The 220681-nt window shown below is 64.7% G+C and carries 234 protein-coding genes, 2 tRNA genes, 1 other RNA gene and 1 pseudogene (1 of these 238 cut by a window edge); 118 read left to right on the forward strand and 120 right to left on the reverse strand.

Annotation, left to right across the window (positions count from 1 at the left end):
* The first annotated feature begins 190 nt into the window (after positions 1-190).
* The gene (locus OPU69_RS07820) at positions 191-1336 is read left to right on the forward strand and encodes a reverse transcriptase domain-containing protein (protein WP_498510218.1); all 1146 of its coding nucleotides are present in this window, start codon (positions 191-193) and stop codon (positions 1334-1336) included.
* A 55-nt stretch (positions 1337-1391) separates the two neighbouring features.
* On the opposite strand, the gene OPU69_RS07825 is transcribed toward OPU69_RS07820, so the two are convergent.
* The 3 genes from OPU69_RS07825 to OPU69_RS07835 are packed head-to-tail and all read right to left on the reverse strand — an operon-like array spanning position 1392 to position 6947.
* Positions 1392-4655 carry an error-prone DNA polymerase gene (locus tag OPU69_RS07825; protein WP_498510220.1) on the reverse strand — a complete coding sequence of 1088 codons (3264 nt, stop codon included), beginning with the start codon at positions 4653-4655 and terminating at the stop codon, positions 1392-1394.
* A complete protein-coding gene (locus tag OPU69_RS07830) occupies positions 4652-6220 on the reverse strand; it encodes a Y-family DNA polymerase (RefSeq protein ID WP_060979610.1) in 1569 nt (522 codons plus the stop codon). Before OPU69_RS07830 ends, OPU69_RS07825 begins: the two co-directional genes overlap by 4 nt.
* On the reverse strand, positions 6123-6947 hold the full coding sequence (locus OPU69_RS07835; protein ID WP_498510222.1) for an ImuA family protein: 825 nt from the start codon (positions 6945-6947) through the stop codon (positions 6123-6125). Before OPU69_RS07835 ends, OPU69_RS07830 begins: the two co-directional genes overlap by 98 nt.
* A gap of 142 nt (positions 6948-7089) precedes the next feature.
* Here OPU69_RS07835 and OPU69_RS07840 point away from each other — a divergent pair, with 142 nt between their 5' ends.
* Positions 7090-8475, forward strand: a complete 1386-nt coding sequence (locus OPU69_RS07840; protein ID WP_498510224.1) for a class I SAM-dependent methyltransferase — start codon at positions 7090-7092, stop codon at positions 8473-8475.
* A 795-nt stretch (positions 8476-9270) separates the two neighbouring features.
* Here OPU69_RS07840 and OPU69_RS07845 read toward each other — a convergent pair.
* Entirely contained in the window at positions 9271-9873 is a 603-nt protein-coding gene (locus OPU69_RS07845) for an HNH endonuclease (RefSeq protein ID WP_498510226.1), read from the reverse strand.
* Between the two features lie 196 nt (positions 9874-10069).
* On the opposite strand from OPU69_RS07845, the gene gluQRS reads away from it, so the two are divergent.
* From gluQRS to egtD, 5 genes are all read left to right on the forward strand, one after another.
* Entirely contained in the window at positions 10070-10933 is an 864-nt protein-coding gene (gluQRS, locus tag OPU69_RS07850; RefSeq protein ID WP_498510228.1) for a tRNA glutamyl-Q(34) synthetase GluQRS, read from the forward strand.
* Positions 10930-11151, forward strand: a complete 222-nt coding sequence (locus OPU69_RS07855; protein WP_060977271.1) for a hypothetical protein — start codon at positions 10930-10932, stop codon at positions 11149-11151. The genes gluQRS and OPU69_RS07855 overlap by 4 nt, the downstream gene beginning before the upstream one ends.
* Before the next feature lie 24 nt (positions 11152-11175).
* Entirely contained in the window at positions 11176-11739 is a 564-nt protein-coding gene (locus tag OPU69_RS07860; RefSeq protein WP_060977270.1) for a cob(I)yrinic acid a,c-diamide adenosyltransferase, read from the forward strand.
* 134 nt (positions 11740-11873) lie between these two features.
* On the forward strand, positions 11874-13151 hold the full coding sequence (gene egtB, locus OPU69_RS07865) for an ergothioneine biosynthesis protein EgtB (protein ID WP_498510230.1): 1278 nt from the start codon (positions 11874-11876) through the stop codon (positions 13149-13151).
* A gap of 15 nt (positions 13152-13166) precedes the next feature.
* Positions 13167-14165, forward strand: coding sequence for an L-histidine N(alpha)-methyltransferase (gene egtD, locus OPU69_RS07870; RefSeq protein ID WP_498510232.1), 999 nt, complete (start codon positions 13167-13169; stop codon positions 14163-14165).
* 13 nt (positions 14166-14178) lie between these two features.
* On the opposite strand, the gene OPU69_RS07875 is transcribed toward egtD, so the two are convergent.
* On the reverse strand, positions 14179-15612 hold the full coding sequence (locus tag OPU69_RS07875) for a M20/M25/M40 family metallo-hydrolase (RefSeq protein WP_498510234.1): 1434 nt from the start codon (positions 15610-15612) through the stop codon (positions 14179-14181).
* Between the two features lie 91 nt (positions 15613-15703).
* On the opposite strand from OPU69_RS07875, the gene ispG reads away from it, so the two are divergent.
* From ispG to OPU69_RS07905, 6 genes are read left to right on the forward strand one after another with little or no spacing between them, the layout of a single operon-like run.
* On the forward strand, positions 15704-16855 hold the full coding sequence (ispG, locus tag OPU69_RS07880; protein ID WP_060977268.1) for a flavodoxin-dependent (E)-4-hydroxy-3-methylbut-2-enyl-diphosphate synthase: 1152 nt from the start codon (positions 15704-15706) through the stop codon (positions 16853-16855).
* A gap of 3 nt (positions 16856-16858) precedes the next feature.
* On the forward strand, positions 16859-17182 hold the full coding sequence (locus tag OPU69_RS07885; protein WP_060977267.1) for a DMT family transporter: 324 nt from the start codon (positions 16859-16861) through the stop codon (positions 17180-17182).
* 11 nt (positions 17183-17193) lie between these two features.
* Positions 17194-17673: a GNAT family N-acetyltransferase gene (locus tag OPU69_RS07890; RefSeq protein WP_060977266.1), complete on the forward strand. Its 480-nt coding sequence runs from the start codon at positions 17194-17196 to the stop codon at positions 17671-17673.
* Between the two features lie 60 nt (positions 17674-17733).
* Entirely contained in the window at positions 17734-17976 is a 243-nt protein-coding gene (locus OPU69_RS07895; protein WP_498510237.1) for an AbrB/MazE/SpoVT family DNA-binding domain-containing protein, read from the forward strand.
* Positions 17973-18353, forward strand: coding sequence for a type II toxin-antitoxin system VapC family toxin (locus OPU69_RS07900; protein WP_498510239.1), 381 nt, complete (start codon positions 17973-17975; stop codon positions 18351-18353). Before OPU69_RS07895 ends, OPU69_RS07900 begins: the two co-directional genes overlap by 4 nt.
* Positions 18354-18405: 52 nt before the next feature.
* Positions 18406-18537 (forward strand): hypothetical protein, encoded by a 132-nt coding sequence (locus OPU69_RS07905; protein ID WP_269454099.1) that lies wholly within the window; start codon positions 18406-18408, stop codon positions 18535-18537.
* Here OPU69_RS07905 and OPU69_RS07910 read toward each other — a convergent pair.
* Complete coding sequence (locus OPU69_RS07910) at positions 18519-19262, reverse strand: ParA family protein (protein ID WP_060977307.1); 744 nt, start codon at positions 19260-19262, stop codon at positions 18519-18521. The two genes, OPU69_RS07905 and OPU69_RS07910, sit on opposite strands and share 19 nt — an antisense overlap.
* Positions 19263-19275: 13 nt before the next feature.
* Complete coding sequence (locus OPU69_RS07915) at positions 19276-20325, reverse strand: alpha/beta fold hydrolase (protein WP_498510241.1); 1050 nt, start codon at positions 20323-20325, stop codon at positions 19276-19278.
* A 314-nt stretch (positions 20326-20639) separates the two neighbouring features.
* Here OPU69_RS07915 and OPU69_RS07920 point away from each other — a divergent pair, with 314 nt between their 5' ends.
* The gene (locus OPU69_RS07920; protein WP_498510243.1) at positions 20640-22919 is read left to right on the forward strand and encodes a TonB-dependent receptor family protein; all 2280 of its coding nucleotides are present in this window, start codon (positions 20640-20642) and stop codon (positions 22917-22919) included.
* Positions 22920-22965: 46 nt separating this feature from the next.
* Here OPU69_RS07920 and OPU69_RS07925 read toward each other — a convergent pair whose 3' ends face one another.
* Positions 22966-23784: a universal stress protein gene (locus tag OPU69_RS07925; RefSeq protein ID WP_060977261.1), complete on the reverse strand. Its 819-nt coding sequence runs from the start codon at positions 23782-23784 to the stop codon at positions 22966-22968.
* A gap of 183 nt (positions 23785-23967) precedes the next feature.
* Here OPU69_RS07925 and OPU69_RS07930 point away from each other — a divergent pair, with 183 nt between their 5' ends.
* From OPU69_RS07930 to OPU69_RS07970, 9 genes are all read left to right on the forward strand, one after another.
* Positions 23968-24675: a CoA transferase subunit A gene (locus OPU69_RS07930; RefSeq protein WP_498510245.1), complete on the forward strand. Its 708-nt coding sequence runs from the start codon at positions 23968-23970 to the stop codon at positions 24673-24675.
* A gap of 2 nt (positions 24676-24677) precedes the next feature.
* Entirely contained in the window at positions 24678-25571 is an 894-nt protein-coding gene (locus OPU69_RS07935; RefSeq protein ID WP_498510247.1) for an HAD family acid phosphatase, read from the forward strand.
* Positions 25568-25774: a hypothetical protein gene (locus OPU69_RS07940; protein WP_498510249.1), complete on the forward strand. Its 207-nt coding sequence runs from the start codon at positions 25568-25570 to the stop codon at positions 25772-25774. Before OPU69_RS07935 ends, OPU69_RS07940 begins: the two co-directional genes overlap by 4 nt.
* Positions 25775-25780: 6 nt before the next feature.
* Entirely contained in the window at positions 25781-26416 is a 636-nt protein-coding gene (locus OPU69_RS07945) for a 3-oxoacid CoA-transferase subunit B (RefSeq protein ID WP_498510251.1), read from the forward strand.
* Positions 26417-26423: 7 nt separating this feature from the next.
* Positions 26424-27329: an alpha/beta hydrolase gene (locus tag OPU69_RS07950; RefSeq protein WP_498510253.1), complete on the forward strand. Its 906-nt coding sequence runs from the start codon at positions 26424-26426 to the stop codon at positions 27327-27329.
* Positions 27329-28015 (forward strand): glutathione S-transferase family protein, encoded by a 687-nt coding sequence (locus OPU69_RS07955; protein WP_498510255.1) that lies wholly within the window; start codon positions 27329-27331, stop codon positions 28013-28015. Before OPU69_RS07950 ends, OPU69_RS07955 begins: the two co-directional genes overlap by 1 nt.
* On the forward strand, positions 28012-29001 hold the full coding sequence (locus OPU69_RS07960; protein WP_498510257.1) for an NAD-dependent epimerase/dehydratase family protein: 990 nt from the start codon (positions 28012-28014) through the stop codon (positions 28999-29001). The genes OPU69_RS07955 and OPU69_RS07960 overlap by 4 nt, the downstream gene beginning before the upstream one ends.
* 143 nt (positions 29002-29144) lie before the next feature.
* Positions 29145-30458 (forward strand): serine hydrolase domain-containing protein, encoded by a 1314-nt coding sequence (locus OPU69_RS07965; protein WP_060977254.1) that lies wholly within the window; start codon positions 29145-29147, stop codon positions 30456-30458.
* Positions 30459-30499: 41 nt separating this feature from the next.
* Complete coding sequence (locus tag OPU69_RS07970) at positions 30500-31135, forward strand: glutathione S-transferase family protein (protein WP_060977253.1); 636 nt, start codon at positions 30500-30502, stop codon at positions 31133-31135.
* On the opposite strand, the gene OPU69_RS07975 is transcribed toward OPU69_RS07970, so the two are convergent.
* Genes OPU69_RS07975 through OPU69_RS07995 form a run of 5 tightly spaced genes read right to left on the reverse strand, consistent with a single transcriptional unit; the run spans position 31136 to position 35360 of the window.
* Entirely contained in the window at positions 31136-32077 is a 942-nt protein-coding gene (locus OPU69_RS07975; protein ID WP_060977252.1) for a 5-oxoprolinase subunit C family protein, read from the reverse strand.
* Positions 32074-32733, reverse strand: a complete 660-nt coding sequence (locus OPU69_RS07980) for a 5-oxoprolinase subunit B family protein (protein ID WP_060977251.1) — start codon at positions 32731-32733, stop codon at positions 32074-32076. The genes OPU69_RS07975 and OPU69_RS07980 overlap by 4 nt, the downstream gene beginning before the upstream one ends.
* Complete coding sequence (gene pxpA, locus OPU69_RS07985) at positions 32705-33496, reverse strand: 5-oxoprolinase subunit PxpA (RefSeq protein ID WP_060977250.1); 792 nt, start codon at positions 33494-33496, stop codon at positions 32705-32707. The genes OPU69_RS07980 and pxpA overlap by 29 nt, the downstream gene beginning before the upstream one ends.
* On the reverse strand, positions 33493-34716 hold the full coding sequence (locus OPU69_RS07990) for an Nramp family divalent metal transporter (RefSeq protein WP_197418004.1): 1224 nt from the start codon (positions 34714-34716) through the stop codon (positions 33493-33495). The genes pxpA and OPU69_RS07990 overlap by 4 nt, the downstream gene beginning before the upstream one ends.
* Entirely contained in the window at positions 34713-35360 is a 648-nt protein-coding gene (locus tag OPU69_RS07995; RefSeq protein WP_498510261.1) for a prolyl hydroxylase family protein, read from the reverse strand. The genes OPU69_RS07990 and OPU69_RS07995 overlap by 4 nt, the downstream gene beginning before the upstream one ends.
* A 113-nt stretch (positions 35361-35473) precedes the next feature.
* Here OPU69_RS07995 and gspI point away from each other — a divergent pair, with 113 nt between their 5' ends.
* The 14 genes from gspI to OPU69_RS08065 all read left to right on the forward strand — a co-directional run bounded on the left by gspI (position 35474) and on the right by OPU69_RS08065 (position 46687).
* Positions 35474-35851, forward strand: a complete 378-nt coding sequence (gspI, locus tag OPU69_RS08000) for a type II secretion system minor pseudopilin GspI (RefSeq protein ID WP_066117540.1) — start codon at positions 35474-35476, stop codon at positions 35849-35851.
* A gap of 104 nt (positions 35852-35955) precedes the next feature.
* The gene (gene gspJ, locus OPU69_RS08005; RefSeq protein ID WP_498510263.1) at positions 35956-36603 is read left to right on the forward strand and encodes a type II secretion system minor pseudopilin GspJ; all 648 of its coding nucleotides are present in this window, start codon (positions 35956-35958) and stop codon (positions 36601-36603) included.
* Entirely contained in the window at positions 36600-37598 is a 999-nt protein-coding gene (gene gspK / locus OPU69_RS08010; protein ID WP_060977245.1) for a type II secretion system minor pseudopilin GspK, read from the forward strand. The genes gspJ and gspK overlap by 4 nt, the downstream gene beginning before the upstream one ends.
* Positions 37599-37759: 161 nt before the next feature.
* Positions 37760-37836: transfer RNA gene (locus OPU69_RS08015), tRNA-His, on the forward strand.
* 67 nt (positions 37837-37903) lie between these two features.
* Entirely contained in the window at positions 37904-38971 is a 1068-nt protein-coding gene (locus tag OPU69_RS08020) for a Leu/Phe/Val dehydrogenase (protein ID WP_060977306.1), read from the forward strand.
* Between the two features lie 327 nt (positions 38972-39298).
* A complete protein-coding gene (ccmC, locus tag OPU69_RS08025; protein ID WP_060977244.1) occupies positions 39299-40030 on the forward strand; it encodes a heme ABC transporter permease CcmC in 732 nt (243 codons plus the stop codon).
* Positions 40027-40155 carry a hypothetical protein gene (locus OPU69_RS08030; RefSeq protein ID WP_269454100.1) on the forward strand — a complete coding sequence of 43 codons (129 nt, stop codon included), beginning with the start codon at positions 40027-40029 and terminating at the stop codon, positions 40153-40155. The genes ccmC and OPU69_RS08030 overlap by 4 nt, the downstream gene beginning before the upstream one ends.
* 16 nt (positions 40156-40171) lie before the next feature.
* Entirely contained in the window at positions 40172-40624 is a 453-nt protein-coding gene (ccmE, locus tag OPU69_RS08035; protein ID WP_060977243.1) for a cytochrome c maturation protein CcmE, read from the forward strand.
* A complete protein-coding gene (locus OPU69_RS08040; protein ID WP_498510267.1) occupies positions 40621-42603 on the forward strand; it encodes a heme lyase CcmF/NrfE family subunit in 1983 nt (660 codons plus the stop codon). The genes ccmE and OPU69_RS08040 overlap by 4 nt, the downstream gene beginning before the upstream one ends.
* A 13-nt stretch (positions 42604-42616) precedes the next feature.
* On the forward strand, positions 42617-43144 hold the full coding sequence (locus OPU69_RS08045) for a DsbE family thiol:disulfide interchange protein (protein WP_060977241.1): 528 nt from the start codon (positions 42617-42619) through the stop codon (positions 43142-43144).
* Positions 43144-43566: a cytochrome c-type biogenesis protein gene (locus OPU69_RS08050; protein ID WP_498510513.1), complete on the forward strand. Its 423-nt coding sequence runs from the start codon at positions 43144-43146 to the stop codon at positions 43564-43566. The genes OPU69_RS08045 and OPU69_RS08050 overlap by 1 nt, the downstream gene beginning before the upstream one ends.
* Positions 43566-44267, forward strand: coding sequence for a tetratricopeptide repeat protein (locus OPU69_RS08055; protein ID WP_498510269.1), 702 nt, complete (start codon positions 43566-43568; stop codon positions 44265-44267). The genes OPU69_RS08050 and OPU69_RS08055 overlap by 1 nt, the downstream gene beginning before the upstream one ends.
* Positions 44268-44402: 135 nt before the next feature.
* Entirely contained in the window at positions 44403-46376 is a 1974-nt protein-coding gene (locus tag OPU69_RS08060; RefSeq protein WP_208597812.1) for a potassium transporter Kup, read from the forward strand.
* An 11-nt stretch (positions 46377-46387) separates the two neighbouring features.
* The gene (locus OPU69_RS08065; protein ID WP_066285029.1) at positions 46388-46687 is read left to right on the forward strand and encodes a putative quinol monooxygenase; all 300 of its coding nucleotides are present in this window, start codon (positions 46388-46390) and stop codon (positions 46685-46687) included.
* Positions 46688-46689: 2 nt separating this feature from the next.
* Here OPU69_RS08065 and OPU69_RS08070 read toward each other — a convergent pair whose 3' ends face one another.
* The 3 genes from OPU69_RS08070 to leuA form a co-directional block, all read right to left on the reverse strand.
* On the reverse strand, positions 46690-47601 hold the full coding sequence (locus OPU69_RS08070) for a hypothetical protein (protein ID WP_498510272.1): 912 nt from the start codon (positions 47599-47601) through the stop codon (positions 46690-46692).
* Between the two features lie 87 nt (positions 47602-47688).
* Positions 47689-48663 carry an NAD(P)H-dependent flavin oxidoreductase gene (locus OPU69_RS08075; protein ID WP_066285034.1) on the reverse strand — a complete coding sequence of 325 codons (975 nt, stop codon included), beginning with the start codon at positions 48661-48663 and terminating at the stop codon, positions 47689-47691.
* Between the two features lie 227 nt (positions 48664-48890).
* Complete coding sequence (gene leuA / locus OPU69_RS08080; RefSeq protein ID WP_498510274.1) at positions 48891-50555, reverse strand: 2-isopropylmalate synthase; 1665 nt, start codon at positions 50553-50555, stop codon at positions 48891-48893.
* A 311-nt stretch (positions 50556-50866) separates the two neighbouring features.
* Between leuA and OPU69_RS08085 the strand changes: the two genes are divergently transcribed.
* Complete coding sequence (locus OPU69_RS08085) at positions 50867-51340, forward strand: YHS domain-containing (seleno)protein (protein WP_060977235.1); 474 nt, start codon at positions 50867-50869, stop codon at positions 51338-51340.
* Between the two features lie 132 nt (positions 51341-51472).
* Here OPU69_RS08085 and OPU69_RS08090 read toward each other — a convergent pair whose 3' ends face one another.
* From OPU69_RS08090 to miaA, 8 genes are all read right to left on the reverse strand, one after another.
* The gene (locus tag OPU69_RS08090; protein WP_060977234.1) at positions 51473-52105 is read right to left on the reverse strand and encodes a YceI family protein; all 633 of its coding nucleotides are present in this window, start codon (positions 52103-52105) and stop codon (positions 51473-51475) included.
* An 85-nt stretch (positions 52106-52190) separates the two neighbouring features.
* Complete coding sequence (locus OPU69_RS08095) at positions 52191-53450, reverse strand: adenosylmethionine--8-amino-7-oxononanoate transaminase (RefSeq protein ID WP_498510277.1); 1260 nt, start codon at positions 53448-53450, stop codon at positions 52191-52193.
* Positions 53447-54064 (reverse strand): dethiobiotin synthase, encoded by a 618-nt coding sequence (gene bioD / locus OPU69_RS08100; RefSeq protein WP_498510278.1) that lies wholly within the window; start codon positions 54062-54064, stop codon positions 53447-53449. The genes OPU69_RS08095 and bioD overlap by 4 nt, the downstream gene beginning before the upstream one ends.
* A complete protein-coding gene (locus OPU69_RS08105; protein ID WP_498510515.1) occupies positions 54061-55197 on the reverse strand; it encodes an 8-amino-7-oxononanoate synthase in 1137 nt (378 codons plus the stop codon). The genes bioD and OPU69_RS08105 overlap by 4 nt, the downstream gene beginning before the upstream one ends.
* Before the next feature lie 10 nt (positions 55198-55207).
* Positions 55208-56227, reverse strand: coding sequence for a ketol-acid reductoisomerase (gene ilvC, locus OPU69_RS08110; protein WP_066285042.1), 1020 nt, complete (start codon positions 56225-56227; stop codon positions 55208-55210).
* Between the two features lie 147 nt (positions 56228-56374).
* Positions 56375-56890 carry an acetolactate synthase small subunit gene (ilvN, locus tag OPU69_RS08115; protein ID WP_060977229.1) on the reverse strand — a complete coding sequence of 172 codons (516 nt, stop codon included), beginning with the start codon at positions 56888-56890 and terminating at the stop codon, positions 56375-56377.
* Positions 56890-58638: a biosynthetic-type acetolactate synthase large subunit gene (gene ilvB, locus OPU69_RS08120; RefSeq protein WP_060977228.1), complete on the reverse strand. Its 1749-nt coding sequence runs from the start codon at positions 58636-58638 to the stop codon at positions 56890-56892. The genes ilvN and ilvB overlap by 1 nt, the downstream gene beginning before the upstream one ends.
* A 224-nt stretch (positions 58639-58862) precedes the next feature.
* Positions 58863-59828, reverse strand: coding sequence for a tRNA (adenosine(37)-N6)-dimethylallyltransferase MiaA (miaA, locus tag OPU69_RS08125; protein ID WP_498510281.1), 966 nt, complete (start codon positions 59826-59828; stop codon positions 58863-58865).
* Between miaA and serB the strand changes: the two genes are divergently transcribed.
* Positions 59815-60699: a phosphoserine phosphatase SerB gene (serB, locus tag OPU69_RS08130; protein WP_498510283.1), complete on the forward strand. Its 885-nt coding sequence runs from the start codon at positions 59815-59817 to the stop codon at positions 60697-60699. The genes miaA and serB overlap by 14 nt on opposite strands.
* 122 nt (positions 60700-60821) lie before the next feature.
* On the opposite strand, the gene OPU69_RS08135 is transcribed toward serB, so the two are convergent.
* The 9 genes from OPU69_RS08135 to OPU69_RS08175 form a co-directional block, all read right to left on the reverse strand.
* Positions 60822-61586 (reverse strand): hypothetical protein, encoded by a 765-nt coding sequence (locus OPU69_RS08135; protein WP_498510285.1) that lies wholly within the window; start codon positions 61584-61586, stop codon positions 60822-60824.
* Between the two features lie 276 nt (positions 61587-61862).
* A complete protein-coding gene (locus OPU69_RS08140) occupies positions 61863-62759 on the reverse strand; it encodes an SDR family oxidoreductase (protein ID WP_060977303.1) in 897 nt (298 codons plus the stop codon).
* 139 nt (positions 62760-62898) lie between these two features.
* Positions 62899-63594, reverse strand: a complete 696-nt coding sequence (gene phoB / locus OPU69_RS08145; RefSeq protein WP_023838588.1) for a phosphate regulon transcriptional regulator PhoB — start codon at positions 63592-63594, stop codon at positions 62899-62901.
* A 31-nt stretch (positions 63595-63625) separates the two neighbouring features.
* Entirely contained in the window at positions 63626-64336 is a 711-nt protein-coding gene (gene phoU / locus OPU69_RS08150; protein WP_208597811.1) for a phosphate signaling complex protein PhoU, read from the reverse strand.
* A gap of 90 nt (positions 64337-64426) precedes the next feature.
* A complete protein-coding gene (pstB, locus tag OPU69_RS08155; protein ID WP_023838590.1) occupies positions 64427-65212 on the reverse strand; it encodes a phosphate ABC transporter ATP-binding protein PstB in 786 nt (261 codons plus the stop codon).
* An 8-nt stretch (positions 65213-65220) separates the two neighbouring features.
* A complete protein-coding gene (gene pstA, locus OPU69_RS08160) occupies positions 65221-66516 on the reverse strand; it encodes a phosphate ABC transporter permease PstA (RefSeq protein WP_060977224.1) in 1296 nt (431 codons plus the stop codon).
* Entirely contained in the window at positions 66509-67885 is a 1377-nt protein-coding gene (pstC, locus tag OPU69_RS08165) for a phosphate ABC transporter permease subunit PstC (RefSeq protein ID WP_498510289.1), read from the reverse strand. Before pstC ends, pstA begins: the two co-directional genes overlap by 8 nt.
* Positions 67886-67893: 8 nt before the next feature.
* Positions 67894-69012, reverse strand: a complete 1119-nt coding sequence (locus OPU69_RS08170) for a substrate-binding domain-containing protein (RefSeq protein WP_498510291.1) — start codon at positions 69010-69012, stop codon at positions 67894-67896.
* A gap of 138 nt (positions 69013-69150) precedes the next feature.
* A complete protein-coding gene (locus OPU69_RS08175; protein ID WP_230962356.1) occupies positions 69151-70488 on the reverse strand; it encodes an ATP-binding protein in 1338 nt (445 codons plus the stop codon).
* A 175-nt stretch (positions 70489-70663) separates the two neighbouring features.
* Here OPU69_RS08175 and OPU69_RS08180 point away from each other — a divergent pair, with 175 nt between their 5' ends.
* From OPU69_RS08180 to OPU69_RS08195, 4 genes are all read left to right on the forward strand, one after another.
* Positions 70664-71071, forward strand: coding sequence for a hypothetical protein (locus tag OPU69_RS08180; protein WP_081096919.1), 408 nt, complete (start codon positions 70664-70666; stop codon positions 71069-71071).
* 15 nt (positions 71072-71086) lie between these two features.
* Positions 71087-71398, forward strand: a complete 312-nt coding sequence (locus OPU69_RS08185) for an HPr-rel-A system PqqD family peptide chaperone (RefSeq protein WP_060977222.1) — start codon at positions 71087-71089, stop codon at positions 71396-71398.
* A gap of 97 nt (positions 71399-71495) precedes the next feature.
* Positions 71496-72404, forward strand: a complete 909-nt coding sequence (locus OPU69_RS08190) for an HprK-related kinase A (protein ID WP_498510517.1) — start codon at positions 71496-71498, stop codon at positions 72402-72404.
* Complete coding sequence (locus OPU69_RS08195; RefSeq protein WP_498510294.1) at positions 72401-73420, forward strand: nucleotidyltransferase domain-containing protein; 1020 nt, start codon at positions 72401-72403, stop codon at positions 73418-73420. Before OPU69_RS08190 ends, OPU69_RS08195 begins: the two co-directional genes overlap by 4 nt.
* A gap of 130 nt (positions 73421-73550) precedes the next feature.
* Here OPU69_RS08195 and OPU69_RS08200 read toward each other — a convergent pair whose 3' ends face one another.
* Positions 73551-74240 carry an HAD hydrolase-like protein gene (locus OPU69_RS08200; protein ID WP_498510296.1) on the reverse strand — a complete coding sequence of 230 codons (690 nt, stop codon included), beginning with the start codon at positions 74238-74240 and terminating at the stop codon, positions 73551-73553.
* Positions 74241-74335: 95 nt separating this feature from the next.
* On the opposite strand from OPU69_RS08200, the gene glmU reads away from it, so the two are divergent.
* From glmU to glmS, 4 genes are all read left to right on the forward strand, one after another.
* The gene (glmU, locus tag OPU69_RS08205) at positions 74336-75694 is read left to right on the forward strand and encodes a bifunctional UDP-N-acetylglucosamine diphosphorylase/glucosamine-1-phosphate N-acetyltransferase GlmU (protein ID WP_498510298.1); all 1359 of its coding nucleotides are present in this window, start codon (positions 74336-74338) and stop codon (positions 75692-75694) included.
* Between the two features lie 202 nt (positions 75695-75896).
* A complete protein-coding gene (locus tag OPU69_RS08210; protein ID WP_060977218.1) occupies positions 75897-76142 on the forward strand; it encodes a ribbon-helix-helix domain-containing protein in 246 nt (81 codons plus the stop codon).
* A gap of 3 nt (positions 76143-76145) precedes the next feature.
* The gene (locus tag OPU69_RS08215) at positions 76146-76511 is read left to right on the forward strand and encodes a type II toxin-antitoxin system VapC family toxin (RefSeq protein ID WP_060977217.1); all 366 of its coding nucleotides are present in this window, start codon (positions 76146-76148) and stop codon (positions 76509-76511) included.
* A 14-nt stretch (positions 76512-76525) separates the two neighbouring features.
* The gene (gene glmS, locus OPU69_RS08220) at positions 76526-78349 is read left to right on the forward strand and encodes a glutamine--fructose-6-phosphate transaminase (isomerizing) (RefSeq protein ID WP_498510300.1); all 1824 of its coding nucleotides are present in this window, start codon (positions 76526-76528) and stop codon (positions 78347-78349) included.
* A gap of 10 nt (positions 78350-78359) precedes the next feature.
* Here the strand turns inward: glmS and OPU69_RS08225 are convergent, their stop codons facing one another.
* The gene (locus OPU69_RS08225) at positions 78360-79268 is read right to left on the reverse strand and encodes a LysR family transcriptional regulator (protein WP_498510302.1); all 909 of its coding nucleotides are present in this window, start codon (positions 79266-79268) and stop codon (positions 78360-78362) included.
* A gap of 150 nt (positions 79269-79418) precedes the next feature.
* On the opposite strand from OPU69_RS08225, the gene OPU69_RS08230 reads away from it, so the two are divergent.
* Genes OPU69_RS08230 through OPU69_RS08245 form a run of 4 tightly spaced genes read left to right on the forward strand, consistent with a single transcriptional unit; the run spans position 79419 to position 83188 of the window.
* A complete protein-coding gene (locus tag OPU69_RS08230) occupies positions 79419-80342 on the forward strand; it encodes a dihydrodipicolinate synthase family protein (RefSeq protein WP_060977297.1) in 924 nt (307 codons plus the stop codon).
* Between the two features lie 4 nt (positions 80343-80346).
* Positions 80347-81537 carry an NAD(P)/FAD-dependent oxidoreductase gene (locus tag OPU69_RS08235; RefSeq protein ID WP_498510304.1) on the forward strand — a complete coding sequence of 397 codons (1191 nt, stop codon included), beginning with the start codon at positions 80347-80349 and terminating at the stop codon, positions 81535-81537.
* Positions 81534-81815 carry a (2Fe-2S)-binding protein gene (locus tag OPU69_RS08240; protein WP_060977213.1) on the forward strand — a complete coding sequence of 94 codons (282 nt, stop codon included), beginning with the start codon at positions 81534-81536 and terminating at the stop codon, positions 81813-81815. Before OPU69_RS08235 ends, OPU69_RS08240 begins: the two co-directional genes overlap by 4 nt.
* Positions 81812-83188 carry an FAD/NAD(P)-dependent oxidoreductase gene (locus OPU69_RS08245; RefSeq protein ID WP_498510306.1) on the forward strand — a complete coding sequence of 459 codons (1377 nt, stop codon included), beginning with the start codon at positions 81812-81814 and terminating at the stop codon, positions 83186-83188. Before OPU69_RS08240 ends, OPU69_RS08245 begins: the two co-directional genes overlap by 4 nt.
* Positions 83189-83213: 25 nt before the next feature.
* Here the strand turns inward: OPU69_RS08245 and OPU69_RS08250 are convergent, their stop codons facing one another.
* From OPU69_RS08250 to OPU69_RS08285, 8 genes are all read right to left on the reverse strand, one after another.
* Positions 83214-83618 carry a RidA family protein gene (locus tag OPU69_RS08250; protein WP_060977296.1) on the reverse strand — a complete coding sequence of 135 codons (405 nt, stop codon included), beginning with the start codon at positions 83616-83618 and terminating at the stop codon, positions 83214-83216.
* A gap of 11 nt (positions 83619-83629) precedes the next feature.
* Complete coding sequence (locus OPU69_RS08255; protein ID WP_498510309.1) at positions 83630-84109, reverse strand: VOC family protein; 480 nt, start codon at positions 84107-84109, stop codon at positions 83630-83632.
* Positions 84109-85599: a sodium:solute symporter family protein gene (locus tag OPU69_RS08260; protein WP_498510311.1), complete on the reverse strand. Its 1491-nt coding sequence runs from the start codon at positions 85597-85599 to the stop codon at positions 84109-84111. The genes OPU69_RS08255 and OPU69_RS08260 overlap by 1 nt, the downstream gene beginning before the upstream one ends.
* Complete coding sequence (locus tag OPU69_RS08265) at positions 85596-85808, reverse strand: DUF3311 domain-containing protein (RefSeq protein ID WP_060977209.1); 213 nt, start codon at positions 85806-85808, stop codon at positions 85596-85598. Before OPU69_RS08265 ends, OPU69_RS08260 begins: the two co-directional genes overlap by 4 nt.
* Entirely contained in the window at positions 85805-87622 is a 1818-nt protein-coding gene (locus OPU69_RS08270; RefSeq protein WP_498510313.1) for a DUF885 domain-containing protein, read from the reverse strand. The genes OPU69_RS08265 and OPU69_RS08270 overlap by 4 nt, the downstream gene beginning before the upstream one ends.
* 31 nt (positions 87623-87653) lie before the next feature.
* Positions 87654-89951: a TonB-dependent receptor gene (locus tag OPU69_RS08275; protein ID WP_066114351.1), complete on the reverse strand. Its 2298-nt coding sequence runs from the start codon at positions 89949-89951 to the stop codon at positions 87654-87656.
* A 108-nt stretch (positions 89952-90059) separates the two neighbouring features.
* The gene (locus tag OPU69_RS08280; protein WP_498510315.1) at positions 90060-90563 is read right to left on the reverse strand and encodes a nuclear transport factor 2-like protein; all 504 of its coding nucleotides are present in this window, start codon (positions 90561-90563) and stop codon (positions 90060-90062) included.
* A 14-nt stretch (positions 90564-90577) separates the two neighbouring features.
* Positions 90578-91912 (reverse strand): amidohydrolase family protein, encoded by a 1335-nt coding sequence (locus OPU69_RS08285; protein ID WP_208597806.1) that lies wholly within the window; start codon positions 91910-91912, stop codon positions 90578-90580.
* A gap of 254 nt (positions 91913-92166) precedes the next feature.
* Here OPU69_RS08285 and OPU69_RS08290 point away from each other — a divergent pair, with 254 nt between their 5' ends.
* The gene (locus OPU69_RS08290; protein WP_498510317.1) at positions 92167-93987 is read left to right on the forward strand and encodes a DUF885 domain-containing protein; all 1821 of its coding nucleotides are present in this window, start codon (positions 92167-92169) and stop codon (positions 93985-93987) included.
* Here the strand turns inward: OPU69_RS08290 and OPU69_RS08295 are convergent.
* Both OPU69_RS08295 and OPU69_RS08300 read right to left on the reverse strand, forming a co-directional pair.
* Complete coding sequence (locus tag OPU69_RS08295) at positions 93976-94620, reverse strand: flavin reductase family protein (RefSeq protein ID WP_498510319.1); 645 nt, start codon at positions 94618-94620, stop codon at positions 93976-93978. The two genes, OPU69_RS08290 and OPU69_RS08295, sit on opposite strands and share 12 nt — an antisense overlap.
* A gap of 5 nt (positions 94621-94625) precedes the next feature.
* Positions 94626-95561, reverse strand: coding sequence for a carbon-nitrogen hydrolase family protein (locus OPU69_RS08300; protein WP_498510321.1), 936 nt, complete (start codon positions 95559-95561; stop codon positions 94626-94628).
* Positions 95562-95664: 103 nt separating this feature from the next.
* Here OPU69_RS08300 and OPU69_RS08305 point away from each other — a divergent pair, with 103 nt between their 5' ends.
* The 7 genes from OPU69_RS08305 (at position 95665) to OPU69_RS08335 (ending at position 104062) form a co-directional block, all read left to right on the forward strand.
* Positions 95665-96789: a cupin domain-containing protein gene (locus tag OPU69_RS08305; RefSeq protein WP_498510323.1), complete on the forward strand. Its 1125-nt coding sequence runs from the start codon at positions 95665-95667 to the stop codon at positions 96787-96789.
* A 42-nt stretch (positions 96790-96831) separates the two neighbouring features.
* Positions 96832-97743, forward strand: a complete 912-nt coding sequence (locus OPU69_RS08310) for a fumarylacetoacetate hydrolase family protein (protein WP_498510325.1) — start codon at positions 96832-96834, stop codon at positions 97741-97743.
* Entirely contained in the window at positions 97743-100034 is a 2292-nt protein-coding gene (locus OPU69_RS08315) for a bifunctional salicylyl-CoA 5-hydroxylase/oxidoreductase (protein WP_498510327.1), read from the forward strand. Before OPU69_RS08310 ends, OPU69_RS08315 begins: the two co-directional genes overlap by 1 nt.
* Positions 100034-100534 (forward strand): MarR family winged helix-turn-helix transcriptional regulator, encoded by a 501-nt coding sequence (locus OPU69_RS08320; RefSeq protein ID WP_060977201.1) that lies wholly within the window; start codon positions 100034-100036, stop codon positions 100532-100534. The genes OPU69_RS08315 and OPU69_RS08320 overlap by 1 nt, the downstream gene beginning before the upstream one ends.
* Positions 100534-100941 (forward strand): acyl-CoA thioesterase, encoded by a 408-nt coding sequence (locus OPU69_RS08325; RefSeq protein ID WP_060977200.1) that lies wholly within the window; start codon positions 100534-100536, stop codon positions 100939-100941. The genes OPU69_RS08320 and OPU69_RS08325 overlap by 1 nt, the downstream gene beginning before the upstream one ends.
* Before the next feature lie 28 nt (positions 100942-100969).
* Complete coding sequence (locus tag OPU69_RS08330; protein WP_353611418.1) at positions 100970-101338, forward strand: GFA family protein; 369 nt, start codon at positions 100970-100972, stop codon at positions 101336-101338.
* Positions 101339-101710: 372 nt separating this feature from the next.
* Positions 101711-104062 (forward strand): putative bifunctional diguanylate cyclase/phosphodiesterase, encoded by a 2352-nt coding sequence (locus tag OPU69_RS08335; RefSeq protein ID WP_498510330.1) that lies wholly within the window; start codon positions 101711-101713, stop codon positions 104060-104062.
* Here OPU69_RS08335 and purQ read toward each other — a convergent pair whose 3' ends face one another.
* Together purQ and purS are read right to left on the reverse strand one after the other, a co-directional pair.
* Positions 104063-104737, reverse strand: a complete 675-nt coding sequence (gene purQ, locus OPU69_RS08340) for a phosphoribosylformylglycinamidine synthase subunit PurQ (RefSeq protein ID WP_060977198.1) — start codon at positions 104735-104737, stop codon at positions 104063-104065.
* Positions 104734-104967, reverse strand: coding sequence for a phosphoribosylformylglycinamidine synthase subunit PurS (gene purS / locus OPU69_RS08345; RefSeq protein ID WP_110299146.1), 234 nt, complete (start codon positions 104965-104967; stop codon positions 104734-104736). The genes purQ and purS overlap by 4 nt, the downstream gene beginning before the upstream one ends.
* Positions 104968-105143: 176 nt before the next feature.
* Here purS and OPU69_RS08350 point away from each other — a divergent pair, with 176 nt between their 5' ends.
* Positions 105144-105293 (forward strand): hypothetical protein, encoded by a 150-nt coding sequence (locus OPU69_RS08350; RefSeq protein ID WP_023836388.1) that lies wholly within the window; start codon positions 105144-105146, stop codon positions 105291-105293.
* Between the two features lies 1 nt (position 105294).
* On the opposite strand, the gene OPU69_RS08355 is transcribed toward OPU69_RS08350, so the two are convergent.
* A complete protein-coding gene (locus OPU69_RS08355) occupies positions 105295-108270 on the reverse strand; it encodes a M16 family metallopeptidase (protein ID WP_498510333.1) in 2976 nt (991 codons plus the stop codon).
* Between the two features lie 130 nt (positions 108271-108400).
* On the reverse strand, positions 108401-109180 hold the full coding sequence (gene purC, locus OPU69_RS08360; protein WP_060977195.1) for a phosphoribosylaminoimidazolesuccinocarboxamide synthase: 780 nt from the start codon (positions 109178-109180) through the stop codon (positions 108401-108403).
* Positions 109181-109377: 197 nt separating this feature from the next.
* Between purC and OPU69_RS08365 the strand changes: the two genes are divergently transcribed.
* The 3 genes from OPU69_RS08365 to OPU69_RS08375 all read left to right on the forward strand — a co-directional run bounded on the left by OPU69_RS08365 (position 109378) and on the right by OPU69_RS08375 (position 114360).
* Complete coding sequence (locus OPU69_RS08365) at positions 109378-110139, forward strand: crotonase/enoyl-CoA hydratase family protein (RefSeq protein ID WP_498510336.1); 762 nt, start codon at positions 109378-109380, stop codon at positions 110137-110139.
* A gap of 94 nt (positions 110140-110233) precedes the next feature.
* Positions 110234-112546 carry a DNA topoisomerase IV subunit A gene (parC, locus tag OPU69_RS08370; protein ID WP_498510338.1) on the forward strand — a complete coding sequence of 771 codons (2313 nt, stop codon included), beginning with the start codon at positions 110234-110236 and terminating at the stop codon, positions 112544-112546.
* A gap of 74 nt (positions 112547-112620) precedes the next feature.
* On the forward strand, positions 112621-114360 hold the full coding sequence (locus OPU69_RS08375; RefSeq protein ID WP_498510340.1) for a putative bifunctional diguanylate cyclase/phosphodiesterase: 1740 nt from the start codon (positions 112621-112623) through the stop codon (positions 114358-114360).
* Here OPU69_RS08375 and OPU69_RS08380 read toward each other — a convergent pair whose 3' ends face one another.
* Genes OPU69_RS08380 through OPU69_RS08395 form a run of 4 tightly spaced genes read right to left on the reverse strand, consistent with a single transcriptional unit; the run spans position 114361 to position 117304 of the window.
* Positions 114361-115560 (reverse strand): CCA tRNA nucleotidyltransferase, encoded by a 1200-nt coding sequence (locus tag OPU69_RS08380; protein ID WP_498510342.1) that lies wholly within the window; start codon positions 115558-115560, stop codon positions 114361-114363.
* Entirely contained in the window at positions 115557-116147 is a 591-nt protein-coding gene (locus OPU69_RS08385) for a CoA pyrophosphatase (protein WP_498510344.1), read from the reverse strand. The genes OPU69_RS08380 and OPU69_RS08385 overlap by 4 nt, the downstream gene beginning before the upstream one ends.
* A complete protein-coding gene (locus tag OPU69_RS08390) occupies positions 116144-116725 on the reverse strand; it encodes a DUF1285 domain-containing protein (protein WP_498510346.1) in 582 nt (193 codons plus the stop codon). The genes OPU69_RS08385 and OPU69_RS08390 overlap by 4 nt, the downstream gene beginning before the upstream one ends.
* A gap of 60 nt (positions 116726-116785) precedes the next feature.
* The gene (locus OPU69_RS08395; protein ID WP_060977188.1) at positions 116786-117304 is read right to left on the reverse strand and encodes a GNAT family N-acetyltransferase; all 519 of its coding nucleotides are present in this window, start codon (positions 117302-117304) and stop codon (positions 116786-116788) included.
* A gap of 171 nt (positions 117305-117475) precedes the next feature.
* Here OPU69_RS08395 and OPU69_RS08400 point away from each other — a divergent pair, with 171 nt between their 5' ends.
* Complete coding sequence (locus OPU69_RS08400; protein ID WP_498510348.1) at positions 117476-118264, forward strand: DUF1499 domain-containing protein; 789 nt, start codon at positions 117476-117478, stop codon at positions 118262-118264.
* Positions 118265-118272: 8 nt separating this feature from the next.
* On the opposite strand, the gene OPU69_RS08405 is transcribed toward OPU69_RS08400, so the two are convergent.
* Positions 118273-118716: a PaaI family thioesterase gene (locus tag OPU69_RS08405; protein ID WP_066279642.1), complete on the reverse strand. Its 444-nt coding sequence runs from the start codon at positions 118714-118716 to the stop codon at positions 118273-118275.
* A gap of 140 nt (positions 118717-118856) precedes the next feature.
* Between OPU69_RS08405 and OPU69_RS08410 the strand changes: the two genes are divergently transcribed.
* Positions 118857-119435 carry a superoxide dismutase family protein gene (locus OPU69_RS08410; protein WP_498510350.1) on the forward strand — a complete coding sequence of 193 codons (579 nt, stop codon included), beginning with the start codon at positions 118857-118859 and terminating at the stop codon, positions 119433-119435.
* A 16-nt stretch (positions 119436-119451) separates the two neighbouring features.
* Here the strand turns inward: OPU69_RS08410 and OPU69_RS08415 are convergent, their stop codons facing one another.
* The 4 genes from OPU69_RS08415 to OPU69_RS08430 all read right to left on the reverse strand — a co-directional run bounded on the left by OPU69_RS08415 (position 119452) and on the right by OPU69_RS08430 (position 122732).
* Entirely contained in the window at positions 119452-120225 is a 774-nt protein-coding gene (locus OPU69_RS08415) for a hypothetical protein (RefSeq protein ID WP_498510352.1), read from the reverse strand.
* A 94-nt stretch (positions 120226-120319) separates the two neighbouring features.
* Positions 120320-120395: transfer RNA gene (locus OPU69_RS08420), tRNA-Thr, on the reverse strand.
* A gap of 32 nt (positions 120396-120427) precedes the next feature.
* The gene (locus OPU69_RS08425; RefSeq protein WP_498510354.1) at positions 120428-121321 is read right to left on the reverse strand and encodes a hypothetical protein; all 894 of its coding nucleotides are present in this window, start codon (positions 121319-121321) and stop codon (positions 120428-120430) included.
* 4 nt (positions 121322-121325) lie between these two features.
* The gene (locus OPU69_RS08430; protein WP_498510356.1) at positions 121326-122732 is read right to left on the reverse strand and encodes a serine hydrolase domain-containing protein; all 1407 of its coding nucleotides are present in this window, start codon (positions 122730-122732) and stop codon (positions 121326-121328) included.
* Positions 122733-122759: 27 nt separating this feature from the next.
* Here OPU69_RS08430 and OPU69_RS08435 point away from each other — a divergent pair, with 27 nt between their 5' ends.
* Together OPU69_RS08435 and OPU69_RS08440 are read left to right on the forward strand one after the other, a co-directional pair.
* A complete protein-coding gene (locus tag OPU69_RS08435; RefSeq protein ID WP_060977184.1) occupies positions 122760-123047 on the forward strand; it encodes a BrnT family toxin in 288 nt (95 codons plus the stop codon).
* Complete coding sequence (locus tag OPU69_RS08440) at positions 123025-123327, forward strand: hypothetical protein (protein ID WP_068306011.1); 303 nt, start codon at positions 123025-123027, stop codon at positions 123325-123327. The genes OPU69_RS08435 and OPU69_RS08440 overlap by 23 nt, the downstream gene beginning before the upstream one ends.
* Here OPU69_RS08440 and OPU69_RS08445 read toward each other — a convergent pair.
* Positions 123324-124643, reverse strand: a complete 1320-nt coding sequence (locus tag OPU69_RS08445) for a replication-associated recombination protein A (RefSeq protein WP_060977182.1) — start codon at positions 124641-124643, stop codon at positions 123324-123326. The two genes, OPU69_RS08440 and OPU69_RS08445, sit on opposite strands and share 4 nt — an antisense overlap.
* A gap of 128 nt (positions 124644-124771) precedes the next feature.
* Here OPU69_RS08445 and OPU69_RS08450 point away from each other — a divergent pair, with 128 nt between their 5' ends.
* On the forward strand, positions 124772-125416 hold the full coding sequence (locus OPU69_RS08450) for a PadR family transcriptional regulator (protein WP_498510519.1): 645 nt from the start codon (positions 124772-124774) through the stop codon (positions 125414-125416).
* An 82-nt stretch (positions 125417-125498) separates the two neighbouring features.
* Here the strand turns inward: OPU69_RS08450 and OPU69_RS08455 are convergent, their stop codons facing one another.
* Positions 125499-126002 (reverse strand): sterol desaturase family protein, encoded by a 504-nt coding sequence (locus OPU69_RS08455; protein WP_498510359.1) that lies wholly within the window; start codon positions 126000-126002, stop codon positions 125499-125501.
* 142 nt (positions 126003-126144) lie between these two features.
* On the opposite strand from OPU69_RS08455, the gene leuC reads away from it, so the two are divergent.
* From leuC to grxD, 10 genes are all read left to right on the forward strand, one after another.
* Positions 126145-127572, forward strand: a complete 1428-nt coding sequence (leuC, locus tag OPU69_RS08460; RefSeq protein WP_060977287.1) for a 3-isopropylmalate dehydratase large subunit — start codon at positions 126145-126147, stop codon at positions 127570-127572.
* Positions 127573-127616: 44 nt separating this feature from the next.
* A complete protein-coding gene (locus tag OPU69_RS08465) occupies positions 127617-127886 on the forward strand; it encodes a type II toxin-antitoxin system Phd/YefM family antitoxin (protein ID WP_230962381.1) in 270 nt (89 codons plus the stop codon).
* 2 nt (positions 127887-127888) lie between these two features.
* Positions 127889-128311, forward strand: coding sequence for a type II toxin-antitoxin system VapC family toxin (locus OPU69_RS08470; RefSeq protein ID WP_066045513.1), 423 nt, complete (start codon positions 127889-127891; stop codon positions 128309-128311).
* Positions 128308-129141 (forward strand): N-acyl homoserine lactonase family protein, encoded by an 834-nt coding sequence (locus tag OPU69_RS08475; protein ID WP_498510362.1) that lies wholly within the window; start codon positions 128308-128310, stop codon positions 129139-129141. Before OPU69_RS08470 ends, OPU69_RS08475 begins: the two co-directional genes overlap by 4 nt.
* Before the next feature lie 6 nt (positions 129142-129147).
* Entirely contained in the window at positions 129148-129333 is a 186-nt protein-coding gene (locus tag OPU69_RS08480) for a hypothetical protein (protein WP_060977178.1), read from the forward strand.
* Positions 129320-129913 carry a 3-isopropylmalate dehydratase small subunit gene (leuD, locus tag OPU69_RS08485; RefSeq protein WP_498510364.1) on the forward strand — a complete coding sequence of 198 codons (594 nt, stop codon included), beginning with the start codon at positions 129320-129322 and terminating at the stop codon, positions 129911-129913. Before OPU69_RS08480 ends, leuD begins: the two co-directional genes overlap by 14 nt.
* A gap of 118 nt (positions 129914-130031) precedes the next feature.
* Positions 130032-131027, forward strand: coding sequence for an NADPH:quinone oxidoreductase family protein (locus OPU69_RS08490; RefSeq protein WP_273301675.1), 996 nt, complete (start codon positions 130032-130034; stop codon positions 131025-131027).
* 90 nt (positions 131028-131117) lie between these two features.
* On the forward strand, positions 131118-131444 hold the full coding sequence (locus tag OPU69_RS08495) for a DUF1476 domain-containing protein (protein WP_060977285.1): 327 nt from the start codon (positions 131118-131120) through the stop codon (positions 131442-131444).
* Between the two features lie 3 nt (positions 131445-131447).
* Positions 131448-131681, forward strand: coding sequence for a BolA/IbaG family iron-sulfur metabolism protein (locus OPU69_RS08500; RefSeq protein WP_023836414.1), 234 nt, complete (start codon positions 131448-131450; stop codon positions 131679-131681).
* A gap of 31 nt (positions 131682-131712) precedes the next feature.
* On the forward strand, positions 131713-132045 hold the full coding sequence (grxD, locus tag OPU69_RS08505) for a Grx4 family monothiol glutaredoxin (RefSeq protein WP_060977175.1): 333 nt from the start codon (positions 131713-131715) through the stop codon (positions 132043-132045).
* Positions 132046-132153: 108 nt separating this feature from the next.
* Here the strand turns inward: grxD and rarD are convergent, their stop codons facing one another.
* A complete protein-coding gene (rarD, locus tag OPU69_RS08510; protein ID WP_498510368.1) occupies positions 132154-133062 on the reverse strand; it encodes an EamA family transporter RarD in 909 nt (302 codons plus the stop codon).
* 9 nt (positions 133063-133071) lie between these two features.
* Entirely contained in the window at positions 133072-133293 is a 222-nt protein-coding gene (locus OPU69_RS08515; protein WP_060977173.1) for a hypothetical protein, read from the reverse strand.
* A 189-nt stretch (positions 133294-133482) separates the two neighbouring features.
* On the opposite strand from OPU69_RS08515, the gene OPU69_RS08520 reads away from it, so the two are divergent.
* The gene (locus tag OPU69_RS08520) at positions 133483-133866 is read left to right on the forward strand and encodes a glycine zipper 2TM domain-containing protein (RefSeq protein WP_498510370.1); all 384 of its coding nucleotides are present in this window, start codon (positions 133483-133485) and stop codon (positions 133864-133866) included.
* A 56-nt stretch (positions 133867-133922) separates the two neighbouring features.
* Here the strand turns inward: OPU69_RS08520 and OPU69_RS08525 are convergent, their stop codons facing one another.
* From OPU69_RS08525 to OPU69_RS08535, 3 genes are read right to left on the reverse strand one after another with little or no spacing between them, the layout of a single operon-like run.
* Positions 133923-134219 (reverse strand): (2Fe-2S) ferredoxin domain-containing protein, encoded by a 297-nt coding sequence (locus OPU69_RS08525; protein WP_498510372.1) that lies wholly within the window; start codon positions 134217-134219, stop codon positions 133923-133925.
* 29 nt (positions 134220-134248) lie between these two features.
* Entirely contained in the window at positions 134249-134782 is a 534-nt protein-coding gene (locus OPU69_RS08530) for a J domain-containing protein (RefSeq protein ID WP_060977284.1), read from the reverse strand.
* 32 nt (positions 134783-134814) lie between these two features.
* Positions 134815-136653 carry a caspase family protein gene (locus OPU69_RS08535; RefSeq protein ID WP_498510375.1) on the reverse strand — a complete coding sequence of 613 codons (1839 nt, stop codon included), beginning with the start codon at positions 136651-136653 and terminating at the stop codon, positions 134815-134817.
* A gap of 184 nt (positions 136654-136837) precedes the next feature.
* On the opposite strand from OPU69_RS08535, the gene OPU69_RS08540 reads away from it, so the two are divergent.
* Entirely contained in the window at positions 136838-137029 is a 192-nt protein-coding gene (locus tag OPU69_RS08540) for a hypothetical protein (protein WP_060977169.1), read from the forward strand.
* Between the two features lie 38 nt (positions 137030-137067).
* On the opposite strand, the gene rnpB is transcribed toward OPU69_RS08540, so the two are convergent.
* The 10 genes from rnpB to OPU69_RS08590 all read right to left on the reverse strand — a co-directional run bounded on the left by rnpB (position 137068) and on the right by OPU69_RS08590 (position 145759).
* Positions 137068-137475: RNase P RNA component class A (rnpB, locus tag OPU69_RS08545), an RNA gene on the reverse strand.
* A gap of 37 nt (positions 137476-137512) precedes the next feature.
* Complete coding sequence (locus OPU69_RS08550) at positions 137513-138148, reverse strand: N-acetylmuramoyl-L-alanine amidase (protein WP_230962505.1); 636 nt, start codon at positions 138146-138148, stop codon at positions 137513-137515.
* A gap of 47 nt (positions 138149-138195) precedes the next feature.
* A complete protein-coding gene (locus OPU69_RS08555) occupies positions 138196-139140 on the reverse strand; it encodes a DMT family transporter (RefSeq protein ID WP_060977283.1) in 945 nt (314 codons plus the stop codon).
* A 59-nt stretch (positions 139141-139199) separates the two neighbouring features.
* The gene (locus tag OPU69_RS08560) at positions 139200-140069 is read right to left on the reverse strand and encodes a CheR family methyltransferase (protein WP_498510378.1); all 870 of its coding nucleotides are present in this window, start codon (positions 140067-140069) and stop codon (positions 139200-139202) included.
* Positions 140066-141163 carry a chemotaxis protein CheB gene (locus OPU69_RS08565; RefSeq protein WP_498510380.1) on the reverse strand — a complete coding sequence of 366 codons (1098 nt, stop codon included), beginning with the start codon at positions 141161-141163 and terminating at the stop codon, positions 140066-140068. The genes OPU69_RS08560 and OPU69_RS08565 overlap by 4 nt, the downstream gene beginning before the upstream one ends.
* Before the next feature lie 23 nt (positions 141164-141186).
* Positions 141187-141552: a response regulator gene (locus OPU69_RS08570; protein WP_060977165.1), complete on the reverse strand. Its 366-nt coding sequence runs from the start codon at positions 141550-141552 to the stop codon at positions 141187-141189.
* Positions 141553-141662: 110 nt separating this feature from the next.
* Positions 141663-142097 (reverse strand): chemotaxis protein CheW, encoded by a 435-nt coding sequence (locus tag OPU69_RS08575; RefSeq protein ID WP_060977164.1) that lies wholly within the window; start codon positions 142095-142097, stop codon positions 141663-141665.
* On the reverse strand, positions 142094-144472 hold the full coding sequence (locus OPU69_RS08580; RefSeq protein WP_498510383.1) for a chemotaxis protein CheA: 2379 nt from the start codon (positions 144470-144472) through the stop codon (positions 142094-142096). The genes OPU69_RS08575 and OPU69_RS08580 overlap by 4 nt, the downstream gene beginning before the upstream one ends.
* An 81-nt stretch (positions 144473-144553) precedes the next feature.
* On the reverse strand, positions 144554-145204 hold the full coding sequence (locus OPU69_RS08585) for a histidine phosphotransferase family protein (protein WP_081096892.1): 651 nt from the start codon (positions 145202-145204) through the stop codon (positions 144554-144556).
* A 144-nt stretch (positions 145205-145348) separates the two neighbouring features.
* Positions 145349-145759 carry a M67 family metallopeptidase gene (locus OPU69_RS08590; RefSeq protein ID WP_498510385.1) on the reverse strand — a complete coding sequence of 137 codons (411 nt, stop codon included), beginning with the start codon at positions 145757-145759 and terminating at the stop codon, positions 145349-145351.
* 16 nt (positions 145760-145775) lie between these two features.
* On the opposite strand from OPU69_RS08590, the gene OPU69_RS08595 reads away from it, so the two are divergent.
* The 4 genes and pseudogenes from OPU69_RS08595 to OPU69_RS08610 form a co-directional block, all read left to right on the forward strand.
* Entirely contained in the window at positions 145776-146750 is a 975-nt protein-coding gene (locus OPU69_RS08595) for an RluA family pseudouridine synthase (protein WP_498510387.1), read from the forward strand.
* A 76-nt stretch (positions 146751-146826) separates the two neighbouring features.
* A complete protein-coding gene (gene rpoH / locus OPU69_RS08600; protein WP_060977160.1) occupies positions 146827-147732 on the forward strand; it encodes an RNA polymerase sigma factor RpoH in 906 nt (301 codons plus the stop codon).
* A gap of 183 nt (positions 147733-147915) precedes the next feature.
* Positions 147916-148311 (forward strand): NADH:ubiquinone oxidoreductase subunit NDUFA12, encoded by a 396-nt coding sequence (locus tag OPU69_RS08605; protein WP_060977159.1) that lies wholly within the window; start codon positions 147916-147918, stop codon positions 148309-148311.
* 251 nt (positions 148312-148562) lie between these two features.
* Positions 148563-148745 (forward strand): annotated as a pseudogene (locus OPU69_RS08610) (DUF2155 domain-containing protein); the annotation flags it as partial.
* Positions 148746-148780: 35 nt separating this feature from the next.
* On the opposite strand, the gene aat reads toward OPU69_RS08610, so the two are convergent.
* Positions 148781-149611 carry a leucyl/phenylalanyl-tRNA--protein transferase gene (aat, locus tag OPU69_RS08615; RefSeq protein WP_498510389.1) on the reverse strand — a complete coding sequence of 277 codons (831 nt, stop codon included), beginning with the start codon at positions 149609-149611 and terminating at the stop codon, positions 148781-148783.
* Between the two features lie 110 nt (positions 149612-149721).
* On the opposite strand from aat, the gene prfB reads away from it, so the two are divergent.
* The 4 genes from prfB to OPU69_RS08635 all read left to right on the forward strand — a co-directional run bounded on the left by prfB (position 149722) and on the right by OPU69_RS08635 (position 154336).
* On the forward strand, positions 149722-150849 hold the full coding sequence (prfB, locus tag OPU69_RS08620) for a peptide chain release factor 2 (protein ID WP_060977156.1): 1128 nt from the start codon (positions 149722-149724) through the stop codon (positions 150847-150849).
* Positions 150839-151576 (forward strand): class I SAM-dependent methyltransferase, encoded by a 738-nt coding sequence (locus OPU69_RS08625; protein WP_060977281.1) that lies wholly within the window; start codon positions 150839-150841, stop codon positions 151574-151576. The genes prfB and OPU69_RS08625 overlap by 11 nt, the downstream gene beginning before the upstream one ends.
* Positions 151577-151668: 92 nt before the next feature.
* Positions 151669-153072 (forward strand): NAD(P)H-dependent flavin oxidoreductase, encoded by a 1404-nt coding sequence (locus tag OPU69_RS08630; RefSeq protein WP_060977155.1) that lies wholly within the window; start codon positions 151669-151671, stop codon positions 153070-153072.
* Between the two features lie 103 nt (positions 153073-153175).
* Positions 153176-154336 (forward strand): acyl-CoA dehydrogenase family protein, encoded by a 1161-nt coding sequence (locus OPU69_RS08635; protein WP_498510392.1) that lies wholly within the window; start codon positions 153176-153178, stop codon positions 154334-154336.
* Between the two features lie 25 nt (positions 154337-154361).
* Here the strand turns inward: OPU69_RS08635 and OPU69_RS08640 are convergent, their stop codons facing one another.
* Positions 154362-154553: a hypothetical protein gene (locus tag OPU69_RS08640; RefSeq protein ID WP_060977153.1), complete on the reverse strand. Its 192-nt coding sequence runs from the start codon at positions 154551-154553 to the stop codon at positions 154362-154364.
* Positions 154554-154773: 220 nt separating this feature from the next.
* Between OPU69_RS08640 and OPU69_RS08645 the strand changes: the two genes are divergently transcribed.
* Entirely contained in the window at positions 154774-155967 is a 1194-nt protein-coding gene (locus OPU69_RS08645; RefSeq protein ID WP_081097079.1) for a CaiB/BaiF CoA transferase family protein, read from the forward strand.
* A gap of 18 nt (positions 155968-155985) precedes the next feature.
* Here OPU69_RS08645 and OPU69_RS08650 read toward each other — a convergent pair whose 3' ends face one another.
* From OPU69_RS08650 to OPU69_RS08665, 4 genes are all read right to left on the reverse strand, one after another.
* On the reverse strand, positions 155986-156363 hold the full coding sequence (locus OPU69_RS08650) for a PilZ domain-containing protein (protein ID WP_208597801.1): 378 nt from the start codon (positions 156361-156363) through the stop codon (positions 155986-155988).
* Between the two features lie 128 nt (positions 156364-156491).
* Positions 156492-156956 carry an RNA polymerase-binding protein DksA gene (gene dksA / locus OPU69_RS08655; protein WP_197418005.1) on the reverse strand — a complete coding sequence of 155 codons (465 nt, stop codon included), beginning with the start codon at positions 156954-156956 and terminating at the stop codon, positions 156492-156494.
* A gap of 656 nt (positions 156957-157612) precedes the next feature.
* Positions 157613-158191, reverse strand: a complete 579-nt coding sequence (locus OPU69_RS08660) for a hypothetical protein (protein WP_498510396.1) — start codon at positions 158189-158191, stop codon at positions 157613-157615.
* A gap of 24 nt (positions 158192-158215) precedes the next feature.
* Complete coding sequence (locus OPU69_RS08665) at positions 158216-158731, reverse strand: hypothetical protein (protein WP_060977151.1); 516 nt, start codon at positions 158729-158731, stop codon at positions 158216-158218.
* A gap of 229 nt (positions 158732-158960) precedes the next feature.
* Here OPU69_RS08665 and serS point away from each other — a divergent pair, with 229 nt between their 5' ends.
* Positions 158961-160232: a serine--tRNA ligase gene (serS, locus tag OPU69_RS08670; RefSeq protein ID WP_498510398.1), complete on the forward strand. Its 1272-nt coding sequence runs from the start codon at positions 158961-158963 to the stop codon at positions 160230-160232.
* Positions 160233-160425: 193 nt separating this feature from the next.
* Here the strand turns inward: serS and OPU69_RS08675 are convergent, their stop codons facing one another.
* From OPU69_RS08675 to OPU69_RS08690, 4 genes are all read right to left on the reverse strand, one after another.
* Positions 160426-162819 (reverse strand): TonB-dependent receptor, encoded by a 2394-nt coding sequence (locus OPU69_RS08675; protein WP_498510400.1) that lies wholly within the window; start codon positions 162817-162819, stop codon positions 160426-160428.
* Between the two features lie 148 nt (positions 162820-162967).
* A complete protein-coding gene (locus OPU69_RS08680) occupies positions 162968-163342 on the reverse strand; it encodes a hypothetical protein (protein ID WP_498510402.1) in 375 nt (124 codons plus the stop codon).
* A gap of 25 nt (positions 163343-163367) precedes the next feature.
* Positions 163368-164357, reverse strand: coding sequence for an aldo/keto reductase (locus OPU69_RS08685; protein WP_060977148.1), 990 nt, complete (start codon positions 164355-164357; stop codon positions 163368-163370).
* Positions 164354-165574 (reverse strand): dicarboxylate/amino acid:cation symporter, encoded by a 1221-nt coding sequence (locus tag OPU69_RS08690; RefSeq protein ID WP_498510404.1) that lies wholly within the window; start codon positions 165572-165574, stop codon positions 164354-164356. Before OPU69_RS08690 ends, OPU69_RS08685 begins: the two co-directional genes overlap by 4 nt.
* 253 nt (positions 165575-165827) lie before the next feature.
* Between OPU69_RS08690 and glmM the strand changes: the two genes are divergently transcribed.
* The 4 genes from glmM (at position 165828) to OPU69_RS08710 (ending at position 169279) form a co-directional block, all read left to right on the forward strand.
* The gene (gene glmM, locus OPU69_RS08695; protein ID WP_060977146.1) at positions 165828-167171 is read left to right on the forward strand and encodes a phosphoglucosamine mutase; all 1344 of its coding nucleotides are present in this window, start codon (positions 165828-165830) and stop codon (positions 167169-167171) included.
* Positions 167171-167401 carry a DUF1272 domain-containing protein gene (locus tag OPU69_RS08700; protein WP_060977145.1) on the forward strand — a complete coding sequence of 77 codons (231 nt, stop codon included), beginning with the start codon at positions 167171-167173 and terminating at the stop codon, positions 167399-167401. Before glmM ends, OPU69_RS08700 begins: the two co-directional genes overlap by 1 nt.
* Positions 167394-168542, forward strand: coding sequence for a bifunctional hydroxymethylpyrimidine kinase/phosphomethylpyrimidine kinase (gene thiD, locus OPU69_RS08705; protein WP_498510407.1), 1149 nt, complete (start codon positions 167394-167396; stop codon positions 168540-168542). Before OPU69_RS08700 ends, thiD begins: the two co-directional genes overlap by 8 nt.
* A gap of 113 nt (positions 168543-168655) precedes the next feature.
* Entirely contained in the window at positions 168656-169279 is a 624-nt protein-coding gene (locus OPU69_RS08710; RefSeq protein ID WP_498510409.1) for a superoxide dismutase, read from the forward strand.
* Between the two features lie 95 nt (positions 169280-169374).
* Here the strand turns inward: OPU69_RS08710 and OPU69_RS08715 are convergent, their stop codons facing one another.
* The 8 genes from OPU69_RS08715 to OPU69_RS08750 all read right to left on the reverse strand — a co-directional run bounded on the left by OPU69_RS08715 (position 169375) and on the right by OPU69_RS08750 (position 176327).
* Entirely contained in the window at positions 169375-170016 is a 642-nt protein-coding gene (locus tag OPU69_RS08715) for a hypothetical protein (protein WP_156439035.1), read from the reverse strand.
* A complete protein-coding gene (locus tag OPU69_RS08720; RefSeq protein WP_498510411.1) occupies positions 170001-170429 on the reverse strand; it encodes a hypothetical protein in 429 nt (142 codons plus the stop codon). Before OPU69_RS08720 ends, OPU69_RS08715 begins: the two co-directional genes overlap by 16 nt.
* Before the next feature lie 124 nt (positions 170430-170553).
* On the reverse strand, positions 170554-171213 hold the full coding sequence (locus tag OPU69_RS08725) for an inner membrane-spanning protein YciB (RefSeq protein ID WP_231729285.1): 660 nt from the start codon (positions 171211-171213) through the stop codon (positions 170554-170556).
* Positions 171210-172136 (reverse strand): signal recognition particle-docking protein FtsY, encoded by a 927-nt coding sequence (gene ftsY / locus OPU69_RS08730; RefSeq protein WP_023836455.1) that lies wholly within the window; start codon positions 172134-172136, stop codon positions 171210-171212. The genes OPU69_RS08725 and ftsY overlap by 4 nt, the downstream gene beginning before the upstream one ends.
* Positions 172133-173407: a tRNA (N(6)-L-threonylcarbamoyladenosine(37)-C(2))-methylthiotransferase MtaB gene (gene mtaB, locus OPU69_RS08735; RefSeq protein ID WP_498510414.1), complete on the reverse strand. Its 1275-nt coding sequence runs from the start codon at positions 173405-173407 to the stop codon at positions 172133-172135. Before mtaB ends, ftsY begins: the two co-directional genes overlap by 4 nt.
* Positions 173408-173412: 5 nt before the next feature.
* Positions 173413-174207 carry a diaminopimelate epimerase gene (gene dapF, locus OPU69_RS08740; protein ID WP_060977139.1) on the reverse strand — a complete coding sequence of 265 codons (795 nt, stop codon included), beginning with the start codon at positions 174205-174207 and terminating at the stop codon, positions 173413-173415.
* Positions 174208-174248: 41 nt separating this feature from the next.
* On the reverse strand, positions 174249-175937 hold the full coding sequence (locus OPU69_RS08745; protein ID WP_155645994.1) for a putative bifunctional diguanylate cyclase/phosphodiesterase: 1689 nt from the start codon (positions 175935-175937) through the stop codon (positions 174249-174251).
* Between the two features lie 264 nt (positions 175938-176201).
* Entirely contained in the window at positions 176202-176327 is a 126-nt protein-coding gene (locus tag OPU69_RS08750) for a hypothetical protein (protein WP_498510417.1), read from the reverse strand.
* A gap of 26 nt (positions 176328-176353) precedes the next feature.
* On the opposite strand from OPU69_RS08750, the gene ffh reads away from it, so the two are divergent.
* From ffh to OPU69_RS08790, 8 genes are all read left to right on the forward strand, one after another.
* Entirely contained in the window at positions 176354-177859 is a 1506-nt protein-coding gene (ffh, locus tag OPU69_RS08755) for a signal recognition particle protein (protein ID WP_498510419.1), read from the forward strand.
* 38 nt (positions 177860-177897) lie between these two features.
* Positions 177898-178326: a 30S ribosomal protein S16 gene (gene rpsP / locus OPU69_RS08760; RefSeq protein WP_060977137.1), complete on the forward strand. Its 429-nt coding sequence runs from the start codon at positions 177898-177900 to the stop codon at positions 178324-178326.
* Positions 178327-178376: 50 nt separating this feature from the next.
* Entirely contained in the window at positions 178377-178850 is a 474-nt protein-coding gene (gene rimM, locus OPU69_RS08765; protein ID WP_060977136.1) for a ribosome maturation factor RimM, read from the forward strand.
* Positions 178851-178881: 31 nt separating this feature from the next.
* A complete protein-coding gene (locus tag OPU69_RS08770) occupies positions 178882-179148 on the forward strand; it encodes an AbrB/MazE/SpoVT family DNA-binding domain-containing protein (RefSeq protein ID WP_060977135.1) in 267 nt (88 codons plus the stop codon).
* Positions 179145-179525 carry a type II toxin-antitoxin system VapC family toxin gene (locus tag OPU69_RS08775; RefSeq protein WP_498510422.1) on the forward strand — a complete coding sequence of 127 codons (381 nt, stop codon included), beginning with the start codon at positions 179145-179147 and terminating at the stop codon, positions 179523-179525. Before OPU69_RS08770 ends, OPU69_RS08775 begins: the two co-directional genes overlap by 4 nt.
* Complete coding sequence (trmD, locus tag OPU69_RS08780; RefSeq protein ID WP_498510424.1) at positions 179522-180253, forward strand: tRNA (guanosine(37)-N1)-methyltransferase TrmD; 732 nt, start codon at positions 179522-179524, stop codon at positions 180251-180253. The genes OPU69_RS08775 and trmD overlap by 4 nt, the downstream gene beginning before the upstream one ends.
* Before the next feature lie 10 nt (positions 180254-180263).
* Positions 180264-180653: a 50S ribosomal protein L19 gene (gene rplS / locus OPU69_RS08785; RefSeq protein WP_023836465.1), complete on the forward strand. Its 390-nt coding sequence runs from the start codon at positions 180264-180266 to the stop codon at positions 180651-180653.
* Between the two features lie 96 nt (positions 180654-180749).
* A complete protein-coding gene (locus OPU69_RS08790) occupies positions 180750-182603 on the forward strand; it encodes a putative 2OG-Fe(II) oxygenase (protein WP_498510426.1) in 1854 nt (617 codons plus the stop codon).
* Positions 182604-182636: 33 nt separating this feature from the next.
* Here OPU69_RS08790 and OPU69_RS08795 read toward each other — a convergent pair.
* Positions 182637-183397, reverse strand: a protein-coding gene (locus OPU69_RS08795) for an IS5 family transposase (protein ID WP_498510428.1) whose coding sequence is annotated in 2 segments (ribosomal slippage) — positions 182637-183064 and positions 183064-183397 — 762 coding nt in all. Because the reading frame shifts where the segments join, the coding sequence is not laid out codon by codon here.
* 204 nt (positions 183398-183601) lie between these two features.
* Here OPU69_RS08795 and OPU69_RS08800 point away from each other — a divergent pair.
* The 3 genes from OPU69_RS08800 to OPU69_RS08810 are packed head-to-tail and all read left to right on the forward strand — an operon-like array spanning position 183602 to position 185365.
* A complete protein-coding gene (locus OPU69_RS08800; protein WP_023836467.1) occupies positions 183602-184627 on the forward strand; it encodes an aspartate-semialdehyde dehydrogenase in 1026 nt (341 codons plus the stop codon).
* A 50-nt stretch (positions 184628-184677) separates the two neighbouring features.
* Complete coding sequence (locus OPU69_RS08805; protein ID WP_155645993.1) at positions 184678-184944, forward strand: FitA-like ribbon-helix-helix domain-containing protein; 267 nt, start codon at positions 184678-184680, stop codon at positions 184942-184944.
* Entirely contained in the window at positions 184928-185365 is a 438-nt protein-coding gene (locus tag OPU69_RS08810) for a type II toxin-antitoxin system VapC family toxin (protein ID WP_060977131.1), read from the forward strand. The genes OPU69_RS08805 and OPU69_RS08810 overlap by 17 nt, the downstream gene beginning before the upstream one ends.
* 5 nt (positions 185366-185370) lie before the next feature.
* On the opposite strand, the gene OPU69_RS08815 is transcribed toward OPU69_RS08810, so the two are convergent.
* Genes OPU69_RS08815 through OPU69_RS08825 form a run of 3 tightly spaced genes read right to left on the reverse strand, consistent with a single transcriptional unit; the run spans position 185371 to position 188503 of the window.
* The gene (locus tag OPU69_RS08815; protein WP_060977130.1) at positions 185371-186957 is read right to left on the reverse strand and encodes a DHA2 family efflux MFS transporter permease subunit; all 1587 of its coding nucleotides are present in this window, start codon (positions 186955-186957) and stop codon (positions 185371-185373) included.
* Positions 186958-186963: 6 nt separating this feature from the next.
* Positions 186964-188076: an HlyD family secretion protein gene (locus OPU69_RS08820; RefSeq protein ID WP_498510432.1), complete on the reverse strand. Its 1113-nt coding sequence runs from the start codon at positions 188074-188076 to the stop codon at positions 186964-186966.
* Positions 188069-188503, reverse strand: a complete 435-nt coding sequence (locus tag OPU69_RS08825; RefSeq protein WP_060977129.1) for a MarR family winged helix-turn-helix transcriptional regulator — start codon at positions 188501-188503, stop codon at positions 188069-188071. Before OPU69_RS08825 ends, OPU69_RS08820 begins: the two co-directional genes overlap by 8 nt.
* Before the next feature lie 93 nt (positions 188504-188596).
* Here OPU69_RS08825 and OPU69_RS08830 point away from each other — a divergent pair, with 93 nt between their 5' ends.
* From OPU69_RS08830 to OPU69_RS08840, 3 genes are all read left to right on the forward strand, one after another.
* Entirely contained in the window at positions 188597-189247 is a 651-nt protein-coding gene (locus OPU69_RS08830) for a 2-hydroxychromene-2-carboxylate isomerase (protein WP_498510434.1), read from the forward strand.
* Entirely contained in the window at positions 189244-190011 is a 768-nt protein-coding gene (locus OPU69_RS08835; protein WP_498510436.1) for an alpha/beta fold hydrolase, read from the forward strand. The genes OPU69_RS08830 and OPU69_RS08835 overlap by 4 nt, the downstream gene beginning before the upstream one ends.
* Positions 190012-190072: 61 nt before the next feature.
* Positions 190073-191914 carry a M2 family metallopeptidase gene (locus OPU69_RS08840; RefSeq protein WP_498510438.1) on the forward strand — a complete coding sequence of 614 codons (1842 nt, stop codon included), beginning with the start codon at positions 190073-190075 and terminating at the stop codon, positions 191912-191914.
* Between the two features lie 199 nt (positions 191915-192113).
* Here OPU69_RS08840 and OPU69_RS08845 read toward each other — a convergent pair whose 3' ends face one another.
* The 5 genes from OPU69_RS08845 to OPU69_RS08865 all read right to left on the reverse strand — a co-directional run bounded on the left by OPU69_RS08845 (position 192114) and on the right by OPU69_RS08865 (position 197184).
* A complete protein-coding gene (locus OPU69_RS08845; RefSeq protein ID WP_498510440.1) occupies positions 192114-192689 on the reverse strand; it encodes a hypothetical protein in 576 nt (191 codons plus the stop codon).
* 183 nt (positions 192690-192872) lie between these two features.
* On the reverse strand, positions 192873-194492 hold the full coding sequence (locus OPU69_RS08850; protein ID WP_208597797.1) for a SulP family inorganic anion transporter: 1620 nt from the start codon (positions 194490-194492) through the stop codon (positions 192873-192875).
* Between the two features lie 38 nt (positions 194493-194530).
* Complete coding sequence (locus OPU69_RS08855) at positions 194531-195202, reverse strand: carbonic anhydrase (RefSeq protein WP_498510442.1); 672 nt, start codon at positions 195200-195202, stop codon at positions 194531-194533.
* Positions 195203-195239: 37 nt separating this feature from the next.
* Complete coding sequence (locus OPU69_RS08860) at positions 195240-195581, reverse strand: ArsR/SmtB family transcription factor (RefSeq protein WP_498510444.1); 342 nt, start codon at positions 195579-195581, stop codon at positions 195240-195242.
* 163 nt (positions 195582-195744) lie between these two features.
* Positions 195745-197184, reverse strand: a complete 1440-nt coding sequence (locus OPU69_RS08865; RefSeq protein ID WP_498510446.1) for an AMP nucleosidase — start codon at positions 197182-197184, stop codon at positions 195745-195747.
* Positions 197185-197367: 183 nt separating this feature from the next.
* Here OPU69_RS08865 and OPU69_RS08870 point away from each other — a divergent pair, with 183 nt between their 5' ends.
* Positions 197368-197880, forward strand: coding sequence for a YbjN domain-containing protein (locus tag OPU69_RS08870; RefSeq protein WP_060977122.1), 513 nt, complete (start codon positions 197368-197370; stop codon positions 197878-197880).
* Between the two features lie 217 nt (positions 197881-198097).
* Here OPU69_RS08870 and rplI read toward each other — a convergent pair whose 3' ends face one another.
* The 5 genes from rplI to OPU69_RS08895 all read right to left on the reverse strand — a co-directional run bounded on the left by rplI (position 198098) and on the right by OPU69_RS08895 (position 202305).
* Positions 198098-198706, reverse strand: a complete 609-nt coding sequence (gene rplI / locus OPU69_RS08875; protein WP_023836481.1) for a 50S ribosomal protein L9 — start codon at positions 198704-198706, stop codon at positions 198098-198100.
* Positions 198707-198718: 12 nt separating this feature from the next.
* The gene (gene rpsR / locus OPU69_RS08880) at positions 198719-198943 is read right to left on the reverse strand and encodes a 30S ribosomal protein S18 (RefSeq protein ID WP_023836482.1); all 225 of its coding nucleotides are present in this window, start codon (positions 198941-198943) and stop codon (positions 198719-198721) included.
* Positions 198944-198964: 21 nt separating this feature from the next.
* Complete coding sequence (gene rpsF / locus OPU69_RS08885) at positions 198965-199324, reverse strand: 30S ribosomal protein S6 (protein WP_023836483.1); 360 nt, start codon at positions 199322-199324, stop codon at positions 198965-198967.
* A 328-nt stretch (positions 199325-199652) separates the two neighbouring features.
* Entirely contained in the window at positions 199653-200792 is a 1140-nt protein-coding gene (locus tag OPU69_RS08890) for a GGDEF domain-containing protein (protein WP_060977120.1), read from the reverse strand.
* An 85-nt stretch (positions 200793-200877) separates the two neighbouring features.
* Positions 200878-202305, reverse strand: a complete 1428-nt coding sequence (locus OPU69_RS08895; protein WP_498510450.1) for a phosphotransferase family protein — start codon at positions 202303-202305, stop codon at positions 200878-200880.
* Positions 202306-202455: 150 nt separating this feature from the next.
* On the opposite strand from OPU69_RS08895, the gene fabD reads away from it, so the two are divergent.
* From fabD to mltG, 5 genes are all read left to right on the forward strand, one after another.
* On the forward strand, positions 202456-203391 hold the full coding sequence (fabD, locus tag OPU69_RS08900) for an ACP S-malonyltransferase (RefSeq protein ID WP_498510452.1): 936 nt from the start codon (positions 202456-202458) through the stop codon (positions 203389-203391).
* Between the two features lie 145 nt (positions 203392-203536).
* A complete protein-coding gene (gene fabG, locus OPU69_RS08905) occupies positions 203537-204274 on the forward strand; it encodes a 3-oxoacyl-[acyl-carrier-protein] reductase (RefSeq protein ID WP_060977117.1) in 738 nt (245 codons plus the stop codon).
* A gap of 94 nt (positions 204275-204368) precedes the next feature.
* Positions 204369-204605, forward strand: a complete 237-nt coding sequence (locus OPU69_RS08910; RefSeq protein ID WP_498510454.1) for an acyl carrier protein — start codon at positions 204369-204371, stop codon at positions 204603-204605.
* Positions 204606-204840: 235 nt separating this feature from the next.
* Complete coding sequence (gene fabF / locus OPU69_RS08915; RefSeq protein ID WP_060977116.1) at positions 204841-206097, forward strand: beta-ketoacyl-ACP synthase II; 1257 nt, start codon at positions 204841-204843, stop codon at positions 206095-206097.
* 10 nt (positions 206098-206107) lie between these two features.
* Positions 206108-207079 (forward strand): endolytic transglycosylase MltG, encoded by a 972-nt coding sequence (gene mltG / locus OPU69_RS08920; protein WP_060977273.1) that lies wholly within the window; start codon positions 206108-206110, stop codon positions 207077-207079.
* On the opposite strand, the gene OPU69_RS08925 is transcribed toward mltG, so the two are convergent.
* Positions 207080-207499 carry a hypothetical protein gene (locus OPU69_RS08925; protein ID WP_066043537.1) on the reverse strand — a complete coding sequence of 140 codons (420 nt, stop codon included), beginning with the start codon at positions 207497-207499 and terminating at the stop codon, positions 207080-207082.
* Between the two features lie 220 nt (positions 207500-207719).
* Here OPU69_RS08925 and OPU69_RS08930 point away from each other — a divergent pair, with 220 nt between their 5' ends.
* Together OPU69_RS08930 and OPU69_RS08935 are read left to right on the forward strand one after the other, a co-directional pair.
* Complete coding sequence (locus OPU69_RS08930; protein ID WP_066114329.1) at positions 207720-208265, forward strand: peroxiredoxin; 546 nt, start codon at positions 207720-207722, stop codon at positions 208263-208265.
* A 104-nt stretch (positions 208266-208369) separates the two neighbouring features.
* Entirely contained in the window at positions 208370-208894 is a 525-nt protein-coding gene (locus tag OPU69_RS08935; protein ID WP_498510457.1) for a 2'-5' RNA ligase family protein, read from the forward strand.
* On the opposite strand, the gene OPU69_RS08940 is transcribed toward OPU69_RS08935, so the two are convergent.
* From OPU69_RS08940 to OPU69_RS08980, 9 genes are all read right to left on the reverse strand, one after another.
* On the reverse strand, positions 208891-209376 hold the full coding sequence (locus OPU69_RS08940; protein ID WP_060977112.1) for a hypothetical protein: 486 nt from the start codon (positions 209374-209376) through the stop codon (positions 208891-208893). The genes OPU69_RS08935 and OPU69_RS08940 overlap by 4 nt on opposite strands.
* 407 nt (positions 209377-209783) lie before the next feature.
* A complete protein-coding gene (locus OPU69_RS08945) occupies positions 209784-210206 on the reverse strand; it encodes a Ros/MucR family transcriptional regulator (protein WP_060977111.1) in 423 nt (140 codons plus the stop codon).
* Positions 210207-210372: 166 nt separating this feature from the next.
* Complete coding sequence (locus OPU69_RS08950; protein WP_067512713.1) at positions 210373-211029, reverse strand: GNAT family N-acetyltransferase; 657 nt, start codon at positions 211027-211029, stop codon at positions 210373-210375.
* A 73-nt stretch (positions 211030-211102) separates the two neighbouring features.
* Complete coding sequence (locus OPU69_RS08955) at positions 211103-211534, reverse strand: helix-turn-helix domain-containing protein (protein WP_066043534.1); 432 nt, start codon at positions 211532-211534, stop codon at positions 211103-211105.
* The gene (locus OPU69_RS08960) at positions 211531-211953 is read right to left on the reverse strand and encodes a hypothetical protein (RefSeq protein ID WP_498510460.1); all 423 of its coding nucleotides are present in this window, start codon (positions 211951-211953) and stop codon (positions 211531-211533) included. The genes OPU69_RS08955 and OPU69_RS08960 overlap by 4 nt, the downstream gene beginning before the upstream one ends.
* Before the next feature lie 31 nt (positions 211954-211984).
* The gene (locus OPU69_RS08965; RefSeq protein ID WP_060977467.1) at positions 211985-212332 is read right to left on the reverse strand and encodes a hypothetical protein; all 348 of its coding nucleotides are present in this window, start codon (positions 212330-212332) and stop codon (positions 211985-211987) included.
* A 57-nt stretch (positions 212333-212389) separates the two neighbouring features.
* A complete protein-coding gene (locus tag OPU69_RS08970) occupies positions 212390-212836 on the reverse strand; it encodes a helix-turn-helix domain-containing protein (protein WP_498510522.1) in 447 nt (148 codons plus the stop codon).
* A 278-nt stretch (positions 212837-213114) separates the two neighbouring features.
* Positions 213115-214032, reverse strand: coding sequence for a cysteine synthase A (cysK, locus tag OPU69_RS08975; protein WP_060977465.1), 918 nt, complete (start codon positions 214030-214032; stop codon positions 213115-213117).
* A gap of 55 nt (positions 214033-214087) precedes the next feature.
* The gene (locus OPU69_RS08980) at positions 214088-215344 is read right to left on the reverse strand and encodes an MFS transporter (protein WP_060977464.1); all 1257 of its coding nucleotides are present in this window, start codon (positions 215342-215344) and stop codon (positions 214088-214090) included.
* A gap of 157 nt (positions 215345-215501) precedes the next feature.
* Here OPU69_RS08980 and OPU69_RS08985 point away from each other — a divergent pair, with 157 nt between their 5' ends.
* Complete coding sequence (locus OPU69_RS08985) at positions 215502-217241, forward strand: DUF885 domain-containing protein (RefSeq protein WP_498510463.1); 1740 nt, start codon at positions 215502-215504, stop codon at positions 217239-217241.
* 105 nt (positions 217242-217346) lie between these two features.
* Here OPU69_RS08985 and OPU69_RS08990 read toward each other — a convergent pair whose 3' ends face one another.
* Positions 217347-217688 (reverse strand): BufA1 family periplasmic bufferin-type metallophore, encoded by a 342-nt coding sequence (locus OPU69_RS08990; protein ID WP_060977462.1) that lies wholly within the window; start codon positions 217686-217688, stop codon positions 217347-217349.
* Positions 217689-217811: 123 nt separating this feature from the next.
* Here OPU69_RS08990 and tgt point away from each other — a divergent pair, with 123 nt between their 5' ends.
* Entirely contained in the window at positions 217812-218954 is a 1143-nt protein-coding gene (gene tgt / locus OPU69_RS08995; protein ID WP_498510465.1) for a tRNA guanosine(34) transglycosylase Tgt, read from the forward strand.
* A gap of 47 nt (positions 218955-219001) precedes the next feature.
* Here the strand turns inward: tgt and OPU69_RS09000 are convergent, their stop codons facing one another.
* Together OPU69_RS09000 and OPU69_RS09005 are read right to left on the reverse strand one after the other, a co-directional pair.
* Positions 219002-220597, reverse strand: a complete 1596-nt coding sequence (locus OPU69_RS09000) for a sensor histidine kinase (protein WP_060977460.1) — start codon at positions 220595-220597, stop codon at positions 219002-219004.
* Positions 220597-220681, reverse strand: the final stretch of a protein-coding gene (locus OPU69_RS09005; RefSeq protein WP_498510467.1) for a NepR family anti-sigma factor. Its footprint extends 161 nt past the window's final position; the window shows 85 of its 246 coding nt (coding positions 162-246); the start codon falls outside the window, past its right edge; the stop codon is at positions 220597-220599. The genes OPU69_RS09000 and OPU69_RS09005 overlap by 1 nt, the downstream gene beginning before the upstream one ends.

Consider the following 220681-nt stretch of genomic DNA (forward strand, 5'->3'; position numbering starts at 1 on the left):
CGGCGAAACGCGGTCTCTTGGCCGTAAGCCGGGCCCTTGGGCACATGGCACATACCGACACTCCGCTCGCGGAAGGTCGGCTCCTGGTGAACCGCCAACGTGGGTGATTTAGGTGAGGTTGGCGGCAACTAGGCAAAGGAATGCTCTTCAGCGGATATTTGCGCCCTCAGAACTTAATATAGTTTGGGACTTGGAGCGTCGCCGCTTAAAGTCAAGTTGCTTTGGTATCGACCGAGTAAGTGGTGCACAGTTTGATGCTGAGCGTGCTTGGCGTATTCCTTCGCTGAGGTCGCGTCGTCTGGCCTCTAATTTTACGCCACAGCCCCTTCTGGCTATCGCTAGGCCTAAGCCATCTGGTGGATTTCGAATAATCTGCATTCCAACCATTGAAGATCGACTGATTCAATTCAGCATACTCTACAGAATAAGGGATTCTCTCAAAAAGAGGGGGCTTCTTAATGATGTAAGTTATGGACTCGTTGCAGGCGCTCAAAGGACCGTCCAGGATGCTCGTAAAAAAGCCTCGTTGTTGCGAGACGGTGCTAATTGGGTATATAAAGCTGATATTGAAAAATTTTTTGATAGAGTGCCTCGAGATTATCTTGAAAGGCAGATTCGAAGCGCCATTGATTGCCGTTCGTTACATGACATATTGATATCGTTTGCAAGTGTTGAGATAGGTGATGGATTTTCGCCGAATTGGCCTGATTTAATTGCTAAGTCTGGTATTGTTAAAGGGGTTGGTGTTAGGCAAGGGATGCCGCTATCGCCATATTTTGCTGGGATAGTTCTTCGCGATTTAGATAAATCAATCATTAAAAAACGGTTTCGTGCTATTAGGTACGTAGATGATATAATCGGATTTTTTAAGTCTCGAAGAGAATGTGAAGAGTTTGACTCGTTTTTGCGAGAGGAGTTGGGAAAAATTGGGCTAAGTATTGGGCTGGTTGACGAGGCCAGTTCCAAGACTAAAATTTTTGCACCTGATGAAGCTGCAGAGTTTCTGGGTATGGAAATGCGCTTTGGCCAAAATGGAAAATGCTCTTTGTGGATCGGTGAAAAAACTCTAGCAGGAATTGAGGAGCGTTTTACTGAAATGATGTCTCTTGACGTTCTTATTAAAGAGGGTATCACGCTTCCAATACTTGGTAGTAGACTTGAAGCAATGCGGAGAGGGTATATTGCAGCTTATAGCGGTGCTGAGAATATGGAGGAATTAAAAGGACGTATTCGAAATATTTCTGATCCAATCGTGCATACAGTTTTGGAGGAAATATTTGGTATTCAAATGAGAAGTTTAAATAAGAAGCAGAGGAAATTTTTGGGCATAGAATGAATTATGGATTGTATATTATATTAAATTTCAATAAACTTGAATATTTGCTGCCCCCTCAATGAAAATCCCGCGACTTGGGCAGCACCCGTGCATCTCTCGGATGCCGTGACGGCACCGGGCGCACCACCTCATCCGCCCGCGCCAGCGGCGGGGTCAGCGCGCCATCCCCCCGCGCCTCGGTAAGCGTCGCGAGCAAATCCGTGCGGTCCACCACCCGGTTCGCCATCAGGTGGACCACGCCTTCGGGGCTGCGTTGCAAGACGCCTTCGACCTGCATCAGGCGGCTCGCCATCACCGCGCGGCGGTAGCGTTCGAACAGGCGGGCCCAGAGGACGACATTGGTAATCCCCGTCTCGTCCTCGATCGTCACGAAGATCGCGTTGCCCTTGCCGGGGCGCTGGCGGACGAGGACGACGCCGGCGGTGCGCACCCGCGCGCCCGCCTTGGCGTTGGTCGTGTCCTCGCAGCTCAGCACGCCTTCTGCGCGCAGCCGCGCGCGCAGGAACGCCATCGGATGGTCCTTCAGCGACAGGCGCAGCACCTGGTAATCGGTGACGACCTCTTCCGCCGCGGGCATTTGCGGCAGCTGCATGTCGGGCTCCGCGCCCAGCTCGCGCGCCTTGGCCGCGGCGAACAGCGGCAGCTCGGTCGAGGGCGTGCGGCGCACCTCCCACAGCGCCTGCCGCCGCGACAGGCCGAGCGAGCCGAACGCATCGGCATCGGCGAGCAGGCGCAGCGCGGCGCTGGGCAGGTCGGCGCGCCGGGCGAGCCGCTCGATCGAGACGAAGCGTCCGCCCGCGCGCCGCGCCTGCACCAAAGCCTCGGCCCAGGCCTGGCGAAATCCGTCCATCTGGCGAAAGCCCAGCCGCAGCGCCAGCCGCCCGCGCAGGTCGCGCTCCAGCCGGTTGTCCCAATGGCTGGCGTTGATGTCGATCGGGCGCACCTCGACCTGATGCTCGCGCACGTCGCGCACGATCTGCGCGGGCGCATAGAAGCCCATGGGCTGCGAATTGAGCAGCGCGCAGGCGAAGACCGCCGGGTGGTGGCACTTGATCCAGGACGAGACATAGACCAGCCGCGCGAAGGACAGCGCGTGGCTTTCGGGAAAGCCATAGCTGCCGAAGCCCTCGATCTGCCGGAAGCAGCGCTCGGCAAATTCGGCGGCATAGCCGCGCGCGGTCATGCCCTCGACCAGCTTGGTCCTGAAATTGTGCATCGTGCCGACATTGCGGAAGGTCGCCATCGCGCGGCGGAGCTGGTTGGCTTGCGATGGCGTGAAATCCGCAGCGACGATCGCAAGCTTCATCGCCTGTTCCTGGAACAGGGGCACGCCATAGGTCTGGCCGAGCAGGTTCTTGAGCTCGTCCGGGTCGTGCGGCGGGGCGGGCGAGGGGTATTCGACCGGCTCGATCCCCGAACGGCGGCGCAGATAGGGGTGGACCATGTCGCCCTCGATCGGCCCGGGGCGGACGATCGCGACCTGCACGGTCAGGTCATAGAGGCAGCGGGGGCGAAGGCGCGGCAGCATGTTCATCTGCGCGCGGCTTTCCACCTGGAACACGCCGATGCTGTCGCCCCGGCAGAGCATGTCGTAGACCTCAGGGTCATCGGCATCGAGATCGACGGTGAGGTCATGCTCGCCCAGGCCATGCTCGCGCATCAGCGCGAACGCCTTGCGGATGCAGGTGAGCATGCCCAGCGCCAGCACATCGACCTTCATCAGGCCGAGCGCGTCGATGTCATCCTTGTCCCATTCGATGAAGGTGCGGTCCTCCATCGCGGCATTGTGGATCGGCACTGTCTCGTCCAGCCGGTCCTCGGTGAGCACGAAGCCGCCGACATGCTGCGACAGGTGGCGCGGGAAGTGCAGGATCTGGTCGACCAGATTGCGCAGGCGCACGATGTCCGGATTGTCGGGATCGAACCCGGCTTCCTCGTAACGCTTCTCGGCCATCGAGGACGAGAAGCTGCCCCAGATGGTGCTGGAAAGCCGCGCGGTCACATCCTCCGAAAAGCCGAGCACCTTGCCGACCTCGCGCACCGCGCTGCGCGGGCGATAGTGGATCACCGTGGCGGCGATGCCGGCGCGGTGGCGGCCATAGCGGGCATAGATATATTGCATCACCTCCTCGCGCCGCTCGTGCTCGAAATCGACGTCGATATCGGGCGGCTCGGCGCGCTCTTCGGAAACGAAGCGCGAGAACAAGAGGTCGTGCGTCACCGGATCGACCGAGGTGACGCCGAGCAGGAAGCAGACGATCGAGTTGGCGGCTGAGCCGCGCCCCTGGCACAAGATCGGCGGCTCTCGGCTGCGGGCGAAGCGCACCAGATCGTGCACGGTGAGGAAATAGCAGGCGTAGCGCTGTTTCGCGATGAGGGTGAATTCCTCGTCGAGCAGGTCGCGGACCTTTTTGGGCAGCACCGCGCCATAACGTTCGTGCGCGGCTTGCGTGACCATATGCTCGAGCCAGGCCTGCGCCTCCCAGCCCTCCGGCACGGGTTCGAGCGGATATTGATAGCGCAGGTCGTCGAGCGTGAAGCTCACCCGTTCCATCAGGCGCAGCGTCTGGTCGATCGCATCGGGGCAATCGGCGAAGAGGCGCGCCATTTCGTCCGCCGGCTTGATATGCCGCTCGGCATTGGCCTCGAGCAGCCGCCCGGCCTCGGCGATCGTCGTGCCCGCGCCGATGCAGGTCAGCACATCGTGCAGCGGGCGCTGCGCCGATTCGGCATAAAGCGCATCGTTGGTGGCGATCAGGGGAGTGCCAGTGTTCTCGGCGAGCCGCATCAGCCGGGCGAGGCGGCGGCGGTCCGCCCCCCGGCGCGGCATGGTCGCACCGATCCACACGCGTCCCGGCGCGGCCTCATTGAGCGTGCCGAGCAGCGGCGCGTCAGCAGGCGAGGCCATCACGATCAGCAGCAGATCGTCGCAGAACTCGATCAGATCGGGCAGGCGCAGCACGCAATCGCCCTTGGCCGCGCGCAGGTTGCCGGTGGTGAGCAGCCGCGTCAGCCGCCCCCAGCCGTGGCGCGTCGCGGGATAGGCGATGATGTCGGGGGTCTCGTCGGCGAACACCAGCCGCGCGCCGACCAGCAGGCGCAGCGCGGGCGGCGGCGCGCCGATCTCCGCCGCTGCCTTCACCGCATCGCGCAGCGCCATATGCGCGCGCACCACGCCCGCGACGCTGTTGCGATCGGCGATGCCGATCCCCGCGAGCCCCAGTTCGAGCGCGCGCGCGACCATGTCCGCCGGGTGCGAGGCGCCGCGCAGGAACGAATAGTTGGTCGCGCAGACCAGCTCGGCAAAACCGGCGGTCACGCAAATAACCCGTGGACATACCAGCGCGGATCGGGCCGTTCGCTGTCATACAGGCCGTGGCGGAATATCCAGAAGCGCCGCCCGCGCGCGTCCTCGATCCGGTAATAATCGCGCGTCAGCCCGCTCCTGCCCGGCGCATGCTTCCACCAGGGCGCAGCGATCCGCTCGGGCCCCTCGAAGCGCACGACATGATGCTGCTGGCGCTTCCAGCGGAAACGGTGCGGCGGGCCATCGGGCACCTCGGCGATCACCTCGATCGGCTGGGGCGGATCGAACAGATGGATCGGGCGGCTCGGCGGCTCGCCCGGCTCCGGCGCTTCCCAGGGTTCGGGCGCGGGCAGATCGACCGCGGGCAGGGTCAGCGCCGCCTGTTCCGGCACATGCGTGTCGCGCGGCTGGAACCGGCGGATCGCGCCGCGCCCGAGCCGGCTGCTCAGCCGGTCGATCAGCGCGGCAAACGCCTCCTCGCTCACCGCACCGCCTTCCAGCTGCAATTGAGAGGGTGCCATCGGCTCGATGCGCGGCACGATCAGCCGGATCATGTCGAAACCGAAGCCCGGATCGATCGGGTCGGACAAAGCATCGAGCCGCTCGTGCAGCAGCCGCATCAGCACCTCGCCGTCGCGCATCGGCAGGCTGGTCTCGGCGGCCAGATCGAAGGTGCGGCCATCGCTGCGATAGAAGCGCGCGGCGAAATGGCGCCCGCCCATGCCGCGCTGCTCGAGTGCCTCGGCGGCTTGATCCGCAAGCTCGGAAAGCGCCGCCATTGCCGCCTCGGTGCGCGCGATCGGTTCGGCAAAGCGCGTCTCGAAACGCAGCGCGGGCGGGCTGCGGCGCGGGACGATGCGGCTGTCGGCGCTGCCCAGCAAGCGGTCGAGGCGCTCGACCAGTTCCTCGCCGAAGCGCGCGGCGAGCGGCGCGCTGGGCCGCATCGCAAGATCGCCGATGGTCTTGAGGCCGGCGCGGATCAGCGCGGTCTGCACCTCCTCCTCGATGCGCAGCGCCGCGACTGGCAAGCGGCGCAGCACGACATCGCCGTCCTCGGGCCGCGCGAAGCTCAATCCCGGCGCGAACCGGGCAAGCGCCTGTGCCGCTTCGGGCGTATCGCCGCACCCGCTGCGGACATGGTCGGAAAAGCGCGCCAGGCTGTCCTCGGCGGCGGCGACCAGCGCAGCTTCCCCGCCGAACAGATGCGTGCAGCCGGTGATGTCGAGCACCAGCATGTCGGGCGGGTCGGTGGCGACCAGCGGCGTGAAGCGGTCGCAATGATCGGCCAGCCGCTCGAGCCACGACAAGTCGGCCAGCGGATCGTGTGGCTCGACGCGGAGTTGCGGCACCTGCGCGCGCGCATCGGCCAGCATCATGCCGGGGATGAGGCCCTGGGCATGCGCTTCCGGACATATCGCGGCGATGCGCATCGCACCGCGCACCTTCTCGACCAGCACCAAAGGCGCGGAATCATCGACGCTATCCGGTGCGTTGCAGCCCGATCGCGCGCGCCGGTCGACCGGCAGAAAGGGGAAGAACAGCGCCAGATAGCGCCGCTGCGCCTCCGGTTCCGGCACCGCCGACAGGCGAGGCCTCTGCAAGACAGGCTTGTTCACGGTTCCACTCCACGCGCCACGCGCCGCCCGCCGGGCGTCCGCGCTGGCGCAACAATTCTATGGCCCAGGCAGGATAGCCGGGCGCATTGGCTTCCATCGGCAGCGAGGGCGCGGCGTTCACCTGCCATCGGGTCTGCGCCGCGCTGGGCGCAGGCGTGGCGGCGATGCGCAGCGCGATCACGGTGACGCCCGAGGCTTCGGCGGCGAGCGCCAGCCTGCGGCTTGCGGTCAGGTCGAACGCGCGGGGGTTCCGCCACAGCTCGACCACCGCCACGCCGACATCGCCGCAACGGGTGACATCGGCCGCGGCGCGCAGCACCGCCAGCGCATCGGGCAGCGTGCCCAGGATGACTTGCGCCGGGGCCAGGCCGATCTCGACCAGCCCCGGCGCGTGCAATTGTCCGCCCCGCCGTTCCGCCTCGCCCTCGCGCAGCCAGACCAGGGTGCCTCCGAGTCTCAGCGCTAGCGCCGCTGTAAATCCGGTCGCACACCCGGCATCGTCCGCCTCGAAAGCAAAGATTTCATGCAGCCGCGCGCGCATCAGCCCGCCGCCCAGCGCCGCATCGATTCCCGCATGCCCGGTGCGCGCCAGCCCCGCCGGTTCGCCTGCAGGTTCGCTCGCGCAGCCGCGTTCCAGCCCGGCAATACGGGCTTTCAGGGACTCGAGGGAATCGCGGACGCTAGACATATGTTCTTATTATGTTCCATTTTGCGGAACGTCAAATGCCTCTGCGGCGGGCCGCGATGCCAATTCGGGACCGGTGACGCTTTGTTAACCCTTCGCGTTAATAGTCTGTTGAACTGAGTTAACGCCCATTGGGGGGAACAGCATGACCGATACCGCACCCGACATCGCTTTGGCCCGCGCGCTGCTGCACGAGGCGATGGAACTTCAGGCAGCGGGCAATCTGGCGGCTGCCGAAGAGCGCTACCGCCTGGTCATCGACCATGATTACCGCGCCGCCGAAGTCCTGCCGATCCTCGCCGGCATCCTGGGCCTGCGCGGCGCGAACGAAGAAGCGCTCGAGCTGTGGGATACCTTGCTCGCGATCGATCCCGACCATGCCGTCGCGCATCATGAAAAGGGGCTGATCTACAGCCGCACCGGCCGTCCCGACCTTGCCATCACCGCGATGCAGGCGGCCTGTGCTGCCGATCCCGCCAACCCGGTCGCGGCCAACAATCTTGCGGTCATGCTCTCCGATGCCGGGCGCAAGATCGAGGCGCTCGACCAGTTTTGCCGCGCCCAGGCGCTGCAGCCGGGCAACATCCATATCGAACACCAGATCCGCCGCCTCTCCGCCGAGATGGTGCCCTTCTGGCATATCCCGATGCTCAACGACGTGCGACGCAACGACGCGTTCGAGGCCGCGATCATCGCTGCGCTGGCCCAAACCGGCCCGGATGCGCGCGTGCTCGATATCGGCACCGGCAGCGGCCTGCTATCGATGATGGCCGCGCGCGCCGGGGCGCAATCGGTCACCGCGTGCGAGATGGTGCCGATCATCGCCGACATGGCGCGGCAGATCATCGCGGATAACGGCTATTCGGACCGCATCACCGTCCATACCGCGCCCTCGACCGAACTCAAGGTCGGCGAGCATCTGGACGAGCGCGCGGACATCCTGGTCTCCGAAATCCTCTCGTCCGATCTGCTTACCGAGCATGTCATCGACACGTTCGAGGATGCGCATGCCCGGCTGCTCAAGCCCGACGCCATCGTCATCCCGCGCGCCGCCTCGGCCATCGGCTGTCTGGTCGAAAGCCAGGTGCTCGCGGATTACGTGTTCGTCGATCAGGTCTCGGGCTTCGACATCTCGCGCTTCGGCGCGCTCGCCTCGCCCAAGCTGCCGATTCACGGCACGATGACCGACTGGAAGCGCCTGTCCGACGATGTCGAACTGGTGCATATCGACCTCACCCGCACCCAGCACCAGAGCGACCTGCACCTGTTGCAGATCAACGTGCTGGAAGACGGCATCGCCAGCGGCATCGTCCAGTGGATGCATGTCGACCTCGCCGAAGGCATCAGCTTCGACAACCATCCCGACGGCTATACCGATGGCGGCTGGCTGCAGGTGCTGCACAATTTCCCCGAGCCCGTCGCCGTGCGCGCGGGCGACGTGCTCAACGTCGCGGTGGGCCATGACCGCGTGACCCTGATCGTGCGCCCGCTCGAGGTGATCGCGGCGGCCGAGCAGGTAAAGGTGGCGTAACGCACAACCGCTGCTCTCTCCCTTGAGGGCAGAGAAACGAAGGCTTGGCAGCAAAGCTGCCTAGCCGCAGTTGAGAGGGGTCAGCGGTTCGCGCAGCCCCCCTCCCAACCCTCCCCCCTGAAGGGGAGAGGGCTTTCCATTTCCTGATCGCCTCCCCCAAGACTCCCCTCCCTGAAAGGGAGGGGCAGGGGGTGGGTCAGCAACGGCTTCGATGGCGCACATACGGCGCGCTGACGCGCGCACCCACCCCTAACCCCTCCCTTACAGGGAGGGGAACGCGCGTTGTTGGGCCGTCACCGATTACCTAACCCTGAAGGCGCGAGGCCATTCCAATGCCTTAACCACCCCCGCTCATCCTGAGCAGCGGGCGCAGCCCGCGAAGTCGAAGGACCCGCGCCCACGCTGGCCGTATAGCGGGGCCTTCGACAAGCTCAGGCTGAGCGGAGGGGGGCGCTTATGTTATCAAACCTACAAAACGGTGGTCCCAGATAACTGCCCAATTGCCGTACTGAAAGCTGCTTGCTAAACTGCTCGGATGAAACTGAAACAAACGATAATGTGGCTGGCTGCAACTCTGGCTCTATTCTTCGGTTGCTGCCTGGTCATGTTTTTCGGTCATGGGCTCTTGTCAGCATCGGAATGGCTGACGTTTAGCTTCCTCGCTATTTGGGGACTAAGCGCCTTGGCATGGCCATGGTTTTTGATCAGAACGCTAATTCAAGGCAGACGGGCGTGGGCGGATAATCGCCAGTTCCGTCAGGCTGCCCGGTAGGCACCCGAGCGGCACAAAGCCCCTCAAGCCTCCAGCTCGACATCCCAGTACAGCCAGTCGTGCCAGCTCTCATGCAGGTAGTTCGGCGGAAACGCTCTCCCGCGTTCCTGCAATTGCCAGCTGGTCGGGCGTATCGGTTGGACCATCAGGCGCATGTTGGCTTGCGCCGGGGTGCGGCCGCCCTTGCGCATGTTGCAGGGCGCGCAGGCGGTGGCGACGTTTTGCCAGGTGGTCTTGCCGCCCAGGCGGCGCGGGACGACGTGGTCGAAGGTGAGATTGTGCGGCGATCCGCAATATTGGCAGTGAAAGCGGTCGCGCAGGAACAGGTTGAAGCGGGTGAAGGCGGGATATTCGGACGGCTTCACATATTGCTTGAGCGCGATGACCGACGGGATTTTCATCTGGATCGTCGGAGAGTGCACCTCGCGCTCATAGGTCTCGATGACATCGACCCGGTCGAGGAAGATGGCCTTGATCGCGGTCTGCCACGGCCAGAGGCTCAAGGGGTAATAGCTCAAGGGGGTATAATCGGCGTTCAACACAAGGGCGGGGCAACTGTCCGGATGCCGGATCATGTCCGGCTGCGGATCGCGTACCGCCCGTTCGATCAAGTCGGGATGAAACATGGTCGGCTCAAACCCTCTCCCATTCGTCCGCTGCGCTTCGTATAAACCCTGATGCGTGACAGCCCCGTGACAATCCTGAAAGTGCTCGATTTACGGTTAATCAGCATGAGCGTGCGGCCAAGGTCAAGGGGGCGTTTCCACAATATATGGTGATAAGTCCGCAATTTGCACCCAAGGGGCGGAAGAGCAGGCGGTGATGCGCACCCGCTTTGCGCCCAGCCCCAATGGCGCGCTGCACCTGGGCCATGCCTATGCGGCTTGCCAAGCCAGCGACCTGGCCCGGCAACTCGGTGGCGCCTTCCTGCTGCGCATCGAGGATATCGACGGCGTACGCTCGCGGCCTGAGCTGGTCGAGGCGATCTTCGACGATCTGCGCTGGCTGGGGCTGGACTGGGACGGGGAGGTGCTGTTCCAGTCGTCGCGGCTCGCCGCCTATGATGCTGCGCTGGCCGAGCTCAAGGCGCGTGACCTCGTCTATCCCTGTTTCTGCACGCGCAGCCAGATCGCGGCGGCAGGCGCGCAGCCGGGGCCGGAGGGGCTGGTCTATCCCGGCACCTGTCGCGCGCTGTCCGATGACGAGCGCGCCGAGCGTATGGCGAGCGAACCGCATGCCTGGCGGCTCGACGTTGCCAAGGCGCTCGTACACACTGGCGCGCTGGTCTGGCACGACATGGCCGCCGGAGAACAAGCCGCACAGCCCGAGCTGTTCGGCGATGTCGTGCTCGCGCGCAAGGATGCGCCTGCCAGCTATCATCTCGCGGTGACATTGGACGATGCGCACCAGCAGATCAGCCATGTCGTGCGCGGGCGCGACCTGTTCCTCGCGACGCATGTCCACCGGCTGCTCCAGGCGCTGCTCGGTCTGCCGGTGCCGCTTTATCGCCACCACCGGCTGCTCGCAGGACCGGACGGGCGGAAACTGGCGAAAAGCGAGGGCGCCGCCGCGCTGGCCGCCTTGCGCGAACAGGGGGTGGATGGCCCCGCCTTGCTGGAAAATTTGCGCCAAGGCGCTCTTCCGTCTGGCATTTCCTGGGCAGAGCCCTCATATAGTGTGTCATGAACGTCATCATCATCCTCGCGATTGTCGCGCTGGCAATCATGGTTCTGGTCAGCCTCGTGCGCGGCCTTGTCGCCTTCATCCAGATGACCGAGGAAGACCTCAAAAACCCCGGGGTCGGCCGCAGCCATCAGATGCAGAACAAGATGATGTTCGCGCGCGTCAAATATCAGGCGATGGCGATTGCCGCGGTCGCCGTGCTGCTGCTGGTCAACCGCTGAGCCTCAGGGCGGCGGGGGCGCAATATGGTCAAGCTCAACAAGATCTACACGCGTACCGGCGATGACGGCACGTCAGGCCTGGTCGATGGCTCGCGCATTCCCAAGCATTCGGCGCGCATGGCGGCGATCGGCGATGTCGACGAACTGAACAGCGCGCTGGGCCTTGCGGTGGTCGCGCTGGGCGAGAGCGAATTCGCCGCCGATCTGGTGCGCGTACAGAACGACCTGTTCGATCTCGGCGCCGATATCGCGACGCCGGGCGAGGATTTCACCCCGTCCGAAATGGTGCTGCGCATCGTGCCCAGCCAGGTCAAATGGCTTGAGGACCGCATCGATGCGGTCAATGACAGCCTTCCGCCGCTCACCAGCTTCATCCTGCCCGGCGGCAGCCCCGCTGCGGCTGCGGTGCATCTCGCCCGCGCCATCGCCCGCCGCGCCGAACGGACCCTGGTGGCGGCATCGCACGAGGGATCGATCAACCCGCAAGCGCGTATCTATGTGAACCGGCTGTCGGACTTTCTGTTCGTCCTCGCCCGCCGGATCAACAATGGCAACGACCCGCTCTGGGTGCCGGGGGCTTCGCGATAGAGCTTTGCCGCGCCCGTGTATTGGACGGGTGATTAGAGTATCGTCACCCCCGCGAAGGCGGGGGTCCCGCTTTTGGCTTCGGACAGGATAGCGGGATTCTGCGCTTTCGCGGGAATGACGGACAAGGGGGTAGAATGACGACCACCAGCGCACCGGCAATCACCGCCTTCGATGCAAGTCGCCACGACGACCTCGCCCACCGCTTCACCCAGGTCCGCACCCTCACGCGCGATCTCGTAGCGCCGCTGTCCGACGCCGACGCCACCGTCCAGTCGATGGACGATGCCTCGCCCGCCAAATGGCATCTGGCGCACACCAGCTGGTTCTTCGAAACCTTCGTGCTGCGCGATCATGTGCCCGGTTACGAAGCCTTCGACGCCAACTACGCGTTCCTGTTCAACAGCTATTACGAGGCCGAAGGCGCGCGCCATGCGCGGCCCCGGCGCGGCATGCTGACCCGGCCGTCGCTCGACGAGATCCGCGCCTATCGCGCGCATGTCGATGCTGCGGTGCAGGCGGCGCTGCCAGGCCTGAGTAACGATGCGCTCGATCTGGTCGAACTGGGGTTGAACCACGAGCAGCAGCACCAGGAGCTCTTGCTGACCGATATCCTGCATCTGTTCGCGCAGAACCCGCTGCATCCGGCGGTCTGGCCTGCGGTGCCGCTCGGCTCGGTCGAGGCTGCGCCGCTCGCATGGATCGAGGGCCCGACCGGGCAGGTCGAGATCGGCCATGCGGGCAAGGGCTTCGCGTTCGACTGCGAAGGCCCGCGCCATGCGGTGCTGCTCACCCCCTATGCGCTCGCCAGCCGACCGGTGAACAATGCCGAATGGGCCGCGTTCATCGCCGATGGTGGGTACAGTGACCCGCGCCACTGGCTGTCCGACGGCTGGACCTGGGTGAAGGCCGAGGGCATCATTGCGCCGCTCTACTGGCAGCAGGATGACGATGGCGGCTGGATGCAGTTCGGGCTCGATGGCTTGCGCGCACTCGACCCCGCTGCGCCGGTCACGCATATCAGCCTGTACGAGGCCGATGCTTATGCCAGCTGGGCAGGCGCGCGACTGCCGACCGAGCAGGAATGGGAGGCGGTTGCGACGATGCACGATGCTTCCTCGGGCAACCAGCTCGACCGCGCCGGACCCGTGCGGCCGCGTGTCGATGCGGCGGCCTCGATGTTCGGCAATGTCTGGCAATGGACGGGCAGCGCCTATCGCCCCTATCCCGGCTTCAAAGCCGCAGAAGGTGCCGTCGGCGAATATAACGGCAAGTTCATGTCCGGCCAGTTCGTGCTGCGCGGATCGAGCTGTGCAACTCCGCGCGGTTCCGTGCGTCCCAGTTATCGCAACTTCTTCTATCCCCATCAGCGCTGGCAGTTCACCGGTCTCAGGCTCGCCAAGGACCTGAACTGACCCCGCGCAGGAGACATGTCCTTGGCTACCCTGATCGACTCGCCCGAAGCCCAGACCGCCGCCGCATCGGGTGAGGCCGATCCCGCCTTCCGCGCCGATGTGCTCACCTGTTTCCGCGACACCCGCCGCGCCATCCCGGCGCGCTGGTTCTATGACAAGACCGGCTCCGAACTGTTCGAGGCGATCACCGACCTTCCCGAATATTACCCGACCCGCACCGAAACCGCGCTGCTTGAGCGCTATTGCGGCGAGGTGGCGCAGCAGGGCGGGGCAGGGCGCACCGTAGTCGAATTCGGCTCGGGCTCCTCGGTCAAGACCCCGCATCTGCTGCGCGCGGTGCAGGGCAGGCACTATGTGCCGATCGACATTTCGGGCGAATTCCTGCGCGAATCCGCCGCCGCGCTCGCGCACGATTTTCCCGGGCTGAGTGTTCATCCGCTCGAAGGCGATTTCATGCGACCGCTGAAATTGCCCGAGGCTGTCGCGGATGAACCCAAGCTCGGCTTCTTCCCCGGCTCGACCATCGGCAACATGGTCGCGCGCAGCTCGCTCGACCTGCTGCGCTCGATGCGCGAGACGCTGAGCCTCGGATCGCTGCTGTTGATCGGCATGGACCGCATCAAGTCGCCCGATATCCTCATCCCCGCTTATGACGATGTGCAGGGGGTGACTGCGCGGTTCAACCTCAATCTGCTCCACCGCATCAACCGCGAGCTCGACGGTACCCTCCCGGTCGATCGCTTCCGCCATGTCGCGCGCTGGAACGACAGTTATGCGCGGATCGAGATGCATCTCGAGGCGCAGGAGGACCTGAACTTCACCGTGCTGGGTGAACGCTTTGCGATGCACAAGGGCGAGACCATCCACACCGAAAACAGCCACAAATACGGCCCGCGCGACGCGCGGCTGCTGCTGCGCGCCGGCGGCTGGACGGTGCGGCACGAATGGACCGATCCGGACGACTGGTTCGCGCTGATACTAGCCGAAGCCAAGCCGTTCCAGACCGCGCCCTGAGGCGTGGCGGGGATCAGCCCGCCAGCTTCTTCATCACCAGATACCAGTGGTCGAGGCCCTTGTAGAAATCCTCGACGCGGATGCGTTCGTTGAGGCCGTGCGCAAAGATATCCGCGCTGCGCATCGCGGCATTGCCGATGCCCACGGTGTTCATGCCCAGCGCACGATAGTGCATGCCATCGGTACCGCCCGACGACAGTTCGGGCACGATCGGCAGGCCAGGATAGCGCGCATCGAGACTGGCCATGATCGCCGCGCGCACTTCGGGGGTCAGCGTGGATTCGGGGCTTTCGACCACGTTGGTCATCAGCTTGAACTTGACATTGTCATTGCCGATCGCCTTGGCAAGCGCGGCCTGAGTGGCTGCCGCGCCGCCCTCGCCGGGCATGATGCGGCAATTGACCGTTGCGGTCGCCGATTGCGGCAGCGCGTTTTCTGCATGGCCGCCGCGCAGCATGGTCGCAACGCAGGTGGTGCGCATCTGGGTCGATATGCCCGGATCGGAAAGCAGCTTGACGCGCGGTTCGGGGGCTTCGGGATTGGCGGCAAAGGCCTGCATCGCCTGGCCCATCTCGCCCGGCGTCAACTTGCCCATCGCGCCGAAATAGCTGCGCACCAGCGGGCTTGCATTGACCGGGAACTGATAGGCCTGGATCTTGCCGAGCGCCTGGGCAAGCTCGTAGATCGCATTGTCGGCGCGTGGGCGCGAACTATGGCCGCCCGGATTGGTGACGGTGAGCTCGAACGTCGCAAAGGTCTTCTCGCCCGCCTGGACCTGGTACATGACCGGCTTGAAATCCTCGGTCATCGCCACGCCGCCGGCATCGCCGTTGAGCACCAGTGCGGGCTTGATCGTTTCCGCCACCATCTTCGCCTGCGCGCGGGTGGAGATCATGCCGGTCTCCTCGTCGCCCGAAAAGACGAGATACAGGTCGCGCTTGGGCGCCCAGCCTTCCTTTTTCAGCCGGATGAAATTGTGCGCCAGCGTCGCGACGCCGTATTTGTTGTCGAGCGAGCCGCGACAGAAGAAATAGCCGTTTTCCTCCACCAGCTTGAACGGAGGGCGCTCCCAGTCTTCGGGCAGCGCCTCGACCACGTCCATATGGCCCAGGAACACGATCGGCCCGGCCTTGGGCTTGCCCTTGGCGGCATAGCGCACCACCAGCCCCTGGGTCGGTTCGCCGTCGCTGTCATAATCGGTGATCGTGATGTCGCTTTCGGCAAAGCCGGCCTTGAGCAGTTGTGCCTTGAGATAGCCGGTCATCACGCCCATCTGCCTGTGGCCGCGCGCGGTGCGGATGCCGACGACATCGCTGTAGAGCTGGCGCGCGGCAAGCTCGTTGGGCGTGCGCTGCGGGGCCGGGGCTTGCGCCAGCGCGGGCAGGCTCGTCGCAGTCGCAACAGCGGCCAGGCCGGTGGCCAGCGCCAGTTTCATCACGGTTTTCATGGTATTCGGCGTTCCCTTTTCTATCACCCGCACATCTCGCCAAAGCCGGTCGAAGCGACTATAGCGTTCGCATACTCTTGGAGAACAATTCATGTCGGCCCACAACCCCTCTTTGCGACCCTGGCGCGATATCGATCGGCGCAAGTGCCGCCAGATCATGGTCGGCAAGGTGCCGGTGGGTGGCGATGCACCGGTCAGCGTGCAGACGATGACCAACACGCTGACCTCCGACGCGAAGGCGACAATCGACCAGATTCGCCGCTGCGAGGAGGCCGGGGTCGATATCATCCGCGTCTCTTGCCCCGATGTCGAATCCACCGCTGCGATGAAGCAGATCGTTCGCGCCTCGCGCGTGCCGATCGTCGCGGACATCCATTTCCACTACAAGCGCGCGCTCGAAGCGGCGGACGCGGGCGCAGCCTGCCTGCGCATCAATCCGGGCAATATCGGCTCGTCCGAGCGCGTGCGCGAGGTGGTCAATGCTGCCAAGGCCAATGGCTGCGCCATCCGCATCGGGGTGAATGCCGGAAGCCTCGAGAAGGACCTGCTCGAAAAATATGGCGAGCCGTGCCCCGAGGCGCTGGTCGAAAGCGCGCTCGATCATATCAAGCTGCTGCAGGACCATGATTTCCACGAGTTCAAGGTCGCGGTGAAGGCGAGCGACGTGTTTCTCGCGGTTGCGGCGTACCAGCAGCTCGCCGACGCGGTCGATTGCCCGCTGCACCTCGGCATTACCGAAGCGGGCGGGCTGATCGGCGGCACGGTCAAGAGCGCAATCGGCATCGGCAACCTGCTCTGGGCGGGCATCGGCGATACCATCCGCGTCTCGCTCTCCGCCGAGCCGGAAGAAGAGGTGCGCGTCGGCTTCGAGATCCTGAAATCGCTCGGCATCCGCACCCGCGGCGTCCGCATCGTCAGCTGCCCCAGCTGTGCGCGCCAGGGCTTCGACGTGATCCGTACGGTGCAGAAGCTGGAGGAACGGCTGCAGCACATCAACACGCCGCTGTCGCTCTCGGTGCTCGGCTGCGTCGTCAACGGCCCAGGCGAAGCGCGCGAGACGGACATTGGTCTCACCGGCGGCGGCAAGGGCAAGCATATGGTGTACCTGTCGGGCATTACCGACCATACGGTCGAGGACGAGGACATGGTCGATCATATCGTCCGCCTGGTCGAGGCCAAGGCCGCAGAGATCGAGGCCGAAGCAAGCGACGCAGGCAATGCCGAGCCGGTCGCCGCGGAATAGTTCATGGGACCATGGCTGACTCTGGTTGCAGCCGGCCTGTTCGAGGTCGGCTTCACCACCTGTCTGCGTTATGCGGACGGGTTCCGTAACATGGCCTGGACCGCGGGCTTCATCGTCTGCGTGATCCTGAGCTTCACGCTGCTCGACAAGGCGGCCAAGACCATTCCGCTGGGAACCGCCTATGCCGTATGGGTCGGCATAGGCGCCGTCGGGACGCTGGCGGTTGGAGTGGCCACGGGCGATGAAACTCTTGGCCTGGTCCGGCTGGCGCTGGTCATCGGGCTGATAGGCTGCGTGATCGGCCTGAAATTTGCCGGACAGCATTAGGAACACGAATAATGACCGTAAAAATTCGGCCGGCAGTGCCCGGCGATGAGGCTGCCATCCTCAGCATGGTCATCGCGCTCGCGGTGTACGAGCGCGAGCCCGATGCGGTGAAGGCGACCGAGGAGTCGTTGCGTGCAACCCTGTTCGGCGACAACCCGCAGGTGTTTGCGCATATCGCCGAACTCGACGGAGCGCCGGTGGGGCTGGCGCTCTGGTTCCTCACCTATTCGACCTGGACCGGTGCGCCCTCGCTCTATCTCGAGGATCTGTTCGTGGCCGAAGCCGCGCGTGGAACCGGCACCGGGCGCGCGCTGCTGACGGCGCTGGCGCGAGAGGCGAAGGCGCTTGGATGCGCGCGGATGGATTGGGCGGTGCTCGACTGGAACGAGAAGGCCAGGGCATTCTACACCCATATCGGCGCGCATCATTCGAAAGGCTGGGAGCCCTGGCGGATCGAGGGCGACGCGCTGGAGCGACTGGCGGCGGGCTGACCGCGGGTTGGTTGAGTCGCCTTGGGTCCTGTGGTAGTTTTAGGTCCCAAGGAGGCGAGCATGACCTATTCGGCCAAGATCATCAAGGGCGGCAAGATCGTCATACCGGCCGAGCTGCGCCGAGAACTGGGTTTCGCTGATGGTGATCGGCTGGTGCTCGAACGTGAAGGCGAGGCGCTCGTAGTCAAGAGTCACTCGCACGTGATTCGCGAGCTGCAGCAAGCATTCAAGGCTGCCATCAAGGAGCCGTTTACCGTGGATGATTTCCTGGCGGAACGGCGCGCAGAAGCTGCCCGCGAATGACGGTCGTCCTTGATGCATCTGCATTGCTTGCGGTGCTTCTGGTCGAACCTGGCCGCGAGAATGTCGAGCCTCACCTGATGGATGCGGTCATTTCGACGGTCAATCTCAGCGAGGTCTTTGCGCGTGCTTTGAAGGCCGGGGTTTCCTCCGATGATGCTCAATGGATAATTGAAGGTTTTGGCCTGATGACAATCTCCTTCAGCGCTGAACATGCGATCGAAACTGCTCTGCTGCTGCCTGTCACCCGCCATCTTGGCCTTTCGCTGGGCGATCGCGCCTGCCTGGCGCTGGCGCGGCGCGAAGGACTGCCCGCGCTCACCGCCGACCGTCAGTGGGAAGACCTGGATGTCGGCGTCGAGATCCGCCTGATCCGCTGAAACGCGCTGCCGCTTTAACGCGATATTAGCAATCGGGGCGCATCCTTTGCTCATGCGCAAAGCCATCGCCATCGCCGCCCGTCCTTCGCAGACCGATACCGCCTGGCTTGCTGTGCTGCGCTTCGTGCTTGTTTCGGGTTGTGCGGGCGCGCTCATCCTGGCGCGCTATCCGCTGCCTTTCTGACTGGCGAGCTTGCGCTCGATCCCCTGCCACAACTTGGCATAGGCCTGCGCCGCGGGGCTTTTCGCGTCGAATGCGCCCACCGGCAGCCGTTCTTCGGCCATTCGCTCGACCGCGCTCGCCATCGGGATGACCGGCCAGTCGGGATAGGCTTCGAGCGCCTGCTTGTGCAGCGCGCGCCTGCGATCGACCATCACGAACACCGGCAGCATCGGCGCGTGGCGTCCTGACTTGCCGTCGAGATAATTCTGCACCTCGGCAAAGGCACGCTGCGACAGCGGCGAGGGGATGATCGGCACGATCACCAGATCGGCCGCGCGCAGCACCTGATCCGAGGTTTCGCTGAGGCCCGGCGGGCAATCGAGCACGATGCGGTCATAATGCTTGCCCAGCCCGTCGATCAGCTTCTTGAGGCGCTTGGCCTTGCCGATCTCGAACAGCATCCGGTCGAGCCCGCGAAGCGAATGGTCGGCGGCGAGCAGGTCGAGCCCGGGAATGCGCGAGGGGCGCACGAGCTTTTCGGGCGAGACATCGCGCGCGAAGATCGATCGCGCCTCGTCCTTCACCGCGTGATCGTCGCCGATCAGATGGCTCGCCGCACCCTGCGGGTCCAGGTCCCACAACAGCGTCCGGCGCGAGGACAGGACCGCAGAGCACCAGGCCAGATTGACCGCACTGGTCGTCTTGCCCACGCCGCCCTTCAGATTGTAGACGGCTACGCTGTGCATCCGGTCCCCCATTTCAGCCCCCCTGTTGCGCTGCCTCACTGATGGCTTGCCCCTTGGCAACAGGCGCTGCGGCTGGGCTAGCGCTGGATTGTGTCGCGGGTGTTGCAGTGCGATTGAGCCCGGTCTTTTCCAGCCAGGCGCGCAGATCGGCGACGGTGCGCTTCGGGGCCTCCTCCATCGGGATATGGCCCAGATCGTCATAGGTGACGAGCGTGTCGTTGGGCAGCTGCCGCGCGAACCAGGTGGCGTTCGCCAGCGGAATCAGCGTGTCCTTCTTCCCCCACACGATCAGCGAGGGCATGGTCAGGCCCGCAAACTCGACCGCATCGGCCGGCTTGCGCGGGAAATCGCCCCGCGCGACGGTCGCCTCGCGATTGCCGGGATGGCGCAGCAGCTTCCAGTAGAGATCGACCATTTCGGGCGTCACCTTGCTGGGATCGCCCACGCTCTGCTTGAGGCTCTGTTCGATGATGCTGCGCGGCGTGAAGATCTTCATGATGGGCCGCACCGCCGCGCTTTGTGCCAGGCGAAAGCCGATCGGGATCTTCGTCGGCTTCGCCTCGGGCGCTCCCGAACTGTCGACCAGTACCAGCCCGGCGACCCGCTGCGGGTATTTGAGCGCGATGTTCCACGCGACCCAGCCGCCCATCGAGTTGCCCGCGACGACATAGCGGTTGATGCCGAGCGCGTTCATCACTTCGGCCCCGGTGTCGCGGAACGCCTCGGTGCTGTAATCGCCCTTGATCTGCGCGCCGGTCAGGCCATGGCCGGGCTGATCGTAGCGCACGACGCGATAGTCCTTCTTCAGGTCATCGACCCAGCCCTGCCAGGTGTGCAGCGAGGCGTTCGAGCCATGGATCAGCAGGATGGCGGGCGCATCGCGCGGGCCTTCATCGCGGACATGCACGCTCTGGCCATTGGGCAGTTCGATGAAGCGCGACGGCGGCCTGCCATATTGGGCTTGCAACTCGCTCGGCTCGATATCGGGTGCATAGCCCCAGATGCCGAGCCCGACGATCGCCAAGACCAGCAGAATGAACAGCCATTTCAGGAATTTGAGCATCCCACTTACGTCTCCACCTTTGGCGGCCCGGATAGGCCCTTATGGTTCTGCAAGCGCATTACTGCACCGCTGCGGCCTGCCCGCAAGCAAAAACCCGCGCGCGCCGACATCCCGTTGCGCGACGTTGTTGCAGATTTGTCACGCAGTACGAAAATGCACCGTATGAGCAATTGCATATTGCGGGTGATAACGCCTCGCATTAAGCGCCTCGGCAAGGCGCGGCTGCGACCGTCATGCTGTCTGTGGAGATGTTTGAAATGGTATTGCCCGAAAGCTGGCGCTGGTCCGCTGGAGCAGGCTTGGCAGCGCTGGTCATGGCAAGTATGCCAAGCACTGCCTTTGCTGGATCGGGTAATGCGACCATTGCAGACGGTGGCGCAGCTGCAGCTGGCGCCGCTGCCGCCAATGCGGTTGCGGAAGCCGAGGCTCCGGGCGGTTCGCGCACCGATATTGTCGTCGTCGGCGATGCCATCAAGGCGGACGAAATCGCCGGATCATCCGCGATCGTCACCGATGTCGACCTCAAGCGTTCGCGCGTGTTCAACGTCAATGACGCGCTTCGCCAGGTCGCCGGGCTGTTTCCGCGCGACGAGGAAGGCGCGGGCGCGCGTCCCAATATCGGCATTCGCGGGCTCAACCCGATCCGTTCGACCAAGGTGCTGCTGCTTGAGGACGGCGTTCCCCTGGGTTTTGCGCCTTATGGCGACAATGCCGCCTATTATCACCCGCCGATCGAGCGTTTCACCGCTGTCGAGGTGCTCAAGGGCGCCGCGCAGATCCGCTTTGGCCCGCAGACGATCGGCGGCGCGGTCAACTATATCACGCCGGCGGCGCCCGACGATCTGTCGGCGCGCTTTACCGGCAGCCTTGGCAATCGCGATACGCTCAACCTCGACGCGATGGTCGGCGGACCGGCGCTGGGCGGCAAGCTGCTGCTGCACGTCAACCACAAGCGCACCGATGGCAATCGCGACAACCAGGCACTGCGCTTCACCGACATCTTCCTGAAGGGCGAGTGGGAACTCGGGCCCGATCATGGCATCACGCTCAAGGTCTCGCGCTTCGAGGAAGACAGCCAGGTCAGCTATTCTGGTCTGACCCGCGCCGAATTCGCTGCCGATCCGCGCGGCAACGTGTTCGTCAACGACGATTTCCAGACCGAGCGCTGGAACGCGACACTGGCGCATCGGTGGTCGATCTCGGAAGCCGCGACGCTGCGCACCACGGCCTATTATCACTATTTCACGCGTGACTGGTGGCGCCAGTCGTCGAACAGCGGCCAGCGCCCGAACGATTCGAGCGACCCGGCCTGTGGAGGTCTCGCCAATCTGCTGACGACCTGCGGCAACGAAGGCCGTCTGCGCGATTATGATACCTATGGCATCGAAAGCCGCCTGGAACTCGATCATGCCGCGCTCGGCTTCGGCGGATCGACCGAGATCGGCATCCGCTATCACGAGGAGCGCCAGCGTCGCCGCCAGTGGAATGGCGATACGCCCAATGCCCGCACGCCGGGCACCGGCGTCAACGCGGGTGTTCGCGAGAATAACGAGCGCGATGCGACGGCCTTTTCGGCCTTTATCCAGTCGCGGCTGGAATTCGGCAAGTTTGCGATCATTCCCGGCCTTCGCGGCGAGTTCATCGATTTCGAGCGGCGTAACCTGCCGATCTCGGTGCTGGCAGGAGGACGCCCGACCGGTGCGGTGACCGCTCCCACCGCCGCTTCGCAAAGCCTTGACAAGCTGCTCCCCGGAATTGGTGCGACCTGGGAAATCGCACCCGATGTGACGCTTTATGGGGGCGTCCATCGCGGCTTCGCTCCGCCGCGCGTCGAGGACATCATCACTGCGGCAGGCGGCACGGTCGATCTCGATCCGGAGCTCAGCTGGAACTGGGAAGCCGGTGTACGTGGCAATATCGTCAAGGGCGTGCGCGGCGATGCGACGTTCTTCGTCATGGAGTTCGACAATCAGATCGTCGCGCAATCGGTGGCGGGCGGGGTCGGTGCGACGCTGACCTCTGCCGGGCGCACGTTGCACCGGGGCGGTGAGCTGTCGCTGTCGCTCTCCTCGCGCGAGGCGGGGTGGACGGGAGCGGACACCGATGTGTTCGCGCGCATGGCTGCGACCTGGGTCGCCAATGCCCGCTACAAGAGCACGCGCATCGCCACCGCGCCCTGTTTCGACGGCGCGACCATCGGCACGCCGGTGCTTACCGGCAACGGCCCGGTGCCTTGCGGTGTCGCGCGCAATATCGAGGGCAACCGGCTGCCCTATGCGCCCGAGTGGCTGTTCAACGCAGCGGTCGGCATCGAGCATCGCGGCTTTACCGGCCAGGTCGAACTGGTCAGCCAGTCTTCGATGTTTGCCGACGACGTCAACCTGATCCCGGTGACGCCCGATGGCCAGCGCGGCCGCATCAACGGCTGGACCCAGGTGAATGCCGCCGTGTCCTACGGTCCGCCCCAGGGCAATTGGGAGGTGTTCCTCTCGGCACGCAACCTGTTCGACCGGCTGTACATTGTCGACCGCGCGCGCGGCGTGCTGCCCGGCCAGCCGTTCATGATCCAGGCCGGGTTCACCGTCCGCATGTGATCCAGGCCGCTCCCGCCGCTATTGGCGGGAGCGGTGGCGACCCGGCTCAATGCGCCAGCAGCAGCGGGATGTTGGAATCCTTGAGGAAATAGCGCGTCACCCCGCCGAGCAGCACTTCGCGCAAGCGGCTATGGCCGAACGCGCCCATGACGAGCAGGTCCGCGCCGATCTCGCCTGCGACATTCTCGATGATCTCCTCGATCGACATGAGGCCGCGCTCGCGTTCGATCAACTCGCTGCATACGCCATGGCGCGAGAGATATTCGCACGCCTCGGTCGAGGGGAAGCCGGCCGCCTTTTTGGGCTCGACCACCGTCAACAGATGCACCGAGCCTGCGTTCTTGAGCAGAGGAAGCGCCTGGCGCGCCGCATTGGCCGCTTCGTGGCTGCCGTCCCAGGCGATGAGGATCTTGCCGCCGGTATAGAGCGACTTGAGCGTGGTCGGCACCGCCAGCACCGGGCAGCGCGTTTCGACCGCGACATCGGCGATCGACAGCAACGGATGCGGGCGTACATTGCGCTCGGCATTGTCGAGCGACAGCACGATGACATCGGCAAGACGCGACGCGCTGATCACCGCCTGGGTGACGTCGCCGTCATAGGCGGTCCAGTCCCAGGGCAGGCCCTCGATGCTCATCTGCGCCTCGACCAGCGCGCGCAGCTTTTCCTCGTCGGCGCGAAGCTGTTCGAGCATGCCCGCAGGCACATAGCTGCCGCCCATCGGGTCCATCACGATAAAACCCGAAAGCGGCGTCGCCTGCAGGAAGGTGATATGCCCGTTCTGCGCGCGGGCGAGGTCAAGCGCCACCTGCAGACGGGATTCGAAGGCCTTGCCGCCATCGGCGTAAACCAGAATGGATTTCATCACACGCTCTCCTCTTTTGACGTAACCAAATTGCGCCGGAAGCGGACCCAAGTGCATTGATTCAAATCAAGCGGTGCTGGAAAAAGCCGGGGCGGGACGCTAGGCGAAGGCGGGACGCTCGAATCATCAAAGTTGGCCGTCCGGCTGCCGATCCAAGACCCTTTTGACTGGGAGACATCCGTCATGCAGAAAATCTATCCCGACGCCGCATCCGCTCTGGAGGGACTTCTGTTCGACGGGATGCACATCTGCGCAGGCGGTTTCGGCCTGTGCGGTATTCCCGAGCGGCTCATCGACGCGATCCGCGACGCGGGCACCAAGGATCTCACCATCGCCTCGAACAATGCCGGGATCGACGGCGAGGGGCTCGGCAAGCTGCTGCGTACGCGCCAGGTCAAGAAGATGATCTCAAGCTATGTCGGCGAGAACAAGGAGTTCGAGCGGCAGTATCTGGCAGGCGAGCTCGAGGTGGAATTCTGCCCGCAAGGGACACTCGCCGAACGCTGCCGCGCGGGCGGTGCGGGCATTCCCGGCTTCTACACCAAGACCGGCGTCGGGACCCAGGTCGCCGAGGGCAAGGAGCACAAGGATTTCGACGGCCAGACCTATATTCTGGAACGCGGCATCTATGCCGATCTGTGCATCATCAAGGGATGGAAGGCCGACAAGTCGGGCAACCTGATCTTCCGCAAGACCGCGCGCAACTTCAACCAGCCGATGGCGACCGCAGGCAAGATCTGCGTCGCCGAGGTGGAGGAAATCGTCGAGACCGGCAGCCTTGATCCCGATGCCATCCATCTGCCCGGCATCTATGTGAAGCGCCTGATCTGCGGCGCGCCGTACGACAAGAAGATCGAGTTCCGCACCGTGCGCGAGCGGGCGGACGCGTGAGGATGCGACAAGACCACCGCGCTGGCAGGGGCGGCGCGGTCCTGGCCGCGTTGGCGCTCTCCGCCTGCACCACGACCATCGTCGAGGCGCCCGCCGCGCCGCCTGCTCCGGCACCTGCGCAGACCGCGATGGTCCCGACCGTCCCGATGGGCCAGCAATGGCTATACGGCTCGGCCGAGGGCGCGATCTCGGTGCGTCAGACCTATGGCGCGCTCACATCCTATGCGCTCGCCAAGGCCAAGGCGCGGCCTGCCGACAGCGTGATCATCGACGAGACGACCGGCAAGCCCTTCGCCTGCGGTAACAAGCCGCTCGCCGCCGTGTTCGATGCCGACGAGACGCTGATCTGGAATATCGGCCCGATGCGCTGGTTCGCGATGACCGGCAAGGAATTCGACGCGAAGACCTGGGACCAGTGGGAAAAGACCGGCACGGGCAAGGCCGTGGCGATGCCCGGCGCGGTCGAGGCGATGCAGGCTTTGCGCGCGGCGGGGATCACGCCCATTGCCAACACCAACCGCTCTTCCGCTAATGCCAAGGGCAGCGAGGAAACGCTTGCCGCTGCGGGCCTGGGCAGCTTCAAGCATGGCGACACGCTGTTCCTGATGGGCGACGACGCCACGGGATCGAGCAAGGACCAGCGCCGCGCGACCATCGCCGCGCGCTGGTGCGTCATCGCGATGGCGGGCGACCAGCTCGGTGATTTCCGCAATGCGTTCAACAAGCCCGAACTGCCCCCGCTTGAGCGCCGCGCGCTCGCCACCGCCGCACCCTATGACAGGCTCTGGGGCAATGGCTGGTTCCTGTTCGCCAATCCGGTCTACGGCCCGTCGATCCGGGGGGGCTTTGATGATATATTTCCCACCGACACCCATTGGGAGCCGGACGGACAGTGAACGACAATGTTGAAAACCTCATTCTCGAACGGTTGCGCCCGATCGAGGACAAGCTCGACACCGAAATCGAGCGGGGCATGGAAACGCGTGAGCGCCTTGGGCATCTGGAAGAGGGTATCGCCTCTGTCAGCCGCCGGGTGGATCGTATCGACTCTCGGCTTGACCGTATCGAACGGCGGCTTGATCTTCAGGAGGCTAAGTAACCGATAATGCCCTGGACCCGTGACGACATGGCGGCGCGCGCCGCGAAGGAACTCAAGGACGGCTATTACGTCAACCTGGGCATCGGCATCCCGACGCTGGTCGCGAACCATGTGCCTGAAGGCATCGAGGTGACGCTGCAGTCGGAAAATGGCATGCTCGGCATCGGCCCGTTCCCGCTCGAGGGAGACGAGGACGCGGACCTTATCAATGCGGGCAAGCAGACGATCAGCGAACTCGCCTCGTCGAGCTATTTCAGCTCGTCGGACAGCTTCGCGATGATCCGCGGCGGGCATATCGATCTGACCGTGCTCGGCGCGATGGAGGTCGCCGAAAATGGCGACATCGCCAACTGGATGATCCCCGGCAAGATGATCAAGGGCATGGGCGGTGCGATGGACCTGGTCGCGGGCGTCAAGAAGATCATCGTCGTGATGGAGCATACCAGCAAGAACGGCGACCCCAAATTCATTCCGGCCTGCACGCTGCCGCTCACCGGCAAGAATGTGGTCGACATGATCATCACCGATCTCGCGGTGTTCCAGCGACCCGACCATGACAGCCCTTTCAGGCTGATCGAACTGGCCCCAGGCGTCACTGCAGATGAGGTCGCTTCCAAGACCACCGCGCATTACGTCAGCTGAGCCTCGCATGAAGCGCGGCACGAAGCTGGGCCTTGGCGTGGTGTTCGCAGCGGTGGCAGGGCTGGGCCTTGTCGCCGCGACGACTTCGCCGCCGCTGCTGCTGAGCCAGCTTGATGCCGCGATGGGCGGAGGCAAGGGCGCACGGCTGGTAACGCAGGGCGTGCGCTTCGGCAGCCATGGCCAGACGCTCGACATATGGCGCGCCGAAGGGGCATCGAACGGCGACAAGCGCCCGGTGCTGATCTTCTGGCACGGCGGCGGCTGGGTGAAGGGGGCGAGGGCGGACTATGCCTTTGCCGGACGCGCCTTCGCGCGCCAGGGCTTTGTCGTGGTCATCCCCGATTATCGCAAGGTACCAGACGTCCGCTTCCCGGCCTTCGTTCAGGACGGGGCAGAGGCGGTGGCCTGGGTGCGCGACAATATCGCGCGCTATGGCGGCGATCCCAAGCGCGTTGCCTTTTCGGGGCACTCGGCGGGCGCGCATATTGCGGTGCTGCTCGCGCTCGATCCGCGCTGGCTCAAGGCCGCGGATATCGACCCCGGCATCGTCAAGGCCGTGGTCGGGATGAGCGGGCCGTATGATTTCTACCCCTTCACCACCAAGCGCTCGATCGACGCGATGGCGGCCTATCCCGACCCCAAGGTCACCCAGCCGATCGAGCAGGCGCGCGCCGATGCGCCGCCGATGCTGCTGGTGACGAGCACCAAGGACGAAACCGTGCGTCCGCGCAACGCGATCAACCTGTCGAAGCGGCTTCGGGCACTGGGCGCGCCCGCGGAGCTGATCAACTATCGCGGGCTTGACCATGAGGAAGTGGTTATGGCCTTGTCGGTGCCGTTCCGCAGCAAGGGGCCGGTGCTGCAAGACAGCGTCGCATTCCTGAACCGCCATCTGGGCAAGGAGGCAGATTGATGAGCTACACCCTCTTCACCGCGAACCGCAATTATTCGAGCTGGTCGCTGCGTCCCTGGCTGCTGATGAAGGCGCTTGGCATTCCGTTCGAGGACAGACTGGTGCCCTTTGCCGGGCCCGACAATTCCGAAGAGTTTCGCAGCTTCGCGCCCAATGGCAAGGTGCCCTGCCTGCACGATGATGACGTGATCGTCTGGGATTCGCTCGCGATCGTCGAATATCTGGCCGAACGGCATGCAGGCGTCTGGCCCGCCGATCCAGTCGCGCGCGCCTGGGCGCGCTCAGCGGCGGCCGAGATGCATTCGGGCTTCTCGCCCCTGCGCAATATCTGCCCGATGAGCGTCGGCGTGCGCGCCGAGCTGATCGCGGTCCCGCCCGCGCTTCAGGCCGATATCGACCGTATCGGCGAGCTCTTCGCGCAAGGGCTCGATCGGTTTGGCGGCCCCTGGCTGGCGGGTGATAGCTTCACTGCCGTCGATGCGTTCTTCGCGCCGGTCGCCTATCGCGTCCGCAGCTTCGATCTCAAGATCGGAGCCAAGGGCCAGGCCTGGGTCGAGCGCGTACTTGCGCATCCCGCCATGCTCGACTGGGAGGCGCAGGCGCTGGCCGAAACCTGGCGCGATCCTGCGCACGAGGAAGAGATTGCTGGCGTCGCGACCATCCGCGAGGATCACCGCGCCGCATGAGCCAGCCGCACCGCGTCCTGCTCACCGGGTCGTCGGGCTGGCTCGGACGGTTTCTGGCCCCGATGCTGCGCGAAGCGGGGCACACGGTCATCGGCCTCGATATCGTCGCCGGAGCCGAGACCGATATCATGGCCTCGGTCGCCGACCGCGCCAGCGTCGAGTGCGCCTTTGCCGATCACCAGCCCAGTTGCGTCATTCATGCCGGCGCACTGCACAAGCCCGATATCGTGCGCTATCGCGCGCAGAGCTTTGTCGAGGTCAATGTCACCGGCACGCTCAACCTGCTCGAGGCAGCGGTCGCGGCCGGGCACAAGCGTTTCATCTTCACCTCGACCACCTCGCTGATGGTCCGCGCCGATGTTCGCGCGGGCGCAGCGGGCGGGGCGAAGGCGGCGTTCTGGCTCGACGAGGATTTCGGTCCCTTGCGCCCACGCAACATCTATGGCGTCACCAAGCTGGCGGCGGAGGAGCTGTGCCGCCTCTATGCCGATCTGCACGGCATCGATGCGCTGGTGATGCGCACCGGACGGTTCTTTCCGGAGGACGACGATACCGACGCATCGCTGCCGGGCCCGAACCTCAAGGCCAACGAGTTTCTCAACCGGCGATTGACAGTCGAGGATGCATCACGCGCGCATATTGCCGCGCTGGAGGCACCGGCGGGGCTCGGCTTCCAGGCCTTCGTGCTTTCCGCCCCGCCGCCCTTTGCGCGCGGGGATGCCGCAGCGCTGGTGGAAGATGCACCAGGCGTGATCGCGCGCTATCATCCCGATGCCGCGGAGCTCTACGCGCAGCGCGGCTGGCAATTGCCGACAGCGATCGACCGCGTTTACGATCCTGCCAAGGCTGAACGGCTGCTGGGCTTCAGGCCCGTGACAGATTTCGCCGCGATCCTGCAGGCGCTGCGCGCAGACAGTCCGCTGCCGTTCCAGCACGATCCCGATTATGTCTCGCCGATCGTCGCGGCGGGGGCCGACCCGCTTTAGCCGCCAGCCTGACGCGCTGCGGCGACAGGCCGAATCGTGCCTCACTTGTGTTTAAGCATTTTACAGGGCAGAACGTGTAAAGTGGCTGAGATGCAGGCAATAAGGCATTGCGGCCGGGGCGCAATTTACACATCGGAGATCGCATGAAGCACTGGCTGCGCAGTCCGTTGGTCTGGACCGCAGGCGGCGTGGCCGCGGGGGCCTTGCTGATCGGCATGAGCGTATCGCGCGGGGGCGGGGTCGTCGTCACCGGCACGCCCGCGATCGCTGCACAGGCCAGCGCGCCGCTCATCGACGATGCCAATCTGCCGCTGACGCCCGATCGCTGGCAAGGCCAGGTCGATTATGCCGCGCTCGATGCGCGGATTACGCGAATGATGCGCGATCCCGAAATGGTGGGGCTTGCGGTCGCAGCGGTCGAGAACGGGCGGCTCACCTTCGTCAACGGATATGGTTTTGCCGATCGCGAGGCCGGGCTGCCGGTGAGCCCACAGACTGTGTTCCGCTGGGCCTCGGTCTCCAAGGGCGTCGCAGGAACGCTCGCCTATCAGCTCGCGCAGCAGGGCAAGCTCAGCCTGTCTGCGCCCTTGTCCTCGTATCACACCACACTGAAGCTGGCGGGCGGCGCGGAAAACCGGCTCGCCATCCCGGACTTGCTGGCGCACCGGCTGGGCCTTGCGCGCAATGCCTATGACGGAAAGCTCGAATCGGGCGATCCTGCGCCGATGCTGCGCAACATGCTGTCCACCGTGCCGCAGCAGTGCATGCCGGGCGACTGCCACAGCTATCAGAACGTCGCCTATGACGCGTTCAGCGAGATCGTCGCCAACGCGACCAAGACGCCCTATGACCAGCTTGCCGAGCAGATGCTGTTCGCGCCGCTGGGGATGAAGAGCGCAGGCCTCGGCATGGCGAACCTGACCGGCGCGAAAAGCTGGGCGCGGCCCTATCGCCATCGTCAGGTGCAGACCTTGTCGGACGCCTATTTCCGCGTTCCCGCCGCCGCTGGGGTCAGTTCGAACATCGTCGACCTGGCGCGCTGGATGGAGGCGCAGATGGGCCAGGCGCCGCAGGTCATCAGCCCGGGCGTGCTCGCCGAAATCCACCGTCCGCGTGTCGCGACCTACAAGGGCGGACGCGGCGGGCCCGAGGCGCTGATCATCAGCCATGGTTACGGCCAGGGCTGGCGCAGCCATATCTATGACGGGCATTGGCTGGTCGGCCATGGCGGCGCGGTCAACGGCTATCGCGCGGTGATGTGGTTCGATCCCGAACGGCGCACCGGAATCGTGATGCTGTGGAACAGCGGTTCGACCCGGCCCTTCCGCCTGCCGTACGAGTTTTTCGACCAGGTCTATGGCCGTCCGTACAGCGACTGGACCGAGCTTGACAACGATCCGCGGCTGAACGCGCCGTTGCCCGAAGCCGCGCCCGAGACGATGACGTCTGCGGACTGATCGCAAAGCCTGCAAGAACATAAGAACCGGAGAGAAACGCCATGAGCATCGTGCTGCATCACCTCGAATATTCGCGCTCGACCCGCGTGATCTGGCTGCTCGAGGAAATGGGTACGCCCTATGAGATGGTGCGCCACCAGCGCGATCCGCAGACCTTCCGCGCGCCGCCGCAGCTGGCCGAAGTGCATCCGCTGTCCAAGGCGCCGACGGTGATCGTCGACGGGCATGTCATGGTCGAATCGGGCGCGATCATCGAATATCTGATCGAGCGCTTCGGCAGCGAGACGCTGGCCCCGGCGAATGCCAAGGACCGCCCGGCCTATCTCGAATGGCTGCATTTTGCTGAGGGCACGATGGCGAGCCCGATCATCTTTTCCGCGCTGGCACCCCGCTTCGGCGGCCTCGGCCCGATGCTCGGCGGCTTCATGGGCGCGGAAGTCAACAAGCTGCTCGACCATGTCGAACGCGCGGTCACGGGCCATGACTATCTGGTCGGCGACCGGCTGAGCGGGGCGGACATCAACATGGCCTATCTGCTCGAGGTGGCGACCGTCAGCAAGCAGATCGGCGAGCGGCCCAATACCATCGCCTATCTCGAGCGGCTGCGCGCGCGCCCGGCCTATCAGAAATCGATCGAGATCGGCGGGCCGATGATCTTCGCGGCGATCTCCGCCTGATCAGGCAAGCGAAAGGCCGGGCAACCACTCGGCCCAGAGCTTCATCTTCTCATGCAATATCTGTTCGGCCTGATCGGGCTGGACGGGCACCAGCAGCATCGTCGCATTGGGCGCGAGCTGGCCGATCAGATGCCGGTCGGCGCGGATGACCTGGCCGATGCGCGGATAGCCCCCCGTGGTCTGGCCCTCGCAGCCGATCAGGTACGGCAGGCCATCGGGCGGGCACTGGATGATGCCGGGAAAGACCGCGCCGCTGCGGATCGGCGTGGCGGAGTTCAGGTCGATCACCGTGCCCTGCAATTTCAGCCCCATGCGGCTCGACCGCGACGAGACCCTCCATCGCTTTCTTGCAAGCGCCGCCATGCCCAGCGCCAGCCGCTCGCTTTCCGGCCCCGCCACCACGCGCAGCACGAAGCCATGGCCGAAAAACGGCTGCAGCTCGGGCGGGGTGACCAGCGCGGGCACCGCGTCGCCGTCCTCGCCCAGCGTCAGCACATCGCCATCGGCGAGCGCGCGCCCGTCCAGCCCGCCAAAGCCCGCGCCGATCAGCGTCGAGCGGGTGCCGAGCACTGACGGAACCTCGATCGGGGCGGACAATGCCATATAGACTCGGCATCCGGCCCAGACGCGCCCGATGCTGAGCGTGTCGCCGGCCTTGAGATGCAGCGTCTGGTGCGGCTCGGCCTCGTCGCCGTTGATCTGCACCTGACACGGCGCGCCGGTCACCGCGACGGCGAGTGCACGATCGGCGCGGAACTCTGCCGGACCGAGCGTGATCTCGATCGCGGCGGCATCGAGCGGGCGTCCGACCAGCCGATTGGCGAGCGCGAGGCTCAGCCCGTCCGCCGCGCCGCCCGAAGGCACGGCCAGCTTGCGCAGCCCGCGATAGGGGGCGGCCTGGATGCTCGATTGCAGCCCGGCCTTGACCACGGTGAGCGTCATGCCGCGCCTCCCGTGCGGCGTCCGAGCTCGCTCGCATCGATCCGCTCGAACCGAACCTTCTGCCCTGCCTGCAGCAGCGCAGGCGAGGGGCCGTGCGGATCGAACAACGTCTCGGCGATCCGCCCGATGATCGGCCAGCCGCCCGGCCCTGCGTGCGGATAGAGCCCGCAAATCTGGCCGAGCAGACCGACCGACCCCGCCTCGACGCGCGACCGAGGATCGGCGAGGCGCGGGATGTCGGGAATGCGCGCATCACAGGTGAGATAGGCAAAGCCGGGCTGAAAGCCGAGCATCGCCACGCGCCAGTCCTGCGCCGCGTGCCAGCCGGGCAGCGCATCGGTCGGCATGCCCAGCAATTCGGCGACGATATCGGCATCATGCGCCCAGGGCTGGTCATAGCATATGTGCAATATGGCAGGGGCGATCGATGCCATAGGCGCTGCCTCGAAATCGCTTGCGGCAAGCATCTCTGCCGCAGCGCGCGCGGCCTCCAGGTTGCGCTCCGCCGGGTTCCAGCTCAGCGACAGGCTGTCGAGCCCCGGCACGATATCGTCCCAGCCACCGCCTTCCGCCGCCGCTGCGAGGGCCGCCACGCGCTCCGCAGGCAAGCCCTGGATCATCAACCAGTCATCGGCGCAATAGATCGACTGGCTCATCGGGCAGCTCTCCAGGGGCTTTTATGGTTATCCCCAAGACTGCCATCTCGCCTGCAATCCGCAAAGCGGTTTGTTCAGCACCGGGACTGTCCGAATGAATGCACAGGCTTTGCGCCATAACATGGATCAGACTGCCGTCATTGGCGGTGATCGGCTCGCCTGTCGCAATCGCGATCGCCTGCGCGGCGCGATCGGTATCGCTGGCGATCAAGGCGCCGGGCTGCGAGCGCGGGACCAGGCGGCGCGCGGGCGTATAGCCACGATCGACAAAGCCCTCGGCGATGAAGCGGGCACTGACCGCGCGCGCCGCCTCCTCGCTGGCCGAATGCGCGAGCCCGACCTGCGCCAGATGCGGGAAGGCGTCGTGCAGGGCTCGCGACACCGCGAGGGCCATGGCGGGCCGGTCGGCCAGATCGTTATAGAGCATGCCGTGCGGCTTGATATGGGTGAGTGCCACGCCCTCACGCGCTGCAACGGACTCCAGCGCGCGCACCTGTTCGAGCAGCGAGCCGATCAGCGCGTCGAGCGGCATGTCGAGCGACACCCGCCCGAAACCGGGGCGGTCGGGATAGCTGGGATGCGCGCCCGCCGCGACACCCGCCGCCCTGGCCGCGCGCAGCATCACCGTCATGCTCGCCTCGTCCCCGGCATGGCCGCCGCACGCGATGTTGCAGCTGGAGATCACCTGCATCAGCGCTATGTCGCGCGCCTTCTCCTCGGGCTGTTCGCCCAGATCGGCGTTGAGATCGATCGAGCAGTTCATGGCCAGATCCCCGCCGAGCGCAGGATCAATCGCGTGCCCAGCCCCGCACAGACCAGCACCACCGCGCCGCCTGCCAGATTGGCGACGGGGCCGTTGGCGAACGCGCCCAGGCTCGCCTTTCGCGCGGCGACCCAGAGCAGGAAGCCGGCGAGAATCGGCAGCAACAGGCCATTGGCCGATTGCGCGATCAGGATCAGTTCGACCGGGTTGACCGCGAAAAAGGCAAAGGCGGTGCCGATGCCGATCACCGCCAGCGCGGTGCGCTTGAAGATCCGCGTGCGCCGCGCAGGATCGTTCGCGCTACCCATCATCTCGGCCAGCACATAACCGGTCGCGAGCGGCGCCGTGAGGGCGGAACTGAACCCGGCACCCACCAGACCAAGCGCGAACACGATCCGCGCCGGCAGGCCGAAAAGGCTCTCGAGCCGCAGCGCAATATCGTCGAGCGGGCCGCTGCCGGTCGCGGCCATCGCTGCCGTCGCCGCGCCCATCACGACGATGGCCATCGACAACAGTCCGCCGATCACTACCGATACCGCCGTATCAATTCCTGATGCTGCCAGCCCCTCGGCATCGGCGGCGAACTTGCCGCGCACCGAGGCGGCGTGGAGGAACAAGTTATAGGGGACGACGGTGGTGCCGATGAGCGCGATCGCGGTGAACAGGCTGTCGGCGGGCAGGCTGGGCACGAACCCCGCCAGCACCGCGCCCCAGTCTACCCGGATCACCGCGAGGCCGCCGATAAACGCAAGCGACATGGCCAGCACCAGCGCAATCAGCAGCTTTTCCAGCCAGGCCGGCTTGCCGATCACCACCAGCGCCGCCGCCAGCAGGCCGGTCGCCAGCGCCAGCAGGGCAGGGGACACCGTGCCCGCGCCCAGCAGCTTGAGGCCCGCCGCCGTTCCGCTGATATTGCCCGCCTGATAGGCCGAATTGCCGATGGCGAGCGAGGCGAAGATCAGCGCCGCGATGGCCCAGCGCAGCGCCGGATTCGCCGCCGCCGCGAGGATCGCCTCGGCCAGCCCCTTGCCGGTGACGATGGCGACGCGCGCGGCCATGTTCTGGAGGACAATGGTCGCGATGGTCGCGAAGACGAGCGCCCAGAGCAGCGCATAGCCGAAACCTATCCCTGCGCTGGCGCAGGCGGTGACGGTGCCGGGCCCGATAAAGGCCGCCGTCACCAGCATCGCGGGACCGGGGCGGTATCGGGTGGCGCTCACAGGCGCCAGGGCCTCTCGCGATACCATTTGGTGAGGACGTATTTGGTGCCCTCACGAACCTTCATGCCGTGGTGGATGGTGGCCGGATTGCAGCTGCCATCGGGCCTGCGGTTGTTCCACGCGACCAGCTTGCCGATTTCCGGACGGATCGACTTGTCGATGGTCTTGAACCGTGTCGCGCCGCCCGCTTCGGGTTCGTTCAGATAGATCATGAACGTCCAGGTCCGCTGGCCGCCCACTGTTGTATAGCGGGTGAAGTCCTGACCCTGTGGCTCGAAATAATCGGTATGCGCCTTGAATTCCTGGCCCACGGCATAACGCTGGCCCTGCAGCGTTTCGCCGAATTGCAGGTCGATGCCCGACAGCGCGCTCAGCCGCTGGTCGAGCGAAATCACATCGGGATCGTCGCCGCGCATGTCGCAGGTTTCGGAGGTGCGGAAATAATTGTCGCCATTGGGATCGGCGATGGTCGACGGCCTGCGGTCGGCATCGATCTTCTCGACGAAGCGCGCGCATTCTTCGGGCGAAAGGAAATTGCGCAGGATGTACAATTCCATGCGGGGGGTCGGCACCTTCTGGATGCCGGGGATCCTGCCCAGCGCCACCGTGTTGCACTGGTTGCTTGCTGTCTCGCTGTCGCTCATCGTCCCCATGCCTCTTGCGGCCACGCCCCGCCTTGCGAATAGCGGTCAATCGGGGGGCGATTCAAGCCGCAAACGGCTGGCGCGCGGCTGCGTTGACGGCTAAATGGCGGGCCATGCCGCGCCGTCCCCGCCCATCCCGCCGAGACTCGGGCTTCAGCCTGCTCGAAATGCTGGTTGCGCTGGCGGTGTTCTCGATCGCCGCACTCGCGCTGATAAAGCTGCAGGGTGCGAGCCTGATGCAGACCGCCGAGCTCGACAGCCGGTTGTACAGCGAGATCACCGTGCGCAATCTGGCGGTCGAGGCCTTGACCGATCCCAATCCGCCCGCGCTCGGCGACACGGAGGGCAGGGTGACCAACGCGGGTCGCGATTTCGCCTGGCGGCGCAGCACGACAGCCCTGCAAGGGGGCGAACTGCTCAAGGTCGATCTGGCGGTGCGCCAGGGGACGGGGCCCGAGGTGACGCTCACCGTGCTGAGGCCGGTTTTGTGATTTCGCGAGATCGCACTCCCCTCCGTTTGTCCCGAGCCCCTCGGCTGGCTGGCAAGCCAGCCGCTCGGGATAAACTTCCCGGCCAAGCCGGGAAGTCGAGGGACGTGTCCGCAGGTCCCTCGACTTCGCTCGGGACAAACGGGCTAGAAGTAGAGCGCGCCACCGTATCCAATGGCTTCACCCTGGTCGAAATGATGGTCGCGCTGTTCATCTTCGGGATGATCGCCACCGCCTCGGTCGTGCTGCTGCGCCAGAGCGTCGAGGCCGAGGCGCGCAGTGCGGTGCGGCTCGAGGAGATGGGCGATCTGCGCCGCTTTTCCGCGATCCTGGCGCAGGACATGACGCTGATGCTGCCGCGCCCATCGCGCGATGCGATGGGGAGTGACCGGGTCGCACTGATGAGCGGCGAGGACGGCCTGCTGCTCGGCTTTTCGCGCCAGGTTGCGCAGATCGACCCGCAGCCCGGATCGTCGAGCCTGCAGCGGGTCGAATGGGCGCTCACCAATGGGCAGTTGACCCGCGCGATCGCGCCCAAGGCCGATGGCGCGAAAACCGGCGCGCCTGTCGCGATTCTCGAAGGGATCGAGCAGGCGCGGCTGCGTTTTCGCGACAAGCAGGGGGTGTGGCAGACCGAATGGCGCCCGCAGCGCACCGACGAACTGCCGATCGCGATCGAGCTCACTCTGGTGCAGCAGGGCAATGGCACGCGGCCGCTGACCTTCGAATTCCTGGTCGCAGGCGGCGGCGGATGAGCGCGCGCCCTGCCAGCAAACCCGGCGAACGCGGCATCGCGTTGCTCAGCGTGCTGTTGCTGGTCGCGGTGATGGCGATCGTCACCACGCTGATTCTCGATCGGGTCAACCTCGCCGTCCGCCTCGCCGCCAATGCCGATGCGGCGGACCGCGCGCGCTTTGCGGCGCTGGGCGCGGAGCAGTTTGCCGCGCGCGAGATCAAGCGCCAGCTCGACCTGAGCCCGGCGCGCACGGTGAATGTCGGTGGCTGGATCGGCCAGCCCAATGTGCTGCCGATCGGCGACGGATCGGGCGCGGTGGTAACGGCTACGGTCAACGATGGGGGCAATTGCTTCAACCTGAACTCGGTGGTCGCGGGCCAGCCGGGCGACCTGGCCGCGCGGCCCATCGGCATCGGCCAGTTTGCCGGGCTCATGCAGGCGCTGGGCATAGGGTCGGACGAGGCGCGGGGGCTGGCCGATGCGCTGGCCGACTGGATCGATACCGATCAGGCGGCGCAGCCCGCCGGGGCCGAGGACCAATATTATCAGCAGCTCGACCAGCCTTATCGCACTGCGGGAAGACTTCTGGGCGACAAGGGCGAGATTCAGGCGCTTCGGGGCATGACGCCGCAGATCTTTGCGCGGCTCGAGCCGTGGATTTGTGCGCTGCCCGATGCGATTCTCTCGCCGATCAACGTCAACACGCTGCTGCCCGAACAGGCACCGCTGATCATGATGCTCGCCCCGGGCAAGATCCCGCTCGACCGCGCGCGCACCATGATCGCGGATCGTCCGCCGCTCGGCTATGCGCGCATTGCCGATTTCTGGCGGCCGCTGGCACTGCAATCGCAGACCTTTGGGCCGGAGATCGAATCGCAGCCGCAGATCGTCACCCGCTGGTTCGAGCTCGATCTGGTGATCGCGCAGGGCGAGAGTCGGTGGCGGCAGACCAGCCTGCTCGATGCGCAGTTGACGCCGGCGCGCATCATCAGCCGCCGCATCGGCGAGCCGTGAACCGACGCAGCTAATTTAATTTCGCAGACAAGCATTTTTGCCGCATTTTCCCTTGCATTGCAGGGGCAGTTTGTAAGATAGCGACCGCCTTGATTTCGTCGCTTGACGATCCCGCCCGCGCGCCCCTAAGGGACGCCTCCGCGTGGCGTAAGCAGTGTGTGGCGACCGTAGCTCAGTTGGTTAGAGCGCCGGTTTGTGGTACCGGAGGTCGTGGGTTCGAACCCCATCGGTCGCCCCATCTGCTCTTGAAATCCTTGCCTTTTTTCAAAGGCCTGCCGCGCGACCAGCCTTGGGGAGACGGGCGCGTGCAAAGCTATTGGGATCTGCCGGACTTCGACGAGCATGAGGCGGTGCAATATGTGCACGACCGCGCCTCGGGGCTTTCGGCGATCATCGCGATTCACTCCACGGCTCTTGGCCCCGCAGGCGGCGGCACGCGCTTCTGGCATTATGCCGACAAGGGCCGCGCCATCACCGATGCGCTGCGCCTGTCGCGCGGCATGAGCTACAAGAACGCCATGGCGGGCCTGCCGATGGGCGGTGGCAAGGCGGTGATCCTCGCCGATGCCGATAACCGCAAGACCCCCGAAATGCTCGCCGCGTTCGGCGATGCGATCGATGCGCTCGGCGGGCGCTATGTCACCGCCGAGGATATCGGCATGTCCGATGCGGACATGGTGGCGATCTCCAAGCGCACCAAATTCGTCTCGGGCCTGCCGGTGCAGGACGCAGGCTCGGCTGGCGGCGATCCGGGACCGTTCACCGCCAAGGGCATCTTCCTGGGCGTCAAGGCGGCGGTCGCGTTCAAGCTGGGCACCGACCGGCTGAAGGACGTGCGCATCGCGGTGCAGGGCACGGGCAGCGTTGGCGGCGGTCTCGCCCGGCTGCTCGCCGCCGAAGGCGCGAAGCTGACGCTGGCCGACGTCAATGCCGATCGCGCAAAGCAGCTCGCCGACGAGCTGGGCGCCGAAACCGTCAGCGCCGACCGCATCATGCAGGTCGAGGCCGATGTGTTCAGCCCCAATGCCCTGGGCGCGATCCTCGATTCGGAAAGCATCGAGAAGCTCAATGTCGCCATCGTCGCGGGCGGCGCGAACAACCAGCTCGCGCGATCGCATCACGGCGACATGCTGATCGACCGCGGCATTCTCTATGCGCCCGATTATGTCATCAACGCCGGCGGCATCATCTCGGTCGCGCTCGAATATTTCGCGCAGGCTGAAGGCCGCACCGCGCAGGTCGAGGAGGTGCACGCGCGCCTCACCGGCATTCCGCAGCGCCTGACCGGCATCTGGCAGGAAAGCCGCACCACAGGCGAATCGCCCGCGACCGTCGCCGACCGGATGGCGCAGAAGCTGATCGGGCGAGGTTGACGAACGGAGGTCACCAACGCCGCTCAGCCTGAGCTTGTCGGTGGCTTGGCGCTAAGCTGAGTGTTTGGTCGATCCGTCACCCTGAACTTGTTTCAGGGCCCATTTCTCCCCACGCGGCTTCGGCTTTTGGGGGCACGATGGGTCCTGAAACAAGTTCAGGATGACGTTCTTGAGGCGAACGAGCGGATTACAGCCACTGGTACGTCCGCCAGTTGCCTTTGGTGCATCCCGCTAAACGCAAATTCCCTTGAGGCTGCAGCGGCATCGTGGCAACAAGGGCATGACGCCGATATGCCTCGGCGCTAGGAAGCTGACGCACCTTCGCTCATGCACGGTTTTGCCAATCCCACGCGGTTCCTGTCCATCGCCCGTCCGCTGACCCCGGCGTTCATGGTTTCCGGGCTGATCATGGTCGCCATCGCGCTGTTCCTCGGCGTGTTCAACGCGCCTGCCGACCGGCTGATGGGCGAGACGGTGCGCATCCTCTACATCCACGTGCCTGCCGCCTGGCTGGGCATGGCGGGCTGGACCAGCATCGCGATTGCCAGCCTGGTCGAGCTCGTCTGGCGGCACCCGCTCGCGGGGATCGCGGCGCGCGCTTCTGCCGTGCCCGGCGCATTCTTCTGCGCCTTGTGCCTTGCGACCGGTTCGATCTGGGCGCGGCCGACCTGGGGCACCTGGTGGGTGTGGGACGGACGGCTGACCTCGATGCTGGTGCTGTTCTTCCTGTACCTCGGCTATATCGCGCTCGCCGATGCCAGCCAGAAGGATGCAGCGGCCGGACGTGGCGGCACGTCGCGCGTCGCCGCGATCTTCGGGCTGGTCGGCGCGGTCAACGTGCCGATCATCAACCGTTCTGTGGTATGGTGGAACAGCCTGCACCAGCCCGCGAGCATCTCGATCGGCAAGTCGGCGATCGACCCCGCCTTTCTCTGGCCGCTCGGCATGGCCGTGATCGGCTTTTCGCTCATCTTTGGCGCGATCGTGCTGATGCGCATGCGCACCCTGCTCGCCGATATCCGCATCGAAGCGCGCATGCGCAGGCTTGCGGCCGCATGACCCAGTGGACCTATGTCATCATGGCCTATGGGCTGGGGATTGCCGGGACTGCAGGGCTGATCGGCTATTGCTGGTTCGCGCTCAAACGCGCAGAAGCGCGGCTGGATGCGCTCAAGCGCAAGTGAACCGGATAACGACCCCATGAAAGCCAAGCACCAGCGTCTCGTCCTGATCTGCATCGCCCTGGTCGGCCTCGTCGCCGCCGGGCTGATCGCGGCCTATGCGCTGCGCGACCAGGCGAGCTATTTCTACACGCCGGGCGACATTGCCGAAAAGGGCGTCGAACCCGGCCAGGCCATCCGTCTGGGCGGCATGGTGCAAAAAGGCTCGATCAAGAAACAGGCCGATGGCGTCACGATCGATTTCATCGTCGAGGATGGCAAGGGCACCGTTCCGGTGCGCTTTACCGGCATCACGCCCGACCTGTTCGTCGAAGGATCGGGAGTCGTGGCCGAAGGCCGGATGAACGCCTCGGGCCAGTTTGTCGCCGACAATCTGCTCGCCAAGCATGACGAGAATTATGTGCCGCGCGAGATGCGGGACATGACCAAGGCCGATGTGAAAAAGCTCGGCGGAACGGTGCAGCAGCCATGATTGCCGAAATCGCGCTTGCGATCCTGTGGCTCGCCGCCGCGCTCGCGGTCTTGCAGCTGGGCCTGGGCAGCTATGCGCTGACCGCACGCGGGGCCGAGTTCCTGCGCGCGGTACGCCCGATCGCGGTGGTGCAGGGGCTGCTGGTGGCGATCGCGTTCGCGCTGTTGATCGTGCTGTTCCTGCGCACCGACCTGTCGGTCAAGCTGGTCGCGGCGAACAGCCATTCGCTCAAACCGCTGATCTACAAGATTGCTGGGGCCTGGGGCAATCACGAGGGCTCGATGCTGCTCTGGGTCACCGTCATGGGGCTGGCCGGCGGTTTCGTGGCGCTGCTCGAGCGGCGGCTGAATGAGCGCACGATGGTGGCGACGCTGGCGGGCCAGGCTTTCGTGAGCCTGGGCTTCTATGCCTTCATGCTGTTCTCGTCGAACCCGTTCGAGCGGCTCAATCCCGCGCCGGTCGAGGGCAATGGCCTCAACCCGCTGCTGCAGGATCCGGGCCTCGCCTTCCATCCGCCGACTCTGTATATCGGCTATGTCGGGCTCTCGATCGCCTTTTCCTTCGCGGTCGGCGCGCTGATCACGCGCGATGTCGGCCCCAGCTTTGCCCGCGCGATGCGGCCCTGGGTGATGGGCGCGTGGATTTTCCTGACGCTGGGCATCACCGCAGGTTCGTGGTGGGCCTATTACGAACTGGGCTGGGGCGGCTGGTGGTTCTGGGACCCGGTCGAGAATGCCTCGTTGATGCCCTGGCTCGCGGCCACTGCCCTGCTCCATTCGGTCAGCGTGCTGGCAACGCGCAACGCGCTCAAGGCCTGGACTGTCATGCTGGCGGTGGTCGCCTTCTCGATGTCGATGGTCGGCACCTTCCTGGTGCGCTCGGGCATCCTGACGAGCGTGCATGCGTTCGCGGTCGATCCTGAGCGCGGCAGCTTCATCCTCACCCTGCTCGCCATCTATATCGGCGGCGCGCTCGCTCTGTTCGGGCTGCGCGCTTCGACCGTCACCGAGGGCGCGAAATTCCATCTGTTCAGCCGCGAAGGCTCGCTGGTGATGAACAACGTGCTGCTGGTCGGCGTGCTCGGTATCGTGCTGATGGGTACGCTCTACCCGCTGGTGACCGAGGCGTTCGGCACCAAGGTTTCGGTCGGTCCGCCCTATTTCAACCCGGTGAGCGCGATCTTCGTCTTCCCGATGCTGGTCATCATGGCGGCGGGTCCGCTGATGCGCTGGCGGCAGGATAACGGGCGCAAGCTCGCCAATCTGCTCGCCGTGCCCGCGCCGGTGGCCGCCGGGACGCTGGCGCTGGTGGTGGTGTTCGGCGGCGATATCGGCGTGCTGCCTCTGCTCGGTCTGGTGTTTGCCGCTGGCCTAGCCGTGGCGAGCCTGCTGCCGCTGTGGAAGCGCAACCTGCGCCGCACCCCTGCACATATCTGGGGCATGGTCATCGCCCATCTCGGCATCGCCGTCGCGCTCGCCGGCATGGCCTCGGAAAGCGCGTTCAACACCGAAAAGCTGGTCGCGAGTGAGATCGGGCAGAGCCATACCGTCGGCCCCTGGACGATCGAGCTGCAGGGCGTCAGGCCGATTGCGGGAGCCAACTGGACCGCGCTCGAGGCGCGTCTGGTCGCGCGCTATGGCGACAGCAATGTCCAGACCGTGCTCAACCCGCAGGCGCGCATGTTCGCCTCGCCGCCGACCGCGACCAGCGAGGCGGCTTTGCTCACGCGCTGGAACGGCCAGCTCTATGCCGTGCTGGGCGAAGAGGGTGATGACGGCCGCTGGCAGCTGCGGCTGTGGTGGAAGCCGTTCGTGCCGCTGATCTGGTATGGCGGTCTGCTCGTGGGACTGGGCGGCGTGCTGTCGCTGGTTGGTCGCACCGCGCGTGACCTGCGCCGCAAGGGCGAACCCGAGCTCGAGCCGGCAAGCGAACCGGCCGCGCCCAAGCCTGCTGCCGGGGGCCAGGAAGCGCTCGCATGAAACCCCTAAAGTCATGAAGCACTGGGCGATCTGGCTCCCGCTGGCCCTGTTCGGCCTGCTGTTCGCGGTGTTCGCATCTGGGCTGATCGCGCCCGGCGATCGTACCATCGCCTCGCAGATGATCGGCAAGCCGCTTCCCGATTTCGATCTGCCCCAGGCCGTGCCCGATCGTCCGGCGCTGGCCAAGGCCGATTTTACGGGTGGCAAGCCCAAGCTGCTCAACGTGTTCGCCAGCTGGTGCGTGCCGTGCATCGCCGAAGCGCCGGTGCTGGCTGAGCTTGCCAGGGCAGGCGTGGAGATCGATGGCGTCGCCATTCGCGATCGGACCGCGGACGTGCAGCAGTTCCTGGCGCGCAACGGCAATCCCTATACGCGGATCGGGCGCGATGATGTCAGCAAGATTCAGTTCGATCTCGGCTCCTCTGGCGTGCCCGAGACATTCGTGATCAACGGCAAGGGCGTCATCACCTATCAGCATATCGGGGAAATCCGCGCCGATCAGGTGCCCATGATCCTGCAAAAGCTGAAGGAAGCGCAGTGATCCGCGCTCTCATCCTCTTCCTGTCGCTCACGCTGGCCGTGCCGGTAGCAGCCCAGGACTCGCTCCCTCCCGCGCCCTATGCCTACAAGCAGCTCGAGGACCCGGCGAAGGAAAAGGCCGCGCAGGACCTGATGATGACGCTGCGCTGTCTGACCTGTCAGAGCCAGTCGATTGCCGATTCCGACGCGCCGATGGCGGGCGACATGCGCAACCAGGTGCGCGAGCGCATCGCCAGGGGCGAGGACCCCGAAGCGATCCGCGCCTGGCTGATCGAACGCTATGGCGACTGGGTGTCCTATGAGCCGCGCGTCACGACGATGACCTGGCCGCTGTTCGCTGCACCGGTCGTGCTGCTGCTGCTTGCCGCGATCATCGTGCGCAAGCGTTTCACCCGCGCCAGGGCGCAAGGAGGCAAGGGCTGATGGCCTGGATCGTCGTGGGACTGCTCGCCGTGCTCATCATGGCCGGGCTCATCTGGCTGGGCAAGATGCCGCGCAAGGCGTGGGAGCTCGCCGGTGCAGCGCTGTTCGTCGGCATTGCGGGCTATGCCTGGCAGGGCCAGCCCTCGCTCGCAGGATCGCCCAAGGAGCCGGTCGAGAAGCTCGGCATGTTCGACGAAGACCTGGCCAAGCAGCGCGATGAGATGGGCGGCAATTTCGGCGATGCCCGCGCCTGGCTGGTGCTCGCCGATGCGCAGAGCCGCCAGGGCAAGTTCGCCACCGCCGCCACCGCGCTCAGCAAGGGGCTTGAGACCTTTCCCGAAGACCCGGACCTCTGGGTGGCGCTGGGCAACGCGCTGGTCGGGCACAGCAACGGCCTGCTGACCCCGGCCTCGCAATATGCCTATCAGAAGGCCGCAACGCTCTCGCCCGATCATCCGGCACCGCCGTTCTTCCTGGGCCTGGCGCTGGCGACATCGGGTCAGTTGCAGCAGGCGCGCGCCATCTGGGCGGAGCTTCTCGAGCGCTCGCCGCCCGATGCCGAATGGCGCGAGGACCTGACGAGCCGACTCGCGCGGATCGATGCCCTGATCGCCCAGCAGAACGGTGCGCCTGCGCCCGGCATGCCCGGATCGGTTCCACCCACCGCAGATCCCAGTCAAGCCACTGAAAACAAACCATAATCGCTCTATTGCGATTATATTGCACTGCATCATGCGCCATGCTAATCCGCCTGCCATTGCCCCTATGGGCGATAGGCGAAAGGGGACGATGAGCGCTGGTTGATCGCAAGGTCCGCAGCGCCCGCATATTGCCCGATGATCAGCGATTCACCATCAGATGCGCCCATAGCGCCACCCGCCGCCGGATCGGCAGCCGGGGATCCGGGCGTGCAGCCTCCCGGGCATGACCATGGCAAGGGCAGTTCGGTCGCCGCACTCGCCTTCGGTGCGATCGGCATCGTGTTCGGCGATATCGGCACCAGCCCGATCTACGCCTTTCGCGAAACCTTTGCCGGGCATCACCCGCTCACTCCGGATGCCGAGCATATCTTCGGCGTTGTCAGCCTGATCTTCTGGTCGATGACCCTGGTCGTCGGCGTGCAATATGTCAGCATATTGATGCGCGCCGACAACAAGGGGCAGGGCGGAAGTCTCGCCCTGGTCGCGCTGATCTCGCGCAGCATCGGACGGACCAGCTATGGCTGGCTGCTGATCCTGCTCGGCGTGTTCGCCACGGCACTTTTCTATGGCGACAGCATGATCACGCCGGCGATCTCAGTGCTGTCGGCGGTCGAGGGGCTGACCGTGGTCAATCCCGGGCTGCAGCCGCTGGTCGTGCCGATCGCGGTGGGGCTGCTGGTGTTCCTGTTCTTCATCCAGTCGCGCGGAACGGCAAAGATAGGCACGCTCTTCGCGCCGATCATGGTGCTGTATTTCGGCACGATCGCGGTGCTGGGTATGTACCAGATCGTGTTCAACCCAGAAATTCTGCTCGCCCTGAACCCCTGGTTCGCGATCCGATTCTTCATCAACGATGGCTGGTTCGCCTTTCTGGCGCTCGGCTCGGTCGTGCTGGCGGTGACGGGGGCGGAAGCGCTCTATTCGGACATGGGGCATTTCGGGCGGGGACCATTGCGCCTTTCCTGGTTTGGCTTTGTCATGCCCGCGCTGCTGATCAACTATTTCGGCCAGGGCGCGATGATCATTGGTATGTCGCCAGAGGTTGCGGCGGAGACGATCAGGAACCCGTTCTTCCTGCTTGCGCCTGATGTGCTGCGCCTGCCGCTGGTGCTGCTCGCGACCGGCGCGACCTTCATCGCCAGCCAGGCGGTGATCTCGGGCGCGTTCTCGATCACGCACCAGGCAATCCAGCTCGGCTATATCCCGCGCCTGTCGATCAAGCACACCAGCGCGTCGGAAAGCGGCCAGATCTATATTCCGCTGATCAACTGGGTGCTGATGGTCGCGGTGATCCTGCTGGTGCTGAGCTTCCAGAGCTCGAGCAACCTCGCTGCGGCCTATGGCATCGCGGTGACGGGTGCGATGCTGATCGATACCTGCCTGATGGCGGTGCTGCTGATCGCGATGTGGAAATGGAAGCTGTGGATGGCGATCCCGATCATCGTCACCTTCGTGGTGGTCGATGGCGCCTATTTCCTCGCCAACGCCACCAAGATTCCGGATGGCGGCTGGTTCCCGCTGGTCATCGGCGCGTTCACCTTCACGCTGCTCACCACCTGGGCGCGCGGGCGCAAGCTGATGCGCGAGACGATGATCGAGAGCGCACTGCCGATCGAGGTGTTCGTCAAGTCCGCGCAAGGCTCGGCCACCCGCGTCAAGGGCACCGCGATCTTCATGGCCTCCGCGACCACCGGCGTGCCGACCGCGCTGCTGCACAACATGAAGCACAACAAGGTGATCCATGAGCGCGTGGTCATCCTGACCGTGCAGATCATGGAAGTGCCCTATGTCACCGACGCCAACCGCTTCCAGGTCGAGGACCTGGGCCATGGCTTCTACCGTATGGTGCTGCGCTACGGCTTCATGCAATCGACCGACGTTCCCGCCGCGCTCAAGGACGTGAAGGAATTGTGTGGCGGCAAGTTCGAGATGCTGCAGACCAGCTTCTTCCTGTCGCGCCAGACGCTGCTCACCGCCGAGCGGCCCGGCATGCCGGTCTGGCGCGAGAAGATCTTTGCCTGGATGCTGCGCAACTCGGCGAGCCCGATGGAATTCTTCAACCTGCCCTCGAACCGCGTGGTCGAACTGGGCAGTCAGCTCGAGATCTGAGGAGCCTCGCCATGATCGTCATCGCCGGTTTCTATCGCTTTCCGCTCGACCAGATCGAGGCAGTGAAACCTGCCATGGCGAAGATGATCGCGCTCAGCCGGGCAGAGCCGGGCTGCGGCCATTATGCCTTCTCGTTCGATGTGGTCGAGCCCGGCATGGTGCGTGTCAGCGAGTCCTGGGCGGATGAGGATGCGCTGAAGGCGCACGCGGCGAGCGCGCACATGGCCGAATGGCGCGCCGCCAGCGCGGCGCACGGCATTCATGATCGCACGATCACCGCCTATGAGGTGACCGGCGAACGCTCGCTTTAAAGTCAGCAGCGCAGCCCCAGCGTCCGCTTCTGCATGTCATAGGTCAGGCTGGCGCAGCCTTTCAGGAACGCGCGTCCCGCGACGATGCGCAGGTCGACATCCTCTTTCTTGTCGCCGACGACGACGATCTCGTCCGAATCGCCGCTGGCCTGGTCGGCCGCGGCAATACCGCTGGCATCGCCATAATCGCTATAGCGCACATCGGCGGTAGCAAGCTGGCGCGGGCCCAGCGCGATAGGCTCGGCCAGCGTCATTTCGCGGGTGGGGCGTTGGATGCCGTAAAAGATCAGCGTCTGGCGGGGTTGGCCGGTGAACTTGCCGCCGCGATACTGCGCCAGCCAGTTGCCGGTGGGCGCGCTGACCAGAGTCTCGTCACGCGCCAGGCTGAACTGGAACCGCACCTTCTCGTCGCCAAGGCTCAACGTGGTGCCGACACCCAGGCGCCCGAGAAAGCCGAAATTGTCGAGTGGCAGGCTGATCTCGCGTGCTGCCGCGCTCGCCTCGCCAAGCCGGAAGGTGACCTTCTTGTAAGGCAGCGAAGCAGGGCTGATCGTACCGTCGGCGATGGTCGAGCTCTGCCGATCGGTCCAGAAGATGCGCTGCTTCTTCTCGCCTGCGCCATAATTGACCCGGTGTACCGACGAGTTGCCGTTGATCTTCTCCGGCCCCACCATGCTGCGAAACGCGATCATGCCGGGCTTGAGGCCAAGTTTCGCCGCGACATCGGCGTTGAGCGTCGGCGCTTCTGCGGCTTCGGGCCGTACCTCCAGCCGCAGCGGCTGCCCGTTGATCGTGACATCGATGATGTTGTCGCCGGACAGAACCAGCTCGTCCGGCAGGGCGGGCCGCGCCTCGGCCTGCGCAGAAGAAGCAAGAACCAGTGCAACAATGGTGAAAGTGGAAGCGACCCGCATGTAAAAACTCCCGTGCTGAATGAACACCACGGGAGCTATACTAATATCGGGAATGCTGACCGGCAGATGAACTGCCGTGCGTTACGCTCAATAATTCGTGCGTGCCAGCAGCGACGCCTTGGCCGCCTGATATTCCGCCGTCAGACGGGCAACCATGTCGGCAACGGTATCGACCTTGCCGACCGCGCCGATGCCCTGGCCGCTGCCCCAGATATCGCGCCAGGCCTTGGCTTCGGTATTACCCCCCGAACCGAAGTTCATCGTGCTGTAATCGCCCTTGGGCAGATTGTCGGGATCGAGCCCGGCATTGACGATCGACTGGCGCAGGTAATTGCCCGACACGCCGGTGAACAGGTCCGAATAGACGATGTCCGCGGCCCGCCCTTCGACGATGCCGTTCTTGTAGCCGTCGGTCGCGCGCGCCTCTTCGGTGGCGATGAAGGCAGAGCCGATATAGGCAAAGTCCGCGCCCATGGCTTGTGCTGCGAGGATCGAGGCACCGCAGGCGATCGATCCGGAAAGCGCGATCGGCCCATCGAACCAGCTGCGGATTTCCTGCATCAGCGCGAAGGGCGAGATGGTGCCGGCATGGCCGCCCGCGCCTGCGGCGACAGGGATCAGCCCGTCCGCGCCCTTTTCGATCGCCTTGCGCGCGAAGCGATCGTCGATCACGTCGTGCATGGTGATGCCGCCCCAGTCGTGCACCGCCTTGTTCAGGTCCTCGCGCGCACCGAGCGAAGTGATGATCATCGGCACCTGCCACTTGGCGCAGGTCATCAGGTCGGCTTCGAGCCGGTCGTTCGACTTGTGCACGATCTGGTTGACCGCGAAGGGTGCTGCGGGCTTGTCCGGGTTGGCGCGGTTATATTCGGCCAGCTCTTCGGTGATCTGGTGCAGCCATTCGTCAAGCTGTGCCTGAGGGCGCGCGTTGAGCGCCGGGAACGAGCCGATCACGCCCGCCTTGCACTGGGCAATGACGAGCTCCGGCCCGGAAATGATGAACAGCGGCGACCCGATGACGGGCAGGCGCAGGTTGTCGCAAAGCGGGGATGGCATGGTCATGGCGGGGACATTAACCTGGGTTTCGTTGGTGTCCAGAGGCAATTAAGCGTGCGATTAAGTTTTGATTGGGGATGGGTTTGGACGGACAAAATCCTTCCCCAGCTCGTCTGGGGGAGGGGGACCATCCGCAGGATGGTGGAGGGGCTCTTTCCGATGCTTGCTTGAAGAGCCCCTTCACCATTTGCTGCGCCAACGGTCCGCCTCCCCGAGACAAGCTCGGGGAGGACTTAGAGCTTCTCGAGCGCGCTCAGCACCGCCTTGATCGAGGCGGTGGCGACGTCTTCATCGACGCCGACGCCGAAACAGGGCGACCGGCCATCGATCGCGCACTCGACATAAGCTGCTGCGCGCGCCTTGGAGCCCGAGCCGATGGCGTGCTCGCGATAATCGGCAATATCGATCGCGATACCGAGCGCCGAGGATAGCGCATCGACCACGCCCGAGATCAGCCCGTTGCCGCGGCCGCTGACCGGGATTTCCTTGCCGTCCGCCAGGATGCGCCCGACGAACAGCCGGTCGGCACCTGCCTTGCGCTCCTCATAATCGACCAGCCGGTACTTGCCGGTGCCACCCAGATGATAGCGCTGCTGAAAGGCCTGCCAGATGTCGGCCGAGCTCAGTTCCACGCTCTTGGCATCGGCGAGCGCCTGCACGGTCTTGCTGAAATCGGCCTGGAGCCGTTTGGGGAGCTTGAGGCCCTGGTCCTGCTCGAGCACCCAGGCCACGCCGCCCTTGCCGCTTTGCGAATTGACGCGGATCACCGCCTCGTAGCTGCGCCCGATATCGGCCGGGTCGAGCGGCAGATAGGGCACGGTCCAGAGCCGGTCGTTGCGCTTTTCCTGCGCGGCAAAGCCCTTCTTGATCGCGTCCTGGTGGCTGCCCGAAAAAGCGGTGAACACCAGTTCGCCCGCATAGGGGTGCCGCTCGGGCACCTTCAACTGGTTGCAATATTCAACCGTCTTGACGATCTCGTCCATGTCCGAAAAGTCGAGGCCAGGGTGCAGCCCCTGCGTGTACATGTTGAGGCCCAGGGCCACGAGATCGACATTGCCGGTGCGCTCGCCATTGCCGAACAGACAGCCCTCGATGCGGTCCGCACCCGCCATCAGGCCGAGCTCTGCCGCAGCGATGCCCGATCCGCGGTCGTTATGCGGGTGCAGGCTGATGACCACGCAATCGCGCTTGCTGATATGGCGGCACATCCATTCGATCTGGTCGGCATAGATATGCGGGCCCGCAGCCTCTACCGTGGCGGGGAGGTTGAGGATCAGCGGCTTGTCCGGCGTCGGCTGCAGCACCTCCATCACCGCCTCGCACACCTCCAGGCTGAAATCGAGCTCGGCGGTGGAAAAGGTCTCGGGGCTGTATTCGAAATGCCAGTCGGTTTCAGGATATTTTGCCGCCTGTTCCTTGAGGATGTTCGCGCCCTCGACGGCGATCGCCTTCACGCCCGCGCGATCGAGCCCGAACACGATCTCGCGCCACGCTGGCGATACGGCATTGTACAGGTGCACGATGGCGCGGTGGACGCCGGCCAGGCTCTCGAAGCTGCGCTCGATCAGGTCGCGGCGCGACTGGGTGAGCACCTGCACGGTGACGTCCTGTGGGATCTTGCCGCCATCGACCAGCCCGCGGATGAAGTTGAACTCGGTCTCGCCGGCAGACGGGAAACCGACCTCGATCTCCTTGAGGCCGATCTTGACCAGCAGGTCGAAGAAGCGCTGCTTCTTCGCGCCGTCCATCGGATCGATCAGCGCCTGGTTGCCATCGCGCATGTCGGTGGAAAGCCAGCGCGGGGGCGCGGTGATGACCGCATCGGGCCAGGTGCGGTTGGGCAGGTCCACGCGGGGAAACGGTCGGTATTTTTGCGAAGGATCGGTGAGCATCGGCATGAGAGAAGCGCCCTGTCTGAATGGCTGTGCGATAGGCAGGCCGGGGCATGAGCGCAACCGGCTTTGCGGGTGTTCCGAGAGGGAAATGCCCTTAGGCGCGGGGCACGCCAGACTGGCGCGCACAAGGTCAGCCGCGCCTAAGGGCGCGTAAGTCGCAGACCAAGAAGGAGGGCGTGGGGCTTCATTTCGGAAGCGTCATTGCGTCAAATGGAGGCAACGCGCAATAAAAAAATCATTCGCCGGGTCATGAAACCTGAGCCGCGCTTCGGGCGAACCGCAGGCCATTCCCTGACTCGAAAGGTATTCCAGCGATGAAACACATGATGACGGCGCTCGCCCTCGCGCTTTCCGCAACCGGTCTTGCGATGGGCAGCGCAGCCCTGGCAGGACCGGTCTATACCGGGCTGCAGGGCGATGTCGCGGTCGGTGGCTATGACGCCGTGTCCTATTTCACCGGCGACGGCACGCCTGCCAAGGGCTCGTCCGAATTCGCGGTGCGCCATGGCAATGCCGTCTATCATTTCGCAAATGCCGAAAATGCCGCGAAATTCCAGGCGGACCCAGCGCATTACGCGCCGCAATATGGCGGGCATTGTGCCTGGGCGATGGCGCGCGGCTATCTCGCGCCGGGCGACCCGCTGCAATCGCGCGTGGTCGACGGCAAGCTGTACCTGAACTTCAACGCCGAGGTGAAGGCCAAGTGGCTGCAGGATATTCCGGGCTTCATCGCGAGCGCCGACAGGAACTGGCCGGGCTTTCCCGACGACGCGAAATTCGGGGGGTAGCCTATATCCACTTCCGCTCAGCCTGAGCAGCGGGCGCAGCCCGCGTCCGTCGAAGGCCCCGCAATACGGCTGGCGTAGGCGCGTGGCCTTCGACAGGCTCAGGCTGAGCGGCGTGGGTTCAAGCGTGTTGCGTTACTGCTTCTCGAACGCCACGCTGATGTCGAGCTCGACTTCGTCGCTCACCACCGGCAGGCCATACATGATACCGAAATCGCTGCGCTTGATCGTCGTCTCGGCCTCGAAACCGATCGTTTCCTTCTTGTTGAACGGGTTGGCGCCTGCGCCGGTGAATTCGGCGTCGAGCACGACTTCCTTAGTCACGCCGTTCAGCGTCAAGTTGCCGGTGATCTTGGCGGTCATTCCGCTGGCGACGACCTTGGTCGAGACGAAGCGCGCATCAGCGGGAGCGGGGCCGAAGAAGTCGGGCTTGCCGCCATCCTTGCCGGCGCGCAGCAGATGGCTGGTGAGGCCTGCGCTTGCCGTCGTGACCTTGGCGACGGGGATGGTCACGTCAACCTTGGCGGCATTGGGATTGGCAGGGTCGATGGTCAGCGTGCCCGCGACATCACCGAAAATGCCGAAATAATCGTTGAAGCCGAAATGGTTGACCTCCCAGCCGATCAGCGAGTGGCCGGGGTCGGTCTTGTAGGTGCCGGCGGTGACGCGCGATGCGTCCTTCTGGCCGGGCAGCTGCATGCCCTGGCCGATCAGCGGCGTGGTGGCGACAGCGGCGGCGAGAGCGAGAATGGCGAGGGTCTTGCGCATGACGAACTCCTTGGGAGGGGGAAGGAAACCGGAAACTGTGGCTCCGAGGCTCCCAAGTCAATCATTGTTCCGCGCAACGCAGCGTTTACGTTTTGCGCTCAAGGCCCTCGCGCACCACGGCATAGACATGGGCCAGCTGTTCGCGCGTTATGCAATAAGGCGGCATGACATAGACGGTGTTGCCCAGCGGCCGGATCAGCACGCCGTGCGCCTTGCCGAACGCGTTCAGACGCACCGCCCAGTTCGACAGATAGCCACTGGTATCGGCAGCAAGATCGAACGCGGCGATGGTGCCGCATTGGCGCGTGCTTTCGACCTTGGGATGCGATGCGATCGCGGCGAGCTCGGAGGCCTGCATCGCGGCCAGCCCATCGATCCGCGCCTGCACCGGCTCGTCGCGCCAGATGGAAAGGTTGGCCACCGCCGCCGCGCAGGCGATCGGGTTGGCGGTATAGCTGCTCGAGTGGAAGAAGCAGTCGGCGCGGTCCTGCGACCAATGCGCCATGAAGATGTCCTCGCGCGCCATGGTGACGGCGAGCGGTACCGCCCCGCCGGTCAGCCCCTTGGACAGGCACATTATGTCGGGCACCACGCCCGCCTGTTCGCAGGCGAGCAGCGTGCCGGTGCGGCCCCAGCCGGTCATCACCTCGTCGGCGATGAACAGCACGCCATGGCGGGCGCAGATTGCGGCCATCTCGGCGAGAACGCGCGGCGGGTAGAACAGCATCCCGCCAGCACCGAGCACCAGCGGCTCGACGATGAACGCCGCTGCGCCCGCCTTGCACGCCGTTTCGAGCGCGTCGAGCGTCGCCTGTTCGGCCCCGGCCCCGGTGGCGGGGAAGGGAATGCTGGTCACATCGAACAGCAGCGGCGCATAGGGCCGGTTGAACACGCCGCGCGCGCCCACCGACATCGCGCCGATGGTATCGCCGTGATAGCTGTGCTCCATCACGATGATGCCCTGGCGCGATTCTTTCCGGTTATGAAAATAGCCGAGCGCCATCTTCAGCGCGACCTCGACCGCGGTCGAGCCTGAATCGCTGAAGAACACGCGGGTCAGCGCCTCGGGCATGATCGCGGTCAGGCCGCGCGCCAGCGCTTCGGCGGGCTCGTGCGTCCATCCGGCAAAGATGATCTGGTCGAGCCGTTCCGCCTGCTCGCGGATCGCCGCCATGATGCGCGGATGCGCATGGCCGTGCGTCGTCACCCACCAGCTCGAGATCGCGTCGATCCACTCGCGGCCATCGGCGCCGTGCAGCACCGCGCCTTGCCCGCGCGCGATCAGCGGAATGTCCTCACCCAAGCCATGCTGGGTGAAGGGATGCCAGACGGGAGAATCGCTCATGCGAAATCGGCGATGTCGAAACCGGCGATGAAGGCCGCCCGCAAGGATTCGGGCATGATTTCGGGCAGCATATCGAGCCGACCCAGACGGCGAATGCCGGACATTTGCGCGATCGTCGTCTCGCTGTCGGGCATCGCCTCGCCAATGAATGCGATGCCATGGATCGGCACGCCGCGCGCCTTTAGCACCTCGATCGTCATCAGGCTGTGATTGATCGTGCCGAGCGCGGTGCGCGCGCAGACGATCACCGGAATCTGCCAGCGCGCGAAGATATCGGCATAGAGCACCGATCGCGTCACCGGCACCAGCGCGCCGCCTGCGCCCTCGATCACCAGCGGTGCATCAAGCTCCGGCGGGGTGAGCGCCTCGGTATCGATCTCGACACCGTCGATCTCGGCCGAACGGTGCGGCGAGAGCGGGCTCACCAGCCGCCAGGCTTCGGGCAAGGTGGAGCCGGGCACCATGCGCTCGACGAACTGGGTGTCGGTTTCGTCCTCGATTCCCGATTGAACGGGTTTCCAGTAACGGGCGGAAAGCGCCTGGGTCAGCGCAGCACTGAACACCGACTTGCCGATTCCGGTGTCGGTGCCTGTCACAACAAATCGCGGTTTCATGCGGGGGTCATGATCCTGTCGAGTGATTCGGAGAGCGCGCCGATATCACCCTTTGTCACGTTGCGGGTAATCGAAATTCTCAGGCGCGCGGTGCCCTGCGGCACGGTCGGCGGGCGGATGCCGCGAATGTCGAAGCCCTGGCGCTGCAATGCCGATGCGATGCGCATGGTGCGCGCATCGTCGCCGATGATGACGGGCAGGATCTGCGTGTCGGACGGTGCTGCGCCGAGCCTGGGGGCGAGCAGGCTGCGCGCTTCGGCTACACGCGCGAATAGGTCCTCGCGCCAGTCGTCATGGCTCGCCACCAGGCCGATCGCCTTGCGCACCATATGCGCGACCAGCGGTGAGGGTGCGGTGGAAAAGATGAACGGGCGCGCGCGGTTGATCAGGAAATCGATCGCGACGCGGGGGGCGCAGATCAGCGCGCCCTCGCAGCCCAGCGCCTTGCCGCAGGTGTGCAGCGTGATGACATTGGGCTGCCCGGCCAGCGCCTCGGCAAGGCCACGCCCGCCGGTGCCGAACACGCCGGTCGCGTGCGCCTCGTCAATGATCAGGATGGCGTCGTGCCGGGCCGCGACCTGCGCCAGATCGGCGAGCGGCGCGCGGTCACCGTCCATGCTGTACAGGCTTTCGACCGCGATCCATGCGCGGCCCGTGCCGCCAGAGGTGCGCCAGGCGGTGATGGCATCGTCGAACGCCTGCGGGTCGTTATGCTGGGCGGCGCGCGTCTCGGCGCGGCCGAGCTTCATTCCGTCATGCGCCGATGCGTGGATCAGGGCATCATGGACCACCAGGTCGCAGCGCTGCGGCAGCGTCGCGAACAGCGCCGCGTTGGCGACAAAGCCCGTGGCCATGAACAGCGCCGCTTCGGTCCCGTAATGTGCGGCGGCCTCGGCCTCGAGCGCCTCGTGCGCCGGATGGTTGCCGCGCAGCAGCCGCGATCCGCCCGATCCTGCGGGCAGGCCGAGCGCCATGCCTTCGCGCAGCGCATCGTGCAGCAGGGTGGAGCCGGCAAGGCCCAGATAGTCGTTCGAGGCAAAGTCCTTGCCCGAACGCGGCGCGAGGCTGCGCAGCCTCGACCCCCTTTTCAGGGAGTCGAGCTGTGCAGCCTGTTCCTCGAAAAACGCGTTGATGGGCAAGGGCTCAGTTCTTGGCCTTGTCCACCAGCTTGTTCGCGCCGATCCACGGCATCATCGCACGCAGCTGCGCGCCGGTCTTCTCGATCGGGTGCGCGGCGGCGAGCTTGCGCGCCGCTTTCAGCTCGGGCTGGCCGGCGCGGTTGTCGAGCACGAAATTCTTGACGAAACGGCCCTGCTGGATGTCTTCCAGAACGCGCTTCATCTCGGCCTTGGTCTCGCTCGTGATGATCCGCGGGCCGGTGGTGATGTCGCCATATTCGGCGGTGTTGCTGATCGAATAGCGCATGTTGGCGATGCCGCCTTCGTACATCAGGTCGACGATCAGCTTCACTTCGTGCAGGCACTCGAAATAGGCCATTTCGGGCGCATACCCTGCTTCGGTCAGCGTCTCGAACCCGGCCTGGATCAGGTGGGTCAGGCCGCCGCACAGCACCGCCTGCTCGCCGAACAGGTCGGTTTCGCATTCCTCGCGGAAGTTGGTCTCGATGATGCCGCTGCGGCCGCCGCCGACGCCGCTTGCATAGGCGAGCGCGATGTCATGCGCATTGCCCGACACGTCGCGGTCCACGGCGATCAGGCAGGGCACGCCGCCGCCGCGCACATATTCGCTGCGCACGGTATGGCCGGGGCCCTTGGGTGCGATCATGATCACGTCGAGATCCTCGCGCGCCTCGATCAGGCCGAAATGGATGTTGAGGCCGTGCGCGAAGGCCAGCGCCGCACCGGGCTTCATGTTGTCGTGATAATCGGCGGCATAGATCGCGGCCTGGTGCTCGTCGGGCGCCAGGATCATGACGATATCGGCCCAGGCGGCAGCTTCCGCGTTGCTCAGCACCTTGAAGCCCGCGCCTTCGGCCTTGGCGGCGGTGGCGCTGCCGGGGCGAAGCGCGATCGCGACATCCTTGACGCCGCTGTCTCGCAGGTTCTGCGCATGGGCATGGCCCTGGCTGCCATAGCCGACAATCACGATCTTCTTGTCCTGGATCAGCTTCAGATCGCAGTCGGAATCATAATAAACGCGCATAACCTTCTCATTCCCTGTCTTATCTCCTCTCCCTTTACGGGAGAGGATACCGAAACTTGGCAGCTTGCTGCCTAGTGGAGGTTGGAGAGGGCCCCCTCTCCCTGGCGCTTCGCGCCTGTCCCTCTCCCGCAAGGGGAGAGGGGTAATTCAGCCCGCCACCGCCCCCCGGGTCATGGCGACGACCCCGGTGCGGGCGACCTCGACCAGCCCGACCTCGCGCATCAGCGCGATGAACTGGTTGATCTTCTCGACCGATCCGGAAATCTCGAACACGAAGCTGTTGGTGCTGGTATCGACCGGACGGGCGCGGAAGATGTCCGCCAGGCGCAGCGCCTCGATGCGATGTTCGCCCGTGCCTGCGACCTTGATCAGCGCCAGCTCGCGCTCGACATGCGGGCCGAGCTCGGTGAGGTCGGCGACGCGATGCACCGCCACCAGACGGTCGAGCTGCGCGATGATCTGGTCGATCACCGCAGGCGGGCTCACCGTCACGATGGTGATGCGGCTGGTCGCATGGTCCTCGCTGATATCGGCCACCGTCAGGCTTTCGATATTATAGCCGCGCGCGGTGAACATGCCGGCGATCTTGGCGAGGATACCCGCCTCGTTGTCGACCGTGACGGTCAGGACGTGCCGCTCGGACGCGGCTTCACGGATATGCATCAGACCAGCGCCTTTGCTTCGTCTTCCATCGTACCGGCGACTTCATCGCCGTAGAGGATCATGTCGGTATGCGCCGCGCCAGACGGGATCATCGGCAGGCAGTTGGCGAGCTTGGCGACGCGGCAATCGACCATCACGGGACCCGGATGATCGATCATCGCCTGGATGCCGCTATCGAGCTCGCTTTCGTCCGAAATGCGGATGCCCTTCCAACCATAGGCCTCGGCGAGCGCGACGAAATCGGGCAGCGCGTCGGAATAGCTTTCCGAATAGCGGCTTTCATAGGTCAGCTGCTGCCACTGGCGCACCATGCCCATATATTCGTTGTTGAGGATGAAGATCTTGACCGGCAGGCGATATTGCGTCGCGGTGCCGAGTTCCTGGATGTTCATCTGGATCGAGGCTTCGCCCGCAATGTCGATGCACAGGGCATCGGGGCAGCCGAGCTGCGCGCCGATCGCGGCAGGCAGGCCATAGCCCATTGTGCCGAGACCGCCCGAGGTCAGCCATTTGTTCGGCTGTTCGAAGCGGAAATATTGCGCCGCCCACATCTGGTGCTGGCCGACCTCGGTCGAGATGATCGGGCTCTGGTCCTTGGTCAGGGCATAGAGCCGCTCGATCGCCAGCTGCGGCATGATCTCGGACTTGTTCGCGGGATAGGCCAGGCACTCGCGCGTGCGCCATCCGGCGATCCGCGCCTTCCATTCGGAAAAGTCGCGCGGGGCATGGCCGATGGCGTTCAGCTGATCGATGATCTGCTGCAGCACCGTCGCGCAATCGCCGACGATGCCGAGATCGACCCGGACGGTCTTGTTGATCGACGAGCGGTCGATATCGATATGGATCTTCTTCGAATTGGGCGCGAAGGCATCGAGCCTGCCGGTGACGCGGTCGTCGAAGCGCGCACCGACGCAGATGATCAGGTCCGCGCGGTTCATCGTCATGTTGGCTTCATAGGTGCCGTGCATGCCCAGCATGCCCAGCCAGTCGGGATGCTCGGACGGGAAGGCGCCGAGGCCCATCAGCGTCGAGGTGACCGGCGCATTGGTCATCGCCTGAAGCTGACGCAGCAATTGCGTGGCATCCGGTCCCGAATTGATGACGCCGCCGCCCGAATAGATCACCGGACATTCCGCCTCGGTGATCATCCGCGCCGCCGCCGCGATATCGTCGGCTGTGCCTTCCTTCACCGGTGCATAGCGCATGTTCGGGCGGGCAGGGGTGTCGCCATCATGCGCTGCGGTGGCGACCTGGACGTCCTTGGGGATGTCGATCAGCACCGGGCCCGGGCGGCCCTGGGTCGCGATATGGAAGGCCTCGCGTACCGTCGAGGCGAGCCGCGCAGGGTCCTTCACCAGATAATTATGCTTGGTGCAGTGGCGGGTGATGCCGATGGTGTCGGCTTCCTGGAAGGCATCGGTGCCGATCAGCGTGGTCGCGACCTGGCCGGTGATGACGACCATGGGGATCGAATCCATCAGCGCATCGGTGATGCCGGTGACCGCATTGGTCGCGCCGGGGCCGGAGGTGACGAGCACGACGCCAGGCTTGCCGGTCGCACGGGCATAGCCCTCTGCGGCATGCGCGGCGGCCTGTTCGTGGCGCACGAGAATGTGGCGCAGCGACGGGTGGCCGAAAATCGCATCGTAAATCGGCAGCACTGCACCGCCGGGATAGCCGAAAATCACTTCGACGCCCTGCTCGACCAGCGTTTCAACCAATATCTGCGCGCCGCTCAATTCGGCCATGATGCAAGCCTTACTTCGTCATTAAACCGCAGCCCGCTTAGACAAGCTGGGCCGATGTTGCAAAACCATATGCTGCCTTGGGTGCCGCATCCCTGCCTTGAGCAAAAAAGCACCCGGCGCAGACGGGCCGCGCCGGGCAGGGTGAATATGCGACGTGTCAGAAGGGCGCTGGCAGCAACGCCTGACGAGGTCGATCTATGCGACATAAAATGCCGTGTCAACAGCTAAATGCGAAATAAAATATCAAAATCTAGTCTATCGCTATCCGAATATGGCTTTGTATACCGTTGCCAGCTCTCCGGCGGCTGGTTGCGGAACCAGGTATATTGCCGCTTGGCATATTGGCGGGTGGCAAGCTGGCCTGCGGCGAGCGCGGCCTCGCGCGTCAGCTCTCCGCGTATCATCCCGGCAATTTCGGGCACGCCGATCGCGCGCATCACCGGCAGATCGGCGTCGAGCCCGCGCGCCAGCAGCGCCTCGACCTCCTCGACCGCGCCCGAGTCCAGCATCGTGGCAAACCTGCGGTCGCAGCGTTCGACCAGCCAATCGCGCGGCGGCAGCAGGATGAGCGGCTTGAGCGCCACTGCATCGCCGATGCCACCCTGCTTGCGGGCCTGCCAGCTCTTGAGCGTCTGCCCCGTCGATCGCACGACCTCGAGCGCGCGCGCGACGCGGGTGGTGTCGGCAGCGTTCAGACGCGCGGCAGCCTCGGGGTCTTCGGCCTGGAGCGCGGCGTGCGCGTCCACGACCGGCAGCGCGCGCACCGCCTGCCGAATCGCGGGATCGATGGAAGGCACGGGCGCGATGCCCTCGAGCAGCGTGCGCAGGTACAGGCCGGTGCCTCCGACCAGGATCGGCAGCGCCCCTGCCGCATGCGCTGCCGCAATCTCTGCGCGGGCATCCTCCGCCCAGCGCGCGGCGGAACAGGCCTCAGCCCCGTCGATATAGCCGAACAGCCGGTGGTCGATGCCCCCCATCTCCGCAACGCTCGGCCGCGCGGAAAGCACCGCCAGATCCGCATAGACCTGCGCGCTGTCGGCGTTGATGATGACCGCCTGCTGCCCGCGCGCTTGCAGAAATTGCGCGTACCCCACCGCCAATCCGCTCTTGCCGCTGGCGGTGGGTCCGGCAATAAGCGCCAGCGCCGGGCGGGTGTCTCCGGCGGTCTCGGGGGAAATGTTCGTGCCCATCGCCGCGCTGATAGCAGCAGATAGCCTGCCTGCGGGAGAGCTAAACGCTGCCGCCGACCGATTGCATGCCGCCGGGCTGGTGATCGGCGAATCGCGCTGGATCGAGCCTGGCAAGGTGGGCGAACTGCACTTCACCGGCGACCGCGCGGCAGGCGATGCCGCGTTGGCCGAATATCGCAACACTGCCGACGTGCTGGTGCTGGACGATGACGCGCGCGGCGTACGTCTGCTGGTGTCCGACATGGACAGCACGATGATCGCCAACGAGTGCATCGACGAACTCGCCGATTATGCCGGGGTCAAACCGCAGGTCGCCGAGATTACCGAGCGCGCGATGCAGGGCGAGCTCGATTTCGAGGCGGCGCTGCGTGAACGTGTCGCATTGCTCAAGGGGTTGAGCGAGCATGTCATCGGCGATTGCCTGGGCCATCGCATCCAGCCGATGCCGGGTGCGCGGGTGCTGGTGCGCACGCTGCGCTCGCGCGGGGTGGATTGCGTGCTGGTCTCGGGCGGGTTTCACTCGTTCGCCGACGTGATCGGTGCGGAGCTGGGCTTCAACGCGGTGTTCGCCAACCGGCTGGTGATCGAGCATGGCCATATGACCGGCGCGCTCGAAGGCGGCATCGTCGACGCCGCGCGCAAGGCGGCGATCCTGATGGAGCAGGCGGTGGGGCAGGAGATCGAGGCGGCGCAGGTCATCGCGCTGGGCGACGGCGCGAACGACATCCCGATGCTCAAGGCTGCGGGCGCAGGCATCGCCTATCACGCCAAGCCCGCCGCGATCGCCGCCGCCGACGCGCATATCGCGCATGGCGACTGGACAGCGCTGCTCCACGCGCTGGGCATCGCGCGGGCCGATTGGAGCGAATAGGGGTTGGGGTGTGTTCGACCGACCGGTGTACTCAGTGGCGGATGAGCTGTTTGAAGTTTAATCCGCTTTTTACTGTAAGTTTTTTGCATCTATCGCGAGAACGGGCAGAAAAACATCTGCGTTCAGTTTGCAAACTCCGTGCTGAATGACCCGGAGGACAGATGTGCTGCGAGCTCTTCTGTCGTGAGGTCCTCAATAAAAGAGGATGTGCCGTCAAAATTCGTTTTTCGATAAGAATCTAACCATTTCAACCGCTTCTCAATTCCCTTAGTCACGGGATCATCAGTCAGTTGCACCGTCACCCGCCTGAGCTTGACGCCCTCGCCGAAACTGGCCGCGAGAGCATCAGGATCGACGCGCTCCACAGTGGTTGGGTCATTGATGTCGCGAAAGCGGACCAGCATCGGGCGGGCAGGCATATCCCTAAGGACGCTGATATTGTTAAAGTTCTTGGGCAGCACGATCGGTCGACGATTTTGCAGCATGGCTTCATATCGCGCTCTGAACGAAGCGTCAGAGTCATATTTGCCATTCTCATCATTAACCCTCACCTGCGGTGCCAGGCGGAACAGGAGATTTGTCGGCCAGTCGACTTCAACATCCGACCGTAGCAGAGCGAACAAGGTGCCGTGCTGCCCCAGATCGATCGTGACGGCCTCGCCGTTGAGGCGATGCCGCACCGCGCCGGGGCTGGGGATGCTGGTGCTGCTGGTCATCGATGTGGACACCTCCACCACGCTGGAGCCGGTCTTCAATCCCTCGGGCGTCTCGACCTCGACCGTTAGCCGATAGCGATAATCGGGCAAGGTGCTGCCGCAACCGGATAGCATCACGACAAGGCCAGCCATCAAGGTCATGACCCCGCGCAAGCCGCCTGAAATGCTCATGATCCGTGCCCCTGCTATCCAGCGCCAATTCCGATGACAGCAAAAATAGCGGCTGAATGTCACCGAGTGATGAATTTTAACAGCGGCTCACTCATTCAGTGTGGAATCAAAAAGGGGCGCGACGATTACTCGCCGCGCCCCTTTTTCGTAACACTCGTGCATTTCCATCGTCATTCCCGCGAACGCGGGAATCCCGCTTTTTCGCCTCGGTGTTCGAGAAGCGGGACCCCCGCTTTTGCGGGGGTGACGAGGTGAATGCTATTTGGTGCCAGCCGATCAGCCCTGCAGCAGGCGCATGATCGTCATCGCCTGTTCGCTGCCCGACTGCGGCACGGTTTCGCCGGTGCGGTCGATGATCTTGTCGAAGATGCGCGCCACGCCTTCGGGGGTGCGCTCGCCTTCGGGGAGCGCGGCGCCCTGGGTCATCGTCACATAGGCGGCGTGGAACGCGCCTGCGCCCGCGCCGATGATCATGTTGGTCGGGGCCTCTTCAGACACAAGGTACAGCGCCGCGGGAACCACGTTCTCGGGCTTGAACTGGGCAAAGGCTTCGGGCGGGAAGATGTCTTCGGTCATGCGCGTTCCGGCGACGGGGGCGAGCGTGTTGACCTTGATGTTGTTCTTCGCGCCTTCCAGATACAGCGTCTTGGTGAGGCCCGCGAGGCCGAGCTTGGCTGCGCCATAGTTCGCCTGGCCGAAATTGCCGTACAGGCCGGTCGACGATGCGGTCATCAGGATGCGGCCGTAATTCTGCTCGCGCATCGTTTCCCACACCGCCTTGGTGCAATAGCCCGAACCGACGAGGTGGACCTTGACCACCAGATCGAAATCGGCGGGCTCCATCTTGGCGAAGCTCTTGTCGCGCAGGATGCCGGCATTGTTGATCAGGACGTGCACGCCGCCCCAGGCTTCCTTGGCCTTGGCGACCATCTCGACCATCTGCTCGTATTCGGTGACCGATCCGCCATTGGCCATGGCTTCGCCGCCTGCGGCCTTGATCTCCTCGACAACCTTTTCGGCGGCGTCCGAGGTGCCGGTGCCGTCGCGCGCACCGCCCAGATCGTTGACGACAACCTTCGCGCCGCGCGCGGCAAGCTCGAGCGCATAGGCGCGGCCGAGGCCCCCGCCTGCGCCGGTGACGATGGCAACGCGGTCCTTGAAACTGATGGTCATGGCAAGCATCCCTCTCTTGAATGCGCGGCTTGGCCACGCGGAATGGCGCGGGTTTTAGCCATGTTGAAGCGCTTGGCAAGCGCCAAGCCATGGGCTTTCAACTTTACGCGTCCGTCAAGCTGGGCTGACGCTACGGCGATCAGGCCAGTTCGCTGTCCAGCGCATAACCGGCGGAGCGCACGGTGCGGATGATATCGGGCTGGCCATTGGCGTTGAGCGCCTTGCGCAGGCGGCGGATATGCACGTCAACGGTGCGAATCTCGATATCGCTGTCATGCCCCCAGACGCTGTCGAGCAGGCGTTCGCGCGAGAACACCCAGCCGGGATGCTCGAGGAAATGGCGCAGCAGGCGGAACTCGGTGGGGCCGAGCGGAATGGTCTGCCCGGCGCGCTTCACCTTGTAGCCCACCGTGTCCATCTCGATATCGGCAAAGCTCAGCGCCTCGCCCGCCAGCGCCGGGCGCACGCGGCGCAGCACCGCGTTGACCCGGGCGATCAGCTCGCGCGGGGAGAAGGGCTTGGTGACATAATCGTCCGCGCCGATGTCCAGTCCCCGCACCCGGTCTTCCTCTTCGCCGCGCGCCGACATCATGATGATCGGGATGTTCGAGGTATCGTTGTCGCGGCGCAGGCGGCGGCAGACCTCGATGCCCGACAGGTTCTCGATCATCCAGTCGAGCAGCACGATATCGGGCCGTTCCTCACGCGCGATCAGCATCGCTTCCTCGCCATCGGCGGTCTGGCTGACGCGGAAGCCCTGTTTGTCGAAATGCCAGGACACCAATTCGGCCAAGGCCATGTCGTCTTCAACCAGCAGCAGATGCGGAGTCGTCATCGGTATCGTGCTTTCGTTTCAAAAGGTCCGGTCAGTCGCTGCCGGGCGCCAGCGCGTCGTCGCCGCGCTCGCGCTCGTTCATCGACTGGCCCATGACCGCGAAGTAAACCATCTCGGCCACATTGGTGGCGTGGTCGCCGATCCGTTCGAGATTCTTGGCGATGAACAGCAGGTGCGTGCCCGCGCCGACATGCTCGGGATTATCGATCATGTGCGCGATCAGCGCGCGGAAGATACTGTTGTAGAAATCGTCGACGGTCTTGTCCTGCGCGCACACCGCGACGGCAAGGTCGGCATCGCGCTTGGCAAAGGCGGTGAACGCATCGTCGACCAGCTGGCGGGTCGCGTCAGCCATGGCGGGCAGCAGCCGCGCGGCATCGATCTGCTGTTCGGCATCGATCAGCAGAACGCGCTTGGCGATGTTCTTGGCATAATCGCCGATCCGCTCGACCACGCCCGAGATCTTGAGCGCGGCGACGAGTTCGCGCAGGTCATCGGCCATCGGCGCGCGCAGCGCGATGGTCTGGATCACCATCCGGTCGATCTGCTCTTCCAGCGCGTCGATGCGCTTGTCGCCCTCGACCACCTGGCGCGCCAGATCGTGATCGTTGTTGGCGAGCGCGGTCATCGCACCCTCGACCGCCTTTTCGGCGCGCCCGCCGATCTCCGCGATCAGCCCGCGCAGGGTGATGAGGTCGCCGTCAAAGGCCTTCAGGGTGTGTTCGTTCAGGCTGTGGTTCATCAAGAAATTCCGTTCGTTGCGATGCCAGGCTTGGCGGGGCCCCCGTATCCCCGTGCTGCCGAGCCGTGTCGCTCAAGCATGTGGTGCGCCTCAGCCGTAACGGCCAGTGATATAGTCGCGCGTCCGTTCCTCGCGCGGATTGGTGAAGATATCCGAAGTGTCGCCATATTCCACCATGGTTCCCAGGTGGAAGAACGCGGTCTTCTGCGAGACGCGCGCGGCCTGCTGCATGTTGTGCGTGACGATGACGATGGCGTAGCGGCCGCGCAGCTCGTGGATCAGCTCCTCGATCTTCGCGGTGGCGATCGGGTCGAGCGCCGAGCAGGGCTCGTCCATCAGGATAACCTCAGGGTCGACCGCGATCGCACGCGCGATGCACAGCCGCTGCTGCTGGCCGCCCGAGAGCGCGGTGCCGCTGTCCTGCAACCGGTCCTTCACCTCGTTCCACAGGCCTGCGCGCACCAGCGAATTCTCGACGATCTGGTCGAGCTCGGCCTTGTTGGGGGCCAGGCCATGGATCCGCGGGCCGTACGCCACATTGTCGTAGATCGACTTGGGGAAGGGGTTGGGCTTCTGGAACACCATGCCGACGCGTGCGCGCAGCTGCACCACGTCCATGCTGCTCGAATAGATGTTCTCGCCGTCGAGCGTGATGTCGCCCTCCACCCGCGCGATCGGGATGGTGTCGTTCATGCGGTTCAAGGTGCGCAGGAAGGTCGACTTGCCGCAGCCCGACGGGCCGATGAACGCGACGACATTGTCCATGTCGATATCGATCGACACGCCCTTGATCGCTTCCTTGGGGCCATAAAAGACCCGCACGTCGCGCGCGGACATTTTCGGTTTGGTAGTGGCAGAGGCCAGATTGTCGAGCATGGATCGGGTTACCAGCGGGTTTCGAAGCGGTTGCGCAGGTACACGGCAATCGCGTTCATGGTGAGCAGGAAGACGAGCAGGACGATGATCGCGGCAGAGGTCTTTTCGACAAATCCGCGATTGACCTCGTCCGACCAGAGGAAGATCTGCACCGGCAGCACGGTGGCCGGGTCGGTCAGGCCGTCGGGCGGGGTGGTGGTGAAGGCGCGCATGCCGATCATCAGCAGCGGCGCGGTCTCGCCAAGCGCGCGCGCCATGCCGATGATCGTGCCGGTCATGATGCCGGGAATGGCGAGCGGCAGGACATGGTGGAACACGACCTGGATCGGGCTCGCGCCGACGCCCATCGCCGCCTCGCGGATCGAGGGGGGCACCGCCTTGATGGCGTTGCGCGCGGCGATGACGATGACGGGCATGGTCATCAAAGCCAGCGTCAGACCGCCGACCAAAGCCGCCGAGCGGGGCATCGACAGGAATTGCAGGAACACCGCCAGACCCAGCAGGCCGAAGATGATCGAGGGCACGGCCGCGAGATTGTTGATCGACACCTCGATCAGGTCGGTGAAGCGGTTCTTGGGCGCATATTCCTCGAGATACACCGCCGCCAGCACGCCGACGGGGAAGGCGAGGAACAGGGTCACGACCATCGTGATCAGCGAGCCCTTGAGCGCGCCCCAGATGCCGACGCGCGCCGGATCGGTGCCGTCAGAGCCGGTGAGGAACTGCATGTTGAAGCTTTGCCGCACTTCGCCCGCCTTGGTGAGCGCGGCATAATCGCGCTCGGCTTGCGGAGTGGAACGATCCTTGGCGGCGCGGTCGATATCGGCAGAGGTCGGCAGCCAGAAGCTGGTCTTGCCCATCACCAGATTGGGATTTTCGACCAACTGGTCGCGCAAGGCGGTCCAGGCGGTGCTGGCGAAATAGCGCGCGCCGTCCTCGCCATATTGCGCCTGCACGGCATTGTCGAAGATGCGGCGAACGTCGATCGAAGCCATGGTGGCGCGAAGCTGCGGCCCGGTCAGCTGATCGGGCGAGATGCTGCCGGTGGCGGCGGGCAGGTCGATGGTCAGCGTCGCCTCGGTGGTGACGAAACCCTTGGCCCCGTTGCCGATCATCACGACGAGCAGGAAGGCGAGGAACAGCGACGAGGTTGCGACCGCAGCCAGGCCGAGGAACTTGAACCGGCGCTCGGCGGCATAGCGGCGCGCTATCCGCTTCTGCATGGCATCGCCCATCCAGTCGGTCTTGCGCGACGAAGGGCTTCCTGTCTGGGGCGTGGCGGTCATGGTCAGGGCCTCAGTCATACGCTTCCCGGTATCTCTTGACGATCTGCAGCGCGACGATGTTGAGCAGCAGCGTGACGACGAACAGCGTCAGGCCGAGCGCGAAGGCGGCGAGCGTCATCGGGCTGTCGAAATCGGTATCGCCGGTGAGCAGCTGGACGATCTGCGTGGTGACGGTGGTGACGCTGGCGAAGGGATTGGCGGTGAGGTTCGCGGCCAGGCCTGCGGCCATCACCACGATCATCGTCTCGCCGATCGCGCGGCTGACCGCGAGCAGCACGCCGCCGACCACGCCGGGGAGTGCCGCAGGGATCAGAACCTGCTTGATCGTCTCGCTCTTGGTCGCGCCCATGGCGAGCGAACCGTCGCGCATGCTGCCGGGCACGGCGGCGATGCTGTCATCGGCCATGGAGGAGACGAACGGGATGATCATCACACCCATCACCAAGCCTGCGGCAAGCGCCGATTCGGACGACGCGTCGGTGATGCCGATCGACACGGCAAAGCTGCGCAGCGCAGGCGCGACGGTCAGCGCGGCGAAATAGCCATAGACCACGGTCGGCACGCCCGCGAGAATCTCGAGGATCGGCTTCATCCACTTGCGCACATTGGCGCTAGCATATTGAGTGAGGTAGACCGCGCTCATCAGCCCGAGCGGGATCGCGACCAGCATCGCGATGATCGCGCCGATGAACACCGTACCCCAGAACAGCGGCACCGCGCCGAAGCCGGTGGCCTGGCCATCGACGACCTTGTCCGACGGGTTCCAGTCGAGCCCGAACAGGAATTCGAACGGCGAGACCATGCCGAAGAAGCGGATCGTCTCGAAGATCAACGAGGCGACAATGCCGAGCGTCGCCAGGATCGCGATCAGCGAGGCGAGCAACAGGCCGAACATCACCGTGCGCTCGACCTGGGTGCGTGCGCGGAAATCCGGGCGGATGCGGGTAAAGGCAAAGGCGCCGCCGGCAAAGCACAGCAGGAAGGCGGCGAGCGCGCCGATCATCGCATATTTGTTGTCCGCGGCTTCATAGAGCGGGGCGAGCCTGACTGCGGCGTCGTTGAACACCTTGAGATCGGGATTGTGCGACAGCGCGCGCGCTTCGGACAGAATCGCGGCACGCTCGAAAGCATCGGTGGGAAGCCCTGCGGCCAGCGGGCTTTCGAGCACCTGGTAGCTGCCGAGCGCCGGCGCGATGGTGCTCCACACCAGCAGGAACAGGATCGCGGGAACGACCGCCCACATCGCGGCATACCAGCCATGATAGCTGGGCAGCGAATGGACGCTGGCAACACCCGACTGGATGAAGCGTCCGGCACGCGCGCGGGCGAAGACCCAGGCGATCAGGCCGAGGCCCGCAATCAGGAAGAAAGTGGCGGTGATGGTCATGACACTGCTTATTTCAGGTCCGCGCCGTCGAGCGGGGTGAGCGACTTGATGCGACCGAGCATCTCGGTACGGGTCTTGTCGGGCGCGGCGATCAGGCCGATCCGGGTGAGATAGCCCTCGTGCTCCCCGCCGCGCAGGAATTCGGCGACGAATTCGCGCAGGCCCGGGATCACGTCGACATGCTTCTTCTTCACATAGATGTAGAGCGTGCGCGCGCCGGGATAGGTGCCGTTCTCGATCGTCGCATAGCTCGGCTCGACGCCGCCGATCGGCACGCCGCGCACGGTGTCGGCATTGTCGGCTAGATAGCTGTAGCTGAAGATGCCGACCGCATCGGGGTTGGTCGAAAGCTTCTGGACGATCAGGTTATCGTTCTCTCCGGTATCGGTATAGGCCTGGTCGGTGCGGATCGAGTGGCAGATGTCCTCGAACTTTTCCTTGTCGCTGTCCGACAGCGCCTTGATCGCCGGATCGGTCTTGCAGCCCTTTTCCATGATGATCTCTTCGAGCGCATCGCGCGTGCCCGAGGTGGCGGGCGGGCCGAAGATGTTGATCCGCGTATCGGGCAGCGCCGGATTGATATCCGGCCAGCGCATCGCGGTATTGGGCCCCTTGCCGAACGGCTGGGCGGCGAGCGCGGTGTAGAATTCCTCGACCGTGAGCGACAGCTTGGGTCCCTTGGTCGACTGGGCGAGCGCGATGCCGTCAAAACCGATCACGATCTCGATCACCCCGTCGACGCCATTGGCCTGGCAGCGTTCGAACTCGCTCTTCTTCATCCGGCGCGAGGCGTTGACGATGTCGGGCGTCTTCGCGCCGACGCCCGCGCAGAACAGCTCCACCCCGCCGCCGGTACCGGTCGATTCAAGGATGGGCGAACGGCGCTCGGGATCGAAATTGACGAATTCCTCAGCCACCTTCTTGGCGAAAGGGAAGACGGTGGACGAGCCGACGATGCGAATCTCGCTGCGGCTGCTGCCCTCGCTGGTCGACGCCGGGTCCTTGCATCCGGCCAGCAAAAGCGCCGGAAGGCAGGCAAAGGCGAGCTTCCTGATCAACACGTCGACCCCTCTCTGGGCAAGAACATCAGCCGCACGTCCGGCCATGAAGGCGGCGACAGCGGACATGGCAGAATCGCGCGACGCGGATCATGCCTTTGCCTGGCCCCCTTCCGTTGAGGCCGTTAGGGAGGGGCCGTTGCCCGAACATGACAATCAGGTGACGCTTTTGTGACAGCGCTTCCGGCGGGTCCGGACGGTGGCGCCTCAGGCGGGCAGCGCGGGCTCGTCGGCCGGTGCGGAAGCATCGCCCTGAGCCCCGCGCGGATCGGCGGGCAGGGTGATGGTGATGGTCGTGCCCTTTTGGACTTCGCTGTCGATTTCCAGCCGGCCGCGGTGCCGCTCGACGATATGCTTCACGATCGACAGGCCGAGGCCCGTGCCGCCGATCGCGCGGCTGCGGCTCGAATCGACGCGATAGAAGCGCTCGGTCAAGCGCGGCAGATGCTCGGGCGCGATGCCTTCGCCGCAATCGCTCACCGAGAGCCGCAGCAGCGCGCCGTTGCGCGAGGCGCGCAGGCGCATTGTGACCGGAGTACCGGCCTGACCATATTTCATGCTGTTCGAGACCAGATTGTGCAGCAGCTGCGAAAGCTGCGCCCGGTCGCCACGAAGCGGCGGCAGGTCGGGGCCGATATCGACGACAATATCCGCGCCGCGCTCGGGCTGGCTCTGGCGCAGCACAGACTGAACCTCGCGCATCAGATCGGGCAGGTCGACCGGGGTGTCGGGTACGCGGAATTTCTCTGCCTCGATGCGCGAGAGCGAGATCAGGTCGTCGATCAGCTTCTGCATGCGATTGGCTTCGCGGAACATCACATTGAGGAAGCGAGCGCGGATCTCGGGATCGTCGCCAGCTTCCTTGTCTTCCAGCGTCTCGATAAAGCCCTTGATCGAGGCGAGCGGGGTGCGCAGCTCGTGGCTGGCATTGGCGACGAAATCGGTGCGCATCCGCTCGACCGCATAGACGCCCGAGCGATCCCAGAGGTGCAATATGCGTTCGCCGCCGGGCATGTCGCGCACCAGCATTTCCCAGCGCTGGTCGCGGCTGCCGATGCCGACCAGCTGGATCGGCCCTTCATTGGCCAGGCTCGCCTCTGCCAGCAGATCGGCCGCTGCCGGATGGCGGATGACCAGGCGGATATCCTCGCCGACGCAATATTCGCCCAGCAGCTTGCGCGCGGCGCTGTTGGCGCGGCGGACATTGGTGCCGGTCAGCACCAGCACCGGGTCGGCCAGCCCGTCGATAAAGCTGGTAAAATCGCGATGCTGGCTGATCGGCTTGACCTCGGGCTCGCGGATCGGGGCGGCGGCCTGGGGGTTGTGCTTGGCCGGGCTCGAAAGGTCGGCCATGATGACGATCGCAACGATGCCTGCGGCGAAGCAGATCATCGCCTGCTCCATGCCGTTTGTGCCGAACTGGCTGATCGCGACCCCTGCGCCCAGCACTGCTGTCGCGAGGAGGAAGCGGCCGCCGTTCAGTCCCGTTCCGCTGGCCTGTCCCATGTCGCGCGGGCTATACCAGCCTTGGCTGGGCCGCGCCATCGATGATCGGGGCGGTGCGCATTTTCATGGCGGTGGCTTGCCTTGTCCCGGCAAAGGACAGCCGATCAAAGGCCTTGCCTTTGCGCCGGTGACGGGTCTTTAGTCTTTTCGGCCGATATTTGCGCTGCGATTTTGCGCGTTTGGGACGATGAAGATGCACGCTGACGACAGCAACATGGATGGCTCCACCCCCAGCGATTCGGGTGTTGGACCTGCGCCTGTCGATGCGGCCCGCAGGACGCTGCTGATCGGGGCCGTCGCCACATCGGCCGTGGTCAGCATCCGCCCCGCGCTGGCACAGACCGCAGGATCGGTGCTCAACTGCCAGATCCCGGTGCCCGAGCGCGGCAAGGGCATGTATATCGACCCCACCGGCAAGCTGGTGACGCCCGACACGCCTGGCGCCTTTCCGCCGTCGCCGCGCGACTTTACCGGGGAAGAGGTGCGCAAGGCGCTGCAGGGCAGCAACCTGCCGGGCACCACGCGCGAACAGTCGCAGGCTTATCTCAACTATATCCGCAAGCTGCAGAACGGGCAGAGCGGCTTTACCTGCTATGCTTCGCTGCAGATGCCGCGCCGCTGACCCGAGGCGCAGGCGGTGAGCGAGCGTGCCTATGCTGCCTTGCCCGGCCATGCGCTCAAGCGCGTAAGGCTCGGCGGGCTGGAGGCGATCTATCACGCGCCTTCGGGCATCACGCATCTGCTGGCCGAACCCGTGCCCGAACTGCTCGATGCGCTGGATGCTGTCGGAGCAGGCACATTTGTCACAGCTGAGCGGCTCGTCGCGCAGATCGCCAGGCGATTCGATCTGCTCGGTGACGACCCGCAGGAGCGTCCCGAAACGGTACTTGGTGAGCGGCTGGCAGAGCTTGCCGCGCTGGGACTGGTGCGCGTGCGCGCGCAGGCGTGACACACTTGCATCAGCGCGATGTAAATCCGCATCGCTCGAGGGCATAGGCCCCCGTTTCCATTTTGTCCGCAGGGCCGCAAACGATATGGCACTTGCCATGCGCCATGCCTGTTTCATCACTGTCGGACCGGCCCGATTCCGCATCGGCAGCGATTGGCGCGCGCCGATCGATCAGCTGCGCGCGCTATATGCCGACTATCCGATGGAAGAGGTGGTGCCCGATTTCACGGTGCGGCTGCAGGCAACATCCGCGCTGCGCCGCTATGTCCGCCCGCAGGTCGCCATTGCGGGCGATTTCACGCTACCTGATGCGCTGCCATTGCCGCTGGAACAGGGGCTGCTTGCAGCGGAAATGGCGATGAACCTGCAAATGGCGCTGGGCTGGCGGCGGCATCTGCTGCTTCACGCCAGCGCCGTGTCGCGTCAGGGCCGGGCTGTCGTGATGACCGGGCTGTCGGGCGCGGGAAAGTCGACGCTGTCGGCGCTGCTCGCCGAACGCGGCTGGCGCTTCCTCGGCGACGAATTCGTCCTGCTCGATCCCGATAGCGGCAATATCGCGCCGTTTCCGCGCCCGGTGAGCCTCAAGAACCAGGCGATCGCAGCGATGGAGCGCGAGGTCGATGACGAGACGCGCTTCGGCCCGGTGCTGCGCGATACGCCCAAGGGCACCATCCGCCACCTGCGCCCGCGCACCGAATGGATCGAGCAGATGGCGCGCGAGACAAGGCCTGGCCTGCTGCTCTTCCCGCGCTTCGGCTTCCCTCGCGCGGTGCGCCGCATGGACGAGGCGGAGAGCTTCGTGCGCCTGACCCAGGCGTCGACCAATTATGTCGCTTTGGGCGAGCGCGGCTTCGATGCGCTTACCGGCTTCGTGCGCTCGGTTCCCGCCTGCGCGATCGACTATGCCACCGGCGACGAGGGTGTCGAACTGGTCGAACGACTCTGGTCCGAACAGGGGGCCAGAATGGGGGGCCAGTTTGGAGACGGGGCGGCCGCAGCGGCATGATCGACGGCTGGTCGGTTGCGCGCGCGCTCACCGATCCCGCATCGGTCGCCCGGCTCGATGCCGCCGGCTGGACGCGGCTGCTGTCCACTGCCCGTGCGCTGTCGCTGATCGGAACGCTGGCCGAGATCATGGCCGACCAGCCAGTGCCTTTCCCCACGGCGCGGGTGCTTGCCGATGTGCGGCTTTCCAACCAGGCCGGGCTGCGCCAGGCCTTGTGGGAAGCCGAATGCGCGCAGATGGCGCTGGCCGGCTATCCGGGTCGCGTCATTCTGCTCAAGGGCACCGCCTTTGCCGCTGCCGGGCTGGATGCCGCCATGGGGCGGTCGATCGGCGATCTCGACATTCTCGTCGCGCGCGAAGGGCTCGATCAGGTCGAGGCGTCGTTGCTGCAGGCGGGCTGGGAATGGGTCAAGCCCGATCCCTATGACGATGCCTATTACCGGCAATGGATGCACGAGCTGCCGCCGCTGATCCATGGCGAGCGCGACCGGATGATCGACGTGCACCACACCATCCTGCCGCTGACCGCCGGGCCGAAGCCCGATGCCGCGGCGCTGATCGCCGATGCGCGGAAGCTGTCGTCGGGTCTATACGTGCTCTCGCCTGCGGACATGATCTGCCATGCGGCAGCGCATCTGATCGCCGATGGCGACCTGTCGGGCGGGATGCGTAACCTGTGGGACATCGACCGGCTGGTGCGGCAGTTTGTCGCCGAGGACGCCGGTTTCGCGGACCGGCTAACGGAACGGGCGCGACTGCACCAGTTGATCGCGCCCGTGGCGCGCGCGCTGCGTCTGGCACACCGGCTGTTCGGCACTCCGGCAATCTGGCCGATCCGCCCGGGCGTTGCCGACGCGCTCTTCCTGCGGCGGATCACTGCGGTCGATGGCTGGGGGCGCAAGACGCGCAAGCTGACGCGCCAGGGCTTCTATATCCGCTCGCACCTGCTGCGCATGCCGCCGGCGATGCTGGCGCGCCATCTGTGGACCAAATGGCGCAAGGGGCATCGCGGGTAGACTGCACCTCCGCGAGTAGGCAAAAATCTTCGTTTGTCCCGAGCGAAGTCGAGGGACCCATGTTTGAACGGTTGCGATCACGTCCCTCGACTTCGCTCGGGACAAACGGCAGGGTCCGATACTGAACGGCCTATTTCGCCGCAATCCGCTCCAGCGTGGGGATGAACTCGTCATAATGGTCGATGATCGCATCCGCGCCCAGTTCGTCCACCGGCTGGTGCAGGAAGCCGAAGCTGACCGCGACGCACGGAATGCCGGCGTTGTGCGCGGCCATCACGTCATAGATGCTGTCGCCGATGAACGCCGCCGGCGTCGACCCCGGCTCGCCGCCACAGCGTCGGATCATCTCGTCGATCGGCGCACGGTCTGGCTTGGACTTGCCCTTGCCCATGGTATCGCCGCCGATCACGCAGGCGAACCGGTCGATCAGCCCGACTTCGCTGAGCAGCTTCACCGCGAACCGCTCATACTTGTTGGTGACGATGGTCATTTTCACGCCCATCGCATCGAAACGCGCCATGCAATCGAGCAGGCCGGGATAAGGCGGGGAGCCGCTGCCTAGATTCTCGCCATAATGGTCGAGCAGGATCGGCAGATATTCGCGCAGCGCTTGGGGATCACTGTTGCCGGCACGCTCGAGCCCCACCTGCAGCATATGCTTGGCACCCAGCCCCACCATCGGTTTGATCTCTTCCTGGGTCAGCGGCGGCAAGCCGGCGAGGCCCAGCGTGTGATTGACCGAAACGGTCAGTTCGGGGCTGGTATCGAGCAGCGTACCATCGAGATCAAAGCCAATGATTTGGTAGGGAAAGTCTGTCATGGGGCAGTGCATCGCCCGAAAAAGGTGGCGGATGCAAGCAGTTCGTGCCAAGGGTAAACACGATCTGCTTTGGGAAACGCGGAGAACGTTACGAAATGGCTGAGCAGCCGCTGGCAGCAATCATTCTGGCAGCGGGCCAGGGAACGCGCATGAAATCGGAGCTGCACAAGGTGCTCCATCCGATAGCAGGGCAACCCATGCTGCATCATCTGCTAGACAGCCTGGAGGCGGCGGGGGCCGCTCGCCAGGTGGTCGTGGTGGGGGCGCGTCGCGAACAGGTGGAGGCCTCGGTCGCGCCGCGCGGTGTGGACATAGCGCATCAGGCCGAACAGCTTGGTACGGCGCATGCCGCATTGCAGGCAAAGCATGCATTGGCGGGGTTCGACGGCATCGCGATCGTCTGTTTCGGCGATACGCCTTTTCTGCGCCCTGAGACCATTGCCAGGCTCAGCGACCGGTTGCTCGCCGAAGATGGCCCACGTGTCGCGGTGCTGGGCTTCGTGCCTGAGGACGCCAAGGCCTATGGCCGGATCATCGCCGATGCCACAGGTTCGATCTCGAAAATGGTCGAGTTCAAGGACGCGACCGATGCCGAGCGCGCGGTCAGGCTGTGCAATTCGGGCGTTACCGCCGTGCGCACCACCGATCTTTGGCCGCTGCTCGAACGCGTCGGCAACGACAATGCGGCGGGTGAATATTATCTGCCCGACATCATCATGCTGGCGCTGGCCGATGGCGACAGGGCGGTGGTGGTCGAGACCGATCCCGACGAACTGATCGGCATCAACAGCCGCGCCGAACTGGCGGAAGCCGAAAGCATCTGGCAGGCCCGTCGACGGGCGCAGGCGATGGCTGATGGCGCAAGCCTGATCGCGCCTGAAACCGTGTGGTTCGCACATGATACCGTTGTCGGGCGCGATGTCGTGATCGAGCCCAATGTCGTGTTCGGCCCCGGCGTGACCATCGCCGACAATGTGGTGATCCACGCCTTCAGCCATATCGAAGGGGCGACCATCGCCAGCGGCTGCACCGTCGGCCCGTTCGCGCGGCTCCGCCCCGGCGCGGACATGCGTGAAGGCGCGAAGGTCGGCAATTTCGTCGAGATGAAGAAGGCGGTGCTGGGGCCGGGGGCCAAGGCGAACCATCTGACCTATCTGGGCGATGCCACGGTCGGCGCGAACGCCAATATCGGCGCGGGCACGATCACCTGCAATTATGACGGCTATTTCAAATACCAGACCGTCATTGGCGAAAACGCGTTCATCGGATCGAACAGCGCGCTGATCGCCCCGGTCAGGATCGGCCGCGATGCGATCGTGGCAGCGGGCAGCGCGGTGTCGCGCGACGTCGCCGATGGCGAGTTGCGCCTGGTCCGCGCCGAGCAGCTGGTCAAGCCCGGCTGGGCCGACCGCTTTCACGACGCGATGCGCAAGAAGAAGCGCGAGGGGAAGTGAGGGGGCATCCGCTCTTCCCGGTTTTTGTGGCGTGCTTGGTGTTGCTTGCTGGCATCGTGTTGACGGTGTGGCGCGTGGTTGCTTGCGAAATATCTGGTGGGGTAATCACTTCGGCCACCCGGTTTGGCCAGTGCGCCATGCCTTGACATGATATCATGATATGATATCAGTATATCATCGCCGTTCTGGAGATGACGATCGCATGCGCATACTGACCGAAATCCCCGACGAAGATATCGAGAAGCTCGATGCGATTGCGGCGAAGAGCAGTACGTCGCGGGCAGCCACCATTCGCGAGGCGGTGAAGCTGTATCTGGTTCAGAACGGGGATGACCGCAGCTGGATTCAGCGCGGTGCGGGCTACTGGAAAGATCGCGATGATATCGGCGACGCGGTCGAATATCAGCGCGCCATGCGCGAAGACCGCCGCAGCTATGATGATATCTGATCCGTGTCCGATCCTTTTTTTGATACGAACATCCTCATCGACTGGTTGAAGGACAGAACGCCAGCCATTTCGGAGCTGTCGCGCTATCGCCATCACCGGATCAGCAGGATCGTCTGGACCGAAGTGCTGGCAGGCGAACCGCTGGAAAAACGCGATACCATTCGTCATCTGTTGTCGCCGTTCGACGTGGTCGAAATCGATCAGCGTATCGCCTCCGCGGCAGCCGATATCCGTTTTCGCACCAGGATGAAGCTGATGGACGCCTATATCCTGGCGACCGCTCAGGTGAACGGGGCGATCCTGATTACACGAAATACCAAGGACTTCCCGGCAGAGATGCCGGGCATCCGCGTTCCCTATCTGCTTTGAAAGGCCCATCGTAAATGTGTGGTATCGTTGGAATTCTCGCCCGTCGTGACGTTGTGGGCGATCTGGTCGATGGCCTGAAGCGCATGGAATATCGCGGTTATGATTCGGCCGGGGTCTGCACGGTGCACGATGGCCAGCTGGTGCGGCGGCGCGCCGAGGGCAAGCTGCGCAACCTGGTCGACGTGCTCGCGCGCGATCCGGCACCCGGCCATGTCGGTATCGCGCACACCCGCTGGGCAACGCATGGCGCGCCGACCACCGCCAATGCGCACCCGCATGCGACCGGCGAGGTGGCGCTGGTGCACAATGGCATCATCGAGAACTTCAAATCGCTGCGCGATGAACTGATCGCACGCGGCCGTACCTTCGAGAGCGAGACCGATACCGAGGTCGTCGCGCATCTGGTGAGCGAGCGGATCGAGGCGGGCGACAGCCCGCAGGATGCGGTCAAGGCGGTGTTGCCGCAACTGCGCGGCGCGTTTGCGCTCGCCATTGCCTTTCGCCAGCATCCCGATCTGCTGATCGGCGCGCGTCTGGGATCGCCGCTCGTGCTCGGCTATGGCGAGGATGAGACCTATCTGGGATCGGACGCGCTGGCGCTCGCACCGCTGACCCAGCGCATCGCCTATCTGGAAGAGGGCGACTGGGTCGTACTGACCCGTGAGGGCGCGCAGGTCTATGATGCCGACAACCAGCCGGTCGAGCGCGAGATCACCCTGTCGGGCGTCACCGGAGCGCTCATCGACAAGGGCAATCACCGCCATTTCATGCAGAAGGAAATCTTCGAGCAGCCGGTGGTCGTGGCGCAGACGCTGCAGAGCTATATCCGCTCGGTCGAGCAGCAGGTGGCGCTGCCGCAGATGGACTTCGCGCTTTCGGATATCGAGCGGGTGACGATCATCGCCTGCGGCACCGCCTCCTATGTCGGGCTGATCGGCAAATACTGGATCGAGCAACTCGCACGCGTTCCGGTCGAGGTCGATGTCGCTTCGGAGTTCCGCTATCGCGACCCCGTGCTGACGCCGAACATGCTGGGCGTGGTCGTCTCGCAATCGGGCGAGACGGCCGACACGCTGGCGGCCTTGCGCCACATGAAGGCGGGTGGCGTGACCACGGCCGGCATCATCAACGTGCCGACCAGCTCGATGGCGCGCGAGGTCGATCTGCTGCTGCCGACGCATGCCGGGCCCGAGATCGGCGTTGCCTCGACCAAGGCGTTCACCTGCCAGCTGGCGGTGATGGCGGCGCTGGCGGTCAACCTTGCGCGCGCCAAGGGCAGGCTCGATGCGGCGGAAGAGGCCGAGATCGTGCGGCACCTGATCGAGGCGCCTGCCGCGATTAACGCCGCGCTGGCGCACGATGCCGAGATCGAGGCGATGGCGCACACCATCGCGCAGGCGCGCGACGTGCTGTATCTGGGCCGCGGCCCCGATTATGCGCTGGCGCTCGAAGGCGCGCTCAAGCTCAAGGAAATCAGCTATATCCATGCCGAAGGCTATGCCGCGGGCGAGATGAAGCACGGACCAATCGCCTTGATCGACGAAGCGGTACCGATCATCGTCATCGCGCCTTCGGGTCCGCTGTTCGAGAAGACCGTGAGCAACATGCAGGAGGTCCGCGCGCGCGGCGGCAAGGTGGTGCTGATCTCTGACGCAGACGGCCTGGCGGAAGCGGGTGAGGGGTGCCTCGCAACGATCGAGATGCCCAGCGTGCACCCGCTGATCGCGCCTTTGGTCTATGCCGTGCCTGTGCAGCTGCTCGCCTATCACGTCGCCGTCGCCAAGGGCACCGATGTCGATCAGCCCAGGAACCTCGCGAAATCCGTTACCGTGGAGTGACGGTGGAGCCCTAGCGGCTGGCGGTGGCCGCCCATCGCGCCATGCCCGATTCGAACGCGGTGAGCAGCCTTCGCGGTGCGCTTTCGAGCTGACGGCCGATCCGCGTGATCAGGCTGACCGTGACCGTGTCGATCGTCTCGTCGAGCGGGATGGCGAGCAGCCGCCCGTCGGAAATCTCTGGCCGCGCGGAAAATTCGGGCAGCACAGTGGTGACGCTGCCCGTTGCCGCCAGATCGCGCATTGCCTGGATCGAGTTGATGACGATCGCCGGCTCCAGGAACAGCCGCTGTCGCGCTTCGGCGGTGCGCAGCAGCTGGCGGATGAGGAAATCCTCCGGCCCCAGACAGATCGGGTGCTGCACCAGATCGGCGAGCGAGACGCGCGCCATGCCTGCCAGCGGATGCGCCGGCGCGACCATGACGCGCAGCGGTTCGTTGACCGAAATGCGTACGCGGATATTGGGTTCGGCCGGGGTGTAGAGCACCAGCCCGAAATGCGCCTCGTCCGCGAGCACGCTGCGCACGATCGCGGTGGACGAGGTCACGTTGCTCAGCACCTGCACCTGCGGGTGCTCGCGGTGGAAGCGGTCAATCAACTGGTTGAAAAAGGGGCCGAGAAAGCCCTCGCCCACGCCCAGGCTGACCATGCCGGTGCGTGCCTCGCGCAATTCTTCCATTCGCATCGAGAGCGATTCGCGGCTGGCCATCAGCGAACGGTAATGCTCGATCGCCAGCTCGCCCGCCTGGGTCAGCTGGATCGTGCGGCGGCCGCGCTCGAACAGCGGCATGCCATATTCGAGCTCCAGCTGCGCAACCTGGCGGCTGATCGACGAGGCGGCCACGCCCAGCCGGTCGCCTGCGGCGCGCATCGACCCGGCCATCACGGTTTCGTAGAGGTAACGCAATGCTATATCGGACATGGATCATTCCCTAGAGCCGATGGGGCATGGAAAGCTTGTCGCTTAGTGTTGCCTGATACGCAATGACAATTGGCCTGCGTTGCTATTGATGAAGCACAAGACATCGGCGCAGGGTGACGAGAACACAATTTCCTGGGGGAGTTGCCGAAGGTGGCAGACAAGCGGTCGAGAGTGAACTGGCGGGGTTATCTGCCCGCCATCGTGACGCCGTTCAGCGATGATGGCGCGCTCGATCCGCAGCGGCTGGGCGCGTATCTGGAATGGCTGCTGGCCGAGGGGATGCACGGCCTGGTGATCGGCGGCACCACCGGCGAATGGACCAGCCTCTCGCCTGCCGAGCGGCGCGACCTGTTCTCGCTGGTCGGCGCGCAGATGAAGGGCCGGTTGCCGATCATTGCAGGCTGCACCAGCTTCACGCCGCAGGACAGCATCGAACTTGCCCGCCATGCCCGCGATTGCGGCTTCGATGGCATATTGCTGACCCCGCCGCCTTATGTCCGCCCGTCGGAAGAGGAGCTGTTCCGGTTCTACAAGACCGTGTCGGACGCCAATGTGCTGCCGATCTGCGTCTATAATTGGCCGCCCGGTACGGGCATCGACATGCCGCCCGAGCTGCTGGCGCGGATTGCCGGGCTGGACGGCGTGGTCGCGCTCAAGCAATCGACCGGCAGGCTCGATCTTTTCGTCAAGACCTTCTTCATGTTGCGCGAAACTGTGCGTATCTTCGGCTTCGCGATGGACGAACACGGACTGACCCTGCTGAACGGCGCCGGTGGCGATGGCACGATGGGCGCGGGCGGCGTGCTCGGCCGCGACCAGCCCGATTTCTACAACCATCTCTGGGCCGGAAACCTCGATGCCGCGCGCGCTTGCGGGGCGAAGGACCGGATGATCCTCGACCAGTGGTACACGCCCGATCTGGTAGGCCGGTTCGGCTCGGGCCCGGCCGTGCTCAAGGCCGCCTTTGCCGCGCTCGGCATGCCGGTGGGCGGGGTGCGTGCGCCGCTGATCGATGTCGACGCGCATGGCCGTGCCCAGGTGGAAGCGACGCTGCGCCAGGCCGGCAAGCTGTGAGCGGATGACCGCTCTCGATGTTCTCATCGTCGGCGGCGGATTGACCGGCTGCGCCACCGCCTGGTATCTGGCGGAGCGTGGGGCCAGCGTCATGCTGGTCGAGGCGGGCGAACTCAATGGCGGGGCCTCGGGCCAGAATGCGGGCTCGCTGCATTTCCAGATCGAACGGCGCTTTCTCGAGAACGGGCCCGCGCTGGCCGAGCAGGCGAGCCGGGTGCTCGCGCTCAACCGGCTCGCCATCCAGGACTGGCGTGCGCTCGATCAGCAGTTCGGCCCGGCGATGGAGATCGTCATGCATGGCGGGCTGATGGTCGCCGAGAGCGATGCCGAGGTGGCGCTGATCGAGCGCAAGGCCGCGCGCGAGGCGGAATTCGGCGTGCCGACCGAGTTGCTCGATAGCGCCGGCGTGGCCGCGATCGCGCCCTATCTGTCACCCGGCATCCGCGCCGCCACCTGGCTCGCCGATGAAGGCCATGCCAACCCGCGCACCATCACCCGGCTGCTCGCCGCGCGCGCGATCGAAAGCGGCGCTGAGGTGCGCTCACACACACGGCTCGCCGATGTCGGCCGGTCGGCAAGCGGCTTTCAGGTCACATTGGCCAGTGGCGAGGGGCGCGAGCAGGTCCGCGCCGACCGCGTGCTGCTCGCCACCGGCGCTGCAACCATGAGGACCGGCGTGCTGTTCAATCTACACCTGCCGGTCTTCCCGGCAGGGCTGACGATGACCGCGACCGAGCGGACCGCACCGATGATCGGCCATCTGGTGCAGCATGTCGGGCGGCGACTGTCGATGAAACAGGCCGAAAGCGGCAACATCCTGATCGGCGGCGGCTGGGCCTCGCGGTTGCAGCGCGCCGACACGGGCTTCGACCTTTCGCGGCCCGCGACGATCAATCCCGAGGCGTTGCGCGCGAACCTCAAGGCAGCGGCCGATACCGTGCCGGGCGTCGCCGCGCTCAACATCATCCGCAGCTGGACGGGCATCGTCGCATTGACTGCGGATCAGCTGCCGCTGGTCGGTGCGGTGAGCCGGGTGCCCGGCCTCTATGTCGCAGCAGGCGGATCGGGCTTCACCCTGGGGCCGACCTTCGCGCGGCTGCTCGCCGCCGAAATGGCGGGCGAGTGTGGCGGCGACGGCGAACTCGCGCTGTTCAGCCCCGACCGGTTCGATCATCTGAACGGGTTCATGGGATGAGCCACCGGATCGCCAGCCACCATCCCGAGCCGATCCTCATCCGCGTCGATGGCGCGGAGGTGACCGCACTGCCCGGCGAGATGCTCGCCTCGGCGCTGCTCGCGGCGGACAAGCCGGTGTTCCGCGCCGATCTGGAGGGCCAGGCGCGCGGCATGTTCTGCAACATGGGAACCTGCGGCGAATGCTTCGTGACGGTGGATGTGCCGGGGCGAACGGCAAGGCGGCTGCGGGCCTGCCTGGTTCCGGTCGAGCCCGGCATGGAGGTGCGGCGCGGATGAGCGAGATGTTCGACCTGGCCATCATCGGCGGTGGTCCTGCCGGACAGGCAGCAGCCGAGATCGCCTGTGCGGCGGGCCTCGGCGTCGTCGTGCTCGACGAGCAGCCCCGGATGGGCGGGCAGATCCTGCGCCAGCCGCCTGCGACGCTAGGCGTGCGCGACTGGCTGCCCGGCGCGACCTATGACGATCTCAAGGCGCAGCTCCACCGCAGCGAGGCGCTGGACGGGCTCGACTGGCGCGGCGGGGTTTCGGTGCTGGGGCTGTTCCGACAGCCGGATCGCTTTGAGCTATTGGCAACGGGCCGCGACGGACGGCTGACGATCCTGGCGCGCCGCGTGCTGGTCGCGGCGGGTTGCTATGACATGCCCACCGCCTTTCCCGGCTGGACGCTCCCCGGCGTGATGAGCGCGGGCGGGGTGCAGGCGTTCCTCAAGAGCCAGCAGGTCGTGCCGGGCAAGCGCTTCGTGCTGGCGGGCACGCATCCGCTGCAACTGCTCGTCGCCGATCAGCTGCGCAAGGCCGGGGCCGATGTCGCCGGCGTGCATTTCGCGCAAGGGCTGGGTGCGATGGCGGGCCAGCTGCTGCGCGATCCGCTGCTGCCGCTCGGCAACTTGCGCCCGTTTCGCGATGCCGCTGCGGCCTTTGCGAACTTGCGGCGCGCGGGCGTGCCTGTGCGCTTCGGGCAGCGGCTGGTCCGCGCGATCGGCAGCGAGCGGCTCGAGGCGGCGGAATTCGCCGATGGCAGCAGAATCGCCTGCGATGTGCTCGCCACCGGTTACGGATTCCTGCCCCAGGCCGATCTGCCGCGTCAGGCGGGCTGCGCGATGCAGCGCTGCGAGCGCACCGGCGGTATCGCGGCCAAGGTTGATCGCTGGCAGCGCAGCAGTGTGCAAGGCCTCAGCGCGGCGGGCGAGACGACCGGGGTGGCCGGGGCAGAGATCGCGCTGCGCGAAGGGCGGCTGGCGGCGATAGGGATTCTTCTGGCCGATGGGTTGCTGAGCGAAAGCGAGGCAGAGATGCGCGCCGCGCCGACCCGTCGCGAACTGGCGAAATTGCAGCGCTTTGCCGATCTGCTCGCCCGCATCGCCGATCCGCGCGCGGCGATCGCGGGGCTCGCCGACGATGCCACGATCCTGTGCCGCTGCGAGGATGTGACGCGCGGTGCGCTGATCCGCGCGATCAGGGCGACTGCAGGGCCCGAGGATGCAAGCGCACTCAAGCTCGTGTCGCGCGCAGGCATGGGCGTGTGCCAGGGCCGGTCGTGCGAGCATGCGGTGCGCGCGCTGCTCGCCGAACATGGGGCGGCGCCGGGCGGCGGCTTTACCGCCCGCTTCCCGGCGCGTCCGGTGGCGATTGCCGATCTGATCGACTGACGTCCGACCAGATCGACAAGGGCGGTCAGCCGATCGCTGCGGTCGCCTCGATCTCGATCAGGAAATCGGGCATGGCGAGCGCCGCGACGCCGATCAGCGTGTTGGGTGCAGGCACGCCCCCATCGTAGAATGCACCGATCTCGGGCAGCACCACGCCCAGCTTGTCGGGGCTGTGATCGACGATATAGGTGCGCAGCCGCACGACATCGGCCGGGGTCGCACCTGCAGCCTCCAGCACGGCCTTGAGATTGGCGAGCGCCTGGCGGGTCTGCGCGGCGAGATCGCCTGGACCCACGACGTTGCAGTCCTTGTCCCAGGCGACCTGGCCGGCGAGGTGGATGGTCCTGCCGCCGTCCTGCACCGTCGCGTGGGAAAAGCCGAAGCCGGTGCTTTCGTAAAGCGAGGGCGGGTTGAGGCGGGTATTGGACATGGCAGGCTCCTTCAATCGACGATTTCGAGGCTGTGGCCAAAGGGGTCGCGGATATAGAGGTTCTTCTTGCCCGCGAGCGGTCCTTCGGAAATCTCGATGATATTCTGCACGGTGCAGCCCCTGGCGGCGAGATAGGCAGCGGCCTTCTCGACATCGTCGACGCGCAGCGCGAGATGATGCCCGCCCGCATCGCAGTTGCGCGGCGGAACCGGGTTGCGATCGCCGGGCGCATCATATTGCACCAGCTGCAGGTTCAGATTGCCGACCAGCTCGAGCATAGCGAGCGTCAGCGTGGCGCCCGCGACCCCGACATGCGCCTCCATCCAGTCGCGGCCATCGGGCATCGCCGGGATTTCGCCCGCCGCGAGCGGCCCCATGCGGAACAGCTCGCGCGCGCCGAACGTGTCGGCATAGAAGGCGATCGCCGCTTCGAGATCGGGCACAGTGAACGAGACATGGTCGGCGGCGAGAAAGGCGGGCGCGTCGGTCATCAGGCGGTTTCTCCTTGCGAGGCGAGGGGCGGGGTGAGGGGCAGGGGGTCGGGCGCACCGGCGCGGCGCGGGGCGACGAGGCTGAGCGCTACAGTGACGATGAAAGCGGCGCCCATCGCGGCCAGGCCCGGTTCCCATTCGACGAAGGTCTCGGCGATCCAGGCCTCGCCGATGGGCGTGACGAGCAGCGCATAGCCTGCCACCAGCCCGCCTGCGACCGCAACCGCGCTGGTGCGCGGCCAGAGGAAGGCGAGGAACACGCCCGGCGCGAGCAGGCCGATCGCGCCATAGGCCGACAGCCCGATCTCGACCAGCGAGCGGTTGCCGCCGAGCGTCAGATAGACCGCGATGGCCGCCGCGCCCACCATCGACAGCCGCGAGGCGAGCAGGCCGGCACGATCGCTCAGAGCCGGATAGAGCGGGCTCACGACATTGCGCGCAAAGATCGATCCGGCAGTGAGCAGCAGCACCGATCCCGGCACGAGCGCGAGCAGGCAGGCGGTTCCCGCGAGCAGCCCGACGAGCCAGGGCGGATAGCGATCGGACACGAACTGCAGCAGCACGGCGTTGATATCGCCATCGGGGGGGATCGTGCCCGCGAGCAGCGCTGCGAGGCCCAGCAGGATGATGAAGAAATAGGACAGCGAATAGATCGGCTGGAAGATCGCGTTGCGGCGGATCGCATCCTCGGTCGCCGCCGAATAGCTCAGCTGGAACATGTGCGGGAAGATCCAGTTGGCGAGCGCGACATTGAGCGCCGAGGTCATCAGCCAGGTGGTCGACAGCCCGCTATCGCGTTTCAGCCCCGGCAGCTTGCCGATGCCGGGAAACGCATCCTGCGCGCGGGCATAGACATCGGCCATCGAGCTGGCGCCGACAATGCCCGCCACGGTGGCGCTGAGCGCGATGACCAGCACCAGCATCAGCACGTCCTTCACGCCCGCAGCAAAGGCAGCGGAGCGCAGCCCTGCCAGGAACACGAAGGCCAGCATCGCCGCAGCCGCAAGCACCGCCGCCATGCCGGGGGAGACATCGGTGCCGAGCGTCATGCGCAGGATGAGGCCGAGCGCGGTGATCTGGATCTGCACATAGACCACCAAAGCGGCGATCCCGACCAGCGCGACGACCACGCCCAGCCAGCGCGCGCGATAGTGATCGGCAAAGAAATCTGCCTGGGTGACGAGCGACCGCGCGCGGCCTGCTGCCCAGATCTTCGGCATCAGCCAGTACCCGATCGCTGCGGACAGCGAGACCGAGCAGAAGGCGAGATGGGCCGGCGCGCCATAGGCCCAGGCAAAGCCCGATATGCCGAGCACCGCGAAGGTGGTGTAGATCTCGCCCGCATTGAGGAACCAGAAGATCAGCGTCCCCATGCGGCGTCCGCCCAGCGCCCAGTCCTCGACCGACCTCGCCTTGCTCTGCGCGCGGCCATAGAGCACCGCTCCGATGATCGTGCCCAGAACGACCAGCAGCGTCACGCCCAGGATCATCGGCGCTGCTCGCGCTTCAGGTCGATCGCGCGGACCAGCGCGATGACGGCGCTCGCAAACAGCACGCCCGCCATCTGCCACACCATCGGAAAGGGCAGGCCGAAGGGCCGCCAGGCAATGTCATTGACCAGCGGCACCGCGCCCACCTGCCACAGAAAAGGGAGCAGCAGCAGTGCGAGATGCCATCTGCGCGGTGGGGCAGAGCTCATGCCATCCATTGGCTAGCCGCCTCTTCGAGCACCGCCATCGGCACCGGGCCCGAGCGCAGCACCAGATCGTGGAAGCCGCGGATGTCGAACTTCGCGCCCAGCCGTGCCCGCGCCGCCTCACGCGCGGCGACGATGCGGTTCGCGCCGACCTTGAAGCTGCACGCCTGGCCGGGATAGACGGCATAGCGCACGACCTCGCGATCGGTGCTCTCGGGGCTTTCGCCTGCATTGTCGACCATCCACTGCACCGCTTCCTCGCGGCTCCAGCGCTTGTGGTGCAGGCCGGTATCGACGACGATGCGCGCGGCGCGGAACAGCTCGGACTGAAGGTAGCCGATGCGCCCGAAAGGGTCGCCCTCGTACACGCCGAGTTCGTCCGCCACTTGCTGCGCATAGAGCGCCCAGCCTTCGGTATAGGCGGAAAAGCGCACGACCTTGCGGAACAGCGGCAGCGCGCTGCCATGGCGCAGCACCGATGCCTGGTAATGGTGCCCGGGAATGCCCTCGTGATGTGTTAGCGTCGGCAGCCGCCACAGCGGATGCTCGCCGGGGTTCTTGAGGTTGAGCGAATAGGTGCCCGGCTGGCCCGCGATGCCCTCGGAATAGAACGCCCCGGGTGCGCCATTCTCGATCGCGACCGGAATGCGCCGGACCACCAGCGGATCGATCTCGACCGCGCTGAACGCGCCCGCCAGCCGCTCGCGCACCCGCGTCAGCGTGGCTTCGGCCGCCTTGATGATCTGAGCGCGTCCCGCATCGTCATCGCTCACGGTGAAGCGCGGATCGGCGTTGAGCGCCTTGATCCGATCGCCCACCGAGCCTTTGGAAAGGCCTTGCGCCTTCAGCCCGGCATCGATCTCGGCGATCAGCGCGGCGCACTGGGCGAGCCCTTCGCGGTGCAGTTCCTCCGGCGCGATCGTTGAGGTGGTGTTGGCGCGCAGCGCGCTGGCATAATAGGCATCGCCATCGGGCAGCCGCCAGCATCCGGCGGTCTCGACCGACTGTGCCCGCAGCGCCTTGAGCGTTTCCGCCTGACGGCCTAGCGCAGGCGCGATCGCCTTGGCGAAGATCGCCTCGCCCCTGGTGCCGATATCGCCGAGGCCCGCCGCCTCGGCGCGCGCGATCGCCTTGGCCATCAGCGATGACGTGCGCGGCGGCGCATCGCGCAAAGCCTCGATCTGGCGCACCGTGCGGTCGATGACGAAACCGGGCGGGATGACGCCGGCCGCGGCATCGATCCGGATCCGGTCGGTCTCCTGATCGAGCGCGACCGCAAGCGCCGCCAGCCGGTCGTGCCAGGCCGCGACATCGGCAGCGCTTTCCAGCGGATGCGTTCCGCCGATGAAATCGGGCAGCCAGTAATAGGCCCCGTTCATCTGGCTGACGATATAGGGGCTAGGCCGCAGATTGGCGTCGACATAGCCATAGCGGCCGAGCGTATCGGCCAGCGTTTCATAGACGAAGCGCGCCACCGCATGGTCGAGCTGGGCAGGCTTCGACAGCGCCAGGACATCGATTTCGTCGAGATCGGCCAGCGCGATCGTGATGGCCGCGCGGTCTGCCTCGCGCGCGGCCTGCGAACGGTCGTCGAGCCGCGCGCGCAGCGACGCATTGGCTCCGGTATCATAGCCCAGACTCGTCGCCTCTTCGGGCGAGCGGTGCAGAAAGGCATGGGTGTGGCGGCGCAGCAGCCGGGCGAATCCCTCATCGGGATTGCCCGGCGGCTTGGCGGCCCAGGCCAGGGTGCCGGGCAGGGCGGTTGCCACCGCGCCTGCCATGCCGGAAAGCAACAGGCTTCGCCTGTCAAACGTCATGCCAGCAACCCCTTAACCCCTTGTACCTGCTTCAGAACTTGTAGCTCAGGATGATGCCATAGCTCTGGAACGAGGGCTCCACCTGAACGCCCGAATAAAAGGCCTTTTCATAAGCGTTGGCAAAATATTTCGCGTCGAAAAGGTTCTCGACGAACACCGTGGCACGCCATTTTTCGCCCTCGATGCCCGCGCGCAGGTTCACATTGTGATAGCTGGGCGAGATGAACGGGAAGCCGCTATAGCGATAGGCGAGCGGGGTGGAGAGCATCGAGCTGCGATAGCTCCATTCGGCGCGGACGAAGGCGTCGAGCCCTTCGCGCAGCGGCTGCGTATATTGGGTCTGCGCACCGAAGGTCCATTTGGGCGCATTGACCAGCGGCCGGCCCGAAATGTCGATGACGATGCCGTCGATCAGAGCGTTGGGATAGCTCTTGAACTTGGTGTTGTTGTAGCCGACCTGGCCGCCGAGCTTCCAGTTGTCGGTGATCTTGGCGTCGAAGCTGCCCTCGATACCATAGCTCTCCGCGCTCGCCGCATTGGCGATGCCGCTGACGCCGCGCAGCAGTCCGGTCGCCGGATCGATGAACTGGAAGCGGATGGTCTGCTGGACGTTCTTCCAGTCCATGTAGAAGCCGGCAATGTCGACCCGCACCCGGTTGTCGAACAGGTCGAACTTGGTGCCGACCTCATAGTTCCACAGCGTTTCGGGGTCGAAATCGTTGGACAGGTTGACGTTGTTCGAGGTCTGTGTGCCGCCCGACTTGAAGCCGCGCGATGCGGTCGCATAGACCATCAGCGAATTGCTGGGCTTGTAGCTCAGCGTCGCCTTGGGCGAGAAGTCCTCGAAGTCCGCAGTGCGGTCGTTGACGCCAGTGATGGTGAGGTTCGACCGGTTTTCGGCGAAGTTGCGGGTCTTTTCCCATGAATAACGGCCGCCGAGCACCAGGGTAAGCTCGGGCGTGAAATGCAGCGTCGCCTCACCGAAGATCGCGAAATAGCGTGTCGTGCTGTCGGAATCGAACCCGGTGACCTCGAGCCCCGAGCAGTTGCCGACGCGTCCGGCGGGGCACAGCGGGCTGTTGCGGCCGTGGAAGGTCGACTGGTCGGTGGTGCCGGTATCGCGGCCGATGAACGCGCCGACGCTCCAGTCGAGGAAGTTCTTGCCGTTCGACTGCAGGCGAAGCTCACCGCTGGTCGATTTGCGCTTGAGGAAGAAGTCCTCGTAGAAAAAGTCGGGGCTGCCGCCGTCGACATCGCCGAAGTTGAACACGTCCGAGGTCAGATGGCCGACCACGCCGGTCAGCGTCGCGACGTCGAAATCCCATACTGCGCGCGAGCTGAAATACTGATAGGTGCTGCCAACATTCTGCGGCCGGTTGAAGTTCACCTTGTTGTCATTTTGAGGGAAGAAGCCGACGCCGTCGGGTGCGCCGGTGATCGTCGTGGTGCGGCCGGTGGCGTTGTAGTTGACGCCGTAATAGACGCTCGCCCAGGTGCCGGTGACCGCGCCGGTCGGCACGCCGTTGCGCATGCCGACTTCCTCGTTCGAATAGCTATAGGCGAAATCCCAGGTCAGCCGATCGGTCGGGGTCAGCCGCGCCTGGACACGCGCGGTGTAGAACTTGCTGTCGTTGCCGCCGCCGATCGGGTTGATGTTGCGGATATAGCCGTCGCTCTTTTCGTATTGCGCGGAAGCGCGCACCGCGAGCAGATCGGGGATCACCGGAATGTTCAGCACGCCCTGCGCGCGGAAGGTGTCGTAGTTGGAATAGGCGGCCTCGAGCTCGCCTTCCCAGTTCTGCACCGGCTTCTTGGTGATGACGTTGATCGCGCCGCCCACCGCATTGCGGCCGAAATAGGTGCCCTGCGGCCCGCGCAGCACCTCGATCCGCTCTAGATCGACGATCTGCGGGTTGCTGGTGCCTGCTGCGACGTTGAACTCGTCGATATAGAAGGCATAGCTCGACTGGCGGACATCGGCATAAGGGTTGAGCTGGTTGGAAATGCCGCGAATCGACAGGTCCTTGCGGTCGCGCGATCCGTTGGTCTGGAAGCTGACATTGGGCGTCAGCGCGAAATAGTCCTCGACGCTCTGGACGTTCTGGTCCTTCAGCGTCTGCGCGGTGACCGCGGTGATCGCGATCGGCACGTCCTGGATCGACTGCGAGCGGCGCTGCGCCGTCACGATGATCTCGTCCTTGGCTTCGGTCTCGGTCGCGTCGGCCTGGGCGGCGTCCTGCGCCAGCGCCGGTGCCGCGATGCTGCAAAGGGCAAGCGCGATCAGGCCGGTTCCCATGCGCAGATGGGCGGTCGTTGTGGCAATCGTCATGGCAATATCCCCTTTTCTGCCGCCAACAGGAGCCGGCGACATGGTTTTTCATTCCCCTGGAATTTGGGCGGGCGCCTTTAGGGTCGCTCCGCCGAAACCGTCATGTGTTCAGCGCGTCCAGCATTGCGGATCCGTCTGGCCCTTGGCCGGATCGAGCTCCGAGCGGACCAGCACGATCGAGGCGATCTTGCCGTCGCGGATCACGCCATGGCCCGCCGCCAGCGAGCAGGCGGTCTTGCCGTCCCGGCGCGACCGAATGACGTGATAGGTGTAGACCCGGTCGCCAACGCGGAACATGTCCTTGAACGGCACCACGATCTCGACATCGCCGCCACCGGCCTGGATCTTCTGGAAATGCTTCGCCCAGCCTTCGACGCCGTTGATCACGGTCTTGCCCTCGAGCACCAGCGTCGCATCCTCGGTGAAATGCTTGCGGAAATTCTCAGGGCTGAACGCGCCGGGGGTCTTGAACGCCTCGTTCCACCAGACGAACATCTGCGACACCGGATCGTCCGAAGCGACGGGCGCGGCGATGGCCGCCGGAGCGAGCACCGGCAGAGCGGGCACGAGCGCCAGTGCGGCCCCGGCGATCAGTCTGGTCATCATGGTCATCTTGGAAATCCCCTTCATTGTGCGATGAGGCCGGTCTTGTCGTCGCGATAGATGCGGCCGTCCTTCATCACGAAATCGATGGTGCGCAGCGCCGAGATGTTCTCGACGGGATTGGCGTTCACCGCGATGATGTCCGCCGCCAGACCCGGCTTGATACGACCGGTCATGTCGTCGATCTTGAGCATCCGCGCGGTCTCGGTGGTGCCCGAGCGCAGCGCCTGGAGCGGCGTCATGCCCGCCTTCACGTAAAGCTCGGCCTCGGCGACGGTCGCTGTGGTGCCGTCATTGGGCTCGAACGGGAACTGGTCGGTGCCCAGCGCGATGTTGACGCCCAGGCGGATCGCCTTTTGCAGCATCGCCCAATGTTCCTTGCCGGTGCTGTCGACGCGGGCGAGATACCAGGCGGGCGATCCGATCTTCTTGTAGAATTCCTTGGCGCCCGGCTGGCTGACGACGATGGTCGGCACCAGCCACACGCCCTTTTTCTTCATCAGCTGCAACGCGGCATCGTCGAGATAATAGCCGTGCTCGAAGCAATCGATATCGAACTTGAGCGCCTGCTGCGCCGCCTCGGCCGAGCCATTGTGCGCGGTCACCGGAATGCCGTTGCGATGCGCCACCTCGATCAGCGTGGACAGTTCCTCGTCGGTCATCGGCGCCGCGCCGATCGCGCCGTGCGTGTCCGAAATGCCGCCCGAGATCGCGATCTTGATCCAGTCCGCGCCATATTTGATCTGCTTGCGCACCGCTGTCGCCAGGCCATAGGGGCCATCGGCTTCCAGCGAGCCATGGCCGCCGGTGGGCACGATGATCTCGCCTGCGGTCAGGATGCGCGGGCCGATCACGTCGCCGCGCTCTATCGCGGCGCGTAGCGCGAAGTCATTGCCATGATCCTCGCCGGTCGAGCGCGTGGTGGTGACCCCGGCAAGCAGCGACTTTCGCGCATTGCCCGCCATGCGCAGCACCTGTTGCGGGTCGGTCTCATTGACCAGCGCCGCACCTGCCGCACCGGGCAGCTTGAGCCCGTAATGCGTGTGCATGTTCATCAGGCCGGGGATCAGCCAGCGGCCCGCCATCGACACCTGCTTGGCATCGGGCGGAATGGTGGTCGAGGCAGCAGGCCCCACCGCGCTGATGCGCCCCCCGGTAACGATCACGACCGCGTTCATCATGACATTGCCGGTGTCGACATCGACGACATTGCCGCCGACCAGCGCGATCACCTCGGTGCTGACCTCCTGGTCGACCATGATCTTGCCTTCGCGCGCCTCTACCACGCCCGCCGTCGCCAGTGGCATCAGCGTCGCCGCCGTTGCCATCGCCGCCATCATCCATCGCCGGTAGCGCATATGCCTGTCCCCGCAGCCCCTTGAATACGTGCAACGTCACGCAAATGACGCATTCGTGCAATGCAGCAAAAACATCCGAATCGTTGCGTCAGGCGCAACATATGAAAGGTAGCCAGCGCCGTGATGAAATTAGATTGTTGTAAACGCGCGATTTCGGCGCCGGATGGCCAGTATGATCAAATGCGCTCTGCCGATCTCAGCGCTTGAATCTGTGCCGGCTGTGGTGAGGATCGGCGCATCAGGGAGACAAGGACATGCCGACCAACGGACTGGAAGTGACGCGCAGAACCACGCTGGCGGGCGGACTCGCGCTGGGGGCGGTGGCGGCCATGCCGTTGCAGGCGCAGGCGAACGATGCCGGGGCCAGGCTGCGCGCGCTGCTCGAACAGGCCGATGCGGCCGACGCTGTGCTCGATCCGCTGTCCGACGAACGGCGCGGCGAGAGCAGCGGCCCGGCCTATGTCGACCCGCTGGGCGATGCCTATGGCGACACGCTGCGCGCCAACAAGCAGGCGCAGAAGCAGGCGCTCGAGCAGATCGATCGCAAGGCGCTCTCGCCGCAGGACGCGATCGCCTATGACGTGTTCGCCTATCGCACCCGCGAGGTGCTGAACCTGTTCGACAGCGGGCTGTTCGTCATCAAGCGGCAACTGGCGCTGGACCCCTCGTTCGGCCCGCATGTCGAGGTCGCCGATTTCGTTTCGGGCGGCGGCGCGCGCTTCGAGTCGCTCGCCGATTACGAGCGCGGCCTGGAGCGACTCGACGGCTTTGCCGATTATCTGCAGACCGCGATCGTGCGGCTGCGCGAGGGGCTGGCTTCGGGCCATGTCCATTCGCAGGTCGTGGTCGCCAATGTGCTGCGCCAGGTCGATGCGATGCTGGCGCTCGCGCCCGACGACACGCCGTTTTTCGCGGCGATCCGGCGGATGCCCGATCCGGTCAAGGCCAGCGATGGCGAGCGGCTGACCGCCGCCTATCGCACGCTGATACGCCAGCGTATCCTGCCCGGCTATCAGCTGTGGCACGATTTCCTTACCAGCGATTACGCGCCGAAGGCGCTCGCGCTGCCGGGGCGCGGGGCGATGCCCGATGGCGCGCGGCTTTATGCGGCGGAGCTGGCGCGGCACACGACGACGAGCCTTGGCGCAGACGAGATCCATGCGCTCGGCCTGTCGGAGGTCGCACGCATCCGCAGCGAGATGGAGCAGGCGCGCAAGGACATCGGCTTCGAGGGCGACCTTGCCGGGCTGTTCGAGCATATCCGCACCGATCCGCAATATTATTACAAGACTCCCGAGGAACTGCTCGCGCGCTTCGCTGCGATCGAGGCGAAGATTTGGCCGGCCATCCCCAAGCTGTTCGCCCGGCGGCCCAAGGCGCCGTTCCGCGTCGCGCCGCTGCCCGCGCTCGGCGACCAGCGCGGCACCGGCTATTACCGGCCCGGCCCTGCCGATGGCGTGTCGCCGGGAACACTCTATTTCAACATGGCGATGCTGGGCACCCGGCCCATCCCGACGCTGGAGACGCTGACGCTGCACGAAGGCATTCCGGGCCATCATTTCCAGCTGACCCTGGCGCGCGAGAACGAGGCGCTGCCGCCGATCCTGCGCTTCGGATCGTCGACCGCCTATTCGGAGGGCTGGGGGCTCTATGCCGAGTCGCTGGGGCGAGATCTCGGCATGTTCACCGATCCGCTGCAGTGGTTCGGGCATCTCGACATGGAGATGCTGCGCGCGGTGCGGCTGGTGGTCGATACCGGGCTGCACGCGAAGAACTGGCAGCGGCAGCAGGCGATCGATTACATGCTCGCCAATACCTCGATGGCGCCCAAGGATGTCGCGGTGGAGATCGACCGCTATATTGCCTCTCCGGGCCAGGCCTGTTCCTACAAGATCGGCGAGATCCGCATCGCGGTGCTGCGCGAACGCGCGCGCAAGGCGCTGGGCAAGGCCTTTGACATCCGTGACTATCACGACCAGGTGCTCGGCACCGGCGCGCTGCCGATGGCGGTGCTGGAGGCGAAGATCGACCGCTGGATCGCGGGCGGGGGAGGGGCTGCCGGCTCAGGCTTCTGAGCCAGGCGCATCCTTGGGCCAGACCGGCCTGTCCAGCTGGAAAAGGTCGGTCAGCCGCACATACCAGCCCGCGCCGTGGACGCGGCCGATCAGCCCCATCGCGAGCGTATCGAGATGGCAGCGGTCGGCATCGAGCACGAACTGGTCGGCGATATGCGCCATCAGCACCTCGCCGATGACGATCACCTGGCCGCCCTCGCCGCCGGGATAGACGGTTTCCAGCACTCGGCATTCCAGGCTGACCGGCGCGCTGGCGATGCGTGGCGGCCCGACCAGCCGCGAGGGCAGCAGCTCGAGCCCTGCCAGTGCGCACTCGTCGACTTCGGGCGGCGCGTCGATGCAGGTGAGGTTCATGGCCTCGGCATCGGCTTCGCCCACCAGGTTGATGACGAATTCGCCGGTGGTGGTGATATTGACCGCGCTGTCCTTCAGGCCGCCTTCGGGCCGCAGCATCAGGCCCAGCACCACGGTCGGCGGATCGGAGCCCATCATGTTGAAGAAGCTGTACGGCGCCGCGTTGTGGATTCCGTCGGCCGAGCGGCTGGTGACCCAGGCGATCGGGCGCGGCGTTATGGACGAGGCGAGCAGCTTGTAGCGCTTGGGAACCTCGAGCGCGCGGAGATCGAATTCCATGCGGCTCAATCCTCGACGGTGCGGATGACGCAGGATTTGGGGCGCTCGTCGACGGTCAGGCTGAAAATGTCGGGCCGGGCATAATGGCCGGTCACGTCGAAATCATATTTGCCGCGCACCACTTCTTCGGTGTCGATCTCGGCATAGAGGATCGTCTCGCCTGCATAATCAGGCCCGGCGAGCACGTCACCCAGCGGACCGATGATGCAGCTTCCGCCGCGCATCAGCACGGTGGATGGATCGTCGCCCAGCGCGCAGTCATAGTCCTGCGGATAGGCGGCGCGGGTGATGTGCTGGCAGGCCGAAAGCACGAAGGTGCGCCCTTCGAGCGCGATATGCCGCATCGAGGCGAGCCAGCCGTCGCGATCGTCGGCCGTGGGCGCGCACCAGATCGAGATGCCCTTGGCGTACATCGCCATGCGCATCGCGGGCATGTAATTCTCCCAGCAGATCACCGCGCCGATGTTGCCCAGCGGCGTGTCGAGCACCGGCATGGTCGATCCGTCGCCAAAGCCCCAGATCAGCCGCTCGGCTCCCGTGGGCATAAGCTTGCGATGCTTGGCGACCAGCCCGGCCGCGCCGTCGAAGAACAAGGCGGTGCAATAGAGCGTACCTCCGTCGCGCTCGATCACGCCGATCACCACGAAAAGCCCGGTTTCTGCCGTGGCTTCTGCAATCGCGGCGACCTCGGGCCCATCCAGCGCGATCGCGCCTTCGTGATAGCGCTGGAAGTCGCGGCGACCCTCGGGCTTGCGCATGCCAACCGGCGTGCCGAACGACGCGCCCTTGGGATAGGTGCCGATAAAGGCCTCTGGAAACACCGCCAGCCGCGCACCGGCAGCCGCCGCTTCGTGGATCAGCGCTGCCGCCTTTTCCGCTGACGCCATCGGGTCGAAGGGATGCGCCGCCGCCTGAACCACCGCTGCCTTGTATCTCGCCATCGTCGCGCCTCTCCCAAAATTCTCGCCGCCAGAATAGCTCTGACAGTTGACGTTTCAAGCTTAAAGTTTTAACCTTCAAATATCTCGAGCGGAGGAATCGGCAATGGCATCGACCTATGACCAGTATCGCGAGGATGTGGCGGGCAGGGCCAATGTCACCGATACGCCGGAGCTGGTTCGCTATTATCGCGAACTCGAGGAGCTGGGAACCGGCGCGCTGTGGACCGTCGCGAACAAGATCGAGCCTTGGGAGCCCGCCTCGCCCTCGGTCCCGATCATCTGGCGCTACAACGACCTTCGCGACCGGGTGATGCGCGCGCTCGAACTGGTGACGCCGGAACAAGCCGGGCGGCGCGTGGTCTATCTCGCCAATCCGGCGCGGCAGGATGTCGTGGCCGCGGTGGGGTGGCTCTATTCGGGGCTGCAGGTGATGGCGCCGGGCGAATGCGCCTCCAGCCACCGCCACTCGGCCTCGGCGCTGCGCTTCATCATGGAGGGCGAGGGCGCGTTCACCAATGTCGACGGGCACAAGATGACGCTAGGCCGCAACGATTTCGTGCTGACGCCCAACGGCACATGGCACGAGCATGGTGTTGCAGAGGGTGGAACGCCATGCATCTGGCAGGACGGGCTCGACATTCCGCTGATGAACGCGCTCGACGCCAATTTCTACGAGGTGCATCCGGACCTCAACCAGGCCGTGACCTATCCGGTCGACGATTCGACCGCGACCTGGGCCGGCGCGGGGCTGCGCCCGGCAGGTCAGGACTGGTCAAAGCGCTATTCGCCGCTGTTCAAATACGAATGGGAACCGACCTATGAAGCGCTCCAGCGCTATGCCAGGGTCACCGATGGCAGCCCGTATGACGGCGTGCACATGGATTACATGAACCCGCTGACCGGCGGCGCGGTGATGTCCACCATCGGCGCGTCGATCCAGATGCTGCGTCCCGGCGAGCGCACCCGCGCGCATCGCGAGGTGGGCAATTTCGTCTATCAGTGTGCCAAGGGTTCGGGCCATTCGATCATCAACGGCCAGCGTTTCGACTGGCAGGAACGCGACATCTTCGTGGTGCCCAGCTGGATGTTCCACGAACATTGCAACGCCTCGGACAGCGAGGATGCGTGCCTGTTCTCGTTCCACGATCTGCCGGTGATGCGTGCACTCGGTCTCTACCGGCAGGAAGCGCTGGCCGAAAATGGCGGCCACCAGCCGATTGCCAGCTGACATTTCCTCTCCTTTTCTCCCCCTGTTCGAAGGATTTCATTCATGCGTCTTGTGACCTTTCGCGCCGATGTCGAAGCGCCTGCCCGGCTGGGTGCGGTCGTCGATCGGCTGGTGGTCGATCTGCGGCTGCTCGGCGAAGCGACCGGTGTGCCGCTGCCTTCCTCCATGCTCGAGTTCATCGATCTGGGGCCGGAGGCCGTTCGCATCGCCAGCGCGCTGCTGGAGGAGCTGGACGGCGACTTTCCTCTTGGCACCGCGATTCCGCTTGCCAATGTGAAGCTGCTCGCGCCGATCCCGCGGCCGCGCAAGAATGTCTTCGGCATCGGTCTCAACTATATCGACCATGTCGCCGAGTCCGCCGCCGCCTTGGACACCTCGCCCGATCTGCCGCGCCAGCCGGTGATCTTTTCCAAGCCGCCGACAAGCGTTGTCGGCCCCGGCGACCCGATCCCGCATGATGCCAATGTCACGCAGCAGCTCGACTGGGAGGTCGAGCTGGCAGCGATCATCGGCACGCGCGCCAAGCGCGTCGCGCGCGAGGATGCTCTGGCCTATGTGTTCGGCTATACGGTGCTGATCGATTTCAGCGCGCGCGATTGCCGCCGCGCCGGTCAGTGGATCTATTCCAAGGGTCAGGATGGCTATGCGCCGATGGGTCCGGTGATCGTCACCGCCGACGAGATCCCCGATCCGCAGACGCTGGACCTGTGGCTGACCGTCAACGGCGTCGAGAAGCAGCGGTCGAACACCGCCAAGATGCTGTTCAAGGTCGATGAACTGATCGCCGATATCTCGGTCGGCATCACGCTGGAGCCGGGCGATATCATCGCCACCGGCACGCCCGAAGGCGTCGGCGCGGGCCGCACGCCGCAGGAATTCCTCTGGCCCGGCGACGTCATCGAATGCGCGGTCGAGGGTATCGGCCGCCTGCGGCACAATGTGGTGGCGGCATAATGGCGATGCGCATCGCGTGCCTGGGCGGCGGACCGGCGGGGCTGTATTTCGCGATCTCGATGAAGCTGCGCGATCCTGCGCACGACATCACCGTGTTCGAGCGCAACAAGGCGGGCGACACGTTCGGCTGGGGCGTGGTCTTTTCCGACCAGACGCTGGGCAATCTGCGCGCCAACGATCCGGTGAGTGCCGCGACGATCGCGGACAGCTTTGCACACTGGGACGATGTCGATGTGGTGATCGGCGACGAGCGCATCCGCTCCGGGGGGCATGGCTTTATCGGCATCGGGCGCAAGCGGTTGCTGGTGATCCTGCAGGAGCGGGCGCGCGAGCTCGGCGTCAATCTGATGTTCGAGACCGAATTCTCGCCCGAGATCGAGGCCTGGACCGGCTATGACCTGATCGTCGCGGCCGATGGCATCAACAGCCGCGTGCGCGATCTGTACGCCGACCGGTTCGATGTCGACATCCAGGTGCGTGCCAACAAGTTCATCTGGCTGGGCACCACGCGGCTGTTCGACGCGTTCGAATTCATCTTCGAGAAGACCGAGGCCGGCTGGGTCTGGGCGCATGCCTATCGCTTCGATGATACGCACTCGACCTTCATCGTCGAATGTTCGGAAAGCACCTGGGCGGGGCTCGGCTTCGACAGGATGGAGCCGGACGAGGCGCGCGCGGCCTGCGAAAAGCTCTTTGCGCGGCATCTGAAGGGCCATCCGCTGATCAGCAACGCCACGCATCTGCGCGGCTCGGCGGCCTGGATCAATTTTCGCCGGGTGCTGTGCCATCGCTGGTCGTTCGACAATATCGTGCTGCTCGGCGATGCCGCACATACCGCGCATTTCTCGATCGGATCGGGTACCAAGCTCGCGCTCGAGGATGCGATCAAGCTCGCCGCAGTGCTCGATCGCGCCGGGCTCGATCAGCGCGCGGCGCTGGCCGAGGCGCTGGGTGAATATGAGCAGGAACGCCGCATCGAGGTGCTCAAGATCCAGAATGCGGCGCGCAATTCGACCGAATGGTTCGAGACGCTCGACCGCTATATCGATTTCCCGCCCATCCAGTTCGGCTATTCGCTGATGACCCGCTCGCAGAGGGTGAGCCATGCGAACCTGGCGTTGCGCGATACGCAATGGTTGGCCGAGGTCGAAAGCTGGTTTGCAAGCCAGGCAGGCGGCGACACCCAGGCACCGCCGATGTTCACGCCCTTCCGGCTGCGTGGTCTGACGCTGGCCAACCGCGTCGTCGTCGCACCGGTGCTGACCTATCAGGCCGACGATCAGGGGCGGGTCGGCGCCTTCCACCTGGTGCATTATGGCGCGCGCGCGCTGGGCGGTGCAGGGCTGGTGATGACCGAAATGTGCGCGGTCGCTCCCGAAGGTCGCATCACGCCGGCGTGTCCGGGCCTGTGGACCGACGAACAGGCCGATGGCTGGTCGTCGATCGTCGACTTCGCGCACGCGGCGGGCAGCGCGATCGGCGTGCAGATCGGCCATGCCGGCGCGCGCGGTGCGGTATCGGTGCCGTCGCAGGGCGAGAAGCCTCTGGGCGATGCTGGCTGGCCGCTGGTCGCCGCGAGCGCCGAACCCTGGGCGGAAGGATATGCGACGCCTGCCGCGCTCGACGCTGCGGGCATGGATGCGATCCGCGCCGCCTTTGTCGATGCAGCCCGGCGCGCCGACCGCGCCGGGTTCGATCTGGTCGAGATCCAGGCAGGCCATGGCTATCTGCTGTCCGGCTTCATCAGCCCGCTCACCAATCATCGCGACGATGCTTTTGGTGGTGATCTGGCAGCGCGGCTGGTGTTCCCGCTCTCGGTGGTCGAGGCGGTTCGCGCGGTCTGGCCGCAGGACAAGCCGCTTTCGGTCCGCATTTCGGCGCACGACTGGGTGCCAGGCGGAATCACCGGCGCGGACGCGGTCGAGATCGCACGCGCGTTCATGGCCGCCGGTGCCGATATCATCGACGTGTCCTCGGGTGAGACCTCGCCGGCGGCGCGCCCGGTCTATGGCCGCATGTACCAGGCGCCGCTGTCCGATCAGGTGCGCAACGAGGCGGGATGCCCGACGATCACCGCCGGCAACATCACCGATGCCGACCAGATCAACTCGATCCTGGTGGCAGGCCGCGCCGATCTGGTCGCGCTGGGTCGCCCGCATCTGGCCGACCCCGCCTGGACGCTGCACGCGGCGGCAGCGGCAGGCTATAAGGGGCTGCGCGCGCACGATGCCTATCGGCTGGGGCAGGAACAGTTGCTCCGCAACAGCCGCGCGGTTACGGTGCAGGCCTGATGGCAACGGCATTCCAGGCAGGGCAGGAGGAGGACGTGCACAGCGCATCCGAAGCCCAGCCCAATCCCAATCTGCGCCTCTGGCTGCGGCTGCTCAGCTGCACCACCATCGCCGAAAAGCGGCTGCGGCGACGTCTGGCCGATCAGTTCGACACCACGCTGCCGCGCTTCGATGTGCTCGCCGCGCTGGAGCGCGAGCCGGGCGGGCTGGCGATGAGCGAGCTGTCGCAGCGGCTGCTGGTCTCGAACGGCAATGTCACCGCTGTCGTCCAGCAACTGGCCAGGCTGGGCCATGTATCGGTGAGCAAGCCCGAGCACGACCGGCGCAGCTCGATCGTCACCATGACCGACGAGGGGCGCGCGCATTTCGCCACCGTCGCCCGCGAGCATCACGGCTGGGTCGAAGAGATGTTCGCCGGGATCGGCGCAGATGATCGCAACCAGCTCTACAGACTGCTCGCCGTGCTGCGCGGCTCGCTCGACCAGTCGGAGGAACGCTGATGCAGGTGCTGCAACTGCCGGTGCGCTTCGCCCATGTCGACGCAGCGGGCATCGTCTTCTATCCGCGCTATTTCGAGATGCTCAACGCCGCAGTCGAGCAATATTTCGCCGATATCGTCGGGGTCGATTTCAAGACCATGCATCTCGACCGGCAGATCGGTGTGCCCACCGTGCATCTGGAGGCGGACTTTGCCGCACCCAGCCGGCTGGGCGACCTGCTGTCGATCGATCTGGCGGTAGAAAAGGTCGGGCGATCCTCCTGCGCGGTACGCTATGTCGTGCGCTGCGGCGAGGAGACGCGGTTGCGGGCCTCGGCCACTCTGGTATGCATGGACCTTGTGAAGGCCAGCGCGATTGCCTGGCCAGACGATATCAGGGCGCGGATGCTTGTCGAACCGGTCGATTGAATGCGAGAAGCACGGGCCTCCTGTCACGGTGCAGGGGGGCTGTCATTGCGGTGCCGTTCGCTTCGAGGCGGATGTGGAGGCGCATGTAAGGCTGCTCGCATGCAACTGCTCGATGTGCGCCAAGACAGGCTTTCTGCACATGATCGTTCCGCACGACCATTTTCGGCTGATTTCTGGCAAGGACCAGCTGACCAGCTATCGTTTCGGCACCGGCGCTGCCGAGCACCTCTTCTGCCGGACCTGCGGAATCCGCAGCTTCTACCAGCCTCGGTCGCACCCCGACAGCTGGTCGGTCGATTATCGCTGCCTTGACGACGGGCACGGCGTCCAGGCGCAAACCGAAGCGTTCGACGGACGCAATTGGGAGGCAGCGCGCGCTGCTCTGGCGGACGATTGAATTGCGTTTTGTGCAAGTGCATCCGAATCAATTGCACTTGTAGGACAGCACTTATGACCTAAATAGCGTGTCAGAGAGCAGGATGTCTGCGCGGCCAATTCCATAGTTTGTCAGGAGTTCGTCATGCGTATTGCATTCAATCTGGCCGCTGCCTTCGTGAGCAGCGCCGTCATCATGCTGGCCGTCATCTGATCTGAGACGCGGCCGCACGAGTGCGGCAGCAGGCCAGTTCGCCAAGGCCTGCAACCTGCGGATCAACGCCGGTTGCAGGCAAGGTGCCCCGATCATATCCTTCAAATACCCGCACGCCCCGGTAGCGAAACCGGCTCTACCAGTTACCGTTCGCTAACTTTGTTTCGCTATGTCGCCCGGGTGAGCAAGCCCCCCGCCAAACCCTCGACTGCGCGCGACCTGCCGGTCATGGCCCTTCTCGGCCTGTGCGACCCTCCCGAGGGCGACTGGGATCATTTCCGCGCGATCCAATATACCGGACTGGCCCGCTATGCCATCTTGCGCGTGGTAACCAATCTGGTGCTTGGCCTGATGGTGTGCCAGCTGTTCAGCGGTTTCGTGCCGCTCTGGCAGCTGGCCGGATGGATGGGCATGCTGGGTGCCTCGCTCTACTTCCCCACCGTGCTGTACCGCCATAGCGGGATGGTCAATCACGATCATGTCGCCCGCCGTTTCGTGCTTCAGCTGGTCGCTGCGACGAGCCTGATCGCCTTTGTCTGGTGCGTCCCCATCCTGGTATTCGCGCCGATGGCGACCCAGATGGAACTCGCCGCGGTCTGGACAATCCTGGCCGCGCTGGTGGTCGGCGGCACGCTGCTGCTCAACGCGCTGCCGCTCGGCGCTTTCGTGTTCAACCTGGTGCTGATGGCTGCATCGGTGATCGCCTTCTGGCAGGGCGAGAATATCGTCACGGTCGGGGCGATCGTCTGCTTCTCGATCCTGCTCGCACTGTCGGGCTTCGAGAATGCGCGCGCCTATCTGATGTTCAAATTCTCCGAGCAGGGCCTTGCCGAAAAGGACGAGGTGGTCAGCCTGTTGCTGCGCGAGTTCGAGGAAGGCGATGCCGACTGGCTGTGGCAGATCGACGCCGCCCGCCGCATCGTCGCCGCGAGCCCGCGCTTTGCCTTTGCCGCCGGCCGCGAGGCGAGCGAGATCGAGGGCATGCCGCTGACCCAGCTGATCGCCGGCAAGCATTGGGAGAGCGGCAACCTGGCCCCCAGCCTGCACATCCTGTCGGACAAGCTCACCAAACGCGAAAGCTTCTCGAACCTCGTCGTCAAGGTGCATGGCGAGGAAAAGACCTATTGGTGGGAGCTGTCGGCCTCGCCGCGCTATGACGACAATGGCACGTTCATGGGTTTCCGCGGGGTCGGCTCGGACGTCACCGAAAGCCGCGAAAGCGCCGAGAAGATCGCGCGCCTGGCCCGGTTCGACACGCTGACCGGCCTGCCCAACCGCCTCCAGCTCACCGAGGCGCTCGATCGTGCGCTCAAGGAATGCGAACAGTGGAATTGCCGCTGCGGCTTCCTGATGATCGATCTCGACCGGTTCAAATCGGTCAACGATACGCTCGGCCATCTGGTCGGCGACAGGCTGCTCGCGCAGGTCTCGCTGCGGCTGCGCTCGCTGATGGGCAAGGACGAGCTGTGCGGACGCTTGGGCGGTGACGAGTTCGCCGTCGTCATGCGCGATACCGGCGATGGGCAGCGCATTTCCGATCTGGCGGCGCGCATCATCGATGTGCTGTCGCGCCCCTATGAGGTCGATCAGCACACACTGTTCATTGGTGCGAGCGTTGGCTCTGCCACCGGCACGCGCGATGGCCGCACGGTCGAAACGCTGATGCGCAGCGCCGACCTTGCGCTCTATCGCTCGAAGGACGAGGGCGGCGGTCGGCACAATGTGTACGAGCCGAAGCTGCACAGCCATGCCGAGGAACGCCGCGTCATGGAAATCGCGCTGCGTAAGGCGCTGGAAAAGGACGAGTTCTCGCTTGCCTATCAACCGGTGGTCGATGCCGGCAGCGAGTCGCTGGTCGCGTTCGAGGCGCTGATCCGCTGGTCCAACCCCGAATTCGGTCAGGTGTCACCCGCGCGCTTCATCCCGCTGGCCGAAGATGCGCGGCTTGTCGTGCCGATCGGCAACTGGGTGCTGCACCGCGCCTGTCGCGAGGCGGTGACCTGGCCGGCCAATGTCCGCGTCGCGGTCAACGTCTCGGCCGAACAGTTATACGAACCCGATTTTGTCGAGACAGTGGTCGAGGCGTTGTCGGAGACCGGCCTGCCGCCCCAGCGGCTGGAGCTCGAGGTGACCGAGAGCGTGTTCCTGCGCGAGGGGTCGCGCGCGGGCGAGACGCTGGACCAGATCCTTGCGCTGGGCGTGGGCCTGTCGCTCGACGATTTCGGCACCGGCTATTCGGCGCTGGGCTATCTCAGCAAGACCCGCTTCACCACGATCAAGGTCGATCGCAGCTTTGTCCAGGGCGCGGCGAGGGGCGCGCAGGAAAGCATCGCGATCATCCGCGCAGTGGTGGCGATGGCGGAAAGCCTGGGCATGTCGACCACGGCGGAAGGCGCGGAAACCGAACACGAGGTGCAGGTCATCCGCGAACTCGGCTGCAAGAAGATCCAGGGCTATTTCTACGGTCGCCCGATGACAGCCACCGACGTGCAGAGCCTGTTCGGCGACCAGCAGAGAGCGCTGTACGGCTGATCAGGCGCGTTCGAGCACCGCGCGGGCGAGGCCTTCGAACAGCCGCGCGCCATCGGTATTGCCGTGCTGCGCTTCGACCACGCGCTCGGGGTGCGGCATCATCCCGAGCACATTGCCCTTGGCGTTGAGCACCCCGGCGATGTCGCGCGCCGATCCGTTGACCGGTTCGGCATAACGGAACGCCACCTGGCCTTCGCCCTCGATCCGGTCGAGCGTCGCCTCGTCGGCAAAATAATTGCCGTCATGGTGCGCGACCGGGATGCGGATCGTTTCGCCAGCTTCGTAAAGGCTGGTGAAGCGGCTGGACGTGTTCTCGACCGTCAGGCCCACCGTGCGGCAGACGAAGCGGATGCCGGCATTGCGCATCAGCGCGCCGGGCAGCAGCCCGGCCTCGGTCAGGATCTGGAAGCCGTTGCAGATGCCGAGCACCGCGACGCCGCGCTCTGCCGCCTCGACCACCGCGCCGATCACCGGCGAGCGTGCCGCCATCGCGCCCGAGCGCAGATAATCGCCATAGGAAAAGCCGCCTGGCACGCCAATCAGGTCGAGCCCTTCCGGCAGCGACTGCTCGCCATGCCACAGGCGGATCGGCGCGTGACCTGTCACCCGCTCGATCGCGACGGCGAGATCGCGGTCGCAGTTCGATCCGGGGAAGGTGATGACCGCCGACTTCATGCGACCTTCTCGACCCGATAGTTCTCGATCACCATATTGGCGAGCAGCTTGCGGCACATCGCATCGATGTCCTCGTCGCTGGTGCCGTCGGCCAGGGTCAGCTCGATCAGCCGACCAGCGCGGACATCCTCGACACCGCCAAAGCCCAGGCCTTCGAGCGCGTGATGAATGGCGCGGCCCTGGGGATCGAGCACGCCGTCTTTCAGGGTCACATGGATGCGGGCCTTCATCGGCGTCCTCCTGGCTGGGTTTCTGGCCTGCCCTATAGCGTGCGGCGGCAAAGGGGCAAGGGGGAGCATCGCGGCAGACATGGTTCGCGCGACGCGGTGCCTGTGTTAACCCATCCTAACAAAGCCCTGTCAATCGCTACGGCATAGCCTTTGTTCAGCAAATAGGCGGGGGAACCATGGCAGGTCTGGCTCTGGCGATGTTCATCGGACTGTTCGGCTTCGGCCACGAGCTGCTGGGCTGGAGCGACCCGGGCGGGCGCATTCAGCTGGCGCTGTTCATGTCGTTCATCTTCGGCATCATCAGCGGATACCGCACGCGCAGCTGAATCATTGCGGCGCGGCGTTGGCGGCGACGGGCGACTGGCGCGCCGCCAGCGCTGTTCCCGTCCCTGCGCCCTCATAGAGCGACTGGACCAGCAGCGCGCGATCGGGCGACAAATAGGTGCGCGCCATGGCAAGCAGTTCGTCTGCGCTCACCGTACCGAAGGCGGCGCCGCCGCTGCGGAACCGGTCGAGCTTGGCGGGCTTGCTCTGCGCCGAGTCGACGACACCCAGCCAGGCGGTGTTGCTCTTCACGCTGTTGGCGATGTTCTCCAGGATCGGCGTGCGTGCGCGCGCCAGCTCGTCGGCTGCGATCGGCGAGGGTGTCGAAGGCGATCCCGCCAGCGGGGCAGGGGCGGAAAGCTCAGCGGCGATATGGCGCACGGCTTCGGACACCTTCTCGACATCGTCCGAAGCGACATTGGTGCTGATCTGGATATAGCCATAGCCCGGATAGATGGACGAGGTGAACGAGCGCGCCGCGGGCGAATAGCTGGCGCCCAGCTGCTCGCGGATCTGGTCGGTCACCTTGATCTGCAGCAGTTCGGCGAGCAGGCGCAGCCGCACATCCTCGCGATAATCGCGGTCATCCGTGGTCGGCCAGTAGAATTCGACGATCGCCTGGTCGGCCTCGCCCTTGTGATGCAGCACGCGGGGGCTGCGGTTCTGGGTAAACTGCCGGGTGCGGGCCTCGTCATAGTCGCGGAATTCGGCCTCGCGCTCGGGCAGCGCGCCGAAGGTCGCGGCAACCGCCGCAATCGCCTGCTCCTCGTCGAAATCGCCGACCAGGCCGATCTCGATCGCGCCCTTTTCCAGCCGATCGCCGATCGCGGCCTTGAGGTCATCAAAGGTGAGCTTCTCGAACACCGCCTTGTCCGCCAGAGAGAAGCGCGGATCGTTGTCGGACAGGATCGCACCGATCTGGCTGCCGATCGCGCCTTCGGGTGTCGCGTTCAGCCGCGCATAGAAATTGGGCAGATAGCTGCGATACTGGTTGATCGCCTCGCTGCGATAGCCGGGATGGGTGGTGAATGCGGTGAGCACCTGCATCTGCAGCTTGAGGTCATCGGGTGTGGTCGCGAGATAACCGCCGAAATAATCCTCGCCCGACCCGAAATTCAGCGACACCGCACGGCCCGCGAAGATCGAATAGAGATCGTCGAGGCTGTGCGCCTCCAGCCCGCCGCGCACGAAGATGTTCATCAGGCTCGTCGCTTCGGGATTGTCGCGCGAGGCGAGCAGATCGCCGCCGTCGATGCGCAACGAGACCAGCACGCGGTTCTTGTCGAAATCGGTCTTCTTGAGGTTCAGCCGCACGTTGTTAGCAAAGCGGATGGTGCGGATGCCGAGATCCTCTATCGTGCTGTCCGCGACCACGGTGCCCGGATTGCCGAAATCCTGATAGGCAAAGGCCTGCGCATCGCGCGCCTGGGGCCGGGTCACCTTCGTCTTCTGTGCCTGGGCGAAAGCCATGCGCACGCCGTCCGCGCCGCCCGCCGGATCGACCTTGGTGGCCAGGTGGATCAATGGCTTGTCGAGCGTGCCGAAATCCTTGCGCAGCGCCTCGAGCAGCATCTTGGGCGTCAGCGCGTCGCGCAGCGCGGAGAAGCGCTCGAGCTGGCTTTCGGGCGTGGTGACGATCATTCCGTCCTTGGCCATGCCCATGATCTGGTCGGCAAGCTGATCGTTGCTGCGCGTATCCTGCCCGCGCACCGCGTTCTCGTAACCGGTGGTGAAATTGGCGAGCTGTTCGGCGAGTTCTGCCTTGGTGAAGCCATAGCGCAAGGCGGCGCGCAGCTCGCGCTCGGCGGCTTCCAGCCCGCGCTGCCATTCGCCGTCGCGTGTGGCGACGTTAAGCACCGACTGGTTGGCGATTTTGTACACGTCCGAGCGACCGACCGACGCGCCGACGAACGGCGCGTTTTCCTGCCGCGCGATCCGGCCCAGCCTGCGCCCGACGATGTTGTAGGCGAGCGCGCGGGTGAGCTTGGCGCGGCGGGTCGCCTTGCTGTCGGGCTCCTCGACATAAGGCGAGAAGCGCAGCACGGTGGCGACCTCGTCGATCGCGGGATGGGTGAAGATGTTCGCCTTATCGGTGCGGGCGGTATCGATCTTGCCGAGTGGCACATCGGGCGCTTCGCCGTGCTTCGCTTCCCAGTTGCCGAAGCTCGCCAGGATCTTCGCCTCGATCTCGGCAACATCGACATCGCCGACCACGACCAGGGTGCTGCGTCCCGGCGTGTAATACCGCTCGTAGAAATTACGGAAGCGCTCGGCGGGCGCGGTCTCGATGACGGATCGGTCGCCGATCGGCGAGCGCGTGGCGATGCGCGTTCCGGGCACGGTGAAGTCGAACAAAGATTCGCGGTTGCGCTGCGCATAATTGGCGCGCGTGCGCAGTTCGGAGAGGATCACGCCGCGCTCGCGGTCGATTGCAGTCGGATCGAAACGGATTTCGCTCGCGGTCTCGCGCAGCAGATAGAGCGCGGTGTCGACCGTTTCCGCCTTTACATTGGGCAGGTCGAGCAGATAGCCGGTCTGGTCATAGCTGGTGAACGCATTGGTATCCGCGCCGAACTCGAGTCCCAGCCGCTCCAGAATCTTGACCATCTCGCCTTCGGGCACATTGGTGGTGCCGTTGAACGCCATATGCTCGATGAAATGGGCGAGGCCGCGTTCGTCCTCGGCCTCCGCCGTCGATCCGACATCGATCAGCAGCCGCATGACGGCGGTGCCCGGTGGGGTCGCGTTCTTGCGGATGGCATAGCGCAGGCCATTGGGCAGCACGCCCAGCCGCACCGCAGGATCGGGCGTCAGGTCGCTCGCGGCATAGCCCCAGGCGGTGGCGATTGCGGCCTCGTCGCGCGCGGGCGCTGCGGTGACGATTTCAGGTGCGGGCGGCGCGTCGGTCTGCGCGAGAAGCGGGGCGGGTAGCAGCGCGAGTGCGGCAGCGGCCATGCCGGCCAGCGCCGATTTCGCCACGGGTCCTGGGAGCCTTCCGCCTCGATCCATCTCCACCCACTTTTGCTGTTGTGTGGCGGAAATGTTGCACGGGGCCGGACCCCGCGCAAGATGACGGACGCGTCAAGCGCCCACAGACAAAACCGGCGGGTTACTTGCCCTTGCGGCGGCGATGGCTGTCGAGATCGAGCACCTCGTTGTCGCCGCCCTCGTTGAGCAGGCCCAGGCGCCGCGCGACCTCCTGATAGGCCTCGACCTCGCCGCCCAGATCGCGCCGGAACCGGTCCTTGTCGAGCTTCTCGCCGGTTTCCATGTCCCACAGGCGGCAGCCATCGGGGCTGATCTCGTCCGCCAGGATGATGCGCGAGAAATCGCCGTCGAACTGGCGTCCGAATTCCAGCTTGAAGTCGATCAGGCGGATGCCGATCGCGGCGAACATGCCGCACATGAAATCGTTGATGCGGATCGCCATCGACGAGATGTCCTGCATCTCTTCCTGGCTCGCCCAGCCGAAGCACGCGATATGCTCTTCGGCGACCAGCGGATCGCCCAGGCTGTCGTCCTTGTAGCAATATTCGATCAGCGTGTGCGGCAGCGGCTGGCCTTCTTCCAGGCCCAAACGCTTGCAGATCGACCCGGCGGCGACATTGCGCACCACGACCTCGATCGGCACGATCTCGACCTGACGCACCAGCTGCTCGCGCATGTTGAGGCGGCGGATGAAATGCGTGGGGATGCCGATATGCGCAAGCCGCGTGAACACATATTCGCTGATGCGGTTGTTGATCACGCCCTTGCCGTTGATCGTGCCCTTTTTCTGGGCGTTGAACGCGGTGGCATCATCCTTGAAATACTGGATCAGCGTGCCCGGCTCGGGACCCTCATAGAGGATCTTGGCCTTGCCTTCGTAAATCTGGCGGCGGCGGGTCATGGCACGTATCTCCGATAGAAAGCAGGACGCCCCGGTGCGGCAACCGATTGCGCGCAGGGCCGGGGCGTCTCTCAGCGCCCCTATAGCGACTTGGGGGGGCTGGCGCAATTGTGCTGTCCAGGCAGGCATGTTTACTGTCATGAAACCGGACAGGTACAGATTGAAGCACGGGCGGATGGAGCAGGAGCGAAGGGCGCATGAACGTCAAGATCGATCACAAGCAGCAGGTGGCGATCGTCACCATCAACCGGCCCGAAAGGCGCAATGCGGTCGATGGCGCGACCGCGCTGGCGCTGTTCGAGGCGTTCGAGCGGATCGACAAGGATGACAGCGTGCATGTCGCGATCCTGCACGGTGCGGGCGGGCATTTCTGCGCGGGCGCGGACTTGAAGGCGTTGAGCGAAGGCGACAGGCGTCCGGTCACCGATAGCGGTATGGCACCGATGGGACCGACGCGGATGCAGCTGAACAAGCCCGTGATCGCTGCGATCGAAGGCTATGCGGTCGCGGGCGGCATGGAACTGGCCTTGTGGTGCGACATGCGGGTGATGGCGGAAACCGCGCGCACGGGCGTGTTCTGCCGCCGCTTCGGGGTGCCGCTGGTCGATATGGGCACGATCCGCCTGCCGCGCCTGATCGGGCATTCACGCGCGATGGACCTGATGCTCACCGGGCGCGAGGTCGGTGCGGCTGAGGCGCACGAGATGGGCCTCGCCAACCGCGTCGCCCGGCATGGCGGCGCGCTCGAACTTGCAGTCGAACTCGCGACGCAGATCGCGGCGTTTCCGCAGCAATGCTTGCGCAATGACCGGGCTAGTGCGCTGGCGCAATGGTCACTGGACGAGGCCGAGGCTATTGCGCTTGAGGCACGGCTGGGACGCGAGACGATCGCCAGCGGCGAAACCTTGAGCGGTGCGACGAGCTTTGCCGGGGGCAAGGGGCGGCACGGCGCGTTCTGATCGCCCGGCGCAGCGGCGTTCTCGCCACAAATTTTCCCCAGAAAACCGGGCTGGCCCTCTCGCCTTGGCGCGTCCGCGCTGCTAGGCGCACTCCATGGCAGACGAGGCGAGCGCTGGCAGCGGCGACGACATTCCCGAAATCGAGAACACCTCGTTCGACCGTGCGCTGTCGGATCGTTATCTCGTCTATGCGCTGTCCACGATCACCGCGCGTTCGCTGCCCGATCTGCGCGATGGCCTGAAGCCCGTCCACCGCCGCCTGCTCTGGGCGATGCGGCAGCTGAAGCTGGACCCGGCGAGCGGCTACAAGAAGAGCGCGCGCGTCGTCGGGGATGTCATCGGCAAATATCACCCGCATGGCGACGCCTCGGTCTATGATGCGATGGTCCGCCTCGCGCAGGATTTCGTGCTGCGTTACCCGCTGGTCGACGGGCAGGGCAATTTCGGCAATATCGATGGCGATAACGCTGCCGCCTATCGCTATACCGAAGCGCGTCTGACGCGCACTGCGATCGAGCTGATGGCCGGGCTGGACGAAGGCACGGTCGCGTTCAAGCCCACCTATAATGGCGAGGAGGAAGAGCCCGAAATCTTCCCCGGCCTCTTCCCCAATCTGCTCGCCAATGGCGCGAGCGGCATCGCCGTGGGTATGGCGACCTCTATCCCGTCGCACAATGTGCTCGAGATCATCGACGCGGCGATGCTGCTGATCAAGCGGCCCGAGGCTAGCCATGAGGACATCATGACGGTGTTCCTCGGACCCGATTTCGCCACGGGCGGCGTGCTGGTCGACAGTGCGGAGAGCATATCCCAGGCCTATCGCACCGGGCGCGGGGCGTTCAGGCTGCGCGCGCGCTATTCGACCGGCAAGGATGCGGACGGCAACTGGGAGCCGACCGGCATCGAGAAACTGCCCGGTGGCACCTGGCAGCTCATCATCAGCGAAATCCCCTATCAGGTGCAGAAGGGCAAGCTGATCGAGCAGATCGCGACGCTGATCGCCGAGAAGAAGCTGCCGATCCTCGCCGATGTCCGCGATGAATCGGACGAGACCATTCGCCTCGTCATCGAGCCCAAGAGCCGCAATGTCGATGTCGATGTGCTGAAGGACAGCCTCTACCGTCTGACCGACCTGGAAATCCGCTTCCCGCTCAACCTCAACGTGCTCGACGAGACGCGCACGCCGGGTGTGATGGGCATCAAGCCGCTGCTCGAATCCTGGCTGCGCCACCAGATCGTCATTCTGGTCAACCGCAGCCGCCACCGGCTGGAGAAGATCGCGGCGCGGCTCGAGCTGCTGCGTGGCTATATCATCGCGTACCTTAACCTCGACCGGGTGATTGAGATCATCCGCAGTGAGGACGAGCCCAAGCCGGTGATGATGGCCGAGTTCGAGCTCACCGACCGCCAGGCCGAAGCGATCCTCAACATGCGGTTGCGCAGTTTGCGCAAGCTCGAGGAAATGGAGCTGAGGCGCGAGCATGACGCGCTGATCGCCGAACAGGCCGAGCTGGAAGAGCTGCTCGCCGATCCGAAGCTGCAAAAGGCGCGGCTGACCAAGAACCTCAAAGCACTGCGCGCGCTGTATACCGGCAATACCGAGCTGGGCAGGCTGGGTGCGCGCCGCACCGCGATCGAGGAAGCGGCGCCCGCGCGCGAAATCCCGCTCGAGGCGATGATCGAGCGCGAGCCGGTGACCGTGATCATGTCGCGGCGCGGCTGGATCAAGGCGATGAAGGGCCATGCGGACCTCAGCGCGGCGGAACTGACCAAGTTCAAGGAAGGCGATGGCCCCGGTTTCGCCTTCCACGCGCAATCGACCGACAAGCTGCTGATCGCGCTCGACAATGGCCGCTTCTATACGCTGGGTGCGGAAAAGCTTCCCGGCGCGCGCGGTTTCGGCGAGCCGGTCCGCGGCATGCTCGACATGGAGAACGAGGCGCAGATCGTGGCGCTGATGCCCTATGATCCGCAGGGCAAGCTGCTGCTCGCCGCCTCGAACGGGCGGGGCTTCCTCGCCGAGATGTCCGAGCTGATCGCCGAGACGCGCAAGGGTCGCCAGGTGGTCAACCTCAAGGCCGGCGTGAAGCTGATGGTGATTCGCGCCGTTCCCCCGAGCGCGGATCATGTCGCGGTGGTGGGCGAGAACCGCAAGCTTGTCGTCTTCCCGATCGCCGAACTGCCCGTCATGGCGCGCGGCCAGGGCGTGCAGCTGCAGCGCTATCGCGACGGATCGCTGTCGGATGCCACGACCTTCCGGCTCGAAGAGGGGCTTAGCTGGACGATGGGCGGCGATAGCGGGCGCGTGCGCACCGAAAAGGATATGGGGCTGTGGCGCGTGGCGCGGGGCGCGGCGGGACGACTTCCGCCCAATGGATTTCCTCGCAACAACAAGTTCGATGGCTGATTTCGATTGCACGAACAGCTTTCGACCATTCTTTAAGTGAATTTTACATCTTTCCCGGTTAGCTGATGCTAACCATGGTAAGTCCAACCCCATCATCGAAAGCGCGCGGCAAGGGCGTTCTGGATCGTTCCGGCGTGTTCGGCGGTGCGCGCGCGCATCCGATGGTGGCTGCGTCGCTCGACCCGCTGCCGATTCCCGCTGCGGTCGTGATGCGCGCGGGCGAGGAACTCGAGTTCATGGCGGCCAATCCCGCGTTCGTGGAGCGCGAACTGGCGCCGGGCAATCCGAACGGGCTCGATCTGCGCCTGCTCACCGAGCTGGTGTCGGTTGCGCATCGCAATGACAGTGGCAAGGCGGTCAAGCCCTGGACCTCGCACGACCCGGTCAAGCCGCGCCGCTATGATGTCACCGTGGCGCGGATGGATCTGCGCGGCATGGAATGGCCGCATTTCCTCGTCAGCCTGATCGACCGTACCAGCGAGATCGAGACGCACGACAGCTTCCGCCGCGAAACGATGCGCGACAGCCTTACCGGCCTGCCCAATCGCGCCGGCTTTGAGGATGAAGTCGAGAGTCGGCTGGCCGAAGCGCCGACCGGGGGGCGCGGCAATCTGGGTGCGTTCGCGATCTTCACGCTCGATATCGCGCGGTTCAGCCAGATCAACGAATGCGCTGGCAGCATCGTCGGCGACGAGCTGATCATCACCGTCGCACGCCGCCTGATGGGGCGTATGCGCAAGACCGATATCGTGGCGCGGATCGGCGGCAATGAATTTGCGCTGTTCGTGCCGCTGCGCAGCACCAACGAGCGCGAGCTGATGCGGATCACCAACCGCATCCGCAGCGTGTTCGCCGACCCCTATCGATTGTCCGATCTTGAAATCCAGATCGATGGCGCGATCGGCATCGCGCTGAGCAAGCAGGGTCAGGCGGATTGCGCCAATTATATCCGTCAGGCGCAGATCGCGCTCAAGCGCGCCAAGCAGACCCGCCAGGCGGAAATCTACACCCCCGAGGAGCTCGACAAGGCGCGCCGCCGGTTCACGCTAGAAACCGAACTGCGCAAGGCGATCGAGCTCGACCGGCTGGAACTCTATTTCCAGCCGCTGATCGATCTCAGCAACGGCTTCGTTACCGGGTTCGAGGCGCTGGCACGGTGGAAGGACCCCGATTACGGAATGATTTCGCCTGCCGAGTTCATCCCCGTTGCCGAGGAATGCGGGCTGATCCTGCCGCTGGGGCGCTGGGCGCTCGACCGCGCCTGCCAGGTGCTGAACGAGTGGGACAAGAAGGCGGGCGAGGAGCTGCCGCTCAAGATCAGCGTCAACGTGTCTGCTGCGCAGTTCGCGCGTGACGATATTCCCAGCATGGTCTCCGGCATCCTGCGCGCCAACAAGACCCGGCCCGAACGGATCATGCTCGAACTGACCGAATCGGTCGTGGTCAGCGATCCTGCACGCGCCGCCAAGGTGATGAACGCGCTGCGCTCGCTCGACGTTTCGCTGGCGATGGACGATTTCGGCACCGGCTATTCGAATCTCGCCTATCTGCAGCAGCTGCCGATCGATGTGCTCAAGATCGACCGCAGCTTCGTCACGCACATGCTGCAGGAGCGCGACAAGGTGGCAATCGTTCGCGCGATCCTGTCGCTCGCCTCGGCGCTCAACATGGAAACGACGGCCGAAGGTATCGAGACGCTGGAGATCGCGCATACGCTCGCCGCGCTCGGCTGCTCGTACGGCCAGGGCTATTTCTATTCGCCGCCGGTGCCCGCGAGCCGTGCCTATGATTTCATGATCGAGCGGATGACCTGATCAGCCCGCCTGGGCCACGACCTCTGCGGCAATCTGGGCAAGCCGCGTATCTTGGGGAAAATCCTCGGAAATCCAGCGGCGCCTGATCTCGCCCAGAGCCTTGGCGACCTGTGGTCCTGCCTGGATGCCGAGCGCGATGATGTCGCGGCCGCCCAGCGGAAAATCGGGCACATGCCAGCCTTGCAGGCTCTGCCACCCTTTCGCCAGCATCGCATCGGGCGCGCGCAGCAGCAGCCAGGGGGCCACCAGTTCCTCGGGCTGAACCTCGGCTGCGATCTGCCGTGCGGAGCCGCTCTGCGGCCAGGGGGTGGCGAAGCGCTGCATCGCGAGCCGCTGCACCTTGGACAGGCGCAGCCGTGCGGCCACCGTATCGGCGAGCAGCGGGTCAGGCGGCAGCAGCGCGGCGAGCCGCAGCAGCGCGTTGCGCTCGGCGCCCAACGCGTGTTCGCGCGCCAGCAAGTCGGCCAGCCGGTCGAGACCATCCTTTGCCATTTCGGGCAGCACGACCTTCCATATCCCGCCATCGGCCATCAGCCGTGCCGATGCCAGCGGGTCCGCCGCGCCCAGCAGCAACAGCAGTTCGCGCGCGATCCGTTCGCGCGACAGCGCCTTCAGCCGGTCGGCATGCAGCGCGCAGGCCGCCACGGCCTCGCCGTCAACCGCACCACCGAACCGGGCGTGGAAGCGGAAATAGCGCAGGATCCGCAGATGATCCTCGAGGATACGCTCGCCTGCATCACCGATAAAGCGCACCAGCCCGGCGTTCAGGTCCTCGAGTCCGGTAAAATGATCGGTCACCTCGAGCGTGGCCGGATCGGCGAAGAGCGCGTTGATGGTGAAATCGCGTCGCGCGGCGTCTTCGCGCCAGTCATCGGTAAACGCGACCTCGGCATGGCGGCCGTCGGTGGTGACATCACGGCGCAGCGTGGTGATCTCGACCGGGCCGCGCGGCAGCACGGCGGTTACCGTGCCATGCGCAAGGCCCGTCGGCACCGCGCGGATGCCCGCTGCCTCAAGCCTTGCCATCACGTCTTCGGGCAGCAGCCGGGTGGCAATGTCGATATCGGTCGCCTCGATGCCCAGCAGTGCATCGCGCACCGCGCCGCCGACATAGCGGCACTGGTCGCCCTTGGGGTCGAGCGCGGCGAGCATCGCACGCACATCCTCGCGCCGGGTCCATTCAGCATCGATCCGCGTCACGCCAGCACGCCTTCCAGCCGCCGCGACAGATTGGCGATGATCCCCGCCGTTACCCCCCAGATGCGCCTCTGCCCCCACATGATCTCGACATATTGGCGCTGCGCGCCTTTCCAGAAGGTTGAATGCCGCGCGTGATTGGCAGGATCGAGCACGAAATCGAGCGGCACCTCGAACCAGTCGGCGACCTCGCCGGGATTGGGCGCATAGCTGAGATCGGGCGGGATGACGCCGAGCACCGGGGTGATCGCAAAGCCGCTGCCGCTGCGATAGACATCGCCGGTACCGATCACGCGGACATGATGCGGGGCAAGGCCCAGTTCCTCGTCCGCCTCGCGCAGCGCGGCAGCGATGGCGTCCTCATCCTCCGGGTCGATCTTGCCGCCGGGAAAGGCGACCTGGCCGGGATGGCTGCGCAGATAATCGGGCCGCTGGGTCAGGATGACGCCGGGCTTCGGCCGGTCGGTGATCGCGATCAGCACCGCGGCTGGAATGTGCACGCCGCGATCGGGCCGGATATGCGCCTCGTCGATCGATTCCATGCCCTGGCTGGCGGCAAGCGCCGCGGCCAGACGGTCATAAAGGCTCATGCGTCCTCGATCCTGTCGAGCCGGAAGCATGTGCCGTCGCTCCAGATCGGCAGGCCAGCGTCGGGATCGTCGGTTTCTTCGAGCGCGAGTTCGACCAGGTCGTAATAGACCGCGCGCTCGATCCGCGCCTCAAGCCCGCGCCACAGGCCGAGATAGGGGCGCGGTTCATCGGCATCGCCACGCATGATGATCGGCCGCTCGGGTCCTGCTACTACCAGCTCGTCGGTATTCAGGCGGAAGGCAAGGCGGCGCTTGTCGCCGGAGCCTTCGGACTTGAGCTCGACCGCGAGCAGCGGCGCGTCCTCGACCTCGATCCATTGCTGCTCGAAAGGGGTGACCAGCGCGTAACGCCCATCCGGCTCGCGGCGGAGCACGCTGGCGAACAGCCGCACCATCGCCGGGCGCGAGATCAGCCCGCCCTGATGATACCATCGGCCATCGGCGGCGATGCGCATATGGCTGTCGCTCTGGTGCGCGGGCGACCATTGCTCGACCGGCGGCAGTTTGCGCGCGGCGACCAGGCCTGCGATGTCGGCGAGCGAAAGGTCCTGAAGCTCTGGGGGCGGATCATAGGGCATGCAGGTGCCAGATAAGCATGGCCGGTGCGCGATGCAAAGGGCGTTGCCGCCCTATGCGTGTCAGCTCAGCCGCCAGGGGCCAAGCATGCCGCGCTCGGGCATCAGCGAATCGGGGCGTGCCAATGCCAGCAGCCGGTGCTGCTCATACGGCCCGGGCAACGTCCAGCCTCCGGTGCGCTCGGCGGTAAAGCCGAAGCGGGTGCCATAATATTCGGGATCGCCCAGCAGCACGAGCGGCAGCTTCTCGCCGACGCCCATTGCGCCGAACACCGCGGCCATGAGCGCGCGGCCGATGCCCTGGTCCTGATGATCGGGTGCGACGCTGACCGGGCCGACCAGGATCATCGGATAGGCGAGGCCATCGGGATCGGTCAGCGCGACCGGCCAGCACTGGATGCTACCGACCAGATAGCCGTCGCCATCGACTGCGGCAAAGCTGAGCGCGGGCAGGTGGGTAAGGCCCTCGCGCACCTTGTAGATGGTGCGGTTCTTTCGCTCCGGGCCGAACACCAGATCGAGCAGTTCTTCAACCCAGGCGCTATCCACCTGATCCAGCGGGATAATGTTGAATTCGGTCATCGGTCCAGACGATAGAAGGAAAGGGCGTCGATCCGCGCCCTTAGGGACGGCAAGCCCTTGAGTCGAGCGCAATTCTTGGGCCCGCCCGGCTTCCCCATAAGGTTTGCCAAAGCGCCATCGCTTTCCTATGTGTGACTTGCTGGCAACACGTACGCGTAACAGGGGGAGTTCATGAACGAGACCGCAAAACCGCATGGTTCGATCTGGCTGGCACGGTTGTGCCTGTTGCTGGGGGCAGGATCGATCGTGATGGCGCTGATCGGCGCAATCGGTGCGGGCCAGGACTGGTGGGGCAAGCTGAACGGCGTCAGCACCGTGGCAGCGGCCATTGTCGTGGCGCTGGTGGGTCTGGTATTCTCGCTCATCGTGCTGCTGCTCTATCGCAAGAAGGGCAAGCGCATCCGCGATCTGACGGTCATGGGGCTGGTCTGCTCGCTCGCCTATCTCGGCTTCATGGGATATTGGATCAATGTGGCGCGCAGCGTGCCGCAGATTCACGACATCACCACCAATCTGGCCAATCCCCCGCAATTTCAGGTGCTCAAGCTGCGTCCCGACGATTTTGCCGACATTCCCGGTCGCGGCGAACCCAAATATGCCGGCATGGACGCCAAGGAGCGCTGGAAGGTGCTGCACCGTGGTGCCTATGGCGACCTGAAGACCGTGGTCGTCAAGCTGCCGGTTGATCGTGCCGTGACCCTGGCCACCGAGGTCGCGCGCGAGCGCGGCTGGGAAATTGCCGCATCCAAGCCCGAGGAAGGGCGGCTTGAGGCAACCGACACGGTTTCGCTGTTCAAGTTCAAGGACGATGTCGTGGTGCGGGTGCAGCCTGGCCCCGGCGGTCTTACCAGCGAAGTCGACGTCCGCAGCGTCTCGCGCGTCGGCAAGAGCGATCTCGGCGTCAACGCCAAGCGGATCCGCAGCTTCCTGAGCGACTTGCAGGCCGCTGCGCCGAAATAATCGCAGGTTTAGTCGGTCGCCAGCGCCGCGCTCGAAGCCTGCTCGATCCGGCCACGGTCGGCGAGCATCAGCGTGGAGCTTGCCTTGGCCAGCACCTTTCCGCCGGCGTCGAGCAGCTGCCCTTCGAAAAAGCACGTGCTGCGTCCGCGCTTTTCGACCCAGGCGGTCGCGGTGAGCAGGCCGGGGCGCGCCGGCGCGAAAAAGCTGACCTTCAGCTCGAGTGACATCGGCACAACGTCCGGGCCGGTCATCGCCATCGCGGCATAGGCCATGGCGGCATCGATCCAGCCGGTGACGAACCCGCCCTGAACCACGCCGCCCGAATGGCACATGTGCATGCCCGCCTGATATTCGATCGTCGCACGGCCCGCCGGATCAAGTTCGACGACGCGGACAAAGCCCAGCGCCTGGTTGAGATCGGTCGGGGGATTGACGGCAACGGCGTGGGACATGCGGCATTCTCTCCTGCAACGGTTATGGCGTCTCGTGCGGTCAACCAACCGGCAAGGCGCTGCATTGTCAAACAGACTTTCCGGGCTCGTGCGGGAACCGGAGAAAGGCGCGCGGGGTAATTGGGCAAAGACAGGAGCCCATGATGATCTCTGCCCGAACAGTTCTGACCGCAACCAGCCTGACCCTTGGCCTCGCGCTCGCCGCCTGCAGCAACGATGCCGAAGCGCCGGCCGCACAGGACGAACCCGAGCGCGCCTATATGGCCGCCGACTCCGCTCCCGCCACCGCGCAGGCGCTGCTCAGGACGGCCGACGGCAAGGATGCAGGCTCGGTGACGGCCACGCAGGAAGAGGGCGGTATCCGCCTCGCCATCAAGGCCACGGGCATGTCGGCGGGCGAGCACGGCATCCATGTTCACATGACCGGCAAGTGCGAGGGGCCGAAGTTCGAGAGCGCAGGCGGGCACTGGAATCCCATGGGTGCCAAACATGGTCTCAACAATCCGCAGGGCCAGCATTCGGGCGACATGCCCAATCTCGTCGTGGCGAGCGACGGCAGTGGACGGATGGATTATCTCCTCGACGAAGCGCAGCTCGATCAGATGCTCGATGCCGATGGGGCGGCTCTGGTGATCCACGCCAAGGCGGACGACCAGAAGACCGATCCTTCGGGCGATAGCGGGGATCGCCTCGCCTGCGGTGTCTTCACGCGCGGCTGATCAGCGGCGAGCAATTTCAGCGACTGGTGGTGCGCACGCCGTAGTCGATGCGGATGCGCACCCATTCGCCCACCTTGGATACCCCGCCGACGCGGGGCGGGCGCACGCGGAACTGCCAGGCGGCGGCAATGACTGCGCGGCCAATTCCCGACCCCTGCGGCGATTCGCCGATCTCGTAACAATCCTCGACCCGGAAATCCGGCACCGTGCGACACGCGATCAGCGCCGAACCGGGGCCGCGTGCGGTCGACAGATAGCCCTTGAGCTCATCGTCATACGGCTCGCGATACCAGGCGGCGGCAAACAGCGGCTCGCCATTCGGACCGGAGCCGACCCGCTCGCTGTCGCCGGGCACGCCCTTGTCCATCGGACCATAGACGCGGCCCGGCTTGACCACTGCCTTGGCCTTGGGTTGAGCAGGCGGCGCGGCTGGCGCAGCCTGGGGCGAAGGGATCGCGACGATCGGCGGTGGGATCGGCGAGGGTTGGGGAGAGACGACCGGACTCGGCGTCTCGACCGGGCTTTCTTCCTGCTCGGTCGGTTCGGGCGAGCGCGAGGCGTTTTCCGCAGGCTTGGGGCTGTCCTGCTCGGTCTTTTCCGCCGTGGGTTCGGGTGTCACGCCGAACACCGTCATCAGCGATTCTTCGCGCTTTTCGCCCGGTGGCGCGATCGACAGCGACAGCAGGGCTAGCACGAACAGCAGTTCGGCGATCAGCGCCAGGATGATGCCGCCCGCACGCTCGCCAAATCGCGAGCGCAACGCTTCGCGCAGGCGCGCAAGGCGGGTCATCACAGTGGGGGAGGGTTCGGGAGAGGTGGAGTCCATCAGCGACAGGCGTGCTTTCGTGCGATTGCGGCTCCCCAGCCCCTGAGCGCATTGCAGATGGTGCCGCTTGTCGGATTCGAACCAACGACCTACCGCTTACAAGGCGGTTGCTCTACCAGCTGAGCTAAAGCGGCGTACCCATCGCGATTGCGCCGCGTGCCATGCGCTATTTGACGCCAAAGGTCCAGCCTTCAGTGCGGCGGATCGCGTCATCGAGCATGGGCGGATGCCACAGGGCGTGCCACAGCTTCGCATCGCGCGCGGCATCGCGCAGCCAGGCAGCGGTGATCAGCGCATCGGTGCTGTGGTCGTCATGCGCCAGCAGCGGGGCAGGGGGCGGCGCGCCGAGCGCAGCGAGCGCCTGGTGCAGCGCTTCGGCATCGCGCACCTTGCTCCGCCCGCCAGCAATCCCGGCGGCGCGCGCTGCGATGCTTGTATAGATCTCGACGATGACTGGGCCGCTCTCGGGCACCGGATCGAACGGCCAGATGGGGATGCGCCCCGCGAGCCGATGCAGCACGCGCATGCCGGTGAGGCTCGATTTGCCGACCTGCGCTGCCCCGACCAGGTTGAAGCAGCTCGCGCTGTTCGCCTGTTTGGTGCGGCGCTGATGATGCTCGACCGCGCGCAGCCGCCCGGTGCCCAGCGTCCCGAACCGGTCGCCGGTATCGCCCTTGCCATGGCGGAAATAACGCCGCGCCTCGTCGTGGCGCACGAAGCTGCTCGCGGCGAGATGCTCGTCCTCGGCGCACAGCCGGTCGACCAGTGCCCACAGGCCGCGCGCGTCGGCGGGGCTATGCTCCCAGTCGGGGAAATAGGCTCCCGCATCGACGAACGGGAAGGTGGGCGACAGGTCCATGCCGATCAGCATGTCGGTCCCGGCCTCGGCATGGGCGAGCAGCCAGTCGAGCGCTGCGCCGCGCGACCAGCCGCCTTGCGGGCGCAGCAGCACCGGCCGCGCCGCTTCGTCGGCAGCGATCGTCGCCAGCGCCAGCCCCTGGGGCCGCGCCACCGCCTGGCCCGACCAGTCGAAACAGGCATAATGCTCGAAGCGGCGCATGCGATTAGCGGATCTGCTTGAGCACCGCGGCAGTGAATTTGGCGATGTCGAACGCGTCGCCCGCCTTGTCATAGCCGCGGCGCACGATCACCAGATCGCGGCTGGGAATGACGACCAGATACTGACCGCGATTGCCGAAGGCCGCGAACGCATCGACGGGTACGCCCTCGCTCCTGTTCATCAGCCAGAAGCTTGCGCCATAGCCGAATGGGCCATCGGGCTGCGGGCCGCTAGGCTTGGTCACATAATCGCGCCAGCCTGCGGGCAGGATGCGCTGGCCGTCCCATAGCCCGTCGTTCAGGTACAAAAGCCCCATGCGCGCCATGTCGCGTGCGGTGGTCCAGACCTGGCTCGACAGGATGTAATTGCCCTGCCAGTCAGTCTCGGCCCAGGTGCGCGTCATGCCGATCGCGTCGAACATCTGGTGCGGGTGGAGATCGGGAGCGGCATCGCGCGCAGCGAGCGTCGCCAGCAATATGTCGTTATTGGCGTAGCGGAAGGTCGAACCCGGCTGGTGCAGCATCGGCCATTGCGTCGTCCACTGCCGCACCTCGCCCGCGCTCATGTACACCGCATCGGTGCGGTTGCCGGGGCTGTCGCTCTCGAGCCCGCTGCCCATGCGCAGCAGGTTATCGACGGTGATCGCGCGGCGCGGATCGCCCGGTACATTCCATTCGCGGACCGGTTGATCGGGAATGGTGAAGCCCTTCTGCCGGACGAAACCGACATAGGTGCCCGCCATCGACTTGGCGACCGACCAGGTGCGCTGCGCGGTGTGCATGTCGTGCCCCTGCTTGTAGCGTTCCTGCACGATGCGCCCTTTGTGGACGATCACCACGCCGCTGGTCTTGCCGCCGAACGCTTTCGCATCGAACGCGCTTTCGACCAGCGTGTCGAACGGGGTGATCATCATCACGCGCGGATCGCTGGCATTGGCATCGCCCATTGGCCAGGGGCGGTCGTCGAGGCTGCCCGCAGCCGCGCGCTCCAGATCCTCGCCGGGCAGGCGGCGGCCGTCATTGGTCCAGCCGATCGGCATCGAGGTGCAGCCGGTGACCGGATTGTGCCGGGCGATGCGCGGCGGCATGTCCTCGGCGAAAGCGACGCTCACCTGATGCGTCACCTCGTCGATCTCGGCCTTCAACCCCGGAACGATCGGCTCGATATGCGGATAGATGCCCGAAAGCTCGTCCGCCTCGATATCGGCGACCGTCTTGTTGCCGTTCCATAGCCCGGAACACAGGAACTGCGCCTTGTAGCCTGCCGCTTCGGCCAGGGTAGCGCGAGTCGGGCCTGCGGGTGGCGGCGTTGTCGGCTGGGCGCTGAGCGGCGTGCTAATCAGCGCTATGGCCAGAGCGAATCGCGCCTTAGCATGCGTGCGGCGGGCAGGGCGGAACGGCTTTGGCATCATCAAGAACTCCAGCGTGGGCAGGGCGTTATGGAATTTGAATGGGACGAAGCCAAGCGCTTGAGCAACTTCGAAAAGCATGGGATCGATTTTGTCGATGTCGGTGATATCTGGAAGCGTCCGCGACTGGATTACTACGTGATCGATTTCCAACATGGCGAACGCCGCGTCACGGCCATCGGCACGATAAACGATGACGATCGCATCGTCGCTGTGGTATATACGATGCGCGACCGCGTGACCCGCATCATCTCGTTAAGGCGAGCAAGGCGATATGAGCGAAAAGATTACCAGAATGCGTTTGGACGAGGCACCTAGAGAGTCGCTGACCGACTGGGCGCGGCTCGACGCGATGACCGAAGACGATATCGAGCGCGCGATCGAGGACGATCCCGAATGGGCTGCGTTCAACGATGTTTCGGACCTTCAAAAGCGAGCGGGCTTTTCGCTCTTTCGTGGCCCCGACGACCAGTGGCGCTGGCTGTTGAGTGACCAATCGGGCCTGGTGATCGGGCAGAGCACCGTCGCCTATCGCTACAAGGGCGATGCCATCGCAGCGGTGCGGGACCTTTTCGAGAATATTTCCAAGGCCGCCTAACCCCGGTTCTTCCGCAAATCCTCCCAAACCCGCATGCGTTCGGCGATGCGCGCTTCATAGCCGCGTTCCACCGGCTGGTAGAAACGCTGCGGCTCCATCTCTTCCGGCCAATAGTTCGCGCCTGAAAAGCCGTCCGCCGCGTCATGGTCATAGGCATAGCCCTTGCCATAGCCGATATCTTTCATCAGCTTGGTCGGCGCGTTCAGGATGTTCTGCGGCGGCATCAGCGACCCAGTGGCCCTGGCGCTCTTCCACGCGGCCTTTTGCGCGGCATAGGCTGCATTCGATTTGGGCGCGGTGGCGCAATAGAGGCACGCCTGGACGATCGCCAGCTCGCCCTCGGGCGAGCCGAGAAACGCATAGGCGTCCTTGGCGGCGAGGCACTGCACCAGCGCCTGCGGGTCGGCCATGCCGATATCCTCGCTGGCAAACCGCGTGATGCGGCGCAGCACGTACAGCGGTTCCTCGCCCGCGACCAGCATGCGCGCAAGGTAATAGAGCGCCGCCTGCGGATCGGACCCGCGCATCGCCTTGTGCAGCGCGGAGATGAGATTGTAATGCCCCTCGCGGTCCTTGTCATAGACCGGCATCCGGCGGTGCAGCAGCGCCGCCAGCCCCGCTGGATCGAGCGGCGCTTCGACCTGGATCGACAGCAGCGTTTCGACCTGGTTGAGCAGGAAGCGGCCATCGCCATCGGCCGAGGCGATCAGCGCGGCGCGGGCATCTTCGGTCAGCGGCAGCGCCTTGCCCGTCAACCGCTCGGCGCGCGCGATCAGTTCACCCAGGGCCGCCTCGTCGAGCCGCCGGAGAATGAGCACCTGGCTGCGGCTGAGCAAGGCGGCGTTGAGCTCGAACGAGGGATTCTCGGTCGTCGCGCCCACCAGCACCACCGTTCCGCGCTCGACAAAGGGCAGGAAGCCGTCCTGCTGCGCGCGGTTGAAGCGGTGGATCTCGTCCACGAACAAGAGCGTGCGCTGCCCTGCGCCCGCCATCTTTTCGGCCTCGGCAAAGGCCTTCTTGAGGTCTGCCACGCCCGAAAAGACGGCCGAGATCGCGACGAAGCGCATGCCTGTCGCCTCGCCCAGCAGCCGCGCCATGCTCGTCTTGCCGGTACCGGGCGGGCCCCAGAGGATCATCGAGGACAGTTTTCCTGCCGCAACCATCCGCCCGATCGCGCCTTCCGGTCCGGTAAGATGATCCTGCCCGATGATCTCGTCCAGCGATCGCGGACGCAGCCGGTCCGCCAGCGGTGCATCGGGGCCGGGCGCGCTTTCGGTGTGGCCGTCGGCAGGCAGGGTATCGAACAGATCGCTCATCGGGCGCACGCTAGCCGCTCGCGCGAAATCGCGAAAGTGCGGGTCGTCGCATTTCGCCTCTTGACGAAGATGTTATAAGATATATCTTAGAGCCATCGAGATACACAGGAGTAAGAATCGATATGACTATGCGTTTCAGAATGGGCGGAGGCCCGCGCGGCGGCTGGGAAGGCCGCATGAAGCCCTTCATCGCTATGAGCTTTGGCCCCGGTGGTCGCGGCTGGGGCGGCGACTGGGACTTCGGCAATTTCAGCTTTGACAGCGGCGGCCGGGGCGGTCGCGGCGGCGGCGGTCGTGGACCGCGCGGACGTCGCCGGATGTTCGACGGCGGAGAATTGCGGCTGGTGCTGCTGGCGCTGATCGAGAAGGAACCGCGCCACGGCTATGACCTGATCAAGGCGATCGAGGAAATGACCGGTGGCCAATATGCGCCCAGCCCGGGCGTGGTTTATCCGACGCTCAGCCTGCTGGAGGACAGCGGCCTGATCGCCTCGGCCGAGACCGAAGGATCGCGCAAGGCGTTCCGTATCACCGACGCCGGTGTCGCGGAGCTGAACGACAAACGTGAAGAGGCCGATGCGCTGATCGCGCGGCTCACGGAAGCGGGCGAGGAGCGCGAGCAGCGCGCTGGTGGTCCGCAGATCGGCCGCGCGGTCGGCAATCTGATGGCAGCGATGGCGCACCGTCTCGCCAGCGGCGAGGTGGATGCCGAGTTCAAGCACCAGGTGGCCGAAATCCTCGACGAAGCCGCGCGCAAGATCGAGCGGCTCTAATCGGCACGTCCCCTTTACGGGGGGCGGATGAACAGAAAGCGGGTCTGGCGGCAGATAAGCCGTCAGGCCCGTTTTGCCATGTTCAGTTGGCGCCGACCGAATCCCGCACGACGGCAATGCCCGCCTCGCGCTGACGCTTGAGTTCCTGTTTCAGCTTGGCCGGGTCCTCGACAACGATGAAGCCGAAGCTGACCCCGCCTTCCTTGCCGATGGTCGCATGGTGCAGCTTGTGCGCCTGGACCAGCCGCTTGGCATAGCCGCTCTTGGGCACCCAGCGGAAATAGCGCTGATGCACCAGCCCGTCATGGATCAGCGTATAGATCGCGCCATAGATCATCACGCCCACGCCCATCCAGGTCGCGGGCTCCCACAACCAGGCGCCGATGATGAACAGGCTGATCGAGATCGCCGAGCCGACGATCGCGTAAAGGTCGTTCTTCTCGAACGTGTTGTTATGTGGCTCGTGATGGTCGCGGTGCCAGCCCCAGCCCCAGCCGTGCATCACGTACTTGTGGCTCCACCACGCCACGAATTCCATGAACGCGACAGAGGCTATCACGATGCCGAAGTTGATCAGGACCTGCATGGCCCAAGAATAGGCGCATTCGCCCCCCGATTGAAGAGGGCATATTGTCCCGGTTGCAATGGCAACCAAATCCGCGCTGGATTTGGGCTTTCGCTTCTGCCAAGCGACCAGCGAAGACCGGTTTGAAGGGGTAATCTGCACGATGGCTCAGGCAAGGACGCTGTACGAGAAGATCTGGGACGCGCATGTCGTCGACCAGCGCGACGATGGCACCGCGATCATCTTCATCGACCGCCATCTCGTCCATGAAGTGACCAGCCCGCAGGCGTTCGAAGGGCTGCGCATGGCCGGGCGCAAGGTGCGCAGGCCCGATCTGACGCTCGCCGTGCCCGATCATAATGTGCCCACCACCGCGCGCGTCGACGCTGCGGGCAACCGCATTCCGATCGCCGATCCTGAAAGCCGCGCGCAGCTCGAGGCGCTTGAGCGCAATGCGCCGGCCTTCGGCGTGCCCTATATCAGCGCCACCGATATCCGTCAGGGCATCGTCCATGTCATCGGCCCCGAACAGGGCTTTACGCTGCCCGGCTGCACCATGGTGTGCGGCGACAGCCATACCGCCGCGCACGGCGCGCTGGGCGCGCTCGCCTTCGGTATCGGCACTTCGGAGGTCGAGCATGTGCTGGCGACGCAGACGCTGCAGCTCAAGCGGTCGAAATCGATGGAAATCCGCGTCGAGGGCGATCTGCCCGCAGGTGTCAGCCCCAAGGATCTGATATTGCACATCATCGGCCAAATCGGCGCGGCGGGCGGCACCGGCCATGTCGTCGAATATCGCGGCCGCGTGTTCGAGCAGATGTCGATCGAGGGGCGTCTCACCATCGCGAACATGTCGATCGAGGCCGGGGCGCGCGCCGGGCTGATCGCGCCCGACGATACCACCTTCGCCTATCTCAAGGGCCGTCCGATGGCTCCCAAGGGGGCTGATTGGGACGCAGCGGTCGCCTATTGGCGCACGCTCAAGACCGATGACGGCGCGGTGTTCGACAAATCGGTCGTGATCAACGCTGCCGATGTCGCGCCGTCGGTCACCTGGGGGACCAGCCCCGAGGATGTCGTGCCGATCACCGGCGTCATCCCCGATCCCGACAGCTTCGAGGATGCCTCGAAGCGCGCCGCCGCGCAGAAATCGCTCGACTATATGGGGCTCACCGCGGGCATGCCGCTCAGCGAGGTGCCGGTCGAGCATATCTTCATCGGCAGCTGCACCAACAGCCGCATCGAGGATCTGCGCGCCGCAGCCGAAGTGCTGAAGGGCCGCCGCAACGCGCCCGGCATCAAGTCGGCGCTGGTCGTGCCCGGCTCGGGCCTGGTCAAGCGCCAGGCCGAGGAAGAGGGTCTCGACCGCATCTTCATCGAAGCGGGATTCGAATGGCGCGAGCCGGGCTGTTCGGCGTGCCTCGGCATGAACCCGGACAAGGTGCCGAGCGGCGAACGCTGCGCCTCGACGTCCAACCGCAACTTCGTCGGCCGCCAGGGCCCTGGTGCGCGCACGCATCTGGTGAGCCCCGCGATGGCGGCGGCAGCGGCGGTGACCGGACGGCTGGCCGATGTACGCGAGTTGATTTGACCAGAATCCTATAGTAATTTGGTCAAAAGTTCAGGAGTCCAGCCATGGACATGCGCCCCACCACCTATTCGGCGGCAGAGGCCAAGGCCCAGTTTTCCAGCCTGCTCGATCGGGTGGCGGCGGGCGAGAGCATCATCATCACCCGCCATGGAAAGCCGGTGGCGAGGCTCGGCCATCCCGACGAGAGCGAAAGCCAGAAGACCGAGGCACGGCGGCGCGCGCGCGAGTCGTTCATCGCCTGGCGCAGGGAACATGGCCCGACGCTGGGGAATGACATCACGGCGAAGGACCTGATCAATGAGGGGCGGCGCTAGGCGTGGAGCGCTTCGTTCTGGATGCGTCGGTAGCACTGTCCTGGTTGTTCCGGGACGAGGAAACGCCTGCTTCCATGGCGATTCATGCGATGACCGACGATCATCGGGTCGTCGTGCCGCCGCACTGGTTTGCAGAAATGGCCAATGGCATCCGCCAGGGCGAGCGGAGAGAGCGCTGCGCGCCGGGCGATGCGCCCGCTTTTTTGAGCCTGCTGGGGCTGCTCGATTATGAACTGTCGGGCCTTGCCCCGTTCGACCAGTTTGCCGTGCTGCTGCCCTTGGCCCGCGAGCATGATCTCACCGTCTATGATGCTGCCTATCTCCATTGTGCGATCAGCCAGGGCCTGCCATTGGCAACATTCGATCAGCAACTGGCAACAGCGGCCAGGGCCTGCAATGTCACGATAATCGGAGATTCTGCATGAAACTGCGCTTCCTTCTTGCGCTGGCGGGTGCGTCCTTCGCCGTCACCCCCGCCTCCGCCCAGCAGGCCGAGGTCAAGCTGTGGCGGCTCGATTGCGGGACGGTCGCGGCCAATGATCTCAACGCCTTTTCCGACACCAAAGCCTATACCGGCAAATCGAAGCAGCTCGCGAGCAGCTGCTATCTGATCCAGCATGGCAGCGATTACATGCTGTGGGACACGGGGCTGCCCGCCGCGATGAAGGGCAAGCCGCTCGACAACGAGGCCGCGATGGACGCGACCGTGACCCTGACGATCAAGGAACAGCTGGCGACGTTGAATGTCGATCCCGCCTCGATCAAATATGTCGCGGTCAGCCATTATCATTTCGATCATATCGGCCAGCTCGCCGATTTTCCCGGCGCGACGCTGCTCGTCGGCAAGAACGACTGGCAGGTGGTGACGACCGATCCCGCGACCTATGGCGCCGATCCCAAGCCGTTCGAGGCCTGGATCAAGGGCGGCAGCAAGGTCGAGGCGGTGGCGAACGACAAGGACGTGTTCGGCGACGGATCGGTCACCATGCTGCGGCTGCCTGGGCACACGCCGGGGCATAACGGCCTGCTGGTGCGCCTGAAGAAAAAGCCGGTGCTGCTCACCGGCGATCTCGCGCATTTTACGGAAAATTATAAGAGCAACGGCGTGCCCACCTTCAATTACGATCGTGCCGAAACGCTCGCTTCGCTTGACCGGTTCAAGAAACTGGCCGACAATCTGGGGGCAACAGTGATCATTCAGCACGAACCGGCAGACATCAAGAAATTGCCGGCATTTCCCCAGGCAGCGGAGTAGGATTACGTGACAAAGGACAAGAAGAACGGCTGGTCCAGCGGCGCCATGGCTGGCGCGGCGGTGGGATCGGCGGCGCTGGCAGCGGCATTGCTCTATGTCGGCAAGCAGTTCACCAAGCCCAAGACCGGGGCGGCTCCCAAGCCCGAAGAGCCCGGTGCCGAAGCGACCGAGGGACCCCATGCAACCGATTGATCGTGTGGAAGGACGCGCCATCCCCTTTGGGCGCAAGAATGTCGATACCGATATCATCATCCCCGCCCAGTGGCTGAAGACGATCAGCCGCGAAGGCCTTGGCAAGGGAGCGTTCGAGACGGTACGCGCCGAGCCCGGCAATGTGTTCGACGATCCCGAATTTGCAGGCGCGCCGATCCTGATCGCGGGCGACAATTTCGGTTGCGGGTCGAGCCGCGAGCATGCCGCGTGGGCGCTGACCGATCTCGGCATCACCGCAGTGATCGCGCCCAGCTTTTCTGACATTTTCTCGAGCAACGCCTTCAAGAACGGCATCCTCACCGTCGTCCTGCCGCAGGAAGCGGTCGACCGGCTGATGGAGGTCGCAGCGACCGATCCGATCCATATCGATCTGGAAAGCCAGACGGTGACGACACCGTTCCAGGACCGCTTCACCTTCGAGATCGATCCGTTCCGCAAGACCTGCCTGATGCAGGGGCTCGACGAGATCGGACTGACGCTGGCCAAGACCGACGCGATCAGCACCTATGAGGCGAAGATTGCAAGCGAGAAGCCCTGGCTGGTGCCTGCAGCTGCATGAATTCGTCATTCCCGCGTAGGCGGGAATCCCGCTTCTGCGCCAAGCATTGAGGAAAGCGGGACCCCGCCTGCGCGGGGGTGACGGGGAAAAATCACAAACAACTGGAGAGAGCCCGAAAATGAAAGCCCTTTTGTCGAACGCCGCAGGTGGCCCCGAAACGCTGGAAATGACCGAGGTCGATGCGCCGGTGGCCGGCCCTGGTGAGCTGCTGGTCGCGGTCAAGGCCTGTTCGATCAACTTCCCCGACGCACTGATCATCAAGGACATGTATCAGCTCAAGCCCCAGCGCCCGTTCGCGCCTGGGAGCGAGATTGCAGGGATCGTCGAAGCGGTGGGCGAGGGCGTCACCGGCTGGGCGGTCGGTGACCGCGTGATCGCCGGCACCGGCTTTGGCGGTCTGGTCGAGAAGAAGGCCGTACCCGCTGCGGGAGCGTACAAGCTGCCCGACCAGTTCAGCTTCGAACAGGGCGCATCGCTGCTGATGACCTATGGTACCTCGATCCACGCGCTCAAGGATCGCGGACATATCAAGCCGGGCGATACGCTGCTGGTGCTGGGCGCCGCCGGCGGAGTCGGCCTGGCAGCGGTCGAACTGGGCAAGGCCTATGGCGCGCGCGTCGTCGCGGCGGTGTCGAGCGAGGACAAGGCCAAGGCCGCGCGCGAAGCGGGGGCGGACGAGACCGTGGTCTACGAACGCCAGCCGTTCGACAAGGCGCAGTCCAAGGCGCTGGCCGACGCGTTCAAGCAGGCCGTGGGGCCGAACGGCGCAGACATCGTCTATGACGCGGTCGGCGGCGACTATTCGGAACCGGCAGTGCGTGCCATGGCCTGGGAAGGGCGCTTCCTTGTCGTCGGCTTCCCCGCCGGGATCGCCAAGCTGCCGCTCAACCTCACGCTGCTCAAGAGCTGCGATGTCTGCGGCGTGTTCTGGGGTGCGTTCGCCGCGCGCGAGCCCAAGCGCAACGCCGCCAATATCGCCGAGCTGTTCGATCTGTGGGCAGCGGGCAAGATTTCGCCGCGCATTTCGGAAAGCTTCAGCTTTGCCGATGCACCGAAAGCGATCGCGAAGCTTGAAAATCGCGAGGCAATCGGCAAGCTTGTCGTGACGATGTAACCAGCGGAATCATGCGGTTTGGCGCTTGCCGCTGCGCCTGGCTCGGCCTATGCGCTAGCGTCAGACCTGCATGATCAACAAGGGATCGACATGACCAGTTTCAATGATCGCGAACGCGCATTCGAAGCCAAATTTGCCGCCGACGAGGACCTCCAGTTCCGCATCACGGCCCGCCGCAACCGCCTGGTCGGGCATTGGGCCGCGCAGCAGATGGGCCTTACCCCGGAAGAGACCGAAGCCTATGCCAAGTCGGTCGTTCAGGCCGATTTCGAAGAAGCGGGCGACGAGGACGTGATCCGCAAGCTGCTCGGCGATCTCGTGTCGGCTGGCGTCGATATCGACGAGCTGGGCGTGCGCACCGCGCTGGAAGCCAAGATGGCCGAAGCGCGCCGCCAGTTCATCGAAGAGGCGAACTGAGCCATGCCGATGGCCGCTGCCGATATCGAGGCGCTGATCAAGGCGGGCATCCCCGATGCCGAGGTCACGATCACCGATCTTGCGGGGGATGGCGACCATTATGCCGCGCATGTCGTGGCGGAGAGCTTCCGTCCGATGACGCGGCTGGCCCGTACGCGCGCGGTCTATGCGGCGCTCGGCGGGCGCATGGGCGGGGAGCTCCACGCCTTGCAACTGACCACCGCGCTTCCCAGCTAATCGTCATCTGCATATTCAAGGAAGCATCCCGATGACCGACACCGCACAGGCCCGTATTGCCGAGATCGTTAAAGCGAACGACGTCCTTCTGTTCATGAAGGGCACGCCGCTCTTCCCGCAATGCGGCTTTTCCAGCCGCGCCGTTGCCATTCTTGACCATCTGGGGGTGGATTACGAGAGCGTCGACGTGCTGCAGGACATGGAAGTCCGCCAGGGCATCAAGGAATTCTCCGACTGGCCGACCATTCCCCAGCTCTATGTGAAGGGCGAGTTCATCGGCGGGTCGGACATCATGATGGAAATGTTCGAAGCCGGCGAACTGCAGACGCTGATGCAGGAAAAGGGCCTGGTTTCGGCGGGCTAAGCCTTGCTCCGCTGACCTCTTTCCACGCCACCCCCGTGAAAGCGGGGGTCCCGCGTCCTTACCGGCTCCGAAATTTGAGCGGCATTCCCGCGTTCGCTGCAATGACGGTCAGGCCGCTGGCTGAGCCACCCGCGCCGCTCGCGAGCGGCGCACCCCATCCAGACAGAATACCGCCACCGCGCTCCAGATCAGCGCGAAGCAGATCGCGTGCGCACGGGTGAACGGTTCGTCATAGACGAAAACGCCGAGCATGAACTGGATCGTCGGACCGATGAACTGGACGAAGCCGAGCGTCGACAAGGGCATCTTGCGCGCGGCACTCGCGAACAGGAGCAGCGGGATGGTGGTGATCGCGCCGCCCGTGATCAGGAACGCGTTGGTATAGGGCGAATAGCCGAAGCCCGGCGTCGGATCGTAGAGATGGGCCCAGAGCGCATAACCGATCGCAAAGGGCAGCAGCAGCACCGTCTCGCAGGCGAGGCCCGGCAGCGAGCCGACCGGCGCCATCTTGCGCACCATGCCATACAGGCCGAAAGACCCCGCGAGCGACAGGCTGATCCAGATAGAGGCGAGCGATTCGCTCGCCAGCACCAGCACGCCTGCGGCCGCCAGAGTGATTGCGATCAGCTGCGTACGGTTCATCCGTTCGCTGAAGAACAGCACGCCCAGCGCGACGTTGATCAGCGGGTTGATGTAATAGCCCAGGCTCCCCGCCAGGATATGCTGGTTGGTGATGGCCCAGATATAGATCAGCCAGTTGGCCGCAATCAGCGAGGTGCTGGCGATCATGAAGCGGCGGGTGCGCGGGTCGCGGATGGCGGTCAGGAACTCGTGCAACGACCTGCGCGCCCAGAGGATGGCCAGCACCAGCAGCACCGACCACATAACGCGGTGCGCGACGATCTCCACCGGGGAAATGCCCTGCAGCTGTTTGAAGAACAGCGGCATGAAGCCCCAGATGGTATAGGCGCCCACCGCTTCGGGCAGGCCGTTCAGTCGCTTGGCTTCACCGCTCATGGCGGCGCGTTAGAGGATGCCGCCGCCCAGCGATAGCCGGATAATGCAGACCACCAGCACGATCAGGCACAGGTTGCGCCCGGTGTTGCTGCTCGACAGGAAGCCCAGCAGCACGCCGACCAGCGCGATCGGAACGATCAGCCAGTTGAGCGCACCCAGCAGCGGCAGAAAGGCGGGAATGGCCAGCAGCAGTGCCACAAGGCCGATGATGATGGAGAGGATGTTCAGCATGTGTCTTATATGGATAAGACAGCACTTCGTTGCAAGCTGTTTAACGGTTCATCGCTGAACTGGGTCGCTTCGTCGGCGAAAAGGACGGAATCGCGCTTGTTGTTTCCCGTTCATGAAACTGCCTTTGAGGATGAATGTTGTTAGGTTCGAGCCGGGCCAAACGTCCGGAGCACATTGTGGAGACGAACCATGTTGAACCTTGCCCTTGCCAGCGCCGCTGCGTTTCTGAACCCCGCGCCTGCTGCCCCGGTCGCCCTGCCGGTCTCGACCAATTTCTATTCGCAGGATGCCGCTGAATTCGAGCGTCGCGACGAGCGCCGCGCCTATCGCGAGGGCCGTCGTGACGGTCGCCGCGAGGCGCGCAACAACCGCTACTGGCGCGGCAATGACGGCCGCTATTACTGCCGCCGCGATAACGGCACCACCGGTCTGCTGGTCGGCGCTGGTGTCGGCGCCTTGGCCGGTAACGCCGTTGCCGGTCGCGGCGACAAGACGCTAGGTGCTATCATCGGCGGTCTGGGCGGCGCAGCCATCGGTCGCGAGATCGACCGCGGCAACGTGCGCTGCCGCTGATTTCGCCACTACCCTGGCGATGAAGGGCCTCTCCCGGCAACGGGAGGGGCCTTTTGCTATGCGCTGAGGTCTTCGGCGAGCCGGTCGATATCGGCATCCTCGCGCACGATCTGCCAGCGATCAGGCTGGCGGGTGTCGATCAGCACCACGCCCGTTTTCGGGCAGATGTCGAGGCACGGCACCTCGATCACGCCGAGCCGCGCCTTGCGGCCCTTGCCTGCGGGCAGGCGGCGCTTGAGTGCCTTGGCGAGCGAGCGGTCGCCCTCGGGGCCGAAGCTCGCCTTGGCACGCTTTTGGCACTTCTTGCACACCAGCAGCGCATGCGACCAGTTGGCGTTGATTTCGCTTTTCATGAGGGGGAGATAGGGGCGCAGCGGGCCGATTACACGCCCTTCCAGGTCTTTCGCTCTTCCGCGCTGCGCAGCACCGCATAGGCCGCCTGGATCGCCTGAAAGCGGGCGGCGGCTTCCTTGTCGCCCTGATTGGTATCCGGATGATTGGCCTTGGCGAGGCGGCGATAGGCCTTTTTCACCTCCTCGAACTCGGCATGCATATCGCATTCGAGCACATCGAGCGCGCGCATCTCGTCGCGGCTGCGCGATCCGTCGCCCGAGCCAGTCCAGCCGTGAAAGGCGGACTCACGATAGCCCGAGGCATCGCGCTGTTCCTCCGCTGCGCGCGCCGCGGCCTCTTCCTTGTCAAGGCCTGCAAAATAGTCCCAGCCCTGGTTGTATTCGGCAGCATGGCGTTCACAGAAATACCAGCGGTCGCGGCTGTTGGGGGATTTGGGGGCAGGACAGTTGCCCGGCTGATCGCAGCCATGCCGATCGCACATCCGCACCTGCTGCGCTTCACGCGAAGCGCCATAACCGCGCCAGCGCGGGAAACCCCAGTCGGTGGATCGTCTGCCTGCCATCACGCGCATTTAGCGATGCGAGCGGGGAAGGGCTAGGGGGTAGCGCGATCGGGCAGCACGATGCTGGCAAGCACGGCGCGCCGACCCGGATCGAGTTCCTTGTGCGAAAGCGCCAGCCTGGCCCAGTAGTCGGCCTCCTTGGGCGAGCGCGGTACGCCCAACCCGTCCGCATGGCGCCGCGCTTGAAGGAACTGCGACCCTGCAAAACCGCCGCTAGCCCCGCGCGTGCAGTGGCGCTCGGCCTCGGCGCTGTTCAGCGCATTGCGGAAATAAGCCAGTTCGCACAACCAATGGTCGCCCTCGCGATTGCCCTTGTCGGCGAGCGCATTGAGCATCGTCGTGGCGGTCTTCGTATCGCCGATATGTGCTCCCAGAGCGAACATAGCGAAGGGATGGCCCTTGGCGGCTGCCTGTTCGAACAGAGTGCGTGCCCGATCCGTTAGTGCCTTGATCTTCGCCGGATCGCGCTCGCTGCGTGCCTCGACGATCAGCAGATCGCCGAGATGCGACTTGGCCTTGGCATAATCCTGCGCTGCTGAAAGCTCGTAGAGTTCGCGGGCGCGCGCGGCTTCCTGCGGCGCATGTGCGCGCAGGAAATAGCCCAGTTCCAACTGCCCTGCGGGATGTCCCTTCGCGGCCGATTTCTCGAGCCAGGTGCGTGCTGCGACCAGATCCTTCGGCAGGCCCACCCCGAATTCGTACATATAGCCCAGCAGATATTGCGCCACCGGATCGTCGTTCGTTTCCGCTGCGGCTAACAGCGAGGGCACGTTCGACCGGGTCAGCAGATCGGCGACGAGATAGGGTTCGTCCTCGGTTCCCAGGCGTTCCAGCGTCAAGTCGGCAAGCAGGGTCATCATCTGCGGCATCATCATCAGCAGCGCGCCGGGGCTGCTGCGAATCGCCCCCGTGCGGACACGGGCGGTGGGGGCAGGCGCCCCTGCAATCCCGCCGATCGCTGCGCCTGCGGGCGGCTTTGCAGCATTCTGCGTCGAACTGCCGGGCAGCGGCATCAGGAAGAAATCTTCGCGAAACTGCCCGTAGCGCACCGGATATTGCGCCGGATCGATCACCGGTCGTGTGCGCTCCTCGACATCGCGCGCGACGATCTTGAGATACTGGTCGAGTTCCAGCCCCGGCGTGGCGCTGTACTTGGCGATCGCGGCGGCAAACGGGCTGATCGCATCGGCCTCGGGCGGGGCATCGTCGAGCGCCGGACTGCCCTTGACGGTTGAATAGAACACCACGCCCTTGCCGCCGCGCGGCAGACCGATGGTGCTCACCGTTCCATCGCGCCCGCCGGGGTCGAGATCAGTGAGCTCGACCACCGCGTCGAAAGATCGGCAGGCATCGAGAAAGAACAGGTTGAACCGCTGGGCCCTGGCCGCGCCCATCAGCGCATCGAGCGGCAGGAAATGCTCGGCAAGGCCATTCTTGCTGGCAAATCGCGGCGCATCGACGGGGACGAGATAGTTCTCTCCGCCGAATTCGAAGCCATGGCCGGCATAATAGATCAGCGCGGTATCGGCCGCAGCGGAGAGCGATGCAAACTCGTCGACGGCCCTGCGCGCGGCGGCAGCGTTGACATCGACCAGCCGGATCACCCGGAACCCGGCCTGGGCAAAGACATCGCACAGCCGCTCGACATCATTGGCCGCATTGTCCAGCCCGTCCCAGTCGGCCCCGTCATAGCCGCCATTGCCGATCAGCAGCGCCACCCGCTGCGTCTGCGCCGCCGCCCCGCATTCCTTGCGCCCGGCGCCGGGTTTGCTCAAGGGCGCCTGTGCAGAGGCGACCATGGGCGCCATGGCGGCCAGCGTTAGAGCCGCCCCGGCGAGCAGATGATGAGCCAGCGACTTTGGCGTCCCCATGGCGATCCCCCTGATCTGGGGGGGAAACTACAGCCGGCGCGGCAATTGCGCAACGACCACGCCCCCTTCATCGCTCTCCCATGTCGTTCGTCGAACGCTAAGGGTCTTGAAACCACTGGCCTGCTATCTATCTCGCATCCGCAGCATAGATTGCGATTAAAGACGTTTCAGGGAAGTGCCACCAATGAGCCGCCAGTTGATGTTCGCAGCCATGCTCTCCATCGCGATGATGGCGACGTTCGTGCTGGGCTCGACGGCTTATGCCGGCGGCGATGCGGCGCAGGATTTTGCGCAGTGCGATCTCAACGAACTGGAACAGTCGCCCGCCGCCATCGATTATTCGGTGCCGTCCAAGCTGGTGCTTGCCTCGCTCTGAGCACGATCGGCCCCAGGCCGTTTTTCATCATTCCCAAAATCGCCAGAGGGTCTGTAAGCCGGGTTCTGTCCTGACCGTTGCCGGTCATGGGCAGCCATTCCTCTAGGCGGGGCATTGCTGCACCGCTCAAGCAACCAACCCGGGCGGCAAGGGGCCGAAACTCCCCTGGGACGCGCCTCTGCAAGCAGAAACCGTATCGCCAAATCCGCCCCTATTCGGTCTTGCTCCGGATGGGGTTTACCGTGCCGCGATCCGTTGCCGGTCGCGCGGTGCGCTCTTACCGCACCCTTTCACTGTTACCGGGCCGAAGCCCAAGGCAACCTGCTTTCTGTTGCACTGTCCCTGGGGTCGCCCCCGCCGGGCGTTACCCGGCATCCCTGTTTCGTGGAGCCCGGACTTTCCTCGCCCCCGTTTTGCAACGGGGCCGCGGCTGCCCGACCCTCTGGCTGCGCGCGGCCTAGCCGGGATCGCGCGGGAACGCAATCAGCGCGTGCGCCCCGCGTCCCGATCGAGCAGCAGCGCGAACAGGATCGCGCGGCATTCGCCGTCGATCTCGCCGGTGATGGTGCCGGGCCGCCAGCGCCGCTGGAACGCGGTGGTCGCAGCCCTCCCGTCGCTAATATCATAGCCGAAGCGTTCGAGCGCGAGCATGAACGCGCCGTCGCTCCAATAGGGATCGACCAGCCGCCCGTCGGGGATCGGCAGAGCGAGGCGGACGCGCGCCAGCCTTTGCCAGTCGAACAGCTCGCCCGGGTCCTGCTTGCGCGCAGGCGCGATGTCGCTGTGCCCGACGACATTGGCACGCGGGATGTTGTAGCGGTCGACAATGTCCGCAACGAGCGGGATCAGCGCCGACATCTGTTCCTCGGGGAACGGACGATAGCCGAATTCATGGCCGGGATTGACGATCTCTATGCCGATGCTGGCGCTGTTCACATCGGTGATGCCCCGCCAGTGCGAACGGCCCGCGTGCCAGGCGCGGTCGGCCTCGTCGACCATGCGGATGATCTGGCCGTCCTCGGTCACGACATAATGGGCGGAGACCTTGGAAGCAGGGTTGGCGAGCCATTCGATCGCCGAGGGCGCGTCCTGCATCCCGGTATAATGCAGCACCAGCATATTGATCGGCAGCTTGCGCTCGTCGAAATTCGGCGACGGGGTGTCGATCAAGATCTGGTCCCTTCCTTCATCAGCCGCGCCTTGGCGAGCTCGCGTGCCTTCTGGGCGTTGCGAACCGCCACGATAGAGACGCCCAGCAGCGCGATCAATCCACCCGCGATCATCAGCCAGGTCAGCGGCGTTCCGAACCACCAGGTGGCAAAGGCGACCGAAATGACCGGGGTGGGGATGGTGAGCGGACTGACGGTCGATACGCTGTGCCGCTGCAGCAGCCAGACCATCGCGCCATGGCCGCCGATGCTCGATCCGATCGCGGCATAGGCGGTCCAGGCATAGGTTTCTGCGGTGAGGTGCGGCAGTTTGGCCATGCCATCGGGCTCGAGCAGCAGCGCAAAGGGCAGGATGACGAGCGATCCGATCAGCCCGAGCCACCCGCTGATGTTGAGCACGCCGATGCCGCCCAGATTGCGCTGGATCAGCGTTGCGGTGGCCCAGATCAGGCTGCCGACCGCGGAGATGGCGATCGCGGGCAGCTCCTTGCCCGCCGCCGGATCGAAGACCAGCAGCATCACCCCGAACAGCGCCAGCACGATGCCGATCAGGCGCGGAATGCCGATCTTCTCCTTGAGGAAGATGACCGCGAGGATCAGCGAGAAGGGGACGCCGAGCTGGCCCGCGATGGCCAGCGCGCTGACATTGTTGCTGACCTTGAGCGACAGGCCGACCGCGACATAGAACAGCCCGCCGCTGAGCACGCCGAGCGTCGCGATCAGCTTCATCCGCCCCGGCACGATGCGCAGGAACGGCAGGCAGACCAGGGCGACGATCGCCTGGCGCAGGAACGCGCCGGGCAGCGCGCCTGCGCTGTCCACCGCCGATTTCATCGCGATGATGTTGAAGCCCCAGAGCATCATCATCATCACCGCCACGGCCCAGTCGAGTCGGCCAAAGCCGCGTTCGGGCAGGTCCTGGAGGTGCGAATCGGGCTGCATGCGCGCAGGCATAGGGCAAATGCCCGGCTAGAACAGCATTTTGCTGCGCTTGCGAACGATCAGGCGAGCGGCGGGGGCAGCGCCGACAGGCCGGTGCGGCCCGGCACCGCCTTGCAATGCAGCCCGCGCATCTCGCGCGCGCTGGAAAACAGCGCGGTCTGGTCCATCACCGTTTCTGCCGCGCCCAGCATCAGCAGGCCGTCGTCCTCGAGCGTCTGCTCGAGCTTGGCATAGGCGATCGATCGCGTTTCGGGGGCAAAGTACATCAGCACATTGCGGCACAGGATGATGTCGAACCGGCCCTTTTCGGTGCGGGGCTTGAGGATGTTGTCCTCCTGAAAGCGCACCATCTGTTGCAGCCGCGGATCGATCACCCAATCCTCGCCGTCCTGGGTGAAATAGCGCGGCATGTAATCGACCGACAGGCCGCGCTGGATTTCGAACTGGCTGTAGCGGCCCGATCTTGCCTTGGCGATCACCGAGGCGGAAATGTCGGTGCCGACGATCTCGATGTTCCAGCCATCCCAGAGCTCGCGGTCGGTATCGATCAGCATCGCGACCGAATAGGCTTCCTGTCCCGTCGAACAGCCAGCGCACCAGATGCGCAGCGACTTGCGCGTGGCCCGACGCTCGCGCAGCTGGGGCAGGGCTTCGCTGCGCAATGTCGCGAACAGCGCGATGTCGCGGAAGAAGAAACTCTCGTTGTTGAGCATCAGCTCGAGCGATTCCTGCAGCAGCCGCTCGTTCTCGGGATCGGAGAGCACCGCGACGAGCGCGTCCAGATCGGGGATGGCATGCTGCTTGAGCAGCGGCGCGAGCGCGGTCTGGATCCGCCAGTAGCGGCTGGGCGCGATCTGCTGGCCGGTCCGCGTCTCCAGAAGTCCGGCAAGAATCCGCGTTGCATCGGCTGCGGGCTGGGCATGAATCATGGTGCGCTCTCCAGCCAGCAATCGGCAATGAACCCGGCTATCCCGGCGGGCGGCAGGATCACGCTGGCCAGGCCTGCGCGCGCGACGCTGCCGGGCATGCCCCAGACGGTACTCGTTTCGATATCCTGCACGTAAACGGGAGCCCCCTGTTCGGCGAGCGCACGTGCGCCGGCCAGTCCGTCCGATCCCATACCGCTCAGCATCACCCCGGCGCCGCTCGCGCCGAAACAGCGCGCCACCGCCTGCATCATGGGATCGACCGATGGTTTGTAGGCGCTGGCCGGCCAGTCGGGCAGCAGATCGATGCGCACATGACCGTCGGCTCTTTCCAGGCCCAGATGCGCATCGCCGGGCGCGCAATAGATATGTCCGCGCTGCAGCCTAGCGCCCTGAACCGCCATGCTGACCGGGCGCAGTTTCAGTTCGTCGATATGCCGCACGAAATGCGGCATGAAGTCGGTCGGCAGGTGCTGGGTGATCAGGATCGGCGCATCGACGCGCGGGTCGAGCGCGGTGAGCAGCTGGTGGATGGCCGGAATGCCGCCGGTGGACGAACCGATCGCGATACACTGCAGCGGACACAGCGTGAGCGCGGGTCGGGCGAGCACGATTGGTACCGGATCATGCCGGGAGCGGCGTCCATCGGCGAGCAGTTGCAGGCGCTGGTGCAGCGCGCCGACGAATTCGCGCGAGTAGAACTGGCGGTCGGGCTTGGCCAATGTATCGCTGGCGCCGAGGGCAAGCGCACGAATGCTGGCAGGGGCGCCATCGCCGCAATGCGACGACAGCACCAGGATGCAGGCCTGCTGGCTGCGCTGCAGCAGATCGGGCAGGGCGTCGAGCCCGTCACGGTCCGGCATCTCGATATCGAGGATGATGATGTCGATGCTATGCTGCGCCAGAAAGTCGAGCGCTGCCTCGGCCGATGGCACGCTTGCTGCCACTTCGAAGCCCGACAGCGATTCGACGATGCGTTGGATGATCGACCGGGTGACCAGGCTGTCGTCGACGATCAGCACGCGGCTTTGCGCACCATGCGGCACCGCCCGGAGAAATCCCGTTCGAGCTGTTGCCCGCTGTCCCGCCCCCGGCATGGCCGCCTTCCTTCCGCTGCGGCTCAGGCGCAGCCGACGATCTGCAGCTTGCTGTGGAGCGTCTCTCGATCGAACGGCTTCATCACATATTCGTCGGCGCCCGCCTCGATGGCCGCCTGGATATGGCCCCGGCCGTTCTCGGTGGTGCAGAACACGACCTTGGGATGCTGTCCGCCCTCTTCCTTGCGCAGCGCACAGAGAAATTCCATGCCGCCCATGACCGGCATGTTCCAGTCGAGCAGGACGACATCGGGCATCGATCTGCCGCAATGGTCGAGCGCCTCGCTACCATCAGCGGCTTCGGACACGGCAAAATCCAGCGTTTCCAGAATGTGCCGCGCAACCTTGCGGATCACCTTGCTGTCATCGACGACCAGACACGTTTTCATCAAAGCGGCCTCCCTGCGGCACATGCGCTGCGGATGAATGTATGGCCCATTGGTAAGCAGCAGCTTAACGGCGCGAAAAGGCTTTTGAATTTTGGACGCACCGCTTCGGGTCAGGCGGCGCGGCGCATCGCGGGATTGACCATGTAATCGGGATCGATCAGCAACAGGGTTTCGCTATCGTGCTCGAGCAGCGACCGCCCGATTTCGCTCCAGCCTGCGGGCAGCTGGCTGGGCAGCGGCAGCGGCGCCGTGCGGATCGGCACGACGTCGAGCACGTCATCGACCAGCAGGCCATAGCTGCACCCGCCGATATTGACCACGATGGCGGGTTGACCGGGGATCAGTTCGGCAGGTTCGCCGGTGACGAAATACTGGCAGTCGATCAGCGTCAGCACCCGGCTGCGCAGCGCGAACAGGCCCGAGATGAACGGCGCGGCCGACGGCACAGGGACCGACTCGCGCACCTTGACGACGCTGTCGATCCGCTCGGACGGGAATGCGACCGTTTCGCCCGCGATGATGGCGATGAGAAAGAGGTCCTTCATGCACTTTGCCTCTGCTGGCCCGCGATCAGGCGGCCGAGCAGGCCGGCGCGGTCATAGCGGTAGATGGTGTCCGCGTCGGCGCTGGCGGAGGCCAGGGTATCGCTCAGGCGGATGACTTGACCGCCAACGGCGGACGGGGCGACGGGCAGGTCGCCGACGATGATGCTGATCGCGGCATTGCCATCGATCGCATCGTCGGGCCGCGTCAAGACCGGGTTATAGCCGGCTGCTGCTACCAGGGGAGCCAGGATGCTGCGTGTCCAGGCATCGTCTTCGCCGATCAGGCGGCAGACGGGCCGGTCGGTGGCGGGGGCTGCGCCCGGCAGCATGCTGAAGATCCAGTGCACGTCGAGCAGCTCGAGCTGCAGATCGCCGATCAGCGCGACTCCGCCGATCAGTCCGGGCTGCGGCGCGGGTTCGACATGCGAAGGCAGCCGCACGATATCGATGACATCATCGACAGCGTAAAGCGCATGCACGCGGCCATCGGTAAGGTGCAGCAATTTTGTGAAGGGGGCCTCGGGACGCGCCGAAAGGCCGATTACGGGGCGGCTTTCGCCGTCGATGCTCAGCCGCATCTGGCCTGCCGCCATGGCGAGCCGGGTGCTGTCGACATCCTCGACCCGCTCGACCGCGGCCAGCGCGATCAGCCGCAACTCGCCGCTCAATTCCTTGAACAGCAAGGCCGAACCGCCGTCGATCTTCGGCGATGCGCCTTCCTCTTCGTCGAGTGCCTGTGCGGGCTTCGGCATTTCGTTCAGGCGGGCGCGATGCGCGAGACCCAGCGGGTCGAGCAGCAGCATCGGCCGCCCGTTGTCGGGCAGGGTGGTGCCCGCGTAGAGGCCGTCGGCCATGATCACGGGCGCGCCGGGACGGACCACGAGTTCCTCGTGATCGATCACCGCCTCGACCGACAGCGCATAGCGCAGGTCCGATGCGGCGTTGACCGAAATGATCGTGCGGTGCCGCGCCTGCGGCTCCCGATCGACGTCCAGTCCCAGCAGCGTTTCCAGCGCGACATAGGGCAGGCATTCGCCGCGAAGATAGGCAAGGTCGCAGCCACCGACCTGCTGGATGCGCACCTGGCTGTTGCTGTCGAACAGGATCTCGCGGATCGCCGATCGCGGCATCGCGAATTCCTGCCCGCCGGCCCGCACCGTCAGACACGGAATGATCGTGAGCGTCAGCGGGACGCGCAGGATCACGCGCAGACCCCGTCCCGGATGGTTCTCGAGATCGATCGAGCCGCCGATCCGCTCGATATTGGATCGGACGACGTCCATGCCTACGCCGCGCCCGGAAATGGCGCTGACATGGTCGGCAGTGGAAAGTCCGGGCGCGAAGATCAGCTCGAGCCGGGCGCGTTCGCTGAGGCCCGTGACTTCGGAGGGATTGCGGATGCGCGCGGCCAGCGCGCGGGCAACGAGCTTTTCGGTATCGATCCCGCGCCCATCGTCGCTGATCTCGATCAGGATCTGGTTGCCCGACTGGCGCGCGGCAATGCTCAGCCGCCCGGTTTCGGGCTTGCCGACAATCCGCCGCGCGGCGGGCGTTTCGATGCCATGGTCGATCGCGTTGCGGATGATATGGGTGAGCGGGTCGCGGATCATCTCGATCATCTCGCGATCGAGTTCCACATTGCTGCCCGAGGTGCGCAGATCGACCTGTTTGCCCAGGTCTGCGCACAGATCGCGCACCAGCCGGGGCAGGGGAGAAAAGATGCGCTCGATCCGCTGCATCCGCGTCTGGCCGATGGCGTCGCGCATGTCGGCGATGCAGGCGGAGAGCCGCTCGAAAGCGTTTTCCAGCGTGGTGCCGTTCTGCTCGTCGCGCAGGCAGCGGGCGACTTCGTTGCGCGCCAGTACCATGTCCGACACGCCGTTCATCAGATGATCGATCAGCTCCAGCGGAACGCGGATCGACCGAACAACCGCCTGCCTGCGCGCCTGGTCTGAGTCCGATGGCAAGGCGACGTCCTCGACGTCCGGATCGGGCATGGGCGGAGCGATATCGCGGTTGAGCGCCGCGATCAGGTCGGCATCGGTGCTGTCGGGCAGCGCCTCGCCGGTTTCCATGACGACGATCAGCTCGCCGATCCGGTCGATCACCGCGAGCACCGCGTCGACCAGTTGCGCCGAGGCATCGCGCCGGCCATCGCGCACCTGTGCCAGCACGTCCTCTGCCGCGTGACTCAGCCGTTCGAAGCGGGGAAGGTTGAGGAAGCCGCAGCTGCCCTTGACGGTGTGGACGAAGCGGAAGATCGCATCGAGCCGCTCGCTGTCGCGCGGGTTCTGCTCCCACAGCACCAGCTCGCTGGCAAGCGCGTCCAGCGTTTCGCGGGTCTCAGCAATAAATTCCTGAATCAGGTCGTCCATCGTCACCGTCCGCAAGCGCTGGCGGACGGTTTGCGCCGAATATGGTTAAGATCAGGTTGCGGTGCGACCCGGCCTCAAGTCTCAGACGCGCAGCATCGCGCCGATGACCAGCGATTCCGGCGCAGCGGCCAGCTGGATGGTGCCGCCATGCGACCGGGCAATCCGCTCGATCATGAACGCGGGCGCTGTGCGCGGGCTCAGCACTGCGCCGCCGATATCGCCCTGCAAAGCTGCCGCCAGCGATTCATCGATCACCACCTTGGGGCCGGTTGCGTTGACCGCGATTTCGCACGTGCCGTCCTGCTCTTCCGCCGCGATGATCAGCTGCCCGCCGCGCACGAGACCATCGAGCCCGATCAGCGCGAGGTTCAAGAGCACCTTGACCGCGGGCTTGGCGAGCATGGCGCTGGGCACGTGCCATTGCATCTCGACGCGCGGCTTGTCGGCGACCAGGCCCTCGATCAGCTGGCGCGGCTCGCTGACATCGACCTTGTCGCCAAAGCCCCCCGCTGCGCCAAAGGCGAGGCGGAAGAACTTGAGCTTGTTGGCAGAGGCGCGTGCGCTGTCGCTCAGCAACTCGATGCAGCGGGCGCGCATCTCGGGATCGGTCTCGTCGGCGAGCAGCTCCAGACCATTGTTCATCGCGCCGATTGGGCTGAGCAGGTCATGGCACAGTCGCGAGCACAACAGGCTGGCGAGTTCGGTTTCGTTCATGTCTGCGGTGCTGGGCATGGTGGGATGCTGGCCTTGTGGCGATAATCGGAAAGAAAAGGGCAAATAACGGGGCAATGCCGCTTGCGGTCGATGTGGCGAAAATGCCGCATGGGTTCAAGCCTTAATGCTCCATCATGTAACGCGGACGCCCAACCGAGCCGGTCATGAGGCGGGCGGCAGGATTTCGACGGGATCGAAAACACCGTGCAGCGCGCCATGCGCTTTGGCCTGCCAGGCGGTGATCCTGTTGTCGGCAACAATCAGCCACAGCCGGTCGTCGCGCGCGGCATCGCGGGCGTCGCGCGGTGATGGCTCGGCGCGGCCATTGGGATGCGAATGATAATAGCCGATCAGCAGGGCACCTCCGCTGCGCGCCGAGCGCTCGGCCGCGATCAGCGCTGCGGGATCGATTTCGAAGGTGCGCAGTGGATCGTCCGCGACATTGGCGCAAGATTGCACAGCATCGATCCTATCGGGCGAACCGAAAAGCAGTCCGCAGCATTCGTGCGGGAATGCCGCTGCGGCCTCGGCCAGCAGTTGGTGGTGGAGCGCGCTTGAAAGCAGGACCGGCATCGGCCAGAGGATAGCGATGAATGATGGGCAATCCAGTACCAGTTCGGCAGGCGAGGTCAGGGCCGGCACGATCCCCGAGAGTGCGGCAGGTCTGCGCATCGATGCGGGCCTCGCCCAGGCGGAACCCGATCTGTCGCGCGAGCGGATCAAGACGCTGATCATCGAAGGCGCGGTGACGCTGGACGGCAGGATCGCCAATCGGCCCTCTGTCAAGCTGGCCGCGGGTATGGCCTATGCCGTCGCGCTGCCGCAGGCCCAGCCGCTCGACGCCGAGGCGCAGGCCATCGCGCTCGACATCGTGTTCGAGGACGAGCATCTGCTGGTGGTCGACAAGCCTGCGGGGCTGGTGGTGCACCCGGCAGCGGGGCATGCCGACGGGACATTGGTCAATGCGCTGCTGCACCATTGCCGGGGCCAGCTCTCCGGGATTGGCGGTGTGGCGCGGCCAGGCATCGTCCACCGGATCGACAAGGATACCTCGGGGCTGCTCGTCGTCGCCAAAACCGATGCCGCGCATCTGGGGCTGGCGGCGCAATTTGCCGAGCATTCGATCAACCGGCGCTATGTCGCGGTCGTGCAGGGGCGGCCGAATCCGGCCAACGGCACGGTGCGCGGCAATATCGGCCGATCCGATCATGACCGCAAGAAAATGGCGCTGGTGGGCGAGGGCAAGGGCAAGCACGCCGTCACGCATTTCACCACCGAAGAGCGGCTCAGGGACGCAACGCGGATCGAGTGCCGACTGGAGACCGGTCGGACGCACCAGGTGCGCGTGCACATGGCCAGTATCGGCCATGCGCTGCTCGGCGATCCGCTTTATTCCCGGCCACCAAAGCCGTTACGCGATCTGCTCAAGACGGCGGATTTCCGGCGTCAGGCATTGCATGCCCAACGGCTGGGCTTTATACATCCGGTGACTGGATCTGAATGCGACTTTTTTAGTCCGATTCCGGCCGACATGGCGGAACTTTTGGATAGATTGCGTGTTTAGGTTGCAAGTCGAAATGCGATCCCCATGACGGGCGCTCCATCGAGGCCCGCATAACGGATTGGCAGAAAGGGAAAAAATGAGCGAGACCCGTAGTGTCCCGGCCACCATCCCCGCCCTTGGCGGAGAGGCCAGCCTGAACCGTTACCTCACCGAAATCCGCAAATATCCCCTGCTCAAGCCCGAGCAGGAATATATGCTGGCCAAGCGCTATCAGGAACATCAGGATCCCGAGGCCGCTGCCCAGCTGGTAACCTCGCATCTGCGCCTCGTGGCGAAGATCGCGATGGGCTATCGCGGCTATGGCCTGCCGGTGAGCGAGCTGATTTCCGAAGGCAATATCGGCCTGATGCAGGGCGTGAAGAAATTCGAGCCCGACCGCGGCTTCCGCCTGGCCACCTATGCGATGTGGTGGATCAAGGCGTCGATCCAGGAATATATCCTGCGCAGCTGGAGCCTCGTGAAGATGGGCACCACCGCAGCGCAGAAGAAGCTGTTCTTCAACCTTCGCCGGATGAAGAACAACCTGCGCGCGTTTGAAGATGGCGATCTGCATCCCGACGATGTCAAGGCTATCGCGACCAAGCTGGGCGTGTCGGAAACCGAAGTCGTCAACATGAACCGCCGTATGGCGATGGGCGGCGATGCGTCGCTCAACGTCTCGGTGCGCGAGGATGGCGACGGCCAGTGGATGGATTGGCTGACCGACGACGCGCCGCTGCAGGACGTTGCCGTTGCCGATGCGCAGGAGGCAGAGATTCGCCACAAGCTGCTCGGCGAAGCGATGGAATCGCTGAACGAGCGTGAGCGGCACATTCTCAACGAGCGCCGACTGGTCGATGATCCAAAGACGCTCGAAGAGCTGAGCCAGGTCTATAATGTCAGCCGCGAGCGCGTCCGCCAGATCGAGGTGCGGGCGTTCGAGAAGCTGCAAAAGGCGATGCACCGGCTTGTTTCTGACAAGCAGATGGCGCTGGCTGGCTGAACCTGATTGCCGGGGCCGCAATGCCCTGGTCATCTTATCCTGACGGGTCGCACCTACGGATAGAAGCGGGATGGTCCTGCCATCCCGCTTCACCTTTACCTGCAGCGGCAAAGGCGTGTTGCCCGGCCTTTTCGGTGCAAAAGCATCTTCCCCTTTCGGTCGCTTGGCATTAAGCGGGCGCTCATGGGACTATTGGCAAAAATCTTCACCTGGTGGGACGGGGCGACCGTCGGAACGCATCTGTTCAGCGCGCTGAACGGCGAGAAGGTCGGCGAAGACCATCAGGGCAACACCTATTTCCGCTCCAAGCCCAAAAAGGGCCAGAAGGAGCGCCGCTGGGTGCTGTACAAGGGCGCCAACGATGCGAGCCGCGTTCCTTCCGAATGGCATGGCTGGCTGCACCACAGCTATGATGCGATTCCCGAAAGCCATCTTCCGCCGCCGCGGATCTGGGAAAAGGACTATGTTCCCAACCTGACCGGCACGCCGGCCGCCTATCGTCCCGCCGGTGCGCTGGAACGCGGCGGCGTTCGCGCCGCTGCCACCGGCGATTATGAAGCGTGGACGCCCGAGGCGTGACGCGCGGGCGAATCCTCGCCATTCTCATCGTCGTCGCCGCGCTCGCAGGGGCAGGCGTCTATGGCTGGATGCAGTTCGGCGACCAGCTGTTCAGCCGCGGACAGCAGTCCGCCACCAAGAAGGTTGCGCTTCGCCCCTCCACCCCGCCGCCGGTCCAGGCGGCTGCGGCAGGCGAGGCTACGCCAATGGCGCAGCGCGTCGCCACCATCGCGCTGCTCAACAAGCGCAACGGCGAAACCCGCGATCTGGAGATGAAGCCAGGCGAATCGCGCCGTGTCGGCAATGCGATCGTCCGGCTTTCGGCCTGCGAGCGCACCGCGCCCTGGGAACAGGTGCCCGAAACCGGCGCGTTCGTTCAGCTGCTGGTGCAGGAGCGCGAAACCCGCTCGTCCGATCCGGTGTGGAAGCGCGTGTTCTCTGGCTGGGTGTTCAAGGAATCGCCCTCGCTCAACGTCGTCGAGCACCCGATCTACGACGTCTGGGTCAAGAAGTGCGCGATGGAATATCCGGGTGAAGATGCGCCGGTCGAGGAAGCCGGCAAGGGCGGTTCGTCGGCTGCGCCAACCGCATCGGCTCCGGCCAGTGCCGAAAACCCCGCGACCAGCCCCGATTCGGCCCCGGGCCCGGCGACCCCTTCGACCGATACCGAATAAAGCCCCGGCATCACCGGATGCGGCCGCTGCACCCGAGGCGGCGCATAGGGCGAATCGCAGATCGCCTCGTTCAGCAGCTTGAGATATTCACCCTGTGGCAGTTCGATCGCGCCCATCGATGCGAGATGCGGGGTGATGAACTGGCAGTCGAGCAGCGTCAGCCCGCCCTTGCGCATCGCCGCAACCAGCCAGGCGAGCGCGACCTTGCTGGCATCGGTCGCGCGGCTGAACATGCTCTCGCCGCAGAACGCGCGGCCGATCTCGACCCCGTAAAGCCCGCCGACCAGTTCGCCATCGCGCCAGCATTCGATGCTGTGCGCGCGTCCCTGCTTGTGCAGCGCGATGAAACTCGCCTCGATGGTGCGGTTGATCCAGGTCTGCTCGCGGCCCTGGGCGGATTCGGCGCACATTGCGATCACCCTGGCAAAAGCGCGGTTGCAGGTGACCGTGAACCGGTCCTGCCGCACCGCCTTGCGCAGCGACGTGGAAAAACGGAAGCCGTCGAGCGGCAGGATCGCGCGCATTTCGGGCTCGACCCAGAAGACATCGACATCGTCGCGCGCATCGGCCATGGGGAAGATGCCGATGGCATAGGCCCGCATCAGCATGTTGAGATCGATGGTGACCGGGCCGGGGGTGCCGTGCATCCTGCGAATCTAGGCTATCGCTGGCCAAGTTCAATCACCATATCCGCAGGGCTTTGCGATTGCCGGGCGATAGGCTAGAGCGCGGCACGATTTAATCAGGAGTGACCCCCATGCGTGCCGAAGGGCAGGCCCATATCGATAGCATCAACGCCGCGCTGGCGCTGGTCCGCAAGTTCCTGGACTGGGACCGCGCGCTGCGTCGCCTCGACGAGCTGAACGCGCGCGTCGAGGACCCGACGCTGTGGAACGATCCCAAATCGGCCGAAGAGGTGATGCGCGAGCGGCGGCGGCTGGAACAGGCGATCGGCACGGTCAACGAGATCAGCCAGGAAATGGCCGATGCGATCGAATTTGTCGAGCTGGGCGAGGCCGAGGGCGATGACGAGACCGTGGCCGAAGGGCTGGCGACGCTGAAGGCGCTGTCCGAGCGTGCCGAGCGCGACAAGGTGCAGGCACTGCTCGCGGGCGAGGCGGACAGCTACGATACCTATCTCGAAGTTCATGCCGGCGCGGGCGGCACCGAGAGCCAGGACTGGGCCGAGATGCTGCAGCGCATGTATTCGCGCTGGGCCGAGCGGCGCGGCTACAAGGTCGAGCTGGTCGATTATCACGCGGGCGAACAGGCGGGCATCAAGTCCGCGACCCTGCTGATCAAGGGCGAGAACGCCTATGGCTGGGCCAAGACCGAAAGCGGCGTGCACCGGCTGGTGCGCATCTCGCCCTATGACAGCTCGGCGCGGCGGCATACCAGCTTCTCGAGCGTCTGGGTCTATCCGGTGATCGATGACAGTTTCGAGATCGACATCAAGGAAAGCGACCTCAAGATCGACACCTATCGCGCCTCGGGTGCGGGCGGCCAGCACGTCAATACCACCGACTCCGCGGTGCGCATCACGCATATTCCCTCGGGCATCATCGTCGCCAGCCAGAACGACCGTTCGCAGCACAAGAACCGCGCCACCGCGATGAACATGCTGAAGGCGCGGATGTACGAGGCCGAGATGCAGAAGCGTGAGGCCGAGGCTTCGGGCGAATATGCCGCCAAGACCGAGATCGGCTGGGGACACCAGATCCGCTCGTACGTGCTGCAGCCCTATCAGCTGGTCAAGGACCTGCGCACCGGCGTGACCTCCACCTCTCCGGGCGACGTGCTCGACGGTGCGATCGACCCGTTCATGGCCGCTGCGCTGTCGCAGAAGGTCACCGGCGAGAAGGTCGATGTCGAAGATGTCGACTGACCGTCCGGGTCGGTTTGCGTGGTTGCTGCTGGCAACGGCGGTGCTCGCCGCCTGCCAGCCGGCCCCCAGTGACGAAAGCGACCGACCCGAGACCGCGCGTACCTTCCCCCGCGCCGATCGCCCGGTGGCGGGCGTGGTCAGCAACGAATTCTCGAACGAGGAAGCCCGCGACGACCGCAACGAGGCGACCAAGGTCATGGACCTCGCGGGGATTGCCCCGGGCATGACCGTGGCCGATATCGGCGCGGGCAACGGCTATTATACCGTGCGCCTGGCCGAGCGCGTGGGAGCAGAGGGCCGCGTGCTGGCGCAGGACATCGACGATGCCGCGCTCAAGCGGCTGGGTATGCGCGTCGAGCGCGAGCGGCTCGACAATGTCTCGATCAAGCCCGGCGATATCGACGATCCGCGCCTTCCCGAGAACAGCTTCGATCGCATCTTCATGGTCCATATGTATCATGAGGTGACCGAACCCTATGCGTTCATCTGGCGGTTGCGGCCGGCGCTGAAAAAGGGCGGGCAGGTGATCGTGGTCGATGTCGACCGACCGACCAACCGGCACGGCATTCCGCCCAAGCTCCTTTTCTGCGAGTTCGAGGCGGTGGGCTACAAGTTGGTCGAATTCATCGAAAAGCCCGATATCGCGGGTTATTTCGCGCGGTTCGAAGCGGTTGGCCCGGCACTGCAGCCGGGCAGGATCAGGGGTTGCGATCAGCCCGGGTCCTGAGAGGCAACCGGCAGCGGCATTCATCGGTTTTTCATTGGTCTTTTTGTGCGCAGCATGCCTATACCGGCATGGGGCAAAGTGGGAGCGGATACGTGTTCAAGGGTTTGAAGCCGATCATCTATGGCGGACGCGAGGTCTGGCCGTTGATCGAGGGCGGCAAGGGGGTTTCCGCCACCAATCACGCCAGTTCGGGCGCCTGGGCCGCAGCGGGCGGCATTGGTACGGTGTCGGCGGTCAATGCCGACAGCTATGACGAAAACGGCAATGTCATCCCGCAAATCTATCACGGCCGCACCCGCGCCGAACGGCACCAGGAACTGATCCGTTATGGCATCGAAGGCGGTGTCGCGCAGGTCAAGCGCGCGTTCGAGATCGCCGGCGGCCAGGGCGCGATCAACATCAACGTGCTTTGGGAAATGGGCGGCGCGCAGCAAATCCTGCACGGCATCCTTGAGCGCACGCGCGGCATGGTCGCGGGCGTGACCTGCGGTGCGGGCATGCCCTACAAGCTGTCCGAGATCGCCGCGCAGTACAACGTCAACTACCTGCCGATCATCAGCTCTGCTCGCGCCTTTCGTGCGCTGTGGAAGCGCGCCTATCACAAGGTCAGCGAACTGATGGCCGCGGTGGTCTATGAGGACCCCTGGCTCGCGGGAGGGCATAACGGCCTTTCCAATGCCGAAGATCCGCGCCAGCCGCAGGATCCCTATCCGCGCGTCAAGGCGCTGCGCGATACGATGCGCGCCGAGGGCATTTCGGACGATGTTCCGATCATCATGGCCGGCGGCGTCTGGTATCTGCGCGACTGGGAGCACTGGATCGACAATCCCGAGCTCGGCCAGATCGCGTTCCAGTATGGCACCCGCCCGCTGCTGACGCAGGAAAGCCCGATCCCGCAAAAGTGGAAGGACGAGCTGACCAAGATCCAGGAAGGCGATGTGCTGCTCCAGCGCTTCAGTCCGACCGGCTTCTATTCGAGCGCGGTGCGCAACCCGTTCCTCCAGTTGCTGGAAGCTCGGTCAGAGCGACAGATTCCCTTCTCGACCGAAATGGCGGGCGAACATACCGCGCAGCTTGATTGCGGCGTGAAGGGCAAGAATTTCTGGGTCGCCCCTGCCGATCTCGATCGCGCGCGTCGCTGGGATGCGCAGGGCTTTACCACTGCGCTCAAGACGCCCGACAACACCCTGGTCTTCGTGACCCCCGAGGAACGCGCCGAAATCCGCAAGGACCAGACCGATTGCATGGGCTGTCTGTCGCATTGCGCGTTCTCGTCGTGGAAGGACCATGACAACAACTCGACTGGCTATCTCGCCGATCCGCGCAGCTTCTGCATCCAGAAGGCGCTGCAGAATATCGCGCATGGCGACGACCCGGACAAGAACCTGATGTTCGCAGGCCATGCCGCCTATAATTTCGGTACTGACCCCTTCTATTCCAACGGTTTCGTGCCGACGGTGAAGCAGCTTGTTGATCGCATCCTGACCGGCGACTGACCGCAATCCGGCCCGCATCACGGCCTGACAGAACTGGGCATTGACGCGGGCCCGTTTCTCCCGCATCCCGTTGTTAACCGGACGATTAACACGGGGTGTGGAGATGGATTTCAGCCTTTCGGACGAGCAGGTGGCGCTGCGCGATACGGTGCGCCGGTTTGCGCAGGCCGAGCTGCTGCCCCTGGCCGCAGAGCTGGAACGCGACAACCGCCCGGTCCCGCGCGATATGGTGCGCCGCTATGCCGAAATGGGCTTGCTCGGCATCAACACGCCCGAAGCGCTGGGCGGGCTCGGCCTATCCAATCTCGACGCGCTGATCGTGCTCGAAGAGCTGGCCAAGGTCAGCTCCGCCGTGGCCTTTCCTGTGTTCGAGGCGTGCGTTGGCCCAGTGCGGGCGATCCAGCATTTCGCTCCTGAGGCGCTCAAGCAGCGCATCGTGCCAAAGGTCTGCGCGGGCGAGATGATTGTTGCGGTGTCGATGTCCGAACCGGCGGCTGGCACCGCGCTTACCGACCTCACGACGCGCGGCGTGATCGCCGATGGCAGGGTGACCATCAACGGCACCAAGCGCTGGTGCTCGGGCGGCGGGCATTCGGACGCTTATCTGGTCTATACCCGCCTGTCCGACGCGCCGGGCGCCAAGGGCATCGGCGCGGTGCTGGTGGAGAAGGGCTCGCCCGGCCTCAGCTTCGGCCAGCCCGAGACGCTGATGGGTTTTCGCGGCGTGCCTTCGGCCGATCTGATGTTCGACGATTGCGTGGTGCCCGAAGGCAATATCGTGGTGCCTGCTGGCGGATTTGCCAAGCTGATGGAAGCGTTCGACCTCGAGCGCTGCGGCAATGCCACCATGGCGCTGGGGCAGGCCTCGGGTGCGCTGGAAGACGTGCTCGCCTATGTCCAGGAGCGGCAGCAGTTCGGCAAGCCGCTGGTCGACTTCCAGGCGGTGCAGATGAAGCTTGCCGAAATGCAGATCGAGGTCGAGGCGGCCAGGTTGCTGATCTGGCGCGCGGCGGCCAATTCGGACCAGGGCCTGCCGTCGATCCTCGACAGCTCGTCGGCCAAGTGTTTCGCCAACCAGATCGCGCGCTCGGTAACCGGCAATGCCGTCCAGCTGATGGGCGGCTATGGCTATTCCACCCAATATCCCATGGAACGCCGCATGCGCGACGCCTGGGGCTGGGGCATTGCCGGTGGTGCTATCGATATCCAGAAGGTCAATATCGCCAGCGCGATGGTGGGTCGTCGCTTCGACCAAAGGCGGTGATGCGATGAGCCCTGGCCTGCCCGCCTCAGCCGAAACGCGACTTGGCCTTGCGCAGCAGGCGCGCCCAGTGCTTGCGGTCACGGTCGCGCAGCTTGGTATCGTCGGCTCGTGCCTGCAGCACGTTCAGGATATCATCGCCATAGCGCTTGAACATATTGTCCAGGTCGCGCGCGTCCTTGCTGCGCTGTTCAGCGCTTTCAAACAGTCCCAATATCATAAAGCCCCCAACGGGAACGGATGCGACTCGTCGTACGAAACCGAAACACCCCTTCCGGCGCCGCGGACATTAGCTCCACAATGGTGTTATTCGCAACGGGCAAGTCGGACCGAAATGGCGCATTTCCTGGGATTCGGTCCCGATTTTGAACGATTTTACGACCGATGTGCCCCTAAAGTGACAGTCGATATGACAGTAATCAGCAAGGAGGAATGCCCAAGTGGCTGAAGCAATCTGGACGATAGGCGAAACTGCGGCGACCGGGCCGCTGGCCGGGGTGCGCGTTCTGGACATGTCGAGCGTTGTCATGGGGCCGCTGGCAACGATGATGCTGGCCGATATGGGCGCGGACGTCATCAAGGTGGAAAACAAGGGCGGCACCCATGCCGGCGACATGATGCGTTATGCCGGATCCTCGCCGACCGGTGATCTGGGGCCGATCTTCATGGCGCTCAACCGCAACAAGAAGTCGGTGACGATCGACGGGCGCGAAGAGCTGGGCAAGGCACAGCTCGAAACGCTGCTGCGCGAGGCGGACGTGTTCTTCCACAATGTCCGCATGGCGGGCATGGCGCGGCTTGGGCTCGATTATGAATCGGTCAAGGCGATCAACCCGAATATCATCTACATCCATTGCTGCGGCTATGGCGCCGATGGCCCCTATGGCAAGCGCCAGGCCTATGACGATCTGGTCCAGGCGGCATCGGGCTGGGCCGATCTCTATGCCAAGCGATCGGATGGTCCGCCGAGCTACACCCCGTCGCTGGTCGCGGACAAGACGGTGGGGCTGTTCGCCACGATCGCGACTCTCGCTGCTGTGGTGCACCGTCAGCGTACGGGCGAGGGGCAGTTCGTATCGGTGCCGATGTTCGAATGCTTCACTTTCTTCAACATGGTGGAGAACCTGTACGGCCAGACTTTCCCCGGCGATGGCAAGTTCGGCTATACCCGGTCGATCAACCCGCGGCGCAGGCCCTATCCGACCAAGGACGGCTTTATCGCCATCGTTCCCTATGTCGACCGGCAATGGGCCCGATTCTTCGAGATCGGGGGACGGCCGGGCGTGTTCGAGGATCCGCGCTTTTCAACCTATGAGGAGCGCACCAAGCACACAGGCGACCTCTATGCGATCATCGAGGAGGTCGCGGCGACCAAGACCACCGACGAATGGGTCGAACTGCTCGACAAGGAAGACATTCCGGCAATGCGGTTCAATCCGATCGAGAAGGTGCCCGACGATCCGCATCTCAAGGCCACCGGCTTCTTCATGGACATGGCAGCGCCGCATATCGGACCCTATCGCACGCTGCGCCATCCAATCGCGTTCACCGGCAGCCCGGCCAATCAGCGGCTGGCCCCGCAGAGCATCGGCGCGCAGAACGGCGAACTGCCGAGCGCGGCAAATGATGGGTAAGGAGAGGGTGCCCGGGCGTCAGCGCTGACGCGGATAGGACGGGCTATAGGCATCAAGCACCCGCAGGAAGCGCGGCGTTTCCTGCGTGGTACCCACCGGCTTGCGGGCGAGCTTGGGATTGATCTGCCGATCGAAGGCGACGCCGAATTTCTCGCTGCGCACCCAGGCAATCTGCCCGCGAACATGGCCGATATTGCGCAGTTCGACGACGATGCGTTGGCCCTGGGCCACCTCGAGCTCCGATTCGACCATCATGCCGCCGCTGGAGAGATTGCGGACCTTGACCTTGTGCCGCTCGCCGCTGTCTTCCAGCGTGAGTTCGGCGAGCAGGAACAGGCTGTCTCTCGCACGGCTCTCCTGAACATCGAGAGATTTCGGGCTGACAGGCATATTCATCGGTCTGGCTTCCAGCGGGACAAGAGAGGCAGTTCCCCCCAATATGGAGGGAAGCGATGCACGCCTCTCTTATAGCGCCAAGAGTGTCGCCAATTGGTTAACCGGTGGCTGCCGGGGCGGGACCGACGTCAGTCGTCGCGAGAGATTTTCTCACGGCGTTCATGCGCTTCCTGCGCCTCGACCGTCATCGTCGCGATGGGGCGGGCGACCAGCCGGCCCAGGCCGATCGGCTCGCCTGTGACCTCGCAATAGCCATATTCGCCCTCGTCGATCCGGCGCAGCGCGGAATCGATCTTGGCGATGAGCTTGCGCTGCCGGTCGCGGGTGCGCAGTTCGATGCCCCAATCGGTCTCGCTCGACGCGCGATCGTTAAGGTCGGGCTCGCGCATCGGGCCGTCCTGCAGCTGCTGCAGCGTGTCCTTGGACGCGGCCAGGATGGAGCGCTTCCATTCCTGCAAAAGCGTACGGAAATATTCCAGCTGGCGCGGGGACATATAGTCCTCGTCGGGCGATGGAAAATAATCGCCCGCGATGTTCCTGCGCGCCTTAGCCAGCACATCGATGTCATCGATAGCCGTGGAGATGGACGCCATTGAATGCTCCCGGTGGTGTTTGCAGCACCGCCGCTCCGCGCCCAGATCAGGCACGTCCCGTCGGCCTTTGGTTGCAGCGGCCTATAGCCACCGGCTTGGGGGCATACAAGCGGCAAAAACCTTAGAATCAGGGACTAATCGACGCTTTTTCGGACACATGTGTGCAGGCCGTACCGTCAATGCCAAATCCGGCCCTGCCAGCCGCCGTGGTCGATAGCATCGGTTAATTTTGCGCCGTTTTTCGGTTTCAAATCGGGACAGCAGGTGCCCGAAGCCCGGCAATTGCGCAAATTTTTGTCGCGCGGCTGGTCAAATCAAGGTTAACACCATTGAGATTAATGCTTTGTTCTGGCTTGCGTTGCATATCGTTACGCCGACCCCGGCTCCTGGTGCTTGCTCCACGGGCCCCGGAATGGCCCCAGGTCTGAGAGAGAAAACACAATGTCTGTACGGATGGCCCTGGCAAAACTGTGTGCCTGCACTTGCGGCGGAGCGATCATCGGTGGTGGCGCTGTCCATGTCGCCGACACCCCGCCTGCCCAGGTCAAGCAATATCGCCAGACGAAGACGACCAAGCCGATTCGCGGTCGTCAGATGGCCAAGGCACCGGTCCGCAAGGTCAAGCGCGCGCGCCGGATGGTTGCCCGCACGCCGGTTCAGGCCACGCCCCAGGTCGTGACCGTGACGACGCAGCAGGCGCCGATCCCGCTGCCTCTGCCCGCGTATCCGCAGCAGGATTCGGGTGGCTTCTCGGGCGGCGGTGGCGGCTTCCCCGTGGTCGTCGGTGGCGGCCTTGGCGGTTTCGGCGGTGGCTTTGGCGGCGGTTTCTTCGGCGGCTTCTTTGGTGGCGGCGGCGGTGGCGGCGGCAGCGTCGTGATCTCGTCGACCGGATCGACCAGCACCTCGACCGGCGGCTTTACCAGCACCGGCGGATCGACCAGCACCTCGACCGGTGGTTTCACCAGCACGGGCGGCTCGACCAGCACCTCGTCGGGCAACATCTCGACGGGTGGTATCTCGACCTCGACCGGCGGCGTGAGCACGTCGACCGGCGGCGTTTCGACCTCCACGGGTGGCGTTTCGACCTCGACGGGCGGCGTCAGCACGTCCTCGGGCAATGTTTCCTCGTCTTCGGGCAATGTCAGCTCGTCCAGCTCCTCGTCGTCCTCTTCCTCGTCGAGCTCGTCCTCGTCCAGTTCCTCCTCTTCGAGTTCGTCCTCGTCAGGCGGCGACAAGCCCGGCTATCCCGGCAAGCCCGGTCACCCGGGCAAGCCTGGCGGTTCCAGCGGTTCGTCGGGCTCGTCGGGTTCTAGCGGTTCCTCGGGCTCGTCGGGCTCGAGCGGTTCCTCGGGCTCCAGCGGCTCGTCCTCGTCGTCGTCGAGCAGCTCTTCCAGCTCGTCGACCAGCAGCGGTTCTTCGGGTTCGAGCGGTTCGACAGGGTCCACGGGTTCGACCGGATCGTCAGGCTCTACTGGGTCGAGCGGATCGACCGGGTCCTCGGGTTCGAGCGGTTCGAGCGGTTCGTCCTCGTCGTCGAGCAGCTCCAGCTCGTCCAGTTCCACCTCGTCCAGCACCTCTTCGGGTGCTACCTCGAGCAGCACCTCGTCGAGCTTTGGCGGCACCAGCACCGGGTCGAGCACCAGCACCGGCTCCTCGGGTTCGTCGAGCTCCAGTTCGTCGTCTTCGTCTTCCTCCTCGTCGAGCACCTCTTCGGGTTCGAGCGGTGGTCCGCCGCCGCCCGATGGCGGCACCGACGTGCCTGCGCCGCCGGCCATCCTGCTCTTCGGTGCAGGTGCGGTTGCACTGGCAGCGCGTCGCCGCTTCGCCAAGCGCAAGGAAGACGCAAAGCGCAACGCGGCCTGATCGGCCCGGCAGCGACCGTCACCGCTGCCCGCCATCGACCGTTAGCGGAAAGGGCGATCCCTTGGGGTCGCCCTTTTTGCATGGACAGGCGCACGATTGCGGATTGCATCGGGGCGGGCGGGCAGGGCATAGGCTCAGCCCATGCACGACATCAAATTCATCCGCGAAAACCCCGAAGCCTTTGACGCAGCGCTGGTCCGCAAGGGGCAGCCGCCGGTCGCAGCCGAAATCATCGCGCTCGACGCCAAGCGGCGCGAGGCGCTGAACGAATCGCAGGCGGCGCAGGCACGGCGCAACGAGGCGTCGAAGCTGATCGGCCAGGCGATGGCGCAGAAGGATGCGGCAAAGGCCGAGGCGCTCAAGGCGGAGGTGGCCGAGCTCAAGACCCGGCTGAGCGAGCTCGAGGAGCAGGCGCGCGCAGGCGATGCCGCGCTGGCCGAGCGGCTCGCCGCGCTTCCCAATCTGCCTGCTGCCGATGTGCCCGATGGCGAAGACGAGACCGGCAATGTCGAACTCGTCCGCTGGGGCGATCAGCCGCAGTTCGATTTCGAGCCCAAGGAACATGCCGATATCGGGCCTGCACTCGGCATGGATTTTGAGACGGCGGCCAAGATTTCCGGCGCGCGCTTCACCTTCCTGCGCGGCGGCATCGCGCGGATGAACAGGGCGCTCGGCCAGTTCATGCTCGATGCCCAGGTCGCGCGAGGCTATGCCGAATGCGCGACACCCTATCTGGTGCGCGACGAGGCCGTGTTCGGCGTGGGCCAGCTGCCCAAGTTCGCCGAGGACCTGTTCCAGACCACCGACGGCCGCTGGCTGATCTCGACCTCCGAGGTCAGTCTCACCAACAGCGTGCGCGAGCAGATCCTCAGCGCCGCCGAGCTTCCGATCCGGCTCACCGCACTGACGCCGTGCTTCCGTTCGGAAGCGGGCTCTGCCGGGCGCGATACGCGCGGCCTCATCCGCCAGCACCAGTTCGAGAAGGTGGAGCTGGTCACCATCGCCGCGCCCGACCAATCCGAGGCCGAGCACGAGCGCATGTGCGCCGCATCCGAGGCGATCCTGCAGGCGCTGGGGTTGCCCTATCGCAAGATGCTGCTGTGCGCGGGCGATATGGGCCAGGCGAGCCGCAAGACCTATGACCTCGAGGTCTGGCTGCCCGGACAGAATGCCTATCGCGAGATCGCCAGCATCTCGAACTGCGGCGACTATCAGGCGCGGCGGATGAACACCCGCTACCGCCCCGAGGGCGAGAAGGGCACCGAGTTCGTCCACACGCTCAACGGCTCGGCGCTGGCGATCGGGCGGACCTTGGTCGCGATCGTGGAGAATTACCAGCAGGCCGATGGCTCGGTCCGCGTGCCGGAAGTGCTGGTGCCCTATATGGGGGGCATCACAGCCCTCACGCCTTAAAATCCTTTCCTCCCCCTCGATGGGGGAGGCAGCGAAGACTTGGCAGCTTGCTGCCTATGTCGCAGCGGTGGGGTGAGGGTGTCGGTCGGAAGCCAGCAGCAGATCATTCCAACCGAATCACGATCCCGAAAGATCACCCCCACCCAACCCTCCCCCATCGAAGGGGAGGGCTTTTCACGTCAACACGCAGCAATCAGAACTTCGCCGCGACCTGGACGCCATAGAGACGCGGCTCGCCCGCGATGAAGGTTGCGGTGCCGAATGCGCCGCCGGTATTGCCTGCGTCGATCAGATAGTCCTCGTCGGTGAGGTTGCGGGCAAAGGCGGTGATTTCATAGCGACCTTCGTCGAAGCGAATGCCAGCGCGGGCATTGATCAGCACATAGCCGTTTTCGCTCAAGCGCTCGCTGTTCGGGATTTCGAAGAACTGCTTGCTCGAATAGGTGACCGTCGGGAAGAAGAACAGCTCGGCAGTGTCGCCCACCGGCAGCGTCACGTCGATGCCTGCCGCCGCCTTGTGCTTGGACTGCAGGCGGAAACGGTTGTCCTGGAATGCCGGATTGGGCGATTCGATCTTGGCATCGATATAGGCATAGTTGGCGAACAGGCGGACGTTGTTGCCGATCCGCAGCGCGCCTTCGACTTCCACGCCGAAATTGCCGGCATTGCCTGCGTTGACCGGCACGGTCTGGCCCTGCTGGTTGAAGAAGCTGGTCTGGAAGTTCGAATAATCCTGGTAGAAGGCGCCGATCGAGCCCGAGAATCCGCCGAACGTCGCCTTGACGCCGCCCTCGTAGTTCCAGATCTTTTCTTCTGCCACGAGCGTGAAATTGGGCACCGGCCCAGCCGCCGTCGCGCTGGCGCTGAGGTTCAGCACCGGCGAGCGGCGGCCCTTGGAGATGGTGGCATAGACGTTCACATCGTCGGTGACGCGGTACAATGCGTTGAAGCGCGGCAGCCAGGCATCGAAATTGTCGCGGACGCGGAACACCTGGCCTGCGGTATCGACCGCGCCGAGCAGCGAGACGCCGCGCACGCCCAAGGAGGCGAAGATCTGGCTGCCGGGCTGCACGGCCGTATAGGTCGAGGCGCGCTCCTCGTAGAGATAGCGCACGCCCGCCGACAGCTCGAACCGGTCGGAAATGTCGAAGGTCAGATCGGCAAAGGCCGAATAGACCGTGTTCTTGCCGCCATTGGTGAAGGTGCTGCTATAAGGCAGTACGGTCGCCGCGCCGCGCGTCAGGATCGCGGTGGCATTGCGCGCCGGATTCGGGCTGTTGAGCGCGGCGCAGGTCGAGGCGCCGGGTACGCCGAGCACTGCGGCGACATTGTTGCGCACCGGCGCAAAGGCAGGGAAGGGCGCGCAGCTGATATAGGTGCCCTCATCGGTCAGGAACGGCACGGCCTGCGTGCCCTCTTCATGAAACACGTTGAAGCCGAAAAAGCCGCGCAGCCGGTCGCTGTCATAGGCGAAGCGGGTCTCGTGGCTCATCTGCTCGCCCTGTGCGTCCTCGGCAAATTCGAGGAAGAACAATGCGGTGCCGTCGGCGTCGAAGGTCTCGAGGCTGTCGAACTTGCGATAGCCGGTGATCGAGGTCAGCGACCAGCCATCGCCCATGGGCGTCTGGAAGGTGACGCTGGCATCATAGACCTCGCGGTTGAGTCCGAGCTTGGGCAGGCCCAGGATCGCGCGGCTGAGATCGGCCGGCGCGCCGCCCAGTTCGGCGAACGTGTACGGGCTGGTGGTGCCGCCGGTGGGCGCGATCGAACCGGACTTGAACGCGGTGCCGGGGTTGCGCTGCTGCTCGTAGTTGAACACGAAATCCATCGTGCTCTCGGCGGTCGGCCAGATGCGCAGCGATCCGCGAATGGCGAACTGGTCGATGCCGTTGAGATCCGCCTGAGCGTTGCCGGTGGTGCGCGCCGAAGTCGTGCCGGGCTCGCCTGCGATGTTGCGGACATAGCCGTCGCGCTTCTTGTAGGACGCAGCGATGCGCCCGGCGATCTTGTCGTTGCCGACATTGATCATCGCGCGGCCCTCATAAAGGTTGAAATTGCCGTAGCTGCCGCGCAGGTCGGCGGAGAAACCCGGCTCGGGCTTGGCAGTAATGACCGAGATCGCGCCGATGGTCGCGGCGGTGCCGAACAGCGTTGCCTGCGGGCCCTTGACCACCTCCACCCGGTCGATGTCGAACAGGTCGAAATACGATCCGCGCGAGCGCGAGACGTCGATGCCGTTGAGGTAGATGGTGACGCGCGGCGCGATCTGCGCGCTGCCCGAATCCGAAGTGATGCCGCGGATGACGAAGCCGGGATTGTTCGCGCTCTGCTCCTGAATGTTGAGCCCGGGAATATAGGCGGACAGCTCGTCGAACTCGTCAATGCCGATCTTGTCCATCTGCTCGCCATTGATCGCCGAGACGGTCAGCGGCACGTCCTGGATCGACTGCTCGCGCTTCTGTGCGGTGACGATGATGGTGTTGTCGCTGCCGCTCTCGGCATCGGCCTGATCCTGGGCGAGCGCAGGGCTGGCCGACAGGGCGATGGCGAGTGAGAGCATCGAGACGCGAAGGGGGAAACGGGGCATTGCACATGTCCTCAGATTGAGTGGAATGCGCGCCCTCTGCATCCGAGCGGCGTCTTTTGTGCGTCGCAACAATTACAGATTGATGGCGTTTCGGAATTCGTTTTGTAACATCGCGACAATCGCCCGGCGGACGCGACGGAAGGTGCTACTACTGTCTTTTGCGAGCGCGAAGCTGCTTGCTGATGGGAAACAGCACCAGGGCTGGCACCCAGATCACGGCCCATAGCACCGCAAACAGCGCAATCTCGTTCAGATCGTTATGCAACAGCAACCGGGGGCTGTGGAACAGATAGGTTCCCCAGCATTTGCGGCGGCATTCGATGCCATAGGCTTCCGGCCAGCCGGTCAGGTCCGAGAAATGCAGATAAAGCGCGAGCTCTACCGCGCCCAGCCCGACCAGTCCTGCCGCCATGAGAGCCACTTGCATCCAAGACAGCTTGACGGCGGCGGTCTCACCGGGCGGGCCGGATGGTGCACGATCGCCGGTTTCGGAATCTGGCGGCGGACTGTCCGGTGTGTTCATCGACCGATGTCGCGCGCGAATGGGTTCAGAGCCGGACCATCTTCATGCCCATTTCGCCATAGCGCGCTCCGGCGGTCGATCCGGGCGGCGCGGCGGCATCGAGCGCGTCGAGATCGGCAGCGCTCAGCGACACGTTCACGGCGGCCATCGAATCCTCGAGCGTGGCACGGCGCTTCGACCCCGGGATCGGCACGATATCCTCGCCCTGGGCGAGCAGCCAGGCGAGCGCGATCTGCGCAGGCGAGACGCGGTGCGCGACGGCGATCTGCTCGACCACATCGACCACGCCCATGTTGATCGCGAAATTCTCTTCCGAATAGCGCGGATCGTTGAGGCGATAGTCGCCTTCGGGCAGATCCGAACGTTGGCTGATCAGGCCGGTCAGGAAGCCGCGGCCCAGCGGGCTGTAGGGGACGAAGCCGATGCCGAGATCCTGGCACAAGGGCAGGATCTCCTCTTCCACCCCGCGCTCCCAGAGCGAATATTCGCTTTGCAGCGCGGTGATCGGGTGCGTGGCGTCGGCGCGGCGGATGGTGTCGGCGCCTGCCTCTGACAGGCCGAGATAGCGCACCTTGCCTTCTTCGACGAGCCGCGACATCGCCCCGATCGTCTCCTCGATCGGCACATTGGGATCGACGCGGTGCTGGTAGTAAAGGTCGATCGTGTCGATGCCGAGGCGCTTCAACGAACCCTCGCAAGCGCGACGCACATTCTCGGGGCTCGAATCGACGCCGCGATAGCCGCCGTCCTCGATCCGGAAGCCGAACTTGGTGGCAATCACCAGCCGGTCGCGGCGGCCCTTGATGGCTTGTCCCAGCAACTCTTCGTTGACATAGGGGCCATAGACTTCGGCGGTGTCGAAGAACGTGACGCCCAGTTCGATCGCGCGTTCGAGCGTGGCGATGGACTCGCGATGATCGGCCTTGCCGTACATCGCCGCTCCGATGCCCGCCATCGGCATGCAGCCCAGGCCCAGCGCCGAAACCTGCAGCCCGCCCAGTTTGCGATAGATCATTTTTTGTCTCCTTCGGCGCGGGCAATAGTCGTCGTCACCGCCATGTCCATGGTTACATTACTCAAGGTGCGCATGATATCGGGGAAGACTTCGATCGCCAACAAAAGTGCCAGCGGTTCGACCGGCACGCCCATGGCAATGCAGATCGGTGCGATCGAACTGATGAAGCTGATCGATCCGGGCAGCGACACCGCGCCCATGGTGGTGATCGCGGCGGCGGCGACGCCGGCGGCCAGGGCCACCGGACCGAGCTCCACGCCCATCAGATGCGCGACATAGATGGCGACGGCCAGGTTCATGCACGGACCCGTCGCGCGGAACAATGCGACCGCGATCGGCAGAACGACATCGGCAATGCGCTCGCCGACGCCGAGCGCGCGCACCCCGGTGAGCATCGCCGGCAACGAGGCGAGCGAGGATTGCGTCGAGATCGCCACCGCCTGGGCCGGGATCGATGCCCGCAGGAAGGCGAGGGGATTGACCCGGCCACCGATCCAGGCGAGCGCGAAGCCCGATATCCACACGACACCGCCGACGCTGGTGACCGTCAGCACATAATGGCCGAGCGCGCCGAACGCGGCGACACCCGCGCGCGAGCCGACCACCAGCCCGAGCGCGAACACGCCGATCGGCGCGAGCGCGAGCACCCAGCCGATCAGGATGATCATCGCATCGGCAATCGCCGCGAACAGGCCCTGCACCGGCGCACGCTGCTCCGGTGAGAGCCGGGTCAGCGCAAAGGCGAAGGCGAGAGTGAAGATGATGAGCGGCAGGATGGCGTCATTGGCAGCAGCGGCGACCGGATTGGTAGGCACCAGCGCGCGCAGGAATTCGGTAAAGGGGGGCACCTCGCCGGTCGGCTGGGCGGTAGCGAGCGCCCCTCTCAGCGCGGCGCGCGCGGCCTCGGGCAGCGGAAAGGCGGCCAGCAGCGCGGGGGTAACGACCGCCGCCATTGCGGCCGACGCCCAGAGCAGCACGATCATCGTCGCGATCGCGCGCACCGTGAGCCGTCCGGCGCTTGCCATTTGCGCGGTGCGAAGGATGCCGGTGACCAGCAGCGTGACCACCAGCGGCACGACGGTCATCTGCAGCCCGCGCAGCCAGAGCGACCCGACCACGTCCGCGCCATCGACCAGCCCCGGCGCATTGCCGCCGATCGCCATCCCCAGCGCAATGCCGACGGCCAGAGCACCCAGGACCAGAAGGGTTTTCAACATTCAGTCAGGGCCCTTGTATCTTCATGATTCTGTTTGGTTCGCGATCCTGATTTCTTATGAACACGGATTGCGCGATCCGTCACCCTGAAGTTGATCCAGGGTCCATTTCGCCTCTCGCGGCTTTGGCTGCGGGGGCGCGGTGGATGCTGGAACGGGTCCAGCATGACGGGATTTGACATGACCGCTGGCGACAGAGTTGGCAAGTCCCGGCCCAATCCGCTAAGCCGCGAAAAAACCAGGCAGGGGTTCACGCGTGACACGCAAGTTTTTCGGCACCGACGGTATCAGGGGACGCACCAATCAGGGTTTCATGACCGCAGCGATGGCCATGGCGGTAGGCCAGGCCGCGGGCGCGCATTTCCTGCGCGGCAGCCACAAGCACCGCGTCGTCATCGGCAAGGATACCCGGCTTTCGGGTTACATGATGGAGAATGCGCTGGTCGCGGGCTTCACCAGCGTCGGCATGGACGTGGTGCTGGTGGGGCCAATGCCGACACCGGCGGTCGCCCTGCTGACCCGCTCGATGCGCGCGGACCTGGGCGTGATGATCTCGGCCAGCCACAACCCGTTCCAGGATAACGGCATCAAGCTGTTCGGTCCCGATGGCTTCAAGCTCTCCGACGAGGACGAGATGCAGATCGAGGCGATGCTCGAAGCGGGCAATCCGCAGCTCGCCGCGTCTGAAGCCATTGGCCGCGCCCGCCGGATCGAGGACGCGCGCGGTCGCTACATCCACGCGGTCAAGGCCTCGCTGCCCGATCAGGTGCGCCTGGACGGCCTCAAGATCGTCGTCGATTGCGCGCACGGCGCCGCCTATCAGGTCGCGCCTTCCGCCTTCTGGGAGCTGGGCGCGGAGGTGATCGCGATCGGCGTCAATCCCAACGGGCTCAACATCAACGACCGGGTCGGTTCGACCCATGTCGAGGCGATGCAGGAGCGGGTCGTTGCCTCGGGCGCGGATATCGGCATCGCGCTCGATGGCGATGCCGACCGGCTGATCGTGGTCGACGAGAAGGGCACCATCGTCGATGGCGACCAGATCATGGCGCTGATCGGCGGAAGCTGGGCGCGCCAGGGGCGGCTGCGCGGCGGCGGCGTGGTCGCGACGGTGATGTCGAACTTGGGGCTGGAACGCTATCTCAAGGGCCAGGGGCTCGAGCTTGTCCGCACCAAGGTGGGCGACCGTTATGTGCTCGGCGCGATGCGCGCGGGCGGTTACAATGTCGGCGGCGAACAATCGGGGCATATGATCCTGACCGACCATGCCACCACCGGCGACGGCACGGTCGCAGCGCTGCAGGTGCTGGCCGAGCTGGTGCGCGAGGGCAAACCGGCAAGCGAGCTGCTCCATCTGTTCGATCCGGTGCCGCAGCTGCTCAAGAATGTGCGCTTCTCGGGCGGCAAGCCGCTGGAAAACCCCAAGGTGCAGAAGGTCATCGCCGATGCCGATGAGGAACTGCGGGGCAAGGGGCGGCTGGTCATCCGGCCGTCGGGCACCGAGCCCGTCATCCGCGTGATGGCCGAAGGCGACGATGCCGCGCAGGTCGAAGCGGTGGTCGACCGCATCTGCGCGGTCGTGGCGGAGGTGGCGCTCTGATGCTGGAAATGCGCCCCGATTGCGAACGCTGCGGTGCGGATACGCCAGCGCAGGACCCTGGCGCGTTCATCTGCTCGTTCGAATGCACCTTCTGCGCGGAATGCGCCGAGGAGCTCGACGACCGCTGCCCCAATTGCGGCGGCGAGCTGGTCGACCGCCCGGTTCGCCCCAAGAAGCTGCTCGAGAAATTCCCCGGCTCGACCGAGCGCAAGTTTACGCAGCATGGGTGAACGGCCCGCGCGCGTCCTGACCATCGCAGGCTCCGATTCCGGCGGCGGCGCGGGCATTCAGGCCGATATCAAGACCATCACCATGCTGGGCGGTCATGCGATGACCGCGATCACCGCGATCACCGCGCAGAATTCGCGCGGGGTCGATACGGTGCAGGTGCTGGACGCCGACATGGTCATCGCCCAGATCGACGCGGTGGCGCGCGATTTCGGGCTCGATGCGATCAAGATCGGCATGCTGGGCTCGCCTGCGATCGCCGAGGCGCTGGCGGATTGGCTTGTCGCGCACCCCGGCATTCCTGTCATCTTCGATCCGGTGATGATTGCTTCCAGCGGGGCGGTGCTCGCCGATCCCGCCACGATTGCGGCGTTCAGGCGGCTGATCGCCTGCGCCACGCTCGTCACGCCCAACTTGCCCGAACTCGCGGCTTTGGGCGGCGAGGCGGCGGTGCTCGACCGGGCGCCCGCGCTGCTGATCAAGGGCGGGCATGCGGGGGGCGAGACCGTCACCGACCGGCTGGTAACCCGCGAGGGCGAGGTGGCGCGCTGGAGCGATCCGCGCATCGACAGTCCGCACAGCCACGGCACCGGTTGCACGCTCTCCAGCGCTATCGCGACGCTGCTGGGGCAGGGTGCCCCGATGGAAGCCGCGATCGAGCGCGCGCGCCTGTTCGTGCGGCTGGCGCTGCGCGATGCGCCAGGACTGGTCGAGGCGAACGGTCCGATGGGGCATTTGGCGGTGCGCAACGATGCGCTCGCCCCCGGCTGGCATCTCAACCAGGTGACGCTGGGCGCGGCCGATTATGCCACGTCGGTGGCCTTCTACCGCGCGCTGGGCCTCACCCAGATCGTCGACAGCCCGGACAATGGCTATGCCAGGTTTCAGGCGGACAATGGCGCAACGCTCTCGATCCATGTCGGCGAACCTGCGGGCGGGGCCATGGTCTATCTCGAATGCGCCGATCTCGACGTGCGCGTCACCGCGCTCGCCTCGGAAGGCTTCGCCATCGACCAGTTTCCGCGAGACGAAAGCTGGGGCTGGCGCGAGGCGCGGCTGAGCGATCCGGCGGGCAATGTGCTGTGCCTCTATTTCGGCGGCGAGAACCGGCGCTATCCGCCTTGGCGCATCGCAACCGAATGAGGTGCTTCCCGTAATTGCGGGAACCCCGCGCATTGACCCTTTACCCGGCTACGCAATTGCCCATATGCGTTGCGGCAATCGTTCCAACGCTTTTCCAAAACAGGAGATGACCCATGGCTTTCGTGCTTCCCCCGCTCCCCTTTGACAAGACCGCCTTTGGCGACGTGATGTCGGCGGAAACCTTCGACTATCACCACGGCAAGCATCACAATGCCTATGTCGGCAAGGCGAACGACATGGTGAAGGGCACGGACCTGGAAGGCGCGAGCCTCTCCAAGGTGATCGTCGCCGCGAAGGAAAAGGGCAACAAGGGCCTGTTCAACAACGCTGCGCAGATCTGGAACCACACCTTCTTCTGGCACTGCCTCAGCCCCGAAGGCCAGTCGATCCCCGGCTCGCTCGAAGAGCGCATCAAGGCCGATTTCGGCTCGGTCGCCGATTTCAAGGACAAGCTGAAGGCCGAGGCCGTCGGCCATTTCGGCAGCGGCTGGGCCTGGCTGGTGCTGAACGGCGACAAGCTGGAAATCACCTCGCTGCACGACGCGGACTCGCCGGTCGCGCACGAAGGCATGAAGCCGCTGTTGACGCTCGATGTGTGGGAACACGCCTATTATATCGACTATCGCAACGCCCGCCCGGATTACCTGTCGACCGTGCTCGACAAGGCGATCAACTGGGAATTCGTCGCGCAGAACCTCGACGGCAAGGGCACCGAGCGCGCCGACCAGGAAGGTTGATCGCTCGGGTCCAATAGCCTAGCTTGCAGTTTGGACAGCAAGCCAGGCCTGGAATATTGCGGGGCTACGACGATGTCGCAGCCCCGTTTTCCATTTCAGGGCTTGGTGCTGGTGGGGACGCGATATGCAACGAACTCATCGCCCAGGCACTGAAAGGTTGCACCGTTTGCCGGTTGCCAGCCTTCCAGTTGCGCAGACAGCTGGGGATAGGCCGCAGCAAATTGCTGGCGCGTCCCTTCCAGGTCCGCAGAATAGCGCATGGCATTGCGTCGCCCTCCGTCCGCCATCTTCTCCAGCGCGAGCATCTCGAAGTCGCCGATATAGGTGACGCTGCCCGGCTCGACGCGAAAGTGCGGCGCGCCGAGGCAGAAGACGTCGGTATAGGTCATGTTGAACGTCCGGCCTGCCAGCACGTAATCGCCCGCGGGGACAATCGCCACGCGCAGCGCCTTTTCGCCCTTCTTCCCGCCGAAAACCGTATAGCTGTACGTGATCTTGGTGCCGACCGGCTTGCCCTGTGCGTCCAGCGCGACCTTCCTGGTGGCCGGGTCATAGCGGTAGAACAGGATACGGTTGTCGCCCACCATGCCCAGCGCATGGGGACGCAGCACGATCATCGCCTCATTGGCTGCGGGCACGGGTCCTTCTGGCTTCTTGAGGTCGACCTGATCGGAAAGCTGCGCCATGGCCGGGGTGGCCAGCGCAAGGCTGAACAGGGCCATCAGTTCTTTTGCCATAGCGCCGGCTCCGCATAGTCGTTGTGCCAGGTGCGCAGCAGGCTGCCGCGTGCCGGCTTTTCGGCGCCGACCAGAATGGCGAGCTCAGCGTTGCGCTCAGCCTGTGGCAAGGCCTTCCACGCCCAGCCTTCCTCGCGCGTCATCGCATAGAGGTTCCAGCCGCGGATCAGCATGCAGTTTTCCGTGTTGATCCGCTTCTGGTCGCCATCGGCCAGCGCACCGCCAAGGACCGCGGCGATACCGCCCGCAAGAACGTCAATGGTGTTGATCTGTGATTCGGCGCCGCTCGCAAGCTTCCGACAGCTTTCGGTCTCGCGCGTCGCAAGTTCGGCAGTTGCTCCGGGCTTGTTGAAGAAAAAGCCGTTGCCGCGATCGACTTTGGGCGATGCCCAACCCGATGTCGGCACACACACGACCAAAAGGGATGCAAATATAAAGAGCTTGTTGGCCATCCTCATCATTCCAGCATGATCGCATTGCACCGATCATCGGACCGGCTCGCGATTCCTTGTTGTTCCGAGGCCGCAGCGCGCTCTTTTAATCTTTCGCTTCAGCACCTTCAAGCGCCAGGCCATGCTTCATCAGCATCGGGATCTGGCTCATCGCGAACAGGAAGGACAAGGCGGTGACGCCCCAGACCTTGACCGTTAGCCAGGTCTCGAAGGTCAGGAACTGGCGCAGGCCCTCGTTGATCAGCGCCATGACGACGAAGAACAGCCCCCAGTTGCGCGAGAGCTTGAGCCAGCCGGTCTCGTCCAGCCCGTCATAGGCGGCTTGCAGCAGGTAGCGCAGCAGCGGCTTGCCCATCATCCAGCCGCCGAGCAGCAGCGCGGCAAAGCCCGAATAGATGATCGTCGGCTTGATCTGGATGAAGCGTTCGTCGTTGAAATAGACCGTCAGCGCGCCGAAGCCGACGACCAGCACCGCGCTCAGCCACAGCATCGGCGACACGCGGCCCAGCCGCCATTTCGACACCGCCACCGCGACCAGGATCGCGAGCATGAACGCGAGCGTCCCATTGATCGCCGCACGGGTGCTGGCGAGCGCCGCGCCGTCGCTCTGGGTCAGCTTGAACACCGCGAAGAACACCAGCAGCGGGCCGAAATCGAGCAGCAGCGGCAGCAGGCTGCCCTCGGACTTTTTCTTCGGCACGGCCACGGCTTCGGCGGCGGCAGTCTGCGGCATTTCCTCGCTCACTTGGTGCCTCCGGCGATGACATGCGCGAGATATTCGGGATCGAAGGGCCTGAGGTCGTCGATCGTCTCGCCCACGCCGATCGCGTGGATGGGCAGGCCGAATTTCTCTGCCGCTGCCACCAATATGCCGCCGCGCGCGGTGCCATCGAGTTTCGTCATCACGAGCCCTGTAACGCCCGCCACCTCCTTGAACGTTTCGATCTGCGACAGGGCGTTCTGCCCGTTGGTCGCATCGAGCACCAGCACCACGTCATGCGGGGCTTCGGGGTTGAGGCGGCCCAGCACGCGGCGAATCTTGGCGAGTTCGTCCATCAACTCGCGCTTGTTCTGCAACCGGCCTGCGGTATCGACGATCAGCACATCGATGCCGGTGGCGGTCGCCTGTTTGACCGCATCGAACACGATGCCCGCCGCGTCGCCGCCTTCCTTGCCGCTGACGATGGGAATGCCCAGCCGCTCGGCCCACACCTTGAGCTGGCCGATCGCGGCGGCGCGGAAGGTGTCTCCCGCCGCCAGCATCACGCCATAATCCTGTTCCTGGAACAGATGCGCCAGCTTGGCGATGGTCGTGGTCTTGCCCGATCCGTTGACGCCGATCACCAGGATGACCTGCGGGCGCGGAAAGGCGATGATGTCGAGCGGCTCGGCCACCGTGCGCAGCGACTTGGCGATTTCCTCGCCGACAATCTCGCGCAAGCCATCCTCGTCGAGCCCGCGCTCGAACCGGCCTTCGGAAAGCCGCGCGCGGACCTTGCCTGCCATCTGTGGCCCCAGATCGCTGACGATCAGCGCTTCCTCGATCTCGTCGAGCTGGTCCTCGTCGAGCCGCGACTTGGTGACCAGCCCCGTCAGGTTCTGGGTCAGCTTGTCGGACGTCTTGCGAAAGCCGCCCAGCAGGCGCTCGCTCCAGCTGCCCTCGCTCATGTTTCAATCTCCGCTGTCAGCATGTCGCCGCTCTGTCCCGTGATCGCCACTGGCACGATCCGCCCGATATGGGAAGGATCGGGTGCGGGCAAAGCGATGCGCACGAAATTCTCGCCATGGCCGGTGCGCCCGTCGCGCTCGACCAGCAGGTTCTGCCGGGTGCCGACCAGCGAGGCGCGCCAGCGCGCGGCCCGCGCTTGGGCAGCAGCGCGCATCTTTGCGGCGCGCGCCTTGACCAGCGCACGATCGAGCTGCGGCATCCGCGCGGCAGGCGTGCCAGCGCGGGGGCTGAACGGGAAGATATGGCCGTGGACGACGTCGCAGGCGTCGAGGATCGAGAGGTTGTTGGCGTGCATCGCCGCATCTTCGGTGGGGAAGCCCGCGATGAGGTCAGCGCCGATGGCGATCTCGGGCCGCTTCGCCTTCATCCGCTCGACCAGCGCAATCGCCTGCGCGCGGCTGTGGCGGCGCTTCATGCGCTTGAGGATCATGTCGTCGCCCGATTGCAGCGACAGGTGGACATGCGGCATGATACGCGGCTCGCCGGTGATCAGCTCGAACAGCCGGTCGTCCACCTCCACCCCGTCGAGCGACGAGAGGCGCAGGCGCTTCAGGTTGGGCACGAGCTTGAGCACGCGTTCGATCAGGAGCCCAAGGCTCGGCGATCCGGGCAGGTCGGGGCCATAGCTGGTTACGTCTACCCCGGTCAGCACCACTTCCGCATAGCCCGTATCGACCAGCGCGCGCACCGCATCGACAACGGCCCCTGCGGGCACCGACCGGCTGTTCCCCCGGCCATAGGGGATGATGCAGAAGGTGCAGCGATGGTCGCACCCGTTCTGCACCTCGACGAACGCGCGGGCATGTTCGGCAAAGCTGGTGACCATGTGCGGCGCGGTCTGGCGCACGGCCATGATGTCGGAGACACGGGCCTTGGCATTGGCGCGCGGATCGAAGCTCGTAGCATCGAGCTTGTCGATATTCCCCAGCACCCGGTCTACCTCGGGCATCGCGGCGAACATCGCGGGGTCGGTCTGCGCCGCGCACCCCGTCACCACGACCTGGGCATCGGGCCGCGCCTTGCGCGCCTTGCGGATCGCCTGGCGGGTCTGGCGCACCGCCTCGTTGGTCACCGCGCAGCTGTTGATCACCACCACGTTGTCGCGCCCTGAAAGAAGCGCGCGCATCGCCTCGCCCTCGGCAATGTTGAGGCGGCAGCCCATCGAGATGATCTCGGGGCCGGCACGGGCAGGGGCGGCGGTATCGGCCATGATCGTCAGAGGTCGATCTCGCCGGTAAAGACATGGGTGGTGGGGCCGGTCATCTGCACACGGCCGCCAGGCTGCCAGTCGATGATCAGCGTGCCGCCGGGCAGGTGGACGGGCACCGGTCCGGTCACCAGCTTGCGGCGAATCGCGGCGACGGCGGTAGCGCACGCGCCCGTTCCGCAGGCCTGGGTCAGCCCTGCGCCGCGCTCCCAGACCCGCAGGTGCAGGCCATCGTCTGCGAGATGCGCGACGTTGACGTTGACGCGTGCGGGAAAGAGCGGGTCATGCTCGATGATCGGGCCCAGCCGGTCGAGCTCGACGGCATGGGCATCGGGCACGAAGAAGATGACGTGCGGATTGCCCATGCTGACCGCGACAGGATCGGCCAGCTCTTCCCAGCCCACCGGCATGGTCAGCGTGTCCATGGCATAGGCCAGCGGAATGGCGTTCCAGTCGAGGCCCGGCGGACCCATGTCGATGGTCACGGCACCATCGGCCATCGTCCCGCCGAGCAGACCCGCAGCGGTCTCGATCGTGACATCGCGCCCCGCCAGCGCGACGACGCAGCGCGTGGCATTGCCGCAGGCTGCGGCCTCGCTGCCGTCCTGGTTGAAGATCTGCATGAAGAAATCGGCGCGCTGCGAGGGTCGCATCACGATCAGCTGGTCGCAGCCGATGCCGCGATGCCGGTCGGACAGCGCGCGCGCCTGCTCGCCGCTCAGCGCGAGATCGTGGCTCCGCGCATCGAAAATGACGAAGTCATTGCCGAGCCCGTGCATCTTGTGGAAGCGGTGTTTCGCCATGGCGGCGCTTTAACGCGGGTGCGCCCGCGAGGGAAGCGCGATCACTCGCCGCGCGCGGCGCGCAGCTGCGGTTCGGTGAACTGTTCGGGCTCCGCGCTGACCGTCGGCTGGGGTGTCCAGCCCAGGCCGAGCAGGTTGCGCTCGGCCAGCAGGCGACGTGCCTGTTCGACCGACAGCGGCTGGCCGAAATGGAAACCCTGGCCCTTGGCGCAGCCGATCTCGGCAAGATGCGCGATCAAGTCGCCATCCTCGATGCCTTCGGCGGTGATCGGCAGGCCCATGGACTCGCCGAGCAGCGCGATGGTCTGGACGATCGCGCGGCTTTCCTTGCTCTCGTTCATCGAGGTGACGAAGCTGCGGTCGATCTTGATCCGGTCGAACGGCAGCGCGCGCAGATGCGCCAGCGAGCTGTAGCCGGTGCCGAAATCGTCGAGCGCGACGCGCACGCCCTGGTTCTTGAGGCTGCCGATGATCGACTGCGCCAGGCCCATATTCTCGAACAGGCAGCTTTCGGTGATTTCGATCTCGAGCCTGCTGGCCGGAAAGCCGGTCTCGACCAGCAGCTTGACGATCTTCTGCGCCAGCCACGGATCGCGCAGCTGCACGGGCGAGATATTGACCGAGATCGACAGGCTCTGGTCCCAGCCGCGTGCATCTTCCATCGCCTGGCGGATGACGCAGGCGGAAAGGTCGCCGATCATGCCGGTATCCTCGGCGATCGGGATGAAGATGTCGGGCGAGACCTGGCCGAGCTCGGGCGAATTCCAGCGTGCCAGCACCTCGAACCCGATCAACGTGCCGGTGTTGAGATCGATCTGCTGCTCGTAATAGGGCACGAACTCGCCGCGGCCGATGCCGACGCGCATGCCCGATTCGATCTTGTTGCGGAACTGGACCTCGTTCTCCATGCGCGGATCGAACCAGCAATAGCGGTTCCGTCCGTGCTTCTTGCTGGCGTACATCGCGATGTCGGCGCGGCGCATCAGAACGTCGAGGCTGTTGTCGCACTGGTCGGCGCGGGCGATGCCGATCGAGGCGGTAACGGTGAGTTCGGCGGTGCCGCTGCTGGCAGGGCCCGTGATCGGCTTGCTGACCTGTTCGATCAGGTCTTCGGCCACACGTTGCACGGTCTCGGGGAAGTCCGCGTCGAAGATGAAGGTGCAGGCGAACTCGTCGCCGCCCAGTCGTGCGACATGGCTGTTGGGGGGCATCGTCGCCTTGAGCCGCCGTGCCACCTCGACCAGGACCTTGTCGCCCGCATCATGGCCCTGGATGTCGTTGATATTCTTGAAATTGTCGAGATCGAGCATCAGGTAGGCGACGGTCATGTCGCGCCGCGTCGCCTGTGCGATCAGGCTGGCCGTGGCCTCGCCGATCGCGCGACGGTTGAGGCAGCCGGTCAGCGGATCGGTGACGGCGAGCGTCTTGGCCTGTTCCTCGGCATTCTTGTGGTGGGCGATCTCGCGGTGCAGTTCGCTGTAGCGTCGCCAGCCGAAGATGATCAGCGCGATGTTGAGCAGCAAGGCGCTGACTGCAATGCTGTTGGGCGAGACTGCGGCGCCGTTATAGTGCCGGATCGCATCGGGCATGATGCTGCCGGCGGTGCCGATGAACATGACGATGGCCGCCGTCATGATGCCGCCGGCGACGAAATCGCGGCTGCGCGTGACGCGCCCGCTCAGGTCGTCGGTGCGGCTGCTGCCGGGATTGGCGATGGTCTCATGCGGCACAATCATTCCCCTCAACCGAGACGTGGAGTCCGGTCGAATGGTGGCAACCTAAGCAAGGATCGTTAAAAGAGTGTTTATGCGAATACCGCCAATATGGGGGTGAGGCGCGGAAATCTGCGGGATGTGGTGGTAAACCGCCGGTTAACGCTGGCTTCGGCGCGGCAGGGTTGCTCGGCGCTCGGCAGTCGGGGCTTGCCAAATGCGGCAAGCTGCTCTAGGGGCGCGTCAGCCTTGCGCGCAGGTTCTGCGTTCATGGCACCCAGTTCAGCCGCTTATACCGCATTGTCGGTTCATGCGCGCGCCGGTCGGCGAGGTTTCGCCCACCGGCGATTTTTGCGTTTGGCGTGCGGCGGTCGGGGTGTCCTTGATCGTGCCGGCGCGGGCAGCCATCTGGGCGGACAGAAGGAGACGCGGATATGTTCGATAATCTGACTGATCGCCTTGGCGGCGTGTTCGACCGGCTGCGCGGGCGCGGCGCGCTGAAGGAAGAGGATGTCCGCGCCGCGATGCGCGAGGTGCGCATCGCGCTGCTCGAGGCCGATGTCGCGCTCCCGGTCGTCCGCGATTTCATCAACACCGTCACCGAACAGGCCGTCGGCCAGACGGTGCTCAAGTCGGTCGCGCCCGGCCAGCAGGTCGTCAAGATCGTCAACGATGCGCTGACCGAGATGCTGGGCTCCGAAGCCAGCGATCTCGACCTCGCTGTCGCGCCGCCCGCCGTGATCATGATGGTCGGCCTGCAGGGTTCGGGCAAGACCACCAGCACCGCCAAGATCGCCAAGCTGCTGAAGGAAAAGCACGGCAAGAAGGTGATGATGGCCTCGCTCGACGTGCAGCGTCCGGCGGCGCAGGAACAGCTCAAGGTGCTGGGTGAGCAGGTCAATGTCGCCACGCTGCCGATCGTCGCGGGCCAGATGCCGGTCGATATCGCGCGGCGTGCGCTGCAATCGGCCAAGCTTCAGTCGTTCGACGTGGTGATGCTCGATACCGCAGGCCGTCTGCATGTCGATCAGCAGCTGATGGACGAGATGAAGGCGGTCGCCGCCGAGGCGACCCCCAAGGAAATCCTGCTCGTTGTCGACTCGCTGACCGGTCAGGACGCGGTCAACGTTGCGCAGAACTTCTCTGATCAGGTGCCGCTGACCGGCGTCGTGCTGACCCGCATGGACGGCGATGCACGCGGCGGTGCGGCGCTTTCGATGCGCGCGGTCACGGGCCGCCCGATCAAGTTCGTCGGCATGGGCGAGAAGATGGACGCGATCGAGCCGTTCCATCCGGGCCGGGTCGCAGGCCGCATCCTGGGCATGGGCGATGTCGTCAGCCTGGTCGAGAAGGCGGCGGCGACGGTCGAGAAGGAAGACGCGGACAAGCTTGCGGCCAAGATGGCCAAGGGTCAGTTCGACATGAACGACCTGCGCACCCAGCTGCGGCAGATGACCAAGATGGGCGGGCTGGGCGCGCTGGCTGGCATGATGCCGGGGATGAAAAAGGCCAAGGCGGCGATGAGCGCCAGCGGCATCGAGGACAAGGTGCTGGTGCACATGGATGCGATCATCGGATCGATGACGCCCAAGGAGCGCGAGAAGCCGGGCATTCTCAACGCCAAGCGCAAGATCCGCATCGCCAAGGGATCGGGCACCACCGTGCAGGACGTCAACCGGGTGATCAAGATGCACCAGGAGATGGAAGGCGCGATGAAGAAGATCCGCAAGATGGGCGGATTGAAGGGCCTTGCTGCCATGTTCGGCGGCGGCGGCGGTGGAGACGGCGGCATGGGCGGCCTTGGCGGCGGCAAGATGCCGACCGAGGACGACATTGCCGGGCTGCTCGGCGGCGGTGGCGGCAAGGGCATTGCCGGCGGTCTTCCGGGTCTTCCGGGCGGACTTCCCCCCGGTTTTCAGAATTTCAACAAGAAGAAGTGATTTCGTTTTTCAAATTCATCAGAAAGGTAAGGTCTACAATGTCGATTTCCATGCGTCTGTCGCGCGGCGGTTCCAAGAAGCGCCCCTATTACAAGATCGTCGTCGCCAACAGCCGCGCGCCCCGCGACGGCAAGTATCTTGAGCAGATCGGCACCTACAACCCGCTGCTCGCCAAGGATTCGGGCGAGCGCGTGAAGATCAACGAAGAGCGCGCCAAGCACTGGCTGTCGGTCGGCGCGCAGCCCACCGATCGCGTGGCCCGTTTCCTCGATGCCGCCGGCCTCAAGGAGCGCAAGGCTACCGTGAACCCCAAGAAGGGCGAGCCGGGCGAAAAGGCCAAGGAACGCGCCGAGGAAAAGGCCGCCAAGCTGGCTGAGGCCGAAGAAGCCGCCAAGGCCGCTGCCGAAGCTCCGGCTGCTGAAGAAGCTCCGGCTGAAGAAGCCGCTGCCGAACAGGCCGAAGGCTGATCGACTGAGCCGGAGTGGTCCTGTCCGGCCACTCCGGTTCCGGTTCTGCAATGTCTGATCGCCCCATCACCCTGGCCGTGATCGTCGGCGCGCATGGCGTGACCGGCGAGGTGCGCGTGAAGCTCTTCGGCTCGGGGATCGATGCGCTGAAGGCGCACAAGAGCTTCAACAACGGCGCGCTGACGCTCAAGTCGCTGCGCCCGCAAAAGGATCTCGGCATCGCGCGCTTTGCCGAGATCGCCGACCGCAATGCGGCAGAGGCCGCACGCGGCACCGAACTCACCGTTCCCCGTTCCGCGCTCCCGCCGCTGGGCGAGGGCGAATATTATCATGCCGACCTGATCGGATTGCCCGTGGTGTCTGAAATCGGCGCCGCGCTCGGCACCGTGCGCGCGGTCGAGAATTTCGGCGCGGGCGATGTGCTCGACATCGTGGGCGAAGACGGCAAGAGTTTCATGGTGCCGGTGACCGCGGGGGAAATCGACGAAACCCGCGTCGTCATTGACCCGGTCTGGGCCGAATAGTATATACAGCACGTATATACAGGAGGCTCTGATGGGCAAGGAATATCGCGCAAAGAGCTTCAAGTCGGGCAACTCCGTCGCCATCCGCATGCCCGCCGCGCTGGGCATCGAGCCGGATCGTGAGTGGACCATCGTCGAAAAGGATGGTGCGCTTGTGATCGGGCCAGCCCCCGAGCAGGCCAAGAAAATCGATGTCAGCGGTTTCTGGGGCAAGGCACCGGGCCTGCATGTTCCTGTTCGCGAGGATTTCGAAGAGCGGCCAAGCTCCATCGATGCTAGGTCGAAATTGGGCCGGTGAGCGTTCATTATCTGATCGATTCGGACTGTGCCGTCTATGCCATGACGGCAACGTTCGAGCCGTTGCGGCATCGTCTTGAGCAATGCGAACCCGGCGAGGTCGCGCTTTCGGCCGTTACCTTTGCGGAGATTTTTCTGGGGTCAAAGCAGGGTAAACCGCCGCCTGTCGAGGTGGTCGAGGCGTTTCTGCTGCAGATACCTCTGCTGCCATTTGATGAGGCCGCGGCAAGAGCCTATGCTGAATTGCCCTTCAAGCGAGCCCGTTTCGACCGACTGCTTGCCGCTCACGCATTGAGCATCGGCGCGACTGTCGTCACCAATAACGAGGGCGACTTCGCCGATATCCCCGGCCTGAAGGTCGAGAACTGGACGCTATGACCTTCGCTGCCCAAGTCCTCACGCTTTATCCCGAGATGTTCCCCGGGCCGCTGGGTCATAGCCTCGCCGGGCGGGCGCTTGCCGAGAGGCGGTGGTCGCTCGATGCCATCCAGATCCGCGATTTTGCGACCGACAAGCACCGGAGCGTCGATGATACGCCGGCGGGCGGCGGGGCAGGGATGGTGCTGCGCGCCGATGTGCTGGCGAGCGCGGTCGATCATGCGCTGGAACGCTCTCCCCATGCCCCAGTCATCGCGATGACGCCGCGCGGCGCGCCGCTGACTCAAGCCCGCGTGCGACAGCTGGCGGCGGGGCCGGGGGTCACCATCTTGTGCGGGCGATTCGAGGGATTCGACCAGCGTCTGTTCGACGCGCGGCCGATCGAGGAGATTTCGATCGGCGATTACGTGCTTTCGGGCGGAGAAACCGGGGCTTTGGTGCTGCTTGACGCTTGCGTTCGGCTATTGCCCGATGTAATGGGCGCGTCTTCCAGCGGAGACGAAGAATCGTTCGAGAACGGTTTGCTCGAATATCCGCACTACACCCGACCTCAAATCTGGGAAGGGCGTGCGATCCCCGAAGTGCTGCGATCGGGGGATCACGCGAAAATCCGGGCCTGGCGCGAAGCGCAGGCTGCGGAGATCACACGGCTAAGGCGGCCGGATCTTTGGGAGCGCCATGGGGGCACTCCGGATCGGTCGCCCTCTGGTGCGCAGCGAAAAACATGAGGACAGGTCGATGAACCTTATCCAGACGCTCGAAGCGGAAGCTATCGAGGAATTCAAGTCGAAGAAGTCCATCCCAGATTTCCGGGCTGGCGATACCGTTCGCGTCGGCGTGCGCGTGGTCGAAGGCGACCGCACCCGCGTCCAGAATTACGAAGGCGTGTGCATTGCACGTTCGAACCGGGGCCTGGGCTCCAACTTCACCGTGCGCAAGATCTCGTTCGGTGAGGGCGTCGAGCGCGTGTTCCCGCTCTATTCGCCGAACATCGATTCGATCACCGTCGTCCGTCGCGGTGTCGTGCGTCGTGCGAAGCTCTATTATCTGCGCGGCCTGACCGGCAAGCGCGCTCGTATCGCCGAGCGTCGCGACAACCGTCCGGCGAAGGAAAATGCCGAGGGCTGAGCCCTTTTCGGCACAGCCTGAGACAAGCAAGAGGGCGGTCCGCAAGGGCCGCCCTTTTTCGTTGCGCTCGGGCGCAGCTTTGCGCAGGGATGCGCGATGGCATTACCTCCCGGACCCGCACAGCAGATCATTCCTCGCGCGATGGCGCAGCTCAAGGCGGGTGATGCCGCCGCTGCCCGGCTGACCTTTTACGGCCTGCCGCCCGCTGACCAGGCGCATCCCGACTGCCTGTTCGTGCGGGCGCTGATCGATCGCGCGCTCGGAAGGCTCGACGATGCCCGCCAGGCGCTGGCGAGCGCGATCGAGGCAGACGCGATGATCCCGCAGCTGTGGAAGCTCTATGCCGAAGTGCTGGACGCTCTGGGAAACCCTGCCGAGGCGCTGCGCGCGGTTGACCGCGCCGCAGCCATTGCCCCGGGTTATGTCGACGCGTGGCATGACATGGCGGCGCTGGCGATGCGGATGAGCGAACTCGATCTCGCCGAGCAGGCGCTGGTCAACCTTGGCAGGGTCAAGCCGGACGATGCCCGGCTGCCTGCACTCCGCGCCGCTCTGGCCCAGGCGCGCGGCGACCATGATGCGGCGATCGAAGGATTTCGCGCGGTGCTCGGCGCCAAGTCGAACGACCGGCGCGCGTTGCACAATCTGGCGGTGTCCTTGCGCGAGACCGATCGGCAAGAGGAGGCGCTGGCGGCGGTGGATGAGGCCCTGCGGCACCGGATCGACCTGCCGGAAACCCATACGTTGCGCGCGCATCTGCTGGCCGAGCTGGGTCGTTACGACGCGGCGATCGACCAGTATCGCGATGTCATCGCCCGCTTTCCCGAGTTTCTCGATGCGCACGAGACCTTCGCCCGGCTTCTGCCGCAGCTGACAGGGGGCAGTGCGCTGGCGTTGAACGGCTATCGGGCGTCGCTGGGTGACCGGCCCGGGTCCAGGCCGCTATGGCTGTCGGCGATCGCGACGGCCAAGGCGCTGGGCGAAATCGATCAGATGCGCGCCTGGGCCGACGAGGCGCTGGCGCGGTTTGGGGATACGCCCGACATGCTGTTCCTGCGCGCCACCGCCGATATTGCCGCGCGCGACTGGCACGCGGCACGGCCCCGGCTGGAAGCGCTGGTTGCCGCGCATTCGGACAGCCATAGCGCGCAGCTCAACCTAGCGCATGTGCTGCTTGCGCAGGGCGATGCGAAGGGCGCCGAGACGCATGCCCTGGAAGCGTCGCGGCTGAATCGCGACGACCAGTCCGCCTGGTCGCTGCTGACGATCATCTGGCGGCTGCTGGACGATCCGCGCGAAGCCTGGCTCGCCGATTACGATCGGTTCGTGATGCCGGTCGATCTTGCTGCTCCCGAAGGCTGGAGCGACATGCCGAGCTTCCTGGCCGAGCTCAAGCCGGTGCTCGAGGCGCTGCACACGACGCAGTTGCACCCGGCCGAACAGACGCTGCGCGGCGGCACCCAGACGCGCGGCCTGCTGTTCCAGAAGCGCCATCCCGCGATCCAGGGGCTCAAGGCATCCATCCATCATGCGATCGCCAGCCAGCTCGCCGGACTGACTTTCGACATGGATCATCCGTTCCTTGGACGGATGGGCGACGATATCCGATTTGCCGGCTCCTGGTCGGTGCGGCTGGCGAGCGAGGGCTTCCATGTCAGCCATATCCATCCGGCGGGCTGGCTGAGCTCGGCCTGCTATATCAGCCTGCCGCCCGAAGTCGCGCATGGCGATGACAATGCGGGGGCGCTGCAGTTCGGCGTGCCCGACAGCGTGTTCGGGCTGGACCTTGCACCCCGCAGGATAGTTGCCCCTGCCGAAGGACGGCTGGTGATCTTCCCCAGCTATATGTGGCACGGAACGCTGCCGTTCGAGAGCGCCGCCCATCGCATGACCGTAGCATTTGATGCGATGCCCCAAGCGGTGCTTTCGATGAACAATATTCTGGTGTGAATTCGCGTCTTGTGGGTCATTTAGGCTCAGGACTCATTGCGGCAGCCAGAAGATGACGGTTGCGGCGATGCAGATGGCGGACATGAATGTGTGGGCGCATCGGTCGTAACGGGTGTGGATGCGGCGCCAGTCCTTGAGTTTGCCGAACATGTTCTCGACCTTGTGGCGCTGGCGGTAGAGTGCTGCATCGTGCGGGATGCGTACCTTTCGGTTCGTCTTTGATGGGATGCAGGCGGTGATGCCGCGTTCGGCCAAGGCATGGCGGAACCAGTCAGCATCGTAGCCCCGGTCGGCGAGCAACGCCTTGGCCTTGGGGAGGGCGTCGATCATCAGCGCTGCCCCCTTGTAGTCGCTCATCTGCCCTTCGCTGAGCAGCATGATCAGCGGGCGGCCCTTGCCGTCACAGACCGCGTGAAGCTTTGAGTTCAGCCCGCCTTTGGTGCGCCCGATACGTCTGGGAAGAGCCCCTTTTTTAAGAGGCTTGCCGCCGTCCGGTGCGCTTTGAGGTGAGTGGCGTCGATCATCAGCTGGTCCGGCTTCCCGCCTTTGGCCGCCAGCTCGGCGAAGATCCGGTTGAACACGCCCAGGCGGCTCCAGCGGATGAACCGGTTGTAGATCGTCTTGTGCGGGCCATAGCCAACCGGCGCATCACGCCAGCGCAGTCCGTTCCTGATCACGAAGATGATACCGCTTATGATCCGCCGATCATCGACCCGCGGAATGCCGTGCGACAATGGAAAATACGGCTCAATCCGACGCATCTGCGCCTCGCTCAACAACCACAGATCAGACAATCGCAGCGCCTCCTCAGCGCCGCCATTGAATCAACCGATCGCTGCCGACGCAAGCGATTTAATGGGTCCTGAGCCTAGTTGCACCGGTAACCGGCGGTTTGAAATAGTCAGCCACAGACTGTCGCATTGGGGTTACTCGCGGCTTGTATTGCCGGGGGTAAAGGGCTAGGCGCGCCGGTGCATTTGCACTGGAGGTTAGATCAAGTGGGTTATCGTGTTGCCGTTGTCGGCGCGACCGGAAATGTCGGTCGCGAAATGCTCGCCATCCTGGCGGAGCGCGAGTTTCCGATTGCCGAGATTGCGGCGGTCGCCTCGCCGCGCTCGACGGGATCGATGATCGAGTTCGGCGAAACCGGCAAAATGCTCAAAGTCCAGAATATCGAGCATTTCGATTTCACCGGCTGGGACATCGCGCTGTTCGCCGCAGGCTCGGCCGCAACCAAGATCTATGCGCCCAAGGCTGCCTCGCAAGGCTGTGTGGTGATCGACAACTCGTCGCTCTATCGCATGGAGCCGGACGTGCCGCTGATCGTGCCGGAAGTGAACCCCGATGCGATCGACGGCTATACGCAGCGCAACATCATCGCCAACCCCAATTGCTCGACTGCGCAGCTGGTCGTCGCGCTGAAGCCGCTGCACGATGCCGCGACGATCAAGCGCGTGGTTGTCGCCACCTATCAGTCGGTGTCGGGCGCGGGCAAGGAAGGCATGGACGAGCTGTTCGAGCAGTCGCGCAACATCTTTGTCGGTGACAGCGCCGAGCCGAAGAAGTTCACCAAGCAGATCGCGTTCAACATCATTCCGCATATCGACGTGTTCCTGGACGATGGATCGACCAAGGAAGAGTGGAAGATGGTGGTCGAGACCAAGAAGATCCTCGACCCCAAGATCAAGCTGACCGCGACCTGCGTGCGTGTGCCCGTGTTCGTCGGCCATTCGGAAGCGGTGAACATCGAGTTCGAGAACGAGCTGAGCGCCGAAGACGCGCAGAAGATCCTGCGCGAGGCCCCCGGCATCATGCTGGTCGACAAGCGCGAGGACGGCGGATACGTGACCCCGGTCGAATGCGTCGGCGATGGCGCGACGTACATCAGCCGCGTGCGCGACGACAGCACGGTCGAGAACGGTATCTCGCTGTGGTGCGTGTCGGACAATCTGCGCAAGGGTGCCGCGCTCAACGCCGTGCAGATCGCCGAGCTGCTCGGCCGCCGCCACCTCAAAAAGGGCTGATCTTGTCGCGATGATAGCGTTTTGCTATCATCGCGTGCATGGGACAGGCCTTGATCCGCAAGATCAGCGATGAAACGCTGGAAAGCTATCGTGCCCTCGCGCGTGAGCGGGGCACATCGCTTGAGGCGGAACTGCGCGATCTGATCGAGGCGCACCGTCCGCTGGTGAAAAAGCCTGCTGCGCAGTTGCGGCAACTTTCGGACAAAGCGCTGGCTTTGACAGCGCCGGATGCGCCGCTGGGTAGCGACAGTACGATGATGGTCCGTGAAGATCGCGACACCCAGCACGGCAAATGGACCGATGACGCTGGTCGTTGACGCCAGCGTAGCTGTCAAATGGCTGGTCCGCGAGCACGATACTGATGCGGCGCGTCAGCTCTTCGCTTTGCCCGACCCACTGATTGCGCCTGACTGGTTGATCGTCGAGGCCGCCAACACCTTTTGGCGCAAGGTCAAGGCGGCGGAGCTGGCAGAAGGCAATGCCAAGCAGAATCTCAATGATCTGCCTGAGTTCTTCAGCCGTCTATATCCGTCGCCCGGACTGGTCAGCGGTGCTCTTGCCATCGCCTTTCACGTTCGACACCCGGTTTATGACTGCCTCTATATCGAGCTGGCCCGGCAAATGGGATGCAGGATGGTCACGGCGGACAAGGAATTGCTGAAACGGGTGGCCGGTTCGGAATATGCCGATCTGGTTGTCGATCTTGGCATCTATGCGATGCCCGAAAGTCCCACCTGACCCGCTCATTCCCCGATATGCACCGGCGCTCCGCCCATGTTTGCGGGTCGCTTGAGCAGCAGCAGCAGCGGGATGGCGCACAGGTTGACGATCATCATCGCGTGGAAATCGTCGATATAGGCGACCATCGCTGCCTGGCGGTTCACCTCGCCGTTGATCGCCATCATCGCCGCATCGCCCAGCGCGCCGAACCTTTCTATCGTGCCGGAATCGATCGCGGAGAGCGAGCTGTCGGTGATATGCGAAGCAAGGTCGCCATGGCTGACCTGGATGTTGCGGCCGAGCAGCGCGGTCATGGCCGAGATGCCGACCGATGCGCCGATGCTACGCGACAGGTTGAGCAGGCTGGCCCCATCGGTGCGATGGCGCGGCTGCAGGGTGGCGAACGCGGTCATGTTGAGCGGGATGAACACCAGCCCCATGCCCAGGCCCTGGACCAGGCCGGCCACGACCATCGGCTGCCAGCTCATTTCGAGTGACCAGCCGGTCATCATGTACAGCGAATAGGTCGAGATCGAGGCACCGGTGACCATCAGATAGCGCGGGTCGATTTTCGTCACCAGGCGGCCGGCTATCGCCATCGATACGAGAATGCCGAAACCGCGCGGGGCGAGCAGCAGGCCGGTGTCGAGCACGGTATAGCCGAACAGCTGCTGCAGCATCGGTGGCAGCAGCGCCATGCTGGCGAACATGACCATGCCGACGACGAGCATGAACAGCAGGGCGGCGGACATGTTGGGATTGCCCAGCAGCGAACGGTCGAACAACGGTTGCCTGCCCCAGGTCATATGGACCGCGAACATCCACAGACAGCCGATGGCAATGGCGCCTTCGATCAGGATTTCGGTGCTGTCCAGCCAGTCGAGCTGGGTGCCGCGGTCGAGCATCACCTGCATGCTGGCGAGCCCGAGCGCGAGCATCGAAAAGCCGAACAGGTCGAATCGCCGGTCGGTCTTCGGACGGCTGGGCAGCAGCCACAGCATCAGGATGACCGTGACGATGCCGAGCGGCACGTTGATCAGGAACACCCAGCGCCAGTTGTAATTTTCGGTGAGCCATCCACCGATCACCGGTCCCATGATCGGCCCTACCATGATGCCCATGCCCCAAAGCGCCATGGCCTTGGCCTGCTTGCTCGGCGGGTTGATGTCCATCAGCACGGTCTGCGACAACGGGCCGATGAACGCGGCGCTGATCCCCTGAAAGGCGCGGAACAGCACCATCTCGCCCAGCCCCGTCGCCGCGCCGCAAAGCAGCGAGGACGCGGTGAAGGCGATCACCGCCCAGATGAACAGGTTGCGTGATCCGATCCGCTCGGCCAGCCAGCCGGTGATCGGGATCGCGATCGCCGAGGCGACGAGATAGCTGGTCAGCGCCCAGGTCACTGTTTCCGACGTCGCGCCCAGGCTCGATTCCATGTGCGGCAGCGCGACATTGGCGATGGTGGTGTCGAGAATCTGCATGATCGACGCCATCATCACCGCCAGTGTCAGCAAACCGTGGTGTTTGACCGGCAGCGTCGCAAAATCGCCCTGCGCAGCGGACGGCGGTGCGGCATGGCGTGCGGGGGCAGGGGCGGCGCGGCTGGCCATTGCCGGTTACTTGCGCTCGCCGGTGTCGATCGTGACCTCGGCAGAGAGCCCCGCGATCAGGCGGCGGTCAGTTGGCTTGTCGAGCCGGATCCGCACCGGCACGCGCTGCGTCACCTTCACCCAGTTGCCAGTCGCATTCTGCGCGGGCAGCACCGAGAATTCCGCGCCGGTGCCTGCGCCGATGCTCTCGACCCGTCCGGACAGCTTGAGATCGGGATAGGCGTCGAGCGTCACCTCGGCGGGCTGGCCCACGCGCATATGGTCGAGATCGGTTTCCTTGAAATTGGCCTCGATCCAGCTGCGGTCATCGATCACCAGCGTCAGCGCGGGGAGGCCGACGACCATGGCTTGCCCCTTTTGCAGCCGGTCCGCCTGCACGACGCGGCCGCTGACCGGCGCGCGGATGACGGTGCGGGCGAGGTTGAGCGCGGCGGTCTCGCGGCGCACGCGTGCCTGGGCGATCGCGGGACTGACACCGGGAACGGCGCTGCCGGTCGCCAGCTTCGCGCGGGCATCGGCGGCATCGGCCTGCGCCGCGCGCAATTGCTCGCGTGCCATCTGCACGCGGCGCTCGGCCTCGTCGAGCCGCGCCTTGGTGGTAAAGCCGCGCGCCATCAGCGCCTGCTGCCGCTCGAGATCGATCCTGGCATAATCGATCGCATCCTGCGCCGCGGCGATGCCCACGCCGGTCGAGCGCGCCTCGCTGGCGAGCGTTGCAACCGAGACCTCGGCCCCGGCGATGTCGGCATCGGCCTGACGCACCGCGAGTTCATAGGGCTGCGGATCGATGCGGAACAGCACGTCGCCCGCCTTGACCGCCATGTTCTCGCGCACCCGCACGTCGATGATCGGGCCGCCTACCTCGGATGTCACCGCAACCTTGTCCTGCTGCACATAGGCATTGTCGGTCGAGACATAGCGGCCGCCTGACATCCAGTAATAGCCGCCCGCAACCGCCAGCGCGAGCGGGACCGAGACCATCACCACCCGCTTCAGCCACTTGCGCGGGGCCTTTTCCGCTGGCTGCGGCGGCACGGGAGAAGGGGAGGGTGCGCCCTGAGGCGATTCGACTTCCATCATGTCCTCGCCCACCGATATGCGTTCGTCGCGGTCAAGCATCGACAGCCTCCTTCCGCGAGAGATTGGCGCGAACGCGCTCGACCAGCCCGGCGAGCACCTGGCGCTCGTCTTCGCTGAGCCCGGCAAAGGCATGATCCTCGACCCGCCTGGCTTCGACTTCCAGCTGGCGGATCAGCCCGTCCGCCTTGTCGGTGAGATACAGGTTCCAGGCGCGCCGGTCATTGGGGTCGGGCTTGCGACAGACCATGCCGCTATCGGCCAGCCGGTCGATCATCCGCGACAGTGTGATCGGCTCGACCTCGAGCAGATCGGCCAGCTCGCTCTGCCGCATGCCCGGTTCGCGCTTCAACCGGGCAACGGTGCGCCATTGCAGGCTGGTCATGCCCAGATCGCGCAACATGCCATCAAGGGTGCGGCGATAGAGCCGCGCGGTGTCGTTGAGAAGAAAACCTACCGAGTCTGTCATGGCATGCGATATAATAGCATATGACATTATATGGAAGTGCAGTCAGCACAATTCCGTTTGCGCTAAACGCAATCTTTTGGCAGTCTGTGTGACATGACACTCACAGCCGATATCTTCTGGTCGTTCCGCTCGCCCTACAGCTATCTCGCGATGCGCCGCTATCGTGCAATGGAACAGCAATATGACCTCACGCTCAACCTGCGTCCGGTCTACCCGCTGGCGGTGCGCGAGCCGACCTTCTTCGAGCGCAACCATCCCAGCTGGCTGCGCTACACGCTGACCGACGTGTTCCGCCTGTCGCAATATCTCGGCATCCCGTTCTTCCCGCCAAATCCCGATCCGATCGTGCAGGACATGGCGACCCGGACGATCGCGGCGGACCAGCCCTATATCTATCGCATCACCCGCATGGGCCAGGCCGCAGCACGCATGGGCATGAGCCTGGCCTTTTGCGACGAGGTGTCGCAGCTCATCTGGGGCGGGACCGCAAACTGGCACGAGGGGGATCATCTCAAGCATGCCGCCGAACGTGCGGGGCTGGACCTCGCCGAACTCGACGCGATCGCCGCCTCGGACGCCGAAGCGCTCGATGCCGAACTCGCTGCGAACCAGGAAGCGCTCGAAATGGCCGGCCATTGGGGCGTTCCGACCCTGGTCTTCCAGGGCGAACCCTTTTTCGGCCAGGACCGCATCGGACTTGCCATCTGGCGCATGGAGCAGGCAGGCCTTAAAGAGCGGGGATGACCGCTTCAGCCAACAGCATCACCACCACCAGCATTCGCTCCTTCGACGGCACTGAACTTGCCTTGCACGAGACGGGGGAGGGCAGGCCGCTGCTGTTGCTGCATGGGCTGTTTTCCAGCGCGGAGACCAACTGGATCAAGTTCGGGCACGCGGCGAAGCTCGCGGCGGCGGGTTTTCGCGTCATCATGCCCGATCTGCGCGCGCATGGGCAGAGCGGCGCGCCGCATGATCCGGCGGCCTATCCGCGCGACGTACTGGTCGATGATGCGCTGTCGCTGATCGACACGCTCGGGCTCGACGATTTCGATCTCGGCGGATTTTCACTCGGCGCGCGAACGACGGCCAAGCTGCTGGCGGCGGGCGTGACGCCGGGCAAGGCGATCCTCGCGGGCATGGGCTGGGAAGGGCTGACCGGCTGGACGCGTCGGCGCGATTTCTTTGTCACCGCGATCGATCGGCGCGACGAGGTGAAGCGCGGCGATCCGCATTTTCTGGCGGTGGCGTTCATGAAGACGCAAGGGATCGATCCGGTAGCGGCACGGCTGCTGCTCGACAGTTTCGGTGTGGTCGATACCGATGCACTGGTGGCGCGCGACGTCCCGGTGCTGGTGGTCTGCGGGGCGGATGACCAGGACAACGGTTCCGCACCCGAGCTGGCGCGCCAGCTGAAACATGCGACCTATCGCGAGATCAAGGGTACGCACATGTCGAGCGTGCTCGAACCGGCGCTGGCCGAAGAAATGGTTTCATTTCTGACCACTTGACGCTGCATCGCTGCGGTTCCATCGTCCCGCGCGAATTGCCGTTCGCACAAGGACCTCGCTCATGAAATCGCTCAAATCGCTTGCTTCCGTGATCGCGCTGTCGGTCGCGACTGTCGCCGCCCCGGCCTTTGCCGAAGAGGCGGCCTCGCAAACCGCTGCCGCCAAGCCGACCGCCGCCGATGCCGAAGCCTTTGTCGCGGCGGCGGAGAAGGAGGGCTTCGATTACACGGTCTCGGCCAGCCGGGTGTTCTGGATCAATTCGACCTATCTGACCGACGATACCAACGCGCTCGCCGCCGAGGTCGGGGCCAAGGGCACTGAGATGCAGGTGCGCTTCGCGCTCGAAGCGGCGAAGTATAACGACGTCCCGGGCCTGAGCGCGGAAACGCGGCGCAAGCTCGACAAGCTGCGCGGCGGCATCGTCCTGCCCGCGCCGACCACCGAAGGCGCTGCGGCCGAGCTCAACACCATCGCCACCGAGCTTCAGTCGATCTACGGCAAGGGCAAGGGCACGCTCGATGGCAAGTCGGTCAGCGGTTCGGACATCGAAGCCGCGATGGGCGATGTCCGCGATCCGGCGAAGCTCAAGGAAATGTGGGTCAGCTGGCACGACAATGTCGGCGCGCCGATGAAGGACGATTACGCCCGCATGGTCGAGATCGCCAACCAGGGCGCGCGCGAGCTTGGCTTCAAGAATGTCGGCGCGATGTGGCGCGGCCAGTATGACATGAGCGCGGACGAGTTCGCGGCGCTCACCGAGAAGCTGTGGCAGCAGGTCAAGCCGCTCTATGACGATCTGCACTGCTACACCCGCACCAAGCTCAACGAGAAATATGGCGATGCGGTGCAGCCCAAGACCGGCCCGATCCGCGCCGATCTGCTCGGCAACATGTGGGCGCAGGAATGGGGCAACATCTACGACGTTGTGGCCCCCGCAGGCGCGGGCGATATCGGCTATGACGTGACCGAATTGCTCAAGGCGAAGAATTACGATCCGCTCAAGATGGTGAAGGGTGGCGAGGGCTTCTTCTCGTCATTGGGCTTCGCGCCGCTGCCCGAGACCTTCTGGCAGCGCTCGCAATTCGTGAAGCCGCAGGACCGCGAGGTGGTGTGCCATGCCTCGGCCTGGGACATCGACAACAAGGACGATATCCGCATCAAGATGTGCATCAAGGTGAATGCCGACGACTTCACCACGATCCATCACGAGCTGGGGCACAATTATTATCAACGGGCCTATAACAAGCAGGATCCGCTGCATCTCGACGGCGCGAATGACGGCTTTCACGAGGCGATCGGCGACATGGTGGCGCTTTCCATCACGCCCGATTATCTCGTCGAGATCGGCCTGCTCGACAAAGCCAAGGTGCCCGGTGCGGACAAGGATCTGGGCCTGTTGCTGCGCCAGGGCATGGACAAGCTGGCGTTCCTGCCCTTCGGCCTGCTGGTCGATCGTTGGCGCTGGGGCGTGTTCGACGGCTCGATCAAGCCCGCCGATTACAACGATGCGTGGACTGCGCTGCGCCTGCAATATCAGGGCATCGTGCCTCCGGCGGAGCGTCCGGACAATGCGTTCGATCCGGGCGCGAAATACCATATCCCCGGCAACACGCCCTATACGCGCTATTTCCTTGCGCGCATCCTGCAGTTCCAGTTCTACAAGGCGGCCTGCGACATCGCCGGCTGGAAGGGACCGCTCCATCGTTGCAGCTTCTATGGCAACAAGGAAGTGGGCAACCGGCTGAACGCGATGCTGGAAATGGGGGCATCCAAGCCCTGGCCCGACGCGCTCGAAGCGTTCACCGGCACGCGCGAGATGGACGGGACCGCGCTGGTCGAATATTTTGCGCCGCTGCAGACCTGGCTCAAGGACCAGAACAAGGGCAAGCAGTGCGGCTGGTGAGCCGCGCCTTTCAGAACCCCATCATCTAGCAACAAGGGCAAGCGACGCGGCTGGAAGGCTGTTTCGCTTGCCCTTGCTGGTTGATGGAGTGGAAAATTTGGGGCCTGTCTTCCTGAAGCGGGGGGCGCCTCTATCTGGAAAACAGGCCCCGAGACACCGCGCGTGAGGGAATCGCGCGCTGCGCCTGACGGTCCGTCAATCAGTGAACGTTATAGGGCGCCCCTGCGGCGCTCGTGGTCGAGGGAACAACGTTCTGATCGACATAATCACTATTTTCATCTGCAGCGGTGGCAGCTGCCTGCTTGCTGCGACGCGACAGGGCGATCGCCGCTGCAATCAGCGCGATACCACCTGCTGCCAGACCGAGCGTCAGCGCCGGATGCGCCCTGGCCTGCTGGGCGGCATAGCGGCTGTTTTCGCTGACCTTCTCGGACAGCTCGCGGGCCACGACGGAGAGCCGCTCGCTGGCGTTCTGTGCCAGTTCGTCGGCCTTGTCGCGCAAGGGTCCCATTTCGGTGGTCAACGACTTGGCATTGTCGCTGATGATGGCAGCGGCTGCCGAGGCATTGCGCTTGGCGAGATCGGAAGCGATGCGCGCATTTTCCGCGATCACTTCACCCGCCAGCCGGGCGGTTTCGGTCGCCTTGGCGCGAAGCTCGTCACGGTTCTGATTGACCGAGGCAAAGGCGCTGGCAGCTTCGGAGCGCGCACGCTCGGCCAGGTTCAATGCGTCGGTCTTGATCCGCTCGGCGGCGGTCTTGATGGCATCACTCATGGTGATCTCCTTGTACAATAAGGTAATTGGGTCCCCTGCACCGGATTGATTACGCCGATACAGGCAGAATGTTCCCTCGCGATCCGACCCGGGTGCGATTTCTTTCGACGACTGGATATGCATACGACCACCGGATTGCTCCGGCGGCCGCTGCATCTGTTCCTGCTGGGGTAAGACCCGGTATCAGGCCGCCGGCTCAAGCACCGGCCTGGCTTTTTTTGGCCCGTCTCCCGGGCCGGTACCGGGGCTGTCCGCGGCATCCTGCATCTTCTGATAGGGCGAGGCATAGCGGTCGTGCAGATCCTGCCACTCCATCACCATGCTGCCGCCGGTTGCCTTGTGCTGCTTCTCCCACGCACCCAGCATGTCGAGACAGGCATGGTCGATATGGTCGAGATGCTCGACATGGACATGCACCTCGCGGCCGGGCTTCACGGTCTCCAGCACGCTGGCGAGGCGCGGGATCGAGAAGAAGGTCGCCGATCCGTGCAGGAACACGTCGGTGCGGCCCGCCATCTCGTCATCCTCCAGATCGACCCGGACATGCGTGAAGGTATAGACCACCTTGGCCGTCGCCAGCACGAAGCCGATGATCACGCCGGTGAGCAGATCGAACACCACGATGCCGCCCAGCGTGGCGAAATAGATCGCCAGTTCGACACGGCCATAGGAAGCGATCTTCTTGATCTGCGCGATGTTGACCAGCTTGTAGCCGGTATAGACGAGGATCGCGGCGAGCGCTGCGGTCGGGATCAGCGCCAGCAGCCAGGGCAGGGCGACGACGGTCGCCAGAATCCACCCGCCATGCATGATCGCCGAGATGCGCGACTTTGCGCCCGCCTGCACATTGGCCGAGGAGCGGACGATCACGCCCGTCATCGGCAGCGCGCCGACCGCGCCGCAGAGCATGTTGCCGATGCCCTGCGCGCGCAGTTCCTTGTCGTACTTGGTCCGCGGGCCGGTGTGCATCTGATCGACCGCCGTGGCGCATAGCAGCGTTTCGGCACTGGCGACAAAGGCGAAGACCACGCCGAGCAGCAGGATTTCCATGGTCAGGCCGCGCTGCAGCGCTTCCATGGTCGGGATGTTGAGCGAGGCGATGATATTGTCGGGTACGGTGACGCGCTTGATGTCGAACCCGGCAAAGGCCGCGACCATCGTGCCGACGATCACCGCGATCAGCGGCGCGGGGACCACGGCCAGCTGCTTGGGCTTGAACTGGTTCCACAGCAGGATCGCGGCGATGGTCGCTACGCCCGTGATCGCAGCCAGATGATGGCTGTCCATCGCCATCGGGAAGATGGCCTTGTAGATCGCCTCGGGGATCGAGATCAGGTTCTGGATGCCGCTGCCGCGCGGGCTGTCATCGATCATCACGTGGAACTGCGAGCCCAGGATGAGCACGCCGATCCCGGCGAGCATGCCGTGGATGACCGATGGCGAGATAGCGCGGAACCACTGGCCGAGCCGGGCGATGCCCGCGATCAGCTGGAGCGCGCCGGCGATCAGGCCGACGACACCCATCATGATCAGGCCCTGTTCCTGGACCAGTTGATAGCAGAGCACTGCCAGGCCTGCGGCAGGGCCGCTGACCTGCAGCGGCGAGCCCGCCAGAGTGCCGACGACCAGGCCGCCGATAATGCCGGTGATCAGACCGAGCGCGGGGGGCGCGCCCGATGCGATGGCGACGCCAAGGCAGAGCGGAAGCGCCACCAGAAAGACGACGACCGAGGCGAGCAGGTCCTGTGGCCAGCTCCGCTTCATCGTCTCGAATTCACCCATCTGGGCGGTTGCTGCTGTCATGACCAGTGTCCTTGAATGAGGCGATTCTCAGGTTCCGATCAGGCGGCGCACTGATGCTTTTCGAGCGCCAGCGCGGCCATTTCGCTCGCATAATGCTCGTGCACCGGATTGAACTTGCCCGTGGCCTCGTCATAGGCGGTCACGTCGCCGGTGCGGATATCGTAAACCCAGCCGTGCAGCTGCAGCTCGCCTGCGGCCAGCCGCACCGCGACGGAAGGGTGCGTCTTCAGATGGTTGAGCTGCAGAATGACGTTCTGTTCGAGCAGCATCTTCATCTTCGCATCATCGTCCAGATCGGCGCCCAGATGCTTCACCACCTCGACCGCCGCACGCGAATAGCCCAGCCATTCGCGGACGTGCGGCAGGCTGTCGAGACCTTCGGGGTTCATCGCGCCCTTCATCGCGCCGCATTCGGTATGGCCGCAGACCACGATATGCGGGACCTTGAGCGCGGCGACCGCGAACTCGATCGAAGCGGTCATGCCGCCGGTCTGCTGGGTGTGCGGGGGGACGATATTGCCGGCATTGCGGCAGATGAACAGCTCGCCAGGCTCGGTCTGGGTGATCATCGCGGTTTCGATGCGCGAGTCCGAGCAGGTGATGAACAGCGCTTCGGGCGACTGGCCCTTGGCCAGGCTTTCGAACAGCTCCTGCTTCTCGGGAAAGACTTCGGTCTGGAAGCGGACGACGCCGGCGGCGAAATGGGGCATGGGGAGGCTCCTTGTTGAGGCTTAAGGGTTGGTTTGATCAGGACCAGAGTTCACGCACCTCGCGCAAATCTCCGGCCAAGGCCGCAGGGGCACGGGCTTCGACAAAGGCGAGCCCGTCGGTGATCCAGCCGGCAATCTGTGGCTGGGCCAGGCGATAGAGATGCTGACGGCCATTGCGCCGTTCCTCGACCATGCGTGCGGTGCGCAGCAGGCTGAGATGCTGGGAAAGACGCGTCGGCGGCAGGCTCAGCTTTTCCGCGAGCGTGGTGACGTCGCACTCGCCGGTGCGAAGCTCCTCGATCAGGCGAATCCGGTCCGGATGCGCGATCAGCTTGAAGACCTCGGCGAGTTCGCGGGCGACTGGAACACGGTGCGGCATGCCATCGAGTATGGCTATCCGCTAAACTAGGTCAATACATACCTGCAAATATATGCAGATGTTACGGTAACGGGTAGGCAGAAAATGCAAGGGCCGCAATGGGTTGAGTCTCGCTCTCCCATTGCGGCCCTAGTCGTCCAGAAAGTCTGTTCAGTGCAGGTGATCAGCGGAACGGCGGCTCGTTGAACGCGCGCAGCTTGCGGCTGTGCAGGCTGTTGCTCTCTCCGCGCAGCATCTCGCAGGTGCGGATACCGATCTGCATGTGCGCCGCGATCGCCTCCTCGTAGAAGCGATTCGCCTGGCCGGGGAGCTTGAGCTCACCATGCAGCGGCTTGTCCGATACGCAGAGCAGCGTTCCGTACGGCACACGAAAGCGATAGCCCTGCGCGGCAATCGTTGCGCTTTCCATGTCGATCGCGACCGCGCGCGACTGCGAGAAGCGCAGCGCGCTAGTCGAATAGCGCAGCTCCCAGTTGCGATCGTCGGTGGTGACGACGGTGCCGGTGCGCATCCGCCGCTTGAGGTCTGCGCCGCTGGTGCCCGAGATTTCCTCCGCCGCTTCTGCCAGCGCCTGCTGGATCTCGGCGATCGGCGGGATCGGGATTTCGGGGGGCAGCACCTCGTCCATGATGTGGTCGTCGCGCAGATAGGCATGCGCGAGCACATAATCGCCGATCCGCTGGGTGGGGCGAAGGCCGCCGCAATGGCCGATCATCAGCCATACCTCGGGGCGCAGCACCGCGAGGTGGTCGGTGATCGTCTTGGCGTTCGACGGACCGACGCCGATATTGACCAGGGTGATGCCGCCGAAATCGGGCGCGATCAGGTGATAGGCGGGCATCTGGTGCCGGCGCCAGGCGCTGTCGGCGACCAGCTGGCTGGGGTCGGCGCCCGGCTGATCGGTGTAGAGCCCGCCCGCGCCCGATAGCGCGGTATAATGGCCCTTGCCGATCTGGCTGCACGCCCAGCCCACGAATTCATCGACATAGCGGTGATAGTTGGTGAACAGGATGAAGCGCTGGACATGCTCGGGTGGGGTGCCGGTATAGTGCCGCAGCCGCGCCAGCGAGAAATCGGTGCGCAGCCCGTCGAACAACGACAAGGGCCGCTCGCCGCCATAGCCGAACGACAGGAACCCGTCGGCAATCTCGTCGCCGATATCCGCAAGTTCGGTGGTCGGGAAATAGCGCGCCAGCTCGAGCGGGGTGATGCCGCCCAGTTCCGGCCCGGAAATGCCGTCGAGCACGTAAGGGAAGGGGATTTCCTGGTCGCTCGGCCCCACCGACATGACGACATCGTAATTGTCGCTGAGCAGGGTCAGCTGCTCGGTCAGATAGTCGGCGAACATGCGCGGGCGGGTGACCGTGGTGGTGTACACGCCCTGCGCGTTGAGGCGGCCGAAGGACAGGCCTGGCGCCGCCCCGCGTTCGTTGCCGCCATATTCGATGCGCAGGCAGGGATAGCTGAACGCGCCGTTCGTGCGCAGCGCCGGATCGGGCGGCGTGCCGTTCTCGACAAAGGCGCGGATCGCGGTCTGGAGAGTGTGGACCGACTGTTCGTAATGGTCGGCAAGCTGGGTGATGATCGTTTCGATAGTGCTCATGTTAAGCTCTTAACGACTCCAGATGGCACTGTCATTACTGTTGTCTGCGCCCCGGCGAGCGCAAGATTTCAGGCGGTTGCAAGCGCCGCCTCGCGCCGCTTATGATGGCTTAGGGTCGGTTGGCGCGGGATGGAGTGACGGATGACAGGAACGGGCAGGACGATTCGCAGGGGCGGCCCCTTATTGGCAGCAGCGCTGGCGCTGGCGGTCTCGGCGCCGGGAACGGCGCAGCAGCAGCAAGGCAATGCCGACGACCGGATAGAGGTGAACGCCTTCACCCCGACCAGCGTGCGCGAAATCCTGGCCCCATTCGGCAATGGCGTGACCATCGCCGACCGCCAGACGCCCGAGGGCCGCCCGTATGTCGAGGCAAGTTTTGGCCAATTGCGCATCAACATGTTCTTCACCGCCTGTCCGCCGAACCAGCCGACCCAGTGCCAGGGCCTGTACATGCTCGCCTTCTGGCCCAAGCCGGCAGAGCGCAATCCGCAGAATCTTGCGCAGGCTGCAGGCGACTTCAACCGGCTGTACGAGTTCAGCAAGGCGGGCGTATCGGTGGCCGGCGAACCCTTTGTCGCGCGCTATCTGATCAGCGATTTCGGCGTCAAGCGCGGCACGTTGCGGCGCGAGGTGACCAATTTCGTCGTGCTGGCGCAGCGCTTCAACCAGGAAGTGGTGAGCCCGCCAGCGCAGTGAGGCGTATAGCGGCGGACGGCGCTGGACGCGTTCCCCTCCCTGGCCAGGGATGGGTAAGGGGTGGGTCGTTTGCGCCCAGCTATGCGCAATCTCGCTCACCCACCCCCAACCCCTCCCTTGAGAGGGAGGGGAGTCTGGATGAGCATTGCCCATGACCAAAAAAAGGCCGGGCTCCAACGCTGGAACCCGGCCTTCTTGATGAACCGTAACCTTTCGATCAGGCCGCGGCGTCTTCGCCTTCGCCTTCTTCGGGCTCGTCAACCGGGATGGTGCCCGGCTCGGCATTGGGGTCGAACTTTTCGACGAAGCCGGCGGGTGCCTGGTCTTCCTCGAACATCTGCGCCATCACGTCGACGCCGGCCTTCTGCAGCTCGGCTTCGTCGTCGCTGCGCGCGACGTTGACGGTAACGCTGACCGACACTTCCGGGTGCAGCGCGATCTTGACCGGGAACACGCCCAGCGTCTTGATCGGGCGCTCCAGGATGATCATCGCCTTGGTGACATTGGCACCATCGGCGTTCAGCGCATCGGCGATGTCGCGGACCGACACCGAACCATAAAGCTGACCGCTGTTCGACGAGGCGCGGATCAGGACGACCTGCATGCCGTCGACCGACTCGGCGCGCTTGGCCGCTTCGTCGCGCTTGGCGAGGTTTTCGGCCTCGATGCGCTCGCGATTGGCTTCGAACACCTTGCGGTTGGCTTCGTTGGCGCGCAGCGCCTTCTTGTTGGGCAACAGGAAGTTGCGGGCATAGCCGTCCTTCACGGTGACGACGTCACCGATCGAACCCAGCTTCTCGATCCGTTCGAGCAAAATGATCTGCATGTCCCTTGCTCCTTACTTCACGATGTACGGCAGCAGGCCGATATGGCGAGCGCGCTTGATGGCCTTGGACAGCTCACGCTGCTTCTTGCCGGAAACCGCGGTGATGCGGCTGGGGACGATCTTGCCACGTTCGGACATGAAGCCCTGAAGCAGGCGCACATCCTTGTAATCGATGGCGGGAGCGTTCTTGCCCGAAAACGGGCAGGACTTGCGGCGGCGGAAAAATGGGCGTGCCATGTGTCGTTATCCCTTTCTGTCTCAGGCTTCGCGGTCGCGGCGCGGGCGCCGTTCGCGGTCCTGCTTGCGCATCATCACCGACGGGCCGCTTTCCAGCTCGTCGACGCGCACGGTCAGGTAACGGATGATATCTTCGTTGATCGAAGTCTGACGCTCCAGCTCGGCGACGACGCCGGCGGGGGCTTCGATGTTCAGCAGAACGAAGTGCGCCTTGCGGTTCTTCTGAATCTTGTAGGCGAGGTTGCGCAGACCCCAGGTCTCGGTCTTGGTGACCTTGCCTTCGTTCTGTTCGACAATCTCGGTTGCGGTCTGGGCCAGCGCGTCCACCTGGGCCTGGGACAGGTCCTGGCGCGCCAGAAACACATGCTCGTACATCGGCATGTTGGCTTCCTTTACTCATCTGCCGATCGCTGATGCGCGCCCCATGCGACACACCCCTCCGGCTTTCTTCATGCCAGGGTCGAGGGTCACTCGTCCGAGGGCAAGCGCGGGCTAATACCCAAAAGCCGGAAGAAAGCAAGCGCCGAGACGAGAAAAAGCGGCATGGTGGCGGTGAGCTCCAAGTCCAGTTTATACTCTTTTCCGTCACCCCCGCGAAGGCGGGGGTCCCGCTTCTGGACGGACGTCAGTGCAGATAGCGGGATTCCCGCTTTTGCGGGAATGACGAAGGAAGGGTGCCAATGCCCCAGGCATTGGCCAGCCCGCAGGCTCAGCCCCCGTGATAGATCAGCACCTGGTTGCGCCCGGTATTCTTGGCTTCGTACAGCGCGGCATCGGCGTTGCGCAGCACCTGGCGGTTGGCCTCGCCCGGAATGAACGGCGCAACCCCGGCAGAAAAGGTGATGCGGCCGATGGGCTCGCCATTCTCCTTGTTGACCAGCGAGCGTTCGGCCAGGTCCTCGCGCACCGCATCGATCTGCTTCTTTGCTTCGGCAGTGGTGGTGTTTTCCAGCACGATGACGAATTCCTCGCCGCCATGGCGTGCCAGATGGCAGTTGCCGCGGGTGAAGCCATCGAGCGTCTTGGCGACCAGCTGCAGCACGCGGTCGCCCGCCTCATGGCCATGCGTGTCGTTGACCTGCTTGAAATGGTCGATATCGATGAACGCGACCGAGAGCGGCTCGAACCGTTCCTTGGCGCGGATGGTCGCAGCCGAAAATTGCTGTTCGAACGCCCAGCGGTTGGGCAGGCCGGTCAGCTGGTCGCGCTGTGCCTTTTCATTGGCTTCGTCGAGGCGGCTGCGCATCTGGCTCAGCTTCTTGGTGCTCTCGTCCAGGCTTTCGCTTGCCTTCTTGGTCGATTGCATCATCTGCGTGGTGATCTTGAGCAGCGCCTTGAACTGCGCCTCGATCGGCATGTCGGCCTGTTCGGCGGGATCGAGCTCGCGCATCCAGTCGAGCCGGGTCTGCAGCGCCTCGGCATAGGCCATGCTTTCCTTGCCGCTCTTGCTCAGCGTCTTGAAGCCTCCGGCGAGCAGCGCCTCGCTCTCGGCGACCAGGGCGTTGAGGTCCTGCACCTTCATCTGGCCCTCGCACTCGTCGAGAATTTCCGCAACGGTTTCCGAAGACAATCGCCCTTGGGTATCGAGCTTGCGGTCCACGGCAGCGCGCAGCGTGTTGTTGCCGCCGTTCAGATATTCCCAGGCCAGCTTGTAGTTGTCCGGTACCGGATCGAGCTGCACCTGCTCAAGGAACGAGAAGATCTTGAGATAGTGCTGCTTCTTGATGTTCTCGAAGACGGTCTCCTTCTTCGGAGCCTCCTCTTCGGCCTTGGCCTGGCCTGCCAGGATCGACGCGGCGAGTTTCATCCGGTCCCTGAGATTGCCGCGTGCTGCCTGGAGTTCTGCCATCGGTTGACCCAATCGTCCTTAATTGATCGTTCACTGGACTTAACGACCGGGGACGCGGCGGATTAAGCGACTAAATTGCGCCAGATTATAAATTTTCTCCAGATGTCCGGGGGGGCTGGCTCCATGCGGTGCGGGCTACAGCAAGGCCTGCATAGCGCGGCTGATCGATCAGGCAATTCTCTGCTGCCAGCCGGCGGAGATGGTGGTGCACCGCCGGAGTGACATGCGCCGGATCCTGGCGCAGCGCGGCGACCAGAGCGGGGGCATCATAGCCCAGAATTTCGAGGCGCCTCATCTGACTGGCGCGGAACCCGGGGCCAAGCGCAGCATCGCGCGCTGCCATGCCCAGCGCGTTCACCGCGACCTTCGCTTCGAACTTCGCATGGCCCTGTGCCGTGGCGGCGACCTTCCCATCGAGCCAGAGGCTGACGGCCTCTGTGAGCGCCGCACCGGTTGGCACACCGTTTTCAGCGGCGATGTCCGCCATGGGCCAATCCATCGGCGCGGGGACATCAACCAGTTCGTCCGACAGCATCAGCAGCAGATCGATCTCCACCTCCGACACACGGCGACCGATGACCAGCCGTTCGGGATTGGCCTTGTCGCCGCGCCGCCAGATATCGGCCATGATCAGGCAGCATATGCCCCACCACAGGCACGAATAGACCAGCCAGAACCGGAAGCGCGCCCGGTCGACCGGCGCCCCGGTGATCGCCTCGTAATGCGCCAGCATGTCCTCGGGCTGCGCAAAGCCGCCGAGCACCTTGTCATAGCGCCCGAAGCGCCAGCTGGGGATGCAGCCAAAGGCCAGGTCCTGCACCGGGTCGCCCAGATGCGCCAGCTCCCAGTCGAGCACCGCCGACAGGCCCTGCGGCGTGACCAGCAGATTGCCCATGCGGAAATCGCCATGGCACAGCCGCGGCTCTACCGGCTCCGGCAATGCACGCTCCAGCCAGCCGAACGCGAGCGCGTAGATGGGCGATATTCCGCCCAGATCGCGCCAGCGTTGCTCGAGATCGGCCAGCATCTGGGTCGGGGTGCGATAGGTCAGTGACGAGGGAAGGCTGGCAGGCGCAATCGCGTGGATCGCCGCGAGCTGCTCGGCCCATTGTTGCGGCAGGCTTTCGAGTGCACCTGCATAGGCCGGATCGCGCAGCAGCACGTGCGGAAGTGCTTCGCCGGGGGCGCAGGCCATGACAAAGCCTTCGCCCAGGCCATCTTCCGGGGCCAAACGTGCGCGCACTGCCGGCGCCATCACGCCATGTGCCCCCGCGCTTTCGATCACATCGGCCTGGCCGTCGAGATCGAGCGCGCCGGAATCGATCGCGGCGTCATCCGCCCGCAATCCTTCGGGCATGCGCCGCAGGATCAGCACCTCACCGCCCCAGGCGAAGCGCCAGCTCTGCATGCTCGCGCCGCCGGAAAGCCGTTTGAGCTCGGCGAGCGGCCCGGTGCCGCCCAGCTTCGAGCGGCAAAGCGTTTCCAGCCTCTCGGCAAATGCGGTATCATCCATGCCCTGGTGTTAATCGATCGATTAAATCGTCGCAAGCCGCTTGGCAGCAAGTGCCTTGCAACTATGGGGCAACAGGATTAACGGGCGGCGCTTGACGCAGGGGCTGGAGGGCGCCGGCGCGATCTTGTGGGGCGAGGGACGACGACAGTCATGACACGCGCATTCATTTTTCCGGGACAGGGCAGTCAGAAGGTCGGCATGGGCAAGGCCCTGGCCGAAGCGAGCGCCGAGGCGCGCGCGGTGTTCGAGGAGGTCGACGAGGCGCTCGGCCAGAACCTGTTCAAGCTGATGACCGAAGGTCCGGCCGACGAGCTGCAGCTGACCGAGAACGCGCAGCCCGCGATCATGGCCAACGCGATCGCCGTGTTCCGTGCGCTTCAGGGGCAGGCGGGCGATGTGCCGGTCAGCTTTGCCTATGTCGCCGGGCACAGCCTGGGCGAATATAGCGCGCTGTGCGCCGCAGGGTCGATCGACCTTGCCACCACCGCCCGGCTGCTCAAGCTGCGCGGCCAGGCGATGCAGGCGGCGGTGCCGGTGGGCGAGGGCGCGATGGCCGCGCTGCTCGGCATCGAGTTCGAAGAAGCGGTCAAGGCTGCCGAGCAGGCGGCGGGGGACCAGGTCTGCGCCGTCGCCAACGACAATGCCTTCGGCCAGGCGGTGATCTCTGGCCATGTTGCCGCAGTCGAGCGCTGCCTGCCGATCGCCAAGGAAATGGGCGCGCGCAAGGCGATGATGCTGCCCGTGTCCGCGCCTTTCCATTGCGCGCTGATGCAGCCCGCCGCCGAACGCATGGCCGAGGCGCTGGCCGCGACCGAGATCAGGGATCCCATCGTTCCGCTGTTCGCCAATGTCACCGCCGCACCGGTCGGCGATGCGGGCACGATCCGCACGCTGCTGGTCGATCAGGTGACCGGCATGGTGCGCTGGCGGGAATCGGTGATCGCGATGCGCGATGCGGGCGTCGATCATTTCATCGAACTGGGCGGCAAGGTGCTGGTCCCGATGATCAAGCGTATCGTCGAGGATGTCGCCAGCGAGAGCATCGTCGAGATGGGCGATATCGAAAGCCTGCTCGAAGCGGTTTGAGGCTTGGAGCAAACTCGCCCATAACGTCCGCTCAACCTGAGCTTGTCGAAGGTCCCGCGCCCACGCTGGCCATTTTGCGTGGCCTTCGACAGGCTCAGGCTGAGCGGGGCAGGGTAGGGGAGAGGCGCATGACAGGAGATACCGAATGTTCGATCTTACAGGCATGACCGCTCTGGTCACCGGCGCGAGCGGGGGCATCGGGTCGGCCATCGCGCGCGGCCTTGCGGCGCATGGGGCGCGGCTGGCGCTTTCGGGCAGCAACGAGGCCAAGCTCAAGGATTTTGCAGCCTCGCTCGGTGGCGATCATGTCGCGCTGACCTGCGACCTGTCGGATGCTGCCGCCGTCGATGCGCTCGTCCCGCAGGCGGTCGAGGCGCTGGGATCGCTCGACATCCTGGTCAACAATGCCGGCATCACCCGCGACAATCTCGCGATGCGGATGAAGGACGAGGAATGGGCGGACGTGATCCGCGTCAATCTGGAAGCTGCGTTCCGCCTGTGCCGCGCCGCCGCCAAGCCGATGATGAAGGCGCGCTTCGGCCGCATGATCTCGATCACCAGCGTGGTCGGCGCGACCGGCAATCCCGGCCAGGCCAATTATGCCGCGTCCAAGGCGGGGCTGGTCGGCATGTCCAAGGCGCTGGCAGCGGAACTCGCCAGCCGCAACATCACCGTCAATTGCGTCGCGCCGGGTTTCATCGCATCGGCCATGACCGAGGTTCTGCCCGAAGCGCAGAAATCCGCCTTGCTGGGACGCATTCCGGCGGGCAAGCTGGGCGAGGGGGACGATGTCGCAGCGGCGGTGGTCTATCTGGCCAGCCGCGAGGCGGGCTATGTCACCGGCCAGACGCTGCACGTCAATGGCGGCATGGCAATGCTGTAACGCAGCCCTCTTGCCAGCCGATAAAAGCGGCATTAGGGCGAGGCAGTGATTTCAGTTCGCATTTTTCGTTACACACAAATCGAAGGAACTCTGAATGAGTGAGACTGGCGACCGCGTCAAAAAAATCGTGATCGAGCATCTCGGCGTGGAAGCCGAGAAGGTCACCGAAGACGCAAGCTTCATCGACGATCTGGGCGCTGACAGCCTTGATATCGTCGAGCTGGTGATGGCGTTCGAGGAAGAGTTCGGCGTCGAGATCCCCGACGATGCTGCCGAGAAGATCAGCACCGTCAACGATGCCATCGAATATATCGACAGCCACAAGGACTGATTTGCTGCTGGCACAGGGGCCCATCGCACCGGCAAGGCACCGCGTCGAAACCGATCGGCGGGCCGGGTCCGGTGGGCAGCGTCGCTGCTATCTGGCTGCGACCATGTGAAGATAGGATGGCTTCCCTGATCGTCGTCTCGGCGACGCGGGGAAGCCATTTTTCATTTTCGACGAACGTCGTTCGCGGGCGCTTGGGCCCGCAGACGTCGCAACAGGTTTTTCAGGAGTGGGGCGAATGCGCCGTGTAGTCATTACGGGTCTGGGTCTGGTCACGCCGTTGGGCGGCGATGTCGAGACGTCATGGAGCAATCTGCTCGCCGGCAAGTCCGGCGCGGGCACCATCACCCGTTTCGATGCGAGCGAATACAAGTGCCAGATCGCCTGCGAGGTCAAGCCAGCGGATCACGAATATGGCTTCGACCCCAACAAGCGCGTCGATCACAAGGTGCAGCGTCAGGTCGATCCCTTCATCATCTACGGAATCGATGCCGCCGGCCAGGCACTGGAAGATGCCGGCCTTGCCGAGATGGACGAAGCGACCAAGCTGCGTACGGGCTGCTCGATCGGATCGGGCATCGGCGGATTGCCGGGGATCGAGAGCGAGTCGCTGCTGCTGGCGGAAAAGGGGCCGGGCCGCGTTTCTCCGCATTTCGTGCATGGTCGGCTGATCAACCTGATCTCGGGTCAGGTCAGCATCAAATATGGTCTGAAGGGGCCGAACCATGCGGTCGTCACCGCCTGCTCCACCGGGGCGCACAGCATCGGCGATGCGGCACGGATGATCCGCGACGATGACGCCGATATCATGCTGGCGGGCGGCGCGGAGAGCACCGTCAATCCGCTGGGCATAGCCGGGTTCGCGCAGGCCCGCGCGCTCAACATGAGCTATAACGACCGGCCCGAACAGGCCAGCCGCCCCTATGACAAGGACCGCGACGGCTTTGTCATGGGCGAAGGTGCGGGCATTGTCGTGCTGGAGGAATATGAGCACGCCAAGGCGCGCGGTGCCAAGATTTATGCCGAGGTCGTGGGCTATGGCCTGTCGGGCGATGCCTATCACGTGACGGCACCGCATCCGGAAGGCGATGGTGCCTATCGCTCGATGCAGATGGCACTCAAAAAGGCGGGAATGACACCGGCCGATATCGATTACATCAACGCACACGGCACCTCGACCATGGCCGACACGATCGAGCTCGGCGCGGTCAAGCGGCTGTTCGGCGACGCCATCGGCGGGGTTTCGATGAGCTCGACCAAATCGGCCATCGGGCATCTGCTCGGCGGCGCAGGCGCGGTGGAGAGCATTTTCTGCATCCTCGCCATCCGCGACCAGATCGTCCCGCCGACGCTCAACCTGGACAATCCCGACGAAGGCACCGAAGGCGTGGATCTCGTGCCGCATGTCGCGAAGAAGCGGCAGGTGAAGGCCGTGCTCAACAACAGCTTCGGCTTTGGCGGCACCAATGCCAGCCTGATCATGAAGGCGGTCTGAGCTTATCATGCTGCGCCGTCTGGGATGCATTGTTCTGGCAGGCGCTGCGGCGCTGGTGCTGCTGATCGGCGGCAATTTCTACTGGGGCTGGACCGCGTCCGGCCCCGCGCCCGAAGAGCTGTCCGTGGTCATCCCGGCAGGCAGTTCGCTCGCCAGCGCAGCGAAGGTGCTCGAGGAAAAGGGCGCGATCAGCTCGGCCGGCGCGTTCCTCAACCGCGCTAAGGTGTTCGGCGGCAGCGATCCGATCAAGGCGGGCGAATTCGTCATTCCCGCAGGCGCGAGCAACGCGCAGATCCTCGATATCCTGCAGGGCGGGGCGGTCATCCGCCGGATGGTCACCGTACCCGAAGGCATGCCGAGCATCCTGGTGCACGAAAAGCTGATGGCGGAAAAGCTGCTCACCGGCGACGTGCCCGTCCCGGAAGAGGGCACCATTCTTCCCGAAAGCTACAGCTTCGAACGCGGCGAAAAGCGCATCGCGGTGATGCTGCGGATGCAGAAGGCGATGCAGGACACGATCGCCGAACTCTGGCCCAACCGTTCGCCCGATACGGTCGCCAAGACGCCGCAGGAAGCGGTCACCCTGGCGGCGATCGTCGAGAAAGAGACCGGCAAGGCGTCCGAACGGCGGATGATCGCGGGCGTGTACAGCAACCGAATCCGCAAGGGCATGATGCTGCAGGCGGACCCGACGATCATCTACCCGATCACGCGCGGCAAGCCGCTGGGGCGTCGCATCCGCCAATCCGAAATCTCGGCGGTGAACGATTATAATACCTATGCGATGACCGGCCTGCCCAAGGGTCCGATCACCAATCCCGGCCGCGCCTCGATCGAGGCGGTGCTCAACCCGGCGCGCACCGATGCGTTGTACTTCGTGGCCGATGGCACCGGCGGGCACGTGTTTGCCAGCACGCTGGCCGACCATAACCGCAATGTCGAAAAATGGTTCGCCATCCGCCGCGCGCGCGGGGAGATGTAATCAACGGCTCCAGCGGCGCTTTTTTGCGGTGAGCGTCAGCCAGATTTCCAGCACGATCGATCCGGCGACCAGCGCCTGGAAGCCGAGCACGCCGGCATCCAGCCGCGAAGGGTCAGCGAACAGCCAGGCGTTCTGCAGCACCAGCCCGACCGCCGAGGCGATGAACAGCCAGAGAGCAAAGTTACGCCGCAGCAGCAGAGCGATCGCACCTGCCGTCCCTGCCACCGTCGCCAGTACGAAGCCGTAAAAGGCGATGGCGGGGCGCGCTGCGTACAGAGCCTGCTGTTCCGGGGCGAGCTTCGAAACATCGCCCAGGCCCAACACGGGGTCGAACAGCAGGGCGACGAGGCCGATGACGTTCCACGCCAGCAGAACGATGGCCAGCAGCCAGAACCAGCCCAAGGGCCGTGACAGGATCATTGAGGCTCCCTCCAGATGCATTCAAGGTGAAGATATTCTGTGACTATTGCAACCATGTCACGCCGTTCTGCGCGCGGTCCAATCGAGTGTCATGGCCAATGCGACCAAATCATCGAAAAAAGCGATCACGGCACACGAATGTTTTCATTTCACTTGGCGGCTGCGCTTGCCTAGATGCTGCACTGCAAAACATAGTCCCCCATCGTTCAAGGAGTTTCCCATGATCGGACGTCAGGTTCCCAATGTCTGCCTCAAGACGCGCGTGCGCGACGACAGCATCGAAGGCCCCAACCCCTTCCGTTGGGAAGACAAGCTCACCGGCGATCTGGTCGCTGGCAAGCGCGTGGTCATCTTCTCGCTGCCCGGCGCGTTCACCCCGACCTGCTCGAACTCGCAGGTTCCGGGCTTCGAAGCCATGTATGACGATTTTCGCGCCGAAGGCATCGACGAAATCTACTGCGTGTCGGTCAACGACGCGTTCGTGATGTACCAGTGGGGCAAGTCGCTGGGCGTCGAGAAGGTCAAGCTGCTTCCCGATGGTTCGGCCGACTTCACCCGCCGCATGGGCATGCTGATCCGCAAGGACCATGTCGGTTTCGGTGAACGCAGCTGGCGCTATGCGATGGTCGTCGACAATGGCGTGATCACCGACTGGTTCGAAGAGCCGGGCATCAACGACCACGGTCTGGACAACGATCCCTATGGCGAAACCGCCCCGGAAAACGTTCTGGCCAAGATCAAGGCGAAGCAGCCCGAACTGGCCTGAGCCAACTGACAGACGAGATCCCTAGACGGGTCGCAAGCGGGGGCGCGGTGCAGCAATGCACCGCGCCCCTTTGTGCATCCGCCGATCCCCGCTAGGAAGCTGAGATGCGGCGCGAACCGATCATCATGACAGCGACAATGGGCGCAGCCGATCAGGCCTGGGCCGATGCGCTGCGCCGCGCGCATTATCCTGCCGACCGGAATGTGGTCGAGGCGCATGTCACGCTCTTTCACCATCTGCCTGGCCATTGCGAGGGTGAGATCGTCGAGCGGACGCGGGCGCTGGCGCGAGAATTCGCCTGCCCCGATGCCAGGCTGAGCGAGGTCATGCGCATGGGCAATGGCGTTGCCTTGCGCATTCATTCACCCGGCTTGCTGGCGATCCGCGCGATGATGGCGGAAGGCCTGCACGGCCTGCTCACCGCGCAGGATCAGGGCGTGCCCCGGCTGCACATAACCGTGCAGAACAAGGTAGAAGCCGCCGCCGCGCGCGCCTTGCACGCTGCGCTGTCTACCACCTTCATGCCCCGCCCGCTGGCGATCACGGGCCTTGCGCTGCATCGCTATCGCGGCGGGCCGTGGGAGCAGATCGGTAGCTGGCCTTTTCGTGGCAAGGCGGTCGCGCGCTAGCGCCGCACTCTGGCCCATGTCGCCCTGATCGCCAGCACCAGCGTCGCCAGCACTGCGGTGCCGGTCAGCGCGAACTTGATCGGCGTCAGCACCGCCTTGGCATCGAGCCAATCCGCCCGCCCGCTGAGCGCGAGCAGCTGCACGATGTTCTCGGCATAATCGGCGACCATGCCGCCCAGCATCACCAGCGCGATCCAGCGCGCCTTCGCACCGCCCAGACGAACCGCGAGCCCGGCGAAGAATGCGCCATAAGCGAGCGGATAGAGGCCGTCATACAGCAGGGTCGCGTGCGCATGCAGATCCCGCTGCCAAGGCGTGAGCCTATCCAGCAGCGCACGCGCCTCCGCCCCGGTCAGGGTCAGATCGAGCATCCCACCCAGCGCTTCGCCGGTCTGACGGAGCAGCCCCCCGAGCAGGATCATCGCGGCAAAACTGATCGCGATGACGCTGGTGCGGGATAGCGCAGGCAGATGATGAGGCATGGATGGGAGTCCGCTCGGCAAATCCCCAAATCAGGGGTAAATTAACATAAAAGCATATAAGTTATTGAACAGGCGCCGATTTGTGACCGTTTGCGACAATTTGCCACACGCGCACGACGCCCCGAAAGTGCATGTTTGGTCACGTGGGTAGGGGCTACTGCGACGATAGTGAAGCGCTCTGACCTGTCCGTCAAACCAAGTTTCAGGGGGTTCATTCGTGTCCAGATATTCACCTGCCCGGTGGCTTGCCGCGCGCGGGGCAGGGGATCGCTGTCGATTGCGGAACTCTACACCGCGCGTTGAGGGTGCTGCGCAAACACGAAGGGGCCAGAAACAAACAAGGGGACGGCTCCTCCCGAAGACGCCCCCTTGCCCAGTCCGCTATGTCAGACTGAAGTGTCGGTCGATCAGACCTTTTTCTTGCGACCGCCGCCGCGGCCCTGCTTGCCGAGGCCAATCTGCAGCGCCAGCTCGCGGCGGCGCTCGGCATAATTGGGGGCGACCATCGGGTAATCCTTGGGCAGGCCCCATTTCGCGCGATAGTCATCGGGTGTCATGTTGTAGTGCACCATCAGATGGCGCTTGAGCATGCGAAGCTTCTTGCCGTCTTCCAGGCAGACGAGATGATCGGGCTTGATCGACGAGCGGATCGGAACCGCAGGCTCCTTGGGAGCTTCAGGCTCGGGAACTGCAGGCTGGTTGATGCTGTGGAGCGCGGCATGGACCGAGGAAATCAGCTGCGGAATGTCCGAATTGGCCACTTTGTTGTTGCTCAAATGCGCAACGACAATATCAGCCGTCAAAGAAATCAAGGTTTCCACATCTTCCATAGTCGCACCTGCTTAGCCGATTGATCCAAACTGGCGGGACTATTAGTCCGTTATGGATGAAATGCAAATCATAACTATGCGGTGCCGGCCACAGGCGGTGCGGTGCGTCAACGGGCTTGCCGGCGGGGATCTGCGCTAGTTGGAGGCGCACTGCAAAGCGCCGGCTTCATTGTCCCAAAGCGGCACAGGGACTGTCGTCCGTCGGGATATAGCGGGCGAGCGCACTGAGGATGTCCCGCACGCCTTGCAGATCGGAAGTGGCGGAAATCTGCCGGATTGCGGGCCTGACCGGTAGTCGGAAGCTGATAATGCCAGCCTCGCTCTCGCGCCGCTGGGCACCGATGGAAAGAATGAACCGAATGGCGGGCATGTTCTCCGCGAGCGTCTGGACTTCCAGCTCGCACATTGCCTCGACCTCGCAATGAATCAGAAGCACCGTGGTCAGCATGCGGGCGAGGCCGAGCCCGTGATAATCATCGAGCACCGCGACCGAGAATTCGCCGGCATGTGGGTGATCTTCGCTGCGAATCGCATGGACGGCACCGACGGCAGGATTGTCCATGCCGTCGAGATGGATCGCTCCCCAGGCGATATGATCGTGCCCGTCGGCATCGAGCAGCCTGTCGATCACCGGATCGGAGGGCATCGGCTGGACCGAGAAGAAGCGCATGTAGCGCGACTGTTCGGACAGCCGCTTTATGCCTTCGCGCATGCGGTCCTCATCCGACTGGCGGATCGAGCGCAGGCAGATGCGCTTGCCGTCGGCGGCGACCGTTTCGATCACCTCGTCATGCAGTTCCCGCAGAAGCGGTCTGGTCACCATGCGCTGCTCCATCGGTTCGGGCAGCGCATGATGACACAGTTTCAGCCCATTGCGCAGGGCAAAGGCGAAGCTCTCACGCGGTGATCAGCTCGTCGCGCAGTGCATCGATCCATTTCGCCACCGCGCGGAATGCCTTTTCGGTCATCCGCAGATAGACCTTGCGATTGTCGTTGCAGTCTTTCTCGCGGCGGATCAGCCCCTGTTTCGCCATGCGCTCGATATAGCGCAGCGACGTGGTGGCCGGGCGGCGCGAGGCGAGACAGGCGCTGGTCACCGAAACATCGCGCCCGGTGATATGGCCGACGAAGAGATCGAGCAGCATGTCCCAGGCGGGATCGGACAACAGGCTGGGGCCAGCAATGGCGTCGCGCTGGCTGCGCAGCTTGAGATAGCGGCTGGCCGCTTCGGCGCGCGCCTTCCAGGGTTCGTTGGCGTCGAGCAGCGGCTGGGGTGGTGTCGCCTCGCCGGTTTCGGGGACGAGGATGAGGCAATAGAATTGGGTCATTGGGGGGGCACCAAGCGTTTGAGTGCGCGGTGATCGAGATACACCCCGGCAACCATGCTGAGCAGCAGGGGAACTACCCAGAAGGTGGCAATCGCCGAGTATATCTTCGGCAGATAATCCGGAGCGATGATCGTCGCGAAATGGGTGGCTACGGTGAGAAGCTGAAAGGCGGCGATCCAGAGCGGCCAGTAACGGTCGCTGCGCAACGCGAAGACATAGGCGGCGACCAGATAGGCGGTATCGACCGCCATCAGCGGCCAATGCGTCTGCTGCCACCGGGTGTGCAGCACCTGGACGGCCGCGGTCAGCAGCGTTGCGGCCAGAAACAGCAGGATTGCGCGTCTGCCTTCAGACTTTCCGTGCAGCCAAACAAAGCTGCCGCTCAGCAATGCGAAGAGCCAGAAGATGATCGTGATCATGGTCGTGGCTCAACGCATTGCCGACCGATGGTCATCCGAACGCGGGTTCGGCTTCCGACGCCTCGTCCTGGAGCGACCCGAGAGGCGTGGGACCGGGGCACCCGACATTCATCGGGGCCTGATCGCTGCGGCGCTTGACCGAATTCAGATGGCCGACCAGCTTCACCATGCTGCCGCGTGCAGAAATGAGGTGACCGGTGCTTTCATGGATGGCGCGCAGGGCGATCTGCGAGTCGCGAGCAGGGACTTCGGAAAGCGCGTTCGCTTCGAGCATGGTCATCGAAAGCCGGGCCGCGTCGAGAATGGCGCGATCATAGCTGGCAAAGGACGAGCGGGTATCCTGGGCGACAATGCGGACGGCGTTACCATCGATGTGCATGGGTCTTCTCCTTCTCGCACCGGTCACGGTGCACGAGTTGGCGATCCAGGCACCAGATCAGCTGAACGCCCTGAGCGCCCCGCCAAGCACCAGCGCAAATGCCGTCGTATAGATGAGCGACAGGCCTGCGATCCGCAGGATGGTCGTCGTCTTCTGGCTTGCGTCCAGCGATGTTCTGATGCCGCCGACAGGAGGATGTCCGAACCGCATCTGCCACTGGCCGGTGGCTTCAGCGTTCGGCATATCCGCTGCCGACGCCACAGGAGGTGTCACATCATTGGCCGGCTCGACAACCGGCGGCGGTTTGAGTTCAAAAGACTTGAATGGCGGAATTTGCTGGCTTTCGGCGAGCCAGCGCGCGGCCGTGCGTCGATCGGGCGCGCCCATCGCCGTCTTGGCGCGCTGAAGATATTGGTCGACCGTCATTGGGGTCAGCCCCAATTTCTTGGCGATCTGCTTGGAAGTATAGCCATCTGCCACAAGGCGCAGACAACTGACCTGCACGTCGGTCAATTCTATGCGACTTGGCTCCAAGATATCCCCCCGATTTGACGGTATATCCACTTTGGATACATTAACCTTCACTTCGGATATATCTCAACTCGAGCCGGAATGGAATGATTCCCGGTCAGGACGCGCTAGTTGCGTCCGTTCCGGTGCAGTCGGAAGGTTTGCAGGACGGATTGTGCCAGTATTGGATGAAAAGGTCATGCAGCTGCCCGGCGGATCGGATCGATTCGCCGGGAATGGCGCAGGCGCTCATGTGGCGGGTTGCGCGAGCCTTATTCGGGCAGGAAATCGGGTACCGACAGATAGCGCTCGCCGGTATCATAATTGAAGCCCAGTACGCGCGATCCTGCGGGCAGATCGGAGAGCTTCTGCGCGATCGCGGCCAGCGTTGCGCCGGACGAGATACCGACCAGCATGCCCTCTTCGCTGGCGGAGCGGCGCGCCATCTGCTTGGCATCGGCGGGATCGACCTGGATCACGCCATCGAGCAGCCGCGTGTGCAGGTTGCCGGGGATGAAGCCCGCGCCGATGCCCTGGATCGGGTGCGGTCCGGGCTGACCGCCCGAAATCACGGGGGAAAGCGTCGGTTCGACCGCATAGACCTTGAGCGCGGGCCAGTGCTTTTTCAACTCCTCGGCGCATCCGGTGATGTGACCGCCCGTGCCGACACCCGTGATCATCACGTCGATCGGCGAATCGGCAAAATCGTTGAGAATCTCCTGCGCGGTGGTCCGCACATGCACCGAGATGTTCGCGGCATTCTCGAACTGCTGCGGCATCCATGCGCCGGGGGTCTGCTCGATCAGCTCCTGCGCGCGCTCGATCGCGCCCTTCATGCCCTTTTCGCGCGGCGTCAGGTCGAAGGTCGCGCCATAAGCCAGCATCAGCCGCCGCCGTTCGATCGACATGCTTTCGGGCATCACGAGAACGAGCTTATAGCCCTTGACCGCCGCGACCATCGCCAGGCCCACGCCGGTATTGCCCGATGTCGGCTCGATGATCGTGCCGCCGGGCTTGAGCGAGCCATCGGCCTCCGCCGCCTCGATCATCGCTAGCGCGATTCGGTCCTTGATCGATCCGCCCGGGTTCGAGCGTTCGGACTTGATCCATACCTGCGCGTCGCCGAACAGCCGGTTGATGCGGACATGCGGGGTCTTGCCGATGGTTTCGAGAATATTGGCAGCGATCATGTCGAAGTGTCTCCTGCTTCAGCGCGCCTGTATGTCTGGCGCTGTCAAATGGGGATCAGGCTTCTTCCTCGGCAGGATCGAAGCTGCGCGCGGCCCCGATCTGCGGGAACAGCCGGGACCAGAGCGCCGTGATCAATATAGCGCCGCCGCCGCCCGCCACAACCGCTGCCACCGGGCCGATCAGCCAGGCGAGCATGCCCGAAAAGGCATCGCCGAGTTCGTTCGAGGCGGAGACCGTCAGCAGCGAGACCGCCGAAACCCGCCCGCGCTTGTCGTCGGGCGTGTTGAGCTGGATCAGCGACTGGCGGACATAGACGCTGAACATGTCCGCTGCGCCTGCGACGAACAGGCAGGCCATCGAGACGACGAGAATACGGCTGAAGCCGAAGATCACCGTCACAAGACCGAACAGCAGCACGCTGACCAGCATCTTGTTGCCGACATTGGTCCGGATCGGGCGGAACGAGAAGACGAACGCCACGAGGGCTGCGCCGGCAGCCGGGGAGGAGGCGAGCAGCGACAGGCCCTGTTCGCCGACCTTCAATATGTCGCGCGCGAACACCGGCAGCAAAGCGGTGGAGCCGGCCAGGAACACCGCGAAGAGATCGAGCGTGATCACGCCCAGCACCAGCTTGTTCTGGCCGACATAGGCCATGCCGTCGATGATCTGCGCGATCGGTCCCTTGCCCCTGTCCATGATCGTGCGCGGCACGGGGCCGACGGTCAGCATGGCGAGGCCCGCCAGCGCATAGAGACAGGCGCTGACGATATAGGGCAGGTCGGGCCGGATGGCATAAAGCGGTCCGGCCATGGCAGGGCCGATCAGCATGCCCGATTGCCAGGCGATCGAGGACAGCGCGATCGCGGTCGGCAGCGAGGCCTTGGGTACCAGATTGGGCGCGAGCGCGCTCAGCGACGGGCCCAGGAACGCGCGCGCGGTCCCCAGCATCGCAGCGATGATGTACAGGATCGGCAGGCTGATCAGGCCTTGCGCCGTCGTCCAGGCCAGCGTCGCCGCGATACCGGCCTGGCAGAACAGTACAATCCGGGCCACGAGGCGGCGGTCCATCCGGTCCGCTATCCAGCCGACCAGCGGAGTGAGCACGAACAGCGGCGCGAACTGCAACAGCCCGATCATCCCGAGCCGCGCCGAACTGGCGGCGATGTCCATCGTCTCGCGCGCGATATTATAGGCCTGCCAGCCGACGATCAGCATCATGCAGTAGAGCGCCAGCATCGACGCCAGGCGCGTCAGCCAATAGGCGCGGTAATTGGCAATGGTGAACGGATGCGGAGCGGCTACGGATTCCATGGCCGCGTCGGTAGGCCAGGCGGTGCCGTGCGGCAAGCAAGATGAACTTGGCCGAACCATGCCCAGGCTGTTGTGCGCCTGCAAAAAAATGCCTCTTTCCAACCGCGTGCAAGGGTGCCAGCAAGGGCGGAAACCGGAAATCCAAGAGGTCGCCCATATGCATCTTGCCAAACGCATTCTAGCCGCCGTCTCGCTGGCGACACTCGCTGTCTCCTGCAGCGGCGGTGCTCCCTCGGAGCCGGCGGAAAAGGGCACCGGCATCGATACCGGCAGCGAATGGGGCAAGTTCCTCGACGGCTTTCTGACCGGCTATTTCCCGCGCAATCCCGATTTCGCGGTCTATCAGGGGCGGCACGAGTTCGACGGCAGGCTGCCCGACTGGTCGGAAGAGGGGCTGGCGGACCAGATCGCGTTTCTCGACAAGACGCTCGCCGATGCGCAGGCGATGGACCCCGCCAAGTTGGACGAGGACCAGAGGTTCGAGCGCGATTATCTGATCGCTGTGGTCAAGGGGGAGCTGTTCTGGCTCAAGGCCGCCGACTGGCCGCACCGCAACCCGGCCTTCTATACCGGCACGCTCGATCCGTCGGTCTATGTGACGCGGCCCTATGCCGATGTGACCACGCGCGCCAGGGCGTTCATCGCCTATGCGCGTGCCGTGCCCAAGGCGGCGGAGCAGATCAGGGCCAATCTCAAATCGCCGCTCGATCCCTATGCGATCGATTATGGCGTCAATGCCTTCGGCGGCTATGCCAGCTTCTTCACCGGCGATGCTCGCGCCGCGTTTGCCGAGGTGGGCGACGAAGCGGTCAAGAAGGATCTCGAGACGGCCACGGCCGAGGCGAGCAAAGCGATGCAGGGGCTGGCCGACTGGCTCAAGGCCGAGAAGGCCACGGCAAGGGTCGGCTATGCCATCGGACCCCAGCTGTTCTCGCAGATGCTGGTGGATACCGAGATGGTCGATCTGCCGTTGGCCGAATTGGAGGCAATCGGCGAGGCGGATCTGAAACGCAACCAGCAGGCGCTCGCCACCGCCTGCGCGCAATTCGCGCCGGGCGCGACCATGCCCGATTGCATGGCCAAGCTTGCCAAGGACAAGCCCGAAGATGGCCCGGTCGCCGAGGCGCGGCGGCAGCTGCCCGAGCTGCGCGCCTTTCTGGTCGACAAGGATCTGGTCTCGATCCCCGGAACCGAAGAGGCCAAGGTCGAGGAATCGCCGCCCTATAACCGGCAGAATTCGGCCTATATCGATATTCCGGGGCCGTACGAGAAAGGCCTGCCGTCGGTCTATTACATCTCGCCGCCCGACCCGTCATGGGCACCGGAAGTTCAGGCCGAATATATTCCGCCCAGGAAAGACCTGCTGTTCACCAGCGTGCACGAGGTCTGGCCCGGCCATTTCCTCAACTTCCTCCACGCCAACCGCGCCAAGTCGTTCTTCGGCCGGCTGTTCGTCGGCTATGCCTATGCCGAAGGCTGGGCGCATTATACCGAGGAGATGATGTGGGAGGCCGGGCTCGGCAAGGGCGATCCGGAAGTGCATATCGGCCAGCTTGCCAACGCGCTGCTGCGCAACTGCCGCTATCTGTCGGCCATCGGCCTGCATACCGGCGGCATGAGCGTCGACCAGTCGATCGCGCTGTTCCGCGACCAATGCTATGTCGACGAGGGCAATGCCCGGCAGCAGGCGCTGCGCGGCACATGTGATCCGGGCTATCTCAACTATACGCTCGGCAAGCTGATGATCCGCAAGCTGCGCGCCGACTGGACCGCAGGCAAGGGCGGGCGCGAGGCGTGGAAGGCGTTCCACGATGCCTTCCTATCCTATGGCGGACCGCCGGTGCCGATGGTGCGCGCGGCGATGATGGAGGAGAAAACCCCGAAGGCGGTGTTCTGATCGCCTAGAGTGATTTCGAGTGAAATGGAACATTTCACGGCTCGGAAATCACGGCAAAACAGAAAGCTAGACCCAGCTTTTGATTCCATCAAAAGCGAACAGGGTCTAGCCCTTGGGCGGAACCGGCGGATCGTTGTCGGCCACTTCGGTCAGCGATCCGCCCAGTTTCTCGCACTCGCCCGCCTCGGTGAACTTCCAGGCATTGCCCTGATAGTCGACATTCGACGTGCCCGCACAGCTGGTGCCGGGCCCGGCGGCGCAGTCATTCTGCTTGGCGAGCGCGATACCATAGCATTTTTCCTGCGCGGCCAATTCGGTCGCCGCCTTTTCGATCGCCTTGCTGCTGGTCTGCTCGGCCTCGGCCGGCTTGTCCTGCGAACAGGCCGCGAGCGAGGCCGCAGCGATCAGCGCCGAGGCAAGAGCGGTGAGGCTTGGGCTGTGCGACATTCTGCGGCTTTCCTGTGGCGTTGGATCCGGCCCTATCGCTGACACAGGCCCGCCGAGTCGTCAAACCCCTCGCGCCTTTCAAACCTTTGCTCCGCGCGGCCAAAGCCGCTAGAGCGCGCCGCCATGACCGAGACCCCGCCCAGATTCGCCTTTTCGATCACCGCGCGCGATGGCAAGGCCCGGCTGGGCGAGCTCGCCATGAAGCGCGGCACCATCCGCACGCCCGCGTTCATGCCGGTGGGTACCGCTGCCACGGTCAAGGGTATGAAGCCTGCCGAGGTGCGCGAGCTCGGTGCGGACATCATCCTGGGCAATACCTATCACCTGATGCTGCGCCCCGGTGCGGAGCGGGTGGCGCGGCTCGGCGGGCTGCACAAGTTCATGGACTGGCCGCGCCCGATCCTGACCGACAGCGGCGGCTATCAGGTGATGAGCCTTTCGGCGCTGACCAAGGTGACCGAGGAGGGCGTCGCGTTCCGCAGCCATCTGGATGGGTCGAAGCATATGCTGAGCCCCGAACGCTCGATGGAGATCCAGCGGCTGCTGGGGTCGGATATCGTCATGGCGTTCGACGAACTGGTGCCCGCCACCGCGACGCGCGATGTTCAGGCCGCCGCGATGGAGCAATCGATGCGCTGGGCGCGCCGCTCGCGCGAGGGCTTCGACAGCGGCGGCGATCATGCCGAGCGTGCTGCCCTGTTCGGCATCCAGCAGGGCTCGCTCGATGAGCAACTGCGCCAGCAATCCGCCGATGCGCTGCGCGACATAGGCTTTGATGGTTATGCGATCGGCGGCCTCGCGGTGGGCGAGGGGCAGGAGGCGATGTTCGCCGTGCTCGATTATGCGCCCGGCCAGCTGCCCGAGGATCGCCCGCGCTATCTGATGGGCGTGGGCAAGCCTGACGATCTGGTCGGCGCGGTCGAGCGCGGTGTCGACATGTTCGACTGCGTGCTGCCGACACGATCGGGGCGCAACGGCCAGGCGTTCACCTGGGACGGGCCGATCAACATCCGCAATGCGCGGCATGCCGAGGACCAGGGACCATTGGACGAGGCTTGCGGTTGCACCGCCTGCACCCGGTTCAGCCGCGCCTATCTGCATCACCTTGTCAAATCGGGCGAGATGCTCGGCGCGATGCTGATGACCGAGCACAATCTGCGCTTCTATCAGGACCTGATGGCGGGCATGCGCGCGGCGATCGGCGATGGCCGGATGGCGCAGTTCGGCGACGACTTCCGCTCGCGCTATTATGCAAAGGGTGGCTAGATCGTCATTCGCGCCTGCGTGAGCGTGACGGGCCAGTCAATATCGCGTCAGACCTTCGCCGGAACGAAGACCGGCACGGCAATCGCGATGCACTCGAACGCAGTGTCGCGCTCCAGCGGCGCGCGCAGCTGGCGGGCAAGTCCGGTCATCACCCGGTCGATGCCATCGCCCAGCATTTCCTCCAACGCCGGATTGGGGCCAAGCGCCGGGGACGCGACGCGCAGCACGATCTTGGCCGGATCGTCGCTCTTGCGAACGGCGGAGATGCGGATCGGCGCGTCGGGCCGGGTCAGGTGGATCAGCTCGAGGATCTCGGTCAGCAGAAAGGCGATCGGCACGCCGACATCCTGGCTGACATGGACATTGTCGATATCGATCATGATATCGGGCCCGTCGCCGCCGTGCACATTGTCGGCATGTTCGAAGCTGCCCGCCAGCTCGCCCACCAGCGCGCGCAGATTGATGCCCTCGTTGCGCTCGTTGCCGGCAAAATGGTTGCGATGGACGACCGCCAGCGCGTCGACGCGCCGCTGGATCTTGCCATAAGCGAGCTTGGCCGGATCGGAATCGGCCGTGCGAGCGTGCAGGTTGATCAGGCTGGCGATGATCTGCAGGTTGTTCTTGACCCGGTGATGCACTTCGCGCGTCAGCAGCACCTGCTGCTTCAGACCCTCGTCCAGCGCCTCGCGGTCCACCGACACCTTGTGCGCCAGCGCGACAAAGCCCTGGTCCAGCTCCTCGATCTCGCTGGCGTTGAACGCGGTCCTGTCCATCGGTGCCATCTGCTCGCCGATCTCGTACTGGCGCACCTTGCGCTGCAGCAGCGTCAGCGGACGGATGAGCATGATGTTGACCACCAGCCAGCCGATGATCGCGGCTGCCAGCAGGGTGATGAATGGAATGATCTGGGCCAGGAATTCGGGCGGCGACTGTTTCGGCCGGACATATCGCAGGTCCAGATTGATGCCCGCCACCATGCGCCGCGCGGTCATCAGCGCATTCAGGCTGCGCTGCCAGTTGGGGGGAATTTCCGTCAGCGGCAGCACATCGTCGCGCGAGCGCAGCTCGAATTGCGAGAGCGGAACATCATCCACTGGATCAGCCAGCGCAAACAGGCTGTCGGACGAGTAATAGGCGGCGGCGCGCGCAACCGAGACCCGGCCCCGGGTGACAAAGATCGCGCCCTTGGCGGGGATAGCCAGGGTGACGCGCGGCGGAGCGGGATCTGCGCCCACCTCGCGCAATATGCGCGGCACTGCCCCGATCTGGCACGCGGGAGGTCCCGCATTATTGGCATAGAGCAGGGCGGCAAAGCGCGTCTGCTTGGCCCCCAGCTGCTCGCGCAGGTTGAGGCAGATCTTGGCCGGATCTTCGCCGAGCGCGATTTGTGAAGCAGCGGCGCTGAGGATGGCAAGATCGTTGTCGATCGCCGAGTTGAGCCGCAGGGCCGCATCGTCGACATTCTTCTGGAGCAGGCGGCTGCGCTCCTCGTTCGCCGTATCGGCCAGACTGCGGTTGGCAACAACTGCGCCGAGCGCGAGCGGCAGCAGGGCGATGGCAAGAATGAGGAAAAGGCGGGTGCCGATCGACAGGCGCGTGATCGGCGCCAGAAACGGGAACTTCGCCCGGTCTGCCTTGCGCATTATTTCAACTGCTTGAGCAAATCCAGAAAGTCGTCCGGGATCTCCTCCTCAAGCGTGCGCTGATAGACCGACTTCAGCGCATCC

The organism is Blastomonas sp. 34TW, from assembly GCF_059803595.1.

Coding starts and splice junctions, on each gene's coding strand:
- OPU69_RS08550 (WP_230962505.1), bottom strand. CDS start 138,148: ATGCTGGTGCTGCATTATACCGGGATGCAGGACGCGCCCTCGGCGATC.
- OPU69_RS07860 (WP_060977270.1), top strand. CDS start 11,176: ATGGTCAAGCTCAACAAGATCTACACGCGTACCGGCGATGACGGCACG.
- OPU69_RS07995 (WP_498510261.1), bottom strand. CDS start 35,360: ATGAGCGACAGCGAGACAGCAAGCAACCAGTGCAACACGGTGGCGCTG.
- OPU69_RS07910 (WP_060977307.1), bottom strand. CDS start 19,262: ATGCACAGCGTAGCCGTCTACAATCTGAAGGGCGGCGTGGGCAAGACG.
- fabD (WP_498510452.1), top strand. CDS start 202,456: ATGACACGCGCATTCATTTTTCCGGGACAGGGCAGTCAGAAGGTCGGC.
- OPU69_RS08955 (WP_066043534.1), bottom strand. CDS start 211,534: ATGACCCAATTCTATTGCCTCATCCTCGTCCCCGAAACCGGCGAGGCG.
- OPU69_RS08435 (WP_060977184.1), top strand. CDS start 122,760: ATGGAATTTGAATGGGACGAAGCCAAGCGCTTGAGCAACTTCGAAAAG.
- gspI (WP_066117540.1), top strand. CDS start 35,474: ATGCCGCGCCGTCCCCGCCCATCCCGCCGAGACTCGGGCTTCAGCCTG.
- OPU69_RS08180 (WP_081096919.1), top strand. CDS start 70,664: ATGGATGGCTCCACCCCCAGCGATTCGGGTGTTGGACCTGCGCCTGTC.
- ilvB (WP_060977228.1), bottom strand. CDS start 58,638: ATGGCCGAATTGAGCGGCGCGCAGATATTGGTTGAAACGCTGGTCGAG.
- OPU69_RS08085 (WP_060977235.1), top strand. CDS start 50,867: ATGAAACACATGATGACGGCGCTCGCCCTCGCGCTTTCCGCAACCGGT.
- OPU69_RS08890 (WP_060977120.1), bottom strand. CDS start 200,792: ATGGCAGAACTCCAGGCAGCACGCGGCAATCTCAGGGACCGGATGAAA.
- OPU69_RS08565 (WP_498510380.1), bottom strand. CDS start 141,163: ATGCCGGGGGCGGGACAGCGGGCAACAGCTCGAACGGGATTTCTCCGG.
- mtaB (WP_498510414.1), bottom strand. CDS start 173,407: ATGGCCGATACCGCCGCCCCTGCCCGTGCCGGCCCCGAGATCATCTCG.
- OPU69_RS07935 (WP_498510247.1), top strand. CDS start 24,678: ATGCGACAAGACCACCGCGCTGGCAGGGGCGGCGCGGTCCTGGCCGCG.
- ccmE (WP_060977243.1), top strand. CDS start 40,172: ATGAAAGCCAAGCACCAGCGTCTCGTCCTGATCTGCATCGCCCTGGTC.
- OPU69_RS08860 (WP_498510444.1), bottom strand. CDS start 195,581: ATGCCGCACCGTGTTCCAGTCGCCCGCGAACTCGCCGAGGTCTTCAAG.
- rpsF (WP_023836483.1), bottom strand. CDS start 199,324: ATGCCGATGTACGAGCATGTGTTTCTGGCGCGCCAGGACCTGTCCCAG.
- OPU69_RS08195 (WP_498510294.1), top strand. CDS start 72,401: ATGATCGACGGCTGGTCGGTTGCGCGCGCGCTCACCGATCCCGCATCG.
- pstB (WP_023838590.1), bottom strand. CDS start 65,212: ATGCTCGACAATCTGGCCTCTGCCACTACCAAACCGAAAATGTCCGCG.
- OPU69_RS08465 (WP_230962381.1), top strand. CDS start 127,617: ATGGACATGCGCCCCACCACCTATTCGGCGGCAGAGGCCAAGGCCCAG.
- OPU69_RS08935 (WP_498510457.1), top strand. CDS start 208,370: ATGCGGCGCGAACCGATCATCATGACAGCGACAATGGGCGCAGCCGAT.
- OPU69_RS08250 (WP_060977296.1), bottom strand. CDS start 83,618: ATGTCCAATACCCGCCTCAACCCGCCCTCGCTTTACGAAAGCACCGGC.
- OPU69_RS08960 (WP_498510460.1), bottom strand. CDS start 211,953: ATGATCACGATCATCTTCTGGCTCTTCGCATTGCTGAGCGGCAGCTTT.
- OPU69_RS08495 (WP_060977285.1), top strand. CDS start 131,118: ATGACCAGTTTCAATGATCGCGAACGCGCATTCGAAGCCAAATTTGCC.
- OPU69_RS08895 (WP_498510450.1), bottom strand. CDS start 202,305: ATGGATGATACCGCATTTGCCGAGAGGCTGGAAACGCTTTGCCGCTCG.
- OPU69_RS07960 (WP_498510257.1), top strand. CDS start 28,012: ATGAGCCAGCCGCACCGCGTCCTGCTCACCGGGTCGTCGGGCTGGCTC.
- ccmC (WP_060977244.1), top strand. CDS start 39,299: ATGCACGGTTTTGCCAATCCCACGCGGTTCCTGTCCATCGCCCGTCCG.
- OPU69_RS08440 (WP_068306011.1), top strand. CDS start 123,025: ATGCGTTTGGACGAGGCACCTAGAGAGTCGCTGACCGACTGGGCGCGG.
- OPU69_RS08415 (WP_498510352.1), bottom strand. CDS start 120,225: ATGACCCGCCTTGCGCGCCTGCGCGAAGCGTTGCGCTCGCGATTTGGC.
- OPU69_RS08850 (WP_208597797.1), bottom strand. CDS start 194,492: ATGACAGCAGCAACCGCCCAGATGGGTGAATTCGAGACGATGAAGCGG.
- OPU69_RS08240 (WP_060977213.1), top strand. CDS start 81,534: ATGAGCCACCGGATCGCCAGCCACCATCCCGAGCCGATCCTCATCCGC.
- thiD (WP_498510407.1), top strand. CDS start 167,394: ATGGGTGAACGGCCCGCGCGCGTCCTGACCATCGCAGGCTCCGATTCC.
- OPU69_RS08410 (WP_498510350.1), top strand. CDS start 118,857: ATGATGATCTCTGCCCGAACAGTTCTGACCGCAACCAGCCTGACCCTT.
- OPU69_RS08555 (WP_060977283.1), bottom strand. CDS start 139,140: ATGCAGCCCGATTCGCACCTCCAGGACCTGCCCGAACGCGGCTTTGGC.
- bioD (WP_498510278.1), bottom strand. CDS start 54,064: ATGAAACCGCGATTTGTTGTGACAGGCACCGACACCGGAATCGGCAAG.
- grxD (WP_060977175.1), top strand. CDS start 131,713: ATGACCGACACCGCACAGGCCCGTATTGCCGAGATCGTTAAAGCGAAC.
- OPU69_RS08650 (WP_208597801.1), bottom strand. CDS start 156,363: ATGAATATGCCTGTCAGCCCGAAATCTCTCGATGTTCAGGAGAGCCGT.
- OPU69_RS08855 (WP_498510442.1), bottom strand. CDS start 195,202: ATGCCCCATTTCGCCGCCGGCGTCGTCCGCTTCCAGACCGAAGTCTTT.
- OPU69_RS08030 (WP_269454100.1), top strand. CDS start 40,027: ATGACCCAGTGGACCTATGTCATCATGGCCTATGGGCTGGGGATTGCC.
- OPU69_RS07950 (WP_498510253.1), top strand. CDS start 26,424: ATGAAGCGCGGCACGAAGCTGGGCCTTGGCGTGGTGTTCGCAGCGGTG.
- rplS (WP_023836465.1), top strand. CDS start 180,264: ATGAACCTTATCCAGACGCTCGAAGCGGAAGCTATCGAGGAATTCAAG.
- ilvC (WP_066285042.1), bottom strand. CDS start 56,227: ATGCGCGTTTATTATGATTCCGACTGCGATCTGAAGCTGATCCAGGAC.
- OPU69_RS08525 (WP_498510372.1), bottom strand. CDS start 134,219: ATGAAAAGCGAAATCAACGCCAACTGGTCGCATGCGCTGCTGGTGTGC.
- OPU69_RS07975 (WP_060977252.1), bottom strand. CDS start 32,077: ATGACGCTCACCGTGGTCAAGGCCGGGCTGCAATCGAGCATCCAGGCC.
- dksA (WP_197418005.1), bottom strand. CDS start 156,956: ATGGCGTCCATCTCCACGGCTATCGATGACATCGATGTGCTGGCTAAG.
- OPU69_RS08320 (WP_060977201.1), top strand. CDS start 100,034: ATGGCAACGGCATTCCAGGCAGGGCAGGAGGAGGACGTGCACAGCGCA.
- OPU69_RS07840 (WP_498510224.1), top strand. CDS start 7,090: ATGACCGATACCGCACCCGACATCGCTTTGGCCCGCGCGCTGCTGCAC.
- OPU69_RS08310 (WP_498510325.1), top strand. CDS start 96,832: ATGCGTCTTGTGACCTTTCGCGCCGATGTCGAAGCGCCTGCCCGGCTG.
- miaA (WP_498510281.1), bottom strand. CDS start 59,828: ATGGGCACGAACATTTCCCCCGAGACCGCCGGAGACACCCGCCCGGCG.
- OPU69_RS08950 (WP_067512713.1), bottom strand. CDS start 211,029: ATGGTGACCAGACCGCTTCTGCGGGAACTGCATGACGAGGTGATCGAA.
- OPU69_RS09000 (WP_060977460.1), bottom strand. CDS start 220,597: ATGCGCAAGGCAGACCGGGCGAAGTTCCCGTTTCTGGCGCCGATCACG.
- OPU69_RS08925 (WP_066043537.1), bottom strand. CDS start 207,499: ATGATCCTGTCACGGCCCTTGGGCTGGTTCTGGCTGCTGGCCATCGTT.
- glmS (WP_498510300.1), top strand. CDS start 76,526: ATGTGTGGTATCGTTGGAATTCTCGCCCGTCGTGACGTTGTGGGCGAT.
- OPU69_RS08245 (WP_498510306.1), top strand. CDS start 81,812: ATGAGCGAGATGTTCGACCTGGCCATCATCGGCGGTGGTCCTGCCGGA.
- OPU69_RS08840 (WP_498510438.1), top strand. CDS start 190,073: ATGAAATCGCTCAAATCGCTTGCTTCCGTGATCGCGCTGTCGGTCGCG.
- OPU69_RS08300 (WP_498510321.1), bottom strand. CDS start 95,561: ATGGCGAGATACAAGGCAGCGGTGGTTCAGGCGGCGGCGCATCCCTTC.
- OPU69_RS08535 (WP_498510375.1), bottom strand. CDS start 136,653: ATGGGGACGCCAAAGTCGCTGGCTCATCATCTGCTCGCCGGGGCGGCT.
- OPU69_RS08690 (WP_498510404.1), bottom strand. CDS start 165,574: ATGTTGAAAACCCTTCTGGTCCTGGGTGCTCTGGCCGTCGGCATTGCG.
- OPU69_RS08210 (WP_060977218.1), top strand. CDS start 75,897: ATGCGCATACTGACCGAAATCCCCGACGAAGATATCGAGAAGCTCGAT.
- OPU69_RS08140 (WP_060977303.1), bottom strand. CDS start 62,759: ATGACCATCAGTTTCAAGGACCGCGTTGCCATCGTCACCGGCGCAGGC.
- OPU69_RS08060 (WP_208597812.1), top strand. CDS start 44,403: ATGATCAGCGATTCACCATCAGATGCGCCCATAGCGCCACCCGCCGCC.
- OPU69_RS08295 (WP_498510319.1), bottom strand. CDS start 94,620: ATGGAATTCGATCTCCGCGCGCTCGAGGTTCCCAAGCGCTACAAGCTG.
- phoB (WP_023838588.1), bottom strand. CDS start 63,594: ATGACGACTCCGCATCTGCTGCTGGTTGAAGACGACATGGCCTTGGCC.
- OPU69_RS08395 (WP_060977188.1), bottom strand. CDS start 117,304: ATGACCGAATTCAACATTATCCCGCTGGATCAGGTGGATAGCGCCTGG.
- ftsY (WP_023836455.1), bottom strand. CDS start 172,136: ATGAGCGAGGGCAGCTGGAGCGAGCGCCTGCTGGGCGGCTTTCGCAAG.
- OPU69_RS08315 (WP_498510327.1), top strand. CDS start 97,743: ATGGCGATGCGCATCGCGTGCCTGGGCGGCGGACCGGCGGGGCTGTAT.
- OPU69_RS08520 (WP_498510370.1), top strand. CDS start 133,483: ATGTTGAACCTTGCCCTTGCCAGCGCCGCTGCGTTTCTGAACCCCGCG.
- OPU69_RS08835 (WP_498510436.1), top strand. CDS start 189,244: ATGACCGCTTCAGCCAACAGCATCACCACCACCAGCATTCGCTCCTTC.
- OPU69_RS08070 (WP_498510272.1), bottom strand. CDS start 47,601: ATGCGGGTCGCTTCCACTTTCACCATTGTTGCACTGGTTCTTGCTTCT.
- rplI (WP_023836481.1), bottom strand. CDS start 198,706: ATGCAGATCATTTTGCTCGAACGGATCGAGAAGCTGGGTTCGATCGGT.
- cysK (WP_060977465.1), bottom strand. CDS start 214,032: ATGATCGCTGCCAATATTCTCGAAACCATCGGCAAGACCCCGCATGTC.
- OPU69_RS08390 (WP_498510346.1), bottom strand. CDS start 116,725: ATGCCCTATGATCCGCCCCCAGAGCTTCAGGACCTTTCGCTCGCCGAC.
- OPU69_RS08270 (WP_498510313.1), bottom strand. CDS start 87,622: ATGACGTTTGACAGGCGAAGCCTGTTGCTTTCCGGCATGGCAGGCGCG.
- OPU69_RS07920 (WP_498510243.1), top strand. CDS start 20,640: ATGGCAAGTATGCCAAGCACTGCCTTTGCTGGATCGGGTAATGCGACC.
- OPU69_RS07890 (WP_060977266.1), top strand. CDS start 17,194: ATGACCGTAAAAATTCGGCCGGCAGTGCCCGGCGATGAGGCTGCCATC.
- OPU69_RS08500 (WP_023836414.1), top strand. CDS start 131,448: ATGCCGATGGCCGCTGCCGATATCGAGGCGCTGATCAAGGCGGGCATC.
- prfB (WP_060977156.1), top strand. CDS start 149,722: ATGCGTGCCGAAGGGCAGGCCCATATCGATAGCATCAACGCCGCGCTG.
- OPU69_RS08640 (WP_060977153.1), bottom strand. CDS start 154,553: ATGATATTGGGACTGTTTGAAAGCGCTGAACAGCGCAGCAAGGACGCG.
- OPU69_RS08325 (WP_060977200.1), top strand. CDS start 100,534: ATGCAGGTGCTGCAACTGCCGGTGCGCTTCGCCCATGTCGACGCAGCG.
- aat (WP_498510389.1), bottom strand. CDS start 149,611: ATGCACGGCACCCCCGGCCCGGTCACCATCGATCTCAACATGCTGATG.
- OPU69_RS08305 (WP_498510323.1), top strand. CDS start 95,665: ATGGCATCGACCTATGACCAGTATCGCGAGGATGTGGCGGGCAGGGCC.
- OPU69_RS07845 (WP_498510226.1), bottom strand. CDS start 9,873: ATGTTTCATCCCGACTTGATCGAACGGGCGGTACGCGATCCGCAGCCG.
- OPU69_RS08675 (WP_498510400.1), bottom strand. CDS start 162,819: ATGCCCCGTTTCCCCCTTCGCGTCTCGATGCTCTCACTCGCCATCGCC.
- tgt (WP_498510465.1), top strand. CDS start 217,812: ATGACCGAGACCCCGCCCAGATTCGCCTTTTCGATCACCGCGCGCGAT.
- OPU69_RS08475 (WP_498510362.1), top strand. CDS start 128,308: ATGAAACTGCGCTTCCTTCTTGCGCTGGCGGGTGCGTCCTTCGCCGTC.
- OPU69_RS07930 (WP_498510245.1), top strand. CDS start 23,968: ATGCAGAAAATCTATCCCGACGCCGCATCCGCTCTGGAGGGACTTCTG.
- ffh (WP_498510419.1), top strand. CDS start 176,354: ATGTTCGATAATCTGACTGATCGCCTTGGCGGCGTGTTCGACCGGCTG.
- OPU69_RS08065 (WP_066285029.1), top strand. CDS start 46,388: ATGATCGTCATCGCCGGTTTCTATCGCTTTCCGCTCGACCAGATCGAG.
- OPU69_RS07955 (WP_498510255.1), top strand. CDS start 27,329: ATGAGCTACACCCTCTTCACCGCGAACCGCAATTATTCGAGCTGGTCG.
- OPU69_RS08770 (WP_060977135.1), top strand. CDS start 178,882: ATGGGCAAGGAATATCGCGCAAAGAGCTTCAAGTCGGGCAACTCCGTC.
- OPU69_RS08790 (WP_498510426.1), top strand. CDS start 180,750: ATGGCATTACCTCCCGGACCCGCACAGCAGATCATTCCTCGCGCGATG.
- OPU69_RS08750 (WP_498510417.1), bottom strand. CDS start 176,327: ATGGCTGCCCGCGCCGGCACGATCAAGGACACCCCGACCGCCGCACGC.
- OPU69_RS08865 (WP_498510446.1), bottom strand. CDS start 197,184: ATGAGCACTATCGAAACGATCATCACCCAGCTTGCCGACCATTACGAA.
- OPU69_RS07835 (WP_498510222.1), bottom strand. CDS start 6,947: ATGTCTAGCGTCCGCGATTCCCTCGAGTCCCTGAAAGCCCGTATTGCC.
- OPU69_RS08255 (WP_498510309.1), bottom strand. CDS start 84,109: ATGACCGACGCGCCCGCCTTTCTCGCCGCCGACCATGTCTCGTTCACT.
- dapF (WP_060977139.1), bottom strand. CDS start 174,207: ATGGCGAAACACCGCTTCCACAAGATGCACGGGCTCGGCAATGACTTC.
- OPU69_RS08095 (WP_498510277.1), bottom strand. CDS start 53,450: ATGAGCGATTCTCCCGTCTGGCATCCCTTCACCCAGCATGGCTTGGGT.
- leuC (WP_060977287.1), top strand. CDS start 126,145: ATGGCTCAGGCAAGGACGCTGTACGAGAAGATCTGGGACGCGCATGTC.
- OPU69_RS08430 (WP_498510356.1), bottom strand. CDS start 122,732: ATGATGCCAAAGCCGTTCCGCCCTGCCCGCCGCACGCATGCTAAGGCG.
- leuA (WP_498510274.1), bottom strand. CDS start 50,555: ATGCCGATGCTCACCGATCCTTCGCAAAAATACCGACCGTTTCCCCGC.
- OPU69_RS08175 (WP_230962356.1), bottom strand. CDS start 70,488: ATGGCGCGGCCCAGCCAAGGCTGGTATAGCCCGCGCGACATGGGACAG.
- OPU69_RS08280 (WP_498510315.1), bottom strand. CDS start 90,563: ATGACCATGATGACCAGACTGATCGCCGGGGCCGCACTGGCGCTCGTG.
- OPU69_RS08605 (WP_060977159.1), top strand. CDS start 147,916: ATGGGACTATTGGCAAAAATCTTCACCTGGTGGGACGGGGCGACCGTC.
- OPU69_RS08445 (WP_060977182.1), bottom strand. CDS start 124,643: ATGAGCGATCTGTTCGATACCCTGCCTGCCGACGGCCACACCGAAAGC.
- OPU69_RS08090 (WP_060977234.1), bottom strand. CDS start 52,105: ATGCGCAAGACCCTCGCCATTCTCGCTCTCGCCGCCGCTGTCGCCACC.
- OPU69_RS08930 (WP_066114329.1), top strand. CDS start 207,720: ATGATCGGACGTCAGGTTCCCAATGTCTGCCTCAAGACGCGCGTGCGC.
- OPU69_RS08680 (WP_498510402.1), bottom strand. CDS start 163,342: ATGAACACACCGGACAGTCCGCCGCCAGATTCCGAAACCGGCGATCGT.
- OPU69_RS08235 (WP_498510304.1), top strand. CDS start 80,347: ATGACCGCTCTCGATGTTCTCATCGTCGGCGGCGGATTGACCGGCTGC.
- OPU69_RS07980 (WP_060977251.1), bottom strand. CDS start 32,733: ATGAGCCAGTCGATCTATTGCGCCGATGACTGGTTGATGATCCAGGGC.
- OPU69_RS07925 (WP_060977261.1), bottom strand. CDS start 23,784: ATGAAATCCATTCTGGTTTACGCCGATGGCGGCAAGGCCTTCGAATCC.
- OPU69_RS08635 (WP_498510392.1), top strand. CDS start 153,176: ATGGATTTCAGCCTTTCGGACGAGCAGGTGGCGCTGCGCGATACGGTG.
- OPU69_RS07970 (WP_060977253.1), top strand. CDS start 30,500: ATGAGCATCGTGCTGCATCACCTCGAATATTCGCGCTCGACCCGCGTG.
- gspK (WP_060977245.1), top strand. CDS start 36,600: ATGAGCGCGCGCCCTGCCAGCAAACCCGGCGAACGCGGCATCGCGTTG.
- OPU69_RS08715 (WP_156439035.1), bottom strand. CDS start 170,016: ATGGCAAAAGAACTGATGGCCCTGTTCAGCCTTGCGCTGGCCACCCCG.
- OPU69_RS08595 (WP_498510387.1), top strand. CDS start 145,776: ATGAATGATGGGCAATCCAGTACCAGTTCGGCAGGCGAGGTCAGGGCC.
- OPU69_RS07900 (WP_498510239.1), top strand. CDS start 17,973: ATGACGGTCGTCCTTGATGCATCTGCATTGCTTGCGGTGCTTCTGGTC.
- OPU69_RS07965 (WP_060977254.1), top strand. CDS start 29,145: ATGAAGCACTGGCTGCGCAGTCCGTTGGTCTGGACCGCAGGCGGCGTG.
- leuD (WP_498510364.1), top strand. CDS start 129,320: ATGCAACCGATTGATCGTGTGGAAGGACGCGCCATCCCCTTTGGGCGC.
- ispG (WP_060977268.1), top strand. CDS start 15,704: ATGTCGGCCCACAACCCCTCTTTGCGACCCTGGCGCGATATCGATCGG.
- trmD (WP_498510424.1), top strand. CDS start 179,522: ATGACCTTCGCTGCCCAAGTCCTCACGCTTTATCCCGAGATGTTCCCC.
- rpsR (WP_023836482.1), bottom strand. CDS start 198,943: ATGGCACGCCCATTTTTCCGCCGCCGCAAGTCCTGCCCGTTTTCGGGC.
- purS (WP_110299146.1), bottom strand. CDS start 104,967: ATGAAGGCCCGCATCCATGTGACCCTGAAAGACGGCGTGCTCGATCCC.
- OPU69_RS08450 (WP_498510519.1), top strand. CDS start 124,772: ATGCGTTTCAGAATGGGCGGAGGCCCGCGCGGCGGCTGGGAAGGCCGC.
- pstC (WP_498510289.1), bottom strand. CDS start 67,885: ATGACCATCACCGCCACTTTCTTCCTGATTGCGGGCCTCGGCCTGATC.
- OPU69_RS08385 (WP_498510344.1), bottom strand. CDS start 116,147: ATGAGCCTTTATGACCGTCTGGCCGCGGCGCTTGCCGCCAGCCAGGGC.
- OPU69_RS07895 (WP_498510237.1), top strand. CDS start 17,734: ATGACCTATTCGGCCAAGATCATCAAGGGCGGCAAGATCGTCATACCG.
- OPU69_RS08985 (WP_498510463.1), top strand. CDS start 215,502: ATGCATCTTGCCAAACGCATTCTAGCCGCCGTCTCGCTGGCGACACTC.
- OPU69_RS08810 (WP_060977131.1), top strand. CDS start 184,928: ATGACGCTGGTCGTTGACGCCAGCGTAGCTGTCAAATGGCTGGTCCGC.
- OPU69_RS07915 (WP_498510241.1), bottom strand. CDS start 20,325: ATGCTCAAATTCCTGAAATGGCTGTTCATTCTGCTGGTCTTGGCGATC.
- OPU69_RS08540 (WP_060977169.1), top strand. CDS start 136,838: ATGAGCCGCCAGTTGATGTTCGCAGCCATGCTCTCCATCGCGATGATG.
- OPU69_RS08830 (WP_498510434.1), top strand. CDS start 188,597: ATGACACTCACAGCCGATATCTTCTGGTCGTTCCGCTCGCCCTACAGC.
- OPU69_RS08940 (WP_060977112.1), bottom strand. CDS start 209,376: ATGCCTCATCATCTGCCTGCGCTATCCCGCACCAGCGTCATCGCGATC.
- rpsP (WP_060977137.1), top strand. CDS start 177,898: ATGTCGATTTCCATGCGTCTGTCGCGCGGCGGTTCCAAGAAGCGCCCC.
- fabF (WP_060977116.1), top strand. CDS start 204,841: ATGCGCCGTGTAGTCATTACGGGTCTGGGTCTGGTCACGCCGTTGGGC.
- egtB (WP_498510230.1), top strand. CDS start 11,874: ATGACGACCACCAGCGCACCGGCAATCACCGCCTTCGATGCAAGTCGC.
- OPU69_RS07875 (WP_498510234.1), bottom strand. CDS start 15,612: ATGAAAACCGTGATGAAACTGGCGCTGGCCACCGGCCTGGCCGCTGTT.
- OPU69_RS07885 (WP_060977267.1), top strand. CDS start 16,859: ATGGGACCATGGCTGACTCTGGTTGCAGCCGGCCTGTTCGAGGTCGGC.
- OPU69_RS08055 (WP_498510269.1), top strand. CDS start 43,566: ATGGCCTGGATCGTCGTGGGACTGCTCGCCGTGCTCATCATGGCCGGG.
- OPU69_RS08945 (WP_060977111.1), bottom strand. CDS start 210,206: ATGGAAGATGTGGAAACCTTGATTTCTTTGACGGCTGATATTGTCGTT.
- OPU69_RS08040 (WP_498510267.1), top strand. CDS start 40,621: ATGATTGCCGAAATCGCGCTTGCGATCCTGTGGCTCGCCGCCGCGCTC.
- OPU69_RS08815 (WP_060977130.1), bottom strand. CDS start 186,957: ATGGCCAGCCGCGCCGCCCCTGCCCCCGCACGCCATGCCGCACCGCCG.
- OPU69_RS08580 (WP_498510383.1), bottom strand. CDS start 144,472: ATGGACGACCTGATTCAGGAATTTATTGCTGAGACCCGCGAAACGCTG.
- OPU69_RS08490 (WP_273301675.1), top strand. CDS start 130,032: ATGAAAGCCCTTTTGTCGAACGCCGCAGGTGGCCCCGAAACGCTGGAA.
- pstA (WP_060977224.1), bottom strand. CDS start 66,516: ATGACTGAGGCCCTGACCATGACCGCCACGCCCCAGACAGGAAGCCCT.
- OPU69_RS08265 (WP_060977209.1), bottom strand. CDS start 85,808: ATGAGCTCTGCCCCACCGCGCAGATGGCATCTCGCACTGCTGCTGCTC.
- OPU69_RS08275 (WP_066114351.1), bottom strand. CDS start 89,951: ATGACGATTGCCACAACGACCGCCCATCTGCGCATGGGAACCGGCCTG.
- OPU69_RS08910 (WP_498510454.1), top strand. CDS start 204,369: ATGAGTGAGACTGGCGACCGCGTCAAAAAAATCGTGATCGAGCATCTC.
- rimM (WP_060977136.1), top strand. CDS start 178,377: ATGTCTGATCGCCCCATCACCCTGGCCGTGATCGTCGGCGCGCATGGC.
- OPU69_RS08820 (WP_498510432.1), bottom strand. CDS start 188,076: ATGCTTGACCGCGACGAACGCATATCGGTGGGCGAGGACATGATGGAA.
- serS (WP_498510398.1), top strand. CDS start 158,961: ATGCACGACATCAAATTCATCCGCGAAAACCCCGAAGCCTTTGACGCA.
- OPU69_RS08455 (WP_498510359.1), bottom strand. CDS start 126,002: ATGCAGGTCCTGATCAACTTCGGCATCGTGATAGCCTCTGTCGCGTTC.
- OPU69_RS08515 (WP_060977173.1), bottom strand. CDS start 133,293: ATGCTGAACATCCTCTCCATCATCATCGGCCTTGTGGCACTGCTGCTG.
- OPU69_RS08200 (WP_498510296.1), bottom strand. CDS start 74,240: ATGACAGACTTTCCCTACCAAATCATTGGCTTTGATCTCGATGGTACG.
- OPU69_RS08665 (WP_060977151.1), bottom strand. CDS start 158,731: ATGGCCGGCGGCGCAGGCACGTCGGTGCCGCCATCGGGCGGCGGCGGA.
- parC (WP_498510338.1), top strand. CDS start 110,234: ATGGCAGACGAGGCGAGCGCTGGCAGCGGCGACGACATTCCCGAAATC.
- OPU69_RS08710 (WP_498510409.1), top strand. CDS start 168,656: ATGGCTTTCGTGCTTCCCCCGCTCCCCTTTGACAAGACCGCCTTTGGC.
- purC (WP_060977195.1), bottom strand. CDS start 109,180: ATGACCCGCCGCCGCCAGATTTACGAAGGCAAGGCCAAGATCCTCTAT.
- OPU69_RS08560 (WP_498510378.1), bottom strand. CDS start 140,069: ATGATTCATGCCCAGCCCGCAGCCGATGCAACGCGGATTCTTGCCGGA.
- OPU69_RS07855 (WP_060977271.1), top strand. CDS start 10,930: ATGAACGTCATCATCATCCTCGCGATTGTCGCGCTGGCAATCATGGTT.
- OPU69_RS08170 (WP_498510291.1), bottom strand. CDS start 69,012: ATGTCCGCTGTCGCCGCCTTCATGGCCGGACGTGCGGCTGATGTTCTT.
- OPU69_RS08570 (WP_060977165.1), bottom strand. CDS start 141,552: ATGAAAACGTGTCTGGTCGTCGATGACAGCAAGGTGATCCGCAAGGTT.
- OPU69_RS08190 (WP_498510517.1), top strand. CDS start 71,496: ATGCGCCATGCCTGTTTCATCACTGTCGGACCGGCCCGATTCCGCATC.
- OPU69_RS08350 (WP_023836388.1), top strand. CDS start 105,144: ATGGCAGGTCTGGCTCTGGCGATGTTCATCGGACTGTTCGGCTTCGGC.
- OPU69_RS08405 (WP_066279642.1), bottom strand. CDS start 118,716: ATGTCCCACGCCGTTGCCGTCAATCCCCCGACCGATCTCAACCAGGCG.
- OPU69_RS07905 (WP_269454099.1), top strand. CDS start 18,406: ATGCGCAAAGCCATCGCCATCGCCGCCCGTCCTTCGCAGACCGATACC.
- OPU69_RS08990 (WP_060977462.1), bottom strand. CDS start 217,688: ATGTCGCACAGCCCAAGCCTCACCGCTCTTGCCTCGGCGCTGATCGCT.
- gluQRS (WP_498510228.1), top strand. CDS start 10,070: ATGCGCACCCGCTTTGCGCCCAGCCCCAATGGCGCGCTGCACCTGGGC.
- OPU69_RS08365 (WP_498510336.1), top strand. CDS start 109,378: ATGAACGTCAAGATCGATCACAAGCAGCAGGTGGCGATCGTCACCATC.
- OPU69_RS08225 (WP_498510302.1), bottom strand. CDS start 79,268: ATGTCCGATATAGCATTGCGTTACCTCTACGAAACCGTGATGGCCGGG.
- pxpA (WP_060977250.1), bottom strand. CDS start 33,496: ATGAACTGCTCGATCGATCTCAACGCCGATCTGGGCGAACAGCCCGAG.
- glmU (WP_498510298.1), top strand. CDS start 74,336: ATGGCTGAGCAGCCGCTGGCAGCAATCATTCTGGCAGCGGGCCAGGGA.
- OPU69_RS08425 (WP_498510354.1), bottom strand. CDS start 121,321: ATGCGCCGCTTCGAGCATTATGCCTGTTTCGACTGGTCGGGCCAGGCG.
- OPU69_RS07945 (WP_498510251.1), top strand. CDS start 25,781: ATGCCCTGGACCCGTGACGACATGGCGGCGCGCGCCGCGAAGGAACTC.
- OPU69_RS08700 (WP_060977145.1), top strand. CDS start 167,171: ATGCTGGAAATGCGCCCCGATTGCGAACGCTGCGGTGCGGATACGCCA.
- OPU69_RS08075 (WP_066285034.1), bottom strand. CDS start 48,663: ATGACCATGCCATCCCCGCTTTGCGACAACCTGCGCCTGCCCGTCATC.
- OPU69_RS08400 (WP_498510348.1), top strand. CDS start 117,476: ATGAACGAGACCGCAAAACCGCATGGTTCGATCTGGCTGGCACGGTTG.
- OPU69_RS08375 (WP_498510340.1), top strand. CDS start 112,621: ATGGTAAGTCCAACCCCATCATCGAAAGCGCGCGGCAAGGGCGTTCTG.
- OPU69_RS08825 (WP_060977129.1), bottom strand. CDS start 188,503: ATGACAGACTCGGTAGGTTTTCTTCTCAACGACACCGCGCGGCTCTAT.
- OPU69_RS08260 (WP_498510311.1), bottom strand. CDS start 85,599: ATGATCCTGGGCGTGACGCTGCTGGTCGTTCTGGGCACGATCATCGGA.
- OPU69_RS08530 (WP_060977284.1), bottom strand. CDS start 134,782: ATGGCAGGCAGACGATCCACCGACTGGGGTTTCCCGCGCTGGCGCGGT.
- OPU69_RS08845 (WP_498510440.1), bottom strand. CDS start 192,689: ATGAGTGATGCCATCAAGACCGCCGCCGAGCGGATCAAGACCGACGCA.
- OPU69_RS08685 (WP_060977148.1), bottom strand. CDS start 164,357: ATGATCTATCGCAAACTGGGCGGGCTGCAGGTTTCGGCGCTGGGCCTG.
- OPU69_RS08965 (WP_060977467.1), bottom strand. CDS start 212,332: ATGCACATCGATGGTAACGCCGTCCGCATTGTCGCCCAGGATACCCGC.
- OPU69_RS08045 (WP_060977241.1), top strand. CDS start 42,617: ATGAAGCACTGGGCGATCTGGCTCCCGCTGGCCCTGTTCGGCCTGCTG.
- egtD (WP_498510232.1), top strand. CDS start 13,167: ATGTCCTTGGCTACCCTGATCGACTCGCCCGAAGCCCAGACCGCCGCC.
- rarD (WP_498510368.1), bottom strand. CDS start 133,062: ATGAGCGGTGAAGCCAAGCGACTGAACGGCCTGCCCGAAGCGGTGGGC.
- OPU69_RS08590 (WP_498510385.1), bottom strand. CDS start 145,759: ATGCCGGTCCTGCTTTCAAGCGCGCTCCACCACCAACTGCTGGCCGAG.
- rpoH (WP_060977160.1), top strand. CDS start 146,827: ATGAGCGAGACCCGTAGTGTCCCGGCCACCATCCCCGCCCTTGGCGGA.
- OPU69_RS08135 (WP_498510285.1), bottom strand. CDS start 61,586: ATGAGCATTTCAGGCGGCTTGCGCGGGGTCATGACCTTGATGGCTGGC.
- OPU69_RS08285 (WP_208597806.1), bottom strand. CDS start 91,912: ATGCGCTACCGGCGATGGATGATGGCGGCGATGGCAACGGCGGCGACG.
- serB (WP_498510283.1), top strand. CDS start 59,815: ATGTTCGTGCCCATCGCCGCGCTGATAGCAGCAGATAGCCTGCCTGCG.
- OPU69_RS08290 (WP_498510317.1), top strand. CDS start 92,167: ATGCCGACCAACGGACTGGAAGTGACGCGCAGAACCACGCTGGCGGGC.
- OPU69_RS08980 (WP_060977464.1), bottom strand. CDS start 215,344: ATGGAATCCGTAGCCGCTCCGCATCCGTTCACCATTGCCAATTACCGC.
- OPU69_RS08625 (WP_060977281.1), top strand. CDS start 150,839: ATGTCGACTGACCGTCCGGGTCGGTTTGCGTGGTTGCTGCTGGCAACG.
- phoU (WP_208597811.1), bottom strand. CDS start 64,336: ATGAACCACAGCCTGAACGAACACACCCTGAAGGCCTTTGACGGCGAC.
- fabG (WP_060977117.1), top strand. CDS start 203,537: ATGTTCGATCTTACAGGCATGACCGCTCTGGTCACCGGCGCGAGCGGG.
- ilvN (WP_060977229.1), bottom strand. CDS start 56,890: ATGCATATCCGTGAAGCCGCGTCCGAGCGGCACGTCCTGACCGTCACG.
- OPU69_RS08575 (WP_060977164.1), bottom strand. CDS start 142,097: ATGAAGGACCTCTTTCTCATCGCCATCATCGCGGGCGAAACGGTCGCA.
- OPU69_RS08585 (WP_081096892.1), bottom strand. CDS start 145,204: ATGCCCAGCACCGCAGACATGAACGAAACCGAACTCGCCAGCCTGTTG.
- purQ (WP_060977198.1), bottom strand. CDS start 104,737: ATGAAGTCGGCGGTCATCACCTTCCCCGGATCGAACTGCGACCGCGAT.